The sequence below is a fragment of the Vibrio nitrifigilis genome (assembly GCF_015686695.1).
GTDB lineage: Bacteria > Pseudomonadota > Gammaproteobacteria > Enterobacterales > Vibrionaceae > Vibrio > Vibrio nitrifigilis.
Window position 1 is genome coordinate 346,030 of the sequence record NZ_JADPMR010000001.1, and the last position, 230,686, is coordinate 576,715.

General features: G+C 42.7%; 201 protein-coding genes, 18 tRNA genes and 3 pseudogenes (2 of these 222 running past the window's edge). 127 read left to right on the plus strand and 95 right to left on the minus strand.

Going from position 1 to position 230,686, the window contains the following annotated elements; all coding sequences use genetic code 11:
- Nucleotides 1-39 carry the 5' portion of an ATP-dependent helicase HrpB gene (gene hrpB / locus I1A42_RS01520; protein ID WP_196122453.1) on the minus strand. It extends 2,427 nt beyond the left edge of the window, so 39 of the gene's 2,466 nt are visible here — the first part of the coding sequence; it begins with the start codon at nt 37-39; its stop codon lies beyond the left edge, outside the window.
- A gap of 117 nt (nt 40-156) precedes the next feature.
- On the opposite strand from hrpB, the gene sfsA reads away from it, so the two are divergent.
- The 7 genes from sfsA to panC all read left to right on the plus strand — a co-directional run bounded on the left by sfsA (nt 157) and on the right by panC (nt 6,274).
- Nucleotides 157-915 carry a DNA/RNA nuclease SfsA gene (gene sfsA / locus I1A42_RS01525; protein ID WP_196122455.1) on the plus strand — a complete coding sequence of 253 codons (759 nt, stop codon included), beginning with the start codon at nt 157-159 and terminating at the stop codon, nt 913-915.
- 122 nt (nt 916-1,037) lie between these two features.
- A complete protein-coding gene (gene dksA / locus I1A42_RS01530; protein WP_161153861.1) occupies nt 1,038-1,484 on the plus strand; it encodes an RNA polymerase-binding protein DksA in 447 nt (148 codons plus the stop codon).
- 252 nt (nt 1,485-1,736) lie between these two features.
- The gene (gene gluQRS, locus I1A42_RS01535) at nt 1,737-2,606 is read left to right on the plus strand and encodes a tRNA glutamyl-Q(34) synthetase GluQRS (RefSeq protein WP_161153860.1); all 870 of its coding nucleotides are present in this window, start codon (nt 1,737-1,739) and stop codon (nt 2,604-2,606) included.
- Between the two features lie 112 nt (nt 2,607-2,718).
- Entirely contained in the window at nt 2,719-4,080 is a 1,362-nt protein-coding gene (gene pcnB, locus I1A42_RS01540; protein WP_196122458.1) for a polynucleotide adenylyltransferase PcnB, read from the plus strand.
- Nucleotides 4,077-4,559 carry a 2-amino-4-hydroxy-6-hydroxymethyldihydropteridine diphosphokinase gene (gene folK / locus I1A42_RS01545; RefSeq protein WP_196122460.1) on the plus strand — a complete coding sequence of 161 codons (483 nt, stop codon included), beginning with the start codon at nt 4,077-4,079 and terminating at the stop codon, nt 4,557-4,559. The genes pcnB and folK overlap by 4 nt, the downstream gene beginning before the upstream one ends.
- Before the next feature lie 28 nt (nt 4,560-4,587).
- Nucleotides 4,588-5,382 carry a 3-methyl-2-oxobutanoate hydroxymethyltransferase gene (gene panB, locus I1A42_RS01550; protein ID WP_196122463.1) on the plus strand — a complete coding sequence of 265 codons (795 nt, stop codon included), beginning with the start codon at nt 4,588-4,590 and terminating at the stop codon, nt 5,380-5,382.
- A 10-nt stretch (nt 5,383-5,392) separates the two neighbouring features.
- A complete protein-coding gene (panC, locus tag I1A42_RS01555; RefSeq protein WP_196122465.1) occupies nt 5,393-6,274 on the plus strand; it encodes a pantoate--beta-alanine ligase in 882 nt (293 codons plus the stop codon).
- Nucleotides 6,275-6,346: 72 nt separating this feature from the next.
- On the opposite strand, the gene I1A42_RS01560 is transcribed toward panC, so the two are convergent.
- Complete coding sequence (locus I1A42_RS01560; protein ID WP_161153855.1) at nt 6,347-7,117, minus strand: ABC transporter permease; 771 nt, start codon at nt 7,115-7,117, stop codon at nt 6,347-6,349.
- Nucleotides 7,118-7,125: 8 nt separating this feature from the next.
- Nucleotides 7,126-8,040 carry an ABC transporter ATP-binding protein gene (locus I1A42_RS01565; RefSeq protein ID WP_161153854.1) on the minus strand — a complete coding sequence of 305 codons (915 nt, stop codon included), beginning with the start codon at nt 8,038-8,040 and terminating at the stop codon, nt 7,126-7,128.
- Nucleotides 8,041-8,369: 329 nt separating this feature from the next.
- Between I1A42_RS01565 and can the strand changes: the two genes are divergently transcribed.
- Nucleotides 8,370-9,038 carry a carbonate dehydratase gene (gene can, locus I1A42_RS01570; RefSeq protein ID WP_161153853.1) on the plus strand — a complete coding sequence of 223 codons (669 nt, stop codon included), beginning with the start codon at nt 8,370-8,372 and terminating at the stop codon, nt 9,036-9,038.
- A 72-nt stretch (nt 9,039-9,110) separates the two neighbouring features.
- On the opposite strand, the gene hpt is transcribed toward can, so the two are convergent.
- Complete coding sequence (gene hpt / locus I1A42_RS01575) at nt 9,111-9,641, minus strand: hypoxanthine phosphoribosyltransferase (protein ID WP_161153852.1); 531 nt, start codon at nt 9,639-9,641, stop codon at nt 9,111-9,113.
- A gap of 326 nt (nt 9,642-9,967) precedes the next feature.
- On the opposite strand from hpt, the gene I1A42_RS01580 reads away from it, so the two are divergent.
- Nucleotides 9,968-10,591, plus strand: coding sequence for a LuxR/HapR/OpaR family quorum-sensing transcriptional regulator (locus tag I1A42_RS01580; protein WP_161153851.1), 624 nt, complete (start codon nt 9,968-9,970; stop codon nt 10,589-10,591).
- 124 nt (nt 10,592-10,715) lie between these two features.
- On the opposite strand, the gene lpdA is transcribed toward I1A42_RS01580, so the two are convergent.
- The 5 genes and pseudogenes from lpdA to recJ all read right to left on the minus strand — a co-directional run.
- On the minus strand, nt 10,716-12,143 hold the full coding sequence (gene lpdA, locus I1A42_RS01585) for a dihydrolipoyl dehydrogenase (protein ID WP_161153850.1): 1,428 nt from the start codon (nt 12,141-12,143) through the stop codon (nt 10,716-10,718).
- 269 nt (nt 12,144-12,412) lie between these two features.
- A complete protein-coding gene (gene aceF / locus I1A42_RS01590; RefSeq protein WP_196122467.1) occupies nt 12,413-14,278 on the minus strand; it encodes a pyruvate dehydrogenase complex dihydrolipoyllysine-residue acetyltransferase in 1,866 nt (621 codons plus the stop codon).
- A 16-nt stretch (nt 14,279-14,294) separates the two neighbouring features.
- The gene (aceE, locus tag I1A42_RS01595; protein WP_161153848.1) at nt 14,295-16,958 is read right to left on the minus strand and encodes a pyruvate dehydrogenase (acetyl-transferring), homodimeric type; all 2,664 of its coding nucleotides are present in this window, start codon (nt 16,956-16,958) and stop codon (nt 14,295-14,297) included.
- 49 nt (nt 16,959-17,007) lie between these two features.
- Nucleotides 17,008-17,778 (minus strand): pyruvate dehydrogenase complex transcriptional repressor PdhR, encoded by a 771-nt coding sequence (pdhR, locus tag I1A42_RS01600; RefSeq protein ID WP_161153847.1) that lies wholly within the window; start codon nt 17,776-17,778, stop codon nt 17,008-17,010.
- Between the two features lie 337 nt (nt 17,779-18,115).
- Nucleotides 18,116-19,840 (minus strand): annotated as a pseudogene (recJ, locus tag I1A42_RS01605) (single-stranded-DNA-specific exonuclease RecJ); the annotation flags it as partial.
- A 115-nt stretch (nt 19,841-19,955) separates the two neighbouring features.
- Between recJ and I1A42_RS01610 the strand changes: the two are divergent.
- The 5 genes from I1A42_RS01610 to I1A42_RS01630 all read left to right on the plus strand — a co-directional run bounded on the left by I1A42_RS01610 (nt 19,956) and on the right by I1A42_RS01630 (nt 26,482).
- Nucleotides 19,956-21,182: a site-specific integrase gene (locus tag I1A42_RS01610; protein WP_196122469.1), complete on the plus strand. Its 1,227-nt coding sequence runs from the start codon at nt 19,956-19,958 to the stop codon at nt 21,180-21,182.
- Entirely contained in the window at nt 21,179-22,924 is a 1,746-nt protein-coding gene (locus I1A42_RS01615) for a hypothetical protein (protein ID WP_196122472.1), read from the plus strand. The genes I1A42_RS01610 and I1A42_RS01615 overlap by 4 nt, the downstream gene beginning before the upstream one ends.
- Before the next feature lie 2 nt (nt 22,925-22,926).
- On the plus strand, nt 22,927-25,089 hold the full coding sequence (locus I1A42_RS01620) for a site-specific integrase (protein WP_196122473.1): 2,163 nt from the start codon (nt 22,927-22,929) through the stop codon (nt 25,087-25,089).
- The gene (locus tag I1A42_RS01625) at nt 25,089-25,496 is read left to right on the plus strand and encodes a hypothetical protein (RefSeq protein ID WP_196122475.1); all 408 of its coding nucleotides are present in this window, start codon (nt 25,089-25,091) and stop codon (nt 25,494-25,496) included. The genes I1A42_RS01620 and I1A42_RS01625 overlap by 1 nt, the downstream gene beginning before the upstream one ends.
- Nucleotides 25,497-25,843: 347 nt before the next feature.
- Nucleotides 25,844-26,482, plus strand: a complete 639-nt coding sequence (locus I1A42_RS01630; protein ID WP_196122477.1) for a hypothetical protein — start codon at nt 25,844-25,846, stop codon at nt 26,480-26,482.
- Nucleotides 26,483-26,862: 380 nt separating this feature from the next.
- Here I1A42_RS01630 and I1A42_RS01635 read toward each other — a convergent pair whose 3' ends face one another.
- The 3 genes from I1A42_RS01635 to norV are packed head-to-tail and all read right to left on the minus strand — an operon-like array spanning nt 26,863 to nt 29,905.
- Nucleotides 26,863-27,201 carry a DUF1971 domain-containing protein gene (locus I1A42_RS01635; RefSeq protein WP_123016460.1) on the minus strand — a complete coding sequence of 113 codons (339 nt, stop codon included), beginning with the start codon at nt 27,199-27,201 and terminating at the stop codon, nt 26,863-26,865.
- A gap of 57 nt (nt 27,202-27,258) precedes the next feature.
- Nucleotides 27,259-28,401, minus strand: coding sequence for an NADH:flavorubredoxin reductase NorW (norW, locus tag I1A42_RS01640; protein ID WP_123016459.1), 1,143 nt, complete (start codon nt 28,399-28,401; stop codon nt 27,259-27,261).
- 10 nt (nt 28,402-28,411) lie between these two features.
- The gene (gene norV, locus I1A42_RS01645) at nt 28,412-29,905 is read right to left on the minus strand and encodes an anaerobic nitric oxide reductase flavorubredoxin (RefSeq protein ID WP_196122479.1); all 1,494 of its coding nucleotides are present in this window, start codon (nt 29,903-29,905) and stop codon (nt 28,412-28,414) included.
- Between the two features lie 219 nt (nt 29,906-30,124).
- Between norV and norR the strand changes: the two genes are divergently transcribed.
- From norR to I1A42_RS01660, 3 genes are all read left to right on the plus strand, one after another.
- Nucleotides 30,125-31,675 (plus strand): nitric oxide reductase transcriptional regulator NorR, encoded by a 1,551-nt coding sequence (norR, locus tag I1A42_RS01650; protein ID WP_196122481.1) that lies wholly within the window; start codon nt 30,125-30,127, stop codon nt 31,673-31,675.
- A 334-nt stretch (nt 31,676-32,009) separates the two neighbouring features.
- Nucleotides 32,010-33,197 carry an NO-inducible flavohemoprotein gene (hmpA, locus tag I1A42_RS01655; protein ID WP_230389326.1) on the plus strand — a complete coding sequence of 396 codons (1,188 nt, stop codon included), beginning with the start codon at nt 32,010-32,012 and terminating at the stop codon, nt 33,195-33,197.
- 136 nt (nt 33,198-33,333) lie between these two features.
- Nucleotides 33,334-33,882, plus strand: coding sequence for a class I SAM-dependent methyltransferase (locus tag I1A42_RS01660; protein WP_230389327.1), 549 nt, complete (start codon nt 33,334-33,336; stop codon nt 33,880-33,882).
- A gap of 276 nt (nt 33,883-34,158) precedes the next feature.
- On the opposite strand, the gene I1A42_RS01665 is transcribed toward I1A42_RS01660, so the two are convergent.
- Nucleotides 34,159-34,479 carry a helix-turn-helix domain-containing protein gene (locus tag I1A42_RS01665; protein ID WP_196122485.1) on the minus strand — a complete coding sequence of 107 codons (321 nt, stop codon included), beginning with the start codon at nt 34,477-34,479 and terminating at the stop codon, nt 34,159-34,161.
- 103 nt (nt 34,480-34,582) lie between these two features.
- Between I1A42_RS01665 and I1A42_RS01670 the strand changes: the two genes are divergently transcribed.
- The 5 genes and pseudogenes from I1A42_RS01670 to I1A42_RS01690 all read left to right on the plus strand — a co-directional run bounded on the left by I1A42_RS01670 (nt 34,583) and on the right by I1A42_RS01690 (nt 37,690).
- Complete coding sequence (locus tag I1A42_RS01670) at nt 34,583-35,128, plus strand: hypothetical protein (RefSeq protein WP_196122487.1); 546 nt, start codon at nt 34,583-34,585, stop codon at nt 35,126-35,128.
- Between the two features lies 1 nt (nt 35,129).
- Nucleotides 35,130-36,506, plus strand: a pseudogene (locus I1A42_RS01675) (DEAD/DEAH box helicase).
- A gap of 45 nt (nt 36,507-36,551) precedes the next feature.
- Nucleotides 36,552-36,857: a hypothetical protein gene (locus tag I1A42_RS01680; RefSeq protein ID WP_196122489.1), complete on the plus strand. Its 306-nt coding sequence runs from the start codon at nt 36,552-36,554 to the stop codon at nt 36,855-36,857.
- 19 nt (nt 36,858-36,876) lie between these two features.
- Entirely contained in the window at nt 36,877-37,368 is a 492-nt protein-coding gene (locus I1A42_RS01685) for a hypothetical protein (protein WP_196122491.1), read from the plus strand.
- A 22-nt stretch (nt 37,369-37,390) separates the two neighbouring features.
- A complete protein-coding gene (locus tag I1A42_RS01690; RefSeq protein ID WP_196122493.1) occupies nt 37,391-37,690 on the plus strand; it encodes a hypothetical protein in 300 nt (99 codons plus the stop codon).
- Nucleotides 37,691-37,725: 35 nt separating this feature from the next.
- Here the strand turns inward: I1A42_RS01690 and I1A42_RS01695 are convergent, their stop codons facing one another.
- Complete coding sequence (locus I1A42_RS01695) at nt 37,726-38,022, minus strand: cyclic-phosphate processing receiver domain-containing protein (RefSeq protein WP_196122495.1); 297 nt, start codon at nt 38,020-38,022, stop codon at nt 37,726-37,728.
- Nucleotides 38,023-38,448: 426 nt separating this feature from the next.
- Between I1A42_RS01695 and I1A42_RS01700 the strand changes: the two genes are divergently transcribed.
- The 3 genes from I1A42_RS01700 (at nt 38,449) to I1A42_RS01710 (ending at nt 43,069) form a co-directional block, all read left to right on the plus strand.
- Nucleotides 38,449-41,007, plus strand: coding sequence for an AAA family ATPase (locus I1A42_RS01700; RefSeq protein WP_196122498.1), 2,559 nt, complete (start codon nt 38,449-38,451; stop codon nt 41,005-41,007).
- A gap of 508 nt (nt 41,008-41,515) precedes the next feature.
- On the plus strand, nt 41,516-42,289 hold the full coding sequence (gene yaaA / locus I1A42_RS01705) for a peroxide stress protein YaaA (protein ID WP_161153061.1): 774 nt from the start codon (nt 41,516-41,518) through the stop codon (nt 42,287-42,289).
- Nucleotides 42,290-42,292: 3 nt separating this feature from the next.
- Nucleotides 42,293-43,069 (plus strand): TatD family hydrolase, encoded by a 777-nt coding sequence (locus I1A42_RS01710; protein ID WP_161153060.1) that lies wholly within the window; start codon nt 42,293-42,295, stop codon nt 43,067-43,069.
- 50 nt (nt 43,070-43,119) lie between these two features.
- Here the strand turns inward: I1A42_RS01710 and I1A42_RS01715 are convergent, their stop codons facing one another.
- From I1A42_RS01715 to I1A42_RS01730, 4 genes are all read right to left on the minus strand, one after another.
- The gene (locus I1A42_RS01715; RefSeq protein WP_161153059.1) at nt 43,120-44,085 is read right to left on the minus strand and encodes an ABC transporter permease; all 966 of its coding nucleotides are present in this window, start codon (nt 44,083-44,085) and stop codon (nt 43,120-43,122) included.
- Complete coding sequence (locus I1A42_RS01720) at nt 44,085-45,209, minus strand: ABC transporter permease (RefSeq protein ID WP_161153058.1); 1,125 nt, start codon at nt 45,207-45,209, stop codon at nt 44,085-44,087. Before I1A42_RS01720 ends, I1A42_RS01715 begins: the two co-directional genes overlap by 1 nt.
- Nucleotides 45,206-46,768: an ABC transporter ATP-binding protein gene (locus I1A42_RS01725; RefSeq protein ID WP_161153057.1), complete on the minus strand. Its 1,563-nt coding sequence runs from the start codon at nt 46,766-46,768 to the stop codon at nt 45,206-45,208. The genes I1A42_RS01720 and I1A42_RS01725 overlap by 4 nt, the downstream gene beginning before the upstream one ends.
- A gap of 124 nt (nt 46,769-46,892) precedes the next feature.
- Nucleotides 46,893-47,888, minus strand: coding sequence for a BMP family lipoprotein (locus I1A42_RS01730; protein ID WP_329604795.1), 996 nt, complete (start codon nt 47,886-47,888; stop codon nt 46,893-46,895).
- Between the two features lie 962 nt (nt 47,889-48,850).
- Between I1A42_RS01730 and I1A42_RS01735 the strand changes: the two genes are divergently transcribed.
- The 5 genes from I1A42_RS01735 to deoD all read left to right on the plus strand — a co-directional run bounded on the left by I1A42_RS01735 (nt 48,851) and on the right by deoD (nt 54,740).
- The gene (locus I1A42_RS01735; protein WP_161153056.1) at nt 48,851-50,119 is read left to right on the plus strand and encodes a NupC/NupG family nucleoside CNT transporter; all 1,269 of its coding nucleotides are present in this window, start codon (nt 48,851-48,853) and stop codon (nt 50,117-50,119) included.
- A 381-nt stretch (nt 50,120-50,500) separates the two neighbouring features.
- Complete coding sequence (deoC, locus tag I1A42_RS01740) at nt 50,501-51,280, plus strand: deoxyribose-phosphate aldolase (protein ID WP_161153055.1); 780 nt, start codon at nt 50,501-50,503, stop codon at nt 51,278-51,280.
- A 63-nt stretch (nt 51,281-51,343) separates the two neighbouring features.
- Nucleotides 51,344-52,660: a thymidine phosphorylase gene (deoA, locus tag I1A42_RS01745; RefSeq protein WP_161153054.1), complete on the plus strand. Its 1,317-nt coding sequence runs from the start codon at nt 51,344-51,346 to the stop codon at nt 52,658-52,660.
- Nucleotides 52,661-52,689: 29 nt separating this feature from the next.
- Nucleotides 52,690-53,910 (plus strand): phosphopentomutase, encoded by a 1,221-nt coding sequence (locus I1A42_RS01750; RefSeq protein ID WP_161153053.1) that lies wholly within the window; start codon nt 52,690-52,692, stop codon nt 53,908-53,910.
- 107 nt (nt 53,911-54,017) lie between these two features.
- Nucleotides 54,018-54,740, plus strand: coding sequence for a purine-nucleoside phosphorylase (gene deoD, locus I1A42_RS01755; protein WP_196122500.1), 723 nt, complete (start codon nt 54,018-54,020; stop codon nt 54,738-54,740).
- Nucleotides 54,741-55,102: 362 nt separating this feature from the next.
- Here the strand turns inward: deoD and I1A42_RS01760 are convergent, their stop codons facing one another.
- On the minus strand, nt 55,103-55,720 hold the full coding sequence (locus I1A42_RS01760) for a YtjB family periplasmic protein (protein WP_161153052.1): 618 nt from the start codon (nt 55,718-55,720) through the stop codon (nt 55,103-55,105).
- A gap of 106 nt (nt 55,721-55,826) precedes the next feature.
- On the opposite strand from I1A42_RS01760, the gene serB reads away from it, so the two are divergent.
- The gene (gene serB / locus I1A42_RS01765) at nt 55,827-56,807 is read left to right on the plus strand and encodes a phosphoserine phosphatase (protein WP_161153051.1); all 981 of its coding nucleotides are present in this window, start codon (nt 55,827-55,829) and stop codon (nt 56,805-56,807) included.
- A 68-nt stretch (nt 56,808-56,875) separates the two neighbouring features.
- Here the strand turns inward: serB and I1A42_RS01770 are convergent, their stop codons facing one another.
- Nucleotides 56,876-59,218: a PilZ domain-containing protein gene (locus I1A42_RS01770; protein ID WP_161153050.1), complete on the minus strand. Its 2,343-nt coding sequence runs from the start codon at nt 59,216-59,218 to the stop codon at nt 56,876-56,878.
- 231 nt (nt 59,219-59,449) lie between these two features.
- Here I1A42_RS01770 and radA point away from each other — a divergent pair, with 231 nt between their 5' ends.
- Both radA and fusA read left to right on the plus strand, forming a co-directional pair.
- Complete coding sequence (radA, locus tag I1A42_RS01775) at nt 59,450-60,826, plus strand: DNA repair protein RadA (RefSeq protein WP_161153049.1); 1,377 nt, start codon at nt 59,450-59,452, stop codon at nt 60,824-60,826.
- 332 nt (nt 60,827-61,158) lie between these two features.
- Nucleotides 61,159-63,246, plus strand: a complete 2,088-nt coding sequence (gene fusA, locus I1A42_RS01780) for an elongation factor G (protein ID WP_161153048.1) — start codon at nt 61,159-61,161, stop codon at nt 63,244-63,246.
- A gap of 438 nt (nt 63,247-63,684) precedes the next feature.
- Here the strand turns inward: fusA and I1A42_RS01785 are convergent, their stop codons facing one another.
- Nucleotides 63,685-65,364: an AMP-binding protein gene (locus tag I1A42_RS01785; RefSeq protein WP_161153047.1), complete on the minus strand. Its 1,680-nt coding sequence runs from the start codon at nt 65,362-65,364 to the stop codon at nt 63,685-63,687.
- A 72-nt stretch (nt 65,365-65,436) separates the two neighbouring features.
- Nucleotides 65,437-66,588: an HD domain-containing phosphohydrolase gene (locus tag I1A42_RS01790; RefSeq protein ID WP_161153046.1), complete on the minus strand. Its 1,152-nt coding sequence runs from the start codon at nt 66,586-66,588 to the stop codon at nt 65,437-65,439.
- Between the two features lie 448 nt (nt 66,589-67,036).
- On the opposite strand from I1A42_RS01790, the gene galM reads away from it, so the two are divergent.
- Nucleotides 67,037-68,089 carry a galactose-1-epimerase gene (gene galM, locus I1A42_RS01795; RefSeq protein WP_161153045.1) on the plus strand — a complete coding sequence of 351 codons (1,053 nt, stop codon included), beginning with the start codon at nt 67,037-67,039 and terminating at the stop codon, nt 68,087-68,089.
- A gap of 64 nt (nt 68,090-68,153) precedes the next feature.
- On the opposite strand, the gene I1A42_RS01800 is transcribed toward galM, so the two are convergent.
- The 3 genes from I1A42_RS01800 to I1A42_RS01810 are packed head-to-tail and all read right to left on the minus strand — an operon-like array spanning nt 68,154 to nt 71,216.
- Entirely contained in the window at nt 68,154-68,714 is a 561-nt protein-coding gene (locus tag I1A42_RS01800; RefSeq protein ID WP_161153044.1) for a gamma-glutamylcyclotransferase family protein, read from the minus strand.
- 55 nt (nt 68,715-68,769) lie between these two features.
- The gene (locus I1A42_RS01805; protein WP_161153043.1) at nt 68,770-69,708 is read right to left on the minus strand and encodes a zinc transporter ZntB; all 939 of its coding nucleotides are present in this window, start codon (nt 69,706-69,708) and stop codon (nt 68,770-68,772) included.
- Between the two features lie 56 nt (nt 69,709-69,764).
- Nucleotides 69,765-71,216, minus strand: a complete 1,452-nt coding sequence (locus tag I1A42_RS01810) for a RimK family protein (RefSeq protein WP_161153042.1) — start codon at nt 71,214-71,216, stop codon at nt 69,765-69,767.
- A gap of 70 nt (nt 71,217-71,286) precedes the next feature.
- Between I1A42_RS01810 and I1A42_RS01815 the strand changes: the two genes are divergently transcribed.
- Complete coding sequence (locus tag I1A42_RS01815) at nt 71,287-72,375, plus strand: GNAT family N-acetyltransferase/peptidase C39 family protein (protein WP_161153041.1); 1,089 nt, start codon at nt 71,287-71,289, stop codon at nt 72,373-72,375.
- Between the two features lie 225 nt (nt 72,376-72,600).
- Nucleotides 72,601-73,779 carry a uroporphyrinogen decarboxylase/cobalamine-independent methonine synthase family protein gene (locus tag I1A42_RS01820; RefSeq protein ID WP_161153040.1) on the plus strand — a complete coding sequence of 393 codons (1,179 nt, stop codon included), beginning with the start codon at nt 72,601-72,603 and terminating at the stop codon, nt 73,777-73,779.
- A 130-nt stretch (nt 73,780-73,909) separates the two neighbouring features.
- Here I1A42_RS01820 and I1A42_RS01825 read toward each other — a convergent pair whose 3' ends face one another.
- The 4 genes from I1A42_RS01825 to I1A42_RS01840 form a co-directional block, all read right to left on the minus strand.
- Nucleotides 73,910-74,917, minus strand: a complete 1,008-nt coding sequence (locus tag I1A42_RS01825) for an adenosine deaminase (RefSeq protein ID WP_161153039.1) — start codon at nt 74,915-74,917, stop codon at nt 73,910-73,912.
- A gap of 475 nt (nt 74,918-75,392) precedes the next feature.
- A complete protein-coding gene (gene dapD / locus I1A42_RS01830) occupies nt 75,393-76,424 on the minus strand; it encodes a 2,3,4,5-tetrahydropyridine-2,6-dicarboxylate N-succinyltransferase (RefSeq protein ID WP_161153038.1) in 1,032 nt (343 codons plus the stop codon).
- 280 nt (nt 76,425-76,704) lie between these two features.
- Nucleotides 76,705-76,998, minus strand: a complete 294-nt coding sequence (locus I1A42_RS01835; protein WP_161153037.1) for a YebG family protein — start codon at nt 76,996-76,998, stop codon at nt 76,705-76,707.
- A gap of 112 nt (nt 76,999-77,110) precedes the next feature.
- Nucleotides 77,111-78,004: a LysR family transcriptional regulator gene (locus tag I1A42_RS01840; RefSeq protein ID WP_161153036.1), complete on the minus strand. Its 894-nt coding sequence runs from the start codon at nt 78,002-78,004 to the stop codon at nt 77,111-77,113.
- Between the two features lie 192 nt (nt 78,005-78,196).
- Here I1A42_RS01840 and recC point away from each other — a divergent pair, with 192 nt between their 5' ends.
- The 3 genes from recC (at nt 78,197) to recD (ending at nt 87,641) form a co-directional block, all read left to right on the plus strand.
- Nucleotides 78,197-81,649, plus strand: coding sequence for an exodeoxyribonuclease V subunit gamma (recC, locus tag I1A42_RS01845; RefSeq protein ID WP_196123761.1), 3,453 nt, complete (start codon nt 78,197-78,199; stop codon nt 81,647-81,649).
- Nucleotides 81,650-81,930: 281 nt separating this feature from the next.
- Complete coding sequence (recB, locus tag I1A42_RS01850) at nt 81,931-85,545, plus strand: exodeoxyribonuclease V subunit beta (protein ID WP_196122502.1); 3,615 nt, start codon at nt 81,931-81,933, stop codon at nt 85,543-85,545.
- Nucleotides 85,545-87,641, plus strand: coding sequence for an exodeoxyribonuclease V subunit alpha (gene recD / locus I1A42_RS01855; protein ID WP_196122503.1), 2,097 nt, complete (start codon nt 85,545-85,547; stop codon nt 87,639-87,641). Before recB ends, recD begins: the two co-directional genes overlap by 1 nt.
- A 47-nt stretch (nt 87,642-87,688) precedes the next feature.
- On the opposite strand, the gene I1A42_RS25130 is transcribed toward recD, so the two are convergent.
- Both I1A42_RS25130 and argA read right to left on the minus strand, forming a co-directional pair.
- Nucleotides 87,689-87,880, minus strand: a complete 192-nt coding sequence (locus tag I1A42_RS25130; RefSeq protein ID WP_161153141.1) for a hypothetical protein — start codon at nt 87,878-87,880, stop codon at nt 87,689-87,691.
- Nucleotides 87,881-88,210: 330 nt separating this feature from the next.
- Entirely contained in the window at nt 88,211-89,548 is a 1,338-nt protein-coding gene (argA, locus tag I1A42_RS01860; protein ID WP_161153033.1) for an amino-acid N-acetyltransferase, read from the minus strand.
- A gap of 173 nt (nt 89,549-89,721) precedes the next feature.
- On the opposite strand from argA, the gene I1A42_RS01865 reads away from it, so the two are divergent.
- The 4 genes from I1A42_RS01865 to csdE all read left to right on the plus strand — a co-directional run bounded on the left by I1A42_RS01865 (nt 89,722) and on the right by csdE (nt 92,662).
- Nucleotides 89,722-90,117, plus strand: coding sequence for a DUF2850 domain-containing protein (locus I1A42_RS01865; RefSeq protein WP_329604796.1), 396 nt, complete (start codon nt 89,722-89,724; stop codon nt 90,115-90,117).
- Nucleotides 90,118-90,190: 73 nt separating this feature from the next.
- A complete protein-coding gene (gene mltA / locus I1A42_RS01870) occupies nt 90,191-91,291 on the plus strand; it encodes a murein transglycosylase A (RefSeq protein ID WP_161153032.1) in 1,101 nt (366 codons plus the stop codon).
- Nucleotides 91,292-91,400: 109 nt separating this feature from the next.
- A complete protein-coding gene (tcdA, locus tag I1A42_RS01875) occupies nt 91,401-92,210 on the plus strand; it encodes a tRNA cyclic N6-threonylcarbamoyladenosine(37) synthase TcdA (RefSeq protein ID WP_161153031.1) in 810 nt (269 codons plus the stop codon).
- Nucleotides 92,211-92,230: 20 nt separating this feature from the next.
- Nucleotides 92,231-92,662 (plus strand): cysteine desulfurase sulfur acceptor subunit CsdE, encoded by a 432-nt coding sequence (gene csdE, locus I1A42_RS01880; protein ID WP_161153030.1) that lies wholly within the window; start codon nt 92,231-92,233, stop codon nt 92,660-92,662.
- 306 nt (nt 92,663-92,968) lie between these two features.
- Here csdE and I1A42_RS01885 read toward each other — a convergent pair whose 3' ends face one another.
- The 5 genes from I1A42_RS01885 to I1A42_RS01905 form a co-directional block, all read right to left on the minus strand.
- Nucleotides 92,969-94,120, minus strand: a complete 1,152-nt coding sequence (locus tag I1A42_RS01885; protein ID WP_196122504.1) for an esterase-like activity of phytase family protein — start codon at nt 94,118-94,120, stop codon at nt 92,969-92,971.
- A gap of 107 nt (nt 94,121-94,227) precedes the next feature.
- The gene (gene csdA, locus I1A42_RS01890) at nt 94,228-95,442 is read right to left on the minus strand and encodes a cysteine desulfurase CsdA (RefSeq protein WP_161153027.1); all 1,215 of its coding nucleotides are present in this window, start codon (nt 95,440-95,442) and stop codon (nt 94,228-94,230) included.
- Nucleotides 95,443-95,452: 10 nt separating this feature from the next.
- On the minus strand, nt 95,453-96,052 hold the full coding sequence (locus I1A42_RS01895; RefSeq protein WP_196122505.1) for a DJ-1 family glyoxalase III: 600 nt from the start codon (nt 96,050-96,052) through the stop codon (nt 95,453-95,455).
- Nucleotides 96,049-96,954 (minus strand): 2-dehydropantoate 2-reductase, encoded by a 906-nt coding sequence (panE, locus tag I1A42_RS01900; protein ID WP_161153025.1) that lies wholly within the window; start codon nt 96,952-96,954, stop codon nt 96,049-96,051. The genes I1A42_RS01895 and panE overlap by 4 nt, the downstream gene beginning before the upstream one ends.
- Nucleotides 96,955-97,114: 160 nt before the next feature.
- Complete coding sequence (locus I1A42_RS01905) at nt 97,115-97,921, minus strand: nucleoside-specific channel-forming Tsx family protein (RefSeq protein WP_196122506.1); 807 nt, start codon at nt 97,919-97,921, stop codon at nt 97,115-97,117.
- 322 nt (nt 97,922-98,243) lie between these two features.
- Between I1A42_RS01905 and I1A42_RS01910 the strand changes: the two genes are divergently transcribed.
- The 3 genes from I1A42_RS01910 to I1A42_RS01920 all read left to right on the plus strand — a co-directional run bounded on the left by I1A42_RS01910 (nt 98,244) and on the right by I1A42_RS01920 (nt 100,189).
- Complete coding sequence (locus tag I1A42_RS01910) at nt 98,244-98,825, plus strand: LON peptidase substrate-binding domain-containing protein (RefSeq protein ID WP_196122507.1); 582 nt, start codon at nt 98,244-98,246, stop codon at nt 98,823-98,825.
- A gap of 84 nt (nt 98,826-98,909) precedes the next feature.
- Entirely contained in the window at nt 98,910-99,509 is a 600-nt protein-coding gene (locus I1A42_RS01915) for a sigma-70 family RNA polymerase sigma factor (protein ID WP_196122508.1), read from the plus strand.
- The gene (locus I1A42_RS01920) at nt 99,506-100,189 is read left to right on the plus strand and encodes a ChrR family anti-sigma-E factor (RefSeq protein ID WP_161153023.1); all 684 of its coding nucleotides are present in this window, start codon (nt 99,506-99,508) and stop codon (nt 100,187-100,189) included. The genes I1A42_RS01915 and I1A42_RS01920 overlap by 4 nt, the downstream gene beginning before the upstream one ends.
- A gap of 61 nt (nt 100,190-100,250) precedes the next feature.
- Here I1A42_RS01920 and I1A42_RS01925 read toward each other — a convergent pair whose 3' ends face one another.
- From I1A42_RS01925 to I1A42_RS01940, 4 genes are read right to left on the minus strand one after another with little or no spacing between them, the layout of a single operon-like run.
- Complete coding sequence (locus I1A42_RS01925; RefSeq protein ID WP_161153022.1) at nt 100,251-101,609, minus strand: AmpG family muropeptide MFS transporter; 1,359 nt, start codon at nt 101,607-101,609, stop codon at nt 100,251-100,253.
- Nucleotides 101,610-101,658: 49 nt separating this feature from the next.
- The gene (locus I1A42_RS01930) at nt 101,659-102,204 is read right to left on the minus strand and encodes a peptidylprolyl isomerase (RefSeq protein WP_161153021.1); all 546 of its coding nucleotides are present in this window, start codon (nt 102,202-102,204) and stop codon (nt 101,659-101,661) included.
- Nucleotides 102,197-102,772: a YajG family lipoprotein gene (locus tag I1A42_RS01935; RefSeq protein WP_161153020.1), complete on the minus strand. Its 576-nt coding sequence runs from the start codon at nt 102,770-102,772 to the stop codon at nt 102,197-102,199. The genes I1A42_RS01930 and I1A42_RS01935 overlap by 8 nt, the downstream gene beginning before the upstream one ends.
- Before the next feature lie 43 nt (nt 102,773-102,815).
- Nucleotides 102,816-103,952 (minus strand): methyltransferase, encoded by a 1,137-nt coding sequence (locus I1A42_RS01940; protein ID WP_196122509.1) that lies wholly within the window; start codon nt 103,950-103,952, stop codon nt 102,816-102,818.
- 159 nt (nt 103,953-104,111) lie between these two features.
- Between I1A42_RS01940 and I1A42_RS01945 the strand changes: the two genes are divergently transcribed.
- The 9 genes from I1A42_RS01945 to nqrM all read left to right on the plus strand — a co-directional run bounded on the left by I1A42_RS01945 (nt 104,112) and on the right by nqrM (nt 112,232).
- The gene (locus tag I1A42_RS01945) at nt 104,112-104,420 is read left to right on the plus strand and encodes a BolA family protein (RefSeq protein ID WP_161153018.1); all 309 of its coding nucleotides are present in this window, start codon (nt 104,112-104,114) and stop codon (nt 104,418-104,420) included.
- 503 nt (nt 104,421-104,923) lie between these two features.
- Nucleotides 104,924-106,264: a Na(+)-translocating NADH-quinone reductase subunit A gene (locus I1A42_RS01950; RefSeq protein WP_161153017.1), complete on the plus strand. Its 1,341-nt coding sequence runs from the start codon at nt 104,924-104,926 to the stop codon at nt 106,262-106,264.
- A 4-nt stretch (nt 106,265-106,268) separates the two neighbouring features.
- The gene (locus I1A42_RS01955) at nt 106,269-107,519 is read left to right on the plus strand and encodes an NADH:ubiquinone reductase (Na(+)-transporting) subunit B (protein ID WP_161153016.1); all 1,251 of its coding nucleotides are present in this window, start codon (nt 106,269-106,271) and stop codon (nt 107,517-107,519) included.
- Nucleotides 107,506-108,294: a Na(+)-translocating NADH-quinone reductase subunit C gene (locus I1A42_RS01960; RefSeq protein ID WP_161153015.1), complete on the plus strand. Its 789-nt coding sequence runs from the start codon at nt 107,506-107,508 to the stop codon at nt 108,292-108,294. Before I1A42_RS01955 ends, I1A42_RS01960 begins: the two co-directional genes overlap by 14 nt.
- A complete protein-coding gene (locus tag I1A42_RS01965; RefSeq protein WP_161153014.1) occupies nt 108,294-108,926 on the plus strand; it encodes an NADH:ubiquinone reductase (Na(+)-transporting) subunit D in 633 nt (210 codons plus the stop codon). The genes I1A42_RS01960 and I1A42_RS01965 overlap by 1 nt, the downstream gene beginning before the upstream one ends.
- Before the next feature lie 7 nt (nt 108,927-108,933).
- Nucleotides 108,934-109,530 (plus strand): NADH:ubiquinone reductase (Na(+)-transporting) subunit E, encoded by a 597-nt coding sequence (gene nqrE / locus I1A42_RS01970; RefSeq protein WP_161153013.1) that lies wholly within the window; start codon nt 108,934-108,936, stop codon nt 109,528-109,530.
- 33 nt (nt 109,531-109,563) lie between these two features.
- A complete protein-coding gene (gene nqrF, locus I1A42_RS01975; RefSeq protein ID WP_196122510.1) occupies nt 109,564-110,787 on the plus strand; it encodes an NADH:ubiquinone reductase (Na(+)-transporting) subunit F in 1,224 nt (407 codons plus the stop codon).
- 228 nt (nt 110,788-111,015) lie between these two features.
- Entirely contained in the window at nt 111,016-111,984 is a 969-nt protein-coding gene (locus I1A42_RS01980; protein WP_408063523.1) for an FAD:protein FMN transferase, read from the plus strand.
- Between the two features lie 14 nt (nt 111,985-111,998).
- Entirely contained in the window at nt 111,999-112,232 is a 234-nt protein-coding gene (gene nqrM / locus I1A42_RS01985) for a (Na+)-NQR maturation NqrM (protein ID WP_161153010.1), read from the plus strand.
- Nucleotides 112,233-112,299: 67 nt separating this feature from the next.
- Here the strand turns inward: nqrM and I1A42_RS01990 are convergent, their stop codons facing one another.
- Entirely contained in the window at nt 112,300-113,526 is a 1,227-nt protein-coding gene (locus I1A42_RS01990) for a GGDEF domain-containing response regulator (protein ID WP_196122512.1), read from the minus strand.
- A gap of 349 nt (nt 113,527-113,875) precedes the next feature.
- Here I1A42_RS01990 and dinB point away from each other — a divergent pair, with 349 nt between their 5' ends.
- The 3 genes from dinB to I1A42_RS02005 all read left to right on the plus strand — a co-directional run bounded on the left by dinB (nt 113,876) and on the right by I1A42_RS02005 (nt 117,371).
- On the plus strand, nt 113,876-114,943 hold the full coding sequence (gene dinB, locus I1A42_RS01995) for a DNA polymerase IV (protein ID WP_196123762.1): 1,068 nt from the start codon (nt 113,876-113,878) through the stop codon (nt 114,941-114,943).
- Nucleotides 114,944-115,058: 115 nt separating this feature from the next.
- The gene (locus I1A42_RS02000; RefSeq protein WP_196122515.1) at nt 115,059-115,805 is read left to right on the plus strand and encodes a DUF2884 family protein; all 747 of its coding nucleotides are present in this window, start codon (nt 115,059-115,061) and stop codon (nt 115,803-115,805) included.
- Nucleotides 115,806-116,015: 210 nt separating this feature from the next.
- Nucleotides 116,016-117,371 carry a sodium-dependent transporter gene (locus I1A42_RS02005; protein WP_196122516.1) on the plus strand — a complete coding sequence of 452 codons (1,356 nt, stop codon included), beginning with the start codon at nt 116,016-116,018 and terminating at the stop codon, nt 117,369-117,371.
- A 61-nt stretch (nt 117,372-117,432) separates the two neighbouring features.
- Here the strand turns inward: I1A42_RS02005 and I1A42_RS02010 are convergent, their stop codons facing one another.
- The 5 genes from I1A42_RS02010 to gabT form a co-directional block, all read right to left on the minus strand.
- Nucleotides 117,433-118,533, minus strand: coding sequence for a succinylglutamate desuccinylase/aspartoacylase family protein (locus I1A42_RS02010; RefSeq protein WP_196122519.1), 1,101 nt, complete (start codon nt 118,531-118,533; stop codon nt 117,433-117,435).
- Nucleotides 118,493-119,398 (minus strand): 30S ribosomal protein S6--L-glutamate ligase, encoded by a 906-nt coding sequence (gene rimK / locus I1A42_RS02015; RefSeq protein ID WP_161153005.1) that lies wholly within the window; start codon nt 119,396-119,398, stop codon nt 118,493-118,495. The genes I1A42_RS02010 and rimK overlap by 41 nt, the downstream gene beginning before the upstream one ends.
- Nucleotides 119,398-119,838, minus strand: a complete 441-nt coding sequence (locus I1A42_RS02020) for an ATP-dependent zinc protease family protein (protein WP_161153004.1) — start codon at nt 119,836-119,838, stop codon at nt 119,398-119,400. The genes rimK and I1A42_RS02020 overlap by 1 nt, the downstream gene beginning before the upstream one ends.
- A gap of 285 nt (nt 119,839-120,123) precedes the next feature.
- Nucleotides 120,124-121,596, minus strand: coding sequence for an aminoacyl-histidine dipeptidase (locus tag I1A42_RS02025; RefSeq protein WP_161153003.1), 1,473 nt, complete (start codon nt 121,594-121,596; stop codon nt 120,124-120,126).
- Nucleotides 121,597-122,456: 860 nt separating this feature from the next.
- A complete protein-coding gene (gabT, locus tag I1A42_RS02030) occupies nt 122,457-123,731 on the minus strand; it encodes a 4-aminobutyrate--2-oxoglutarate transaminase (RefSeq protein ID WP_196122521.1) in 1,275 nt (424 codons plus the stop codon).
- A 533-nt stretch (nt 123,732-124,264) separates the two neighbouring features.
- Between gabT and I1A42_RS02035 the strand changes: the two genes are divergently transcribed.
- The 14 genes and pseudogenes from I1A42_RS02035 (at nt 124,265) to pgpA (ending at nt 136,659) form a co-directional block, all read left to right on the plus strand.
- Complete coding sequence (locus I1A42_RS02035) at nt 124,265-125,554, plus strand: NCS2 family permease (RefSeq protein WP_161153001.1); 1,290 nt, start codon at nt 124,265-124,267, stop codon at nt 125,552-125,554.
- A 34-nt stretch (nt 125,555-125,588) separates the two neighbouring features.
- Nucleotides 125,589-126,053 carry a xanthine phosphoribosyltransferase gene (gene gpt, locus I1A42_RS02040; RefSeq protein ID WP_161153000.1) on the plus strand — a complete coding sequence of 155 codons (465 nt, stop codon included), beginning with the start codon at nt 125,589-125,591 and terminating at the stop codon, nt 126,051-126,053.
- Between the two features lie 197 nt (nt 126,054-126,250).
- Nucleotides 126,251-127,498, plus strand: a complete 1,248-nt coding sequence (gene frsA / locus I1A42_RS02045; RefSeq protein WP_196122523.1) for an esterase FrsA — start codon at nt 126,251-126,253, stop codon at nt 127,496-127,498.
- Between the two features lie 96 nt (nt 127,499-127,594).
- A pseudogene (gene crl, locus I1A42_RS02050) lies at nt 127,595-127,970 on the plus strand (sigma factor-binding protein Crl).
- 130 nt (nt 127,971-128,100) lie between these two features.
- Nucleotides 128,101-129,234: a glutamate 5-kinase gene (proB, locus tag I1A42_RS02055; protein WP_196122525.1), complete on the plus strand. Its 1,134-nt coding sequence runs from the start codon at nt 128,101-128,103 to the stop codon at nt 129,232-129,234.
- A gap of 15 nt (nt 129,235-129,249) precedes the next feature.
- The gene (locus tag I1A42_RS02060; protein WP_196122527.1) at nt 129,250-130,500 is read left to right on the plus strand and encodes a glutamate-5-semialdehyde dehydrogenase; all 1,251 of its coding nucleotides are present in this window, start codon (nt 129,250-129,252) and stop codon (nt 130,498-130,500) included.
- Between the two features lie 104 nt (nt 130,501-130,604).
- Complete coding sequence (gene nrdR, locus I1A42_RS02065) at nt 130,605-131,054, plus strand: transcriptional regulator NrdR (protein WP_161152995.1); 450 nt, start codon at nt 130,605-130,607, stop codon at nt 131,052-131,054.
- Between the two features lie 13 nt (nt 131,055-131,067).
- Nucleotides 131,068-132,177: a bifunctional diaminohydroxyphosphoribosylaminopyrimidine deaminase/5-amino-6-(5-phosphoribosylamino)uracil reductase RibD gene (ribD, locus tag I1A42_RS02070; protein WP_196122529.1), complete on the plus strand. Its 1,110-nt coding sequence runs from the start codon at nt 131,068-131,070 to the stop codon at nt 132,175-132,177.
- Between the two features lie 3 nt (nt 132,178-132,180).
- On the plus strand, nt 132,181-132,837 hold the full coding sequence (locus I1A42_RS02075; RefSeq protein WP_161152993.1) for a riboflavin synthase: 657 nt from the start codon (nt 132,181-132,183) through the stop codon (nt 132,835-132,837).
- Between the two features lie 45 nt (nt 132,838-132,882).
- Nucleotides 132,883-133,992 carry a bifunctional 3,4-dihydroxy-2-butanone-4-phosphate synthase/GTP cyclohydrolase II gene (gene ribBA / locus I1A42_RS02080; RefSeq protein WP_161152992.1) on the plus strand — a complete coding sequence of 370 codons (1,110 nt, stop codon included), beginning with the start codon at nt 132,883-132,885 and terminating at the stop codon, nt 133,990-133,992.
- A gap of 137 nt (nt 133,993-134,129) precedes the next feature.
- Nucleotides 134,130-134,600, plus strand: a complete 471-nt coding sequence (gene ribH / locus I1A42_RS02085) for a 6,7-dimethyl-8-ribityllumazine synthase (RefSeq protein ID WP_161152991.1) — start codon at nt 134,130-134,132, stop codon at nt 134,598-134,600.
- On the plus strand, nt 134,600-135,070 hold the full coding sequence (gene nusB / locus I1A42_RS02090) for a transcription antitermination factor NusB (protein WP_161152990.1): 471 nt from the start codon (nt 134,600-134,602) through the stop codon (nt 135,068-135,070). The genes ribH and nusB overlap by 1 nt, the downstream gene beginning before the upstream one ends.
- A gap of 114 nt (nt 135,071-135,184) precedes the next feature.
- On the plus strand, nt 135,185-136,153 hold the full coding sequence (gene thiL / locus I1A42_RS02095) for a thiamine-phosphate kinase (RefSeq protein WP_196122531.1): 969 nt from the start codon (nt 135,185-135,187) through the stop codon (nt 136,151-136,153).
- Between the two features lie 2 nt (nt 136,154-136,155).
- Nucleotides 136,156-136,659 (plus strand): phosphatidylglycerophosphatase A, encoded by a 504-nt coding sequence (pgpA, locus tag I1A42_RS02100; RefSeq protein ID WP_161152988.1) that lies wholly within the window; start codon nt 136,156-136,158, stop codon nt 136,657-136,659.
- Between the two features lie 82 nt (nt 136,660-136,741).
- Here pgpA and I1A42_RS02105 read toward each other — a convergent pair whose 3' ends face one another.
- From I1A42_RS02105 to map, 3 genes are all read right to left on the minus strand, one after another.
- A complete protein-coding gene (locus tag I1A42_RS02105) occupies nt 136,742-137,125 on the minus strand; it encodes a DUF3461 family protein (RefSeq protein ID WP_161152987.1) in 384 nt (127 codons plus the stop codon).
- Between the two features lie 254 nt (nt 137,126-137,379).
- A complete protein-coding gene (gene glnD / locus I1A42_RS02110; protein WP_161152986.1) occupies nt 137,380-140,004 on the minus strand; it encodes a bifunctional uridylyltransferase/uridylyl-removing protein GlnD in 2,625 nt (874 codons plus the stop codon).
- 113 nt (nt 140,005-140,117) lie between these two features.
- A complete protein-coding gene (map, locus tag I1A42_RS02115; RefSeq protein ID WP_161152985.1) occupies nt 140,118-141,008 on the minus strand; it encodes a type I methionyl aminopeptidase in 891 nt (296 codons plus the stop codon).
- A gap of 295 nt (nt 141,009-141,303) precedes the next feature.
- Between map and rpsB the strand changes: the two genes are divergently transcribed.
- From rpsB to I1A42_RS02220, 21 genes are all read left to right on the plus strand, one after another.
- Nucleotides 141,304-142,038, plus strand: a complete 735-nt coding sequence (gene rpsB, locus I1A42_RS02120) for a 30S ribosomal protein S2 (protein WP_161152984.1) — start codon at nt 141,304-141,306, stop codon at nt 142,036-142,038.
- 134 nt (nt 142,039-142,172) lie between these two features.
- Nucleotides 142,173-143,015, plus strand: a complete 843-nt coding sequence (gene tsf, locus I1A42_RS02125) for a translation elongation factor Ts (protein ID WP_161152983.1) — start codon at nt 142,173-142,175, stop codon at nt 143,013-143,015.
- A gap of 182 nt (nt 143,016-143,197) precedes the next feature.
- Nucleotides 143,198-143,923 carry a UMP kinase gene (gene pyrH, locus I1A42_RS02130; RefSeq protein WP_161152982.1) on the plus strand — a complete coding sequence of 242 codons (726 nt, stop codon included), beginning with the start codon at nt 143,198-143,200 and terminating at the stop codon, nt 143,921-143,923.
- Nucleotides 143,924-143,965: 42 nt separating this feature from the next.
- Nucleotides 143,966-144,523, plus strand: coding sequence for a ribosome recycling factor (gene frr / locus I1A42_RS02135; protein WP_196122533.1), 558 nt, complete (start codon nt 143,966-143,968; stop codon nt 144,521-144,523).
- Nucleotides 144,524-144,621: 98 nt separating this feature from the next.
- Nucleotides 144,622-145,374: an isoprenyl transferase gene (locus I1A42_RS02140; protein WP_161152980.1), complete on the plus strand. Its 753-nt coding sequence runs from the start codon at nt 144,622-144,624 to the stop codon at nt 145,372-145,374.
- A gap of 14 nt (nt 145,375-145,388) precedes the next feature.
- Entirely contained in the window at nt 145,389-146,231 is an 843-nt protein-coding gene (locus I1A42_RS02145; RefSeq protein WP_196122535.1) for a phosphatidate cytidylyltransferase, read from the plus strand.
- A gap of 51 nt (nt 146,232-146,282) precedes the next feature.
- The gene (gene ispC / locus I1A42_RS02150; protein WP_161152978.1) at nt 146,283-147,485 is read left to right on the plus strand and encodes a 1-deoxy-D-xylulose-5-phosphate reductoisomerase; all 1,203 of its coding nucleotides are present in this window, start codon (nt 146,283-146,285) and stop codon (nt 147,483-147,485) included.
- A 2-nt stretch (nt 147,486-147,487) separates the two neighbouring features.
- The gene (gene rseP, locus I1A42_RS02155; protein ID WP_161152977.1) at nt 147,488-148,846 is read left to right on the plus strand and encodes a sigma E protease regulator RseP; all 1,359 of its coding nucleotides are present in this window, start codon (nt 147,488-147,490) and stop codon (nt 148,844-148,846) included.
- A gap of 47 nt (nt 148,847-148,893) precedes the next feature.
- Entirely contained in the window at nt 148,894-151,305 is a 2,412-nt protein-coding gene (bamA, locus tag I1A42_RS02160; protein WP_161152976.1) for an outer membrane protein assembly factor BamA, read from the plus strand.
- Between the two features lie 11 nt (nt 151,306-151,316).
- A complete protein-coding gene (locus tag I1A42_RS02165; protein ID WP_161152975.1) occupies nt 151,317-151,826 on the plus strand; it encodes an OmpH family outer membrane protein in 510 nt (169 codons plus the stop codon).
- A gap of 8 nt (nt 151,827-151,834) precedes the next feature.
- Complete coding sequence (lpxD, locus tag I1A42_RS02170) at nt 151,835-152,866, plus strand: UDP-3-O-(3-hydroxymyristoyl)glucosamine N-acyltransferase (RefSeq protein WP_161152974.1); 1,032 nt, start codon at nt 151,835-151,837, stop codon at nt 152,864-152,866.
- A 120-nt stretch (nt 152,867-152,986) separates the two neighbouring features.
- Nucleotides 152,987-153,418: a 3-hydroxyacyl-ACP dehydratase FabZ gene (fabZ, locus tag I1A42_RS02175; RefSeq protein ID WP_196123763.1), complete on the plus strand. Its 432-nt coding sequence runs from the start codon at nt 152,987-152,989 to the stop codon at nt 153,416-153,418.
- Nucleotide 153,419: 1 nt separating this feature from the next.
- Nucleotides 153,420-154,208 (plus strand): acyl-ACP--UDP-N-acetylglucosamine O-acyltransferase, encoded by a 789-nt coding sequence (lpxA, locus tag I1A42_RS02180; protein ID WP_161152972.1) that lies wholly within the window; start codon nt 153,420-153,422, stop codon nt 154,206-154,208.
- A 181-nt stretch (nt 154,209-154,389) separates the two neighbouring features.
- Nucleotides 154,390-155,541, plus strand: a complete 1,152-nt coding sequence (gene lpxB / locus I1A42_RS02185) for a lipid-A-disaccharide synthase (RefSeq protein WP_196122537.1) — start codon at nt 154,390-154,392, stop codon at nt 155,539-155,541.
- The gene (rnhB, locus tag I1A42_RS02190; RefSeq protein ID WP_196122539.1) at nt 155,534-156,154 is read left to right on the plus strand and encodes a ribonuclease HII; all 621 of its coding nucleotides are present in this window, start codon (nt 155,534-155,536) and stop codon (nt 156,152-156,154) included. Before lpxB ends, rnhB begins: the two co-directional genes overlap by 8 nt.
- An 80-nt stretch (nt 156,155-156,234) precedes the next feature.
- Entirely contained in the window at nt 156,235-159,714 is a 3,480-nt protein-coding gene (gene dnaE / locus I1A42_RS02195; protein WP_161152969.1) for a DNA polymerase III subunit alpha, read from the plus strand.
- A gap of 45 nt (nt 159,715-159,759) precedes the next feature.
- Nucleotides 159,760-160,719, plus strand: coding sequence for an acetyl-CoA carboxylase carboxyl transferase subunit alpha (accA, locus tag I1A42_RS02200; RefSeq protein WP_161152968.1), 960 nt, complete (start codon nt 159,760-159,762; stop codon nt 160,717-160,719).
- Between the two features lie 130 nt (nt 160,720-160,849).
- The gene (tilS, locus tag I1A42_RS02205) at nt 160,850-162,178 is read left to right on the plus strand and encodes a tRNA lysidine(34) synthetase TilS (RefSeq protein ID WP_161152967.1); all 1,329 of its coding nucleotides are present in this window, start codon (nt 160,850-160,852) and stop codon (nt 162,176-162,178) included.
- Nucleotides 162,179-162,198: 20 nt separating this feature from the next.
- Nucleotides 162,199-162,510: a c-type cytochrome gene (locus I1A42_RS02210; protein WP_196122541.1), complete on the plus strand. Its 312-nt coding sequence runs from the start codon at nt 162,199-162,201 to the stop codon at nt 162,508-162,510.
- A 131-nt stretch (nt 162,511-162,641) separates the two neighbouring features.
- Nucleotides 162,642-162,980 (plus strand): nitrogen regulatory protein P-II, encoded by a 339-nt coding sequence (gene glnB, locus I1A42_RS02215; RefSeq protein ID WP_161152965.1) that lies wholly within the window; start codon nt 162,642-162,644, stop codon nt 162,978-162,980.
- A gap of 110 nt (nt 162,981-163,090) precedes the next feature.
- Nucleotides 163,091-163,936 carry an endonuclease/exonuclease/phosphatase family protein gene (locus I1A42_RS02220; RefSeq protein WP_161152964.1) on the plus strand — a complete coding sequence of 282 codons (846 nt, stop codon included), beginning with the start codon at nt 163,091-163,093 and terminating at the stop codon, nt 163,934-163,936.
- Nucleotides 163,937-163,990: 54 nt separating this feature from the next.
- On the opposite strand, the gene I1A42_RS02225 is transcribed toward I1A42_RS02220, so the two are convergent.
- The gene (locus I1A42_RS02225) at nt 163,991-165,565 is read right to left on the minus strand and encodes a LysM peptidoglycan-binding domain-containing protein (protein WP_161152963.1); all 1,575 of its coding nucleotides are present in this window, start codon (nt 165,563-165,565) and stop codon (nt 163,991-163,993) included.
- A 73-nt stretch (nt 165,566-165,638) separates the two neighbouring features.
- Nucleotides 165,639-166,397 (minus strand): hydroxyacylglutathione hydrolase, encoded by a 759-nt coding sequence (gene gloB, locus I1A42_RS02230; protein WP_161152962.1) that lies wholly within the window; start codon nt 166,395-166,397, stop codon nt 165,639-165,641.
- Nucleotides 166,398-166,434: 37 nt separating this feature from the next.
- Between gloB and I1A42_RS02235 the strand changes: the two genes are divergently transcribed.
- The gene (locus I1A42_RS02235) at nt 166,435-167,208 is read left to right on the plus strand and encodes a class I SAM-dependent methyltransferase (RefSeq protein WP_161152961.1); all 774 of its coding nucleotides are present in this window, start codon (nt 166,435-166,437) and stop codon (nt 167,206-167,208) included.
- 39 nt (nt 167,209-167,247) lie between these two features.
- On the opposite strand, the gene rnhA is transcribed toward I1A42_RS02235, so the two are convergent.
- Nucleotides 167,248-167,712 (minus strand): ribonuclease HI, encoded by a 465-nt coding sequence (gene rnhA / locus I1A42_RS02240; RefSeq protein ID WP_161152960.1) that lies wholly within the window; start codon nt 167,710-167,712, stop codon nt 167,248-167,250.
- 56 nt (nt 167,713-167,768) lie between these two features.
- Here rnhA and dnaQ point away from each other — a divergent pair, with 56 nt between their 5' ends.
- The 4 genes from dnaQ (at nt 167,769) to I1A42_RS02260 (ending at nt 171,472) form a co-directional block, all read left to right on the plus strand.
- A complete protein-coding gene (dnaQ, locus tag I1A42_RS02245) occupies nt 167,769-168,503 on the plus strand; it encodes a DNA polymerase III subunit epsilon (RefSeq protein ID WP_196122543.1) in 735 nt (244 codons plus the stop codon).
- 2 nt (nt 168,504-168,505) lie between these two features.
- Entirely contained in the window at nt 168,506-169,756 is a 1,251-nt protein-coding gene (locus I1A42_RS02250) for a TIGR03503 family protein (protein WP_196122545.1), read from the plus strand.
- 206 nt (nt 169,757-169,962) lie between these two features.
- Entirely contained in the window at nt 169,963-170,538 is a 576-nt protein-coding gene (lpcA, locus tag I1A42_RS02255; protein WP_161152956.1) for a D-sedoheptulose 7-phosphate isomerase, read from the plus strand.
- An 88-nt stretch (nt 170,539-170,626) separates the two neighbouring features.
- Nucleotides 170,627-171,472, plus strand: a complete 846-nt coding sequence (locus I1A42_RS02260; protein WP_161152955.1) for a class II glutamine amidotransferase — start codon at nt 170,627-170,629, stop codon at nt 171,470-171,472.
- A 105-nt stretch (nt 171,473-171,577) separates the two neighbouring features.
- On the opposite strand, the gene purN is transcribed toward I1A42_RS02260, so the two are convergent.
- Nucleotides 171,578-172,216 (minus strand): phosphoribosylglycinamide formyltransferase, encoded by a 639-nt coding sequence (gene purN / locus I1A42_RS02265; RefSeq protein ID WP_161152954.1) that lies wholly within the window; start codon nt 172,214-172,216, stop codon nt 171,578-171,580.
- A 3-nt stretch (nt 172,217-172,219) separates the two neighbouring features.
- Complete coding sequence (purM, locus tag I1A42_RS02270) at nt 172,220-173,260, minus strand: phosphoribosylformylglycinamidine cyclo-ligase (protein WP_161152953.1); 1,041 nt, start codon at nt 173,258-173,260, stop codon at nt 172,220-172,222.
- 249 nt (nt 173,261-173,509) lie between these two features.
- On the opposite strand from purM, the gene upp reads away from it, so the two are divergent.
- A complete protein-coding gene (gene upp, locus I1A42_RS02275) occupies nt 173,510-174,136 on the plus strand; it encodes a uracil phosphoribosyltransferase (protein WP_161152952.1) in 627 nt (208 codons plus the stop codon).
- A gap of 85 nt (nt 174,137-174,221) precedes the next feature.
- Here the strand turns inward: upp and rluF are convergent, their stop codons facing one another.
- Entirely contained in the window at nt 174,222-175,241 is a 1,020-nt protein-coding gene (gene rluF / locus I1A42_RS02280; RefSeq protein ID WP_161152951.1) for a 23S rRNA pseudouridine(2604) synthase RluF, read from the minus strand.
- 91 nt (nt 175,242-175,332) lie between these two features.
- Nucleotides 175,333-175,914, minus strand: a complete 582-nt coding sequence (gene smrA, locus I1A42_RS02285; RefSeq protein WP_161152950.1) for a DNA endonuclease SmrA — start codon at nt 175,912-175,914, stop codon at nt 175,333-175,335.
- 519 nt (nt 175,915-176,433) lie between these two features.
- On the opposite strand from smrA, the gene I1A42_RS02290 reads away from it, so the two are divergent.
- A tRNA-Pro gene (locus tag I1A42_RS02290) sits at nt 176,434-176,510 on the plus strand.
- An 827-nt stretch (nt 176,511-177,337) separates the two neighbouring features.
- Here I1A42_RS02290 and I1A42_RS02295 read toward each other — a convergent pair.
- Both I1A42_RS02295 and I1A42_RS02300 read right to left on the minus strand, forming a co-directional pair.
- Nucleotides 177,338-178,213: a TraB/GumN family protein gene (locus tag I1A42_RS02295; RefSeq protein WP_161152949.1), complete on the minus strand. Its 876-nt coding sequence runs from the start codon at nt 178,211-178,213 to the stop codon at nt 177,338-177,340.
- A gap of 120 nt (nt 178,214-178,333) precedes the next feature.
- Nucleotides 178,334-181,051: a heavy metal translocating P-type ATPase gene (locus I1A42_RS02300; RefSeq protein ID WP_196122547.1), complete on the minus strand. Its 2,718-nt coding sequence runs from the start codon at nt 181,049-181,051 to the stop codon at nt 178,334-178,336.
- Between the two features lie 238 nt (nt 181,052-181,289).
- Here I1A42_RS02300 and gltX point away from each other — a divergent pair, with 238 nt between their 5' ends.
- Nucleotides 181,290-182,717 (plus strand): glutamate--tRNA ligase, encoded by a 1,428-nt coding sequence (gene gltX, locus I1A42_RS02305; RefSeq protein ID WP_196122549.1) that lies wholly within the window; start codon nt 181,290-181,292, stop codon nt 182,715-182,717.
- Nucleotides 182,718-182,824: 107 nt separating this feature from the next.
- On the opposite strand, the gene I1A42_RS02310 is transcribed toward gltX, so the two are convergent.
- From I1A42_RS02310 to I1A42_RS02350, 9 genes are all read right to left on the minus strand, one after another.
- Entirely contained in the window at nt 182,825-183,331 is a 507-nt protein-coding gene (locus tag I1A42_RS02310) for a Fe3+-citrate ABC transporter substrate-binding protein (RefSeq protein ID WP_161152946.1), read from the minus strand.
- A 397-nt stretch (nt 183,332-183,728) separates the two neighbouring features.
- Entirely contained in the window at nt 183,729-184,766 is a 1,038-nt protein-coding gene (locus I1A42_RS02315; RefSeq protein ID WP_161152945.1) for a LacI family DNA-binding transcriptional regulator, read from the minus strand.
- A gap of 43 nt (nt 184,767-184,809) precedes the next feature.
- Nucleotides 184,810-185,418 carry a protein-tyrosine phosphatase family protein gene (locus I1A42_RS02320; protein WP_196122551.1) on the minus strand — a complete coding sequence of 203 codons (609 nt, stop codon included), beginning with the start codon at nt 185,416-185,418 and terminating at the stop codon, nt 184,810-184,812.
- Between the two features lie 11 nt (nt 185,419-185,429).
- Nucleotides 185,430-186,233 carry an inositol monophosphatase family protein gene (locus tag I1A42_RS02325; RefSeq protein WP_196122553.1) on the minus strand — a complete coding sequence of 268 codons (804 nt, stop codon included), beginning with the start codon at nt 186,231-186,233 and terminating at the stop codon, nt 185,430-185,432.
- A 110-nt stretch (nt 186,234-186,343) separates the two neighbouring features.
- A complete protein-coding gene (locus tag I1A42_RS02330) occupies nt 186,344-187,450 on the minus strand; it encodes an ABC transporter substrate-binding protein (RefSeq protein WP_196122556.1) in 1,107 nt (368 codons plus the stop codon).
- 33 nt (nt 187,451-187,483) lie between these two features.
- The gene (locus I1A42_RS02335; protein ID WP_196122558.1) at nt 187,484-188,656 is read right to left on the minus strand and encodes an ABC transporter ATP-binding protein; all 1,173 of its coding nucleotides are present in this window, start codon (nt 188,654-188,656) and stop codon (nt 187,484-187,486) included.
- A 2-nt stretch (nt 188,657-188,658) separates the two neighbouring features.
- Nucleotides 188,659-190,476, minus strand: a complete 1,818-nt coding sequence (locus I1A42_RS02340) for an ABC transporter permease (protein WP_196122560.1) — start codon at nt 190,474-190,476, stop codon at nt 188,659-188,661.
- Nucleotides 190,477-190,648: 172 nt separating this feature from the next.
- Nucleotides 190,649-190,724, minus strand: a tRNA-Arg gene (locus I1A42_RS02345).
- A 93-nt stretch (nt 190,725-190,817) separates the two neighbouring features.
- On the minus strand, nt 190,818-191,963 hold the full coding sequence (locus I1A42_RS02350; protein WP_161153136.1) for a flagellar assembly protein FlgT: 1,146 nt from the start codon (nt 191,961-191,963) through the stop codon (nt 190,818-190,820).
- Nucleotides 191,964-192,125: 162 nt separating this feature from the next.
- Here I1A42_RS02350 and I1A42_RS02355 point away from each other — a divergent pair, with 162 nt between their 5' ends.
- Entirely contained in the window at nt 192,126-192,761 is a 636-nt protein-coding gene (locus I1A42_RS02355; RefSeq protein WP_161152939.1) for a FlgO family outer membrane protein, read from the plus strand.
- A gap of 12 nt (nt 192,762-192,773) precedes the next feature.
- Nucleotides 192,774-193,208, plus strand: coding sequence for an LPP20 family lipoprotein (locus tag I1A42_RS02360; RefSeq protein WP_161152938.1), 435 nt, complete (start codon nt 192,774-192,776; stop codon nt 193,206-193,208).
- 88 nt (nt 193,209-193,296) lie between these two features.
- Here the strand turns inward: I1A42_RS02360 and I1A42_RS02365 are convergent, their stop codons facing one another.
- The 3 genes from I1A42_RS02365 to flgA all read right to left on the minus strand — a co-directional run bounded on the left by I1A42_RS02365 (nt 193,297) and on the right by flgA (nt 194,946).
- Nucleotides 193,297-193,722, minus strand: coding sequence for a flagella synthesis protein FlgN (locus I1A42_RS02365; RefSeq protein WP_161152937.1), 426 nt, complete (start codon nt 193,720-193,722; stop codon nt 193,297-193,299).
- A gap of 34 nt (nt 193,723-193,756) precedes the next feature.
- Nucleotides 193,757-194,086: a flagellar biosynthesis anti-sigma factor FlgM gene (gene flgM / locus I1A42_RS02370; protein WP_161152936.1), complete on the minus strand. Its 330-nt coding sequence runs from the start codon at nt 194,084-194,086 to the stop codon at nt 193,757-193,759.
- Between the two features lie 116 nt (nt 194,087-194,202).
- Nucleotides 194,203-194,946, minus strand: a complete 744-nt coding sequence (flgA, locus tag I1A42_RS02375) for a flagellar basal body P-ring formation chaperone FlgA (RefSeq protein ID WP_161152935.1) — start codon at nt 194,944-194,946, stop codon at nt 194,203-194,205.
- Nucleotides 194,947-195,023: 77 nt separating this feature from the next.
- Here flgA and I1A42_RS02380 point away from each other — a divergent pair, with 77 nt between their 5' ends.
- From I1A42_RS02380 to I1A42_RS02450, 15 genes are all read left to right on the plus strand, one after another.
- Nucleotides 195,024-195,950 (plus strand): chemotaxis protein CheV, encoded by a 927-nt coding sequence (locus tag I1A42_RS02380; protein ID WP_161152934.1) that lies wholly within the window; start codon nt 195,024-195,026, stop codon nt 195,948-195,950.
- An 11-nt stretch (nt 195,951-195,961) separates the two neighbouring features.
- A complete protein-coding gene (locus I1A42_RS02385; RefSeq protein WP_161152933.1) occupies nt 195,962-196,789 on the plus strand; it encodes a CheR family methyltransferase in 828 nt (275 codons plus the stop codon).
- A 284-nt stretch (nt 196,790-197,073) separates the two neighbouring features.
- Entirely contained in the window at nt 197,074-197,469 is a 396-nt protein-coding gene (gene flgB / locus I1A42_RS02390; RefSeq protein ID WP_161152932.1) for a flagellar basal body rod protein FlgB, read from the plus strand.
- 4 nt (nt 197,470-197,473) lie between these two features.
- Nucleotides 197,474-197,890 (plus strand): flagellar basal body rod protein FlgC, encoded by a 417-nt coding sequence (flgC, locus tag I1A42_RS02395; protein ID WP_161152931.1) that lies wholly within the window; start codon nt 197,474-197,476, stop codon nt 197,888-197,890.
- Between the two features lie 17 nt (nt 197,891-197,907).
- Nucleotides 197,908-198,615 carry a flagellar hook assembly protein FlgD gene (flgD, locus tag I1A42_RS02400; protein ID WP_161152930.1) on the plus strand — a complete coding sequence of 236 codons (708 nt, stop codon included), beginning with the start codon at nt 197,908-197,910 and terminating at the stop codon, nt 198,613-198,615.
- A 30-nt stretch (nt 198,616-198,645) separates the two neighbouring features.
- Nucleotides 198,646-199,953 (plus strand): flagellar hook protein FlgE, encoded by a 1,308-nt coding sequence (flgE, locus tag I1A42_RS02405; protein WP_161152929.1) that lies wholly within the window; start codon nt 198,646-198,648, stop codon nt 199,951-199,953.
- Between the two features lie 183 nt (nt 199,954-200,136).
- Nucleotides 200,137-200,886 (plus strand): flagellar basal-body rod protein FlgF, encoded by a 750-nt coding sequence (gene flgF / locus I1A42_RS02410; protein ID WP_196122562.1) that lies wholly within the window; start codon nt 200,137-200,139, stop codon nt 200,884-200,886.
- Between the two features lie 21 nt (nt 200,887-200,907).
- Nucleotides 200,908-201,696, plus strand: a complete 789-nt coding sequence (gene flgG / locus I1A42_RS02415; protein ID WP_161152927.1) for a flagellar basal-body rod protein FlgG — start codon at nt 200,908-200,910, stop codon at nt 201,694-201,696.
- Nucleotides 201,697-201,756: 60 nt separating this feature from the next.
- Entirely contained in the window at nt 201,757-202,545 is a 789-nt protein-coding gene (gene flgH / locus I1A42_RS02420) for a flagellar basal body L-ring protein FlgH (RefSeq protein ID WP_196122564.1), read from the plus strand.
- 84 nt (nt 202,546-202,629) lie between these two features.
- Nucleotides 202,630-203,715, plus strand: a complete 1,086-nt coding sequence (locus I1A42_RS02425; RefSeq protein ID WP_161152925.1) for a flagellar basal body P-ring protein FlgI — start codon at nt 202,630-202,632, stop codon at nt 203,713-203,715.
- 11 nt (nt 203,716-203,726) lie between these two features.
- The gene (flgJ, locus tag I1A42_RS02430; protein ID WP_196122566.1) at nt 203,727-204,674 is read left to right on the plus strand and encodes a flagellar assembly peptidoglycan hydrolase FlgJ; all 948 of its coding nucleotides are present in this window, start codon (nt 203,727-203,729) and stop codon (nt 204,672-204,674) included.
- 218 nt (nt 204,675-204,892) lie between these two features.
- Nucleotides 204,893-206,797 carry a flagellar hook-associated protein FlgK gene (gene flgK / locus I1A42_RS02435; protein ID WP_196122568.1) on the plus strand — a complete coding sequence of 635 codons (1,905 nt, stop codon included), beginning with the start codon at nt 204,893-204,895 and terminating at the stop codon, nt 206,795-206,797.
- A gap of 14 nt (nt 206,798-206,811) precedes the next feature.
- Complete coding sequence (gene flgL / locus I1A42_RS02440) at nt 206,812-208,017, plus strand: flagellar hook-associated protein FlgL (protein WP_196122569.1); 1,206 nt, start codon at nt 206,812-206,814, stop codon at nt 208,015-208,017.
- Nucleotides 208,018-208,397: 380 nt separating this feature from the next.
- Complete coding sequence (locus I1A42_RS02445) at nt 208,398-209,537, plus strand: flagellin (protein WP_161152921.1); 1,140 nt, start codon at nt 208,398-208,400, stop codon at nt 209,535-209,537.
- A gap of 521 nt (nt 209,538-210,058) precedes the next feature.
- The gene (locus I1A42_RS02450) at nt 210,059-211,195 is read left to right on the plus strand and encodes a flagellin (protein ID WP_161152920.1); all 1,137 of its coding nucleotides are present in this window, start codon (nt 210,059-210,061) and stop codon (nt 211,193-211,195) included.
- Between the two features lie 108 nt (nt 211,196-211,303).
- Here the strand turns inward: I1A42_RS02450 and I1A42_RS02455 are convergent.
- The 21 genes from I1A42_RS02455 to lolB all read right to left on the minus strand — a co-directional run bounded on the left by I1A42_RS02455 (nt 211,304) and on the right by lolB (nt 217,875).
- Nucleotides 211,304-211,388 (minus strand) — tRNA-Leu (locus tag I1A42_RS02455).
- A 56-nt stretch (nt 211,389-211,444) separates the two neighbouring features.
- Nucleotides 211,445-211,518, minus strand: a tRNA-Gln gene (locus I1A42_RS02460).
- 127 nt (nt 211,519-211,645) lie between these two features.
- Nucleotides 211,646-211,722: transfer RNA gene (locus I1A42_RS02465), tRNA-Met, on the minus strand.
- Between the two features lie 11 nt (nt 211,723-211,733).
- Nucleotides 211,734-211,818: transfer RNA gene (locus I1A42_RS02470), tRNA-Leu, on the minus strand.
- A 55-nt stretch (nt 211,819-211,873) separates the two neighbouring features.
- Nucleotides 211,874-211,948 (minus strand) — tRNA-Gln (locus I1A42_RS02475).
- Between the two features lie 28 nt (nt 211,949-211,976).
- Nucleotides 211,977-212,061, minus strand: a tRNA-Leu gene (locus tag I1A42_RS02480).
- Between the two features lie 55 nt (nt 212,062-212,116).
- Nucleotides 212,117-212,191, minus strand: a tRNA-Gln gene (locus I1A42_RS02485).
- A gap of 28 nt (nt 212,192-212,219) precedes the next feature.
- Nucleotides 212,220-212,304 (minus strand) — tRNA-Leu (locus tag I1A42_RS02490).
- 55 nt (nt 212,305-212,359) lie between these two features.
- A tRNA-Gln gene (locus tag I1A42_RS02495) sits at nt 212,360-212,434 on the minus strand.
- 28 nt (nt 212,435-212,462) lie between these two features.
- Nucleotides 212,463-212,547: transfer RNA gene (locus I1A42_RS02500), tRNA-Leu, on the minus strand.
- Between the two features lie 55 nt (nt 212,548-212,602).
- A tRNA-Gln gene (locus I1A42_RS02505) sits at nt 212,603-212,677 on the minus strand.
- A gap of 28 nt (nt 212,678-212,705) precedes the next feature.
- Nucleotides 212,706-212,790, minus strand: a tRNA-Leu gene (locus I1A42_RS02510).
- A 49-nt stretch (nt 212,791-212,839) separates the two neighbouring features.
- Nucleotides 212,840-212,916: transfer RNA gene (locus I1A42_RS02515), tRNA-Met, on the minus strand.
- Nucleotides 212,917-212,994: 78 nt separating this feature from the next.
- Nucleotides 212,995-213,069: transfer RNA gene (locus I1A42_RS02520), tRNA-Gln, on the minus strand.
- Nucleotides 213,070-213,097: 28 nt separating this feature from the next.
- Nucleotides 213,098-213,182 (minus strand) — tRNA-Leu (locus I1A42_RS02525).
- Between the two features lie 49 nt (nt 213,183-213,231).
- Nucleotides 213,232-213,308 (minus strand) — tRNA-Met (locus I1A42_RS02530).
- A 273-nt stretch (nt 213,309-213,581) separates the two neighbouring features.
- Nucleotides 213,582-214,673 (minus strand): redox-regulated ATPase YchF, encoded by a 1,092-nt coding sequence (gene ychF, locus I1A42_RS02535; RefSeq protein WP_161152919.1) that lies wholly within the window; start codon nt 214,671-214,673, stop codon nt 213,582-213,584.
- A 10-nt stretch (nt 214,674-214,683) separates the two neighbouring features.
- Nucleotides 214,684-215,274 (minus strand): aminoacyl-tRNA hydrolase, encoded by a 591-nt coding sequence (gene pth / locus I1A42_RS02540; protein WP_161152918.1) that lies wholly within the window; start codon nt 215,272-215,274, stop codon nt 214,684-214,686.
- Between the two features lie 137 nt (nt 215,275-215,411).
- Nucleotides 215,412-216,359 (minus strand): ribose-phosphate pyrophosphokinase, encoded by a 948-nt coding sequence (locus tag I1A42_RS02545; RefSeq protein WP_161152917.1) that lies wholly within the window; start codon nt 216,357-216,359, stop codon nt 215,412-215,414.
- 29 nt (nt 216,360-216,388) lie between these two features.
- A complete protein-coding gene (gene ispE / locus I1A42_RS02550) occupies nt 216,389-217,276 on the minus strand; it encodes a 4-(cytidine 5'-diphospho)-2-C-methyl-D-erythritol kinase (protein WP_196122570.1) in 888 nt (295 codons plus the stop codon).
- A complete protein-coding gene (gene lolB, locus I1A42_RS02555) occupies nt 217,258-217,875 on the minus strand; it encodes a lipoprotein insertase outer membrane protein LolB (protein WP_161152915.1) in 618 nt (205 codons plus the stop codon). The genes ispE and lolB overlap by 19 nt, the downstream gene beginning before the upstream one ends.
- Before the next feature lie 348 nt (nt 217,876-218,223).
- On the opposite strand from lolB, the gene hemA reads away from it, so the two are divergent.
- The 8 genes from hemA (at nt 218,224) to ybaK (ending at nt 226,028) form a co-directional block, all read left to right on the plus strand.
- Nucleotides 218,224-219,492 carry a glutamyl-tRNA reductase gene (hemA, locus tag I1A42_RS02560; RefSeq protein ID WP_161153338.1) on the plus strand — a complete coding sequence of 423 codons (1,269 nt, stop codon included), beginning with the start codon at nt 218,224-218,226 and terminating at the stop codon, nt 219,490-219,492.
- Between the two features lie 21 nt (nt 219,493-219,513).
- Nucleotides 219,514-220,602 (plus strand): peptide chain release factor 1, encoded by a 1,089-nt coding sequence (gene prfA, locus I1A42_RS02565; protein WP_161153339.1) that lies wholly within the window; start codon nt 219,514-219,516, stop codon nt 220,600-220,602.
- A 3-nt stretch (nt 220,603-220,605) separates the two neighbouring features.
- Nucleotides 220,606-221,454, plus strand: coding sequence for a peptide chain release factor N(5)-glutamine methyltransferase (prmC, locus tag I1A42_RS02570; protein ID WP_196122571.1), 849 nt, complete (start codon nt 220,606-220,608; stop codon nt 221,452-221,454).
- 11 nt (nt 221,455-221,465) lie between these two features.
- Nucleotides 221,466-221,849: a SirB2 family protein gene (locus tag I1A42_RS02575; protein ID WP_161153341.1), complete on the plus strand. Its 384-nt coding sequence runs from the start codon at nt 221,466-221,468 to the stop codon at nt 221,847-221,849.
- Nucleotides 221,850-221,865: 16 nt separating this feature from the next.
- Nucleotides 221,866-222,675 (plus strand): SirB1 family protein, encoded by an 810-nt coding sequence (locus I1A42_RS02580; protein WP_161153342.1) that lies wholly within the window; start codon nt 221,866-221,868, stop codon nt 222,673-222,675.
- Between the two features lie 20 nt (nt 222,676-222,695).
- Nucleotides 222,696-223,547, plus strand: a complete 852-nt coding sequence (gene kdsA / locus I1A42_RS02585) for a 3-deoxy-8-phosphooctulonate synthase (RefSeq protein ID WP_161153343.1) — start codon at nt 222,696-222,698, stop codon at nt 223,545-223,547.
- Nucleotides 223,548-223,773: 226 nt separating this feature from the next.
- Nucleotides 223,774-225,438, plus strand: coding sequence for a bifunctional UDP-sugar hydrolase/5'-nucleotidase UshA (gene ushA, locus I1A42_RS02590; protein ID WP_196123764.1), 1,665 nt, complete (start codon nt 223,774-223,776; stop codon nt 225,436-225,438).
- 113 nt (nt 225,439-225,551) lie between these two features.
- Complete coding sequence (ybaK, locus tag I1A42_RS02595) at nt 225,552-226,028, plus strand: Cys-tRNA(Pro) deacylase (RefSeq protein WP_196122572.1); 477 nt, start codon at nt 225,552-225,554, stop codon at nt 226,026-226,028.
- Between the two features lie 51 nt (nt 226,029-226,079).
- Here ybaK and I1A42_RS02600 read toward each other — a convergent pair whose 3' ends face one another.
- A complete protein-coding gene (locus I1A42_RS02600; protein ID WP_161153345.1) occupies nt 226,080-227,318 on the minus strand; it encodes a uracil-xanthine permease family protein in 1,239 nt (412 codons plus the stop codon).
- A 215-nt stretch (nt 227,319-227,533) separates the two neighbouring features.
- On the opposite strand from I1A42_RS02600, the gene I1A42_RS02605 reads away from it, so the two are divergent.
- On the plus strand, nt 227,534-228,769 hold the full coding sequence (locus I1A42_RS02605; RefSeq protein WP_161153346.1) for a DUF2066 domain-containing protein: 1,236 nt from the start codon (nt 227,534-227,536) through the stop codon (nt 228,767-228,769).
- 124 nt (nt 228,770-228,893) lie between these two features.
- Here I1A42_RS02605 and wrbA read toward each other — a convergent pair whose 3' ends face one another.
- The 3 genes in view from wrbA to bepA are tightly spaced (at most 18 nt apart) and all read right to left on the minus strand, a layout consistent with a single transcriptional unit that may run on beyond the window.
- Entirely contained in the window at nt 228,894-229,481 is a 588-nt protein-coding gene (wrbA, locus tag I1A42_RS02610) for an NAD(P)H:quinone oxidoreductase (RefSeq protein WP_161153347.1), read from the minus strand.
- Nucleotides 229,478-229,828: an arsenate reductase (glutaredoxin) gene (gene arsC / locus I1A42_RS02615; RefSeq protein ID WP_196122573.1), complete on the minus strand. Its 351-nt coding sequence runs from the start codon at nt 229,826-229,828 to the stop codon at nt 229,478-229,480. Before arsC ends, wrbA begins: the two co-directional genes overlap by 4 nt.
- 18 nt (nt 229,829-229,846) lie before the next feature.
- A protein-coding gene (bepA, locus tag I1A42_RS02620; protein ID WP_196122574.1) for a beta-barrel assembly-enhancing protease crosses the window boundary here: on the minus strand, nt 229,847-230,686 show its 3' portion. It continues 627 nt past the right edge of the window; 840 of the gene's 1,467 nt are visible here — the last part of the coding sequence; its start codon lies beyond the right edge, outside the window; it ends in the stop codon at nt 229,847-229,849.

The following is a 230,686-nucleotide window of genomic DNA, read 5'->3' on the forward strand; positions in this document are numbered from 1 at the left end:
TAACAACGGTAATACATCGGCGATAGGCAATTGTGACAAGTCACGCTCCTTATGCTTAAATGACCAGACTATTGTACAGAAAAACAGTATATACCCAAACTTTCGCAAAATAAGCGGGGGATATGTCATCCCATATATCCGTATCAGGCTACTGAAATGAAATTTATTCCACCATTAAAAAAAGCCAAATTAATCAAACGCTATAAACGATTTTTGGCGGATGTTGAAACGGAAAGTGGCGAGCAGTTTACGCTTCATTGCGCCAATACCGGCGCAATGACTGGCTGTGCGGAGCCAGGTTCGACGATTTGGTACTCCACCTCAAACAATCCAAAACGAAAATATCCACATAGTTGGGAAATAACCCAAACCGCCCAAGGCGATAAAATTGGCATCAATACCTCTCGTGCAAATCAATTAACAGTGGAAGCTATTGAAAATGGAACTATTCTAGAACTACAAAACTATGATCAGCTCCACACTGAGGTGAAGTACGGGATTGAAAATAGTCGGATAGATATACTACTGACCTCTCAAACTGAACCAAAATGTTACATCGAAGTAAAAAGTGTTACTCTGCTAGACGATAATGTGTTGGCAGTAGAAGAAAAATCGGAGTTAAGAGGACAAGGCTTCTTTCCCGATGCTAAAACGCTTCGCGGACAAAAACACCTTAGAGAACTGACTGAGATGGTTAAAAATGAGAGCAGGGCCGTACTTTTATACGTTGTTTTGCATTCAGGGATTGAAAAAGTCTCTCCTGCTCTCCATATAGACGCGGAATATTCGCGATTGTTAACAATGGCGCAAGAAGCTGGAGTAGAAGTACTATGCTACAAGGCAGCGTTTTCTGAAAATGAGATTCAACTAGAGTCTCGTGTCGAATTCGTCCCTCATACAGCAAAAAACTGTTGATATCTTCACATTGACGATAAGTTTGCTAATGAATGATTGCCACTCTGTCTTCTTTTTGCTATAGATACCCGCCTTAATTTAACTGCTATCGCAGTTGACTAGGTGTTAGTAGGAGATGCTGTATGCTTGAGTCCAAAAAGAAAACGCTAGGCATCCTAGCCATTGCTGGTGTTGAACCATATCAAGAAAAACCGGGTGAAGAGTACATGTCACCTGGCCAAGTTGAACATTTTACTAAAATTCTTGAAGCATGGCGTGACCAGCTCAGGGCCGAAGTAAACCGTACCGTTCACCACATGCAAGACGAAGCGTCAAACTTCCCCGATCCTGTTGACCGTGCGTCACAGGAAGAAGAGTTTAGCTTAGAACTGCGTAACCGTGACCGTGAGCGTCGCCTGATCAAAAAAATTGAGAAAACACTCGATAAGATCAAGGATGAAGATTTCGGGTACTGTGAATCATGTGGCGTCGAGATTGGTGTTCGTCGCTTAGAAGCTCGCCCTACAGCTGATTTATGTATCGACTGTAAAACGCTAGCTGAGATGAAAGAAAAGCAAATGCTAGGATAAAATCCAATTGAAAAGGGAGCGTAATGCTCCCTTTTTTATTACTAAAGCGGTGCCAAGCAAAACTTTAGTAATGTCCTCTTAGCTTCTCCCATCAGGGCAGAAGCCAGGTTCTCTGCACCCTCAAAGATTTCTCTTCTCTGTATATCGCGATGGATACATTCCCCAAGCTATCAGGTCAATGGGTTTTATAGCTGCATCATGGTCTTCATTTCGCTACAATGGCGCGTCATTATAAAGGTGTAAGTTACAAACATGAGTTATATTGGTCGCTTTGCTCCCTCTCCATCAGGGCTATTACACTTTGGCTCTTTGGTAGCAGCACTGGGTAGCTACTTCCAAGCACGTTCACAGCAAGGAAAATGGCTGGTAAGAATTGAAGACCTCGACCCACCAAGAGAAATGCCTGGGGCAGCGGATAAAATTCTTCGAACGCTTGAACGTTATCAGCTGCATTGGGATGGTGAAGTGGTATATCAAAGCCAACGGCATCACTTATACCAGCAACAAATTGATACTTGGTTAGAAGAAGGGCAAGCCTATTTTTGCGAATGTACACGCAAACAAATTAAGGCGTCTGGAGGATATTATTTAGGAACCTGCAGAAATAAGCGTTTAACTCACAGTGATCATTGTTCTGTGCGACTGCGTATGGATAACCCGGTTGAGTCATTTATCGATTTAAGACAAGGGGAAATTCACATCCCTAAAGCACTCGCGCATGAAGATTTCATTATCAAACGACGTGATGGCTTGTTTGCTTATAACTTAGCGGTAGTGATTGACGATATTACTCAAGGTGTCACAGAAGTAGTACGCGGCGCAGATTTGATAGAACCAACGGGTCGTCAAATCAGTCTCTATCATACACTTCATCAGACACCGATTAGCTACTTACATCTACCTTTGGCTGTCGATGAACATGGGAATAAGTTTTCCAAACAGAATCATGCGACAGCAATAAGTGATGACCATCCTAAACAGGATCTACAACGGGCCATGAAGTTTTTAGGTTTTGATTTACCTGAAGATTTTTCAGATTTAACCGTAGAAAACATGATCGACTGGGGATGTAGAACGTGGTGCCTACAACAGTTACCATCAGAGATCAAGATCATCGCATGATTCTCAAATGGCACCGTCTAGGCTATTATTAGCCGCAAATTCGTCCTGTTCCCCCTCGTGTCACGTGAAGTTCACGAACGAAATGGGTAACACCAATCATTGTCAGATGCACATGAATAACAACGATTTACAACAACGCGGACACCGCGTATACCCAAACTTAGCTTTGAACATTATCACGCGCCAAGAGCACTCTGTTTCTCGCCAGTTGATCAGTGAAAATGCGCTAAAAGTGTTGTATCGCTTACATGGTGCTGGGTACGAAGCCTACCTTGTTGGAGGCGGTGTTCGTGATTTAATGCTCGGCGGTACACCAAAAGATTTTGATGTAGCGACAAATGCGACTCCAGAACAAATTCGTCAGTTATTTCGTAACTGTCGCTTAATCGGTCGCCGCTTTCGTCTTGCCCACATCATGTTCGGTCGCGATATTATAGAAGTGGCGACCTTCCGTGGACACCATCAAGAGCAAAATACTCAGTTATCCGTACAATCCGATCAAGGTATGTTATTACGTGATAACGTATACGGCACCAAAGATGAAGACGCAGAGCGTCGTGATTTCACTATCAATGCAATGTATTACAACATTGCCGATTACAGCATTCACGATTACGCAGGTGGCGTCGAAGATTTAGAAGATCGCTTGGTTCGACTTATTGGCGATCCCGAGACTCGCTATCGTGAAGATCCGGTACGCATGCTGCGTGCAATTCGTTTTGCAGTAAAACTAGATTTTGATATCGAAGAAGATACTGCAGAGCCTATCGAACGCCTCGCTTATCTATTAAGTGATATTCCAGCGGCACGCCTTTACGAAGAATCCTTAAAGATGCTGCAATCGGGATACGGTTTAGAAACCTATCACTTGATGCGCGAATACAATGTTTTTGAACAGTTGTTCCCTGTAATTAGTGAGCATTTCACTCCTGATTACAGCTCAAATACCGAACATATGCTGGATCTCTCATTGGATTCCACCGATATTCGCGTTGAAGAAAACAAACGCATTAATCCCGCTTTTATGTTCGCAGCGATACTCTGGTATCCAATGATCGAACGTGCTAATAAATTGGTAGAAGAAACCAATATCAATTTCTATGATGCCGTGATGGAAGCGAGTAACCAAGTACTTGATCGAGTAGTAAAACGTATTGCGATTCCACGTCGTCATACGGCAACAATTCGCGAAATTTGGCAGTTACAACTGCGCTTACCTCGTCGTAATGGTAAACGTGCTTTCCGTTTAATGGAGCTAAATAAATTCCGTGCAGGCTTTGACTTCCTAAAAATGCGAGGTGAAGTCGAAGGGGGCGAAATTAAAGAATTGGCCTTGTGGTGGGATACATTCCAATCAGCAGGACGCAATATGCGTCAAGCGATGGTAAATGACCTCAATCAGGCTAGCACGCAAAAGCCACGAGCTCGTCGTCGCAAACCTGCGAACAAAAAAAAGAGCAAAACTGAGTCATGATCACAGTATATATTGCGGTAGGCAGTAATCTTGGCGAACCTGTTGCACAAGCAAACGAAGCCATCGAAGCACTAAAATCGTTGCCTCGCTCAACGTTTATTGCCACATCCTCTTTGTATAGCAGTACGCCAATGGGGCCACAGGATCAACCAGACTACATCAATGCCGTGGTGAAAATTACAACTGAGCTTTCACCACTGGAACTATTAGATTGCACACAGTCAATCGAACAACAACATGGTAGAGTACGTAAAAAAGAGCGCTGGGGTCCTCGTACGCTTGATCTCGATATCATACTCTACGGTCAGGAAGTGATTGAAAACGAACGCCTGACGATCCCTCACTATGGAATGAAAGTACGGGAATTTGTCCTTTATCCTCTGGCAGAAATAACCTCTGAGTTGTGTCTACCAGATGGAACCGCACTAAAGGATCTACTGGAAGCAGTACCGCTAAATGGGCTTAAAATCTGGCAATAGTCAGCGCCTTATCTAGTAAGGAACAGTAATGAAAAAAATCACAATAAACGACCTAATGAAATGGAAACAAGAAGGTCGTAAATTTGCGAGCGTCACGGCCTACGATGCCAGCTTCGCTCAACTATTTGAAAGCCAGGAAATGCCGGTTCTTCTTGTCGGCGATTCTTTAGGCATGGTTTTGCAGGGTGAAAATGATACCCTGCCCGTCACAGTAGAAGATATTGCCTACCATACAAAAGCTGTGCGTAAAGGTAGCCCAAATGCCTTACTCATGGCCGATATGCCGTTTATGAGTTATGCAACGCCAGAGCAAGCTTGCCAAGAAGCAGCTAAGCTCATGCGTGCTGGTGCTAACATGGTAAAAATTGAAGGTGGTGGTTGGTTAGCAGATACCATAACGATGTTAACTGAACGCTCTGTACCTGTCTGCGCTCATTTGGGGCTAACCCCTCAAGCAGTGAATATTTTTGGTGGTTATAAAGTACAAGGCCGAGAACAAGATCAAGCTGAAAAAATGCTTAATGATGCTCTGGCACTCCAACAAGCTGGCGCACAAATTGTGGTACTTGAATGTGTACCAGCCGCTTTGGCTGAAACGATCACAAAAGCGTTAGATATTCCTGTCATCGGTATTGGTGCTGGTAATCAAACTGATGGTCAAATTTTGGTAATGCACGACATGTTTGGCATTTCCGCAAATTATATGCCTAAGTTCTCTAAGAATTTCTTAGTTGAAACTGGGGATATGCGCCAAGCTGTCGCAAAATACATCGCCGATGTTGCCAGTGGAGAATTCCCTGGTTTAGCACATACCATTGCTTAAGGAGTCATTCATGCAAACATTTTCTGACATTGCGTCACTACGTGAGCAAATCAAACAATATAAGCGTGAAGGCCGTAAGATCGCGTTTGTACCAACAATGGGTAACTTACACGAAGGACACTTAACTTTAATGCGTAAAGCACACGAAGAAGGTGACATCGTTGTAGCCAGTATTTTTGTAAACCCACTACAATTCGATCGAGCGGATGACTTAAATAGCTATCCACGCACATTAGATGATGATCTGAATAAACTTAATGGTGAGGGCGTTGATCTCGTATTTACCCCTACCCCTGAGATCATTTACCCTAACGGCTTAGATAAACAGACATTTGTTGAGGTTCCAGGCTTATCTCATATGTTAGAAGGCGCTGCTCGCCCAGGGCACTTTCGCGGTGTTGCTACCATTCTGACTAAGCTGTTTAATATCGTTCAACCGGACGTGGCTTGTTTTGGCGAAAAAGACTTTCAGCAATTGGCTGTGATTCGTCAAATGGTCGAAGATCTGGCAATGGATATTGAAATTATTGGGGTACCAATCGTACGTGAATTAGATGGCTTAGCCATGAGCTCGCGTAATAATCTATTAACAGTGGCTGAGCGCCAACTCGCCCCAGTATTGGCAAGAACGATGCGCTGGATGAGCAGTGCGATGCGTAATGGTCGCGATGATTATGCCTCTATTGCAGAAGATGCTAGCGATCAACTCCGCGCTGCTGATCTTATTCCTGATCAGATCTTTATTCGTGATGCCAAAACGCTCCAACCAATTAGCGAAACTACCACACAAGCCGTTATTCTTATTTCGGCTTACTTGGGACATGTTCGTTTAATCGATAACCAAGTTCTAGACTTCTCGGTTGAAAGTAAACCGAGTCAAGAAGAAGAATAATCCAGTTCTTCACGGTGATAACAATAAGGGCAGCACACAGTGCTGCCTTTCTGTTTCACGGTAATCTACCGATTAGGCTCTTAAACCTTTACCACTAGTAATCAAATAGTGCGCAACACAATATAAACCCACGACAAAAATTCCCAGCACACCAAATGACGTACCAATCCCCACGTCAGAAACACCAAGGAACCCATAACGGAAGGCATTTACCATGTACACAATTGGGTTGATTTTCGATACTCCTTGCCAAAATTCAGGCAACAGACTGATCGAGTAGAAAACACCACCTAAATAAGTCAGCGGCGTTAAAACAAAGGTAGGCACGATAGAGATATCATCAAAACTTTTCGCGAATACGGCATTGATTAAGCCGCCTAAAGCAAACACGACGGAAGTCAGAAATACCGTAGCGACCACAATCCACCAGTGCTGAACTTGCAAATCAACGAAAAATAGCGACACACCGGTAACCATAGCGCCAACTAATAAACCGCGTGAAACTCCGCCCATCACATAACCCGCAATAATTACGTAATTAGGCACAGGGGCAACTAATAACTCTTCAATGTTTTTTTGAAATTTGGCGCTAAAAAAAGACGATGCAACATTGGAATAAGAGTTAGTAATGACTGACATCATAATCAGGCCAGGAACTATGTACTCCATGTAGGTAAAGCCGTTCATTTGGCCAATTCGAGAACCAATCAGATTACCAAATATGATGAAATACAACGTCATGGTAATCGCTGGTGGAACGACAGTTTGTACCCAAATGCGAGTAAATCGTTTCACTTCTTTGTGCAGCAAACTACAAAATGCTGTCCAGTAAATCTGATACATGTTTATCCTCAATCTGCTTGGTGAATAATGCTGACAAACAGCTCTTCAAGACGGTTAGCTTTATTACGCATTGATAGCACTTTAACGCCATGTTCACTCAATTGAGCAAATACGTGATTAAGCCCTTGTTCTTTATCCAATTCAATTTCAAGTGAACCATCTACAATGTCCTGTGAACGCACACCTTCTAGCTGAGGAATCGTCTCTGTTTCATTGACATCCAAAATAAACGTCTCGACCGCTAATTTACCTAATAGACCTTTCATTGTGGTATTTTCAATTAATTCGCCATGATTGATGATGCCTATATGACGACATAACATCTCAGCTTCTTCGAGATAGTGAGTTGTTAAAATAATCGTAATGCCATCTTCACGATTAATTCGCTCTAAAAACTCCCACATCGAACGACGCAGTTCGATATCTACCCCAGCGGTAGGTTCATCAAGAATCAACAAATGAGGCTCATGCATAAGCGCACGTGCAATCATCAAACGACGCTTCATACCACCAGAAAGATTACGCGCCCGTTCATGACGTTTGCCCCATAAATCCAACTGAGATAAATATTTCTTCGCGCGTTCTTTAGCTAGCGCTTTTTTCACCCCGTAATAACCGGCTTGCTGCATCACAATCTGCTCAACGGTTTCAAACGGGTTGAAGTTAAATTCTTGAGGCACCAGGCCCAAATTTTGTTTAGCTAATTCTAAATCTTTATCAATGTCGTAGCCAAAGACCTTCACGGACCCCGAGGTCTTATTCACTAAAGAAGAAATAATCCCTATTGTGGTTGATTTCCCTGCCCCATTAGGACCAAGTAATGCGTAAAAATCGCCTTTTTTAACGGACAGACTGATCCCTTTCAATGCTTCAAAACCACCGGAATAGGTCTTGCGCAATTGATCTAATTCTAAAGCGTACATAACATTCTCATATCGTCTAAAAGAACAACATTGAGATAACAATATCTCAATCGCCAAGGCTATTCGCCTAACGAGTAAATGGTTTAATAATGAACTTAAATAGTAGAGTATTCACTCTGCTGTTTTATTGATAACAACGAAGAATAATCCCGTCACCTTATCACTGAGCCCAAAAGAGACAAGAGGTAACAATGAATTCTTTGTAAAAAACACTTTTGCGTATATTGTGGGTGACCGCCGACAAAATAACCGCAAAAAGATTAAGTATAATATCTGTGCTTGGCGCCTATCATTGTGTATAGTTGGCATCGTTAATGAAGGGAATTAAAATGCCAGAATTAAAACAATTATTCGATAATAACTCGAAATGGTCAGCTTCCATAAAAGCTGAACGCCCTGAGTATTTTACTAAGTTAGCCAAAGGACAAAATCCTGATTTTCTATGGATTGGGTGTTCAGATAGTCGGGTTCCCGCTGAACGACTAACTGGACTATATTCTGGTGAACTATTCGTGCATCGTAATGTTGCCAACCAAGTGGTTCATACCGACCTTAACTGCTTGTCGGTTGTTCAGTATGCAGTCGATGTTCTTAAAGTCAAACACATCATCATTTGTGGCCACTATGGATGTGGTGGTATTACTGCCGCTATCGATAATCCTAAACTCGGACTCATCAATAACTGGTTGCTGCACATCCGCGATCTCTATTTCAAACATCGCACATATCTAGACAAGATGTCGGGAATAAATCAATCGGACAAACTCGCTGAGATCAACGTAGCAGAGCAAGTGTATAACATCGGTAATTCTACGGTATTACAAAATGCGTGGGAACGTGGTCAAGATGTCGAACTACATGGTGTGGTCTATGGTATTGAAGATGGCCATTTAGAATACCTTGGTGAGCGTTGTACGTCTCCAGAAACGGTTGATACAAGCTACCAAAAATCCATGGAAAGTATTTTGAATCCCGACTATGCCCTATTATGTCGGTAATCCATTAACCTAGATCCCAAAAAGGAGCGTTTTCACGCTCCTTTCTTATTTCACTCTTGATTACATAAGATATTATGCAAGAGGAACCACTTTACCGATATAAGGTAAATGACGATATTTCTGCGCGTAATCGATCCCTACACCGACGACAAATTCGTCAGGAATTGAGAAACCAATCCATTGCACATCCACTTCTACTTCACGACGAGAAGGTTTGTCTAGCAAAGTACAGATTTCAATCGAGTTAGGCTCACGTAGTGCCAGAACTTCTTTCACACGACTTAATGTATTGCCCGTATCGATAATATCTTCAACAAGCAGCACATCTTTACCTTTGATGTCATCATCAAGGTCTTTCAAAATACGTACATCACGAGAGCTTTCCATGCTATTACCGTAGCTAGAAGCGGTCATAAAATCGACTTGGTGAGTAACATCAATAGCACGGGCAAGATCGGCCATAAAGACGAAGGAACCGCGCAGTAAACCTACTAATACTAGATTTTCACTTTCTTTATAGTGCTGCGAAATTTGTTTCCCTAATTCACGAACTCGCTCTTGAACTTCCTGCTCAGAGATCATCACTTCAACTTTATGTTTCATACCGCTCTCGTTGTTTTTGAGCCATTACCATAAGCATCTTATGGAAAACTGCTTAAAATTACTCCAAAATAATAGCCGCGTATAGTATCATTCCTTTTGCTTCAGGAAAACGTTTCCCTCCGGCAAACAGAGTGAGAGAATACTCACCAAAAAATTATAAGTAACATAAATCTTAATTTAATATGGCATAAGCAAGTTTTAGTCGTTGACCTGATAAATATGCATCAGTACACTCAAAATTGCTTTATGCAAATAATAAAATAATTACTAGTAAACATTCGTTTCACAAATTAACAACGTAAGTCATCAAGGCAAGGATTAACTATATGGATGCTTCAATAGAAAAACGCCCAAGAACCCGTCTATCTCCTCAAAAACGTAAACACCAGCTAATGGAAATTGCACTGGAAGTGTTTGCTAAACGAGGGATTGGTCGTGGCGGTCACGCAGACATCGCAGATATTGCGCAAGTGTCTGTTGCTACAGTATTTAACTACTTTCCAACTCGTGAAGATTTGGTCGACGATGTCCTCACTTTTGTTGTACGACAGTTTTCCAACTTCTTAACCGACAACATTGACTTAGATCTTCCGGCACGAGAAAACCTAACTAACATCGCTGATGGCATGGTAAATCTTGCTATTGATGATTGTCATTGGCTAAAAGTTTGGTTTGAATGGAGCGCTTCAACTCGTGATGAAGTTTGGCCTCTATTTGTTTCCACTAACCGTACTAACCAATTACTGCTGAAAAACATGTTTGCTAAAGCCATTGAACGTGGTGAGCTTGATAGCAACTACGATGCAGAAGACATGGCAACATTATTCCACGGTATCTGCTACTCACTATTTGTGCAAGCGAACCGTGTTCGTAACGAAAATAGCGTCCATAAATTGGTTAACCATTACCTAGATATGCTTTGTATCTATAATAGCGAAGCTGCTGCTTAATCAGCTCGCAATTCGAGGCTTACGGCTTTAAGCCTCGATTAATTAGATAATCGGCCTTGTTGTTATTCAAGGCATAAAAAAACCGCTGAATCTCAGCGGTTTTTTTGATCATAGAGAAAGTAGATTACTTTTTCTTTTTCGCTTTTGCATTTGGAAGGTCAGTGATTGAACCTTCAAATACTTCAGCGGCTAGACCGATAGACTCATGTAGAGTTGGGTGAGCGTGAACAGTTAGAGCGATATCTTCTGCATCACAACCCATCTCGATAGCCAAACCGATTTCGCCAAGTAGTTCACCACCGTTAGTACCAACGATAGCACCACCAACGATACGGTGAGTGTCTTTATCAAAGATAAGTTTAGTCATACCATCTGAACAGTCAGATGCGATTGCACGACCTGAAGCAGCCCAAGGGAATACAGATACTTCGTAGTTGATACCCTCTGCTTTCGCTTCTTTCTCAGTTTTACCAACCCAAGCCACTTCTGGCTCAGTGTAAGCGATTGATGGAATCACTTTAGGATCGAAGTAGTGTTTCTTACCAGAGATAACTTCTGCAGCAACGTGACCTTCATGCACACCTTTGTGAGCAAGCATTGGTTGACCAACGATATCACCGATAGCGAAGATATGAGGAACGTTAGTACGCATTTGCTTATCAACGTTGATGAAGCCGCGCTCGTCTACTTCTAGGCCCGCTTTTTCTGCATCCAGAAGTTTACCATTTGGTACACGACCGATCGCAACTAGAACTGCGTCGTAGCGTTCTGGTTCAGCAGGTGCTTTTTTGCCTTCCATAGATACGTAGATGCCGTCTTCTTTCGCTTCAACTGCTGTTACTTTCGTTTCCAGCATCATGTTGAATTTCTTAGCAACACGTTTAGTGAATACTTTCACTACGTCTTTATCAGCAGCAGGAATCACTTGATCGAACATTTCAACAACGTCGATTTGAGAACCTAGTGCATGGTAAACCGTACCCATTTCCAGACCGATGATACCACCGCCCATGATAAGCAGTTTTTCAGGAACTTCTTTCAGCTCTAGAGCATCAGTTGAGTCCCAAATACGTGGATCTTCATGTGGGATGAATGGCAGTTTGATTGGACGAGAACCGGCTGCAACGATAGCGTTGTCGAAATTCACAACTGTTTTGCCATCTTCGCCTTCAACTTCGATTGAGTTAGGGCCTGTGAATTTACCAAAACCGTTGACTACGTTAACTTTACGCATCTTAGCCATACCGCCAAGACCGCCAGTTAATTGGTTAATCACTTTTTCTTTCCACAAACGAATTTTATCGATATCAGTTTGTGGCTCACCAAACACGATGCCGTGCTCAGAAAGTGCTTTTGCTTCTTCGATAACTTTCGCAACGTGAAGTAATGCTTTCGATGGGATACAACCCACGTTTAGACATACACCACCTAGGGTGCTGTAGCGTTCAATAAGAACAGTGTCCAGACCTAAGTCTGCACAACGGAATGCAGCGGAGTAACCAGCAGGACCGGCACCAAGTACAACAACTTGGGCTTTAATTTCTTTGCTCATTTCGACCTCTTGTAGTCAAATATCCCTTACAGGCTGAGAAGCGACCTTTCCAATGTGGATGCGTGACGCAAATCCTTTTCCAACTTAATAATACAAATTGCAACATATTTCAGTGTAACTGCATGTGCTAAGTGAGAAAAGAGAATCCCCGTAGCCTGTGAGCTAGACGACAATTCATTTAGGGTATTTTGTTATCCCTTACCTAATCGGCAAGATAAAACTGAATCAAGGCGGCGTTTATGCCGCCTTATTTATCTTGAACTTACTGATTACAGTACTAGACGACGAATGTCGCTTAGGCAACCGTTCAAGTAAGTGATGAAGCGTGCACCTTCCGCACCATCGATCACACGGTGGTCGTATGATAATGATAGTGGAAGCTGTAGACGTGGAACGAATTCTTTACCATTCCATACTGGCTTCATTTCTGATTTAGATACGCCAAGGATACCCACTTCAGGTGCGTTTACGATTGGAGTAAACGCTGTACCACCGATACCGCCTAGGCTAGAGATAGTGAAACAACCACCTTGCATGTCAGACGCAGTCAGTTTACCTGCACGTGCTTTCTTAGACATTGCTTTCAGTTCGTCAGATAACTCGTGAATGCCTTTGTTGTTCACGTCTTTAAATACAGGAACAACTAGACCATTTGGAGTATCTACTGCGATACCGATGTTCACGTATTTCTTCACGATTAGGCTTTCACCGTCTTCAGAAAGAGAAGAGTTGAACGATGGGAATGCTTCTAGCGCTTTCGCTGCTGCTTTCATGATGAACACAAGTGGAGTGATCTTCATGCCAGACTCTTTCTTCGCTTCGATAGCATTCTGTTCTTTACGGAACGCTTCTAGTTCAGTGATATCTGCATTATCCCATTGTGTAACGTGAGGGATCATTACCCAGTTACGGTGTAGGTTTGCACCTGAGATTTTCTTAATGCGAGATAGCGGTTGAACTTCAGTTTCGCCGAACTTGCTGAAGTCAACTTTTGGCCAAGGAAGAAGACCAAGAGCTGCGCTGTCACCTTTGCCTGATGCAGCACCAGACTCAAGGCGTTTAAGCGCTTCTTTCACGTAGTTTTGTACGTCTTCTTTTTGGATACGGCTCTTACGACCAGTACCTTTAACCTTAGCAAGGTTAACGCCAAATTCACGAGCTAGACGACGAACAACTGGAGACGCGTGAGCATACTCGTTGTTTTCTTGGAAATCGCCAGTTGCCGCAGGCGCTGCTGCTTTAGGTGCTTCAGCTTTTGCTGGAGCCGCCGCTGCTGGAGCAGGTGCTGCTGGAGCCGCTGCAGGTGCTGCACCCGCCACTTCGAATACCATGATCAAAGAGCCAGTTGATACTTTATCGCCTTCCGCTACTTTGATTTCTTTTACAGTACCCGCAAATGGTGCAGGAACTTCCATCGATGCTTTGTCGCCTTCAACAGTGATTAGAGATTGCTCTTCTTCTACTGTATCGCCAACTGCAACCATAATTTCAGTAACGTCTACTTCGTCGCCACCGATATCAGGTACGTGCACATCTTTCGCTGCCGCTGCCGCTGGAGCCGCCGCAGGTGCTGCTTCTGCAGCAGGAGCTGCTGCTGGCGCTGCGCCTGCAGTTTCGAATACCATGATGAAAGAACCAGTTTTAACTTTGTCGCCTTCAGCCACTTTGATTTCTTTCACAGTACCCGCGAATGGTGCAGGAACTTCCATCGATGCTTTGTCGCCTTCAACAGTAATTAGAGATTGCTCTTCTTCTACTGTATCGCCAACTTTAACCATGATTTCAGTAACGTCTACTTCATCATCGCCGATATCTGGTACGTTAACTTCTAGCGTTGCAGAAGCTGCCGCTGGTGCTGCTGCAGGAGCCGCTTCAGCCTCAGGAGCAGGTGCTGCTGCAGCACCTTCTTCTTCGAATACCATGATGAAAGAACCAGTAGACACTTTGTCGCCTTCTGATACTTTAATTTCTTTAACCACACCAGCTTGAGGCGCAGGAACTTCCATTGAAGCTTTATCGCCTTCAACAGTGATTAGTGACTGTTCTTCTTCAACTTTGTCACCAACTTGCACAAGAATTTCAGTAACGTCTACTTCATCCGCGCCGATGTCAGGTACATTAATTTCAATTGCCATTACTTTAAACCTTCAATTAAGCGTGTAGTGGGTTAGTTTTAGTCACGTCGATGTTGAATTTCTTAATTGCTTCTGCAACTACAGATTTTTCAACGTCGCCGCGTTTCGCTAGTTCGTTAAGCGCTGCAACAACAACGTATTCCGCGTTCACTTCAAAGTGACGGCGTAGGTTGTCACGGCTGTCTGAACGACCGAAGCCATCAGTACCAAGTACTTTGTAAGATTCCGCAGGTAGGAATGCACGTACTTGTTCTGCATAGTTCTTCATGTAGTCAGTCGCAGCGATTGCAGGCTCAGTACCCATTACCTGTGCAATGTATGGTACTTGCTCTTCAGCTTCAGGGTTTAGCATGTTGTTACGTTCAACTTCTTGACCTTCACGAGTCAATTCGTTGAATGATGTTACAGAGTAAACATCAGAAGCAATGCCGTAGTCATCGCTAAGGATTTGAGCCGCTTTGCGTACTTCGTTCATGATAGTACCAGAGCTCATTAGCTGAACTTTACCTTTCGCACCAGTGTAAGTTTCTAGCTTGTAGATACCTTTACGGATGCCTTCTTCAGCACCTTCTGGCATTGCAGGCATTGGGTAGTTTTCGTTCATTAGCGTTAGGTAGTAGAACACGTTTTCTTGGTTCTCACCGTACATGCGACGGATACCATCTTGAACGATAACAGCAACTTCGTAAGCGAATGTTGGGTCGTAAGAAACACAGTTAGGGATAGTGTTCGCTTGAATATGGCTGTGACCATCTTCGTGCTGTAGACCTTCACCGTTTAGTGTTGTACGACCTGCAGTACCACCTAATAGGAAACCACGTGCTTGTTGGTCACCTGCCATCCACGCCATGTCGCCTACACGTTGGAAGCCGAACATTGAGTAGTAGATGTAGAATGGGATCATTGGCAGGTTGTTTGTGCTATATGAAGTTGACGCAGCAACCCATGAAGACATAGCACCTAGCTCGTTGATACCTTCTTGTAGTACTTGACCAGAAGTCGCTTCTTTGTAGTAAGACACTACGCCGCGGTCTTCTGGAGTGTATTCTTGACCATTCGGGTTGTAGATACCGATTTGACGGAACAAACCTTCCATACCGAATGTACGTGCTTCGTCAGCAATGATTGGCACGATACGGTCACCGACGCTCTTGTTCTTAAGAAGAGTATTCAGTGTACGTACAAACGCCATTGTTGATGAAATATCACGTTTTTGAGCTTCTAGAAGTGGTTTGAACTCTTCTAGTGCTGGAACTTGTAGCTCTTCAGAGAAGTGAGTACGACGCTGAGGAGTGTAACCATGAAGAGCGTTACGACGAGCGTGCAAGTATTCGTACTCTTTAGAACCTTCTTCAAGTTTCAAGTAAGGTAGAGATTTTACATCTTCATCAGATACTAGGTCTTGAAGGCCTAGACGGTCACGCATTTGTTGCACGTGAGTCATATCTAGTTTCTTAACTTGGTGCGCGATGTTCTTACCTTCTGCCGCATCACCCATGCCGTAACCTTTTACTGTTTTCGCTAGGATTACAGTTGGACGACCTTTAGTGTCTTGTGCGTTTTTGAACGCTGCGTACAGTTTAGAAGACTCATGACCACCACGTTTTAGAGCGAAGATTTGCTCGTCAGTCATATCAGCAACAAGTGCTGCAGTCTCTGGGTATTTACCAAAGAAGTGTTCACGTACGTAAGCACCGTCTTTAGATTTGAATGTTTGGTAATCGCCATCCACAGTTTCGTTCATAAGCTGTAGAAGTTTACCTGAAGTGTCTTTCGCGATTAGAGAATCCCAGTTGTTACCCCATAGGACTTTCACTACGTTCCAACCAGCACCTTTAAATAGGCCTTCAAGTTCTTGAACGATCTTACCGTTACCCATTACAGGGCCATCTAGACGCTGAAGGTTACAGTTGATTACGAAGCATAGGTTGTCCAGTTTTTCACGTGCAGCGAAAGAAATAGCACCACGTGATTCTGGCTCATCCATTTCACCGTCACCTAGGAACGCGTATACACGCTGTTCTGACGTGTCTTTAAGACCACGGCCTTCTAGGTATTTCAAGAAACGAGCTTGATAGATAGACGCGATTGGACCTAGACCCATTGATACTGTTGGGAACTGCCAGAATTCAGGCATCAATTTAGGGTGTGGGTATGAAGGGATACCTTTACCATCAACTTCTTGACGGAAATGATCCAATTGCTCTTCAGTTAAACGGCCTTCAACGAATGCACGTGCGTAAATCCCAGGAGAAATGTGACCTTGGTAGTATACCAAATCGCCGCCATCTTTCTCGTTAGGAGCACGGAAGAAATGGTTGAAACAAGTCTCGTAAAACGCTGCTGAAGATTGGAAAGAAGCCATGTGGCCACCTAGTTCCAAGTCTTTCTTAGATGCACGTAATACAATCATTACTGCGTTCCAACGGATGATGGAACGAATACGTTTTTCTAGAGTTGTATCACCAGGGTAAGCCGGCTCTTGGTCGGCAGGGATGGTGTTGATGTAGTTAGTCGTTGTGCCGGTTGGCATATCAACGCCTTCTAAACGAGCTTGTCCAAGAACTTCTTCTAACAAGAACTGAGCACGCTCTACGCCTTCTTCACGTACAACTGACTCAAGAGATTCTAACCACTCCTGAGTTTCCAGTGCATCTACGTCATGCTTCATGTCAGACATGGCGATCTATCCTTCTGTTGGTTGGATTATTGAATCGCAATGGGCCACACTACTGTGACTCATTACCCTGCTGAATTCGACGTAGAGAACGCTCGCGGCGAGACTCTTCCCGACCCAAATCCAACAATGTTTCTTCGATATAAGCTAAATGAGAATGGGACATCTCATGGGCTTTCTCTGGCTGCCCGGAAACAATCGCATCCACGATATTAGCTCGGTGTTTACTTACTTTCTCCACCGCTTCAGGGCGGCGGCGTAATAACTTAAAATTCTGTGTGATATTTTGCTCTAGCAATGGTGAAAGGCTACGGATGATATGAAGTAACACGACATTATGTGCCGCTTCAGCGATAGACACTAAAAACGCCATCACAAGTGGCGTTTCACGTTCAACATCTGATTCTTCTTTGATATCGCCGATTTTTTCTACACATGCTCGAATAACAGCAAAATCTTCTTCGGTACCACGTAGTGCAGCAAAATAAGCAGCAATCCCTTCTAATGCATGACGCGCTTCAAGCAAGTCAAGTTGGGTTTCAGGGTGGCTAGATAATAAATTAATGAGAGGATCGGAGAAACTTTTCCAAATATTTTCACTGACAAACGTACCTCCACCTTGACGGCGAGTTAGGAGACGTTTGGCTTCTAAACGTTGAATAGCTTCTCGGACAGAAGGACGAGACACATCAAATTGTTTCGCTAATTCACGCTCAGGTGGTAACTGATGACCAGGTGCTAGCGTGCCTTCTACAATCAACCGTTCCAATTCTTGTTCAATCACATCAGAAAGTTTTGGCTGACGAATCCTTTGATAAGCCATAATTTATTATTCTTTGCTCTTTTATTTATGCAGGCAATTGGTAATACCAATTTCACGATGGGGGGCAAATTAACATAAATTCAACGTAAGTGTCCAGCCAAAAATTGACCAAAATCATTGTTCAGAGAACCACTCAACACTTTGGTAACAAATCATTTCTTAATTGATTATTAAATTGGTAAGACCAATTACAATTTTTATACACCCTCACTCTCAAACCTATTTAAATGCACAATAATTGTTAATCCCTTGAAAAAGTGTGGTGAAAAAATAAAAACAAATAAAAAAGAGCAACTTAAAAAAGTTGCTCTTTTTTGTACACACAGAACTTAACGCTCTATTTCGGTTCAATGTACTCAACCATAAGTTGTAGTGATTGATTACCACGAAATTCGTTAATATCAAGCCGATAGGCTAAACGCACAACTTTTACTGATGCATCAGGCCAGCGACGTAAATCAATATTGAAGGCAATACCATCAATCATGATGTTCGTCGGGTGCCCTTTGTACAAAGGCTCCAACATAAGCTTAAGGTGTTTTTCACCGACTAACTTTTGATGAAGCACTTTAAACTCACCATCAAAAATAGGTTCAGGGAATGCTTGCCCCCACGGTCCACCAGCACGAATCAATTCAGCAACATGCATGGAAAACTGTTCCGGTAGTAGCTCTCCGTCACTAAGCACAACGCCTTTTAATAAGCTGTCGTCCAGTTCTTGCTGTACTGCTTGATCAAACAAAGTAGAAAAGCGCTCGAATTCGCTTTCAACAATAGTCAAACCCGCAGCCATCGCATGGCCACCAAATTTCAAAATCATACCTGGAGCCTGCTTATCAATACGATCTAACGTATCACGCATGTGCAAACCCGGAATAGAGCGACACGACCCCTTGATCGTGCCTTCGCCACCATCAGCAAAAGCGATCACAGGGCGGTGAAATTGCTCTTTGATTCGTGACGCTAAAATACCAATCACACCTTGGTGCCAATCTCGCTGAAATAACACCAAACCATGAGGCAATACTTTATCACCACCTAACTGCAATCTTTCACAAAAAGCCATCGCTTCTTGCTTCATGCCCTCTTCAATCTCTTTGCGGGTTTGATTGAGTCCGTCTAATTCATTGGCCATACGACGTGCAGCATGGATATTGTTACTCATCAAGAGCTCAACCCCAAACGACATATCGTCTAGGCGTCCAGCGGCATTAATGCGTGGGCCAAGAGCGAAACCAAAATCAGCAGCAACTAAACGGCGCGCATCTCGCTTGGCCACTTCAATCAGCGCTTGTATACCCGGCCTGGCTTTACCCGCCCGAATTCTCTGTAAACCTTGATGGACCAAAATTCGATTATTGTCATCTAAAGGAACCACATCAGCGACTGTTCCTAAGGCAACCAGATCGATCAATTCCATCAATTTAGGTTCTTGCATGCCCTGACGTACAAACCAGTTTTTTTTGCGCATATATACGCATAGTGCCATCATCAGATAGAAAGCGACGCCAACACCAGCAAGCGCTTTGGATGGGAAGTGACACTCTTGTAGATTAGGGTTGACGATAGCATCGGCTTCAGGGAGCTCTTGACCAGGCAAGTGGTGATCGGTGACTAAAACCGTTAACCCATTCTCTTTGGCTACTTTCACCCCTGAAATAGATGAAACACCGTTGTCCACGGTCATGATCATTTCGGCACCAAGCTGCTGAGCTTGTTCAACCACTTCAGGGCTAAGGCCATAACCATCTTCAAAGCGGTTTGGAACCAGATAATCGACGTTGCGGCTGCCTAACATTCTTAAGGCAAGCACTGATAATGCCGAACTGGTTGCGCCATCAGCATCAAAATCACCGACCACAATAATGCGTTTTTGCTCTTCAATAGCAGCAAAAAGCAGTTCTACCGCCTTATCTATGCCATAAAGCTTTTGATAGGATTGCAGGCCACGCGCACTTTTTTCGAGTTGCTCTTCACTTTGAACACCGCGGTTCAAATACAAGCGACGCAACAATTCAGGAATGGTATCAGGAAGTAAGGAAAGGTCTGGTTCAGGTCTTCTTTACAGCCAACATATCTAAATAGTTGTTTGATATAGGTAACAGTATCTATGTTTTTATTTGATTAACTTAGATTGATAGTCTAACTTTAATTTAGATTATTTGATTGGGTATTGTATGGAACACTTTTACCACCTTGTAGCAACAAGTAGATCAATAGAAATTGGTGATATTGAGTTAGGTGCTTCACCGGACTCATTAGACTTCACTGTGAATAAACCTATGCGCTTTGACGGCATTAATCTGTTGTTTTCCTCTTGCGGTGAGCCAGAGTTCTATGCCAATGCGTTTATTATGAGTCGTCGCATTGTCGAAGGGGTTAAAGATACGAAGCCAACTTCGTATGCTCTGCTTCGCTTTTTTCGTTTTTTAGGGAAGAACAACCTCAATTGGAATGATGAAAATAAAGAGCTTGAGCGTTATCCCATTTATCTCTTCAGAAACTATTTAGATAAACAGATTGCTAAAGGAAACATGCGCCGAAGTGTTGGGGCATCGACTTTATCTGTTATTCGAAGATTCTATTTATTTTGCTTGCGCCACGGTTATGTGGAAAATCTTCCATTTGAGGTGCATGGTCATAATAAATACGGTCAAATGCTGACGGACATCACCATTAAGAGTCCTAAGCAAGAGACCGACCTTACCCCTATGAATGACTTGGACATCAAGCATATTCGAGATAACTGGCATCGAGCAGGAATTTCAGGCGAGTTTCGGTTGTTGGTAGCGACTGCAATTAATTCTGGTCTAAGAGCGATTGAGGTTGCTGATATAAAACCTCGCCACTTCAAAGTTCCCGAGGGCTTTAAGGGTAAAACTTACACAGATATCAATATTGGCCCTTCTCATGGTTGTTATACCAAATACAGTAAAGACCGCACGATTTCGATGCCTATTTGGTTAATGGAGCAAGTAACTCAATACTGTGAAAGTGAGCGGTACAAGGAGCGTAAACGGCTCTACTTTTTCAATACAGGTGATGAAGATGCGCCCGTATTTATCACAAAGGAAGGGAATCGTTTCAAAGAACAGGGGCAACGGTCAAATTCCATTGATACGCTTTGGGGGCGGTTAAGAAATGCGATTAAGGAAAACTGTAACCCTCACTTCGACCACGATTTCCATGATACGAGAGCGACCTATGCGGCTAATAAGCTCGACCTCTTGCTCAATATACCTGAATTGAGCACGACACAGGCACTGAAACTACTGAAAGATGAACTTGGACATAAGGACTTATCTGTGACCATGCGTTATTTAACGCATTGGGAAGGCAACCCAACCAAGAACCAAGTGCCTGAGTTAATGATGGCATTATTGGAAGAGGAACACATCATATGACGGAGAACTTTGACTCAGATAAGCCTGATAATGTTCGTACCTATCGCTCTATTCCGAACGATGAAATGCAATCAGACAACCCACTGTCCAAAATTCATCAATGGAAATATATCTGGGTAGCAGGTTCTGGAGTGAACTACACATGTGACTTCAAAGATTGGCTGCAATATAGCACTAAGGGGCATGTTTCTCTGCTGATTTCTAAGTTTGAACAATCAGGTTGGGCAGAGGCGACTAAGGTAACTAACTTTAAGTTTATTGGTGATATTTTAAAGCATAACTTCAACAGCCAATCCCAACAGAAGGCGAACAAGGCTGAGTTCTCAGCAGAAACGTGTGTGAACTATATTCAGGCTTCATGGCTGTCTCAAAGAACAACAGGTGTCGGACTGCATGGCAAGCCGATAAAAGCCAGCACTTTGGGATGGCGAGCTTCAAGCTTTAACTCAATCCTAAAGAAGTTTGGTTTTGGTCAAATTCCTAAAGCGGCTCGAAACCTTGATACCGTGAGTGCATCGTTAGATTCCAATAACTACAACAAGAAAGAGTTAAAACGTATCGCTCGTGCGCTATTGTCGGATAGAAAGTTGCTCTACAAAGAGTATTTGAATGAGGCTATCAGCGAAGGTAAGCGAACAATTGTATTTAATCGTCTTATCTACAATGCGGTGTTCCTCTATGTGTATTACACCGCAGCGGGACAAACAGAGGCGCTGAATACCTTTGTCGTGGAAGATGGTTGGAGTGTTGATAAGGCAGGCGGCAAGCGAATTTCGGTAAAAGGCTTGAAAACCCGTGGCTACAAAGAAGAGTCTCGTTCATTTACCCCAAGGGCGGTGTCTAAAACCTTTTTTGAAGAACACTTCGAGTTGTCGAAGCTGAACGCTGTTTATGTGGGGCTGGATAAGCATTATCTCTTTAGACGACGCGATGGTAAGAAGCCAAGGGCTGAAAATCTCCATATCTACATTGCAAGTCTAATGAGACGCTCCGTTTTACTGCAAACAATGAAAGCGGCAAATCCAGATTTTTCCTTAACCTGTGAGCGTTTGAAGTCATCCATTAAGCAGTACGCAGAGGAAAAGCTCGGGCGACAAGAGGCGATGGAGAGCAGTCGTAACTTATCTGAAAGTACATGGAATAATTCAGATTACAGCAAGAACTCAAAAGCAGTCGCACATCGTGAATTGGCTTTTGGAACTGCCACACTCTTTGCCTTGGGTTGTAACCCAACAGGAGGTGTTACAGCAGCAATAGCCACAACGAAAGCACAGCATTGTGAAGTTCTGTCTAGCGAAGAAGTCGATGTGCTTAGAGCGTCTTCTAGCGTACCTGTGGACGATATTGCTAACGGAGGGGTATGTAAAGGTGAAGATGTTCCGCAAAAACGTGAGTTCCAAAAAAGCAATCTAGAAACGGGATTGTTAGATGATGACGATGTGAAAAATACCGCTTGTGGTTATGTTATCAAGTGCTTCATATGCCGAAATTTTGCTGTTGTTGATGAGGTTCATGACATTTGGCGTTTGCTGTCGTTTGAGTTTCGTCTCAATGAGGCGGTAGTAGCCCATAAAAGCCTTGACCACTTCATCAAGAATTTCAGCGAGGTGAAGTCAGCGATTCGGGATATAAAGAAACGCTTCAAGAAAAGAAACCTCAAGGCAGCGGAAAAATACCTAGAGCGGCAAGGTTGCCACCCTCTGTGGGATGAAGATTCTATTCAAGATATTTTTAAGGGGTAAGTATGTTCAGCATTAGCCATGCCCACGCGCTGTTTGAAAAATACGCTTTGCCTAACAATGAAGTTTACCCCGTACCGACAGAGAGAACTGTAGTCAGCGTAAAGCGGGACGGCAGTCCTGCCTCTTACTTTGAGGATGATGTTTGGGATTTTAATGACCTGTTCAACACCAAGAAAGAAAAAAAATCGACCTACACTCTAACGTTCCGAGCTCAAAAGCATAACCCTAAACTGTTATTAGAGTTTAAGCAGAGAATTTATTGGTTGATATGGGGGGGTAAAAAAACTTTGCTGAGTATTGAGGGGAAAACCTTTAGGAAGGTAGGGCAGATTAAGGATATACAGACAAGGGTTGACGTACTACTGAGAGTGTTTGCTAATACGTCTATCAACGCTTTTTCTTATATTTCAAATGACATTGTATTTTCGCAATTCAAAGAGTCACTACGTGGGGGGAGTGAAGAAAGTATTATCAAAAAACTGGACGCTCTCAATGTACTCACACAGGTTAACCTACACTTCCCTGAGAACGCTAGGTTTAAAATCCCCTACCAAGAAGGCGAGAGCGCAAGAAAGGTTGCCAAGAAATATGCCGCTTATGGTAAAGGGAATTATCCTACAGTCATCCCTGTTATTTATGAGCAATATCTTTGCCGTTTAATTCAGGATGTGGAGTCTGCCTACCGAGATTTCATAGGCGGGCGTACCCTCGAAGCGGATGTGGAAGCAAAGTATCGTTCATTACTGTCTGAAAATGATATCGAACAAGAAATCGAGACTCTATATCAGGAACTTATTCTCGATATTGAGGTTGAGAAAAAAGCAAAAAACAAAGGCATTTCCCCTCAAGAGGTGCTTGATGACTATCGAGATAAAGCTAAGTTCGAGGTTGAGTCTACCTATCGCAATAAGGCCCATAGAGGCGTTATCGATGTCTATAAAAAAGATAATGTCTTGTTAGATGTAAAAGCGTATGCCCAATCAAAAGGGATGACTGAAAATCAAGCCACAGGTGCTTTTAGAATGATTGAAGGGGCGTGTTTTGGCGCTTGTTCGGCATTCACTGGAATGAGGGTGAGTGAATTAACCCAGATTGATGGTGACTCATACAAAGAGATTGACATTGATGGGGTGAAGTTTTGCACAATGCGCTCTTGGACGGATAAGTTGGAAAAGCTAAGTCGTGAGGATACATGGGCGTGTGCGCCAATCTGTGAGAAAGCGTTATTAATATTAACAGTGTTAAATGATAAGTATCGCTCCATCTCCGGTGATATTCATCTATCCCCACGCTTTTCATTCAAAGGTCAAGGAAGTGGATGGACAGGCGATATTATTAATCGTCAGTTAAAAGATATTCAACTCTATACTCAGAACTTACGTAAGCTATTCTATTTTTACAGCCTTCATATCGATATTCGTTACCTTCCAGAAGAGATGGATGAGGTTTTTAACCTGTTAAATCCCATCGTTCACGAGAAGTTTAACCCGATACAGAAAAATGAGCGTGGAGAGCTGTACTGGCGCTTTAGTACCCACTCGTTAAGACGGACATTTGCTCATTTTGTGGTTGGTCATGGATTGGTTTCACTAGCCTCGTTGAAGCATCAATTTAAGCATATACACCTTTCAATGACGGCTATTTATGCGAGTCATTCTGAGGTATTAACTCTACTTGGTATTCAAAACCCAGCCCAAATTAAAGAGCAGATCCAAAAGCAAGAAATAGAGTCTCACGCTGAGTATCTTAAGGATATGATTGAGCATCCCGAAGAACAATCTGGCGGTTTCATGATGTCCATGAGCGGTGAGTCTATAGTAGTGGGTGATGCTAGGTTTAATCAGTTGGTTGAAGACACAAAAGGTGCAAACAAATCTACAGGGTTCGGCACTTGTTTTTCTGGTGTGTCATGTAGCATGGGACATTTGTTTGAGCCATCTAAATGCGTAGGTAGGGATTGTGAGAACCTTAACGTAAACAAAGCTGAAGCGGAGAACTGGGTGATAAGGCGAGATAGGTGTGTTGAAAAAATAGAAAAAATGAAAGAAATGGGGATGTTCAATCGTAGCTCACTAGCTACACAATTAAGTGATATTCGAACAGCCGAAAAAGTGATGGCTGACCACAACATTCAATTTGAAAAATATCGAGTGGAGGCTCTGTAATGGCGACGGTTGCAACAAAACTAGAGAATGCATTTAAGGCTCTTTTGAAAGAGGGCAAAAAAATCAGCCCTTATGCTGTTGAAAGGCGAGCCGGAGTTTCTAATGGTTCATTGAAGAATCATATTGTTCTGCTTGAGAAAGTGTTGGCGGAAAAAGAGAAGTACGCCACCGACCCAACTAATGTAGGGGTTGTAAAGGCTGAAGCTAATAAAGCTAAAGCAAAAGTTTCAAAGGATAAGTACCAAGAGATTTTGGATAAAAACGAAAAGCTTCGAGCTGAGAACGAGCAGTTCAAAGGTGAGCTGAAGGAAATGGCGGATAAAGTCGCTCAGATGACTTGGGAGTTGCACCGCTACAAAACCAAAACACGCAAAGACTCAACAAACGTACATAACTTGAAAGCATAAATTGAAAGGGCTAGGTTGTGGCATAGCTTGGTCTGTCACGTTTATGCCCCATTTCTGTTTACGAAATATCAGATCCACTCAATTTCTTTTATCAATATCCAAACTTAGCAATGACTATATTTTTGTATAATTGCATAATTATCGTCAATGTCGTCTTTTTAGTTGTTAACCAAGACATTATCGGTATTTTGTCACGATGAATTATTAAAAACTGATCTTTCTATCTATAAATCATAGGATTGAAGATTAGTTGGTAAACTGGGAGTGAGATTAGGCGGACAATGTCACATGGACACTTTCCACCTAAGAACTTTTATGCTGCTTATAAGCTTATGGGAATTTGATAAATGGAATGGTTTATTGCTGTAGTTAGCGCACTAATTGGTGCTGTAGTAGGTGCTCTCGTTAGCTACCTATTTACCGATAAGAACAATAAACAAAGAACAAAAAGATTAGAATCAGCTTTCTACAATGAGTTTGAGTATCTATCAGAGACGCTCGAAAATTGGTTCCCCACCTTAGTAGTTGAATACCAAGAGCCATTAAGGGAGCAATATTCAGGCTTGCCATTTTTGGATCTTTCATTAATTGATGCACTTGTAATCGAACTTGCGAGCACTGACAAGGTCGTAACTCCAGCACAAAGGAAACTGATAGTTCGCCTACGACCGGTAATCACAAGCCTTGTGAAAAACAACGAAAAGCGCGGCAAATATGAAGATTCTTGGATGTTGAATAGTCACACAATGGATAATTCTGAAGAACGAGACTGCTCGAAAAATATAAGTTTTTACACAGGACTTCTTCTAGTTGATGTAACTCAGGTAATCTTCCATCTTAAAAAACTAAGTGCAGAAAAAGAGCGTTTCATCTTTTCGAAAGAATCAACTAGGGCGGATTTGGCTAAAGCATGTTGTTTCTCTAGCGGTATTCCCTATGATGAAACGGTGTGGAAACCTATGCTTCTTAGGTTGGGACTTAAGTAAACATAATCAGCATAACGCGTTGCTCACCCCTTAACAGGGCGTTGGTCTTGCGCTAAAACAAAATTGTCCACTTTCGTTTCAGTTGGGTCTGGCTGAAACGTTTTTGCCCCAAAATCATTCAGCCAACCAGTGTCAAACTTTTAGAACAGGATAAAGCATATTTTTCAAAATGAATAAATATGCTTTTAGCCATTTTCCTTATACACATTCGATTAATTAAATGATCAAAATTGCTCTGTTCCTAAAGTAGAAATAAATCACTCTGTTTTTGTCAGAGCGAGACTGATTCCAAGCACAACATTGCGTAATCAACATGTTGTCGTAAGTTTCAAAACACAGATAGGGTTATGTTAGTTGTCAGGCTCAACCGGCAATAATCACTAAGATTTTGAGTGATACATGGGTTGATGTTTTTGACTCGATTCTGACCAGAAATTGATGTTGAACTGCGCATCATCACTGAGTTCAATTCGATGCCAATATTGTGGTGGGCTGGTCGCAAATTGTCCTGCGTTAATAACCACGACCGCTTCTGGTTCAGTGGTGTTTTCATCAGCAAAGCCGTAGTAAGTCACCTGACCTTCCATCACACATAACTGACCAAATACACCTTTAGCTGTATTGTGATGATTAAGTAGTGCCTGAGGGACATTCTCTTTAGTGAAAAAAGGGGTTGAGCGTTGAATCGTCCAATTTTTTGGAATACGTAGATGTGACATAGTTATATCCTCTCTGATTTAAATCGTATTCAGTTTAATACTTATAGCATCTGGGCTTTATTTCGTTTGAGACAACTCACGAAGCAGTGAAAATGCTTGAGTGATTTGTTCGCCAGCTACGATAAAACCCGCCATTTGATTACGTTCATTTTCCGCTTTTGCCACAATGCCAGACTGAGAAAACTGTACATTCCACAGCACAATATTGTCAAAGTTGCCCGCAAGCTGAATGGGATAACTTGGTGTTTTCACTTTTATCATCGTAGGCGGAAGTGCTAATTGTGCATCTTGACCTAATAGCTGCTTGCCCAGAACATTGGCGCTTAACACGATCGGCTGAAGATAAGGCATCAGGCGTCCCTGAATTTCAGCGCAATCGCCCAGTGCGTAAACATTGGCAACTGAAGTCTGTAGATGAGCATCAACAGCGATGCCCTTGTTTACTTCAATTCCCGACTCTATAGCTAACTGGGTATTTGTACGTAAGCCGGCAGCAGATATCACTACGTCTGATTCAATCACTTGACCACTAGTCAATGTAGCAACGTACGAGTTCTCTGAACAGTTCAACTCGGCGACACTATTACCCAGCGCCAGTTGAATGCCTTGCTGTTTAAGCTGATTTTCTAGTGGTAACGCAATGAATTCGGGGATGAGATTAGCTAACAGGTGCGGGTTTGGTTCAACAACCGTCACTGCTTTACCCGCACTTGCCAGATCCATGGCAATCTCAACACCGATCAAACCACCTCCTACAACTAATACGCGTTTCGCGCTGCTAAGTTTTACTTGTGCTAATTGATACTCTTGTAATGAATTCAGCGTAATAACTTCATTACTTGCATTACCCGACATAGGGGGTACAAACGCTTTTGCTCCTGTCGCAAACACTAATTTTGAATACTCATAAGAACGACCATTTGCCATCACTTGCTGCGCCCGTGTATCCACATTTTCGATTAAAGTGTTGGCAAACAGCTCAATATTCTGCTCTTGGGCGAACTCTTCACCGTATTTCACGACTAAATCAAGAGCTGTTTGTTTTTTACTGAACACATGACTCAAGTCTGGTTTGTTGTATTCCGCTCCGTCATCGGCAGTAAATACTTGAATCGGGATATGTGCGTCCATTCGACGCACAGTTTTAACTAACTGGTAAGCAGCAAAACCACTACCAATAATGACGATTGGTGCTTGCATCGCAGTCTCCTTAACCCTTGTATTCAACAAATACGTCTTTACCCAAGTGACATTCCGGGCACAGGAAATAGTCCGGAACGTCACTCCAAACAGTTCCTGGCTCAATGTCTTGATTTGGCTCACCTTTCGCAGGATCATATACCCAGTTACACACAGTACATACCATGCATTGGCAATCAGCAGAGTGTGCTTGTGCGCTTTGAGTGCCGGGCTGATCGTTGACTACCGCGTCTGGTACTACTTGTTCAACCGGTTGAAATACTTGAGGCTGTTCAACGACAGGCGCAACAACCGAATTTAACAGTGTTTTCTTTGCCCATAACTTAGCTATATTCTGACCATGCTCACGGCATTCGCGCATAGCCTTACCATCTGGTCGCCATTTGGCTTTCAGACTCACAGCGGTTTCAAATCCTGCATCAGTTAAACGCGCATGAATACGGTCTACTGCACCACCGTTCCAACCGTAGCTGCCAAAAGCAGCGGCTTTCTTAGCTTTGAAGCGAAGACCGGTGATTTCTTCCAGCATGCCTGCAATTTTTGGCATCATCACATTATTCATAGTCGAAGAACCAACCAAAATACCTTTTGAGCGGAATACATTGGCCAGTATTTCATTCTTATCATGTTTAGAAACATTAAAGACTTTCACTGCAACACCCGGGTCCACATCATGAATACCCTGTGCAATCGCATCCGCCATCATACGCGTATTATTCGACATAGAATCGTAGAAAATGGTGATACGATCTTCTTGATAGTCACCCGCCCACTCCAGGTACTGATCAATGATTTGCACCGGGTTATCACGCCAAACAGTGCCGTGAGACGTCGCAATCATATCGACAGGAAGGTTGAAGCTCAGAACCTCTTTAATTTTCGCAGTCACTAGGCTACTGAATGGTGTCAGGATGTTTGAGTAGTAACGTAAGCATTGTTCCATTAACTCGTTTTGGTCCACTTCATCGTTAAATAAACGTTCATCGCAGTAATGCTGACCAAATGCGTCATTACTAAATAACACGGCATCACCTGTCAGATAAGTCATCATACTGTCTGGCCAGTGAAGCATTGGCGCTTCCACAAAGACCAGTTGCTTGCCGTTACCAATATCAATCTTGTCACCTGTTTTTACCGTGTTGAAATTCCATTCCGGATGATGGTGGTGACCAACAATCGAATCGATTGCCGCTTCAGTACAATAGATTGGGGTATTTGGGATTTTCGCCATTAACGCTGACAACGCCCCAGAATGGTCTTCTTCTGCGTGGTTAATCACAATGAAATCTATCGACTTAAGGTCGATTTCCATTTCTAGGTTTTGAATAAATTGCTGATTGAACCGATGATCCACAGTATCGATCAATACGGTTTTCTCTTCGCGGATAAGGTAACTATTGTAACTGGTGCCTTTTGTTATTTTGTATTCGGTACCGTGAAAGTCCTGAACTTCCCAATCACGTTGACCAACCCAATGAATGTTATTTTTTACATGTATCGTCATTCTTTCTTACCTCAAATTAAATGTGATGTTTGTCTTCAAAGAGCATGAGGCGTGCCAACATTATTTATTGCTTAAATAACAGTTAGATAGGGCTTTTTTCTACCTATGATTATCATTTTGATACTGCTTTTGTTTTTGTCATTCTGACAAATAAATTATCATTATGGTAAATTGGAGTTTTACTTAGATAGTTGTTATGGGGTGCAATGAGTGATGGTTATGGACCAGGTAGGAAAAGAGTGGGTTCAGGTAGCTCTGGATATTACTTCCGGTATTTCTCATCAGGACAGATTTGATCGGTTGCTTTCTACGATTAGGAATACATTGAGATGCGACGCTTCTGCTTTGCTGCTCTTTCGCGATCAACAGTTTGTACCTTTGGCGATAAACGGATTGAGTGTTGATGTACTTGGGCGTCGCTTTAACATCGAGCAACACCCAAGACTTGAAGCCATAGCACGGGCTGGTGATATAGTTCGTTTTCCTTCGGATAGCGACTTGCCTGACCCTTATGATGGCCTTATTCCTAATCATGCAGAAGAACTCAAAGTGCACTCCTGTATAGGTCTGCCGCTTTTATTTGATGATCGCCTACTCGGCGCAGTGACCATCGATGCATTTGATTCGACTCAATTTGATAATTTTGAAGATAATGATCTGCGTATTATCAGTGCATTGGCCGCCAGTAGCCTGAATACCGCACTGTTGATGGAGCAATTGGAAAGAACTTCAGGTGTGAATGTTAATCAGACGAGGCCGTCGGGAAAATTTATTCAGCTTGGAGAAATCATTGGCCAGTCTCCGGCCATGCTGGATTTAAAATCACAAATTGATGCCGTTGCCGATACCGATCTTTCCGTACTTATTATGGGAGAAACAGGTGTGGGAAAAGAACTTGTGGCCAACGCACTTCATGCTCAATCCAAACGTTCTGAGAATACACTCGTTTATCTGAATTGTGCTGCGCTTCCGGAGTCTGTTGCTGAAAGTGAATTATTCGGACATGTCAAAGGGGCCTTTACCGGAGCCATTAGTCATCGTAAAGGTAAGTTTGAGCTGGCAGATAAGGGAACGCTTTTTCTGGATGAAATTGGTGAACTGTCACTGCCGTTGCAAGCTAAATTGCTGAGGGCTCTCCAGTATGGCGATATACAACGAGTAGGTGATGATAAAAATATTAAGGTAAACGTGCGCATTATTGCTGCGACCAACCGAGTAATGCACGAAGAAGTAAAAAAAGGGAACTTCAGAGCCGACCTGTATCACCGTTTGAGTGTCTTCCCCATATTTGTTCCGCCATTAAGAGAACGAGATAAAGATATCACTCTGCTCGCTGGTTTTTTTGCCGAGAGATGCGCACATAAGTTCGGTGTCACAAATGTCAGCCTGAGTGGAGCAACATTGAGTCTTCTCCAGACTTACACCTGGCCTGGTAATGTACGTGAACTGGAACATGCGATAAACAGGGCTTCTGTAATAGCAAAGTCTGACAGTCAGTCAGAGCAAATATTATTACTGCCACAGTATTTTTACTTATCTGGGGAAGCAACGTCTCCACAGCCAATTGACTATGAACCAGACACACAGACAGAAAGTGGTATGACCGAATACCGAGAATTGGGACTAAAAGAGGCTGTCGAGCGTTTTCAGACCCAATTTGTACAAAGAGCCTATCTGGAAAACGATAAAAATCTTAGTGCCGCAGCCAAGCAGTTAAAAGTTAATTCTCCCAACTTACATCGATTGATGAAACGCCTGAACCTGAAGTAGCAACAAGAGAATTGGATTCTCCAAAAGTTGTCAGCCCTTTTTTCAAATACTCATTATGACAATATTATTGTCATAATGAGTATTTGAAATATGCTCTTTTTGATAATTAGAAATTCTTATTGATGACTAATTAATTATAAATCAATAAGTTAATCCCATGGCATAACTAATGCTATGTAGTATCCGTCGTCATACAAGCTACTAGGCGCGGATGAACGGCTCTAATAATCATAGAAATTATCTGTTATCCGAAAAGGGTACAGATAATGAACTGGACTTAGTCAGTCAGAAATTACTTTTTGATCGTAATTTCAATTATCAAAAGAGAGATATTATGAACGACCTGCAAAAGGCACTAGTTTCGAATACGGTTCCCGTTTTACGTGAAAGTGGGGTTGCCTTAACTTCGCATTTTTACCATCGCATGCTCACACATAATCCCGAACTAAAACACATTTTCAATCAAGCAAATCAGGCGCAGGGAGCGCAGCAACAAGCATTAGCGATGGCTGTACTTGCATACGCTGACAATATTAACAACCCTTCTGTGTTGCTCCCCGTAGTTGAACGTATCGCACATAAACACACGAGTCTTGGTATCCGTGCTGAACAATATAGTATTGTCGGTAAACACCTGTTAGGTTCGATCAAGGAAGTGTTAGGCGATGCTGCCAGCGATGAACTCATTGATGCATGGGCTGCCGCATATCAACAATTAGCCGATATTTTTATCAGCGTAGAGTCAGGTCTCTACCAAAACTCCGTAGCGAATAATGCTGGCTGGTCAGGCTGGCGACCTTTTAAAATAACGAAAAAAACACAAGAAAGTAGCGAAATTTCTTCCTTCTATCTGGAGCCCAATGATCAAGGTTCCCTTCCTCATTTTAAGCCTGGTCAATATGTCTCCGTGCGATTATATGTAGAGGATAAGGGCATATATCAACCTCGCCAATACAGTTTATCTCAGGCGCCAGGGAAACAGACGCTACGAATCTCGATAAAAAGAGAATCCGACACTACTGATAAGCCTCAAGGTGTGATTTCTAACCTGATGCATACACAGGTTGAAGTTGGCGATGTCATTGATGTCTCTGCACCATTTGGGGACTTTTTCTTGGCAGAGCAGTTACCTCGTCCCATTGTAATGATCAGTGGCGGAGTGGGGATCACCCCGATGATGTCGATGAGCGAACATCTTGATCGAATCAACGCCCTATCTCAGGCGCACTTTATACATAGTGCAAAAAATTCACGCGTACACGCATTTAAAGATGTGACGGATGACTTTGCAAGCCGAGGCATGAAAGTGAATTATTTTTACGATGAAAGTGCTAATTTTCAAAGTGATATACAGCCAGGGCCGTTTAAGTTAGATGACTTATTGCCTGAGGATCCAACTCGAATGGATTATTACATCTGTGGCCCTCGAGGGTTTATGAAGCGGTATTTTGAAGAACTGCGCGGACTTGGCGTAAAAGAGGAACACATACATGCTGAAACATTCGGGACCGGAGGTTTTTAGTACATTCGATTTTCCAGCCGAGCCTTGGGACGCCGGGGTAATTCCGTATTGATTATAAAGACCCAAGTGACTTCAAGACCTGAGTTTCACTCTTTGAATTTGCTTGGGTATGTACACACGAATAGAGAGAAAAAAAATGGTAAGTTTTGCTGAGCCTGAGAAATTAGCCTTTATATTTGACGGTGAGAACCGACAGCAATGGCAAAATACGGACCATATTCTGGCAACACTGGATATTAAGCAGAATGAGGTGATCGCAGATGTTGGCGCTGGAACGGGTTACTTTTGCCAGCAATTTGTGTCGAGAACCGACGTTGGTCATATATACGCTATCGATCTCGAAGCTAATATGGTTGCTTATTTAGAAAGTAGATTTACCGAAGAGCCTCGAATTAGCTGTCGATCATGCACCGCCGATAATCCTAATATTCCAGAAGGTGTGGACACCGTGTTTCTCGCTAATAGCTATCGATTTATCAGAGATAGAGCGACATTCCTTGCTAAATTGAAAGAACAAATTACACCAGAGGCCCGCGTAGTGATCGTGGATTTTAAAGGCTCAAATGCGCGTGTGACCCCCGAAATGGCGATACAAGAAGTGAAAGATGCTGGGTTTGAAATTGTTAACTTTGATCGAGATGGTTGTCCCGATCATTATATCTTAAGTTCTTGCCTGAAGCCCTGAACTAGCTATCTAATTAAGTATGATGATCGAAGTAGGGATAGGAACACTTTCTCATTTTAATTAATGAATACAAGGAAAAATGAACCAATAAAAATGCTAGGATATTGATTTTTTACTCATAATGGGGAGGCGCAATTTTGTTAGATAATTTTTAAAGACAAAATTTTCTAACTTATTTCTGTCCAGTTTTATGCTGATGGGACGGTGTAAAACTATAGAAATATTCAGCCTACTAAAACACGCAATTGCACCAATTCATAATGGTTATCTTCAGATTTATTTATCTCTTTCTTGAAGACTGTTAATGAATTCAATTACTTGATTTCTTTGCTCTTCGGATAATTTTGAAATCGCAGTTGCTATCTCGGCAGTTGAGTCATCCTCACAAAAAAAATAGTTCAAAGGAACTCCTAGCTCTTTAGCCAGCAGTTTGAGTGTCCGAACATCAGGAGTGTGCACTCCCTTTTCATATTGGTTCATTCGCGCACTCGCTGTACCAGATTCCATACCGATACTAATCCCCAAGTTCTTTTGGGAGATCTTCATTTTCTTACGGGCTTCTTTGAGACGCTTTGGGATTGGGTTGTCTGTTGACACTTATGTTTCATACTTGTTTTACTCATCAATACTAAGATTGTCTTAGTTTTACTTATTTATGTATACTAAGCAATACTTAGTTTTTGTATTGTTCGAGTAGTAAATGAAACGTTCTCAAAAGATAAACGCATATATTTATAAGTTGTTGATAGAAAAAAGGATGGATGGGTTTTCCGTTGTTGAGGCTCGGGATGTTGCCCGTTTGTTCCCCGAAAGCCCTAAAGACATCAATGAACTTCGTAAGATTGTTTATCGACAATTATTAAAGTGCATAGAAAGCAGATGGTTGCGCTGTGAAGGTTCTGGTAGAGAAAAACGATACTTCAAAACGGACGAGTTTAACTCACTCTCTTTTGAGCCTCGGAAACCTAAATCACGTGTAAGAAAGAGTCGCCCAACAGTACCAGTTACAAATCAAGATAGTAACGATTACTCAGAATTAACGGTTGAGCGCAACAGATTAAAGGGAGAACTGGAAGTTACTTTGGGTGAGATAGATAAGTACAAAACGTTAAAAGAACAATATCCCGAACAATTTCAGCTTCTTGAACGTCTGAACGTTGCCGCTAACGAAAAAGCAGCTTTGTTTATGGGCAACATTAATGCAATTACGAATATGTTGAATTCGTTGTCACATGAGAGAGCATAGTATGTTAAGGAAATGGCAAGCAGAATGTGTTGCTCAAGCGTTGGAAAAATACGAATCTGGTTCTAACCATTTCTTCTGTCAGGCGACACCAGGAGCTGGTAAAAGCATCATGTCAGCCACACTGGCTAAGACATTACTCGATAAGGGGATGATTGATCTCATTCTTTGCTTTTCACCTTCTGTTGCTGTAGCTGATGGCATGAGGGCTACGTTTTCGATAATCATCAATTGTCCATTTAACGGAAGTCTAGGCTCAATAGGTCAGTCACTTACTTATCAGTCAATCCAGTATTTAGGCGATGACTTTTGGCGAACCATTGAAAAATATAGAGTTCTTGTCGTGTTTGATGAGATTCACCATTGTTCCGGTGATGAGCTAGACAGAGCCAACATTTGGGGACAACAAATATTGGCTCGTATACAAGGTGTTGCTACCTATACGTTAGCTCTGTCGGGAACACCCTGGCGTTCAGATAAATTTCCGATTGTTTTGGCTGAATATAGTGATCCGGAAGGCAAGCTATTTTGTGATTATTAGTATGGTTTAGCCCAAGCTATAGCAGACAATGTCTGCCGTAAGCCGAAATTAGTTTTGGTTGATAATGAACATTTGACGATTTTAGAAGGTTCTGAGAAAAAATCATTTGCTTCTATTCTTGAGCTCCTTAAGCAATCAAAGACGTCGTATCAGGATGTAATTCATAATACTCAAGCAATGGAGTATGTCCTCGGCTTAGGATGCCAGAAACTTAATGAAATCCGGAAAGAGTCTTTTAATGCAGGAGGTCTTGTTGTTGCGTCATCGGTGAAACATGCAAAACAAGTACAAAAAATATTGACTGAAAAATTTGGTCAGTCAGCAACGTTAGTAACCTACCATCATGATGATCCTCAATCTGAAATTAAGGCTTATCAAACAGGAACGACCCAATGGATTGTGAGTGTCGGTATGATAAGCGAAGGTACTGATATTCCCCGTCTACAAGTGTGTTGTCATATTAGCGCTGTAAAAACAGAACTTTACTTTAGACAAGTGCTTGGCCGGATATTGCGAGTCAACGATAGTCCAAATCAGCAAGCCTGGCTTTATACGTTTGCAGAGCAGAATTTAATTGAATATGCGGAGCGTATAGAGCATGACATTCCTGAAACCTGTCTCTTTGCCAAAATTGGTAAAGAAGAGTATATCCCAGAGTTACAAGCAACAAATCAATGCGGTGAAGTTGAATCTGTGCCCGCAAAAATTATCAAAGGATATAGCCAGTTAGATTGGGGAATTCAATCCAAATCTATCTCATCAGGTCGTGGGGCTGACGATATTTTTGATGAAATTTGGTTGGGACGATTTCGTGAACGTGTAGTTTCAGCGTTTTTATAATCGGCGATGATATTTCATCAAGCAATATGCTTCTAAGGAGTTGATATGTTCTACATTGGTGTTAGCCATTATTATGCGACGGGTGAAGGCGTAACGATTTATGTTGCTAGCGGTAGCGAAAAATCAATACGCGCATCGATTCCTGAGTATTTTCATCCAGGACTCACTATTTTAACCCCCGCAGAGTGGCTAAAAGCCGCAACTGGAGACTGTGTGGATGAATACCACCAATCGGATGCGGAGGTTCTTAAAACCTATTTACCAATGTTATGGCAGCAAATTGAAGAAAGAGCATTGGAAAGAGGGTGTTATCTGGATTTTTTCATGAAGCACCACTTCAACTATGCCTGATGTGAATTAGAGGGTATCAATGAAGATTTTATATTTCGACATGCTTAGTTTGTTCTATTCGAATGAATATTTTCACCGTAATGCAAGTGTACATACCAAGTATAAAGAATGGTTTAATACTCGAACAAAGACACTTTTAGAAATGGTAGAACCGGATTCTCAAGCTATCGGCAATCTAAGAGATGCAGCGTTAGAATCAGGGCTATTACTTTACCCTTTGGGGAGCTGCTACGACCGAGAATATCTTATTGAACATGGTGTGTTTACTGGCGATGAATTAGCCCCTGAGACTGAATTGCCCTTCAGAACGCATATGGACGACAACAATTCAGTCCGTCAGATGTTAGCCCATGCTCACAGTCTAAACGCCCAATGGTACGTCTGTGGTGATGTCGGCTCTGAAGAGCTATTACAACATTATCCGGATCGTTACTTACGTTCAGAGCTTGGAAAGGGCGTTACTAATGAACTGATTTCTAAAATACGCGGCTTGGAATCAGCGGACTATTAATTAACTGACTGGGGCAATACCGATGCTTTTGAAAAAGAGACACACTATAGACCAGATAGCTGCTTCTATCAAAAGCAGAAATAACGTTGATGATTTCCCTTCTCTTGAAAGACTAAAGTTGTACGAACAGTGGAAATCAGGAACCGCTAAAAAGGTACTTGATGGCATTTTGTTATATCAAGAAAAGCGCACAGAGATTGAACTGCAAGAAGTTGAGCAAACGATTGCTGATACATACAAAATACAGCTGGTATCGTTTGGGGTGAAAGTTGCAGCAGTTTTTTATGTAAACTCAGCTATATACATAATTCAAATCATATAGATAAACGAAAATGGCTTGTATTTTTCTCTCGAGATTCAACCCAACATACTTAACCGTTTGATATTAGATATTCCAGATTCCATTTTCTGTCTTGCTGATGAATTAGCGCTATGAACCCGTATAACCGGTGGTTGAAAACCTTGTGTTGCAACCGCCTCTTCAATCCACAAAACCACATCATAGCCAGTACCATGAGCATCATCTCCTAGATCATGATCTAGGCTGACTTCAGTCACCTTTCCTTGCTGTAGCAAGGCGATAGCTTCTTCAGGCCAGTAAACCCGATGCCATCCTTTCGGAGTTGACCGTTCATCATCAAGGTAAACCTTCATACTAAATCCTTAATTTTATGGATGTTGACTTAAATTAATCCGAAGTTAGTACTTTTACAACAAGCAGTTAGATGAATACGCCTTTGCCCAGTACGCCCGAAATTAATGATATTAAACAACTAGCTTCTTTTGTTTAAGCATATGAAGAAGAACACTATCCAATATAATTTGCTGAAAAATATAACACTCATCTTTTCAGCTCCGTACTGATGGGACAGCCAGCTTAAATGAATCTATTCAGAGACGTGACAGTTTGATCTTGGCTGGCACGAATGTGCCCCGAAACTTGTCATAGCTAATACTTGATTATGAGGAGTCAATGTGTCGAAGGCGTTCTCAGTTGGATTATGAGGATTTGAGCTATAATCAGTTTTTCATTAATAATATGCAATATCATGGATATTCACATCAGCGAAGGAAGTATCTATGCCAATTGCAACAAAAATCTGTGACCTAATAAACAGTAAAGGAAAGCCTGATTGGTGGAGGTACACTCTAAACCAAGCATTGGTTTTAGGCGAACTATCACATCAAGAACTCGAAACTGCTTACATACTTGCAAAGATGGAGTTTGGTTTAGAAGACAAAAGTCCAGATTACGAAATATTAACTCAGCAAGCTAAAGCAACTGGATATCATGCAGAAACTGAAGAAAACAAACTTATTTCTGTTGGTAATGCTTTAAACATATCAACACTTGCTGCGGAGAAAAAAATCGAGTTTTCACCGAAAGGGTTAACTGTTATTTATGGTAACAACGGAGCTGGGAAGTCGAGTTATGCCAAGATATTGAAGAATGCCTGCTTAACAAGGGGGGAAGCTCCTGCTCTAAAACATAACGTCTTCGCTGCCAAAATTGGAATACCATCGGCAGAAATTCAAATAGAGTCAAATGGTAAACCAGAATTGGTGATATGGAACAATCAATTGGAGCCAGACCCTCGTCTTAAATCTATTCGAGTATTTGACTCACAATCATCAATTCACTATCTGTCTAAAACTGATACTTTGGACTTCAAACCAGCGGCTTTGAAGCTATTAGATGAGTTGCTCAAAGTGAGTAGCTTCATCGCGGATAAGGCGAAAAAGGAAGAGACCTCTTGTATACCCATCCATGTTCTTCCGCAAATGAATATAGGAACAACACCAAGCAAACTAGTCATAAGCTCACAGTTAAAACCTGAGAACGTAGATTTATTGTGTGCTACTCAAAAAGAACTGTCTGAATTACAAGAATTGAGAAAAGAAGTTATTGAACTGACTAATAATTCTCCTCAAACACTTAAAGACCGATATCAAAAAAGAAGACTTCGGGCTGTGCCGCTTCAAAAGTTCTTACAAAATCTAGTAGATACACTAAATCTAAAGTCGGTGGAACAGTATAAGGCTGTATACAGCAAAAAAGAACAAACCAAGTTAGCTGCGGCTGAGTTAAGTTCTGTAACATTTTCTCAATTACCAGTATCGAATATAGGTTCCGAACAATGGCTTACGATGTGGAACGCGGCCAAACTATTCATTGAAAATGCAGAACAAAATAAGACATTTCCACTACAGGAAGGTGACCACTGCCCAACATGCCTACAGGAAATTGATAATACAACAGCATCTCGATTAGCTTCTTTCGATACTTACCTTCGCAGTGAGTTGCAAAAAGAAGCAGATGCTGCATTGAAAAATTGGAATACAGAACTTAAGAAAATTAAGGACTTAAGTTTTTCTACTATTCCATATGACGCCATTCTCAATGAAATCAAAGAGAAGGATGCAGAGTTAGGTACGCAGTTTGATACGCTGATTCTAACACTTAAAACTAGGTCTGATAGCTTGTTACAAGACACCCCTGTATTTAAACAAGAGGAAATAAATTCAGTAGCGCTTACACGGTTAAACTCCTACATAACTAAATTGGAGGAAGCAGAGAAAGCTGTACTGAATGACGAAGCAAAAGCTGCTGCAATTAAGGTTAAACAGCAGAGAATCTTTGAGATTGAAGACAAAGAGAAAATCTTAGCGGTCAAAGAGCAAATTAAAGCTGAAATTGCGAAAGCTAAGCAAAGAGACGCCTATGATAAGGTTAAGCGATCCACTTCTACAACTGCTATCACGAGGTTAAATAACGAGATATGTAGCTCTGGTTCGATAGGACGGATGCAAGAGTTTTTCAATAGTGAGCTAGAAAAATTAGGTTTTAACCACTTCAAAATTAATGCTCTCACGAAAGGTGTTAAAGGGAACCAAAACTTCAGTATTCAGCTTTCAGATAACAATACAAACATTATCGATATTGCAAGTGAAGGAGAGCAAAAGTGTATATCTTTAGCGAGCTTCTTTGCGGAGTTAGCTACCGATAGCAGAAAGTCTGCAATCATCTTTGATGATCCCGTAAATTCTCTTGATCACATATGGAGGCTGAGATTCGCAACAAGAATCGTTGAGGAAGCAAAATCAAGACAAGTAATCGTATTTACTCATGACTTACCTTTCATGAAAATGATTCAAGAGACTGCTGACGATGTAACTATTAGAGCGGTTACTAGAAATAAGAGTGTTACAGGTATTCCTCTCGATGCTCCACCTTGGGACGCTTTAAAAACACAAAGCAGAATAGGTTTTCTCAAAGATAGGTTAGTCAGAGCTAGAAAAGCAGCCAACGTATCCATAGAAGACTATCAGCATCAAGCAGGCTTTATCTATGGGAAAATGCGAGAAACTTGGGAAAGGCTTGTCGAAGAATGGCTGATTCGTGGTGTTGTTGAGCGTTTCAATAGGGAAGTAAAAACCCAGAGTTGCAGATACCTAACTGATATTACTGACCTAGATGTTGAAACCATTAATACTGCTATGAGCAAGTGCAGTACATATATGCACGGACATGATATGGCAGAGGAAGTCGCTGGTGCATTTCCAGATATTGATGAATTGGAAAAAGATGTAGCAGACCTGGATGAGTACTTTACTAACCTGAAAAAACGAAGAAAATAAATGTTTGAACAGGAGATATAGCCCCCTATGTCTCCTGTTATCACCTGTCTTGCTTTTATCTGCACCAGTATAGTTGCATAGTTAATTTGGTCACTAGAATAGATATTTTGTAATACCATTGGTAACCCATGAAGTGCTAATTTAGGTGTGGTGACCATCTAATTAGTTATCTAGGAAGCAACAGAACCTGATATTCTCAGAATGACTTCCCAATGGCAAAAACTTAGATAAACTGTTAAACAGAGTTACAAAAGAAACTGATCTAATTTTTTCCGTTTATTAATAAGATAAATGCAAAAAGTTAGATTTTAGAGGGGAAAGTTAGATATTTTTTGTGTAACCCTTGTGTGTAAAGGGATTCCTAACTTTTTCATCTAACTTTATGTTAAGGGTGTTTCTTTGTATTCTAGATAAAACATAAACCAAGTTACTTGGGCTTTTAGGTAACTAAAATGTCAGTCACTTGGATACAAAAATATGCTCAACTAATAACTTTAGGATACCTGTTATGCTGATTGTCGTTTCACCCGCTAAGACATTAGATTATGACTCGCCATTACCAACGGAGCGTCATACTTTGCCTGAATTTATCGAACACTCTGCAGAACTGATTGATGTGTGCAAAAAGCTTTCACCGCAAGACATTGCTCAATTAATGAAGGTAAGCGACAAGATCGCGGGGCTCAATGTGGCTCGTTTTGCTCAGTGGAGCACTCAGTTTGATTTCGACAATTCTCGCCAAGCTATTTTCGCTTTTAAAGGCGATGTGTATACAGGTCTTGATGCCGAATCGTTAAGTGAAGACGATCTTGAGTATGCGCAAAATCATCTGCGCATGTTATCTGGGCTGTATGGTTTACTCAAACCATTGGATTTAATGCAGCCATATCGTTTGGAAATGGGGACTAAATTAGCCAATCCTAGAGGCACAAACTTGTATCAGTTCTGGGGAAATATCATCACTGATAAAATTAACCAGACCTTAAAAGAACAAGATGAGGAAGTACTAATTAATCTGGCTTCTAACGAATATTTTAAGGCGGTAAAACCTAAAGCTGTGGCAGGAGATGTAGTAACGCCTGTATTTAAAGATTGTAAAAATGGGCAATATAAGGTCATCAGTTTTTATGCGAAAAAAGCGCGCGGTATGATGGCTCGCTACATTATCGAAAACAAAATTGAATCAGTGCAAGAGTTGCAAAATTTTGATACTGCGGGTTATTACTATGTTCCTGCCGAATCAACGGCAACAGAGCTAGTGTTTAAACGCGAAGAGCAATAATCATTGGCACTATTTGATACTCACTGTCATTTAGACTTTGCTGCACTGCAGCCGCATAAAGAGACGATTAAGGTCTCTTTAGAGACCGGTGTGGAGCGATTTATGGTCCCAACGACCACTCGTTCTAGCTGGTCTTTAGTTAAAAACCTTGCTCAGCAATATCCTCAGAATATTTTCTATGCTTTGGGTCTTCATCCCTATTTTTTATCTGATGAAGTACCTACCTTGGATTTACAAACACTATCTGAACAATTGAATAAAAAGACTCGCCAGGTTGTTGCCGTTGGGGAGTGTGGCCTAGATGCGATGATTTCTGTTTCGCAAGAGGTTCAGGAAAGGGTTTTTGTTGCCCAAATTGGCTTAGCGCTAGAGCATCATTTGCCGATAGTATTACACAGTCGCAAAACGCATCACCGCATATTGCAGCTATTGAAGCAGCATCATTTTAATTTAGGTGGTGTATTACATGGTTTTACTGGTAGTGAGCAGCAAGCGCGTCAGTTTATTGATATGGGGTTTAAAATTGGGGTAGGGGGAAGTATTACTTACCCTCGAGCCAATAAAACGCGTACAGCGATTGCAGCTTTGCCCATTGACGCATTAGTTCTAGAAACCGATGCGCCAGATATGCCGCTCAATGGATTTCAAGGTCAGCCTAATACTCCAGCGCGTTTGCCTATTGTGCTGACGACGTTAGCCGACCTACGAGGTGATGAGCCGAGTATGCTTGAGCAGCAGCTATGGCAAAATAGTTTATCGTTGTTCCATTTGCGTAAATAGAGACTGACAAAAAGGGCTGCGATTGCAGCCCTTAAAGTATAGCGTTGTCGTTATTCACGCTCTTTGGTGTAAGGTACACCCACTGATTTAGGTGCGATTGCCTTACCGATAAATCCAGCAAGTAAGAATACGGTTAGCACATACGGTAGAGCTTCAATCGCTTGAACCGGGATGGTGAACCCGTCAACGGTTACCCCTTGCAGACGAATGGCTAATGCATCTAAAAAGCCAAATAGTAAACAGGCAAACATGGCATTTTTAGGTTTCCATTTACCGAAAATCAATGCAGCTAGAGCCATGTAGCCCTTGCCCGCACTCATATTAGGGATGAACTGCGCGGTTTGTCCTACCGATAAATATACGCCACCCATACCGACTAAAATGCCACAAATGACCAAGGCGCTGTAACGCATTCGTACGACAGAAATGCCCGCGGTATCCACGGCTGATGGCGATTCTCCCACTGCTCGTAGACGCAAGCCAAAACGAGTTCTAAATAGAATAAACCAAGAAAGTGGCACCATAGCGAACGCGAGGTATTCAATCAATGAGTGCCCACTGAGAAGATCTGAGTAGATAGGCCCAATGAATGGAATTGAATGAATGGCGTCTGCGCCAGGCAGGTGAATCGGTGCAAAACGACCGTCTCCAGACAGTGCCGGTGTTTGTCCGCCTTGGTGGAACCAGTAGCGCCCCAAAGTGACCGTTAAACCAGCAGCCAAAATATTAATTGCCATACCACTGACAACTTGGTCTCCGCGGTGAGTGATGGATGCAAAACCATGCACCATCGATAGTAAAATAGAGATTAAAATACCGGCACCAAGCCCAAGCCATGCAGAACCTGACAGGTAAGCCACTGCTGCGCCAGCAAATGCTGCTGCAAGGAGTTTACCTTCTAACGCGATGTTTACGACCCCGGAACGTTCACTGAACATACCTGCCAAAGAGGCAAGAATCAGTGGGGTTGCCATACGTACAGTGGAGTCGAGCATTTGAATTATAGTCTCAAACATTATGCTTCTCCTTTGGCAGATTGACGCTCAAGTCGGTGTATTACACGTAAGTAGAAGCGCTCTAAGGAAGGTTTAAACATGTGCTCTAAAGCACCAGAGAAAAGGATCACCAATCCTTGTAATACGACAACGATGTTACGGTCGACACCATAATCGAAGCTTAGTTCGGCTCCTCCTTGGTATAGGAAGCCAAACAGCAAACTCGCAAGGAATACTCCCACAGGGTGGTTACGGCCCATTAAAGCAATTGCAATCCCTGTAAAGCCAAAACCTTCAACAAAGTTAAGTTTTACTTGGTGCAGTTCACCTTGAAGTACGTTGACGCCAAAGAAACCGGCCAGCATGCCGGAAACCAACATAGTAATGACAACGACCTTTACGTAATTGATCCCTGCATACGAAGCTGCAGATGGATTAGAGCCGATTGAGCGAATTTCATAACCCCAACGGGTATGCCAGATCAATAGCCAAACGAAGACACAACATAAAATCGCAAAAATAAAACTGATATTCAGTGGATTTTGCGCCATATCAACCCCAAAGAAAGCCATAATTTGATGCATTTGTGGCAGCCAACTTTGTTCAGCGAAAACGCGAGTTTCCGTAGCCATTGAACCTTCAGGTTTTAGCGTATGCACCAACAAGTAGGCCATGACCGATGAGGCTATAAAGTTGAACATGATGGTGGTGATGACTATGTGTGACCCGCGTTTTGCCTGCAAATAGGCGGGAATTAATGCCCAAGCGGCACCGAATAGACCACCTGCGATAACAGCAACAGGAAAAACGACATACCAAGGAGCAACATCACCTAAGGATAAACAGACAAGCCCCACGCCTAATCCACCAATATAGGATTGGCCTTCAACCCCAATATTGAATAGACCTGCGTGGTAAGCGACAGCAACAGCTAAACCGGTAAAAATAAATCCAGTGGTGTAGTAAAGGGTATAGCCGAAACCGTCCGAATAGCCAAAAGCACCGGTCCACATGGTTTTGATAGCATCAATGGGGCTGATGCCAATATACATAAATAGAAAAGCTGAAATAATAAAAGCGACTAGCACGTTAAGTGCTGGGAGTACACCAATGGTTACCCAAGCTGGAACTTTTGCCTGGCTCATGCGTTTTCTCCTTGGTGTGATTTAATATGATCAGGGACGATGTTCGCCATCATTAAGCCTAATGTTTTCTCATCAGCTTGGTCACAGGAAACTTCGCCCACGATTTTGCCATCGAACATGACTAAAATACGGTCAGCGAGGGCTATGATTTCATCCAATTCTACCGAAACCAAAAGCACGGCTTTTCCTGCATCGCGACTGGCAATAATTTGCTGGTGGATATATTCAATGGCACCAATATCAACCCCTCGCGTTGGTTGGCCGATGAGTAACACATCAGGGTTTTCTTCCATCTCACGAGCAATGACAAGCTTTTGCTGGTTACCACCAGAGAAATTGGCTGTTTTTAGATTGATGTCATTAGGGCGCACATCCCATTTGTTCATACTGTCGAGGCAGTATTTATCGATGGCTTTCTTATTTTGTAGTAAGCCTTTGTTGTATTTTGGTTGGGTGTGGTAACCAAGAATATAGGCTTCTTTCGCATCAAACTTATTGATTAGACCTTGCTTGTGACGGTCTTCGGGAATATGTCCTACACCCATCGCCCGAACCTTCAGCGGGTTAGTTGTGTGGTCTGCATCAATTGTGTTTCCATTTAAATCAATGTGACCTGAGCTTGGTGCCATCATTCCAGATAAAAGAGCTAATAGTTCTGACTGGCCGTTACCTGACACTCCAGCAACACCAACAACTTCACCGGCTCGAATTGAAAAGTTTACGTTGCTAACGCGAGTCACACCCGATTCGTCAACGTAGTTGAGATCACGTACTTTGACCAATTCCTGGGCTGGTTTAGCCGCTGATTTATCGACTTTTAAACGAACCTTACGGCCCACCATCAACTCGGCTAACTCTTCTTTATTGGTTGTATTGGTCGCAAGATGTTCAACCATCTGTCCTTGACGCATTACCGAAATATTATCCGTAATCGCAAGGACTTCGCGGAGTTTATGTGTGATCACGATAACCGTGGTGCCTTGGCTACGTAGCTTATCCAAAATAGCAAACAAGTGATCAGCTTCTTGAGGAGTCAGTACGCCTGTTGGTTCATCAAGAATGAGGATGTTGGCATTACGGTACAGTGCTTTAAGGATCTCTACACGTTGTTGAATGCCAACGGGTAGATCGCCCACTAGCTCATCTAGAGGCACCTCTAATCCGTAGGTCGAGGCAAGCTTCTGCAATTTTTTACGCGCAGAAGACAAGCTTTCGGTTAGTTTCCAGCTTGATTCAGCACCAAGAACAATATTTTCCAAAGCAGTGAAAGTGTCCACTAACATAAAGTGCTGGTGGACCATACCAATACCTGCTGCAATGGCTTCTTGGGAATTGGTTGGATGATATGGAGCACCTGAGACTTTCATGACACCTGAGTCAGGTTGATAGAAGCCGTAAATAATGCTCATCAATGTGGATTTACCGGCACCATTTTCTCCGATAATGCCGTGAATGGTACCTGAAGGAACTTGTAAATCGATATTATTGTTAGCGTGTACTGCACCAAAACGTTTATCAATTTTCTTCAGCTCGATTGCGTAATTTTGAGCTTGAGTCACGAGATAACTTCCTGAACAAAGAAAAAAAGATGTAACTTACCTTCGCTATCTTTTTGTTAAATTGTGTATAGCAGAACGCCGCTGTAGACAGCGGCGTAAGGTAAGATCTATTCAAATCAAAAGCTTAGTATTTACAAGTGTTGTCCACTGTATAGTCATGTACTTTGATTTTTCCTGCAATAATGTCAGCTTTTAGACCATCGATGTATTTTTTGAGTTCTGGAGTGATAAGTTTTTCATTGTATTTATCAACAGCATAACTCAATGCATTGTCTTCTAAACCAAGAACTTTGATGCCTGGTTTCCAAGTGCCATTCATGTCTTCATGCCAGCTGTTGTATGCTGCTTGACCTACGTTTTTCACCATAGATGTTAGCATTGTTCCTGGATGAAGGTGGTTTTGGTTTGAGTCCACACCAATAGCATATTTACCTGCATCGACAGCAGCTTGGTAAACACCTAGCCCTGTACCACCTGCTGCTGCATAAATAACATCAGCACCCTTAGAGAACTGAGTTTTTGCCAATTCAGATCCTTTAGCTGGGTCATTAAATGCTGCGCCAGTAGAGCCGGTCATGTTTTGTAATACGGTAATTTTAGGATTAACGTATTTTGCACCTTGCTCGTAACCACATTCGAATTTACGAATCAGAGGGATATCCATACCACCGATAAAACCCACGACACCTGTTTTCGAGTATTTAGCCGCGATCGCACCAACTAGAAATGAACCTTCGTGCTCTTTAAATACGACCGATTGAACATTGGGCTTTTTGATCGTTGAGTCTAATACCACAAAGTGTGTTTTCGGAAATTCATCAGCCACTTTAGTCACTGCGGATACCATATTGAAGCCAACAGCAACAATTGGAGAAAAGCCGCGGCTTGCAAGTTTACGTAAACCTTGTTCGCGTTGAGCTTCGTTTTGTGGTTCAAATTCACGAACTTTATTACCTTCGGCATTCATTGGTTTGACACCATTTTGGTAAACCGCTTCGTTGAACGATTTATCAAATTTACCGGTTGTATCATAAATAACTGCAGGTTTTACGGCTGCAAGAACATGACAAGAAGTGACGGCTAGCGCCAAAGTGGTGAGTTTTAAAATGGACTTTTTCACAATGAAATCCCTACGTTGCAATGCCACTGTCTATGTCTTCAATCCTTATTGAAAACACATGGAAAGTTAAATGATGCCATATCATTAAGGTCAAGAAACCAGAATCATAAGGCACAAAATGAGTCAAATTAGCTACACAAATAGCGACTCAGTTTATCGTTTGCTAAGAAAAAAAAAGTGGATTACTTCACAAGAAGGTCCAAATTTTCACCGGAATTTTCGACGTTATGTTGCGAAAATGTAATGAATTTTACTTTTTATGATCCGGACCGAATTTAAGCTGTGATATTGCTTACTAAACTCAGTGCAAACGTTTTTTTGCACTAATTTGAGGCGAACTCCCCAAAAAAGTGCGCAACACAATTCCTCCATGATGCAATCATCACGGAGCAAGTGCGATATAACCTCGTGAAACAAAAAAGAGGCTTTTAAATCAGATTTTAAGCTAAATAAATCAATGTAATGTATTGATATTTAATGGTTTGAACCTAGTTTTTCTCAGAAAAATTAACCACGTATCAAGACATATGCTCATTGCTTTTTCTTAACCCACATCATCATTTTCATGAGATGCTATGAAAATACCGTGCCAACCTATGTGATATAGGCCTCGCTTTTACTTCTGGTAGGATTAATAAAATGAATGAGAAAAGTAAGGTAAAAGTCGAGATTTTGTCGGTAATGGTATTAAATTGGTTGCTATTTTATACTCGCAAACGGTTGCTAGATTAAAGAATATTATGTTTTATAATTGTTAATTATTTGTTTGTTTGAGGTGTTTTGCTGGTGTAATTAGCACTTATGATGTGATAAAAGTCTCAATTGTAAATGTACGTTAATAAATCTGTTCATAAAAGCGTGAGCAGCTCATTACTTTTGCTTATGTCGTGCGTATAATCCGCCCCGAAATTAATCCAGTGTCCAAACACGCCAACATTTAACCAGTAAGGAAGTCATAAACTATGAGCCTGTTTATGAGCCTAGTCGGTATGGTAGCAATTCTTGCTTTTGCAGTATTGTTATCGGATAACCGCAAAGCTATCAATTTTAGAACGGTGGGTGGTGCATTTGCCGTCCAATTTATTATCGGTGGTTTCGTTTTATACGTACCATGGGGTCGCGACGTGCTCGCTGGATTCTCAGCCGGTGTTCAACACGTTATCGATTACGGTAAAGATGGTATCAGCTTCTTATTTGGAAGCTTAGTTAACTTTTCTGTTGATGGCATTGGTTTCATCTTCGCATTCCAAGTGCTTCCAACGGTTATCTTCTTCTCTGCGCTGATTTCGGTATTGTACTATTTAGGTGTAATGCAGTGGGTTATACGCATTCTTGGCGGTGGCTTACAAAAAGCATTAGGTACTTCTCGTGCAGAATCACTTTCAGCAGCGGCAAACATCTTTGTTGGTCAAACTGAAGCGCCTCTTGTTGTTCGTCCGTTTATTTCACGTATGACTCAATCAGAGCTGTTTGCTGTAATGTGTGGCGGTCTTGCTTCTGTTGCTGGTGGTGTTCTTGCTGGTTACTCTTCAATGGGTGTTCCACTTGAATACTTGGTTGCAGCATCATTCATGGCGGCTCCTGGTGGTTTATTGTTTGCAAAAATCATCAAGCCTGAAACTGAAAAACCAAATGAAAATATCTTAGAAGAAGGCCTTGCCGATCAAGAAGATAAACCTGCTAACTTGATCGATGCAGCAGCAAGCGGTGCCGCAACTGGTTTACAACTTGCTCTAAACATCGGCGCAATGCTTCTTGCATTCGTAGGTTTGATTGCTTTGGTCAACGGTATCCTTGGCGGTGTGGGTGATTGGTTTGGTTACGGTAACCTATCTTTACAATTGATTCTTGGTTGGATTTTCTCGCCTGTTGCATTCTTAATTGGTGTGCCTTGGAGCGAAGCTAACATTGCTGGTTCATTCATCGGTCAAAAAATCGTAGTCAACGAATTCGTTGCTTACCTAGATTTTGTTCCTTACGTTAAAGATGCGGCTCACCATGTTGTTGCTTCAACGGGTCTACCGATGACTGAAAAAACACAAGCAATTATCTCATTTGCTCTATGTGGTTTTGCGAACCTTTCTTCTGTAGCGATTCTACTTGGTGGTTTAGGTCCTTTGGCTCCTAACCGTCGTCATGATATCGCTCGTTTCGGTATGCGTGCTGTAGCAGCTGGTACGTTATCGAACTTGATGGCTGCGACCATCGCTGGCTTCTTCTTATCACTCTAATATCTGAGTTATAGATTTATAGACGCCATTAATACGAACCCCGTAGCAAGCCACTTGCTGCGGGGTTTTTTGTTTTGTGGGAGGGTGATTATCGCTGGTATGGCTTCGGTTTTGAGATACAAACCGTTTGCGTTGAGGACCTCACTATGGATTTGACGTAAATCAGGCTAGGGTTGGCGATAACACAGTGACACATGTAACCCTATGAGAGCGTATGATAGCTCTTGTTATTTTTACCGAATGACCTCTGGGTCCTGTGCGGCGCTATGGATAGCGATTAGCAGTGTATTCTGCTGAGTCTTCAAGGAACCAAGTCCGTTCATTGGTGTGCTCTATTTCCTTACGGATCACACCGTTTGAATATTTTGATTGGAGAAAGAAATGAGCGATTTAAAAGCGGCAGCTTTACGTGCACTAAAACTAATGGATTTAACGACGCTAAATGACGACGATACTGACGCTAAAGTGATTCAGTTATGTCATGACGCCAAAAGTCCTGTAGGTAACACTGCTGCAATTTGTATTTATCCTCGCTTTATTCCTATTGCTAAGAAGACGCTAAAAGAGCAAGGCACACCGGAGATTCGTATTGCTACTGTGACAAATTTTCCACATGGTAATGACGATATTGATATTGCGGTTGCTGAGACCAGAGCTGCTGTTGCGTACGGCGCGGATGAAGTCGATGTTGTATTTCCATACCGAACTCTAATCGCAGGTGATGAAACTTGTGGGTTTGAACTGGTTAAGCAATGTAAAGCGGCATGTGGCGCGAATGTGCTACTTAAAGTCATCATTGAAACGGGTGAATTAAAGGAAGAGTCCCTGATTAAGCAAGCATCAAAAATTGCGATTGAAGCGGGGGCTGATTTCATTAAAACCTCTACGGGTAAAGTGCCAGTGAATGCGACCCCTGATTCAGCGCGCATGATGCTAGAAGTGATTCGCGATATGGGGGTGGCCGATAAAGTGGGCTTTAAACCAGCTGGTGGTGTACGCACTGCTGAAGATGCAGCGCTATATCTAGCGATGGCTGATGATATTTTGGGCGGTGACTGGGTTGATAGTCGCCACTATCGATTTGGTGCTTCAAGCCTATTAACTAACTTATTAAACACCTTGGATGTTTCTGATCAAAAAGCTGACCCTACTGCTTATTAATTCCAGATAAAAGCGGAGCTGGTAATGCTCCGCTGATAACAGCATGTGGATTAAGGAACAGTCATGTATTTGATTCAAGAAATTATCCGTAAAAAGCGCGATGGTGACGTTCTTACGGATGACGAAATTCAATTTTTCATTCAAGGTGTAGCGGCACAAACTGTGTCTGATAGCCAAATTGCGGCCTTTGCAATGGCTGTCTATTTTCAAGAAATGACTATGCCTGAGCGGATTGCACTTACTTGTGCCATGCGTGACTCAGGTATGGTGATTGATTGGAGTGATATGAAGTTTGATGGCCCTGTGTTGGATAAACATTCAACAGGAGGGGTTGGCGATGTGACTTCATTGATCCTAGGGCCTATGGTGGCGGCTTGTGGTGGTTATGTACCTATGATCTCTGGTCGTGGTTTAGGTCATACTGGTGGCACTCTTGATAAATTGGAAGCAATACCGGGTTATACCGTCATGGTTGATCGCGACACTTTTGCTCGAGTGACGCAGCAGGCTGGTGTCGCCATTATCGGTCAGAGCCATGATCTTGCTCCAGCAGATAAACGCATTTATGCCGTACGCGATGTCACAGCAACGGTTGAAAATATGTCGATGATTACCTCATCGATTTTGTCGAAAAAGCTAGCCGCAGGGCTTGATGCGCTGGTCATGGATGTCAAAGTTGGCTCAGGTGCTTTTATGCCGACGGATGCATTGTCAGAAGAATTGGCTAACTCTATCGTGAGTGTTGCCAATGGTGCTGGAACTCGTACCAGTGCACTGTTAACTGATATGAATCAGGTACTCGCTTCTTCAGCGGGAAACAGCTTAGAAGTCGCCGAAGCCGTTCGGTTTTTGACTGGTGAGCAACAGAACTCAAGACTCAAACAAGTGGTGATGGCACTGGCTAGTGAATTGCTTGTCCTTGGTGGTCTCGCGATAGATAAAAAGCATGCGATGGACAAATTGTCGGCATCCCTTGCCAGTGGTGAAGCGGCTAAACGCTTTAGTCTAATGGTTGAAGGACTCGGTGGACCGGCCGACTTTGTCGAGCACTATGATCAGTATTTACCACGGGCTCAGGTGATAAAACCCGTCTATGCCGAGAAATCTGGTGTGGTAACGGCAATGGATACCCGAGCGATCGGTATGGCTGTCGTTGGTCTCGGTGGTGGTCGTCGTGTCGCTGATGATGTTATCGACTATTCAGTTGGGTTTGATCAGTTTATTCAGCTCGGAGACGTTGCTTCACCAAAAGTTCCACTTGCTATATTGCATGCGCGTAATGAACAAGAGTGGCAAATAGCGGCTCAGAATTTGCGTCAAGCTATCTGCATTGGTGAACAATACCATGCGAGCCCTGTTATTTATCGTTATGTGCAATAGCACAAGGATTGAACTAAGAAATAATCATAATGAAAAGAGCCATTATTTTAGTTTTAGATTCTTTCGGTATCGGCGCAACTGCCGATGCGAAGGATTTCGGTGATGTCGGCGCGGATACGCTAGGGCATATCGCTGAACAATGTGCAGCCGGTAACGCTGATAATGCGGTGCGCAGTGGCGTGTTAAAACTGCCTCATCTATCTCGTCTAGGTTTGGGGCGTGCGCACCAAGAATCAACCGGAAGATATGCTCATGGATTAAATGAACAAGTGGATATTATTGGTGCTTATGGTCACGCAGCGGAGCTTTCTTCGGGGAAAGATACGCCATCAGGTCACTGGGAAATTGCTGGTGTTCCGGTATTATTTGATTGGGGATATTTTACGGATAAAACTGAAAGTTTTCCCCAAGAGCTTTTAGATCGTATCGTTGCTCGAGCAAATTTACCGGGATATTTAGGAAACTGCCATGCTTCGGGGACTCAAGTTTTAGATGATTTGGGTGAAGAGCATATGGTGTCAGGTAAACCTATCTTTTACACGTCGGCTGATTCAGTATTTCAGATTGCCTGCCATGAAGAGACATATGGCTTAGAGCGCTTAATGGAACTTTGCCATATCGTTCGCGAAGAGCTTGCTGATTACAATATTGGTCGCGTGATTGCTCGTCCTTTTATTGGGCCTAAGTCAGGTGAGTTTGAACGAACAGGAAATCGCCGCGATTTATCAGTAGAGCCACCGTCAGCGACAGTGTTACAGAAACTGGTGGAGGAGCGCCAAGGCCAAGTCATATCAATTGGTAAAATTGCGGATATCTATGCTCACTGTGGAATTACACAAAAAGTGAAAGCAACCGGTATTCCCGCTTTGTTTGAAGCGACATTAGATCAAGTAAAGTTGGCGCAAGACAACAGTATTGTCTTTACTAATTTTGTCGATTTTGATTCTGCGTATGGTCACCGTCGCGATGTTGCTGGTTACGCCGCAGCACTTGAATATTTTGATCAACGGTTACCAGAGTTGCTGTCGTTAATGCAACCCGAGGATGTGCTGATTTTGACCGCTGATCATGGATGTGATCCTACTTGGCCTGGGAGCGATCATACTCGTGAGCATATTCCCGTTTTAGTCTACGGCGATAAGGTCACACCAGGATCCTTAGGACAACGCGATACATTTGCCGATATAGGCCAATCTTTAGCAGACTATTTTGCTCTGACGCCAATGGAGTTTGGGCAAAGCTTTTTATAGTCATTAAGCACGTACTATGTGTTTATGACGTTAACAACGTGAATAGGGCTAAGTCTTATACTGAGTGTTGGACTTAGCCAACTAATTAATTTTAAAGGATACAAACAATGGCAACTCCACATATTAATGCTGAAATGGGTGATTTTGCAGATGTCGTTCTTATGCCGGGCGACCCTTTGCGAGCAAAATACATTGCGGAAACTTTTTTAGAAGATGTGGTTCAAGTTTGTGATGTACGTAATATGTTCGGTTTCACAGGCACTTACAAAGGTCGCAAAATCTCTGTAATGGGCCATGGTATGGGCATTCCTTCATGTTCTATCTACGCAACTGAGCTTGTGAAAGACTACGGCGTGAAGAAAATTATCCGTGTTGGTAGTTGTGGTGCAGTAAGTACTGATATTAAAGTGCGTGATGTTGTGATTGGTATGGGCGCTTGTACAGATTCCAAAGTAAACCGTATCCGTTTCAAAGGTCATGATTTTGCAGCTATTGCAGACTACAAAATGGTACGCGCAGCAGAAGAAGCGGCAAAAGCTCGTGGCACTAAAGTAAAAGTAGGTAACTTGTTCTCAGCGGAGTTGTTCTACACGCCAGATCCAGACATGTTTGATGTTATGGATAAATACGGTATTGTTGGCGTAGAAATGGAAGCAGCGGGTATCTACGGTGTTGCAGCAGAATATGGTGCTAAAGCTCTGACTATCTGTACTGTCTCTGATCACATCAAAACAGGTGAGCAAACCACGTCTGAAGAACGTCAAAACACGTTCAATGATATGATTGAAATTGCACTTGAATCGGTATTGATTGGCGACAAAGATGCTTAATATCTATACCCAAGTAACCTCAAGATGCTGTTTCAGCGAGAATGTATTCGCTCTTAGGCAAGGCACTGATTTGAAGACATAGTCATTCTACGTTGAAAATCAGTAACACAGCCTAGGAGCGAATAAAACTCGCCCTTTGGGAGCTCATCAACAAACCTATTTCTACGCCCAATCACGTTAAAAGGGAATGACCATTCCTGCCGTGATTGAGCTTGACCTAGGCTCGTTGATGAAGCTCTGAATCCTGCATCTCGAGGTCATTTGGGTATATACCCAAATGATAGGTTATTTGGGTATTAGAGATACGATTAAGATAAATGAAAGCCTCGGAGTATTGACTTCGAGGCTTGTTTATTTGTGGTTCATTGTTGAGAGGCATTACGCAGCAATAAGTTTTGTCCGCGATGAATTCTCTTAGAGCGGTTGCGCAGTAATAGTGTAATGAGTACACCACTAATAAAGCTCATCAAAATCATTAAATACATATAACGATCGCTTTTGCGGTAGTGATGGTCGGAAATTGCCGTTACTTTACCAGTTTCAAATGTAATCCGAACAAAACCAATGATATCGCCATCATGCATAACTGGCTCAACCAATTGTTGACGCCCGATGCTGGCTGTATGAAGCGGTGTGTCTAAACCAAGCACTTCACGAACACTCATCGCGTTATCGCTGGAAGCAAGCTTAACTCCCTCTGCATCATAAATTGTGGCATCAAAGACAAGCCGATCTTTGGCAAGCTGATTAGTTAACCCCAGTAGGCGTTCTTGGTCTTGATCCGCTATCATATCACTAGCGGTCATTGCTGCTTGGGTGATTAGAACCTTGGTCAAAGTTTCTAATTGGTTGGCTTGGATGCGCTCATTTCCTTTGCTGATAATGACGCTGTTAGTGATGGTTACAATAAACATCACGGCTACCAGAACAACAGCCAGCACTCGAATCACCACGCGAAAAGAGAATAGTGAGCCATTCATAAAGCTTTTCACCTAATCAAAAAATTAAGAGTTCGCCCATATTGGGACTTGCGTTTTTAAATTGCAATAGGGTAACGTTCTGTTCTCCCAATAAAGGATAGTATACATGGACGCTTTTAAGACTTTACCGATAAAAAAACACCCATCTTTAACTCAACGTTTTCCAGAGACTCGTTTTGCTGCGCAAATTGAGCGAAAAAACGCGAACTGGATTGTGTTTGGTGAGCATTTGGCGCCCGAACATTTTATTGATATCGATTTTTATACTCGAGAGCACAATGCCATTCTCGAAGTATGGCAAGTCGGTCATTATGAAGTTGCGTTAATGGCTGGGACTTTAAGCGATAGAAAGGCCCGCGTTCTCGATGAATTGAATTTGGAGTACGCCCGCATTCATGATGTTCCGGATTTGAACCAACCGGGATTGATTGTGATGGATATGGACTCAACGGCTATTCAAATTGAATGTATTGATGAAATTGCGAAATTAGCTGGTGTGGGTGCTGAGGTATCGGCTGTGACAGAACGTGCGATGCAAGGAGAACTCGATTTCGAGCAAAGTTTGCGTCAGAGAGTTGGCAAACTCCAAGGTGCTGACCAAAGTATTCTTGATACGGTACGAGAAGGTCTACCATTTATGCCAGATCTTGGTGAAATGGTGACGACGCTGCAGCAATTTGGCTGGAAAACTGCTATTGCATCTGGCGGGTTTACTTACTTCTCTGATCATCTTAAGCAGCGCTTAGGGCTTGATCATGCACAATCCAATGTTTTAGACATTGTTGATGGCAAGTTAACTGGAAAAGTGCTTGGTGGTGTCGTGTCGGCCCAAACGAAAGCTGATATTCTTAATGATCTGGCAGAAAAATATGAAATTGAAGCGCATAACACCGTAGCGATTGGTGATGGTGCAAATGATCTTGTGATGATGGGGGCTGCAGGGCTTGGTATTGCTTATCATGCTAAACCGAAAGTGCAGGCGATGGCACAAACCTCAGTAAAATACATTGGCCTTGGTGGGGTGTTATGTATTTTATCGGCAGGTTTAGTGAAACAGCAGAAGCTCTCTTGGGTTGCAAAACCATAGTCACTTTAAGTATTGAATCTCTGAATCATCCTCAAAATGATTCAGAGATTATGGGCCAAATGAATTGCTTATATCAGTTGTAATCGCCCTAAAACTTCATCTGTGATGTTAATGATTTCACTGTATCCCGCGAGCGCGCCAATTTCTTTTTCAATGCTAGCAGCACTAGGAATACTGACTTGAGCGAGCTCATCAAGATCAGAACCGGAAAGCTTAGTGAACGCATCAAATATCGGCGCAGATGCTAAGCGGAGTATAAATAATTCGCCCATGTTCTGGGCATTCTTCAAAAACTCAATTCGTTCCTGCGCACTGGTGAAATCGCTGCGTAGGCGCGTTTCTATCGAATTAACGCGTGAACCAAACTTAAGTATAGAAATGTATATTTCGTTAAATTGCGGTTCTACGCCTTCAATTCTCTTCATCGGATTGGCTAATAAAGAGCTAGTATGCCCTTTATAAATTGGGTCTAAAGAGAGTTTCCCTTCTTGGCCTAATTTAGATAAAAACTCGATATGCTTGGGAAGCGGAAAGTTCACCCCAACAATTTTAGGGCGTAAGTTACGTGAGCTTTTATCAACAAAAACCGGCGAACTTACCATCCTATCTAGCAAGATATTATGCAAACTCTCTAGTAATTGTGGTGATGGAAGAAGTTCTGGCTTCTCAATTAATTTGTGATGATTGTGATTTATGACACTACTAAAGAAAGCAATGACCTTCATTGTGTGGGAATTCTCTTCCAACATCAGTTGAATACGTCGTCCTTCAGGGCTAACGCGTATAACCTGATAGGGCACTTTGTCTAAGGGCAGAGTTTTGTCATACAGTTTCAGTTCTTTGAAATCGATAGTAACAATATCTTGTACCCGTAAATTCAGTGGCTCCTCGACAATAATGCTTAACCCACGCTTCGATATATCGACGGTATAGCCAGTGTGTTTTCCTGATTCATTGTCTACCAGATCGAGCGGTGTCTGAAATTGATAGCGAGGTTCTTTCCGGCGACACAATGCATCAAAGTAAACACTCATTGGCATTCCTTTGACTTTTCTCGGATGGCAGAATTCGTTAATGGCTTTTGAGGTTAAATTCGGTTTGTCGACAAATAAGTAATCTTTAGCTGACTCAATATCGCTGATCTCTTGCAATACACCGTAGTGAGTAAGATTACGAGATCGTTGGGCAAGCTCATCGCTATGACTTGCCAAAAGTGTTCTTTCTTCTTTTGATAGCTCAAATACATAGAGACGAAAGACTTTCCAGCTATCTCGTTTTGCACCGATATGCCAAAACAGCTTTCTCTGATCGGGCGTTGCTTCTGGCATCATCATAGAAAAGAATAAAGTTTTATCTTGGTATTCGTGTTTAAACGAATAAAGGACATTGTTGCTGTCATGCAAACCCGGCCGCACCAAGTTTTCCATTCTGCTTTTATTAAAAAGGGTGCCTAGTGCTTGTTGGTTGCGTTCATCATGCCAATACTGCCAAAGTGGATAATTGTTTTCAGTAATCAGCACCAGTTTTAATTCATCACCACTGAAGAACAAGGGGAGAGAGCAGCTGTGTTTTAAATAGGCATGCTCATAAGCCCTTGTTCGAGCGCGAATTATTTTATCTTGATTATCATGTTTGGCTTTTTTACGAGTTGAGTTGAGTGATTCAACGATCACTCGTTCCACCGCGTCAGTTTTTGTTAGTCTAAGAACACGCAGAAACTTAACCGCATCATTATCATAAGAGTCATCAACGGCGAGAATACGATACTCAACACCTTGCTCTAATTCTGTGATGTCATGATCTTTTAATAGCTCAACAAATTTTATGGTGATGGTGTCGCCTAATTTATAGTCAAAAAAAGACGGTACTTTTAGGCGAGCTCCTGAGCTTGATAAATCAACACTTAACCCATGAATGATTTGCTGTTTATTATTGAGGTGTATTTGTATTTGCGTGCTAATACGTAGACGATTTTCTGCCCGCTTTAGATCGTAGCCAAGTTTAATCGGCTCAGCTTCAAATAACGGCTTTTGTGTTTCCGAATCTTTGGGATTATCACCATGTTTTTGCATCACACGAAAGTTATTGCGAGTATTGTTTAGCGCTGACCAAACACCTTCTGTATAAGCACCATATTTACGAATGTTTTTATGGTAGGCATTGAACGCAACATCATCGAACCAATGTTTAATTCCATCTAATTCGTATTCTCGACAATCTCCACTGACACGGCCTCGTAGATCGATGGTCTTTGAACACGGGGCCATAATGCGATTTAGTTCCATTTTCACAAGTAACTTCGCGGAAGGTCCTTCCCCTTGAGTTATTTGATCAAGAAGATAATCTAAATCACCTGAGTGATAAGCGGGGATCAACCGCTCAGCGAGGGAGAGAATGTCTGATTGCTGCATACATATCTTTCAGAGTTATAGTTTGAATAAAATATCGGCAGTTTTCATTATATCTTTAGATACAACGGTCTTTCCGCGATCCATCTTGTAATCAGCGGCTATTAAATCGCCCATTTTTGTAAATATACTGGTCCAAAGGTACTTTGATTCTCGCATCTTAATAACGCAATAAGTATATTATTGGTGATTAGACTAGAATTGTCATTTTTTGAATAGAATTATTGAGGTTTCATGGCTAAAGCAAAACGTGCTTATGTGTGTAATGAATGTGGGGCTGATTTTCCACGTTGGCAGGGACAATGCAGTGCTTGTGGTGCTTGGAATACCATAACAGAGGTTCGTTTAGCTGCCTCTCCACAAGTTGCTCGCAATGAACGCTTGAGTGGCTATGCTGGAGCCAGTGAGTCCAAAGTTCAAATTCTGTCGGAAATTGATTTAGAAGATGTACCGCGCTTTACTAGTGGTTTTAAAGAATTCGATCGAGTGCTCGGTGGCGGGATTGTGCCTGGCGCGGCTGTCTTAATTGGCGGTAACCCTGGCGCAGGTAAATCGACATTACTGTTACAAACCATGTGTTTTTTGTCATCACAAATGCCAACACTTTATGTCACGGGTGAAGAATCACTGCAACAGGTGGCAATGCGAGCATCTCGTTTAGGTTTACCCAAAGAGCATTTGAAAATGCTCTCGGAAACGAACGTCGATAAGATTTGTCAGATAGCAGAAAAAGAACAACCCAAAATAATGGTGATTGATTCGATTCAAGTGATGCACGTTTCTGATGTTCAGTCTTCACCAGGTAGTGTCTCGCAGGTAAGGGAATCTGCGACGGCATTAACGCGTTATGCAAAGCAAAATAATGTCGCTGTCTTTATTGTTGGTCACGTGACCAAAGATGGCACTTTGGCAGGTCCTAAAGTGCTTGAGCACATTATTGATTGCTCAGTGTTACTTGATGGCAGTACTGACACACGTTTTCGTACCTTACGTAGTCATAAAAACCGCTTTGGTGCCGTGAACGAACTTGGTGTGTTCGCGATGACAGGGCAGGGTTTACGTGAGGTAAAAAACCCTTCTGCAATATTCCTATCTCGTGGCGAAGAAGAAACGTCTGGCAGCTCTGTGATGGTGGTGTGGGAAGGAACTCGCCCTTTGCTGGTGGAAATTCAAGCCTTAGTCGACTATTCACAATTGGCGAACCCGCGCCGAGTGGCGGTTGGTCTTGAACAGAATCGCCTTTCTTTATTATTGGCGGTTTTACATAAGCATGGCGGACTCCAAATGGCGGACCAAGATGTATTTGTTAATGTGGTAGGTGGGGTAAAGGTAACCGAAACCAGCGCCGACTTAGCGTTGGTGATCGCGTTATTGTCGAGTTTTCGAGATCGTAGTATTCCTAAAGATGTGGTCGTGTTTGGTGAAGTTGGCTTGGCTGGAGAGATTCGTCCGGTACCGAGCGGGCAAGAACGACTGAATGAAGCGTTTAAGCATGGCTTTCGCAAAGCAATTGTTCCTGCTGCTAATATGCCTAAACATGGTATTGAAGGTATGCAGATACATGGTGTAAAAAAATTATCAGAAGCCATTGAAGCCTTTGATGAACTTTAGATAGTATGTGCCTTCACTAAGAAAATGCATAAAACTAGCCGCCAAATATGGCGGCTATCTTGTTATTAGCTATAATTCTTGGCTGAAGTTCTGCTTGTAAAGGAACATGTTAGTTAGTCATGGAGTTCGATAAAATAGGACTTATTTTTATATATAAAATAGTGACTTATTAAGGGTGTAATAAAATGTTCAAATGCTTATTCGCACTCTTAACAAGTGGTTAAAAACGCAAGCAGTAAATTTTTTATTTGAATATGCACGCAGGACTATCAGTCTAGATAGATTATGGTATACTCTGCGCGCACTTTATACCTTATTAACAGAGTAAGACAATGACTACTGATTTATCGAAATACAGAAACATTGGTATTTTCGCGCACGTTGATGCGGGTAAAACTACCACTACTGAGCGTATCCTAAAGCTAACTGGTATGATCCACAAAACTGGTGAAGTTCATGACGGTGAATCAACTACCGACTTCATGGAACAGGAAGCTGAACGTGGTATTACTATCCAATCTGCGGCAGTATCATGTTTCTGGAAAGGTCACCGTTTAAACGTTATCGACACCCCAGGACACGTTGACTTCACAGTAGAAGTTTACCGTTCTCTAAAAGTTCTAGACGGTGGTATCGGTGTATTCTGTGGTTCAGGTGGTGTAGAACCTCAATCTGAAACTAACTGGCGCTACGCTAACGAATCAGAAGTATCACGTATCATCTTCGTGAACAAACTGGACCGTATGGGTGCAGACTTCTACCGCGTTGTTGACCAAGTTAAAAACGTTCTTGCTGCAACTCCACTAGTAATGACTCTACCTATCGGTATCGAAGAAGATTTCGTGGGTGTTGTTGACGTTCTTAGCCGCCAAGCGTTCGTATGGGATGACACTGGTCTTCCTGAAAACTACGAAATCAAAGAAGTTCCAGCTGACATGGTAGATGACGTTGAGCAATACCGTGAAGAGCTAATCGAAACTGCAGTTGAGCAAGACGACGAACTAATGATGGCTTACATGGATGGCGAAGAGCCTTCAATCGAAGACATCAAACGTTGTATCCGTAAAGGTACTCGTGACCTAGCGTTCTTCCCAACTTACTGTGGTTCTGCGTTCAAAAACAAAGGTGTTCAACTAGTACTTGACGCTGTTGTCGATTACCTACCAGCTCCAACTGAAGTTGAGCCACAGCCGCTAATGGATGAAGAAGGCAACGAAACTGGCGAACACGCTATCGTTTCTGCTGACGAAACATTCAAAGCGCTAGCATTCAAAATCATGGATGACCGTTTCGGCGCACTAACTTTCGTTCGTATTTACTCTGGTAAATTGAACAAAGGCGACACCGTCCTTAACGCGTTTACTGGTAAAACTGAACGTGTTGGTCGTATGGTTGAAATGCAAGCTGACGATCGTAAAGAACTGACTACTGCTCAAGCGGGCGACATCATCGCTATCGTTGGTATGAAGAACGTTCAAACTGGTCACACTCTATGTGATCCTAAAGATAAAGTTACTTTGGAGCCAATGGTATTCCCAACTCCAGTAATCTCAATCGCAGTGAAACCTAAAGACAAAGGTTCAACTGAGAAAATGGGTATCGCGATCGGTAAAATGGTTGCAGAAGATCCATCATTCCAAGTTGAGACTGATGAAGATTCAGGTGAAACTATCCTGAAAGGTATGGGTGAACTTCACCTAGACATCAAAGTGGACATCCTTAAACGTACTTACGGCGTTGAACTAGAAGTGGGTGCTCCACAAGTTGCTTACCGTGAAACTATCACTCAACCTGTTGAAGATAGCTACACGCATAAGAAACAGTCTGGTGGTTCAGGTCAGTTCGCGAAAATTGACTACCGTATCAAACCAGGTGAGCAAAACTCTGGCTTCTCGTTCTCTTCAACAGTTGTTGGTGGTAACGTACCGAAAGAATTCTGGCCAGCAGTTGAGAAAGGCTTCGGCAGCATGATGCTTGAAGGCCCTCTAGCAGGCTTCCCTGTACTAGACGTTGAAGTTGAACTGTTCGACGGTGGTTTCCACGCAGTTGACTCTTCAGCAATCGCTTACGAAATCGCAGCGAAAGGTGCATTCCGTCAGTCTATGCCTAAAGCAGGTCCTCAGCTTCTAGAGCCAATCATGCACGTTGACGTATTCTCTCCTGAAGATAACGTTGGTGATGTAATCGGTGACTTGAACCGTCGTCGTGGTATGATCAAAAACCAAGAAGCTGGCGCGACTGGTGTTCGTATTAAAGCAGACGTTCCACTATCTGAAATGTTCGGCTACATCGGTCACCTACGTACTATCACTTCTGGCCGTGGTCAATTCTCTATGGAATTCGATCACTACGCAGCTTGTCCAGCAAACGTTGCTGAAAAAGTTATCGCAGAAGTTAAAGAGCGTAACGCTAACAAATAATAGTTCTTTGAACTGTATTTGATAAAAAGCCCCTTGATAGGGGCTTTTTTTATGCTTGTTGATGAAGCTCTGAATCCTGCATATAGAAGTCATTTGGGTATATATCTAGTTTTTATCTGTATATGAAAATTTGTCATCAAATAAAACTTGATATGTGTCACATTTATATCTATATATTGTACTGTGATTGGTGATTAAAACAGCAGTGAGAGAGATTAAATGAATAATTATGAACATGTAGCGAGTCATAGTGAAGTCAGTGTAATAACCCATTCACCTTCTTTACGTGATACCGTGAAAAATGCTTTTGGTATACTAACGCTCTGGGCAGTGGCGAGTGCAGCCATTGCCGTGATTAGTTCTAATTGGATTTCGTTGTAAAACAGTTAGCGCAGACAAGCGTTGAATATTGTGAAAGACGTCTATATGGCGTCTTTTTTATTCCCAGTGAATCAGTTGGTTGTCTGGCCAATGTTCTTCAAGGCCGTGGTATTTTTTTTCTAGTTCAAAGCGTTTGATTTTTAGTGTGGGAGTCAAAATACCATTTTCAATACTCCATGGTTCCTTAACCATCAATACGCGCTTGATTTTCGCATGAGGCTCCAAGTCTTGATTAATATGATCAATAATTCTCTGTGTTGCTTTCTCATACCGCTGTTTATCAAAGTGAGGAAATTGATGTGGAACGACAAGAAGTAATGGGCTCGTCATCCCAGAACCTATCAAGCAAAGCATCTCCACTCGACTATGTTCATAAAGACGTTTTTCAATCGGAACTGGTGCAACAAACTTACCTTTTGCTGTTTTAAAGCTATCTTTTTTCCTGCCTAATAATGTGAGATATCCGGATTCATCTATTTCACCAATGTCTCCGGTTTTAAGCCAGCCATAGTCAGTAAACATAGCTCGAGTCTCTTCTTGACTATGGTAATAGCCAGCGAATAAACCAGAACTTTTGACTAATACTTCTCCATCTTCTGCGATTTTAAGTTCAATCCCCGGCCCGGCTCTTCCAACTGTTCCTATTTTATTTTCGCAAAACGGATAATTTAGAGTGCTATAACCAAAGGTTTCAGTCATTCCCCAGGCTTCGGTAATTTCCAACCCAAGCCGGTTATACCATTGTAATAGAGATGGTGAGACTGGCGCTGACCCACAGCCAAGCACTCGGGCATTTTCTAACCCTAATCCATGGATGACTTTGCGCTGAATTACTCTTTTTATGAAAGGAATTGAGAGCAGTGTTTTCAATAGCTTATCAGAGAGTTTGTCTTGAATTCGTTGTTGAAATAGTTGCCAAAGTCGAGGCACGGAAATAAATAAGGTTGGGCGCTGCATTTTGACATCATCAATGAAGGTGTCTAATGATTCAGGAAAGGCAGTTGGGATACCGACCATGATAGAAGAGCCCAAAATATATACTCGTTCGGTAATGTGCGCCAAAGGGAGGTAGGAAAATAGGGTATCTTGTGAATGAATACCGATATGGTCAACGATCTGTTTGACTGACCATGAGTAGGCCCCATAGGTTAATATTGCGCCTTTCGGAATACCAGACGTGCCAGAGGTATAAACTAAAGACATGACTTTGTCATCATGATGGATTGGGCGTTCTTTACTGGGTGGATAATGACTAATGAGGTAATCGAAATGATATTGGCAAGGTGGTGCTGAATCATAGGGGAGAGCGATCGTCGTCAAATCACTCATATCTTGAAAAACTTGTTGAACTGCGGATGAGTCATCCAGTTTGCCAGCAATAACGAAGCGGCAATCACTATGGGTAAGACAGTACTCGATAGTTTGTGAATTGGCGGTTGGAAAGAGAGGAACGCTGATAAAGTCACCTAACATGAAGGCGATATCGCAGATAAACCATTCAGCACAATTCTTTGAAATAATGGATATTTTATCTCCGGGTTGCGCACCTAAATCTCGCAGTGCCGTGACTAATCTTAGCGCTTGCTCGGCCACTTGGATATATGTGTATTCTTTAAATTTTCGCCGCTTTATTTGTCTCAAGTAAACATCATTTGGCCGGACTCTCGCCCAATTAAGAAGCAACTCATTGGGGGGCGGCAGAGTACAGCGTGGTGATTTGTCATCCTGTGTCCGCATTTCATACTCCTACATAACGGAAAGAGTCAGTCGGGCTAATTTGGGATAGATTTCAGCTAAGTGTAGTTCATCCTAATTAATTAATGATATACAAGGATCTTTCCCAGGGTTATGGCGAATAATATCATCTAGCTCGTCTTGGTGTTCCCGTAGGGCGTTGACACAATGCCAGTCTAGTTTTCCTTGGTTGACCATCTTTTCTAGCTCTAGCAGAGCGTAAATCGTTGAGCAGCCTTGTTTATGTGGATGATGGCTGGTTAGTGCATCAAAAATATTAGCGACAGCAATAATGCGTGCTGAAGGAGGAATGTCATTACCATGCAGATGATAAGGGTAGCCACTACCATCTAAATATTCGTGATGATAGGCAACGATTTCTCTGAGTAGGTTTACACAATGGTGGTTGGGGTGATTAAGCTGCTCGATAATTTGCTCCACAAACTGTACGCCGTGTTCGATATGTTCATCGATAAGTCTGCGCTGTGCTGGTGTCAGTTCTTCTGTTGATGAGAGCACGTTATAAGGGATAGATAGCTTACCAATATCGTGATAACGAGAAAATTGGGTAATGTTTTCAATATCTTCATCACTGAGTTCGAAAGCATTAGCGACATCTCTTGCGATGATTTGTGTCATTCTCCAGATCCGTTCACGGTGTGCAGCTCCCGCGGACCAATGACGAGGTGATGATAGGTGATGATTTCGAGTCGAATCCAACAAAGCATGTACGAGCTCATATTCGGAAATAATAGAGATCAGTAGGATGTCGATATATTCATTTAGAGCACTGACGATCACTTCCGTGAAAAAATCTTCAAGATGCGAATCGATAAACAGTATACCGATGAAATGGTGTTGGCTATATACAGGTACTGCTAACGAAGAGTGATAGCCGCGTCCAAGCAGCCATTTGGTGTGATGAGAATGAGAAGAAAACCGCTGTTCGATATTATTAACGACACGTCTTTCACCTGTTTTCGCACAAGATTGTAATGTGGGAAGATTTTTTAAGTATGCAGAGTGCTGACTTAATTCTGTTCCATTTGCAGCGCTGTCAGCATAAGTTTTCAGGATATCTGTATCGCGGTCGTATAACGCGAAAGAGAGTCGGTCAACATTAGGAATATGAGCACGGATTTGATAATGAATATCAGCAAGCTGATGATTCAATGTGGCTGAGAAGCTAGTATTACTCAGCGCGTCATTATTGCTCATCCTTTCCATAATGCCCCCATTGTGCTCTCCTGATTAAACACCTCTGTTTAGTGTAGTCTGTTGTCCCGTTGGTGGTTATTTGAACTATTTCAGTTTTGCTCAAAGGGAAACAAAAAACTGTGACCATTTGTAACGCTTTCAAGATGATTGCGCTTTTTTAAGTATTTGGGCATGACTTCAAACATTGGCAAATTTACGACTAAAGTCTGACGTAATGTTATTGAAGTCTTATTTTACTGTTTTGGAAACGTTTACACTTTGAAGGATTGATCACAGACCCTAAATCACTCACGTTGTTAGACTTCGGGCCACAACTAATTTAAGCACCAACAAGCGATAAAACTTATATATACCAATCACTTCAAAAGACATTGTCTGGGTTTTGACGCGGTGAATGTCAAACCTGCGAAGGATAGGGATAAATTAGTCACGTTATGTTGGGAAGGAGACATGAATAATGAGTCAAACATTACTGACATCGATGGCAGAACAGCCGGCTTATGACGGTCAACCAGCCCAATTAATTGCGCTTACTAATGCAAATGGTATGCAGCTTGTGTTTATGGATATTGGTGCCACATGGTTAAGTTGTGAAGTACCGGTAAAAGGCGAAATACGTCAGGTTTTACTCGGCGTCGGTGACATGGAAGGCTTTAAGAAACAAACCAGTTTCTTAGGTGCGACTGTCGGTCGTTATGCAAACCGTATTACTAATTCTCAATTTGAACTTAACGGTAAAAGCTATCACCTGACAGCGAATCAAGCTCAGCATTGTCTGCATGGTGGCGTTCAAGGGTGGAGTCATTTGCGTTGGGCTATTAAAGATCAGCAGGCGCAAAAAGTTGTATTTTCTATGTCATCTCCAGATGGAGACCAAGGTTTTCCAGGTAATGTTGAAGCAACAGTGACTTTCACGTTAACCGATGATAATCAGGTTTTGATTGATTACACCGCGACGACCGATGCCACCACACCTATTAATTTAACCAATCACGCGTATTTTAATTTGATGGGGGCAGATTCGGGCACGGATGTTTTGCAGGATACGTTAACGATTAAAGCGGATAGTTACTTACCCACTGATAACTTAGGCATTCCTTTGCAACAAGGTTTAGTGCCGGTTGAGGGAACGGCTTTTGACTTTAGACACGGTGAAAAAATAGGGGCTTGCTTACTCAAGGAAGAACAACAGAAATTAGTCAATGGCTATGACCATAGCTATTACTTAGGCAGTCCATCATTAGATACACCGGTTGCTACTGTGTTGTCTGCTGACAAAGCAATAACCATGAATGTATTCACGAATAAACCTGCTATTCAGCTTTATACCGGTAACTGGCTAGAAGGCACTCCAAGTAGAACTGGGGGGCATTATCAAAACTACCAAGGTGTTGCTTTAGAAACGCAATATTTGCCAGATTCTCCCAACCGTTCTGATTGGCCTCATGACGAATGCTGGTTAGAGCCGGGACAAACGTATCAATTCTCTACCATTTATCAATTTAAATAACGGGTAAACGGGTCGATGGATAAAAACCTCAGTTCACTAAACTGAGGTTTTTTATCTTGATGGGTTAAGAAAGCGCGAATACTGGGGTCAGTAACTTATCGATCGATACTTGGTGATGTGGTTTAACACCTGCCACTCTTTGATACTTCGGTGCTTGTCGATCATTTTCATAAGGACAATGCCACCCAACGGTGTGCTCAATAAAGTGGCGAGCAAACTGCTCTGATATATCCAAACACCCAGCAATAACCGTGTCGACATAACTTTGTACAATAGGGCTATTTGAGCAAGGTTGTTGATAATTATCAGTCACATAAACCCAGATAGGTTGAGCAGTATCGAATGAACATTCGGTTTCTATTTGATTAGCATTGATTTGTATACGTTGATAGCCAGCTTCACGACGGTCGAAATTAGGTAACTCATTATCATCAACTTGCAGCAAGACACCGCTGACTTCTCCCTCCCCTTGATTGACTATCAGTGGTGACATGATATAGCTATCGTCAATCTTTCCCCAATAACGTACTAGCCCCTTTGCAACAACAGGGATAGCGTCTCCGGTTTGACCGGTTAACTGACGTGAGGAGGCGTTAATTAAACTACCGTAGCCGAAAATATACATAAATACTCCTTAAAACGACCCTGATTGCATCCTGCAGACTGGGTAACAGCGGATTCTAAGATTGACTGAAAAATTTTAATCGACTCAGAATGAAAAATTCAAGACCAAAAATAACCACTAATCCAAGGCAAAACAAGGTAAACGCAATCGGGGATTCTGTGCCGGGAATACCTCCCACATTAACCCCTAGCAAGCCCGTTAAGAAACTGGTAGGTAAGAAGATCGCAGCGATAACCGAAAATAAATAGGTGTTTTGGTTCATTTTTTCTGCGTGATATTGGCGCAATTCACCTTTAATAATGTCCAGTTCACTCAAGAAAAAATCTAAATTTTCATTAATTCTTACGATGGTATTAACGCTGTGACGAAGGCGTAACTGCTTAGATTCAGACAGAGGAATGTTCGAATTGAAATAGTCGTCAATGGCATATTGCTGAGGTTTAATAAACCGTTTAATTTTTAGTAAGGCTTTATGCGTTTGCATTAACTCTTCGCTTAGCTCTAGCTCTTCATCAAATTTATCGATCTTATCTTCAATCGTATCTAGGTAGTTATCAATATTACGATTTAATCCATCGATGATATTCATGACCAAATCGGCCAAATTATTAGGGCCTTTTTGATTTTCCAATTTTTCACGAATGGTCGCGACGGTTTTAGAAGGGATCCGGCGAGTAGAAATAATGGCACCATTTACATAGAGTAAACGAATACTCAACATGTCTTCTGGATTGGCATTCTGATTGAGGTTGACACCACGTAAAATCAGTAAGAAATGGTTATCTTCATACTCTTCAAATAGAGGCCGAGTATCTTCGGCAAGTAAACTATCAATGATTGATGTCGGTACTTGATTCTTTTCTAGCCAAGGACGAACGGCATGTTCATCACGCATACAGTGATACCAATGATTCGGTTCAATACTCTCTGGGCTTAAAATATCACGCTGTGCATTGGTTTCGTTAAATTGCCAGTGATCAAGTAGAAAATCCATGCAATCTCCTTGAGATAAGTAGGCACAGCTTCAATCAAAGAAGCTGTACTTTGGGGTTACAATCCTCGCAGCTGAATACGGCGTAGGAACTCGGTCATGATGCGGTCATAAAGGAGATCGCCTAAGAAGCCGTCTTCTACAGTATGGTCGATACTTGGGTTGTCGTTAACCTCTATGACATAAACTTGACCATCTATCTCTTTTAGGTCAACACCATAGAGACCACCACCAATTAAGTTTGCTGCTTTTAATGCAGTATCAACTACCGCTTTGGGTACTTGCTTCATATCAAAGCTTTCAAAACCGCCCGAACTTACCCGGCCACTATTAAAGTGTTGGTATATTTGCCAGTGACCACGACTCATCATGTATTTACAGGCAAAAATTGGATGACGGTTTAAAATACCAATACGCCAGTCGTAGTCAGTTGGCATAAAGGCTTGCGCCAAAATCAACGCGCTTTTGCTAAATAGTTTGTCCGCTTCAGTTTCCAGTTCTTCAACGGTTTTTACTTTCACTACCCCACGTGAAAATGCGCCATCTGGAATTTTTAATACCAATGGGAAATCCAATACTTCCAACAAGTGCTCTTTCCAATCAGGATCAAAGCTCTGCAATATGACACTGTTAGGTGCAGGAACTTGGTTACGCTGGAGTAGCTCTGTGAGGAAGACTTTATTGGTACATTTCATAATGGATTCAGGATCATCCATCACAATTAATCCCATTTTTTCTGCTTTTTTCGCAAAACGGTAAGTGTAGTTACTGATGCTGGTTGTTGCACGAATAAATAGTGCATCAAACTCACCAAGACGTGAGCCATCATCGGGAGAAATAACTTCTAAATTCATGCCTAAACGATTGGCTGCACGGCGAAATCGTTTTAGTGCTGACTTATCAGAAGGTGGCATTTTTTCTTCTTCATCCACCAACATAGCAATATCGTAGCGATATTTTTTATCCTGTTTAGGGCGACGCCATACCTTACTTGAGAACATTTCCAGCGATTCAATGAAGAAGTCTTCTTCCTGACCTTGTAGATCCTGAAATGGAAATGGCGCTACTTTCTTGATTTGCCAATGTCCGTCAAGCGTACCGACTTCAAGTTCGATCACGGGCACCATGAATTGTTCAAATAACAATCTTGCGAGTTTTTCCAAACCTTTATGTTGGGTACGGCCAAAGTAAATTTTGCAGCGGATAGGATCTTCTTCACTACATAATTTATGAATTTTGATTAAATCAGATGAAAGTAAAAGCGGTTGGTTGATGTCATTAATTGCCATTACTCGTGGAATAACACGGTGACCCCGCGCTTCCGCCATTAAAGAGCAGTAGTAGCCGCTGCTCATATAACCGTAATCGCGACACAAGTTAACAACTTGAATACTTTTGTGATTGTGTTTCCAATCAGAGTTGAGATATTGATCGACACTAACAACTTGTTCAGAAGGGAAATATTGCTGCCAGTCACTGACTTTATCGGTCACGATTAAAAGGTTAGCCATAACTATAGGTTTCCTGTTGCATTGGATCTATGATTGATGCGCAATCTTGCTAACCACCTAAGGACATCGTATGGACTTTCGTCATGCGAAGAGTACTGACCTCACTGCGCTTAATGCATTAGAGCTGGCGCTGTTTGATGGAGATAGAATTTCTCCCCGCCAAATGAAGCGCTTTTTGCAATCCCCTCATGCCATTCTCTTTGTTGCGGATTCCGGCGAGCAATTAGCGGGTTATGCATTACTACTATTTCATCAAGGTACACAGCTTTCAAGGTTATATTCGATTGCCGTAACACCTGATTTCAGAGGCCGGGGGATTGCTCAAAAATTACTGGAGCAATGCGAGCGTGCTGCTCTTGATCAAGGCTCGACTACATTAAGACTAGAAGTGCGAGAAGACAATACTGCTGCGATAAATTTATATGAAAAATTAGGCTATCAGACATTCAAGCTACTGATTCATTACTACGACGATCTGTGTGATGGCCGTCGGTTACAAAAGCGCTTAACTCCAACAGAACCCAAAGTCATGCTCAATATGCCTTTGTATGTGCAAACGACCCCTTTTACTTGTGGTGCTGCATGTCTTTTAATGAGTTTTGGGTGCTTGAATCCAGAGTATGAACCTAGCCGAACTGAAGAGTTGCAACTGTGGCGTGAGGCGACAACGATCTTTATGGCTGCTGGACATGGAGGGTGTAGTGGTCATGGTTTAGCGTTAGCTGCATCTCGTCGTGGTTATCATGTCGAGCTTTGGAGTCAATCGAGAGGGATCCCGTTTATTGATAGTGTGCGGGATGAGAATAAAAAAGCAGTGATAGAAATCGTTCATCAAGACTTTTGCCATCAGTTAGAGCACTCAGATACCCATATGATTGATGCTCCACCAACCCAAGCGCAATTTGAACAGTGGATAAGGCAAGGTGCTTGCGTATTACTACTGATTAGTACTTATCGGTTTGATGGTAAAAAGGAACCGCATTGGATTATTTTAAGTGGCATGAGTGAGAAGTTTTTTTTCTTTCACGATCCTCACTCTGAAACAGAAAATGATGTGATGGCATCTGGCTACGTGCCTGTTGGTAAAGCTGCGCTCCAACAGATTATTGGTTTTGGAAAGCAGAAACAGATCGCTTGCGTCGTGATCCAAAATAAATAAAAAATAAGGACAGGCACGGTTTCATGCCAGTCCTTATTATAAAAATTCAGTCTGTATTTTATGTATAACTAATTAATATTAAATGATTTTTAATAATAATATTAAATTAGGTGCAATTGAATTTTCATATTATTCAATATGAAGTTTTTTCATTTGGCCATCTATACGTCTCTGAGTATTATGAAACGGAACTAAAGAATTCCTACAAATTCAGGGAGAAATACAATGCCTCAATCTCAGCTTAAAGCACCTTTCCATGCCGACGTTGTCGGTAGTTACCTACGCCCTCAATATCTCCATGATGCGCGTCGCCAATTTGAAAACGGTGATATTGATGCCGCTCAGCTAAAAGCGATTGAAGACAAGGCCATCACTGAATTAGTCGAAAAACAAAAATCACTAGGCTTGAAAGTGATTACCGATGGTGAATTCCGTCGCTCATACTGGCACTTAGATTTTATGTGGGGTCTAAACGGTGTTGAACACCATGAACTAAATAAAGGCTACCAATTCGTGAATATGGTAACCCGTGCAGACAGTGCTCGCCTAACTGGTAAATTATCCGGTGAAAATCACCCATTCATTGAGCACTTCAAGTTCTTGGCTGACTTAGCGGATGAAAACGTTCTTCCTCGTTTGACTGTTCCTGCGCCAGCACAATTTCTTGCGGAACTTCAACGTTCTGAAAATCAGGAAACAACCAAAGCAGTTTATGCTGATGAAAATGAACTTATCGAAGATATTGCTAAAGCATACCAAACGTTCTTTAAAGAGCTAGCAGCGGCAGGTTGTACTAACGTACAAATTGATGACTGTACTTGGGGCATGCTTGTTGACCCTAAATTCGCAGCAAAAGGCGCAGCAGATACACCATTATCAGAAGCAAGTGCATGCGGATGTGGCGCTTCTCATGAGCTATCCCATGAAACTCGCGTTGCTGATGCAGCAGAAGCTTATCTAACAGTAAACAACAAAGCTATCGAGAACGCACCGGAAGGTTTAACTGTAACGACTCACGTATGTCGTGGTAACTACCGTTCTCACTGGGCTGCAAGTGGCGGTTACGCTCCAGTTGCTAAAGTTTTATTTGGTCGTGAAAATGTTGATGCCTACTACCTAGAGTTTGATACTGACCGCGCAGGTGATTTTTCTCCACTTGCTGAAGTAACGGGTGATAAAAAAGTCGTTCTCGGATTGGTTTCTTCTAAAATTCCAGAGCTAGAAGATGCAGCGACGATTGTGGCTCGTATTAAAGAAGCCTCTCAATACGTTCCTTTAGAACGTCTTTACTTAAGTACTCAGTGTGGTTTTGCTTCTACTGAAGAAGGTAATGCTCTGACTGAAGAAGAACAGTGGGCGAAAATCAAACTGGTTCAAGAAGTAGCGAAACAAGTTTGGGAATAAGTTAAATATATCAAATAGATATAATTTTTCTTTTAAAAAGCAGTATCTCGTTGAGATACTGCTTTTTGTTGTAGCTTACTTAAATCATTCACGCATAGACAGAAAAAGAGAGCCGAGACTCTCTTAGGAATTAGCCATGAATGGTTAAGAATTTGTGCACCGTGTTCTTCATTTGCTGTTTTTCTTGATCAGCAATGAAGCTTGCTTCAATCGCATTAAGCGTAAATTGTGCTAGCTCTTCATGGCTCATTGGATGCGCATCTGCAACGGCATTGAAGTTGTCGGTCATGTAGCCACCAAAGTAGGCGGGGTCATCGGAGTTGATGGTGACGCACAATCCTTGACGCAGTAGTTCCACGATGTTGTGTTCTTCCATCTCTTCAAACACTTTTAACTTGAGATTTGACAGTGGGCAAACGGTGAGTGGCATGCGCGTTTCAGCCAATTCAGTGACTAATGCTTTATCTTCAACACAGCGAACCCCATGATCGACACGGTGGACACCGAGAATATCGATGGCATTACGAATATTCATTGCTGGGCCTTCTTCACCTGCGTGGGCAACGGCTAAAAATCCGGCCTCATGAGCTTGGCGGAAAACTTCAGTAAATTTTTCTGGTGGATGACCTTGTTCAGAAGAGTCGAGACCCACACCAATGATTTTGTCTTTGTATGGTAATGCTTGTTCAAGTGTTTTGATGGCGTCTTCTTCGCTGAGATGGCGTAAGAAACACATGATGATCTGGCTAGAGATCCCCAGTTCCTTTTTGCCTTGGTCTAGCGCTTTACTGATTCCTTCAATCACGGTTTCAAAAGCCACACCACGCGCAGTATGCGTTTGTGGATCAAAGAAGATTTCTGTATGAATAACATTGTCTTCTTTACAGCGCAGTAAATAAGCCCAAGTCAGATCGTAAAAGTCTTGCTCATGGAGAAGTACGTTTGCACCTTGATAATAGATATCTAGGAAGTCTTGTAAGTTAGTAAACTGATAGGCATCGCGCACTTCCTGTGGTGAAGTGAAGGGTATGTCTACCTGGTTACGCTGAGCCAGTTCAAACATCAATTCAGGCTCTAGTGAACCTTCGATATGTAGATGCAGTTCTACCTTAGGTAGTTGCTGAATAAAGCGGTGCATGCAATCCCCTTGTTTTTCATCAAAGCAGGTGTAGTGATTAAAGTGCTAAATAATATATACCCAAGTAACCTCAAGATGCTGTTTCAGCGAGAATGTATTCGCTCTTAGGCAAGGCACTGATTTGAAGACATAGTCATTCTACGTTGAAAATCAGTAACACAGCCTAGGAGCGAATAAAACTCGCCCTTTGGGAGCTCATCAACAAACCTATTTCTACGCCCAATCACGTTAAAAGGGAATGACCATTCCTGCCGTGATTGAGCTTGACCTAGGCTCGTTGATGAAGCTCTGAATCCTGCATCTTGAGGTCATTTGGGTATAACTATAAGCACAAAATATGCCATATGACGGATATAGGAAAAAGGCTAGCACTTAGGTGCTAGCCTTCCATCAATAGCATGTTTTAAAAGATAATTTTAAAACTCTGGCCTGATTAGTTGTTGCTGTGTAGCGCGCTGTTTAGTTCAACTGCTGATTAGTTGTTGCTGTGTAGCGCGCTGTTTAGTTCAACTGCTGATTTGTTTGCTAGGCACTCAACTTGACCAGTTTGTGAATTACGGCGGAATAGTAGATCAGAAACCCCTGCTAGGTCACGTGCTTTTACAATTTCTACTTCTTTTCCTTCTTTATCTAGCATGCGTACTTTTGTACCCGCTGTTACATAAAGACCTGATTCAACAGTACAACGGTCACCTAGAGGGAAACCAAGACCTGCGTTTGCGCCAAGCAGTGAGTTTTCGCCGATAGATACAACGACTTTACCGCCACCAGATAGCGTACCCATGATAGATGCGCCGCCGCCGATGTCTGAACCATTGCCGACCATAACACCAGCAGAGATACGACCTTCAACCATGCTTACACCTGTTGTACCTGCATTGAAGTTAATGAAACCTTCGTGCATAACGGTTGTGCCTTCGCCCACGTGAGCACCCAAACGTACACGAGACGTGTCAGCAATACGAGTACCCGTTGGTACCACGTAATCAACCATTTTAGGGAATTTATCAACACAATCGACAGACAGTGCACGGCCTGCTAGACGAGCTTCGATTTGACGGTCTGCCAATTCAGGTAGATCGATTGGACCTTCGTTAGTCCATGCAATGTTGTGTAGAAGACCGAAGATGCCATCAAGCACAGTACCGTGAGGTTGTACTAGGCGGTGTGAGATAAGTTGAAGTTTTAGGAAACCTTCAGCAACGCTTGTTGGCTGTTCATCCGTCGCCAAAATAACGAGTACAAGAGGTTGAGATGAAGCAGCTGCTTTTTCTGCAAATGTTGCGCTTGCTGCCTGATCGTTTGCTGCAAATACTGCTGCGATAGCCGATGCTTGTTCTGCCGCTACTTCAACCGCTTGATTACCTTCAGCATAATCGGTTGCTGCTGTTAGTTCTGCAACCAGTTTGTCGCTTGGATTTAGGATTGGCGTTGGGAAAAATGCTTCAATGATTTTTCCATCACGGTTTTTTGTTGCGCTACCAAAGCCAATTGCAAAGTGAGCCATAAGGAGTCTCCATTTATTTAATTTGTTATTCCAGCACTCGTGGGTTGAGCCGAGCCACGGTGATTTGATTTGTTGAGAGCCATCTTAAAGAGAGTTTTCCGCAGAAGAAAGGGCAAAAGTGTAAGACGTCGGTTAGACGATACCCTTTGTCTTTTTATCGATATGTATCTTTAGGCGGAAGTTGGCTGTTTTAAATGAAAAAACCGCTGCGATGGCAACGGTTAGGTATTAATGTCTCAGTGATTTGAGACTGATGATATAGCGAAAGAAAAAAGAGAGGTTACGCTGCGTCGTCTACCGCTGGTTTTTCTTCTTTTACTGCTTTTGGTTTTTTCGGCGTTGGTTTACGTTTTGCACCGAGAGCATAAAGCACGTCTTCTTTATTTTGCGCAAGGAACATGGCCAGTTCTTCTTGCTTGTCTTCCTGCTCTATTAATTCACTTTTACCTAGCAACTCAAAAAGCTCATCCGCCATATCCAGCATTTTGTCATAAGCGTCAGCTTCGGCTTTTGAGGTAAAGGTCATTTTCTCTTCTCCGTTGCGTTCCACCACGTACTTAACGATGACAGCCATGGTTAATCCTCTATTAGTTTGCTCATAAAATTACTGTCTATTTATACAGCAGGTTTACTAATAAGTCTAGTGACTGTTGGTAAAGTGAGATAACACGCAGGCAGGCGTTGCACTATTCACTATCCCATTGATGACAAAAGTGAATAAAGTGTTTCAATAATGGGCTTTGGTATTTTTCTTTATGAACTAGAATCCAAAAGCGACGCTTCATATCTAAAGGAATATTTAAAATGTGAACTCGGCGGTCCGCCACGGCAGCGTGAGCAGCAAGGCGTGACAAACAGGCAAAGCCCAAATTTGCCGAGACACTATTAATGATCGCTTCTGTGGTATTGAGCTCGAAGGCTTCATGCCATTGTTCTATGCGCGGAGCTACAGTACGTAAGAAAAACTCGCGTGACCCCGAGCCTGCCTCACGTAAAATCCATTCACTGTTTTCTAATTCGCTGACCGCAATTTTATCTTGTTGCGCTAATGGATGAATGGGTGAACAAATAATACACATTTCATCTTGGCTAAATTGACGACTCATTAATTGTGGATGCTGGGTTTTTCCTTCTATTAAGCCAATATCCAGTTCATAGTCGACCAGTTTTTTACAAATCAGTGCAGAGTTGGAAATAAACAAGCTTTGGGCATTGTGCTGGTATTGCTCGCGAAACTCACTTAATAGATACGGCGCGACTTGGTTACCTATCGTATCACTGGCGCCAATATGCAATTGACCAGATAGCGTTTGCTCGTCGTTAAAAACTTGATCAAGTTCATCCATGCGGCCAAGTAGCTCATCAGCAAAGGGGAGCAGTTTTTGCCCTTCTTGGTTGAGGATTAAACGGTTGTTCACGCGGTCAAACATATCGTGGCCTAACTGTTTTTCCAGTTCTGACAGCGCCATGCTCACCGCGGCTTTGGATAAGAAGAGTTTTTCGGCAGCTGCGGTGATGGTCTTTAGTTGTGTGATGGTGGTGAAAACACGTAACTGCTTGAGAGAAATATGGGCGGCCATAAATAAGTTAAGTCTTGCTGAACGAATATGTCTAATAATTAGGAAAAGCCAAACAAAGTGCAAGTGAAGAATGAGAATTCAATATTGCTGCTTTCTTCATCCTTTGAGCTGTAAAGCGGTGAATTTGCTCTTTGGTGGTAGTCAGTTATGTTACTCTCAACAGAGTTTAATTTTGAAATGGCTGTGCGCATTGTGTTTACCATTTATCATTCCAATAAAGTCGATACCCTAAAAATTCTCTTGGTTCATCTAATCAAAAATGATCCTTTAGCGAACCCTTTTGAGGCTGAGCAAATATTGGTGCAAAGCCCTGGTATGTCGCAATGGTTGAAAATGGCGTTAGCGCAGGAGCTTGGTGTGGCGGCGAACCTTACGTTTCCACTCCCCGCGACGTTTATTTGGGAAATGTTTACTCGGGTGCTGCCTGATGTGCCAAGTCGCAGTGCGTTTAATAAAGAAGCCATGACTTGGAAATTAATGGAGTGTTTGCCAAGTTTACTCGACCAAGACGAATTTGCGCCTTTGCAGCGTTACCTGCAAGGGGATGTCGACCAATCTAAGTGTTATCAATTAGCGGAAAAAATCGCCGATATCTTCGATGGTTATCTTGTATATCGCCCAGACTGGATTGCAGCTTGGGAGCAAGGTGATATCGTGGATGAAATTGGTGATGAACAACCTTGGCAGCCGATTTTATGGCGAGAGCTGTACCAATACACCTTGTCCCTCGGTCAATCTCATTATCATCGTGCTAACCTCTATGATCGCTTTATTGAAGCGCTAGCTCAAGGGGCTGTGGATCTGAGTAAACTTCCGAAGAGGTTGTTTATTTTTGGTATTTCTTCATTACCTCCTCGATATTTAGAAGCGCTTAAAGCGTTGGGTGAACACATCGATGTGCATCTTATGTTTACCAATCCTTGTCAGCATTATTGGGGGGATATTCGCGATCGTAAATATTTGGCTCGGGTTGAGAGTCAACGGCGTAAAAAGCTTATTTTACAAGCTCAATCGATAGATGTGCTGGAAGAGGTATCGCCCTTAAAAGGCTCGCTTGATGATTATATCGAAGATGAACTGCATACTGCTGGAGCGGTCGGGAACAGTTTACTGGCTTCAATGGGAAAATTAGGGCGAGATAATTTGTACCTCTTATCACAAAGTGAAAATGATGAGCACCAACTGTTCATTGATCTTGACCGTGATAATTTACTCCATCATTTGCAAGCCGATATTCTGAATCTTGAAGAGCATCAAAATGATCAAATTATCGATAGCAGTGAACATAAACTGTTATTAACGACTGACGACCGTTCTGTCACTTTCCACTCTTGCCATAGCCCTATGCGGGAAGTGGAAGTATTACACGATCAAATGTTGGCTATGTTTGATCGTAATCCCAAGTTAAAACCGCGCGATATTATCGTTATGGTATCGGATATTAATGCCTATAGCCCCTATATTCAGGCGGTGTTTGGTAACGCACCGGGCGAACGTTTTATCCCTTATTCGATATCAGACCGTACTGCCGATCAAGAAAGTCCGTTACTGAACGCATTTTTGCAATTGATTCAACTACCACAGTCTCGTTGTTTAGCCTCTGAATTACTCGAAATGTTAGAAACGCCAGCCATGATGGCGCGTTTTGAGTTGGATGAGGACGAATTTGATATTGCCAAATGTTGGATCGAAGAGTCTGGCATTCGTTGGGGATTGAATGCTTCCACTGCCCAAGAGTTTGATTTACCGGAAACCGATCAAAATACATGGCAGTTTGGTATCACACGGATGCTATTAGGTTATGCGATGCCACCAAGTGTCGATCTTTATGAGCATCAGCAGGTTGCGTTAGCCCCTTACAATGAAGTGCAGGGTATGAGTGCCGAGTTGGCGGGTAAGTTAGCTCACTTCATCGAAACGGTCAGTGACTACCGCCAGAAATTAAATCAAACGCAATCAATAGAATCTTGGCGTGAACATTTGACTCAAATGCTCAACGATTTTTTTGCGGTTGATTTAGAGGGAGAGATCGCGCTGCAATCTATACGGGATACGTTGGCGCAGCTTAAAGAACAGTTGATTGATGCTCAATATGAGCAGGATATCGCGCCGATTATTATCACGCAGTATCTAACCGATAAACTGTCGGGCACACGAGTTAGCCAGCGGTTTTTAGCTGGGCAAGTGAACTTTTGTACCTTGATGCCAATGCGCTCAATCCCATTTGACGTTGTGTGCCTGCTTGGTATGAATGATGGCGTCTATCCGCGCTCTATGCCGCCTGAAGGGTTTGATTTAATGAATAATCGAACTCGTCCAGGTGATCGTTCTCGCCGAGATGATGACCGTTACCTGTTCTTAGAGGCAATGCTTTCAGCCCAGCATATTTTGTACATCAGCTATGTGGGACGTTCGATTCAAGACAACACCGAACGTGTACCTTCAGTACTGGTGAGTGAATTACTTGAATATTGTGGGCAAAATTATGCCTTAGTGGGTGATGAAACGTTGGAGAACGATGAGTCGGCACGAAATGTCTCTCGTCACCTTGTTCAGCACCACGCGATGGTGCCATTTAGTCCGAATAGCTTTTTGCAAGATGGCAGTTATGCACGCGAATGGGCTCCGGCGGCGTTAAGGCAAGGACAAGCCGCCGGGCAATTTAATCTCGCTTTGGATGATTACTTATTGGATGCAAGTTTTCCTCTCGAATTAGACCTAGTAGAGCTGCAACGGTTTTGGCGTTTACCCGTGCAGTACTTTTTCAATCGACGCTTGAAAGTGCAGTTTGAAATGCCGCAAGCGGTAATGGAAGATGATGAGCCGTTTGCTTTAGGAGGGTTAGCCAGTTACCAATTGCGCGATGAATTGTTGGGTGTTTTATTAGAGTGTGAAAGTGACACAGAGCAGCAGCAAGCCATTGAGCATTTCGCTAAACAGCAGCGAGCTCAAGGTAAGTTACCCGTAGGGGCTTTTGGTACGTTAGAACTGGAAACCAACCGGGTGCAAACACAAGAGTTAGCCCAACGAATTCGCTTTTTGTGTCAATCGCCATTAGAGGATGCGGAAGTGAATGTTCAGCTTGATGTTCTCGGAGAAGGTAAGCCAGTCGTGCTGGTGGGGTGGTTAACACAAGTTTATCAATCGGGTTTAGTGCGCTACCGCAGTGGCAGTATTCGTTCACAAGATATCTTGGCTGCATGGATTGATCATTTGTGTTTATCGGTTTCTGGTATTCATAAGCCAACGCACTTGATTGGTTACGACCGTAAAGAAGGGGTTGTCCATCAATCGTTTGCTCCACTGGAATCATCGCAAGTGGCTCTGTCTTTATTGAATGAACTAGTCAGACTGTTTTATCAAGGATTGACCGAGCCGTTACCTTATTTTCCAAAGACCGCGCTAGCGAGTATTGAAGCGGGTTTTTCTCGTGGCAAATGGGTTGATGATGAAGATAAATCCCACAAAAAAATGGCCGACAGTTTTAATGATGGCTACATGAGTGTAGGGGAAGGTAATAATCCGTATATTCAGCGTATTTGGCCGCAATGGCATGAGGCATTAGCGCACCAAGTTAGAACATACGCCACATTGGTTTTACAAGCACCGCGCTTAGGTTTGCATGATGAAATGGCTAATGAATAAAGGAATGAGAAAGGTATTTGTGGCCGCCAGGAAATCATTATAAGTGTAGGGTGTTTACTGTACGGCCACGGGTCAGAGGGACCTGTAATAGGTTTATATCCGTTAAGATATGTTATGCGGCGATTGTAACGGGCACCAGTATGGTGCGCCGTGAACAAGATCTCACAAAATGAGGGCATTGCCCCTAAAATAGCGACTAAATACCAATAATGTTGTTTAGATCACACAGAAGTCTCTTGGCGAATAACCAGGTGTATGACGTTAAAGAAGGTAATTAAATCATGACTGCAACATCAGATATAAAACCCGTTGCTCTCGATCCCATGACATTCCCTCTGCATGGAGCGCGTTTAATCGAAGCGTCCGCAGGGACTGGGAAGACATTTACCATTGCCGGTCTGTATCTACGTTTATTACTTGGACATGGCTCTTTAGACACTCGCCACCAGATGCCATTAACGGTGGACCAAATTTTGGTCGTGACCTTTACCGAGGCTGCAACAGCAGAATTGCGTGATCGTATTCGAGCTCGTATTCATGATGCTAAAATTGCTTTTTCTCGAGGTCAGAGTAGCGACCCGGTCATAAACCCGTTGCTAGTTGATTATGAAGATCATCCTTTAGCCGTTAAATTGTTAACCGAAGCTGAACGTCAAATGGATGAAGCGGCGGTGTATACCATTCATGGTTTTTGCCAACGAATGCTGACACAAAATGCGTTTGAATCAGGAAGTCGCTTCAATAATGAGTTTGTTACCGATGAAAGCCAACTGAAAGCACAAGTCGTTGCGGACTATTGGCGTCGTCAATTTTATCCACTGCCACTTGCATTGGCGGCGGAAATTCGCCGTATGTGGGGATCACCAGATGACTTGTTAGCAAAAATCGGTGGTTACCTGACTGGTTCTCCTTTGACCTTGACTACGCTACCAATGAGTGGTGATTTAGCGCAATTACATCAGCAGAATTTAAGTAAAATTGATGAGTTGAAAGCGCTGTGGCGCGAGCATCAAGATGATATCGAAGGTTGGATTGCAGGTTCTGATATTAACAAACGCAGTTATAGTAAAAAGTCTCTGCCACAGTGGGTTGAAGCGGTCAGTCATTGGGCTGCAATGGAAACAACGGGTTATGATATCCCCGATAAACTAGAGAAATTTGCCCAACATCAGCTGATCGAGAAAACACCAAAAGGTAATGCTCCGACGCATGAGCTGTTTGTCGCAATCGAACAGTTTCTCGAACGTCCTGTGAGTTTAGAAGCCCCTTTGATCGCTCATGCCATTCAAGAATGTCGAACTATGCTAGCGAAGGCGAAGCAGACTAAGCAGTGGTTGTCGTTTGATGATTTGTTAACTCAGCTTTCTGCAGCGCTTGATGAGGATGAACAAGGCTTACTCGCTGAGCGTATTCGTCAGCTTTATCCGGTTGCCATGATTGATGAATTCCAAGATACCGACCCTCTGCAATACAGTATTTTTAGTCGAATCTATCTGGATAATCCTGCGACAGGCTTATTTATGATTGGAGACCCCAAACAGGCAATTTATGCGTTTCGTGGTGCCGACATCTTTACTTATATCCGCGCGCGTAACCAGGTGACCGCTCATTACACGTTAGGAACGAACTGGCGTTCTAGTGCGGATATGGTTGCGTGCGTTAATCAAGTCTTTACCAATCCAGATAGCCCTTTTATTTATGATCAAGATATTCCCTTTTATCCGGTAAAAGCGAGCCCAACCGCTGCCAGTAAACATTGGTATTTAGGTGAGCAGCAACAGCCTGCACTCACTTATTGGTTACCAGATACAGAGGGACAGTTAATCACTAAAGGCGATTATTTAACTACGATGGCAACGGCGACGGCCAGTCAAATTCAAGCCATATTAACCCAAGCGCAGCAAGGACAAGCAACGTTTAATCAATCTAAAGCCATTGAGGCGGGTGATATTGCTGTGCTGGTCAGAACGGGAAATGAAGGGCGTTTGGTTAAAGAGGCATTAGCTAAACAAGGTATTGCCAGCGTCTATTTGTCGAATCGTGACAGCGTGTTTACCAGTTCAATTGCGCAAGATATTCAGCGTTTACTACAAGCGGTGTTAACCCCCGAAAATGATCGCACGTTGCGAGCGGCACTGGCCAGTCCGCTTTTTGCTTTGAATGCACGCCAGCTTGATGCTCTCAATAATGATGAAAATGAGTGGGAGAATGCTGTCAACGAGTTTAAGTCCTATCGGCAACTGTGGGTTAACCGAGGCGTATTACCGATGCTTCGTGCGGTGTTAAGTCAACGCCATATTGCTGAGCGTTGGTTGGCTGAATCGGACGGGGAGCGCTACTTAACCGATTATTTACATATTGGCGAATTATTGCAGCAAGCCAATCAAGATATCGATAGTGACCATGGATTGTTGCGCTGGTTAGCCCAGACGATTAGTGATGTTGAACAAGGTTTTGGTGGTGCAGAAGATCAAATTCAGCGTTTGGAATCTGAGCGACATTTGGTACAGATTGTTACCATTCACAAATCGAAAGGTTTGGAATACGACTTAGTCTTTTTGCCTTTTGTTATCGGCTACCGGGCTGCGTCTGAAGGGAAGTATTACGATCCCAATAGTGGTAAAACCATGTTAGATATCACTGGCGATAGCTCTGCATTACAACAGGCAGATAAAGAGCGGTTAGCTGAAGATTTACGTTTGATTTATGTGGCGTTAACCCGAGCAGTATATGGCTGTTTTATTGGCGTGGCTCCTCTGCGTAATGGTCGCTCAACCAAAGAGCCATCAGGTGTTCACCAAAGTGCAATGGGATATTTGCTACAAAATGGTCAAGAAGGTGGCATCGATTTACTTGAGCACTCTTTACATCAAGCCATTGATGGGTTGAATGCGCAAGTGACATCACCGCTTGAGTTACCTGATACTCCATTTGTACCCGTTGCTCAAGAGCAAGACAGTCTGCCTATCCAAGAATTAACCACTCCGATTGATCGCCATTGGCGAATGACCAGTTACTCTGGATTAGTGAAGCAAGGGAGCCACCATAGCGTGGATGCTACCGTAGAAATATCGGGCTTTGATATCGACTCGGCTGATGAGCATGATGAAACATTACTGCTAGAGCCTGAACGGACGATTTTTACCTTTCCGAAAGGAGCGCAACCGGGAACCTTCTTACATAGTGTCTTTGAGCATGTTGAATTTACCGAACCCGCAACCAGTGAAAATAATACTCAAGTTCTGATGGATTTGTTAGAACGGGAACAACTTGATGTTGAATGGTTACCGGTATTACAACAGTTAGTTGATCAGGTAATGAACACCGCTTTAGATGGTAAGAAGCTCTGTTTAGGAAGCAAAACATCAGAGCAACGTTTGGTTGAAATGGAGTTTTTATTACCGCTGGTGGTATTAGATTCCCCAAGCTTGAATCGCATAACTCAGCGCCATGATCCTTTGTCGGCTAAAGCGGGCAATCTAGGGTTTTCGACTGTGCAGGGCATGTTGAAAGGTTTCATCGATTTGGTATTTGAACATCAAGGGAAATACTATGTATTGGACTGGAAATCGAACCATCTGGGTGATGAACCAGAAGCGTATCAAGGTGGGCGACTAGAATCCGCAATGGCAGAGCACCGTTACGATCTTCAGTATCAGATTTATTCACTGGCGTTGCATCGCTTTTTACGTAGTCGAGTCGCCAACTATGATTATGAGCAACATTTTGGTGGCGTTTATTATCTGTTCTTGCGGGGGATTGATGGGCAACCTAACCACGGAATTTTTCACGCTAAACCGAGTAAGCAATTTTTGACGGATTTAGATCAACTGATCGATGGGCATCAGCCAGACGCACGCGCCACTTCAGCAGGACAAATGGAGCTCGATTTATAATGTCTTCCCTTTTATCGGATTTATCTTTACTCGCGCAGCAAGGGACGATTCGTCAGCTTGATTATCAGTTTGCGCGTTTTATCGCTTCCCAATGTGATGACAATGAGCTGCCTTTAGCAGTGCTTGCGGCTGCTTTAAGTGCTGAGTTAGGGCGTGGACATATCTGTTTACCTATGTGGGATAATCACGGTCAGCTAACGGATATTCTGGCTAAGCTCGGCTTATTTGGTGCCAGTGCTGACGCCTTTAAACGTGACTGGATCGAAACGGATTGGGTTGAGCTGTTGCGTTCATCTAGCTTAGTTGCTTTGACTGAACAACAACAACATCAGCAGCATGGTGTTCCTCTGGTTTTTGATGGCAAGCGTCTTTATTTACATCGCTACTGGTATTATGAAATAGCATTATCTCAGCGATTGAACTCGCTAGCTGCCCCTGTCGCAATTGAGCCTGGTGAGCTTTCAACACTCAGAGCGCGATTGGATAATTTGTTTAGTCGTGACTATCACTGGGTAATGCAAGCGTTACAAGAATCGACAACTGAGGTTGAGCGGCAGAGAAAGCTGATTGATGTGCTTGATATCGTTGCCCCTGATGGTTTGAATTGGCAAGCGATAGATGTGTGTTTAACGCAGGCGACAACAGCGCAAGACCTTAATCAGCTTGATCACTTAGTTCCTCTTTCAGCTTGTTTGAATTGGCAAAAAACAGCGGCTGCTGTGGCTTTAACTCGTCGCTTTACCGTGATTTCTGGTGGCCCTGGAACGGGAAAAACGACGACGGTGACGAAATTGCTTGCGGCATTGATTAGCCAAGCTAAGCAAAGCCTCACCATCAAATTGGTAGCGCCGACAGGTAAAGCTGCTGCGCGTCTTACTGAGTCTATTGCAAAAGCAGTCAATCAATTACCCGTAGAGCCTGAACTAAAAACGCTTATTCCAACCGAGTCGAGCACCATACATCGATTGTTGGGAGCCATGCCAAACAGTGCTGAATTTCGCCATAATCAACACAATCCATTACACCTCGATTTGTTGGTGGTAGATGAAGCTTCCATGGTGGATTTACCACTTATGGTCAAACTCGTTGAGGCTTTACCTAAACATGCGCGTTTAGTGTTGTTAGGTGATAAAGATCAGTTGGCATCAGTCGAAGCAGGAGCTGTGTTAGGGGATATTTGCTCTTTTTTACGCCAAGGGTATAGCCTAACACAAGGGCAACTGCTTGCTAACTTGACTGGCTATGACTCACTGGCATCAGTGCATCAAACCAATGTAACTCCAATTGCTGATTGTCTTTGTATGTTACAGAAAAGCTATCGGTTTAACGCAAGCTCTGGCATTGGGCAATTAGCGAAAGCGGTGAATTCGGGGCAGGGTTTAAAAGTCGACCAAGTATGGCAACGAGAGTTTGATGATATTACTCACCATGCTTTAAGTAGTGATGCTTACAATCAGATGATCCAAGCATTGGTGAAATCCTATTCGTTTTATTTGGAAGCGACAAACCAGAGTTTCTATAGTGAAAGTCAACAAATATCCATGCCACTAAAAGCGAAAACAGTATTGCAACGCTTTAACCAAGTACGTTTACTCTGTGCGATACGTGACGGCGATTTTGGTGTCATAGGGCTCAATCATCGTATTGAGCGAGGACTCGTCGCTAGAAATAAAATAAAGGTGCAGGATGAGCAGTGGTATCACGGTAGGCCGGTCATGGTGACGAGTAATGATCATGCGTTAGGTTTGTATAACGGTGATATTGGCATCTGTATGCGCGATGAGAGTGATTCAACCTCAAGGCTAAAAGTTTATTTTGAATTGCCAGATGGTAGTGTGAAAGGCGTGCTGCCAAGCAGAGTGCCGCCACATGAAACCGCTTATGCTATGACAATTCACAAATCACAGGGGAGTGAGTTTGAACACGCATTGATGATCTTGCCACCAGAGTTTAGCCCTATTTTGACGCGTGAACTGATTTATACCGGGATCACTCGGGCGAAAAAGAGACTCGATCTTTACTGTGACACGGGGATACTTAAGCGTGGTATTAAACTACAGACGCTGCGTGCCAGCGGCTTAAGCGAACGTCTGTAACTGTATTAGGGAGAGATGTGGTCTCCCTGGTACTTGGGTATATTCTCTTAGATGGGATTTGGAGCGACGACACTTGAGAAACTAATGTTGTTAATCTTGTAGCGTTCTCTAATGCCCAACATATAAGATCTTAACTGGGTATTAGCATGAAAAACACAGTGGACGTTGAGCCCTTCTAAGAGTTCATTATCAGCCATATCCCAAAAACTTTGCAGTGAGTTGCAAATGACGGTTTTCATTGATTTATTGCTCTGAATTTGGTGGTTATCAGTAGTAAAAATCATCCTTGCCATCAATATCTATCCTTTGAATATTTACTATAAGGCTGGTCGTCTGCTTCCTTCTGCTCCGCTTTTCGCGCACTTACCGCTTCCTTTAGACGTGCTCAACCTCTTTTTGAGTGCTCAGTAAAACATGACCTGAATCACAAGGTGAGCGAATTTTACACAGTTTGTACTCAAAAAGAAAGTGGTTATAAAGTGTTTAATTGATGAAATTAGTTGCATTAAAAAATAACCCCCTGAGTAGGGGGTTATATACAACTTATTGAATTTGATTGAATGGAGTTATTACAGCTTCAATACGAGAATTTTTGAGCGGCGTTGGTAGTTATAAAGGTGTTGTTTCGCAACAGGAAGGGCTTCGACACCGACTTCGTTAAAGCCTTGCTCTCTGAACCAGTGTAAACTTTGTGTTGTTAAGACAAACAACTGCTTAATACCGATATTTTTAGCCTCATGCTTCATATGATTCAGTAGCACTAAACCACGATGACCATCTCGATAATCTTGGTGAATGGCAACGCAAGCCATCTCGGCCATTTTTTCTTCATGGTAGGTGTACAATGCGGCACACCCAATAATGAGCCCGTCTTTCTCAATAACCGTAAATTTGTGTATTTCTTGTTCCAGTTGTTCACGAGAGCGGCGCACCAAAATTCCTTTTTCTTCAAGAGGAAGAATCAGATCAAAAATGCCACCAATATCATCGATATGGGCTTGGCGAACCTGTTCGGTACGAGCTGTGACCACTTGGGTTCCGATACCATCAAAAGAAAATAGCTCTTGCAGTACTGCACCGTCATCTTTGTAGCTTACTAAATGGCTACGGGGTACACCGGCACGGCAAGCAGAAACGGAAGCACGTAAAAAGCGCAATGTGCCAGTCGTGTCATCTAACTCTGGGTTACTTTCAGACTCAAGACGTTGAATCAGCTCTTCTACTTCAGTCGGAAATAGTTCTGCAATTGCATTACCTTTTTCATCGATAATCCCTTGCTCAGAACAGAAGCCAATCAGCTTGTCGGCTTTAAGTCGAATAGCAACTTGGGTGGCAATTTCTTCTGATAGTAAGTTGAAGCATTCCCCTGTCACTGAGCTTGCGATAGGGCCGAGCAAGACCACAGAGTCTTGGTCGAGGATACGATTAATGCCTTCAATATCGATTCTTCTTACTCTGCCACTATGGCAGTAATCAATACCGTCATCGACGCCAAGGGGTTGAGCAATAACGAAATTACCACTAACGATGTTGAGTTTATTCCCCGCCATTGGGGTGTTATTCATACTCATTGATAAGCGAGCTGTAATGGCCAATTGTAACTGACCAGCGGCCTGCATAACTAAACCTAACGTGAGCTCATCAGTGATGCGGACACCTTTATGGTAGGGAGTTGAATGATCTTTAGCAGTAAGCAGATCGTTGATCTGAGGACGAGCACCATAGACAAGAACAATCTTGATCCCTAAACTATGTAGAAGTGCCAAATCACTGATAATATTAGGGAAGTTTTTATCTGCAATGCCTTCGCCACCAAGCATAACCACCATGGTTTTACCACGGTGAGCGTTGACATAAGGTGCAGATTGTCTAAACCCTTTGACAAGTGCGGTACTGCGAAATTTCACTGCTAAACGTTCCTTTTGTTTAAATATGTCTAAATAATGACTTTTTATTCAGGTATAAACAAGTTTTTTTTGCGCTCTTGTGGAATTAATTGCGACATTCCTTGGGACTATACCTCTTGTGGGTTACACTTTTGATAAAGTCCTCATTCGATGTCCTTGACAGGTAGATTATAGTGGCCAAAGACAAAAAGAAGATCGTAGAGTGGTCGTTATTGACATTTGCTTTAGTTGGCACTATCTGTGTTGCAGTTCTCTATGGTTTTTTGTATCACAAAGCTCAATCTGCACTTTCTCCTAAAAAAAGTATTATAGGAGATTGGGTCGAGCAAAATGTGGCGCATTACGCAGCGATGACGATTGAGATCAGAAAGAATGCGATTGTCATACATGGGCACACTGTTACGACTGATTATGATTTTGATGGTGTGTATTTAAGTTATGAGGTAGGGGGCATCGAATACAAATATAAGATGGCTGATAACTCGAATACCGAAATGAAGTTAATTACTCCGTCGTATTATAACCCTGTCTATCGCCTGTCAGGAAAATACAAAAATAACATCAGGTAACGTTTCTAACGTTGCGCTAAAGGCTTGAGTTTGCCATGCTTGGACCGTACCTAAATTTACGGATAACTAGCTTGTGATTAAACGTTTTTTGCCTCTTGCTTGTGTTGCTTTACTGTTTGGTTGTGCTCCAACAGATCGTGGTCAACAATATTTAGATAAGACCTTTCCGGATCGCTTAAACCGAGTCGACCACATATCATCCAACTCTCCACGTGACTACGCGACTTTTGCTAAGCAGAGTGATGAAGTCGTAGAAACATCTCCATCTCTCGCTAATGTTTATCAACCGTTGTATGAAAAACTGAAAGAATGGTCTCTTGAAAGTGGTGATCCATCCGAGCTCGCTAAGTATGGTATTCAAACTGCGCAGTTAGGCGGAGGAGATAGCGAAGGTAATGTGTTATTTACTGGCTATTTTTCACCGGTGATTGAACTACGCCATCAAGCCAATGAAACTTATAAATACCCGGTTTACGCAAAACCAGAATGTGATGTCGATTGCCCAACACGAGCGCAAATATACGATGGGGCACTCAACGGGAAAAATCTCGAGCTAGGGTATTCGAGCAATTTGATTGACCCGTTTATTATGGAAGTGCAAGGCAGCGGTTTTGTTCACTTTGGCGATGATGACACACTCGAGTATTTTGCTTACGCAGGAAAGAACAACAAAGCGTATATTTCAATTGGTAAAATATTGATTGATGAAGGTGAAGTGCCAAGAGAAAAAATGTCACTTAAAGCCATCAAAGAGTGGGTTGATAGCCATAACGAGCAACAAGTTAAAGAGTTACTCGAGCAAAACCCATCGTACGTGTTCTTCCAACCAAGAGCGGCAGCTCCGGTAACCGGTACGGCTGGCGTTCCTTTGTTACCAATGGCATCAGTGGCTGGCGACCGTTCTATTCTCCCAATGGGGACACCAATTTTGGCAGAAGTGCCATTACTTAATGCGGATGGTACTTGGTCTGGTACTCATGAACTGCGACTGCTGATTGTGTTAGATACCGGCGGCGCGGTGAAAGATAATCATCTCGATTTATATCATGGTATGGGGCCTAGAGCCGGCACAGAGGCTGGGCATTACAAGCACTTTGGTCGAGTATGGAAGTTGGGCCTCAAAGATTCCACGACACAATCACCTTGGGCTATGCCTCCAGAAAAGTTAGAATAGACTTTTTAGACAAGAGTGCGTATAAAACGCACTCTTTGTGTTTATAACACCACCCAATTCTGCTTTTTAAGGCCGAGTTGGCTGAATAACTGCATCTGGATATAGTGTTATGCGTGAACTTGACTCCCCCGCTTCTGATAATTACAACCAACGCTTTGGTGGTACTCGTCGTTTATATGGTTACGATGAGGTCGATATTTTGCGAGCAGCTCATGTTTGCGTCATAGGCATTGGCGGTGTTGGGTCATGGGCAGTAGAAGCGTTGGCAAGAACAGGAATCGGTGAATTAACGTTGATCGACATGGACGATGTGTGCGTGACGAATATTAACCGACAAATTCATGCCATGACTGGGACTGTTGGTCAGAGCAAAATTGAAGTGATGGCTGAGCGCGTCAAATTGATTAATCCCGAGTGTAAAGTCAATTTAATTGACGATTTTATTACGCCGGACAATCAACATGAATACTTATCAAAAGAGTTTGACTACGTTTTAGATGCTATTGATAGTGTTAAGGCGAAAGCATCACTTTTGGCTTATTGCCGCAGTAATAAAATCAAAGTCATTACCACTGGTGGTGCTGGTGGCCAAGTAGACCCAACACAAATTACAGTGGCTGATCTTACTAAAACCATTCAAGATCCACTGGCTAAAAAACTTAAAGATCGTCTGCGTCGCCATCATAATTTCCCTACGAATCCTGCCCGTAAATTTGGCATTGATTGTGTGTTTTCTACAGAACAACTTAAATATCCGCAAGCTGATGGTTCAGTGTGTGGGACAAAAGCGACAGCTGAAGGTCCTAAACGTATGGACTGTGCGAGTGGGTTTGGAGCAGCAACCGTTGTGACTGCGAGTTTTGGCTTTGTGGCTGTATCTCGCATCGTAGATAAATTGATTCAAAAACATCGTAAATAATGTATCGCTTGGAGTGTGCTATGTCCTCTTTTCCATCTTCTCCCTTTGGTACTGATATAAGTAGCGAACAGGTTGTTGATGTCATGTCACAATTTACCAGTTGGGAAGATCGTTATCGTCAGATAGTTATGTGGGGTAAAAAACTCCCGATAATGGATGATGAATGTAAATCTGAAACGATAAAGGTAAGTGGTTGCGAAAGTCAGGTTTGGCTGATTGCAAAGCAAGAGGATAATGGCTTGTGGTATTTTCACGCAGATTCAGATGCGAGAATAGTACGTGGTTTAATTGCTATCGTAATGGCTGCGTATAATGGCCACACTGCCGAGCAAATACAGCAGTTTGATATCGATGGTTATTTTACAAGGTTAAATCTGTTGAGTCATTTATCGCCATCACGAGGTAATGGTTTGAAAGCCATCGTTGATCAGGTGAAAAATATTTCCCAGTAAAAACGAAGTCCCACTCAGGGACTTCGCTTGTATTATACCCAAGTAACCTCAAGATGCTGTTTCAGCGAGAATGTATTCGCTCTTAGGCAAGGCACTGATTTGAAGACATAGTCATTCTACGTAGAAAATCAGTAACACAGCCTAGGAGCGAATAAAACTCGCCCTTTGGGAGCTCATCAACAAACCTATTTCTGCGCCCAATCACGTTAAAAGGGAATGACCATTCCTGCCGTGATTGAGCTTGACCTAGGCTCGTTGATGAAGCTCTGAATCCTGCATCTTGAGGTCATTTGGGTATATCCGTAATTAATGAATGGAAAACGCCAATAGCTGAGTTATTTCGTGGCGATTGAAATTATTATCTGAGATCAAGACTAACGTTTTAGTTCCATCCTCTAAGGTTGGCCCAAAACTTATCCCTTCGATATTATCAAGTTGCTTGAGATTCAGAGTATTCAAATTGAGTAATAAATGCTTTTTCATTGGCTTAAACGATGTTGATGCCAAGCTGTCTTGATTCATAACATTGGTCGCACCTTGTGTGGAAACTTCATAAATGCGAATAAAATTATGATAGCTGCCTTTAGCATCTTGAATCCCAGCACGTTCTAAAAATAGTAAGTGATTATTATCAATAGCTAAAATTTCTGATACGCCATTGTCTGCATGTTTTCCTTTGCCAGGATTAGCAGGCCAAGCGTCGACAGGATAAACATACTCCGCAACAATATGTCCTGATGCATCGTATTTCGTGAGTCGGGCATTCGCTCCGTGCTTGCCATTTGGGACATTTCCATCTTGTTTAACTGGTGCTTCCATTGCAGCATAATAGTACTCTCCGGATGGAGTAAAACTACTGCCTTCTAATGCTAGATTATCGTAGAACCCGTATTCCGGTTGCTTATTTTGTAGCTTAATTTGCTTAGGCACGGCCACCGAGTCACGAAATTGACCGTCGAGAACAGAAGCATCTCTGATAAATGGATTCAGCCATAACTTACGGTCCCCTTCACTGGTATAGCGTAAAGTGTGGTTGTTAGGATTAAACCGGATGGACTCAAAATCGGGTACTGTACCATGATGATCGAATTGCTTAGCGGATAAATAAGGGTGGTCATCCGGTTGATAGAAGGTGACCATCTGATTTATTTTGAATGGTGATATTTGAGTCGCAGTGATGGTCATGGTACCTAAGTATGCCCGAGCTGGGCCATGCTCGACACGATCGTCACTGATCACAACCCACTGTTTTGTTTTGGGGTTGTAATCAATACCGGAAAGCCCACCAACCCAAGTGTGGTTGAAGTGAGTGTTGTTAGGGATGCGAGTTTCGCCAATCCATTGTAGGTTCTGTATTGGCCATATTGAGCTTGATTGTGAAGTGGTGGGTACGGTTTGGCACCCTGACAAGCCGCCGATAGCGGCAAGTATAAATAGTGCTGAGTGTGTTCCTTTCATGCTGTCTCCCTAAATGTGTGCTATTGCATAATTTATCGTTAAGGAGACAGGCTGTATAGGGGGATAAAAATAAATAACCAAGTCAATTAAATAACATGATCAGGGCGTTACAAAATATCCACAGCCTTTTTTACGCTGGAGATCAGGCGGTCGACATCTTGTTGTGTGTTGTAAATAGCAAACGAGATTCTTACTGTTCCTTTTATTCCCAGAGCATCCATCAGTGGGTGGGCGCAGTGGTGTCCTTCTCGTACCGCAATAGCTTGTTGATCCAACAGAGTAGCAATGTCTTGATGATGAACGCCTGGCATAACAAAACTGATGATACCTGCATCAGGCTGAAAACCGATAATTTTGATATCATCAATGGTGTTTAGCGCCATCTGGGCATTCAATTGCAATTGATGAATATGCTGCTTCACCTCATGATGATCAAATTGTCGATACCAATTAATTGCCGTAGCGAGGCCAATGGCTCCCGCGACATTTGGTGTACCCGCTTCAAATTTTGCAGGGGCTTGAGCAAAGCTTGTGCCTGTATCAAATGACACCTTATCAACCATCTTGCCGCCACCTTGCCACACAGGCATGGTATCAAGTAATTCTGGCTTAGCATAAAGAACACCGATGCCATTGGGGGCATAGAGTTTATGTCCTGAAAATACATAAAAATCTGCATCCAGTTCTGTGACATTCACTTTCTCATGGACAATGCCTTGTGCGCCATCAACCAGAACTTTGGCTCCAATCTGATGAGCAGCAGTAATCACTTGCTCAATAGGCTGACGTGCGCCAGTGACATTGGTGATATGGGCAATGGCGACAATTTTACAACGTGTTGAAAGCAAAGAATTAAATGCATCAATATCAAACTCACCATTGTGAGTGATTGGTACTTTAATTACTTTTGCACCCGTTTGTTCCGCGATGAGTTGCCAAGGGACAATATTGGCGTGATGTTCATTTTCACAGATCAAAATTTCATCGTTAACACTCAGCTGCTGGCGGCCATAGCTTTGAGCCACGAGATTAATCGATTCTGTCGCGCCCCGTGTCCAAATGACGGTGTCAGGAGAGCAAGCCCCAATGAATTGGGCAACCGTTTCTCGTGCCTGTTCAAACAATGTGGTTGCTTGAGCGGTGAGGTGGTGACTACCGCGGTGTACATTGGCATTATGGGTTTGGTAATAATCTGCCATTGCATCAATGACACATTGAGGTTTTTGAGTGGTGGCTGCGTTATCTAAATATGTTAATGCATATTCATTAACGCTTTGATTTAAAGCTGGAAACTGCGCTCTAATTTGTTCAATATTGATCATTAGTAACTGCTTATTCTTCGCTGAGTTTATCATAGTGAAGTTGAGGTAGAACCACGAGTGGCTCGGCAATTTGCTTGGCGAATGGCTTGCCTGATAAGCGAATAATAATTTCTATAGCAAATTCTAGCGCCGTGCCTGGACCTTGACTGGTCAGCAAATTTTGATTCACATCGAAAGTGACGCGTTTAGCTCGCCATAAATCAGCTGGAATATCAGACTGAAAATTTGGGTGGCATGTCATTAGAGCGCCAGAAAATAAATTGTGATGTTGTAGTACGACGGCGGGTGAAGCACAAATTGCCGCCACAAGTTTACCATCGTATTTCTGTTGTTTAATGATCTCAATTAACACAGTACTGTCACGAAAGGCTTCTGCTCCCCCTAACCCTCCGGGGAGAACAACAGCATCAAATTCATCATCAGCAATATCAACAAGAGTACAATCTGCGGTTAATGTGACTCCTCTAGACGCTTTCATCGTCAGATTGCCTTCGAAATCAGCACTAGCAATGGTCACTTCGTAGCCTGCACGCGTCAGAATATCAATAATGGTAATGGCTTCCATTTCTTCCGTACCGGGTGCAATTGGCACTAAAATCTTTTTAGTCATAATTGACTCCATTGTTTTTCTAATTTTTTAATTTGTTGAAATAATTGCTTATTTTCTGGTGTTTTTATCCCATGCTGCTGGGCTATTTTTACTAAGTAACCGTTAATAAAGTCTATCTCGGTTGGGCGCTGATGAATAATATCTTGTTGCATTGAGGAAAAATTATCGGCGGTCGCTTGGGCAACAGACAAGATCTGTTGGCGCAGTACAGCGTGTGTGATAGAGATGCCTTCCTGCGACATGACTAAAACCAATTCTTCCACCAATTTGTTGATCGTGGTGGTAAATGTGTCACTTAACAACTGACCATTTTTACATTGGTGAATCGCTGTTAAAGGATTAATCACACAATTTACCGCTAATTTGGCCCATAAAGGCACTGAAATATCATTGACCCAAAGACTATTTGGTAAAGCATGCTCAAAAACATCAGCAATAAACTGGCATGACTCTCCTTTACTGTTGAGAGCTCCGATCGTGGTTTGACCAAGACCAGTATGTCGAACGTAATCTGACGAAGGTTTCCACGCACCATGAGTCGTGGTTGCAAGTAATGTTGGGTAATGTTTTAGCGCTGGGAATAATTGATCGGTTGCCCCCATTCCATTTTGCATGAACATCAAAATGGTATCTGTATGAATATGCTCAAGCAAAGGGGATAGGGCTTGTGTTACTTGCCAAGCCTTAACGGTAACCAAAATAAGATCTGCATGGTTAAGTTGAGAGTATTCTTGTGCTGGAAATGAGATGTGTGGATGTATTTCACCATCGACGTTTTCAAGAGTAAGAGATGAAGTCGGGCGAATGTGTTTACTCCACAAACTGACCTTGTGCCCAGCCTGATATAAGGAGTAAGCCCACAGTGAGCCTATAGCGCCAGGACCCACGATTACAATATTCATTTCTTTATCTCACCTCGTTAATTGCCATGTAAGGATAATGATCGGAGGTGATAAAGCCAAGCAGAACATTTTTGAATATGTGAGACCGTAACAGTGGGATATAAAAATGGCGCGTATAAACGCGCCATTTGTGCAAATTCTTAAATCAGATCAGATTAGATTAGAATTTATATGTTACGTCGAAGTAGTGACCAACACCTGAAGAACGGAAAGATGATGTATCTTTGATACCGTATACGTTGTCGAATACTTTTAAACCATAACCAACAGCAAAGCGGTCACTGTGCCAGTAAATGCCGTTAAACCATGCTAGACCGTGCTTAGACGTTGCACCCGCTTCTTCTTGTAGGTCAAACTCGTAATCCAAGTAACCTTGATAAGCAATGAATGAACCGTTTTCGAAGTTAACAAAAGGCTTGAACCAAACAGTAGAGAACTGATAACCGTTCCATTCGTTTGCTTTAATGTTGTAAGTTTTGTAAAGGTTAAACTGCACCTTACCAAACCAAGGTACCATTACGTCTGCGCCGATACCATTTTTCGTTGCGTAACCAGCGCTGTCAGATTCTTGACCGTCGATAGTAGTATAATCTGCGATGTACCATTCTTTAATTGGACCTACTGACAGATCAGTATTGAATAAGCCATCAAGTGACATACGAGGAGCAAGTTTCACGAACATTTTGCTACCGTTGCCGTTTTCTGATGATTTATCGCTATCGTCATCGTCAGTTAGGTTGAATACGTCTAGGTAACCGTACAGGTCAAAGATGCCTGAGCGGCCGCCGAATTCCATTTCAAAATAAGTGTGGTTGTTATTACCCGGTTTTTCTTGCAACGCGTGCATCAGGTTGAACTGGAACCATTTGTAATCATTTTTATGAGTATCGCCGTCACTGTAGTCTGCTGCCATTGCTGGTGTCGCTACGGTTAGAGCTAGCCCAAGAGCTAAAAGTAATTTGCGCATTTCTGTGATTCTCTACGTTTGCTTTTTTTGATTCAGAAGTTCTATAACAACTGCGAGCTTCCATTTAAGGCGATAATAGCGATAAATATCTCAATTAAAAGAAGTAAATAATGTAAAGCTAATGAAAAATGGTGACCATTATCACATTAATAAAAATACCTACGGAACTTTATTTTATTTTCATATTATTGCATTTTTTATGTGATCTTAATCGTTTGTTTGGCGAGGTTCGTAACGGCTAAACGTTTGCTATCTTTTAAAGTGATCGAGAAAAAAAAGTGGTTCGTACAAAGTACGAATTAACTTGCGCAAGGAGCGGTTCGTGGAAGAGATAATGTTGTTCCCACTGGGTTCTATCGTGATGCCTGAAGGAAAGATGAAGCTAAGAATATTTGAGCCTAGATATCGACGTATGGTTGCTGAATGTTCGAAAGCGGATTCTGGTTTTGGGCTTTGTTTGTTCGATAGTAGTGGCAACCAACCTGCAAACCCACTTTCCAGTTATGGAACCTGGGTCAAAATAGTTGATTTTGAAACATTATCTGATGGCTTGCTCGGTATAACCGTTGTTGGTGTCAAGCGATTTTGCATTCATTCAGTGCGTTCCGAGTTTGATGGACTGAGAAAAGCAAAAGTTGAGTGGTTGCCTACTTGGTCTGTTCGTGAAATGAAAGATGATGAAATGTTTCTCGCACAGCGTTTGCAAAAAGTATACGAGCAATTTCCGCAGCTGGGCGATCTGTATACACACTGTTTTTACGATGATGCAAGTTGGGTTGCCCAGCGTTGGCTTGAACTTATGCCGCTGACTAATGAGCAATTCGATCAGCTTTCGCAACATTCAAATTGTGAAACAGCTATCTCTTATCTCGTCAACGCAAAAGAATTTTTCGATCACTCTTAATCTTGAGTGATCGAATACATGTGAGATACGTAGAAAGGTTAGTGAGCATAACTTAGGTGCTGGTGGACGATGGAAAGTAAGCCGATGCGACAGTCTGAAATATTGCTTTTAACTGCAAGTAAGTTTGAACGTGCTGATTGGACCGACTGTATGGAAAAAGTCAAACAGCGTGACAAACATGCTTTTGCTCTGATATTCAGTTATTTCTCACCTCGCCTTAAGCAATTTGTTTTTAAGCATATTGGTAACGAGCAAGCTTCTTTAGAGTTGGTGCAAGAAACGCTTGCAGTGGTTTGGCAAAAATCACACCTTTTTAATGGTGAAAAAAGTGGATTATCAACATGGATATTTACTATTGCTCGTAATCTTTGCTTTGACACGCTTCGGCGGCAGAAAGGCAAAGACGGATATTTACTTGCTGATGATATTTGGCCAGCCGATTTTTGTCCGCCAGATTTGGTTGAGCACTATGCGCCAGAGCATGAGATGTTGAAAGAGCAGGTAATTAAGTTTTTGGACCAGTTACCCGATGCGCAGCAAAAGGTGGTTAGGGCAATTTATTTAGACGAGCTCCCTCATCAACAAGTTGCTGACATGTATAACATTCCCTTAGGTACGGTAAAGTCTCGCTTGCGACTCGCCGTTGAAAAATTACGAATTTCTATTGATGCGGAGCATTTATGAGTCATCATCCTGAATCCAATTTGTTGGCAGCATACGCCGATGGAAGCATTGATTATCTGCATGGTATAGCGGTATCTGCTCACCTTGAGTTTTGTCCCCATTGTCGAGCGACAGTTCGCCAGTTCGAGCAGGTTTTGGGTGATCAATTATCATCAGAACAATCGTCAGAAATGATAGGCTGGGAGCCTGAGTTTGACGCGATGTTTGAAAATATTGTTGCTCTTCCTCAAGCACATCAAAATAGGCTTAGTGGACAAGCGGCTCGTAAGGCTTCATTTGTGAATATAGAAGGTCAAGTTATCCGAGTTCCTAGGGTACTGCAGCCTTTTGTTAAAAACATGAAGGATTGGCGCAGTTATGGCGGGCGAGTACTCAGTTTAGCGCTCGACAGTGATGAGGACGTTAGGCTCAATTTAATGTATATGAAACCCGGTGTGTCGGTCCCGCAGCATACGCACCGTGGCATAGAATCTACCCTTGTTTTACATGGTGGATTTAGTGATGAAGACGGGCATTATGAAGCAGGGGATTTTATGCAAAGAGATGCGTCAATCAAACACTCGCCGCAAACCTCAACTGATCAAGATTGCCTGTGTCTTACTGTATTGACTGATACCATGCTATTTACTCAAGGGGTTGCGCGATTGTTCAACCGTTTTGGTAAGGGGCTTTATCCTTAACCCACTTTGACGCCATTCATCATAGCGAAAGGAGGCAAAGCCTCCTTTCGTTGTTTGTGCCTTAATCTTGCCTATGTTTGGCTTGTTCGAGTAAATTATCGAAGTAGTGCCGAAGTGTGTAAAGCATGATTAAGCTTGGAATGACCATGATTGCTGTGAAGACAAAAAACAGCGACCAGTTATTTAAGTATTCCGCAAACTGACCACTAAATGATGAGAGCGTAGTACGACTAAAATTACCGAGTGAAGCAAGCAGAGCATATTGGGTTGCAGAGAACGCTTGACCTGTCAGTAAGGTAAGGAAAGAAACAAATGCCACTGTTGAAAAAGCGGTTGTGAAGTTGTCGGTAATCACTGTAGCCAAGAACAGGTGTTCATTTGGTCCAACTTGAGCAATCCAAGCAAACATCAGGTTACTGGCAGACATCGCTATTCCACCTATCATTAGCCCTTTTATGATACCAAATCGAACATTAATGACACTACCAAGCAAAGTGAAAACCGTAGTGGCTCCCCAACCGATGAGTTTTGAATAGTAGCCAATTTGCTCGTTGCTAAAGCCTATTTCTTTATAAAACGCGATAGACATTCGACCCAAGAATGCTTCGCCGATTTTAAATAAAAAGACAAACAATAGTAGGGTAATCGCAACGCGTACTCCATTCCGGCGGAAGAAATCTAAAAATGGCTCAACAATCGTCACTGTCAGCCACGTTTGTACCGTTCCATTATTAAATACTTTGTTGTAGCGCTCTTCGGCTAAATGCTGTAATTCATCACGATGTGTTTTAGGTTCTCCAACACATAATGTAAAGAACATCAGCAGAACCACAATGGCAGCCATACCATAAAATACTGTGTTCCAACCTTGGCTATCAGCATTGATGAAGGCGAGATAGCCGGGTAGAGAATAGCCAGTCCACCAGCCAATAACTGACATCGCTGAGGCTTGAGGCATCTTATCGGCTTCTGATTTAGAAAAACTATCGATACGAAAAGCATCAATGGCAATATCTTGAGTTGCAGAAGAGGTTGCGATAATTAATGCCAATAATGACGTTAGCCACAAATTTGTTGCCGGATGCATCCCAGCTAAAAATACGGTAGTAATGCAGATAATGAATTGACACAGAAAAATCCAGCTGCGTCGTTGTCCAAGTTTATTGCCAAGCAAAGGAAGTTTTACACGGTCAACTAATGGAGCCCAAAGAAAGTTAATGGCATAAACACCAAAAACACTGCCAAAATATCCGATTGCGGCAAGACTTAGCCCTGCATCTTTTAACCATCCGGACATGCTCGAGCCGATAAGTACCCAAGGGAACCCGCTTGAGCAACCGAGTAAGAAGACCCAAATTAAGCGAATGTCACGGTAACTTTGATAGGTTTGTCGCCAAGAGAGAGGTGAATTGGAGAACATGAAGGCTCCCTATGAGAAAGCTCCAACAGCATTGTTGGAGCTTTAGAGTTTATTTCACAAGACTAATGTGACGAATAATGATCGGTTTTTCTGGTACATTCTGCAGATAGCCCACATTATGCGTGGCTTCTTTTGCCATACTTTTTACCACATCAAAGCCTTTGACGACTTTACCAAACACGGCATAACCAGCTTGGCCAGCTCTTGCATTTAGAAAGCCGTTATTTACAAAGTTGATAAAAAATTGTCGAGTCGCTGAATCCGGTGCTTGAGTCCGAGCCATTGCAATGGTTGCTGTATCATTACGTAGGCCGTTGGTCGATTCATTTTTTATCGGCTTGTAGGTTTGTAATGGTTTTAAATCAGCATCAAAACCACCACCTTGCGCCATAAAGCCTGGAATTATACGGTGGAAAATACTGCCTTCGTAGCTGCCATCTTTGACATAACGAAGAAAGTTTTTCACAGTAATTGGCGCTTTATCTTGGTTGAGCTCTACGGTAAAAGAGCCCAAACTCGTGTCAACAACTACGGTAGGTGCCGCCCAAATTGAGGCACTAAAACACATGAATAGGGCGAAACACCATTTAGCCATGGAAACGTTCCTTCATGTAATTTTTCAGTTCAGAGTCGTTGGCAATTTCCTTCAACACGTTGTTTACCACATCATTTAACACCATTTGGATATCTTGAACCGATGCACTTAGAGCAGCAGTACGTTTCGCTGTACCTGTGTACGTTTTTACTAAGCGACCTTTAGGCGTTTCTGCGGTTAATTGGATAACCACTTTGGCATCCATTTGGTTTTCCATAATGGAATGTTTTACATTCACTAGTGCCTGTTCTACATCTACCGTTAGCGTATTCTCACTGTTAACCGTGATATTGAAGCCTTGAGAATTAAACTGTTCCGCTAGTGTATTTTCTAGTGCGATACGAACATTTTGACGAGCATGAACTGGTTCAATATGGTTACGACCGCTATCGACTAGGGCTACGTATTGAGCAGAGCGTACATCTTTGCTCGTTAGAGTAAATGATGCGTTATTAACGATGTCAGATTGGCTCAATACCGCTTTTGGCATAAAGTTAACCTGTTCTTGCTGAGGAGCAGCACAAGCGGTCAGTAAGGCGATAGACGCCGCGAGAACCAGTTTTTTCATGGTTAATTCCTTTCTTTGTTTGAGCATGATAATGCTATAGCCTTCACTTAGTAGCTTCTAAGATAACAAACTTTTTATTACCTGCGACAGTCTTGACGTTAGACTTGCCGAATAATCTACTTAACTTTATATCGTACCTTAGGTGTCGGTTGCCGATAACCAGTAATTTACCTTGCTTTTTCAGGACATGCTTAGCATCACAAAACATCTGCCAGGCGATGTGATCAGTGATAGCCTGTTGCTGATGGAATGGAGGGTTACACAGCACCATATCAGTACTTTGTCCTGCAATATTATCTAAGCAGTTGTTCGCCAAACATTCTATATCTCGCTGGTGAGCATGCTGCAAGTTAGATAGCAAGTTTTGTCGCGCCGATTCCACCGCCATAAAGCTCTCATCCACACAACGGATATTCGCTTGTGGGTTTAGTTGCCCCATTTTGACAGAGAGCACGCCGTTTCCGCAGCCTAAATCAGTAAAATGCTGGATGTTTGGATCCGCCGGTAAATGTTCTAACATAAACCGAGCACCCTGATCTAAATTTTCACCTGAATAAACATTAGGTAAGTTTTTTAGCATGATCGACTCATGTTCAATATTCCACTCTAAATAAGGTGGATGTTCAGCCGTTTTTTTAGTGTTTGGTTGGCTAAATACGAGACGATGTTTTTTCCATGCAAGAGATGTCGTTGTGGCACCAAACCATTGTTCAAACAATTTTAGCGTTGAATTATGAATGTCTTTTGCTTTGTTCACTGCAATCAAAGGAACATTAGAGCAAAGGGCAGTACGTAATTGGCTTAACTGCCATCCCAAGAACCGATTATTTCGAGGAATTTGCATAAGAACCATATCAACATCATTAGGTATATCATCAACGGAAGTGAGTAATGTCACTGTGGGGCAATGATTTTGTTCTAAATTATGCTTAATTCCTTGATGAGATATGAACGAATCACTGATGACTGTGACACGATGGTGTTGTGAAAACCAGCAACTCAGAGCTCCGAAATGATCATTAAGAATAAGAATATGCTTTTGGGGCGTGATTTCTTGTTCTTCAATATGATTAATTAAATATTCATCCCCAGCATCCCATGCTTGGAGCATCTCATTAGTACGGACAGGGTAACGGTGCAACGTTAGCGTTTTTTGATGTAGCGTTAGCTCAGTATTCATAGTTTTAATGGATTAACAGGCATTACCACTATTGTCGCAAATGGCAACTGAACTGCAAACCAAAACCTTTCTATTATTCTGCTTTGAGAGGTAAACTTAGTCGCTATATTATCCGTATAACCTATTTGTTGGACACCGAAAGGGCAACAAGGAAGCAGTATGATTCAAGAAGTGATCGAAACGAAGTTACACAATGCGCTACAGCCTGACTATCTCAGTGTGGAAAATGAAAGTTACATGCATAACGTTCCGCCAGGTTCTGAAAGTCATTTTAAAGTTGTAGTGGTTAGTAGCCAATTTGAAGGGCTCAAACTCATCGCTCGCCATCGTTTGGTGAATCAAACGTTGGCAGATGAACTGGGGACTCATATTCATGCGCTAGCCATTCATACCTATACACAAGACGAGTGGAAAGAGCGTACTTCTGGCAGTCCGGACAGCCCGTTGTGTATGGGTGGTGGTCATTAATTATTCGTTATGAGTGTGAAAAGGCAGCAAGGTGCCGTTTTTTGGACAATAATGTAACAGGATTTAAACAAATCGACGAAGCATAATTCATACTTATAATTGAAATGGTAAATATATTTACCATTCTCCTTATTCATGGTGTGGATAATTGTTACTGTGCAATATGTCAGGTAGCTACAAATTAATCCGATTAACCTTGAGATTAATCATGAAATTACTCTTTAATATCATGATTCATAATGGCATCGAGTTCGGAAAAAATGCTAAACTATGGCACCTAACGAACCTCATGTGAAAAATGTGATGGGGTTTTTAAAAGGATGTTGCGACTTTGGTGTTTAATAAAACGTCAAAGCTGACACAGCAAATGTCGTGTCAAAGAGGTACTCGAATCGTGGTTGTCTTTATATCTTAGCGATTTCAGGCAAGTCGGCGGTGATGTGTGCCTCAAATTTGCGCAATCAAAGAATCTTTTTCCCGATAAAAAAGTAGTGCAAGTGCGTATGATTACAATAAAAAAGGGTTTGGACCTTCCTATTTCTGGAACTCCTGCCCAGGTGATTAATGATGGTAAAACCATCAAAAAAGTCGCCTTGCTTGGCGAAGAGTATGTTGGCATGCGTCCAACAATGCATGTTCGTGTAGGTGATGTAGTGAAGAAAGCTCAAGTTCTTTTTGAAGATAAAAAGAACCCAGGAGTCAAATTTACTGCGCCAGCTGCAGGGACTGTCGTTGAAATCAACCGTGGTGCAAAACGTGTACTTCAATCTGTTGTGATTGAAGTTGCAGGTGATGACCAAGTGACTTTCAACAAGTTTGAAGCCAGCCAAATTGCAGGTATTGACCGTGAAGCGGTTAAAACTCAATTGGTGGATTCTGGCCTTTGGACTGCATTACGTACTCGTCCGTTTAGCAAGGTACCGGCAATCGATTCAAACACGAAAGCAATCTTTGTGACAGCAATGGATACGAATCCATTAGCGGCAGAGCCTAGTGTTGTTATCAACGAGCAATCTGAAGCATTTACTGCTGGTCTAGATGTGCTTTCTGCCCTTACCGAAGGTAAAGTGTACGTTTGTAAAAAAGGTACAAGTTTACCGCGTTCTACTCAGTCAAATGTTGAAGAACACGTTTTTGACGGCCCGCATCCAGCTGGTTTACCAGGCACTCACATGCATCACTTATTCCCAGTGAATGCTGACAATGTTGCTTGGCATATCAACTACCAAGACGTGATTACGTTCGGTAAGTTGTTCCTAACTGGTGAGCTTAATAATGAGCGTGTTATCTCTTTAGCAGGCCCAGTGGTTAATAATCCTCGTCTTATCCGTACCGTAATTGGTGCAAACCTTGATGATATCGTTGATAACGAAATCATGCAGGGTGAAGTTCGAGTGATCTCTGGTTCAGTACTATCTGGTACTCATGCTTCTGGTCCACACGCATACCTTGGCCGTTATCACTTACAAGTTTCTGTGTTGCGTGAAGGTCGTGATAAAGAGTTTCTTGGTTGGGCATTGCCTGGTAAGAATAAATTCTCAGTGACTCGTTCTTTCATTAGCCACTTATTCTCTGGTCAGTTGTTTAACATGACAACCACGACTGGTGGTAGTGAGCGTGCAATGGTGCCAATCGGCAATTACGAAAAAGTAATGCCGTTAGATATGGAGCCAACTTTGTTGCTTCGTGATCTATGTGCTGGCGACACCGATAGCGCAGCGCGCATGGGTGCTCTAGAGCTTGATGAAGAAGACCTAGCACTGTGTACCTTTGTATGTCCTGGTAAATACGAGTACGGCGCGTTACTTCGTGAGTGCCTGGATAAGATTGAGAAAGAAGGGTAATTTCATGGGCCTTAAAAAGTTTCTTGAAGATATCGAGCATCACTTTGAACCAGGTGGTAAGTATGAAATGTGGTTTGCGCTTTACGAAGCAGCAGCAACCATTTTTTACACTCCTGGTACAGTGACAAATAAAAGCTCGCACGTTCGTGATGCCGTTGATTTAAAACGTATCATGATCATGGTTTGGCTGGCTGTTTTCCCTGCGATGTTCTTTGGTATGTACAACGCGGGTGGTCAAGCTATTGCCGCTCTACACCACATGTATTCTGGTGAGCAATTCACTGCAATCGTTAACGGTAACTGGCATTACTGGTTCACCGAAATGATCGGTGGCACCATGGGTACTGATGCTGGTTGGGGCAGCAAAATGTTGCTGGGTGCCACTTACTTCCTACCTATTTACCTAACAGTCTTTATTGTTGGTGGTTTCTGGGAAGTGCTATTCTGTATGGTACGTAAGCACGAAGTGAACGAAGGTTTCTTTGTTACTTCAATTCTATTTGCTTTGATTGTTCCACCAACAATGCCTTTATGGCAGGCTGCACTAGGTATTACCTTTGGTGTGGTTGTGGCGAAAGAAGTGTTCGGCGGTACTGGTCGTAACTTCCTTAACCCTGCGTTGGCGGGCCGTGCATTCCTATTCTTCGCTTACCCAGCTAGCATTTCTGGTGACGTAGTTTGGACTGCAGCAGATGGTTTCTCTGGTGCGACTGCTCTTAGCCAATGGGCTCAAGGTCATACCGGTTCTCACCTAATTAATGCAGCAACAGGCCAAACAATCACTTGGATGGACGCCTTCCTTGGTAATATTCCAGGTTCAATCGGTGAAACATCAACGTTAGCATTGCTAATTGGTGCAGCATTCATCGTTTACATGGGTATTGCATCATGGCGCATCATTGGTGGTGTTATGATCGGTATGATCGCACTATCAACTCTGTTCAATGTTATTGGTTCTGATACTAACCCAATGTTCGGCATGCCTTGGCACTGGCATCTAGTTTTAGGTGGCTTCGCATTTGGTATGTTCTTCATGGCGACAGATCCTGTATCTGCTTCATTTACTAATAAAGGTAAATGGGCATACGGCATTCTGATCGGGGTAATGTGTGTCTTGGTTCGTGTAGTAAACCCTGCATATCCAGAAGGCATGATGTTAGCGATTCTATTCTCTAACCTATTTGCTCCTCTGTTCGACCATTTCGTTGTAGAAAAAAATATCAAGCGGAGACTAGCGCGCTATGGCAAGCAATAACGATAGCATTAAGAAAACGCTGTTAGTCGTTATCGTGTTGAGCCTAGTGTGCTCAATCATCGTATCGGTAGCGGCAGTCGGTTTACGCGATAAGCAAGAACTGAATGCAGCGTTAGATAAACAAAGCAAAATTTTGGACGTATCAGGTGTTGATATGAGCAAAGGTTCTATTCAAGAACTTTACTCTCAATATATCGTGCCAAAAGTTTTGGACTTCAATACTGGTAAATTGTCAGATAAAACCGCAGACGGTGTTCCTGCTTCTCAGTACAACCAACGTGCAGCAGCGAACAATCCTAAGCAGTCAATCAAACTACCAACAGATAAAGATCCAGGTAAAATCATTCGTCGTGCTAACTACGGCCTTGTATACCTAGTGAAAGGCGATAACGGGTTCACTCGTATGATCCTTCCGATTCACGGTAATGGTCTATGGTCTATGATGTATGCATTTGTTGCTGTTGAAATGGATGCGGACACAGTAGATGGCATTATTTACTACGAACAAGGTGAAACTCCAGGATTGGGTGGTGAAGTTGAAAACCCACAATGGCGTGCACAATTCGTTGGTAAAAAATTGTTTGATGAAAATGGCAAACCGGCAATTCGTATCGTGAAAGGTGGTGCTCCTAAAGGCTCTACTCACGGTGTTGATGCGCTTTCAGGTGCAACACTGACAAGTAATGGTGTTCAACGCCAATTCAACTTCTGGTTAGGTGACATGGGCTACGGTCCTTTCCTAGCGAGCGTTCGTCGTGACGGAGGTATAAACTAATGTCTAGTGCGAAAAGTCTAAAAAACAGTTTGTTAGAGCCTGTATTGGACAACAACCCTATCGCACTTCAGGTGCTGGGTGTGTGTTCTGCTCTTGCTGTGACGACTAAACTAGAAACAGCATTTGTTATGACTATTGCGGTTATGGTAGTAACTGCTTTTTCAAACTTTTTTGTTTCTTTAATCCGTAACCACATTCCAGGTAGTGTACGTATCATCGTTCAGATGGCTATTATCGCTTCTTTGGTTATCGTGGTAGACCAAGTGCTGCGAGCTTTTGTTTATGATGTATCAAAACAGCTTTCAGTATTCGTTGGTCTTATCATTACAAACTGTATTGTAATGGGCCGTGCTGAAGCATTTGCTATGAAATCGGCACCAATCCCATCATTCATTGATGGTATTGCAAACGGTCTAGGTTACGGTTTTGTTCTGATTGTTGTTGGTTTCTTCCGTGAACTTCTAGGTTCAGGCAAAATCTTTGGTCTTGAAGTGTTGCCTTTAGTTAAAGATGGTGGTTGGTACGAGCCAAACGGTCTAATGCTGTTAGCTCCATCTGCTTTCTTCCTAATCGGCTTCTTGATTTGGGCGATTCGTACACTCAAACCTGAACAAGTAGAAGCGAAGGAGTAAGGTAGTCATGGAACATTATATTAGTCTACTCGTTAGATCGATCTTTATCGAAAACATGGCGCTGTCTTTCTTCTTAGGTATGTGTACATTCCTTGCCGTATCTAAGAAAGTTAAGACATCATTTGGTCTAGGTATCGCTGTAACAGTGGTTCTGACTATCTCTGTGCCAGTGAACAACTTAGTGTACAACCTGCTATTAAAACCAGGTGCATTAGGTGAAGGCATTGATCTAAGTTTCCTTAACTTTATTACTTTCATCGGTGTTATTGCGGCATTGGTACAGATTCTAGAAATGATTCTGGACCGTTTCTTCCCACCTTTGTACAACGCGCTAGGTATCTTCCTACCGCTAATCACAGTTAACTGTGCGATCTTTGGTGGCGTATCTTTCATGGTACAACGTGATTACAACTTCGGTGAATCGGTTGTTTACGGCTTCGGTTCAGGTGTGGGCTGGATGTTAGCAATCGTTGCTCTTGCAGGTATCCGTGAGAAAATGAAGTACTCTGATGTACCTCCTGGTTTACGTGGTCTAGGTATTACGTTCATCACTGCGGGTCTGATGGCGATTGGCTTTATGTCTTTCTCTGGTGTTCAACTGTAAGTCGGGTAAACCGCAACAATTAAGGAATAGTCAATGGACATTATTCTTGGTGTAGTGATGTTTACCCTGATTGTTCTAGTATTAGTGTTAGTGATTCTATTCGCTAAATCTAAGCTAGTTCCAACGGGTGACATTACAATCTCTATCAATGGCGACCCTGAGAAAGGGTTCGTGACTCAGCCAGGTGGTAAGCTACTGTCTGCACTTGCTGGTGCAGGTGTTTTTGTATCTTCTGCTTGTGGTGGCGGTGGTTCTTGTGGCCAGTGTCGTGTAAAAGTAAAATCTGGTGGTGGCGACATTCTACCTACCGAGCTTGACCATATTACTAAAGGTGAAGCGCGTGAAGGTGAACGTCTTTCATGTCAAGTTGCTGTGAAAACAGACATGGAAATTGAATTGCCAGAAGAAATCTTTGGTGTGAAAAAATGGGAATGTACTGTTATCTCTAACGATAACAAAGCAACCTTCATCAAAGAGCTTAAACTGCAAATTCCTGATGGTGAATCTGTACCGTTCCGTGCAGGTGGTTACATTCAGATTGAAGCACCAGCTCACCACGTGAAATACTCAGACTACGATGTACCTGAGAAATTCCGTGAAGACTGGGACAAATTCAATCTGTTCCGCTACGAGTCTAAAGTGGATGAACCAATTATCCGTGCATACTCTATGGCGAACTACCCAGAAGAACACGGCATCATCATGCTGAACGTACGTATTGCGACTCCGCCGCCAAACAACCCAGACGTACCACCGGGTCAAATGTCTTCTTACATTTGGTCACTTAAAGAAGGTGATAAATGTACGATTTCTGGTCCATTTGGTGAGTTCTTCGCGAAAGAGACTGACGCTGAAATGGTATTTATCGGTGGTGGTGCAGGTATGGCTCCTATGCGTTCACATATCTTCGACCAGCTAAAACGTCTAGATACTAAACGTAAGATTTCGTTCTGGTACGGTGCTCGTTCTACTCGTGAAATGTTCTACGTTGAAGATTTTGATCAACTAGCTGCTGAACACGACAACTTCACATGGCATGTTGCGCTGTCTGATCCTCTTCCAGAAGATAACTGGGATGGTTACACAGGCTTCATCCATAACGTTGTGTACGAAAACTACCTACGTGATCATGATGCACCAGAAGATTGTGAATTCTACATGTGTGGTCCACCGATCATGAACGCATCGGTAATCAACATGCTTCACAACCTAGGTGTTGAAGACGAAAACATTCTATTGGATGACTTTGGTGGTTAATCACCAAATAGTCTAAAGTGTTTATGGCTGACTCAACTGAGTCAGCCATTCTTTGTTTGGGTCGGCAAAACAAAGAGTCAAACGTCAACATATGAAAAAGTCGGTCTTTTTCCTATATTGATGTTGAAATTATCAGGCTCACGCCTGACAAAGATTAACATCACTACACAAAATAGGTGTGGTGTAACATTGAAAGCGTTCTTATGTGCTTGTTGGTTATTTCTATTGATGGGGTGTTCTCCATCGGTCGAGCAGCAACATTTAAGTGGTCCCACAATGGGAACTCGGTTCAATATAAAGTATGTGACGAATGAGTTAGCACCTGATGCAGAGCAAGTGCAAAGTGAGATTGGAGCAATCTTGCAGCAAGTGAATGATCAGATGTCGACGTATTTACCTGAATCGGAACTCAGTCGTTTCAATCGTTTTCAGAGCAATACCCCGTTTGGTATATCTCCGGATACGGCAACGGTGTTGGCTGAAGCTATTCGTTTACATTCATTGACCCTGGGGAAACTCGATGTCACAGTAGGACCGCTGGTTAACTTATGGGGGTTTGGTCCCAATGGACGTCCTAATAAGATTCCTAGCGAGCAAGCTTTGCAACAGGGTAAACAGAGAGTAGGCATACAGCATCTTAAGCTTGATGGGTTATTTGTTACCAAAGATATGGCTAACCTTTATGTTGACTTATCGACGTTAGCGAAAGGGTTTGCGGCTGATAAAGTGGCAAAGTACCTCGAAGATAACCATATAGATAATTATATGGTTGAGATCGGTGGTGAGATAAAGGTTAAAGGCCATAGGCTTGATAATACCAAATGGCGTATCGCATTAGAAAAGCCAATTGCTGAGCAGCGGTTGGTGCAACATGTGATTTCACCCGGTGAAATGGCAATCGCCACTTCCGGTGATTATCGCAACTATTTTGAGCAAGAGGGTCGGCGTTATTCGCATATTATCGATCCAGATACGGGTAAGCCGATAGATAACCGTGTGGTGTCGGTAACCGTAATCCATCCATCGTGTATGACGGCTGATGGATTAGCAACAGGACTAATGGTGCTTGGTGATAAAAAAGGAATGCAGGTCGCTGAGCAGAATCAGATCGCGGTGCTGATGATAGTCAAAACTGACGAAGGATTTAAAGAACTAGTTTCAGAAAGGTTTCATCCTTATTTGAAACAGCAAGAATAGAGTGAGCAGATTGTATGAATACATTCCTTATTACGTTCGCTGTTTTTGTCTGTGTGATTGCAGCAATGGCAGTAGGCTATATTTTTCAAAGAAAAGTCGTGCGTGGTAGTTGTGGCGGCTTAGGTGCAGTGGGTATTGAAAAAGTGTGTAACTGCCCGGAACCTTGTGATGCGCGTAAACGTCGTGAAGCTAAAGCGGCAAAACGTGCCGCTATGATTGCAGAATGGGAAAAAGACCGAATCGCATAATTTGGGATAAGATGTTGGTATTTATTTTATAAATACCAACGTGAACATGGGTGTAGCAGACTATCTATCATTGATAAATGAGCTGATTACGCCCACTATTTTTTGCCTGATAGAGTCTGTCGTCTGCAATATTAATTAACTGTTCTACCATTCTCTTTTTCTCGCCTTTGACCGCCCCAATACTCATAGTTATCCGGATAGAATCTTCATTAAATGGGATAGAGGTATTTTCTACACGATGACGCATATTCTCTAATCGATTGATAAAAGATTGATATTCACCGCAAAACTGAATGCAAAACTCTTCGCCACCAAATCGTGCTACCACCGCATCAGCAAAATAGAGTCTAAGGATATGCGCAATAGAGGTGAGTACTTTATCACCGCCATCATGGCCATAGGTGTCATTAACTTTCTTAAAGTAATCGATATCCATCATTGCAATGTGTCTTTGATAACTATCACTCGTGTTTTCATCCTGACTGAAGAAATAGCGACGATTCCACAATCCGGTCAAAGCATCTTCATTGGCCAATCTATAGAGTTCTGAGGTCGCTTCTTTCATATCGAGTAGTTGATGTACTCGGCAATAAAACTCTTCTTGATTAAACGGTTTAACCAAAAAGTCATTGGCGCCAGCTTTAAGAAAACGAGCTGTCATCGTTTTATCGTCTGAACTCGACACACCCAGGATCGCTAATTCGTTTTTACTGTATTTCATTCGAATTTCACGAATCATTTCAATGCCGTCCATATTGGGCATGTCATGATCGGTAATGATAATACTGATGTCTGGATTGTCTTGTAGCTTTTGTAAAGCATCTTTCCCATCGATAGCTAAGGTGGTGTGGAGGTATTGATGTTCGAGCAATTGAGAAACATGACGGCGCACGGTCTTTGAGTCGTCGACAACGAGAGCGTGATGCTGTTTGTTGTTCAGCAAGCGCTTCATCATTGGAATCAGATAAGAAACAGAGCTCATGCTATCTTTTAAAATGTAGTCTAAAACGCCTTTTGCGATAAAACGTTCACGAATAACATCATTAAAGGTAGCGGTGAGAACCACCACTTTTTGTTTCGCATCAAGAACTAAGTCTATTGCTTCTCCGTCTTGAGCGTCAGGTAAGCAATAATCTAAGATGGTGCAGAAAAAATCACGTTCTTGCGCCAAAATTGTTTTTGTTTCGGCTAAAGATTCAGAGCAAATCACTTCGTAGCCTAAGTTGGTTAATTGATTCTGTAAGTAGTTGCGAAATGCGCGGCTATCTTCAACAACCAATACTTTGTTATCCAACGAGATATCCTTTCATGTTCAATTGTTTTTAGGAGTTACATTGCTTCGCGAATATCAGGCAGGCATGGTATCAATCATAATATTGTGTTCATACCCAGTAACCTCAGAATGCTACATCTTGAGGTCATTTGGAGAGTCAGCCGCCTGAGTTTTGCGTACAGCACTTAGTTTGAGACTTTTTAAGCATAGAAATGACAAAAGAAAATTGCGAAAAATAATTGTTAATCCGAATACTAAAACAGTTTAATTCCTAGTAAGTGTGGACTCAGCTTTCTTTTCATCATCGATTGTGCAAAAATCTCATCTACACTGTTTTTATATACAGCATTGAGGGTTGGCTGTGGAAAATATATCACAACAACGGAAAATCATTCATATTGATATGGACTGTTTTTACGCCGCCGTTGAGATGAGAGATAACCCTCAATACAGAGGTCGACCTCTTGCTGTTGGTGGTAACCAGAAGCAGAGAGGCGTACTGAGTACTTGTAACTATGAGGCGCGACAATACGGTTTACATTCTGCAATGCCAACAGCGCAAGCTTTTAAGCTTTGCCCGCATCTATTGTTGGTGCCGGGACGTATGTCTGTTTATAAAGATGTATCTCGACAGATCCATACGATTTTTCACCGATATACCCACATTATTGAACCTCTTTCTTTAGATGAAGCCTATTTAGATGTGTCCAATACAACGTTGTGTCATGGAAGTGCCACCCTTATTGCTGAAGCTATTCGCCGTGATATTTGGCAAGAATTACACTTAACAGCATCTGCTGGAGTGGCTCCTATCAAGTTTCTGGCTAAGGTTGCGTCCGATATGAACAAACCTAATGGGCAATTCGTTATTCCGCCTGATAAAGTGCAAGCGGTCGTTGATAAATTACCGTTAGAAAAAATCCCAGGGGTTGGAAAAGTAAGCTTAGAAAAATTGCATCGTGCTGGTTTTTATCTGTGTGAGGATATTAAAAATAGTGATTATAGAGGTTTACTGATTAAGTTTGGCCGGTTAGGGGCTTCTCTATGGAAGAAGAGCCATGGGGTCGATGCGCGAGATATTGTGGTTGAGCGGGAGCGTAAATCGGTTGGTGTTGAGCGTACGTTTAGTGAAAATATTTCCAGTTATGAGGAATGTTGGCAGGTTATTGAACAGAAATTATTTCCAGAACTTGACCAACGACTCACCAAAGCTTCTCCAGAACGAGCCATCATAAAGCAGGGTATAAAGGTGAAGTTTGCTGATTTTCAACTGACGACCATTGAACATATTCATCACCAACTTGAACTGGATGACTTTAAAGGGTTACTTAGTGATGTGCTTAAGCGCCAGCAAGGTCGTGAAATTCGTTTATTGGGGTTATCAGTGATGTTAAAACCAGAACTTCCCGCAGAGCAGCTAAGCTTTTTTGATATTTAACTATTTTGTTACTTAGGTATTTGACACCGCCGTATTTTGATGTGACTTGGGTATAAAAGCAAAGTTCGGTACACTACTCGAGCAAAGAATTTAATCGGTTAAACGAGAGATGATAATGAAAAAAGTATTACTATTTTTTACGGCTTTCATGGCCAGTTCTTCAGTATGGGCAGCTCAGTGTCGTGTTGACGTGAAAAATGAAATTCATCTCGATGGTTCTAAAGTTGAAATTCACCGAGCCGATGGCCAAGTTGCTAAATTGCAGCCGGACAATAATGTGGTTATTGATGGCAAAAAGGTTAACTTAAACGACGAGCAAAAATCTCAAGTCGGACAATTTCGTCAAAGTTTGAATCAAAGTGTACCTAAGGTACAAAAGATGATTAGCGATGGGCTAACTTTAGCTGATGGCATTATTGATGATGTCGCTACTAGCTTAAAGGCTCCTCATGCTTTTGATAATTTGAAGCAGAGTGTTAAGGCATACAGCGACAAAATCCAGAGTCGGTATTATAAAAACGGCGAGTTTGTCTTTCCGGCCAGTTCTTTTGATAACATGCAGAAGCAATGGACAGAAGAGTTTAAAAAAGCACAGACACTCTTCAGCAGCCAGTTTTTAACTAGTGCATTTAATACGGTCGCGACAAGTATGAAGCAAGATGGTGGTTTTAATCTGACTCAGTTAAACAACACCATGGAAGAATTGAAGAAAAAAATGACGAAACAGCTAAATGATCACAAGCAAGAAGTTGAGAAAAAGCGTGATGAGCTGTGTGACTCGGTTGATGACATGGTTGAACAAGAGCAATCACTGCATAAAAAGATTCCTGAGTTGAAAGATTACCAAGTATTTACCATATAACCCCATATGTCCTCTCACAGAATCGATGAGATACCCTACTAAGGTAGGGTATTTTTTTGCTTAAAATACAAATCTTAAATTTGGTTTATTATTAGAGTTTAATGTTATAAAAATCATATTTATCTGGTTATATATGTTTTTAAAGTTTGCATGAGTAGTTATTTTAATTTATTGTACTAGCCAACTAGTTCATTGGTATTGTGAGTAAGCATGACACAGGCAAATTCCCGCGAAACATTCGGCTCTCGACTTGGCTTTATTTTAGCTGCAGCAGGTGCTGCTGTCGGGCTTGGTAATATTTGGGGGTTTCCAACTCAGGCCGCCACTAATGGTGGTGGGGCATTTCTATTGGTTTATCTTGTTTTGATCTTGGTCGTTGCTTATCCCATGTTGGTTGTTGAAATGGCGATAGGTCGGTATGGACAAGCAAACCCGGTTGATAGCATGCGCGCTTTAACCAGTGATAAAAAGACTAAACGCTTGGGGGCAACCGTTGGATGGGTAGGTTTAAGTGTGCCCAGTGCTGTGCTTGCATTTTATAGTATTGTGGGTGGCTGGATTATCTGCTATATGCTCGGTGCAATGACCGATATCTTAGGCTGGGAAGCGGCCACTACATGGCTTAAAGGATTTAGTGTTGAGCGTAATCTGTTGGGAACGATCGTATTTTATATTTTTACTATTCTGATCGTTCAAGGTGGCGTAAAACAAGGTATAGAAAAATGGTCAACTCGACTGATGCCGGCACTCTTTGTTCTCTTTGTCGTGTTGTTTGTTTATATCATGATGCAGCAAGGGGCTGTAGAAGGTCTGCGCCATTATTTGATTCCTGATTTTAATAAGATTTGGGATAAAAAATTAATCCTAGCGGCAATGGGACAGGGATTTTTCTCTCTAACCATTGGCGGATGCTCAATGCTAATTTATGGTTCATACCTCAGCAAGAAAGAAAACCTACCTAAAATGGCGATGAATGTGACGTTGGTTGATACTGCTGTGGCGTTTATTGCTGGTCTGGTTGTATTACCTGCGATGTTTGTTGCCATGCATAAAGGCGTACAAATTTATGCGCCAGATGGTTCTTTGTTGAGTTCAGATACTTTGGTATTTCGAGTACTACCTATGATGTTTGATAGTTTAGGGTTACTTGGGCAGCTATTTGCTGTGGTGTTTTTCTTACTCTTAACTATTGCAGCACTGACATCGTCTATCTCAATGTTAGAGTGTCCGGTTGCTCTTGTGGGAGAGCGTTTTCACACTAAACGCACGCCAACCAGTTGGATTCTAGGCGGGATTATAGCGATTTTTAGTGTCGTGATTGTTTATCACTTTGCAGACCTGTTTGGTTTAGTGGCAACGGTTGCTACTCAATATCTACAACCTTTTACAGCGTTATTGTTCTGTCTGTTTGGTGGCTGGGTATGGAATCGAAACACGAAGTTGAAAGAGCTTGAGCAAGGCTTTACAGAATTTCGTCAGTCAACGTTTGGAAAAATCTGGCCTTGGTATGTGCGATTTGTTTGTCCGTTAATGGTGATAGCAATTATTTGGGCTTCATTTAACTGAGTCGAAGATACCGTGCCCCATAGAGTTGGGGCACTGAGCCTAGTGACTTAAAAATCAGGCATTAACTGCCTAGCTGTAAGTGTCCTGTTGTAAGGGGCTCTAAATCCATGTCGCTAATATCTTCGATAAAATCTTCCACCAACTGCTCAACTTTGTCGTCATCTTGAGAGAAGTTCGCAATATTAAAAATGGCATCCCCTTCGTTAACCAGTGGTAAAGTTTGTTGGCCAATAATAATGCCACCTTTACTGGCTTTAAGTTCAACTTTAGCTTTACCCAGTGGTGCATTGACGTAAGCAAGAATTTGCCCTTTTTCAACTTTATCACCTAACTGAACGACGGTTCGTACAATGCCGTCGGATTCCGCTCTGGTCCAACTGGTCGATTTAGCTATGAAAGTTTCTGGTGTTTTTCGGCGACTTTTTCGTAACATACCAATTTCTTGCATGGTACGTTTAATGCCCATCACGCCAGCATGAATAGCCAAGGGATCAAAGCGCAGAGCTTCACCTGCTTCGTAAGTGAGAACATTAATCCCACATTTTTCCGCTTCGCTACGCAATGAGCCTCCACGTAATGGAGAATCTATGGTTACTGGCGTTCCGAAAGCTTTAGCAATTCTTAACGTTTCTGGACTGCTTAGGTCGGCACGAATTTGAGGCAGATTAGTACGGTGAATCGCACCAGTGTGAAGATCAATAATATATTGGCATTGAGTGACGACTTGAGAAAAGAACGTATACGCCATACGGGAGGCAAGTGAGCCTTTATCGCTGCCAGGAAAGCAGCGGTTAAGATCTCGGCGGTCAGGCAGATAGCGAGATTTGTGAATAAATCCAAATACATTCACTATAGGAACAGCAATGAGTGTTCCTTTCAATTTGTTTTCATCAATGCTGTTTACCAGTTGACGAACAATTTCTACACCATTGAGTTCATCGCCATGAATGGCGGCATTCACCATCATCACTGGGCCTTTTTGTGCCCCATTGATGACTTCGATTGGAATAGAAAGTGGTGAGTGAGTATAAAGTTTTGCTCCCTCAAGCTCTATTACCATTCGACTAGCTGGGGGAACGGATTCCCCCAAAAGTTGATATGCGGTATTTTTGTGCCTTATCTTAGCCTTTTCCACGTGTCTTGGTTCCTTTTTTCGCTGCATTCTTTTCAATGAATTCAATGATCATCCCAGCAATGTCTTTGCCAGTTGCAGCTTCTATTCCTTCAAGGCCAGGTGATGAGTTTACTTCCATCACCAGTGGGCCGCGAGCTGAACGGAGTAAGTCAACACCAGCCACATTCAGTCCCATCACTCTTGCCGCTTCAACTGCGGTTTTTCTCTCTTGTGGTGTGATTTTGATGAGAGAAGCACTTCCGCCGCGGTGTAAGTTAGAACGAAATTCGCCTTCGGCACCTTGGCGTTTCATTGATGCAATGACTTTATCACCTATAACAAAGCAGCGAATATCAGCTCCGCCAGCTTCTTTAATGTATTCTTGCACCATGATATTGGCTTTTAAACCCATAAAGGCTTCGATAACACTTTCGGCAGCCGTGCGAGTTTCAGCCAGTACGACACCGATACCTTGAGTTCCCTCAAGTAGCTTGATCACCACTGGAGCGCCGCCAACCATGTCTAATAGATCTTTCACATCATCGGGTTTGCTGGCAAAACCAGTGATCGGCATACCGATACCTTTACGTGATAATAGTTGCATTGAGCGTAGTTTGTCACGTGAACGGCTAATCGCCACTGATTCATTAACTGGGTAAACACCCATCATTTCAAACTGGCGCAACACCGCAGTGCCGTAAAATGTGACTGATGAACCAATACGTGGAATCACAGCATCGATATCAGACAATTGTTCACCCTTACAGTGAATTTCTGGCTGCTCGGAATTGATATTCATATAACAACGCAGCGCATCAATGACTTTTACTTCATGGCCACGCTGTTTGCTCGCTTCAATCAAACGTTTAGTGGAATAAAGCGAAGCGTTACGCGATAGAATACCAATTTTCATTATTTTGTTTCCTTAAATGGAATTAAAAAAGACGCGACGGGATCGACAGTGATGCGATGATGCATAGAGGTTCGTCCCAAGAGCATACGAAATGCCATATTTTCTCGGTTGGTGAGAGTGATTTCAGCTTCCCAACGTTGCTGGCCTAATTCAATGGTCGCGACAATAACATAACGTTTTTCTTCATGGCCGCCAGAATCACGAACAACGCGTTCATCTACGACCGGCGCTTCACATTCCACAACCAAAGAGTCGTCACGCTGAATAGGATGCATCGAAAAGCGTACCCAAGGTTGTTCATCGCGGGTAAAAGGTTCGACTTTAAAAGCATGTAAACAAGACGTTTTTGCTCCGGTATCGATTTTTGCATTGATTTTTTCAATGCCTAAACTGGGTAGGCTTAAGGTTTCTCGCCATCCAACCATCATTTTTTCTGTCATTGCCATGTCTTTTCTACTTAAAGGACTATTTGTTTTCATTACTAAAATGTAGCGTAACGTGAGTTGATAGACTGCTTTGCACCTGTGAAGTGTACGTCTAAAGGCGCGGACTCTAACAGTAATAAGTTTATGACGACTAATGAAAAATATCGTTCGTTTCGACAAAATTATTTTATCAATCTTGATTGTAATAGGCGTTAGGGAAACGGATTGAAATGACAAGGTGATAATAAAAAACCGAGACTATGTATGCCTCGGTTTGAAGTAGGGTAGCGTCGCAGTGATTTATGCTTTCGCTGGGATGTGCTCTAGAAGAGAAACCATCTGTTGCCAGAACAATCCTACCGTATCAATTTTCACTTTTTCATCAGGAGAGTGAGGGAATTTAATCGTTGGGCCGAATGAAATCATATCCATTTCTGGGTAAGGTTTCTTAAACAAGCCACATTCTAGGCCCGCATGAATAACCATGATATTCGGTTTGTGTCCGTAGATACCTTGGTACATATCGCGGAATAAATGCATAATGTCAGAGTCAGCATCGGGTTTCCAACCAGGATAAGCACCAGCTAATTCGATGGTCGCGCCTGATAGTTGAGCGATAGATGTCAGCATCCCTTCAATTTGGATACGTCCAGAGTCAATTAAAGAGCGGATAAGGCACAATACGGTGACTTTATCTTGCTCAGTAGTAACTACACCAACGTTCAATGATGTTTCTACCACTCCAGGAATTTCATCACTCATACGCATAACACCGTTTGGACAAGCATTTAGCCCTGCGATAAAGGTAGCTTGAGACTCCTGAGTAAACACATTTTGTTCAGTGTCAATGGTTTCATTGAGTGTGATGATGTTTGTTTCAATCTTATGCAACTCTTCTTGAATGAGTAGCGTATAAGCGTTAAGAGCTTTGTCTAAAACCGCTTGAGAGTCTGCTGCGACAGCTACTGTGGCAAAAGCTTCGCGAGGAATTGCATTACGTAATGTACCGCCATTAAAATCAATTAAGCGCAGATCTAACCCTGCTGTGTGATCGGCAAAGAAACGGGCTAAAAGTTTATTAGCATTGGCACGCCCTGTGTGAATGTCGGCACCAGAGTGACCACCTTTTAGGCCTTTTAATACGATTTTACGAGTTACGTAACCTGCAGGAATGGCTTCACGTTGGATAGAAAAACCAAGTGCTCCATCTACACCGCCAGCACAGCCCATGTAAACTTCACCTTCTTGTTCTGAATCGGTGTTCAGAAGAATATCGCCTTCTAACCAACCGGCTTCAAGCCCAAACGCGCCGGTCATACCTGCTTCTTCATCAATAGTAAGCAGAACTTCGATAGGACCATGCTTGATGTCTTTTGATGCAAGAACAGCTAAACATGTTGCCATGCCAATCCCATTATCGGCACCAAGAGTTGTGCCTTTGGCTGTTACCCATTCCCCATCAATATATGGTTGAATTGGATCTTTCGTAAAATCATGGTCTGTATCTTCATTTTTTTGCGGCACCATATCGATGTGCGCTTGAAGAACAACCCCTTTCTTGTGTTCCATGCCTGTGGTCGCAGGCTTTTTAATAAAAACGTTACCCGTGTTATCACGGCGAACTTCTAATCCTTCGCTGGTCGCCCAATCAACAATGAATTGAGCCAGTTGCTCTTCGTGTTTCGACGGGTGGGGAATAGAACAGATTTTGTCAAAAAATTGCCATACAGGGGCAGGCGACAGCTGGCTTATTTCAGAATGGAATTCAGACACAGATAACTCCTAAATGTGTATTCGTCTTAGATCTTAATCTTGCTGATCTAAAAAAGAGATGGTTTACATAACCAAACGACTTCGTTTTGCTCTTATTGAGGAAAAAAGTGCTACTTCAATCCAGTGATTCAATTCGATGTGTAGAAGTGACTTGGGTATATCGGTTACAGCATACCACTGTGCTAGTAATGGGAGTAGTTTTAAAAAGCGAGATTGATGACCTCACTTTGTGGGACAAAGATCATTCCATTATGAAACGATATGTATCCTCATGATCTATTTTGATGTTTTTTAGTCATATAAAGTATTAAATTCTGTAATTAAATTACAGAATAAAATTGATATAAATCAAAAAATGAAATATATGTGATTTTTATCACCGTAACTCTTGTAATAAATTTTCTCTGTGGTATATTTATAACCAACTTCGATGTTGAAGTTAAAGCTCAATGGACGAGTCAGAAGATCATTTAAGGAAGTTGAGAGATCAATCGTAGGGTTTGATTTCTTACGATCTTCAAAGGTTTACCCAGTGGTGTTAAGGCGAATTGACCGTTTGCAGCTTAGCGTCACTGTTCCTCAAGTCGAGGTTACCCCCCAAGACTTGTGACTCGAACAGTTTGTTCACCCCTAATTATTGGAATTCTTTGAAAGTCCAATTGGACTTATCATAATTCACCGCCAGCTCACTATGAGGTGGCGTTTTTTTTGCCTGTAAGAAAAGTGATTGAGCTTGACCTAGGCTCGTTGATGAAGCTCTGAATCCTGCATCTTGAGGTCATTTGGGTATAAAGAAAAGGCAGTGATGATTCACTGCCTTAAATGTCTTTAATATGATGTTGGGAATGTATTTTAGATCGTTATTTGGTGAGATCTAAAAGTTGAGTTTTTACAATCTCTAATCCTTTCACTACTAACTCAGTTTCAATCGTTAATGGAGGTAAGAAACGTACCACATTACCTTTGACACCACATGACAGCAAGATTAGGCCATTTTCATTGGCTTTTTTCACCAACTGTTTGGTAAGGGTTGCTAATGGGGCGCCCGTTTCTGGGTCATTAAATTCAACAGCAACCATTAAACCAACTTGGCGGATATCTCCAATTTGAGGAATATCACGTTGCATGCTTTCTAGCTGTTCTTTGAACAGCAAGCCAATATGTTGTGCACGTTCACACAGCTGTTCTTCTTTGATGACTTTTAACACTTCAACAGCAGCGGTACATGCCAGTGCGTTACCAGCATATGTTCCGCCAATACCGCCAGCTTGAGGATGATCCATGATTTCTGCACGACCAACAACACCTGAAATAGGGAAACCGCCACCGAGGCCTTTGGCAATAGTGATAAGATCTGGAACCACATCATAATATTCACAAGCAAACATTTTACCTGTACGAGCAAAACCACTTTGGATTTCGTCACAGATCATGACAATGCCATGTTTATCACATAGAGCTCGGATCTCTTTTACCCAAGAAGCAGGTGCTTGATAGAAGCCTCCTTCACCTTGGATAGGTTCAAAAATGATCGCTGCAATTTGTGACGGTTCGATATCACAAGCAAATAAATCATCAATCGCAGATAAGCTTTCTTGCTCTGTCACACCATGATACTCGTTAGGGTATGGTAGGTGGTATATGTTGTTTGGGAAGGGGCCAAACCCAGCTTTATAAGGGTTCACTTTTCCTGTTAGACCCATACACATATTAGTACGACCATGGAAGCCGCCTTTAAAGGCAATCACACCTGGGCGCCCTGTGTAGTGGCGAGCAAATTTAATGGCGTTTTCTACAGCTTCAGAGCCAGTGGTAAGAAATGCCGCTTTTTTAGCAAAATCACCAGGTGCTGCTTCAACGACACCTTCACCGAGTTCAACAAAGCTAGTGTAAGGAACAACTGTTGAGCAGGTATGGCTAAAGTTTTCTAGCTGAGCTTTAACTGCTGCGACGATTCGAGGGTGAGAGTTACCAGTGTTATTTACTGCGATGCCAGCAGCAAAGTCGATATATTCATTACCTTCGATGTCAGTGATGATCGCGTTTTTTGCTTTGGCAGCGTAGATCGGTGCAAGGTTTGCTTCACCTTTACAAATCACTTTTTCTTTACGGCTTTGCCATTCCATATTTGTCATGATGTATGTCCTTATTTCATAGCTCATGATGTCAAATAACATTGAATGGGCAACTTCCCACTCAGATGATTATTTCCCTTAATGTGAACGCATCGATAGCAAGGATTTATCAATCTGCTTGTTACTTGGTTCTATAGGCTCATGGTAGCGAGAAAATGGGGCCAAACTTAGTACCAGTTAATATAAAGTGTTGGTACCAGATAGAAGCAAATTATCACCGTAGTTTACCGCTAAGATTTCTTCGCTCTTTGATAATTAAGTAGCGACTTGCCGCACATTTTAAAAAATTTTCTGACAACAGAGAGAAACAAATGTTGATTAGTTGGTCAGGAGCCAATTGTGTTGTTATTGCACCAGAAATTGGTGCTAATATTCTAAATCGTGTGAATATTGCGCTGATTGTTTGCATGGTTTTCTGCGAAAAATGTGATGCGCAACCAATTCCATCTGGAATTTGTGAAATTATGACTTTATAATCGGCGCCCAATCGATTACGCAACCGTTTACTAATTTTACCTTTATAGGAATCGAACATGCTGGAAAAACTCTTTAAACTCGGTGAACACGGGACTAGCGTGCGCACTGAGATCATTGCAGGATTAACTACCTTCCTGACAATGGCATACATCATTTTTGTGAACCCAGCGATTTTATCTGAAACAGGGATGGATCGTGGAGCCGTATTCGTAGCAACGTGTTTAGCTGCTGCTGCTGGCTGCTTTATCATGGGCTTTATTGCTAATTACCCAATTGCATTAGCGCCTGGTATGGGACTCAATGCATTCTTTACTTTTGCTGTTGTTAAAGGAATGCATTACTCATGGGAAGTAGCGCTAGCAGCAGTATTCTGTTCTGGTGTACTTTTTATCCTACTAAGCTTGTTCCGCATTCGTGAATGGATTATTAACTCGATACCTATGTCTCTTCGTATGGGTATATCTTCGGGGATTGGCTTGTTCTTGGCGTTTATCGCGCTACAAAGTGCAGGCATTATCGTTGATAACCCAGCGACTTTGATTTCATTAGGTGATATCACTTCAATGAAATGTTTGCTGGCAGCTGCAGGCTTCTTCATTACCGTAGGTTTGGTGAACCGTAAAGTTCCTGGCGCAGTTATGATTTCAATCTTGATTGTTACTGTTCTTGGCATTTTGCTAGGCGACGTTCAATACCACGGTATTTTTTCTGCGCCACCAAGCATTGCACCCACTTTCCTTCAGTTGGATTTCGCAGGTGTATTCCAAGTTGGGATGATTTCAATTGTATTCGCTTTCCTATTTGTCGACCTTTTTGATACGGCTGGTACTTTAATGGGCGTCGCGACTAAAGCGGGCTTGGTTGATAAAGACGGCAAATTACCACGGTTAAACCGCGCTCTACTTGCTGACTCAACCGCAACGTCTATCGGCGCGCTATTTGGTACCTCAAACACGACGTCATTCGTAGAGAGTACTGCGGGCGTTGCCGCTGGTGGCCGTACTGGTTTAACTGCAGTTGTTGTTGGCATTTTGTTCCTGCTTGCATTATTCTTCTCTCCAGTTGCAGGAATGATCCCTGCTTATGCAACAGCTGGTGCGCTGCTGTATGTATCTGTTCTAATGCTTTCTGGTCTTGCTGATATCGATTGGCATGATCTAACAGAAGCGGCACCTGCTGCCGTTACATGTATCATGATGCCAATGACATACTCAATTGCTGAGGGTATCTCTTTTGGTTTCATTTCTTATGCACTCATCAAACTATTAAGTGGCAAAGCTCGCGAAGTGTCTGTCAGTGTTTGGTTCATGGCAATTGTATTTGCCGTGAAATATGCGTTTGGATAAGAGATACAACACTTTACAAATTTAGGTTATACAAATGAGCAAAAAATTCGTTATCACTTGGGACAATATGCAGGCGTACTGCCGTCAGCTTGCTGAACTTCAAATGCCTGCAGAACAATGGAAAGGTATCCTAGGTGTAAGCCGTGGTGGCTTGGTTCCTGCTGCTATTCTCGCTCGTGAATTAGGTATTCGCTATGTTGATACTGTGTGTATCTCTAGCTACGACCACGATCACCAGCATGAGATGACAGTAGTTAAAGCACCGGATCACGACGGTGAAGGTTACTTGATCGTTGATGATTTGGTCGATAGTGGCGACACTGCTCGTAAAATCCGCGAAATGTACCCAAAAGCGAAATTTGTGACTGTTTGTGCTAAACCTGCAGGTAAAGATCTCGTTGATCAATACATTGTTGATATTGCTCAAGATACTTGGATTGAGCAGCCGTGGGATCTATCTTTGTCTTTCGTTGAGCCAATCAACCGTAAGCAAAAATAAAGATAATCTTTCCTATAAGAAATGGCCCTTAAGGGCCATTTTTTTTTGGTATCTTTTGCCGAGTTACGTAATTGTCATCATGAACGTAATCGGGATCATAGACAGTTAGGTTGTACTCGGGATAACCTTATCTGCAATTAGATGAACGATTTTCGGTTTGCGCCTAAAACATTATTCCATCGACGAGACGCGTTGATATGCCTGAAGAACAAAGTAAAAACCTTTCTGAAACGTTATTTAGAAAGCATAAACAAGCTAAAGAAACCTCCGCATTAGCGAATTATTTACCCAGTAGCGTTGAATTGCTGCGCAAAAAGCGGGAAGAGGAAGGTTTTGCTTGGTATCGAAATTTAAGACGCCTGCAATGGATATGGCAGGGGATTGATCCTGTTGAACAAGAAGAAGTTTTAGCTCGAATTGCTGCATCCAAACACTCACGTACGGTCGATACTTGGCTCGATACAGTGATGGGCTACCACAGCGGGAATTGGACATTTGAGTGGAATCGCTTGGGAATGCGTCATCAGCAACGTGCTAAAAATAACGAAGGTGAAGTAGCCGCTGACGAATGGTTTAACGCGGCATTGTGTTACAGCATTGCCGGTTACCCGCATTTAAAAAATGATAGTTTGGCGTTGCAGGCGCAAAACTTAGCGAATACTGCCTATCAAGAAGGCGCTAAACAAACCCAGTATGTTGTCAAGCGCCTGGAATTTCCTTTTCAAGGCAAAAAAATCATTGGTCATTTGCATTTAGCAAAAACGGACACGCCTAAGCCAGTGGTTATCGTTAGTGGCGGGCTAGATAGTCTGCAGACGGATATGTGGCGACTCTTCCGTGACTATTTTGCACAGCGAGATATCGCAATGTTAACCATTGATATGCCTTCGATTGGCCAAAGCAGCCACTGGAGCATCAGTGAGAATACGTCCATTCTTCATCAAGAAGTCTTACATCAACTTTATGATTTACCGTGGGTGGATCATCGCCGTGTTGGCTTGGTTGGTTTTCGATTTGGTGGTAATGCCATGGCGCGTTTATCCTTCTTGGAACCTGAGAGAGTAAAAGCTTGTGTTACTTTAGGCGCGCCTATTCACGACGTGTTTGTTGCGCCTGACAAGTTGAAGAAAATGTCCAAAATGTATTTGGATGTGTTGGCTTCTCGGTTAGGAAAAAACGCTGTTGATATTAGTAGTATGGCGGGGCAAATCATGGCTTGGTCATTGAAAGTGCAAGGGTTTTTATCTAGTCGACGCACTAAAGTGCCTATATTAGCATTAGGGATGGAGGGGGATCCTGTTTGTCCCCATTCAGATAACCAATTGCTGGCTCTCTTTAGTCAATATGGCAAAGCTACGCAAATAAAAAGCAAAACAATTTCACAAGGATATGAGCAAGCGCTCGATTTAGCGATAAAGTGGCTAGAAGATGAACTTAGTCGATGACATTTGGTTGAATTTGTTTAACAGTGGACTCTAATGCTGTAAACAACTGAAATGTAGAAGCTTAGTCTTCTCAGCAATTGAAAATGGAGAATAAAAATGTCAGAGGTGACGAAGCTACCGACTCATTTTCGCCTGCTAGCCGCATTTAAAGCAATCGGCCCTTATGTTAGAGAAGAGTTGTGTAAAGATGGTTATTACTGGTTTGACTGTCTATCTATCTGTCTGTATTGACGATAAAAAAGCACCTGAAAAACGTGAGTTTTGGGGCTGGTGGATGGAACTAACGACAACTGAATCCGGTTTTAAAGTTCAATATCACGTCGGTATGTACAATCAAGCAGGCGATTGGGTGAATAAAGAACCACCAGAAAAAGACGTGGCTGAGATTATTCGTACGCGTGATGACTTCGAGAAAAAACTGCACAAAATGCTAGAAGAGCGCTTTGCACAAACTATTTCCGCAGTAGAATAGCCTTTCAAGAATATCTTCAAATTATCTGATCTTAACGAAAAAGGTGCATTATGCACCTTTTTTGCTTGTTTATTGACGGCTGGATTGCTAAAACAAGCACTCTTAAATGTTTTCCATTACAGAAGCAATCATGACTACAAATCAACAAAACGGCAAAACAACACATACTATCGTTGTTAAGCTGGGTACCAGTGTACTTACCGGTGGCTCACTGGCCCTTGACCGTGCCCATATGGTCGAGTTGGCCCGTCAGTGTGCTGAACTGAAAAAATTAGGTCACTCAGTAGTGATCGTCTCGTCTGGTGCTATTGCAGCAGGACGTGAACACCTTGGTTACCCCGCACTGCCCAATGCGATCTCTAGCAAGCAGTTGTTAGCCGCAGTAGGGCAAAGCCAGTTGATAGAAGCTTGGGAGCGTCTGTTCTCTATTTACGGCATTAAAATTGGTCAAATGCTGTTAACTCGTGCTGATTTAGAAGACCGTGAACGCTTTTTAAATGCACGCGATATGATTCATGCTTTAGTTGAGCACGATATTGTGCCGATCGTGAATGAAAATGATGCCGTTGCGACCAATGAAATTAAAGTCGGAGATAATGATAATCTTTCGGCTCTAGTGGGTATTTTGTGCGGTGCAGATAAATTGCTATTGCTTACGGATCAAAAAGGCTTATTTACTGCCGATCCGCGTAAAGATCCCAATGCGGAATTAATCAAAGAAGTGAAAACTATCGATGACACTTTGCGTAAAATTGCTGGCGATAGTGGCACTACGTTAGGTACTGGCGGCATGGCGACTAAACTGCAAGCGGCGGATATTGCGCGTCGTACCGGAATGGAAGTGATCATCGCTGCTGGTCGTGCACCTAATGTGATTTTTGATGCATTAAGCGAAACCCCACAAGGAACTCGCTTTCTTCCTCTAGAAGAGTCATTAGAGAATAGAAAAACTTGGATTTTAGCCGGTCCCGCTTCATCGGGAGACATTACCATTGATGATGGTGCAGTCAGAGCGCTTGAAGAAAAAGGCAGCAGTTTGCTCGCTAAAGGTGTTGTGCGTGTGGCAGGAGAATTTGCTCGAGGTGAAGTCGTTCGAGTGTTAGATACGGCAGGCAATATGATGGCTCGTGGTATCGTGGCATATTCAAGTCTAGAATTAGCAAAAATTGCTGGGCAACACAGTAAAATGATTTATGACATTCTTGGCTACGACCATGGCTCAGAGGTCATCCACCGCGATAACATGGTCATCATTCAAGAATAACAGTAGGAGATAGTTGTGGATTTAACAGTAATGGGCAAAGCTGCCAAAGAAGCCGCGTTTCAATTAGCTATTGCTCCTACCGCGCAAAAAAATCGTGCATTAGCCTTAATTGCTGATGAATTAGAAGCAAATGCTGAGGCCATTTTAGCAGCCAATGAAAAAGACATTGCTGCCGGGCGAGCTAGCGGTTTGAGTGAGGCAATGCTCGATCGATTATTACTGACTGAAGAGCGTCTAGCTGCGATAGCCAGTGATGTGCGAAATGTAATTTCGCTCAACGATCCTGTTGGTAGTGAAATTGATAGTCGAGTACTTGAAAATGGCATGTCTTTATCGCGTCGCCGCGTTCCTCTCGGTGTGGTTGGCGTGATCTATGAAGCACGTCCAAATGTCACAATCGATATTGCTGCATTGTGTCTAAAAACCGGTAATGCAAGCATTCTACGTGGCGGTAAAGAGACGTTCTATTCCAATATGGAACTGGTTCAAGTTATCCAATCAGCGCTAAATAAAGCAGAGCTTCCAGCAGGAGCGGTTCAATACATTGAAAAGCCTGATAGAGAATTAGTTTCTCAATTACTAAAACTTGATGATTACGTGGATATGATTATTCCTCGTGGTGGTGCTGGTTTACATAAAATGTGTAAAGAAAATAGTACTATCCCTGTCATTATCGGTGGTTTTGGTATCAGCCATATGTACATTGATGATAGTGCGGATCTCGATCGTTCTGTTTTGGTCGTGGATAATTCCAAAACCCAACGTCCATCGGCGTGTAACTCACTCGATACCCTATTGGTTAATCAACAGGTGGCTGCGGAGTTTTTACCAAAATTGATTAAGCAAATCGGTGAAAAAGTGACTTTTGTGGTCGATGATTCAGCTAAAGCTTGGTTCAATCTTGCTCCAACTGTACGTGCTGCTATAGAGGGTGATTTTGATACAGAATGGTTGAGCTTTACCTTGGGCGTTAAAATCGTCAAGGATGTGCAAGAAGCGATTGAACATATGCATGAACATAATGCTAGTCACTCGGATGCCATAATGACCAATAACCTCACTAATGCAGAACGTTTTATTAACGCTGCCGGTTCAGCTGCGGTTTATGTCAATGCCTCAACCCGTTTTACCGACGGCGCTCAGTTTGGTTTAGGTGCAGAAGTTGCTGTTTCAACACAGAAGCTACATGCCCGTGGACCAATGGGGTTAGAGGAGCTCACTAGCTATAAATGGGTCGGTAAAGCTGATTATCTGTCGCGTAGCTAACATTTTTCTCTAAACATCAGTTAAAAAGGGGTCGAAAGGGCCCCTTTTTCTTTTCTTCCTTTCTTGAATTCCGTTACACTTGAATTCAGTGAGATGGAGGTGATATGCATTGTCCTTTTTGTTCTGCGAGCGATACAAAAGTAATCGACTCCCGACTGGTGGCTGATGGCCATCAGGTGCGCCGTCGTCGTCAATGTTTGGCGTGTCATGAACGTTTTACCACCTTTGAAACGGCTGAATTAGTCATGCCTAAAGTGATTAAATCGAACGGCAACCGTGAACCATTTGACGAAGATAAAATGGTTGGTGGCATGCAACGAGCGTTAGAAAAACGTCCGGTTAGCGCTGATTCTATTGAACTTGCTATTAGCACGATTAAATCGAAGTTACGTGCGACAGGCGAACGAGAGGTACCGAGTGAAATGATCGGTAGCTTAGTAATGGAACAACTCAAAGTCTTGGATAAAGTCGCCTATATCCGTTTTGCGTCTGTGTATCGTAGTTTTGAGGATGTTCGTGAATTTGGCGAGGAAATTGCCAAACTAGAAGATTAATCCCTTTCAAATTATGTCAAAGTTTACTCCATTTGATTATCGAATGATGTCTCGAGCTATTGGTTTAGCCAAGCGCGGGATTTATACCACTTCCCCGAATCCTAATGTGGGCTGCGTGATTGCTCATGAAGGAAAAGTTGTCGGTGAGGGCTTCCATGCGAAAGCGGGGGAGCCTCATGCTGAAGTGCACGCAATGCGTATGGCGGGTGATAAAGCTCGCGGTGCCACCGCGTATGTCACGTTAGAACCTTGTTCTCATTACGGACGTACTCCACCTTGCTCTCTAGGGTTAATTAATGCTGGAGTGAAAAGAGTGGTTTGTGCCATGACTGATCCTAACCCTCAGGTGGGTGGGCGTGGTTTCAATATGTTACGTGAAGCTGGTATCGAGGTGGACGTCGGTTTACTTGAGCAAGAAGCCCGCGCGTTAAATCCAGCCTTTTTGAAGCGTATGGAAACAAGAAAGCCATTTGTGCAGCTAAAAATGGCGGCCAGTATCGATGGTCAAACGGCACTCGCGAATGGACGCAGTCAGTGGATTACATCCACACAAGCTCGTCGAGATGTTCAGCATTATCGGGCACAAGCAAGTGCAATATTATCTACGAGCCAGACGGTATTAGCTGATGATGCTTCGCTCAATGTTCGCTGGTCTGAATTGCCGCAAGATGTCCAACGTCATTACGCTGAAACATCGCTGCGTCAGCCCGTTCGAGTGATTTTGGATCGTGCTCACCAGTTACATTCCGAGCTAAAATTGTATCAATCTAATTCATCGATACTCACTGTGGCTGAAACGGATGCGGATATCTGTGTTGAACTCGATAGCCATCATCAACTGCGCTTAGACCAACTTTTCCAAACGCTTGCTGCTGAACACAACATCAATCATGTTTGGGTAGAAGCAGGCGCTACGTTAGCAAAATCGTTAATTGAACAGCAGCTAGTGGATGAAATTATCCTCTATATGGCTCCTAAAATAATGGGGGCGGATGGTCGGGGATTGTTTGGTGCGCTTGGCTTAAACGATATGGCACAGGCCATCGATCTTGATATTAAAGAACTGCGCCAAGTTGGCCCAGATATTCGCGTTGTTATGACGCCGATTTGGAAAGAAGAATAAATTATGTTTACTGGAATTGTTGAAGCAGTAGGTCGTTTAAGAGCCATCACACCAAAAGGCGAGGATGTGACCGTGACCGTCGAGACCGGAAGCCTAGATATGTCTGACGTGAAATTGGGCGATAGTATTGCAACCAACGGCGTCTGTTTAACGGTGATTGCGTTCACTGATCATTCGTATAGCGCGGATTTATCGGTAGAAACACTAAAGAAATCCAGTTTTGCTGATAGCCAAGTGGGTGATCCTGTCAATTTGGAAAAAGCCATGTTACCGACAACCCGTTTTGGGGGGCATATTGTCTCTGGCCATGTTGATGGTGTCGGACAGATAGTTGAACGTAATATCGTTGGTCGTGCGATTGAGTTTTGGGTTCAAATGCCGGAAGATTTGTCTAAATATGTCGCCGAAAAGGGATCTATCACGGTCGATGGTATTAGTTTAACGGTAAATGATTTACGCAAAAATGCGTTTAAATTGACCATTGTGCCTCATACCACGGCAGAAACAACCATTGACCAGTTTCATGTTGGGCGTAAAGTTAACCTTGAAGTTGATGTATTAGCTCGTTATATGGAGCGTTTATTGCGCGGCCCACAAGCAGAAGAACAACCAGAATCTCGTATTACACTAGAATTCTTACAACAAAATGGTTTTGCTTAAGCACGAGTCTCTTAGGCAAATAGAAAAATCAATAGGATAAGAAGCATGACAATTAGTAAGCCTGAAGAAATTATCGAAGATATTCGTCAAGGTAAAATGGTCATCCTGATGGATGATGAAGACCGTGAAAATGAAGGCGATATCATTATGGCGGCAGAGTTTGTAACGCCAGAAGCGATTAACTTTATGGCCACTCATGGTCGTGGTCTAATCTGTTTAACTTTGACAAAAGAACGCTGTCTGAAATTGGGTTTAAACCCTATGGTCAAAGACAATGGCGCACAATTCTCTACGGCATTTACTGTCTCGATTGAAGCAGCGGAAGGCGTCACTACGGGGATTTCTGCCGCAGATCGTGCGCGTACTGTTGAAGCTGCGGTTGCAAAAGACGCGAAAGCATCGGATTTAGTTCAACCTGGGCACGTCTTTCCTCTAGCGGCTCAAGATGGTGGCGTACTAATGCGCGCTGGGCACACTGAAGCGGGGTGTGATTTAGCTCGTTTGGCGGGGTTAGAACCTGCGGCAGTGATTGTCGAAATTTTAAATGAAGACGGCACGATGGCTCGTCGTCCGGATCTAGAAGTCTTTGCCGCTAAACACGGTATCAAATTGGGTACGATTGCTGCGTTAATTGAATATCGTAATAATACCGAAACAACCATTGAACGTGTTGCTCAATGCCATTTACCAACAGAATTTGGTGATTTTGAATTAGTCACTTACCGCGACATTATTGATGATCAAATTCACTATGCATTGAAAAAAGGTGATTTAACGAAAGATACACCGTTAGTTCGGGTTCATCTACAAGACACATTCAACGACTTGCTACGTAGCAATCGTAATTCAGATCGCAGCTGGGGTTTGGATAAAGCGATGCAGCGTATTGGTCAAGAAGGCGGAGTATTAGTGATTCTTGGTAAAGAAGAAACAAGTGAGCTCATTCTGCATCGAGTGAAAACCTTTGAACAACAAGATAAAGGTGAAGCTCCAACCTCTGCGAAAAAACCAGGTACCTCTCGTCGTGTTGGTGTTGGCTCACAGATTCTTGCTGATTTAGGCGTCACGAATATGCGTTTGCTTTCTTCTGAAACGAAAAAGTATCATGCATTAGCCGGCTTTGGTCTTAACGTCGTTGAGTACGTGTGCCAATAAAATCGAACTTATGGCCTTCTCACTGTTGTGGGCGGGCCTAAGCCTTATTTTTGCGTAAATACTATTAGATATAGTTCACAGATTTGTGCTAGAATCCGGCGATTCTCACGTGATGATTAGAGTTTAAAGGATAGCTTATGAAAGTGATCGAAGGTGGCTTCCCAGCGCCAAATGCGAAAATTGCAATCGTAATTTCTCGTTTTAACAGTTTTATTAATGAAAGTTTACTGTCTGGTGCCATCGATACTTTGAAGCGTCATGGTCAAGTAGCAGATGACAACATCACTGTTGTTCGTTGCCCTGGTGCGGTTGAGCTCCCTCTAGTTGCACAGCGCGTAGCAAAAACTGGCAAATTCGATGCAATCATATCTCTTGGTACGGTTATCCGTGGTGGTACACCACACTTCGAATACGTAAGTAGTGAGATGAACAAAGGTTTGGCACACGTTTCATTGGAGTACAGCATTCCTGTGGCATTTGGTGTGTTGACTGTTGACACTATTGATCAAGCGATTGAACGCGCAGGAACCAAGGCTGGTAATAAAGGTGCAGAGGCTGCACTAAGCGCGCTTGAAATGATTAATGTTCTATCTGAAATTGATTCCTAATGGGGGCCAGTGTGAAACCAGCCGCACGTCGTAATGCACGCCAATTTGCACTACAAGCTATTTATTCATGGCAAATTTCTCATGAAAATGTAGCAACAATTGAAGAACAATTCCTTTCTGGTGGTAAGTATGATGAAGAAGAAAATCATGCGTCTGAGCCTGCTTTAGTTGCACCAGAAACTGATGTTCAGTACTTCCGTGATCTTTTGACTGGTGTTGTGCTTAGCCACAAAGAGTTAGACAGTAAATTACGTCCATTCGTCTCTCGCCCAATGCAAGACTTGGATATGATGGAATTAGCTCTACTTCGTCTAGCTATGTACGAAATGACTCGCCGTGAAGATGTACCATATAAAGTGGTTATTAACGAAGCGATTGAACTAGCGAAAGTATTTGCTGCTGAAGACAGCCACAAATTCATTAATGGGGTGCTTGATAAAGCGGCACCACATGTACGCAAAAAGGCGTAATTCGCGATACAATACAAAGGTCAGCCAGATGCGCTGGCCTTTTTTATTGCCTGAAAATACCTAATATCTCGTGGTATAACACTATTGTCGTAACCTGAAGCCTAGGAATATATCATGTCCGGCGAATTCGATTTTATTCAAACTTACTTATCTGATCGTCAAATGAATAGGAAAGATGTCCATCTTTCATTAGGAGATGATTGTGCCATTGTAAAAGCACCAGAAAATGTGCGTATAGCGCTAAGTACAGACACTCTTGTCGCTGGAACTCACTTTCTTGCGAACGCTAACCCTGCTTGGATTGCTCATAAGGCGCTCGCTTCTAACTTAAGTGATTTAGCTGCTATGGGGGCAACACCTGCATGGGTTTCTCTAGCGTTAACATTACCAACGATTGATGAGCCGTGGGTAAAATCCTTCTGTGATGCTTTTTTTGAATTGGCTAATTACTATCATATTCAATTGATAGGAGGTGATACGACCAAAGGTCCATTAAGTATTACTTTGACGGTACAAGGTTTTGTACCTGAAGATAATGCGTTGACTCGTGATGGTGCCCAGATAGGGGATTGGATCTACGTGACTGGACAATTGGGTGATAGTCGGGCTGGATTAGAAGTAATTCTAGATGAAAATCAACGTCATAAACCTTTTGCATCTGAATTAGAAAAACGCCATTATTTGGCTTCTCCACGCATTTTAGTTGGTCAAGCTTTGCTCGATCTTGCTTCTGCAGCGATTGATATATCCGATGGTCTGATCGCTGATTTAGGGCATATTCTGCATCGTTCTGAAGTAGGAGCCAGCTTAAACGTTGAAGATTTACCCTGTTCAAAAGAGTTGCTCGACTTTTGTGATTCCTCAAGAGTTGCTCAACAGTATGCGCTGAGTAGTGGTGAAGAATACGAGCTTTGTTTTACCGTTCCAGAAGAAAATAGAGGCTCGATAGAGAGTGCGTTAGCCCATACTGGTACATTAGTGACATGTATTGGCCAAGTGCGAACTCAAGGAATATTTGAAGTATTACATCATGGAAAGCCAGTTGATTGGCAGCTTTCTGGTTATGATCATTTTAAGGCGTAGATATGCTTGACCCAAAAGAACGACTTTCTCTTTCTAATCCATGGCATTTGTTAGCCACAGGATTTGGTAGTGGTTTATCTCCCGTTGTGCCCGGAACAATGGGGACTTTGGCATCGGTGCCATTTTTCTTACTTCTTGGGCAGTTACCACTTTGGCTCTATATTATCGTTGTGATTATAGCGAGTATTATTGGGATTAAAATTTGTCAAATTACGTCGGACGATATGCAGGTACATGATCATGGTTCGATCGTTTGGGATGAATTTGCTGGCTTTTGGTTAACCATGCTGGTGGTACCTATCTATGGGATTTCTGCGTTAGATTGGCACTGGATCGTATCCGGATTTGTTCTCTTTCGTTTCTTCGACATGCTAAAACCCTGGCCTATTTGTTGGTTTGATAAACGAGTTCACGGTGGATTGGGGATTATGATAGATGATCTTGTCGCTGGTGTGATTTCTGCTATTTGTCTCGCAGCGCTTGGTCATTGGTGTGGTTGGGTATAATAGGCACGCGCATTCGCGTGCCTTAATAAGTTAAGAGTTAACTTATTGCTGGTAAACTTCCTTATTTTTTCTACAGCTTAAACTATTTCAGTTTAGCTAGGTCCGCTTCAATTTCAGCAATCTTGCTGGAAACCACTTTTTCTAAGTGGCGTAAATCGCTCAATATTTTCTCTTTAACATCCTGTTCTTGTGGAGCTTCCGGTTTAGTGATTTTGTTTAGCTCATCAATGACTAGCGTTAGATTTCTACTGATTTCAGTGATGGATTTGTATTGGTGAGTGCCACTATCAACTAAGACATTTTTTTGCTGACGAGGAAACTTGAATTTAACGCTTTTGGCAAATAATTCCCCTTTCTGTTTCTTAAAATAAATTTTGAGGACATCTTTTTGAGCTTCTTGACGAACTGAGTAACGTTCAATTAGCGTTGGATCTTGAATACCTAAACCATTTAGGTGTGGAAACATAAGCGACCTCTATTTTTAGTTAAAGAGTAATAATTTCATGACCAATGTAGCAGCGAAATTTCGTGGCAGATAGAGCCAGATAAAGAAAAAACGCTGAGTTTGTGGTCATGATCGCGCTAGATCTTAGTCTCTTGACTTAGATCATGTGGAATCCAGTGCACAAAAATACGATCTGTGAATGAAATGGGGTCATGAGTGCTAGGTGTGCGGTGTATAAAACCTCCTGAGCTCGGTCACTCAGGAGGTAGGAAGTATTAGTTTGGCGCGAGTTCAGAAATATTGTCAATCAAGGCTTGGCTAAGCGTTTGCTCTTCTTCTAGGGTTAATCTGCCGCCATTATTACGAGTGAGAATAAACAAGTCTTCTGCTCGTTCACCGATAGTGGTGATTTTGGCGCCGTGCAGATCCAAATTCAGTTCGGCAAAAGTAGCCCCTATGGTTGCCAGTAATCCTGGAGTATCAAGAGCGACCAGTTCAATCAAGGTTCTCTTACGACTACGAGTAGGCAAAAAGTCGACGGTTGTTTTTACTTTGAAATGCTTCAGGTTACGCGGTAAACGGCGCATTTTAGCAAGCGAAGCAGGACCTAGAGCCAATACTTTGGTTATATGACTAATTAAGGTTTCATGGGTTTCTTCTTCGATGGCATCGCCATTTTGGTCAAGAACCATGAAAGTATCGAGAACATAACCATCTTTGCTTGTCATGATTTGCGCATCGTGAACGTTAAGGTTACGTCGATCTAACTCAGCAACAACAGTTGCAAATAACGCCGGCTGATCTTTGGTATAGACAAAGATTTCCGTACCGCCACGGGTTGGTTTTTTACTGATCAAAATCATGGGTTGAGAATGATCGTCTAGGCGCAATAAATGAGAGCAGTGCCATGCAATTTGCTTATGCGTATGGCGCAAGAAATAATCCGCCTTAAAGCGTAACCACAACATATCAATTTGTTGCGGTGTGTAACCTTCTTTACGTAATAGTGCTGATGCCATTTGTTGGTTATGACGAATACGTTCACGAACATCAACCGGGTTTTCTAAGCCGCGGCGCAGTGCACGTTGTGTCGAGTAGTAAAGCTCCGCTAGTAGCGTTCGTTTCCAACTGTTCCATAGCTCGGGATTAGTCGCACAAATATCAGCTACCGTTAAACACACTAGAGCATCTAAATACTCTTCATCACGCACTTTCTTGGCAAAATCAATGATGACATCAGGATCATAAATATCGCGTCGTTGTGCGGTGACTGACATCAACAGATGGTTTTGGACCAACCATGACACTAAACGAGCTTCAGGTTTGGACAGCCCGTGCTCTAGGCAAAAATCGTAAGCCTCGACAGCGCCAATTTCAGAATGATCCCCACCGCGGCCTTTACCAATGTCATGGAAAATAGCGGCCAGTGTTAGGAGCTCTTTCTTCTGAGTTCGAGGGTAAATTTCACAGCAGATAGGATGTCGTTCATAACTAGCCGGATCATTGAAGGTATTGATGTGTTTCAATAACCGCATGCTGTGCTCATCCACAGTGTAAACATGGAATAAGTCAAACTGCATCTGTCCAACAATGTGACTCCATTGTGGTAGATATGTTGCGATAACGCCTAGCTCATGCATTTGTGGAAATGCATTTTGCAGAGCATTTGGGTGGCGAACAAGCTCCATGAATTTTTCTCTCGCTTCCGGAATTGTATGTAGGAAGCGATTGAGACGACGGCGCGCCGTTCTAAGTTGACGCATCGTAGTGGGGGAGACCCCGCTAATTGAAGAGTCGTGAGCCATATGGAGAAACATATCCAAAATGGTTTCCGGTCGGGCTTGAAACAATGCTGGCTTACGCGCTTCAATCCAATTTCCTCGACGTTGGAAATCTTCGTCAATAATTTGAGCTTCGTCTTCTTCTCCATTATTAAGAATGGCTTGGTCAAATAACATCAGCAGCATTCGATTCAGTTCTACAACACGGCGTAAGGTGCGGTAAAACTCTTTCATCATCATTTCGACAGGCTGGTTGGCCTCGCCTGTAAAACCTAAATACTCTGCGACTTGGGCCTGATGGGCAAAATTAAGGCGGTTATCATAACGCTTTAGCTGTAAATGCAGTGCAAAACGGACTCGCCATAAAAAATCCTGACATTCCAACAGCTCACGATATTCACCGTCAGTTAAAAATCCGTAGCGACTCATTTCGTATAGTGACGTGGCGCCGAAATGGCGGCGTGCGACCCAACTGAGGGTATGAATATCGCGTAATCCCCCAGGCGTGTTTTTAATATCCGGTTCTAAGTTATAGGTTGTGTCATGATAACGAGCGTGGCGTTCACGCTGCTCTTGAATTTTAGCGCGATAGAAGGTTTCACTCGGCCAAAAAGATTCGGAAAGAATGACCATTTTCAGACGATAAAACGTATCGTCACAGCCGCAAAGTAGACGAGCTTCTTGCAAATTAGTTGCAACGGTTAAGTCTTCACGGCCAATCTCCGAACACTCTTGTACAGTGCGTACTGCGTGTCCAACTTCTAAACGGAGATCCCAAAGAAAAGTAATAAACTCACTGATTTTATGGCCAAGTTCTTCGGGTAATGGTTTTTGAGACACAACCAGAATATCAATGTCTGATAAGGGATGTAGCTCCCCACGACCATAACCACCCACAGCAACTAAAGCAACTTCTGCAATTTTGTCAAACTCATAGCTGTGCCATAAACGTTGCAGGAGTTCATCCATGTAATGCGAACGTCCATGAACGAGATCTGAAATTGGGTCTCGCGCTAAAAATTGATTTTTTTGGTAGTCAGCAAAGAAATCTAATTGCTGTTTGAGCTCTGTGATTGAAAGTTGTTCATCACTAAAGGTATTCGGGGATTGAAATGGCATAACTGCGTTCCATGCACGTGATTTCCGACTGGAATAGAATGTAGCAGATTGACGTAGATAAAAAAATATCCCTGCGAGGCAGGGATATCAATAAAATGAAACGGCAAGTTAAATTACGCGTTATGGAAGTGACGAGGAATCGTTTCTTCTTCGCGTAGTGTTAGAATTTCACAGCCGTCTTTTGTCACGAGTAGTGTATGTTCCCACTGAGCTGAGTTCTTCGCATCTGCGGTGTATACAGTCCAGTTATCTTCTTCATCAATACGGCAACCAAATTTACCTGCATTAATCATAGGTTCGATCGTGAAAATCATGCCTTCACGAAGCACTGTGCGATCACTGTTACGGTAGTGAACCACTTGTGGTTCTTCGTGGAATTCAGCACCAACACCATGACCACAGTAGTCGCGAACGATAGAGAACTTCATGCGTGGGTTGTTTTTGTTGTTGGTTTTGATGTGCTTTTCAATTGATGTACCAATTTCACCCAGCTGAGCGCCCGGTTTTACTTTTTTCAAAGAAAGGTACAAACATTCTTGTGCAACAAGACATAGACGTTTGTCTGCAGGAGAAACTTCACCTACATGGAACATTTTCGACGTATCACCGTGGTAGCCATCTTTAATCACGGTAATATCGATGTTCATGATATCGCCATCTTTGAGTACTGCTGGTCGAACAAATGGGCCAAACTCAGAATCTTCAGTTGCAGGAATACCATGACAAACGATGTGGTTAATCGATGTACAGATAGATTTAGGGAAACCGTGGTAGTTAAGAGGTGCTGGGATCGCGCCTTGAACTTCAGTGATGTATTTGTGGCAAATTTGATCCAATTCTTCAGTGGTCACGCCAGGTTTTACATATGGTTCAATCATTTCTAGCACTTCAGCCGCTAAGCGACCCGCGACGCGCATTTTCTCGATTTCTTCAGCATTCTTGATTTTTACAGACATCGGCTTTCTCAATTGTTTTCTAAGCACAGGTGTGCGATGGGGTAACATTGTAACAGGGCACTACGGAAGCGCAATAATCCAATTAATACGAATAAGAATTTATCTCAAGTTCACTGAGTGATTAGCCGAGATAAAACAATTTTTACTAGCCAGTAAAGGGTAAAATATGGTATAAAGCGCGCCGAACTCTCACTCTGTTTTCTTCACTTTGGCGAAGCCGAGTAAGTGTTCCATACTTTAATTTTAAATCACACACATTCCGACACGTGTTCCGGGGTGCTCTGCATAGACAGAGTCGGATGCATGGGGAGTGTGGAGGCCTAACCCCATAGAGGATTATATAATGGCAACTGTATCAATGCGCGATATGCTTAAAGCTGGTGTTCACTTCGGTCACCAGACTCGTTACTGGAACCCAAAAATGAAACCATTCATCTTTGGTTCTCGCAACAAAGTTCATATCATCAACCTAGAAAAAACTGTACCTATGTTCAACGAAGCTCTAGCTGAACTAAACAAGCTAGGCGAGAAAAAAGGTAAAGTTCTTTTTGTTGGTACTAAACGCGCTGCATCTGAAGCTGTTAAAGAAGCTGCTATTGCAAGCAACCAATACTACGTAAACAACCGTTGGTTGGGCGGCATGCTAACTAACTGGAAAACTGTTCGTCAATCAATCAAACGTCTAAAAGACCTAGAAGTTCAGTCTACTGACGGTACTTTTGATAAACTGACTAAGAAAGAAGCTCTAATGCGTACTCGCGAAATGGAGAAGCTAGAGAAATCTCTTGGTGGTATCAAAGACATGGGCGGTCTTCCAGATGCTCTATTCGTAATCGATGCTGATCACGAGCACATCGCTGTTAAAGAAGCAAACAACCTAGGTATTCCTGTATTTGCTGTTGTTGATACTAACTCTAACCCAGACGGTATCGACTACATCGTACCAGGTAACGACGACGCAATCCGCGCTGTTCAACTTTACCTAAACGCTGCTGCTGAAGCTGTAAACGAAGGTCGTAACAAAGACGTTGCTCAAGCAGCAGCTGCAGAAAAAGACGGTTTCGTAGAAGCTGAATAATAGCGGCTCTAAGTCACACTTAACCTAGCGTGTCATCAAGGTGTCACGGTAGAGTAAGTTATAGTTAGTATTGGGGGCCGAAGATGTAGGCCCCCAATTTTTACCACATCCAGAATCAAACTGAGGAATAGAGAATGGCTGTTACTGCTGCTCTAGTAAAAGAACTGCGTGAACGTACTGGCGCAGGTATGATGGAATGTAAGAAAGCGCTTGTTGCTACAGATGGCAACATCGAACAAGCAATTGAAGACATGCGTAAAAGCGGTGCTGCTAAAGCTGCTAAAAAAGCAGGTAATGTGGCTGCTGAAGGTACCATCATCATCAAAGAAGGCGAAGGTTTTGCTGCTCTAGTTGAAATCAACTGCCAAACTGACTTCGTTGCTAAAGACACTGGCTTCAAAGCGTTCGCTGAAGAAGTTGCTGCAGCTGCAGCTGCAGAAAAGCTATCTGCTGAAGAGCTTCAAGCTAAATTCGAAGATGTTCGTATCGCTCTAGTTGCAAAAATTGGTGAAAACATCAATATCCGTCGTGTTTCTTACATCGATGGCGCACACGTTGCTTCTTACCGTCACGGCGAGAAAATCGGTGTTGTTGTTGCTGGTGAAGGCGATGCAGAAACTCTTAAACACGTAGCAATGCACGTTGCTGCATCACGTCCAGAATACCTAGACCCTTCTGACGTACCTGCTGACGTAGTTGAGAAAGAAAAAGCTGTTCAAGTTGAAATTGCAATGAACGAAGGCAAACCAGCTGAAATCGCAGAGAAAATGGTTGTTGGCCGTATGAAGAAATTCACTGGCGAAATCTCTCTAACTGGTCAAGCGTTCATCATGGAACCTAAGAAAACTGTTGGCGAAGTGCTTAAAGAAGCAGGCGTTACAGTATCTGGTTTCGTTCGCCTAGAAGTAGGTGAAGGTATCGAGAAGAAAGAAGAAATGAGCTTTGCTGAAGAAGTAGCAGCAGCTCAAAAAGGTTAATCTTTTACGATATTGCCTAATTAAAGACCGTAGCCTAGGCTGCGGTCTTTTCACGATTGTTGTGATGTTAATTGTGACGAATTGGTTCTAAATACAACACACTACATTTGGTCTATGTAGTCCCGCGTTTTAGAATTTATTCTTGACTGTTAATTAACCACTCTCTTTGGAAGGTAAGATCCATGACAACGAACCCTAAACCAGCATATCAACGGATTTTGTTAAAACTTAGCGGTGAAGCACTGCAAGGTGAAGAAGGTTTTGGTATTGATCCAACCGTTCTTGATCGTATGGCTCAAGAGATCAAAGAATTGATTGAATTAGGCGTACAAGTAGGGGTTGTCATTGGTGGCGGTAACTTGTTCCGCGGCGCAGGCCTAGCAAAAGCGGGAATGAACCGTGTTGTTGGTGACCACATGGGAATGCTAGCGACTGTGATGAACGGTCTAGCAATGCGTGATGCTCTGCATCGTGCCTATGTTAATGCTCGTGTTATGTCAGCTATCCCACTTAACGGCGTTTGTGATGATTACAACTGGGCAGAAGCAATTAGTCAGTTACGTGATGGCCGTGTTGTTATCTTCTCTGCAGGTACAGGTAACCCATTCTTTACAACTGATTCAGCTGCATGTTTACGCGGTATTGAAATCTCAGCGGATGTTGTATTAAAAGCAACAAAAGTTGACGGTGTATTCAGTTCCGATCCTGTCGCTAACCCTGATGCACAACTCTATGATAAGCTCGCTTATAATGATGTGTTAGATAAAGAGCTGAAAGTGATGGACCTAGCCGCATTTACGCTGGCTCGTGATCACTCTATGCCAATCCGTGTTTTCAACATGAACAAACCAGGCGCTCTTCGCCGTGTTGTTATGGGTGAAGCGGAAGGTACGCTAATCAGCGCTTAAGTATAATCACTCTCGAGATAAAAAAGAATTTAAGGTGATATCGTGATTAATGAGATCAAAAAAGACGCTCAAGAGCGTATGGATAAAAGCGTTGAAGCGCTGAAAAACAACCTGACTAAGATTCGTACTGGTCGTGCGCACCCAAGCCTATTGTCTGGTATTTCAGTGGAATACTATGGTGCTCCAACTCCTCTAAACCAAGTTGCTAACGTAGTTGCTGAAGATGCGCGTACTCTTGCAATCACTGTGTTTGATAAAGAGCTGACGCCTAAAGTTGAAAAAGCAATCATGACTGCTGACCTTGGCTTAAACCCTATGTCTGCAGGTACAGTTATTCGTGTACCACTTCCACCACTAACAGAAGAACGTCGTCGCGATCTAGTTAAAATCGTACGTGGTGAAGCTGAAGGTGGCCGTGTTGCAATTCGTAACATCCGTCGTGATGCTAATGGCGATTTAAAAGCTTTGTTAAAAGATAAAGAAATTTCAGAAGACGAAGACCGTAAAGCACAAGAAGAGATTCAAAAACTAACTGACCTAGCGGTTAAAAAAGTTGACGATCTGCTTGCTGCTAAAGAAAAAGAGTTGATGGACGTCTAAGAATTTTAATAATTAAATAAAAAAAACGCTGTGCTTACAGCTCAGCGTTTTTTTATTCGGTACTATCTAACGTCATTTGGTACAAAACAAAGTTTACAATGCAAGATTCACAACTCTCTTCTGAGGCACTCCCTCAGCACATCGCTATCATTATGGATGGCAACGGACGTTGGGCGAAAGAGCGTGGTAAACCACGGGTATTTGGTCATAAAAAAGGAGTGGATGCAGTTCGGAAAACCATTTCGACAGCTGCTAAGCTTGATATCAAGGCTGTTACCTTGTTCGCATTCAGTAGTGAAAACTGGCGTCGGCCTGAAGATGAGGTCGGGTTATTAATGGAACTTTTCATTACCGTCCTTTCTGCTGAAGTGAAACGCCTTCACAAAAACAACATTCGTTTACGTATCATTGGCGATAAAACTCGCTTTAGCCAACGCTTGCAGAAGAAAATTGCTCAGGCGGAAGAGTTAACTCGTAATAATACCGGTATGACCCTCAATGTTGCGGCAAACTACGGTGGTAAATGGGATATTACCCAAGCGGCCAAAGTTCTTGCTCAGCAAGTAGAGCAAGGAGAGTTAGCACCGGAAGACATCACTGAAGAGGTGATGAGTAAGCACGTCGCGATGTCTGATTTACCTGATGTGGATCTACTTATTCGTACCAGCGGTGAATGCCGAATCAGTAACTTTTTACTGTGGCAATTAGCCTATGCTGAGATGTATTTTACGCCGCTCTATTGGCCTGAATTTGGAGAAGATAGCCTAATTGAAGCTATCTCATGGTTTGTAAATCGCGAGCGCCGTTTTGGCTGCACCGGTGAGCAGATCAAGGCCTTAATGGACAAATAAATAGGACCTAAAGTTTGAAGCAAAGAATTATTACAGCGCTCATTCTTGCCCCCCTCGTTATCTTGGGCATTATTTTTCTGCCCCTTGCTTGGTTTATTTTCGCTTTAGCTGTCATTACTTTGGTCGGTTTTTGGGAGTGGACTCAGTTTGTTAACTCTAAAAATCGCACACTGGCAATCATTCCTTCTGTGATCATTGGTCTGGCAAGTTTTGCTTGGATCAATCCTGATATTGACTCATTGAATCATTTAACGTCAGTTCACCACTCATTTTTGGTTGTAGGCACTTTATGGTGGATTGTTTCTAGCTTTCTTACGGTAAGTTATCCTAAATCCCGACCGTGGTGGGAAAATTCGAGTCTATTACGTCATTTATTTGGTATTTTGACGCTATTACCATTTTACTGGAGTGTCGTTTTTCTCAGAGCTGAATCCATGGGCGTTGATCTGTACCATGGTGCCAAACTAGTGCTGTTTGTATGTTTGATCGTTTGGTCTGCGGATAGTGGGGCCTACTTTGCTGGCAAGAGTTTTGGTAAACACAAAATGGCTCCTGCAGTCAGCCCAAATAAAACTATCGAAGGTCTACTCGGTGGTTTAGTCATCTCTGTGATTGTCGGAACCGTATTCGCTTACCTATTTGACTTGGCGTTTACTTCATCTGTCATGATGTATGTCACTATATTATGCACTGCAGGTATTTCAGTGCTCGGTGATTTGGTTGAAAGTATGTTTAAACGTGTATCCGATATAAAAGACAGCAGTAATATCATTCCTGGGCACGGCGGTATTTTAGACCGAATTGATAGCCTAACCGCGGCTTTCCCAGTATTTGCATTTCTTTATTTCTTTTTCTAATTAGTGAGCAGGTGAGAATGTCACCTGCTTTCTTTAACAACGGTTTTAGCTATGCGTAAGTTAACGATTCTAGGTGCTACTGGCTCAATTGGAGATAGTACGTTAAAGGTTGTCGCTCAGAATAAGGAACAATTTTCTATTGTTGCTTTAGTGGCCGGACGTAATGTGACTAAGATGCGTCAACTTTGTGAAACGTGGCGACCGAAATACGCTGTTATGGCAACGGCAGATGCTGCAAAAGAGCTGAAAAACCAGTGCCAAGAGTTAAAACTGAATGTTGAAGTACTGTATGGCGAAGAGGCGATGTGCCAAGTCGCTGCATTAGATGAAGTTGATACGGTAATGGCCGCTATTGTAGGTGCTGCAGGATTGTTGCCTACCATGGCTGCGGTGAAAGCCGGCAAGCGTATTCTACTTGCGAACAAAGAAGCTCTAGTCATGTCTGGCCAGCTGTTCATTGATGCGGTTGAAAAATATGGTGCAGAGCTGCTTCCGGTAGATAGTGAACACAATGCTATTTTTCAATGTTTGCCTGCGGATATCCAAACTAAAATGGGGCGTTGTGACTTATCCGGTGCAGGCGTTTCTCATATCTTATTGACGGGGTCAGGTGGGCCGTTTCGTTACAGTGACGTGAGCACTTTATCCAGTGTAACTCCCGAGCAGGCCATCGCTCATCCTAATTGGTCAATGGGGCCAAAAATCTCTGTCGATTCAGCAACCATGATGAATAAAGGTCTTGAGTACATTGAAGCTCGCTGGTTGTTTAATGCGTCGAAAGAGCAATTAAAAGTTTTGATTCATCCCCAGTCAGTGATTCATTCAATGGTGCAATACAAAGATGGTTCGGTGATAGCACAAATGGGCGAGCCGGATATGGCGACTCCTATTTCGGTGACGATGAATTATCCGCAGCGTATTGATGCGGGAGTTGCTCCTCTCGATTTTACTCAGTTAGGTGAACTCACATTCCTTGACGTCGATTTCGCCCGTTACCCATGTCTAAAACTGGCAATTGATGCTTGTTATGAAGGCCAGCATGCGACTACGTCTTTAAATGCTGCCAACGAAGTTGCTGTCGATGCCTTTCTTAAAGGTCAAATTCGCTTTACAGATATCGCAGTGGTTAATGAAAAGGTGTTGTCTAACGTATGTGCAGCTAACAGTTCGTTACATAGCTATGACTTGGAAACCTTACTTGAGCTAGATACAATAGCTCGCAAACAGGCTCAACAGGTATTGAAAGAGCATTAATTATGACTGGCATAATATGGAATTTAGTCGCTTTCATTGTCGCCCTAGGTATTTTGGTGGCAGTGCATGAATTTGGTCACTTTTGGGTGGCAAGGCGCTGTGGTATCAAGGTAGAAAAATTTTCTATTGGGTTTGGTAAAGCGTTATGGAAACGAGTTGGCAAAGACGGTACTGAATACAGCATTGCGGCTATTCCGCTCGGTGGTTACGTTAAAATGCTGGATGGCCGTGTCGATGATGTGCCACCAGAATTACAAAACCAAGCTTTTGATAAAAAGTCGCTATGGCAGCGAGCTGCCGTAGTGAGTGCTGGACCGATTTTTAATTTTCTTTTCGCTATTTTTGCCTATTGGTTAGTGTTTACTATCGGCGTTCCTTCTGTAAAACCGGTGATTGGAAACGTGACTCCTTATTCTATTGCCTCTGATGGTGGGTTGAAAAGTGGTATGGAAGTCATTTCCGTTTCTGGTGTGCATACCCCAGATTGGGAATCGGTGAATATGGAGCTAGCGTCACACATTGGTGACGAGTCGCTTACTATGACGGTTTCTGACCCAGAAGGTGTCGGAGTCCAAGAAATCAAAACATTAGATCTAAAGACTTGGAACTTTGACCCCGAATCAGAGTCTGCTATGGGAGCGCTTGGTTTTAAACCATTTACGCCTAAGATTTCGTTGACGTTAGTGAATGTCTCTGAAGATGGTGCTGGCGCAAAAGCAGGACTAAAAGTAGGTGATAAGTTGCAATTTATCGATGGTCAAAAGATCTCGACATGGCAACAAGTTGTAGACAGCATACAAAATCACCCAAATAAGTCATTGATCATTGATGTTTTACGTCATGATCAGTTAGTCTCAGTGACTTTGACTCCTGAGCGTCGCGAACTTAGCAAAGGAAAAGTGATCGGGTTTGCAGGAATTGCTCCGAAAGTAGCGGATTGGCCGGCAGATTATCGATTCGAACAGCAGTTTGGTGTTGTTGAATCTTTTGGTAAAGCGGTTGATAAAACAGGACAAATTATTGATCTTACTGTCAGTATGCTGAAAAAGTTGATAGTAGGTGATGTCGGTTTAAATAATCTTAGTGGCCCTATCTCTATCGCGAAGGGAGCGGGAGCGACGGCGGATTATGGCTTGGTGTATTTTCTTGGCTTTTTGGCACTGATTAGTGTCAACCTAGGAATCATCAACCTTGTCCCATTACCAATGCTCGATGGTGGACATCTACTGTTCTTTGCTATTGAAGCTGTAATTCGTCGCCCTGTGCCAGAAAAAGTGCAGGAGATGGGATATCGCATTGGTGGAGCCATCATTTTCTCTTTAATGGCCGTGGCAATATTTAATGATTTTACTCGCCTGTGATTTCAAGCATTAGGCAAGGGTTGTAGTAAGGAATAACTCAAACAAATATGGCGATGAAAAAGATCCTCCTCGCGACACTGCTCGCAACAAGCGTGTCAGCGTATGGTGCCGAAAACTTTGTTGTACAGGACATCCAAATAGAGGGGCTTCAACGTGTCGCTCTAGGTGCTGCATTATTGAAAATGCCAGTACGTGTGGGTGATACCGTAGACTCACAAGATATTGCAGATATTATCAAATCACTGTATGCATCCGGTAACTTTGAAAATGTTGAAGTATTCCGTGATGGTTCAGCTTTGGTTGTGAAAGTTAAAGAACGCCCAACCATTGCGAGTGTTTCTTTTTCTGGTAACAAAGCGATTAAAGAAGATCAACTGAAACAGAACTTAGATGCGTCTAATATTCGAGTTGGTGAAGCTCTTGATCGTACTAAACTGAGCAATATTGAGAAAGGTTTAGAAGACTTTTACTACAGTGTTGGTAAATACAACGCCACAGTAAAAGCGGTAGTGACCCCATTGCCACGTAACCGTGCTGATTTGAAATTTGTTTTCACTGAAGGTGTCTCTGCAAAAATCAAGCAAATCAACTTTATCGGTAATAAGGTCTTTACTGATGATGAGTTGTTATCCAAATTTGATTTGAATGCAGATGTCTCTTGGTGGAATTTCCTCTCTAGCGATAAGTATCAAAAGCAGGTACTGGCGGGTGATTTGGAAAAACTGAAAAGTTACTACCTAGATCGCGGTTACCTTAAGTTTAAAGTAGAGTCGACAGAAGTGTCGATTTCTCCAGATAAGAAAGGCGTTTATATCACGCTTAATCTGCACGAAGGAAAGCCTTACACGGTAAAAGACGTGCAGTTTAAAGGTGATCTAATCGGTAAGAAAGATGAGTTTGAAAAACTCGTCGATTTCGATATGGGCAGCGTTTATAAGGGCTCAGCGGTTACCTCATTAGAAGAGAACGTTAAGAAAGTTTTAGGTGAAGCAGGATACGCGTATCCTCAAGTTCGCACTGTGCCAACATTTGATGATGACAAGCAAGAAGTCTCATTAACCGTTCAGGTTGACCCGGGTAAACGTATGTATGTGCGTGATATCCGATTTACTGGTAACACGATTACTAAAGATGAAGTGTTGCGCCGTGAAATGCGTCAAATGGAAGGTAGCTGGTTAAACTCGAAATCAATCGAAACGGGTAAAAAGCGCTTGAACCGTTTGGGTTATTTCGAAAAAGTGGATGTACAAACACAGCGTGTGCCTGGTACAGACGACCAAGTCGATGTGGTTTATAACGTCAAAGAGGCTAACTCTGGCAGTATTAACTTCGGTGTTGGTTACGGTACTGAATCAGGGGTCAGCTTCCAAGTCGGTTTAACACAAGATAACTTCTTGGGTACAGGTAACCGTGTAAGCATCAGTGCGACGACCAATGACTACCAGAAAAATGTGACGTTAGAGTATAAAGACCCTTACTTTACATTAGATGGCGTTAGCTTGGGTGGTAAAGTCTTTATCAATAAATTTGAGGCATCTGATGCTGGTATCGTCGACTATGATAACACCAGTTACGGTACTAATTTAACGTGGGGCTTCCCGGTTAATGAATTGAACCGTCTTGAACTTGGTGTGGGCTACACACACAGCAAAATCGGTAACTTAAAACCTTATTTACAAGTCGAGCAGTTCTTAGAAGCGCAAGCTGATAATGTTTCTTCAGACGGCAGTTTAGTGACGGATGACTTTGATGTCAGCCTTACTTGGACACGTAATAACCTGAACCGTGGTTACTTCCCAACAGAAGGTAACTACCAACGTGCATACTATGATATGACCGTACCTGGTTCTGATGCGCTTTACTTTAAGATGCAGTATGACGTGCGCCAATATATTCCGTTGACTAAGAAACAAGATTTTACGTTATTGCTCCGTGGCCGTTTAGGTTACGGTAACGGATATGGTCAAACAAATGGTGTAGATAACCTCTATCCATTTTATGAAAACTTTTATGCGGGTGGTTTCTCTACACTGCGCGGATTTAGCTCTAACACAGCAGGTCCTAAAGCGGTATATCGTAGTTATGCGGATTCCAACAACGGTACTGATACTGCAACGGATGAATCTGTGGGTGGTAACGCGACAGCACTTGCAAGTGCTGAGCTGATTGTACCGACTCCGTTTGTCTCAGAAGAAGTTCAAAACCAAATTCGAACCAGTGTCTTCTTTGATATGGCGAGTGTCTGGGATACTGAATTTGATTATAATGGATCTGTTGCATATGGTGACAAGTACTATTACGACTATTCAGATCCAACGAACTACCGTTCTTCATGGGGCGTGGCATTACAGTGGGTATCACCAATGGGACCATTAGTGTTCTCTGTAGCTAAGCCAATTAAAAAATACGAAGGTGATGACGAAGAATTCTTTACCTTTACTATCGGAAAAACCTTTTAGGGGACTATATTTTGAAAAGTATCTTCAAAGCGGCAGGTGTAAGCCTTGTTATTCTTAGCTCATCATTCTTTGCTAATGCTGCTGAAGCGGCACAAAAAGTCGGCTTCATCAACACTGCAGAGGTTTTCCAATCATTGCCACAACGTGAAGTCGTGTTGCAAAAACTGCAGAAAGAGTTCAAAGATAAAGCGGATGAACTGAAAAGCATCCAAGAAACTGCACAAAAGAAAATGCAAAAACTGAAACGTGATTCTTCGCTAATGAGTGATGACGACCAAGAAAAATTGCGTATTGAAATTGGCCAGTTACAAAGTAAATACAAAGTGAAAGCTCAAGCGTTAGAAAACCAATCTAAACGCCGTGAAGCAGAAGAAAAACACAAACTATTTAAGATCATTCAAGATGCGGTTCAAAAAGTCGCGAAGAAAGATGGCTATGATATGATTGTTGATATCAGTGCTATGCAGTACGGCAAACCTGAATACAACATCTCACAAGAAGTCATTAAATCTATTAAGTAATCGTTATTATGATCACACTAACTTTAGCCGAATTGGCAACTATTACTGGTGGTGAGTTACATGGTGACAGCTCTGTTGTTGTCTCTGCTGTTGCTCCTATGGACAAAGCTCAGGAAGGTGATGTTACTTTCCTGTCTAATCCTAAATACAGTAAACACCTCGCTGCATGTAAAGCGACGGTAATTATGGTAAGAGAATCAGAGCGTGAATTGTGCCCATCCAATGCGTTGGTGGTTGCTGATCCGTATGTGGCTTTTGCTCGTGTTACTCAAGCATTAGATACCACGCCATCTCCAGCTACAGGTATTGCGCCGAGTGCGGTCATTGCCGATGATGCTAAGTTAGGTGATAACGTATCTATCGGTGCTAATGCTGTGATTGAATCTGGCGTTGAGCTAGGTAATAACGTGGTGATTGGTGCCGGTTGTTTCATCGGTAAACATGCCAAAATTGGTCATAATACTAAGCTTTGGGCTAATGTGACCATTTACCACAATGTTGTCCTAGGCGATGACTGTTTGGTGCAATCCAGCACAGTGATCGGTGCCGATGGTTTTGGTTATGCGAATGAAAAAGGTGAGTGGATTAAAATCCCTCAGCTTGGTTCTGTTCGCGTAGGTAATCGCGTTGAGATCGGTGCTTGTACCACTATCGACCGTGGTGCCCTAGAAGATACGATTATTGAAGATAACGTCATCATCGATAACCAGATGCAAATTGCTCACAATGTTCACATCGGATATGGTACAGCGATGGCTGGTGGTACTATTGTTGCCGGCAGTACTTCGATAGGTAAATATTGCATTATCGGTGGCGCTTCTGTGCTTAATGGTCACATTGAGATTGCCGATGGCGTGACGATTACTGGTATGGGTATGGTGATGCGTAGCATCCCAGAAAAAGGGGTATATTCTTCCGGGATTCCTCTACAAACCAATAAAGAATGGCGCAAAACAGCAACACGTGTTCATAGAATTGACGAAATGAATAAACGATTGAAAGCTGTTGAAAAGCAACTTGAGCGAAAAAAAGACGCTTAAATTGGCTTTTTTGTCAAAAAGGCTCGCATGCTGCGAGTCTTTTTCGTCTATAATGCCCGCAGATTAAATTAATATGTAATTTTGAATAGGAATATGACTTTGACTACTGAAAAGAAAACGATGAATATCACTGAAATTCAGGCGCTTCTTCCTCATCGCTACCCATTTTTGCTGATTGATCGTGTTACTGATTATGAAGAAGGCAAATACTTAATTGGTCTGAAAAACGTTTCAGTGAATGAGCCTCAGTTTACTGGTCATTTCCCTCAACTACCTGTATTCCCTGGTGTCCTTATCCTTGAAGCAATGGCTCAAGCAACAGGCCTCCTTGCTTTCAAAACTTTTGGCGCACCAAAAGAAAATGAATTGTATTACTTTGCTAGTATTGATAATGCGAAGTTCCGTCGTCCAGTTGGCCCTGGTGATCAACTGATGGTCGAAGTGGAATTTGTCAAAGAACGCCGCGGCATCGCTCTATTTCATGGTACAGCGAAAGTTGATGGCGAAGTGGTATGTTCAGCTGAACTGAAATGTGCACGTCGAGAGTTTTAATATGATCCACGAAACAGCACAAATCCACCCATCAGCGGTGGTAGAAGAAGGTGCCGTTATCGGTGCTAACGTAAAAATTGGCCCATTCTGCTTTGTTGATAGCAAAGTCGAGATCGATGAAGGCACAGAATTGCTGTCTCATGTGGTTGTGAAAGGGCCAACAAAAATCGGTAAAGAAAACCGTATTTTTCAATTCGCCTCTATTGGTGAAGAGTGTCAGGATCTGAAATATAAAGGCGAAGATACTCAATTGATTATCGGCGACCGCAATACGATTCGTGAAAGCGTTACTATGCACCGTGGTACGATACAAGACAGCGGTATTACTAAAGTAGGTAATGATAACCTCTTTATGATTAACGCTCACGTTGCCCATGACTGTGTGGTGGGGAACAGTTGTATTTTTGCTAACAATGCAACGCTAGCTGGTCACGTTACTATCGAAGATAATGCCATTATTGGTGGTATGTCTGCGATTCACCAATTCTGCCAAGTAGGTGCTCACGCGATGCTAGGTGGTGGTTCTATTGTCGTGAAAGATGTGCCTCCATATGTAATGGCTCAAGGCAATCACTGCGAACCATTTGGTATTAACGTGGAAGGCTTGAAGCGTCGTGGTTTTGAAAAGAGTGAAATTCACGCGATTCGCCGCGCTTATAAAGCGATTTATCGTTCAGGGATTACCCTTGAAGAAGCGAAAGCACAAATTGCGCAAGAGACTGCCGAGTTTCCTGCTGTGCAGCGTTTCTTAGATTTCCTTGAAACATCAACACGTGGCATTATTCGTTAATAGTGCTGTCGTGTGTATAAGACTTAAGATCGCTGCTTTAGGGCAGCGATCTTTTCCATTTTTAGGCTGGTGATATTTTTCCTTTTTATGAATGAAAAACTGGGCTGTCACATTCGATGGAGTGTCTGTCTCTACAGTTATTATTCATAAAATGGCATTAAGCTGGTAAGAGGATTTGAGTGTGGAAAAACCACTACGTATCGGCATCGTTGTTGGAGAGTTATCTGGAGATACTCTTGGCGAGGGGTTTATCAAAGCGATAAAGGCTCAATACCCTGATGCAGAATTTGTCGGTATTGGCGGCCCAAAGATGATCGAACAAGGGTGTCAATCTCTCTTTGATATGGAAGAGCTGGCGGTAATGGGGTTAGTTGAAGTCCTTGGCCGTTTGCCTCGTTTATTAAAAATCAAAGCAGAACTCGTAAAGTATTTTACCCAAAATCCACCCGATGTGTTTGTTGGTATTGATGCTCCAGACTTTAACTTGCGCCTCGAACTCGATTTGAAACAAGCGGGTATAAAAACGGTGCATTACGTGAGTCCATCAGTGTGGGCATGGCGTCAAAAGCGTATTTTTAAAATCGAAGCTGCAACGAACTTGGTGCTGGCATTTTTGCCGTTTGAAAAAGCGTTCTACGATAAATTCAATGTTCCATGTGAATTTATTGGTCATACACTTGCAGATGCGATTCCCTACAAAACAGACAGACGATTCGCTCAGGAGCAGCTTGGACTCAATTCCGACCGTCAATGGTTAGCGGTATTACCAGGTAGCCGCGGTAGCGAAATGAAAATGTTGGCAGAGCCTTTTATTCGTACTTGCCAAAAACTCAAAGACACTCATCCTAACTTGAGTTTCATTGTCGCGTTGGTGAATCAAAAGCGTCGTGCTGAATTTGAGCAAGTATGGCAAGACATTGCGCCCGAGTTGGAATTTACTCTTGTTGATGACACCGCTCGCAACGTAATCGCAGCGTCTGATGCCGTTATGTTGGCTTCTGGAACGGTCGCATTAGAGTGTATGTTGCTTAAGCGGCCGATGGTGGTTGGTTATAAAGTGAATGCATTTACGGCTTTCTTGGCTAAGCGTTTGTTGAAAACGAAATATGTTTCACTGCCTAATATATTGGCGGATCAACCTCTAGTGACCGAGCTATTACAAGATGACTGTACAGTGGAAAACCTGTATCAACATGTCAGCCAAGTTCTAGATGGTGATAATCAAGCGATGTTAGAAAAATTTGATGAAATGCACCATTGGATCCGCAAAGATGCCGATCAACAAGCTGCAAATGCGGTATTAACTTTAATAGAGAAGCCTGTTCATGCCTAAAAAAGAGCAAAAAGAATTACCTCCATACGAATATCCGCAAGGCTTCCAATATATTGCAGGTGTGGATGAAGTTGGACGAGGCCCTTTAGTCGGTGATGTTGTTACTGCTGCCGTCATTCTAGATCCCAATAACCCAATCGCTGGGTTAACAGATTCAAAGAAACTATCTGAGAAAAAGCGTCTGGCACTGTTTCCTGAAATTCAACAAAAAGCATTAGCTTGGTCTGTTGGCCGTTGTTCTCCGCAAGAAATAGATGAATTAAATATACTTCAGGCGACAATGGTTGCCATGCAGCGTGCCGTGGCTGGATTATCTGTAACAGCTGATTTTGTGGTCATTGATGGTAATAAAGTTCCTAACTTGCCGATGGAAGCTCAGGCGGTGGTGAAGGGCGATTTAAGAGTTGCAGAAATTAGTGCAGCATCAATTATTGCCAAAGTGATTCGCGACCATGAGATGGAAGAGTTGGATAAAAAGCATCCTGAATTTGGTTTTGCTCAACACAAAGGTTATCCAACCAAAGCGCATTTTGCCGCTATTGAAGAATATGGTGTTATTGATGAACATCGTAAGAGTTTTGGTCCAGTGAAGCGTGCGTTAGGGCTTGCATAAAAGCCAATAGCACTCTGAAATTTGTGACGCTTTTGCGTAGAATGAAGAACAAAGAATATTTAAAGCCAGGATTGAATTGAATGTCTGACCCAAAGTTTATCCACTTACGCATTCATAGTGACTACTCAATGGTTGATGGGATCGGTAAGGTTCCACCATTAGTGAAAAAAGTGGCCGAAATGGGCATGCCGGCAATGGCACTCACTGATTTTACTAACCTATGCGGCTTGGTGAAATTTTACGGTAATGCTAACAAGAGCGGTGTTAAACCGATTGTTGGTGCCGACTTTCTAATGCAATCAGAAGAGTTTGGTGATGAGCTCACTAAGCTGACGATTCTGGCGAAAGATAATACGGGTTACAAAAACCTGACCTTGTTAATCTCAGAGGCTTATTTACGCGGTCATGTTCAGCATCAACCCGTCATTGACAAAGAATGGCTTATTGAACGTGCGGAAGGGTTGATTATCATTTCCGGTGGTAAATGGGGCGAGATTGGCCGAGCTTTGCTCAAAGGTAATATGGCGACAGTGCGCCAATGCGTCGATTTTTATCAAACCCATTTTAAAGATAACTTCTATCTAGAGCTGACTCGTACCGGCCGTTTAGATGAAGAAACGTATCTGCATTTTGCTTTAGATTTAGCAGAACAAGAAAGTCTTCCTGTTGTTGCAACCAATGATGTGGTGTTCTTAACTGAGGATCTATTTGATGCTCATGAAATTCGAGTCGCGATCCATGATGGTTATACTCTCGATGATCCACGTCGCCCCAAAAATTACAGTCCACAACAATATCTTCGTAGTGAAGATGAGATGTGTGAGCTATTTGCTGACATTCCAGAAGCTTTAGTTAATACGGTAGAAATTGCCAAGCGTTGTAACGTCACTGTTCGCTTAGGCGAATATTTTCTACCTAACTTCCCGACAGAAGGGATGGAGATTGAAGACTATCTGATTAAAAAGTCTCACCATGGTCTAGAAGAGCGCCTTGAATTTTTATATCCCGATGAGCAAGAGCGGTTAGAAAAACGCCCCGAATATGATGCTCGACTTGAACGCGAGCTTGGGGTAATTAACCAGATGGGATTTCCTGGTTACTTTTTGATCGTAATGGAGTTCATCCAATGGTCGAAAGATAACGATATCCCTGTTGGGCCAGGCCGTGGTTCTGGTGCCGGTTCATTGGTGGCATATTCGCTTAAAATCACGGACCTCGATCCACTTAAATACGATTTGCTGTTCGAACGTTTCTTGAACCCTGAACGTGTCTCTATGCCCGATTTCGATGTCGATTTCTGTATGGATAAACGTGATAAGGTGATCGATCACGTTGCAGATATGTATGGACGTGATGCGGTATCTCAGATCATTACGTTTGGTACCATGGCTGCGAAAGCGGTGGTTCGTGATGTTGGTCGGGTGTTGGGCCATCCATTTGGTTTCTGTGATCGTATTTCTAAGCTAATTCCACCTGATCCAGGTATGACCTTGGAAAAGGCATTCGCCGCGGAACCCGCTTTAGGTGAGCTTTATAACAATGACGAAGAAGTCAAAGAGCTGATCGATATGTGTCGCATCCTTGAAGGGTGTACACGTAATGCCGGTAAACACGCTGGTGGGGTGGTGATTTCACCGACCACCATTACCGATTTTGCACCGTTATATTGTGATGCAGAAGGTAATCATCCAGTTACTCAGTTTGATAAAAATGATGTGGAATACGCGGGCCTAGTTAAGTTTGACTTCTTAGGCTTGAGAACGCTAACAATCATTGACTGGGCATTGGGGATGATTAACCCACGTCAAGAAAAGAAAGGGTTGCCTCCTGTTCGTATTGAAGCGATTGATCTTGAAGACCCTGCGTCATTTACCATTTTGAAAAACTCTGAAACGACGGCTGTATTCCAGTTGGAATCTCGCGGTATGAAAGAGTTGATTAAACGACTTCAGCCAGACTGTTTTGAAGATATCATCGCATTGGTGGCGTTGTTCCGTCCTGGGCCATTGCAATCAGGTATGGTAGATAACTTTATCGACCGTAAACACGGTCAAGAAGAAATTTCCTACCCCGATGAAAAGTGGCAACATGAGTCGTTAAAAGAAATACTTGAACCTACATATGGCATTATCTTGTATCAAGAACAGGTAATGCAGATAGCACAGGTTCTCGCTGGCTATACGCTTGGCGGTGCAGACATGTTGCGCCGTGCAATGGGTAAGAAAAAGCCAGAAGAAATGGCGAAACAGCGCGCAGTTTTCCAATCAGGTGCCGAAAATAACGGTATTGATGGTGAGCTAGCGATGAAAATCTTCGACTTGGTGGAAAAATTTGCTGGTTATGGATTTAACAAATCGCACTCTGCTGCTTATGCTTTAGTTTCGTATCAAACTCTTTGGCTTAAAACTCACCATCCAGCAGAATTTATGGCGGCGGTAATGACGGCCGACATGGATAATACTGAGAAAGTGGTTGGCTTGGTTGATGAATGCAACCGCATGGGATTAGCGGTATTACCACCAGACATCAATAAAGGCTTATATCGCTTTAATGTCGACGATGATGGTGCGATCGTGTATGGTATCGGCGCAATTAAAGGGGTTGGTGAAGGTCCTATCGACGCGATTTGCCAAGCGCGCGAAGAAGGCGGTTATTTCAAAGACCTATTTGATTTTTGTGCACGAATTGATTTAAAACGCGTGAATAAACGCGTGATTGAAAAACTTATTTACGCAGGTGCTTTAGATCGTTTAGGTCCACACAGAGCTGCTATGATGGCATCTTTGGATGATGCGGTGAAATCGGCTAACCAATACCATCAAGCGGAAGCTTTTGGGCAGGCTGACATGTTTGGTGTGTTGACCGATGCTCCCGAAGAGGTTGAACAAAAGTATACTCAAGTTCCACCTTGGCCTGAAAAGGTCTGGTTAGAAGGGGAGCGGGAAACACTCGGACTATACTTAACCGGCCACCCGATTAATGCGTATTTAAAAGAGTTAAATAACTATACCAGTTGCCGGTTGAATGAGGCTGCACCAACTCGACGTGATCAGTCTTTAACAGTGGCAGGGTTAGTGATTAACGCCCGTGTGATGACAACTAAGCGAGGATCGCGAATTGGTTTGCTTACACTGGATGACCGTTCTGGGCGAATGGAAGTGATGCTGTTTTCAGATGCTTTAGATCGCTATGCAGAATTGTTAGAAAAAGATAAAATTTTGGTCGTTTCCGGACAGGTCAGCTTTGATGACTTCAACGGTGGTCTTAAAATGTCGGCGCGCGAAGTTATGGATTTGGGCAGCGCGCGAGAGAAATACGCCCGTGGTTTATCTCTGTCGATTGAACAATCGCAGATAGATGAACAATTTTTTGAGCGCTTTAGTCAGATCATAGAGCCTCACCGAGCAGGAACCGTACCTGTCAATGTGTATTACCAACGCGCCGATGCACGAGCCCGGCTAGCCCTTGGTACAGAGTGGCGTGTAACGCCCAATGATGCATTGTTAGACGAATTAAAACAGCTACTTGGTAACCACCGAGTAGAACTCGAATTTAACTAAAAATTCGGTGGCCATTTTGCCACTGAGTAGAAAAAGGATCGTTAGATGAGCCTCAATTTTCTAGATTTTGAAAAACCTATTGTAGAACTGGAAGCCAAAATTCAGGCGCTTCGTGATGTTTCTCTTCACGGCGGTGATTCTTCTGTGGATCTTGAAAAAGAGATTGAACAGCTAGAAAAGAAAAGCTTAGAGCTTAAAAAGAAAACGTTCAGTGATTTAGGTGCATGGCAAGTTGCTCAACTTGCTCGTCACCCACAACGTCCATACACTCTAGATTACATCAAACACATGTTTACCGAGTTTGATGAACTAGCAGGTGATCGCGCATTTGCTGATGATAAAGCGATTATTGGTGGTATGGCTCGTATTGATGGCCGTCCAGTGATTGTGATTGGTCACCAGAAAGGTCGCGAAACACGTGAAAAAGTGAAGCGTAACTTTGGTATGCCTAAACCTGAAGGTTACCGTAAAGCAAAACGTTTAATGGAAATGGCTGAGCGTTTCAATATGCCAATCATCACTTTCATTGATACCGCGGGTGCTTATCCAGGTGTTGGTGCAGAAGAGCGTGGTCAATCTGAAGCAATCGCAACGAACCTTAAAGTAATGTCTGGTTTAAAAGTACCTGTTATTTGTAACGTTGTTGGTGAAGGCGGTTCTGGTGGTGCACTTGCAATTGGTGTTGGCGATTACGTTAACATGCTGCAGTACTCTACTTATTCAGTTATCTCTCCTGAAGGTTGTGCTTCAATCTTATGGCGTGATTCAGATAAAGCCCCACAAGCTGCAGAAGCAATGGGTCTAATCGCTCCTCGCCTTAAAGAGCTTGAGTTGATTGATGAGATCATTGAAGAGCCATTAGGTGGCGCTCATCGCGATCACGAGTTAACTGCCGCGAACATGAAAGCAACGTTGATTCGTCAACTTGCTGAGCTAGACAAATTGGAACAAGACGACCTTCTAGATCGTCGATACCAACGTCTAATGAGCTACGGTTACTGCTAAGTTTATCTTGTCATACACCGCAGTATGACTCGAACAAAAATGTCAAAGGGTTGGACTAAGTCCAGCCCTTTTTGTTTTTCAGTCAACGCGGTACACTTGCTCATATATTTGATTTCATTACTGACACTTAATGACCGAACTCTACTCTTATTTTGCAGAACAACTGGGTAATATTGCGCCAAATAAAGCGGTCGTTGCTTTTAGTGGCGGAGTAGACTCTCATGTTCTTTTAACTCTGCTTGCTCAGTATCGTGATACACATAAGATCGATTGTTTAGCCGTACATGTTCATCATGGACTCAGTGCTCATGCCGATGATTGGGCAGAGCAGTGTGTGTGCTGGGGTAAAAAGGTTGGTATTCCGGTTGTTGTTGAAAAGGTGAGTTTAGATTTTTCGTCCGGACAGAGCTTAGAGCGTGTGGCTAGAGAGGCTCGATATGCCGCGTTATCTAAGCATGTATCTCATGGTGACTGTTTATTGCTTGGCCAGCATGCCGATGATCAAATTGAAACGTTTTTGCTCGCGTTAAAACGCGGCAGTGGCCCTAAAGGGCTTTCTTCCATGGGAGCCCTAGGGCCTTTTGCTCAGGGGCAGTTGTTACGTCCTTTATTAGGTGTGACTCGCAGTGAAATTGAAGCATTTGCTCATGAGCATCATCTAGAGTGGGTAAGTGATGAAAGTAATCAAGATGAGCGCTTTGACCGGAATTTCTTGCGTCATCAGATTGTACCTTTATTAACGCAGCGCTGGAGTGGCTTTCATCAAGCCGTACTGCGCAGTGCTGAGTTGTGCGCTCAACAAGAGTTATTACTTGAAGAGTTACTGGCCGATAAACTGGATCAGGCGCTCTATTCAGATGGCAGCTTATCGATTGAAAAATTACAAGATTGTACTGAGCAAGTGAGACTTCAATTATGCCGCTATTGGTTAAAACAGCTAAATCAACCAATGCCAAGCCGGCAGCATACTGAAATGATATGGTATGAAGTGGCGTTAGCTAGCCTAGATGCCAACCCCATATTAACCTTAGGTCAGTATGATATTCGTCGTTTTCAGCAGCGTTTGTATTGCGTTGCACATCAAAGAGATATTTCGCAGTGGTCTGATCGGCTAACGTTAGAGCAGCCAGTCGTATTACCCGACTCTTTAGGTAGCTTACAACTGATTCGCACAGGAAAGGGGCAAATAGCATTGCCGAAAGAGTGCAAGTCAGTGGATATTATTTTTGACCCGACTGGTTTGTCTGCTTGTCCATATGGCCGAGTTGGAAGTCGCAAATTAAAAAAATTATATCAAGAATATGGTGTGCCAAGCTGGTTACGTCGAAGGTTACCTATTCTACTTTATCAACAACAAGTTATCGCCATAGCAGGATTATTTGTTAGCCGTGATTTTTATGGTCAGGAGTGTGAGCTCATCTGGGATAAATCTGCACATAACGTGGCAAACTTTACATAAAATAAAAAAAAGGTGAAGCAATGAGAGTATTCACGCTAAGTTTAGCAATTATGAGCACGGTATTTGCAGGTTACGCAATGGCTGGTGATATTGCAGCGGGACAGAAAAAAGCGGCTGGCTGTTTAGGTTGCCATGGTGCGAATGGTGTCGCTGTTATTCCGGGATATCCAAGTTTAAAAGGTCAAAACGAGCAGTATCTTGTGTCTTCGATGCAAGCTTACAAGAATAAACAGCGTAAAGGCGGCCTAGCAAATATGATGCAGGCGCAAATGTCGATTTTGAGTAATGATGATATTGAAAACCTAGCTGCGTATTTTGCGAGTTTAAAATAACACTTAGGTGTTCAATATCAGCCAATTGAATAAAGTTATCTAGTGCCTGACCTTGGTTCAGGCTTTTTCGTTGATTGTTTGCCTAGGCTAGATAATAATGCCGGCAAGTGTATGAAGTTTAAGGGACGAACATGAAAAAAATTGAAGCGATTATCAAGCCGTTTAAACTTGATGACGTTCGCGAAGCATTAGCGGATGTTGGTATTACGGGTATGACAGTATCAGAAGTGAAAGGTTTTGGTCGTCAAAAAGGTCATACTGAGTTATACCGTGGCGCTGAATATATGGTGGATTTTCTACCTAAAGTAAAATTGGAAATCGTCGTGGGTGACGATGTGGTTGATCAGTGTGTTGACACCATTATCGAAGTTGCTCAGACTGGTAAAATTGGTGATGGCAAAATCTTCATCACAGAAGTGGAACGTATCGTACGTATCCGTACTGGTGAAGAAGATGAGGAAGCTATCTAAACTCCTTTAGCGGTATGAGCTTATCCCCCTTATTAGGGGAATATGGATAACGGGCTCAGCGACGCAATTAGCAGGAAGGCTTGCCTTCCTGCTAATGAAGTGTAGGTATTATGAGAAAACGTTATTTATTCTTTTCTAGTTTGCTGCTAATAGGCTCTGGTGTTAGCAGTTTTCTGACCATTTTTTCTATTCCTAAACACCCTCAATTACTTACCATCAACGATGAAGGTGAGGAGCAGCCACTCGTCTGTTATCAAGGTCATCCAGAACAGGCGGTCGATAGGGCTGGTCAACTCAATGTCTTAGTCTGGAATATTTACAAGCAGAATCGCGACAATTGGGCGCAAGCGTTAACTCAATACAGCCAACAGGCGGATTTATTGTTTCTACAAGAAGCGAGTATGACCGAGCCTTTAAAAAATTGGATTTCTGCTAATAATTGGGATGGTGCCCAAGCCAATGCATTTAGGGTTCTTGGTGAATCGACTGGGGTGCTTAACCTTTCGAAAGTGATGCCCAAGCTCGCCTGCGCTTACACTGAGGTAGAACCTTGGTTACGTTTACCTAAATCTGGTATCTATGCTGAATACCCATTAAGTAATGGAGAAACATTAGCGAGTGTCAACTTGCATGCGGTTAATTTTACGTATGGCACGGCCGAGTACGAGGCGCAAATTGAACGTCTATTAGAGCGATTAGGACACCATCGAGGACCTATTATTCTTGCTGGTGATTTTAATAGTTGGAGTTCAAGACGCATGCATATCTTGACGCAGGCTTTTCATAAGATTGGTCTTGAGGAAGTGTCGTTTTCTCCCGATAACCGCGTGACCTTTTTTAATGGTTTAGCTCTGGATCATGTGTTTTATCGAGGATTAGATTTAGTTAACGCTGAAGCGCCGAAAAGTGATGCATCCGATCATAACCCATTACAGGTGGCGTTCCGATTACGCTAATCGTTTAAACTCTATATAAGAAAAGAGCCCAACAGGGCTCTTTTCTTTTAGGTATTAAACACTCACTTTGGTGACATCAACGTAGAGTTTCAATTTTTGACCCGGCTGCAGGTATTTCTCATTCGCCAAATCATTCCATTGAATGATGTCGTTGGTTTTGACTTTAAATCGTTGTGCGATGGTGCTGAGTGAATCACCGCTGCGTACATGGTAGAACACTGTACGGATGATTGCGCCATCTGAGCTGGTTTTCCAAATGACCAGTTTTTGCCCTAAACGTAATGTGTCGAGCGGGCTCATCCCATTCCACTTGGCGAGTGAACGGTATGACACATTATTTTGGCGGGCAATTGTCCATAAGCTCTCACCGCTTTGTACTACATGATCTATCTTATATTGACCACGAGCGAGAGATTGTAATCTCTTCAATCGGTTACTGGCTGTTAACGCATAGGCTTTCGGATCTTTTACCGATGTCGGAATCATCAAATACTGTCCGACGCGAATCACGTTACTTGATAGGCTGTTCGCCGTTTCGATCACCTTAGTCGTCGTTTTGTGTTTTGCTGCGATCACACTTAACGTATCACCCGATTGAACTTTGTAACGAATCAACTTCATACCATCGCCTTGGTTTTCGGCAAGGTTTTTGTCAAAGGTCGTGACTTTTCCAACAGGGATAAGTAATTGATGAGGTCCATTTGGCGCTGTTGCCCATTGATTATAAGCGGGGTTATAGCTTTGGAGCTCCTTAACGCTCATACCCGCATATTTTGCAGCAATAGCGAGATCGAGCTGCTCATCGGGATCAACGAGCTGTAATACTGGTTCGTTTGGAATCTCTGGTAAGTCGATACCGTATTTTTTCTGGTGTGCCACGATATCAGCCAAAGCGAGTAACTTAGGTACATATCCCGTGGTTTCTTTTGGTAGATCCAAGGAGAAAAAATCGGTGGGCTTATTTAATCGCTCATTTTTGCGAATTGCTCGAGAGATTGTACCACCGCCACTATTATAGGCAGCGATTGCTTGATACCAGTCACCGTCGAAGCGTTTGCCCAACACAGATAGATAATCTAGAGCGGCATCTGTCGCAGCATCTACGTCACGACGACCGTCATACCAAAAGTTTTGCTCAAGACCATACATTTTGCCAGTACTCGGTACAAACTGCCACAGGCCAGCTGCGCTGCCATGTGAGTAAGCAAATGCATCAAATGCACTTTCAACAATAGGAAGTAGTGCGAGCTCTAATGGTAAGCCTCGGTCTTCGATTTTTTGAGTAATCAAATACAAGAATGGCTTCGCACGCTGAGCAACGATTTCTAGGTGTTTGGGATGTTTTAGATACCAAGTACGGTAATAAGCAACAGAACGGTTATTAGGAATACCTATCTTTAATTGCATACCAATACGTTTCCAAAGGTCGCTTTGCTCTTGTGGCGTGGCAACCTTAGGTTTATGAATAGCAGCTGTATCATGCTCTGCTTGTACAGCAGAAGACTCTGTTACGCTATCAGACTGAGATGAAGAGTCTCCATTAGTCTCAGGTGTTGTTTGGTTCTCTGGCTGGGTAATTTGACAACCGGCAAGCAGCAGAGCCAATACCCAACTGAAATGTACTCGCATGTAAGACAGCCTTTTTTCTAATTTGGCTGCTGATAATACTTGTCGTACAGACTTTATTACAAGTAAGAAAACGTTAAAATTCGTTTTTCCACTCACGTAGTGCTGTAAATATCGACAAAGGCTCAGCATTTAATGTGCGGTTAGCCACTGATTTTACAATGGTTGCCGCCTCAGTGCGTAAAAATGGATTAATGTTTTTTTCAGTTTTTATTGTTGTTGGCAATGTTATTTTATCTTGTGCTCTTAGGCGAATAACATCATCGCGATAATGTTTAAGTTCTTGATTATCCGGTTCAACTGCCATTGCAAATGCAATGTTGCTGGTGGTGTATTCATGAGCGCAATACACCTCGGTATTGTCAGGCAGTGTCAGTAGCTTGTTAAGAGAATTGAACATCTGCTCCATCGTACCTTCAAAAACTCTGCCACACCCTGCAGAAAATAGCACATCGCCACAAAATAGCTTGTCATCACCAACATACCCTATATGACCAAGAGTGTGTCCTGGTAGTTCCAGTACGGTAAAACGAACGTCAAATAATTCGATTTGATCGCCATCTTGCACAGGATGGGTTAGGGTAGGGATTGGTTCCTGTTTTGGCCCAACAACATTAATGTCTGGGTAATGGTGAACAATGTCAGGAACGCCACCAATATGATCATGATGGTGGTGCGTAATCAGGATCGCTTCTGGAGTGAGTTGATGTTCTTTCAAGTAGGCTAATACCGGTTTGGCGTCTCCGGGATCGACGATAGCACAACGCTGATCGCTATTTTGAATCAGCCAGATGTAATTATCGTTAAATGCAGGTATGCTTTTGATATGTAACATGAGTTATCTCCAGTCGCCTAGGTGAAGCGAGTTAGCAATGAAACCAGCACGCAGTAAACGTAATATTGAGCATCCCCACTCTTGGTCACAGTTAAAAAATGGCCAATGGGTCAGTGAAACTATCCAAATGCGCCTTGATGAATGGTGTCCGAAACTGTTTGGCTATCACTTGCTCAAATTAGGTGGTTTGAGTTGTGAGCTTGCCAGTAGTAACTGCAATATTCAACACCAAGTTCATATGGATATTGAAAACTCGCTGCATACGGTGATTGCCGATAGTTATGAGTTGCCTTTTCTCGAAAAAAGCATTGATGCTGTTATTTTATCTCATCAACTCGACTACTGTAATGACCCACATCGCTTGTTGCGCGAGGTTGACCGAGTTTTGATCGATGATGGTTGCGTGATTATAACTGGCTTTAATCCTGTAAGTTGGATTGGAATGAGCCGGTTATTACCATGGAGAAAAAATAATTTGCCATGGAGCGGACGCATGTTTACCCCAAATCGAATCAAAGATTGGCTGGGTTTGCTCAATTATCAAGTGCTCACCTGTGACCAATACGCTGTGTTTCCCATTTATAAATATCGTGCGATGTGGACTTGGTTAGAGAGTTCCATGGGGCACTGGGCGTCATCATTTGGTTGTTTGTACTTTATTGTTGCGAAAAAGCGCACTTACCCATTGCAACCGATTAAACCTCATTGGCGTTTTAAACGTCGGTTTTATCCTGTGGGGTTAAATTATCGAGTTGAGGATTCTGGAAAGTACCACTCAACATCGTGTGATACGTCATCAGAAAGTCATTAAAGTAAACCCCAAATAGATAGCTATTTGGGGAGTAGGACATTAATTGGGTTGGTAACCGTGGTCTTCTTCTGTTGGATTTTCTGCAGCGGTTCGAGCCAGTTCATCACACATTTCGTTTTCTCGATGCCCTGCATGTCCTTTAACCCAGTGCCAATCGATTTTATGGCGCTCGGTTTCTTGGTCTAATGCTTTCCATAAATCCGCGTTTTTGACGGGTTTTTTATCCGCAGTTTTCCAATTGCGTTTTTTCCAATTATGGATCCACTGAGTTATGCCCTGACGAACATATTGGCTATCCGTGGTTAAAATTACATGGCAGGGCTCTTTTAAAGATTGCAACGCAACAATCGCTGCCAGCATTTCCATACGATTATTGGTTGTAAGCTTGTACCCTTTGGATAATGTTTTTTCCACTTGTTTATAGCGCATGACGATTCCGTAACCACCAGGTCCGGGATTACCTAAACAAGAACCATCAGTGAAAATTTCCACCTGTTTCTTCATGATTTGATACTATTGGTTAACGCACACAATTGGCATAGTCTGACATATATATTGTAATGAATACTAGCAGCAATTCAGAATACAACCGCATTGTGGTTCTCGATACTGAAACCACAGGTATGAACCGCGAAGGTGGACCTCACTACGAAGGGCATCGGATTATTGAAATCGGTGCGGTAGAGATCATTAATCGTAAACTGACCGGAAAACATTTTCACGTCTATTTAAAACCCGATCGCACAATTCAAGAAGAAGCGATCGAAATCCATGGTATTACTGATGAATTCTTAGTGGATAAACCCCTCTATAAAGAGGTGCATGAAGAATTTCTCGAATTTATTCGTGGAGCAGAGTTAGTTGCCCATAACGCGCCCTTCGATGTGGGCTTTATGGATTATGAGTTTGCTAAACTCAGTGGAGCCGCGGTTAAAACGGATGACCTATGTAAAGTTACCGATACCTTGGCAATGGCGAAGAAAATCTTCCCAGGGAAACGGAACAACTTGGACGTACTGTGTGAACGTTATGGTATAGATAACTCACATCGTACTCTTCACGGGGCGTTGCTCGATGCGGAAATCTTGGCCGATGTCTTCTTAATGATGACAGGTGGCCAGACATCAATGCAATTTAATGCTGGCGCTAATGACGGGGGAGAAATGGGAGCAAACCCAATAAAAAGAGTCGCTTCTGATCGAAAACCACTAAAGGTTTTGTATGCCTCGGCCGATGAAGTTCAAGCACACGAAGAAAGAATGAAGTTAGTGGATAATAGCCTCTGGGGTCAGTAAATATGTGGAAGGGGATAACAGGATTTTTGACGTTGGTGATCAGCTTCAATATTTGGGCTGCTGGACCTTCAGTCATTCATCTGTTAGATAACCGGTTTAGAGTTGATCCTAGTATCGACCAGATTACGTTCGTTATCTATCGCGAGAAATCGTCGCGACCTGTTGTCCTTGTTCGCCCTGACGGGCATAAATATTACGCATGGAAAGCGCCAGATAATGTACGTTGGTATCAAGAGCCTTCAATGGATATTATCTCGATAGAAAAGCCGATGCCAGGGCCATGGCAAGCGGTAGGTAAAGTCACACCAGAAAATCATATTAAGCTTATCTCTAACTTAAAGTTGTCCTCAGATTCATTTCCTGAGCGTGTTTACCAAGGTGAAGAAATTAAATTTACTGCTCGTTTAACTTCGGATGATAAGCCGCTGCAATTAAGAGATTTCTTAGATCGCGTAAAATTGAAAGTAACATTTACCAAATTTATCGAGAATGAAGCCGCATTGGCGAAAGAAGCTCGTCCTATTCCTGATGTTATTGGTGAGTTTGAAGATGATGGGCGAGGTTTGGATGAAAAAGCGGGGGATGGGGTATTTACGGTTGGATTGAAAATTCATTCCAAACCCGGTAAGTATCGTGTGCGCATTACGTCAGGTAATGGTGTTTTTCTCCGAGCACAAGAGAGCGAAGTTCTCGTTTATCCAACGCCATACGAAGCGACTTTCATCCAATCGCGACAGGTGAATCAACCGCATCAAATTGTATTAAGTGGTGAACAAGGAATGTTAGAGCCTGGCTCACTTGCTACACAAATTGATCATAAAGATCCCAAAGGGGCAATGAGTCATTTTGATGGTCAATCAGAACCTGATTCTTTAAAAGTATCGGTCAATATTCCCAATTCTGGTGAATATGGCCAGTATACGTGGTCTGGTACTCTGTATGCTAACGATTTGGCTTCCAAGCGCCCACTAGTCTTCCCTATTAGCGAACAGAGCTACAGTATCGTCCATGAAGTTGATCTCGAGCAGACCCGATTAATGCAGGAAAAAGAAGCGGCTGAGCGAAAGAAAATTGAGTTGGAAAAAGCACAGTTGCAAGCCCGATCTGATGCACGAAAACGTGGCATTATGATGATCGCTATCGGGAATGTGGTCGTCATCCTTCTCGCATTACTCGTTTGGTTTGTTGTGCGCAAAATCAAAGCGAAAAAAGCATTGCAGCCCGAGCTACAATTAGATATGCCGAAGAAGTAGTGTGCAGTACTCATTCTGTTTTGCTAATACGAGTTTTAGCCTTTCTATATAATTGCTTTTTAATTGTCCAAAAATAGTGAAATTAGGTAAATCTTTGGTGTTAGCTATCGACAGCCGTTTTCCTTCGGGTAAACTCTTCGGCGTTGACCGCTTTGTTCTCTATGAGCAAAACCACCTTACAGTGAATAATAAAGAGACTGATCCCTATGTACCATGATTTAATCAAGAACGAATTAACCGAAGCTGCCGATGTGCTAAACAAGTTTTTGAGTGATGAACATAATATTCAGCAAATCGAAGCTGCGGCAAAGTTAATTGCTGACTCATTTAAACAGGGTGGTAAAGTACTATCGTGTGGTAATGGTGGTTCTCATTGTGATGCTATGCATTTTGCTGAAGAGCTAACGGGTCGTTACCGTGAAAATCGCCCGGGTTATCCAGGTATTGCGATTTCTGATCCGAGCCATTTATCATGTGTGAGTAACGATTTTGGGTATGATTTCGTGTTTTCTCGTTATGTCGAAGCGGTTGGTCAAAAAGGAGATGTCTTGTTTGGTCTTTCTACTTCAGGTAACTCGGGTAACATTTTAAAAGCGATTGAAGCGGCAAAAGCAAAAGGCATGAAAACCATCGCATTAACGGGTAAAGATGGCGGTAAAATGGCGGGTTATGCTGATGTTGAAATCCGCGTACCACACTTTGGTTATGCTGACCGTATTCAAGAAATCCATATTAAAATTATCCATATCGTTATTCAGTTGATTGAAAAAGAAATGGCTTAATCGCTGCTATGGAACTGACAAACAGGCCGATTTTTTCGGCCTCTATTTCAGTTTGAATGATGGTTTAAAGTGAGGAGTAATTTAAACCATGTGTGAATTGCTTGGCATGAGCGCGAACGTGCCTACAGATATCTGTTTCAGTTTTACCGGCCTAATTCAACGAGGGGGGCGTACAGGTCCTCATCGAGACGGTTGGGGAATCACCTTTTACGAAGGCAAAGGTTTTCGCACTTTTAAAGATCCTGCCCCAAGTTGCCAATCTAAAATTGCTCAGCTTGTCCAAAGTTATCCAATCAAAAGCCGGGCTGTGATTAGCCATATACGCCAAGCTAATCGAGGCGGTGTCAGTTTAGAAAATACCCACCCTTTTACTCGCGAGTTATGGGGGCGTTACTGGACCTTTGCGCATAATGGTCAGCTCACCGATTATCAAGACTTACCAACGGGTAACCACCGTCCGGTTGGCCAAACAGACAGTGAAAAATCGTTTTGTTGGTTATTGGAACAGATGGAAAGGAGATTTCCTGAAACGCCGAAAGATATGGTTGATGTGTTCCGTTATGTGGCAGCACTGTGCGATCAGTTAAAAGAGAAGGGCGTATTCAATATGCTGTTATCAGATGGTGAATATCTGATGACCTATTGCACCAATCATTTGTATTGGATTACTCGTCAAGCGCCTTTTGGTAATGCTACTTTGCTTGATGAAGATGTCGAGGTTAATTTCCAAGAAGAAACAACTCCTGAAGACGTCGTCTCGGTTATCGCTACTCAACCATTAACTGGTAATGAAAACTGGCAACGCATGAAGCCGGGAGAATATGGTCTGTTTCATTTTGGAAAGCGTATTGCCACCAATATGGACGACTTGAAAGATGTTCCATTTGCTGCACCAAAACCAGGAAATCAAGCGCCGACAGAGCTATTAGAATAAGATTGGTTCTGTTAAGAATGTAAAGCATAGGTATAGTCAGGACAAAATAAAAAGGTTGATACGTGAGTACCAACCTTTTTTTATTCTTACAATAACGAATTATATTTATTCGTATGCGTGGCCGTGAATACCTAACGCTTTGCCATCTAAGTAAGCTTTGCCATCTTTCATGTCTAAACGACCTTCGACAAACCATTGTACAACCAATGGGTAGATACGGTGCTCTTGGGCTTGAACACGTTCAGTTAAGACTTCCACTGTATCTTCATCAAAGATAGGCACTTTTGCTTGAAGGATAACAGGACCTCCATCAAGCTGTTCGGTGACAAAATGCACACTCGTTCCGTGCTCTTCATCACCAGCTAGAATGGCACGTTGATAGGTATTTAAGCCTGGGTATTTAGGTAGTAGAGAAGGGTGAATGTTGATCATTCGACCTTTATAGTGGCGAACGAATTCACCACTCAAGATACGCATAAAGCCAGCAAGTACCACTAGGTCTGGATTAAATTCATCCATTTGACGCATTAACTCGCGATCGTAAGCATCGCGAGTATCAAAGGCTTTTGCGTCAAGAAATACTGGTTCTGCACCTGCTTTTTTTGCACGTTCTAACCCGTAAGCCGTTGCTTTATTAGAAAAAACAGCCGTCACCTTACCGTCTTTAATGCTTGAATCACAAGCATCAAGGATCGCTTGTAAGTTAGTACCATTTCCTGAAATTAAAACAACTACACTTTTCATAGGTTAATTTATCTCTACTTGACCTTCGTTAGATTCTGCTGTCGCAATTGTACCGATTACCCACGCAGTTTCACCTTCTTTTTGTAAAAGTTCGACGGCAGCATCGGCTTGGTCGGCAGGAAGAGCAATCACTAGACCAACACCACAGTTAAAGGTACGGTACATTTCGTGAGTATCAACGTTACCTTTTTCCTGTAACCATTTGAAAATTGAAGGCCATTCCCAGCTATTTCCATCGATAACAGCTTTAGTTCCTTCAGGAAGAACGCGTGGGATATTTTCCCAGAAGCCGCCACCAGTAATATGAGAAATAGCGTGAATGTCATGTTCTTCAACCAATTTTAGACCTGATTTGATGTAGATCTTGGTTGGAGTAAGCAGATGTTCACCGACAGGTTTTCCGTCCAATAGCTCGTTTTTATCCGCTTTAGATACTTCGAGAATCTTACGAACTAGAGAGTAACCATTTGAGTGAGGACCGCTAGAGCCTACAGCGATAAGTGCATCACCAGCAGCTACTTTAGTGCCATCAATGATGTTTTCTTTTTCAACAACACCAACACAGAAACCAGCAACGTCGTAATCTTCGCCTTCGTACATTCCTGGCATTTCAGCAGTTTCACCGCCGATAAGTGCACAGCCTGCTTGTAGACAACCATCCGCGATACCAGATACAACGTCTGCAGCTGTATCAATATCGAGTTTGCCCGTTGCATAGTAATCAAGGAAAAACAGTGGTTCTGCACCTTGAACGATAAGGTCGTTCACACACATAGCAACAAGGTCGATGCCAATGGTATCGTGCTTTTTCATATCTAAAGCAAGACGTAGTTTAGTACCTACACCATCTGTACCTGAAACCAAAACAGGTTGCTTGTATTTCGTTGGTAGTTCACACAGAGCACCAAAACCACCGATACCACCCATTACTTCTGGGCGACGTGTCTGTTTTACTGCACCTTTAATACGATTAACAAGCTCGTTGCCTGCATCAATATCTACACCAGCGTCTTTGTAGCTTAAAGAAGTGTTATTACCGCTCACGGGGAAATTCCTCGGTCTAGTTGGATATGGAAACGGCGCTATTCTACAGGGCTTAAAACAAAAAGGAAAACGTTTGCGTCGGATTTTTTATAAGATTTTTATGCATCCTGCCGAAGCATAGTGGTAGAAATTATTAATCTTTTTTATTGATGCAATAGAGACTTAGGTTGATATATGGAGAGAAAATATAAATCAACAACGAATCTGTGTATAATCAGAAGGTTTGTTTAAATTATGCCGGAGATGGAAATGAAAGTTGTTGAAGTAAAACACCCGCTAGTAAAACATAAAATTGGTTTGATGCGCGAAGGTGATATCAGCACTAAACGTTTTCGTGAGTTAGCCACAGAAGTTGGCAGTCTTCTCACTTACGAAGCAACTGCAGACTTTGAAACAGAAAAGGTAACCATCGAAGGGTGGATGGGGCCGGTAGAAATCGACCAAATTAAAGGTAAAAAAGTTACAGTTGTTCCAATTCTACGTGCTGGTTTAGGTATGATGGATGGCGTGTTAGAGCATATCCCAAGTGCTCGTATTAGCGTTGTTGGTGTCTATCGTGATGAAACCACATTAGAGCCAGTTCCATACTTTAATAAGCTTGCGACTAATATCGATGAGCGTATGGCGTTGGTTGTTGATCCAATGTTAGCAACTGGTGGTTCTATGATTGCGACTATTGACCTGCTAAAAGAGCATGGTTGTGATCATATCAAGGTCTTAGTTCTTGTTGCTGCTCCAGAAGGTCTTGAAGCACTTGAAAAAGCGCATCCAGATGTCGAGCTATATACTGCTGCCATTGATGAAAAGTTGAATGACAAAGGCTATATTGTTCCTGGTTTAGGTGATGCAGGCGATAAGATTTTTGGCACAAAATAACACTGATTTTGTGATTAATAAAAAAGGAGCATCTTGCTCCTTTTTTAATGCCAAAAACCTATTAAGCGCTAAGGTTCATCTGCATCTATTTTTTTAAACTCAATGTACCGCCAACCTTTTTTCGAGGTGTGGTGTTGTCATTAGAACGGCGCTGCTGAGCTGGCTTTCCTGTTGATTTATGAGCATTGGTGTTATTACGCTCACGACCTTTTTTAGAGTTAGGTGCATGACGAAATTCGTCGGCATTATTACCGCGATAAGTTCTAGCTTTTTGATTACGACGTGCTTTAGACGTTTGGTTTTCTTCTCTGCTATCAAACACTTTAGCGTGTGTTGCACGGCGAATCTTTTGGCCTTGAACCGTTTGTTTTGACGCCTCTTCTGTACCACTCGAATCTTCACACATCGCAAGTATCTCTGAGACTTCTTCGTCACTTAAGTAGCGCCATTCACCATTGGGTAATCCATCAAGCGAAATATTCATAATACGTACTCGACGTAGTTTAAATACTTCATAGCCCAACGCTTCACACATACGACGAATCTGACGATTAAGTCCTTGAGTTAATACAATACGAAAACTGAATTTGGTTTCCCTTGTGACTTGGCAAGGAAGGGTTACCGTATCAAGAATATTGACACCAGTGGACATATTCTTAATAAACTCGTCGCTAATTGGTTTATTAACACGGACGACGTACTCTTTTTCGTGATTGTTACCTGCGCGCAGTATCTTATTCACGATATCGCCATCATTGGTCAGAAAAATAAGACCATCAGAGGGTTTATCTAAACGACCAATGGGGAAAATACGCTGTGAGTGACCAATAAAGTCAACAATGTTACCTGGGATATCACGTTCAGTTGTACAAGTAATGCCTGTGGGTTTATTCAATGCAATATAGATTGGGCGTTGTTTTTTATTGCCCACCACTTTGCCATCCACACACACTTCATCTGTTGGTGACACTTTGGTGCCCATTTCTGGACGCTGGCCATTGATTGTGACACGGCCTTGTTCGATCAGCTTGTCCGCTTCGCGGCGTGAGCAAAAGCCAGTTTCACTGATGTATTTATTGAGGCGCTTTTCAGCAGGCTGTGACATGGACAATCTCCGGCGTATAACATTACGAATAAAGAGCTACACGGTCAGCGCTCTTTCTCAAAAGAGCGCGCATTCTAACAGTTCTTAGTTTTCAGCCAAGTCGTTTTTGATGACGTTCGCGTGTTTCCAGTTTTTTATCATTACTCTTACGCAATAAAACGTATACCGCTCCTGTTCCTCCATGAAAACGCTGAGCACTATGAACGCATTGCACTTCTTTTATTTGGGTTAACCAATATGATAGATAGCTTTTCATCAATGCCGGAGGGTTAGAACGTTCTCCTTTACCATGAACAATGATGACGGTTCTTATATCCATTCGCATGCATTGACGAAGAAAATTCACCACTTCATCTCTTGCTTGCTTTAAGGTTTTACGATGCAAATCAAGTCGTGCTTGGATCGGGTATTTGCCTAAACGCAGTTTTCGAAATACACCATCTTGTACACCATCCCGTTTAAACTCAATGAGATCTTCCGGTTTGATCATTGGTGCATTATCAAGGGATAAATAATCCGAGTCACGTTCATCTAGGCTAGTGGCCGCTTCTCGCCGTGCCAGTTGCGCGTCTGTGACTTGAATTGTTTTTTGATGTTCAGCAACATCATTGGTTTTAAGCGGTTTAACATCGCCCATCATTTGTTGAAATAGCTCGAAATCATCTTGAGACATAGGAAGGCATCTCGACATTAGCAACTACATAATCAAGAGTATACCAATCGAAAACGCAATTTGATCATTCGCACAATAAAAAACCGGAGCAGAAAAAGGTCTACTCCGGTGCGTAGCGTCACTCTATTTTTCAATAGGTGCTAAGCGATCTAGTGAGGAGATTTGTCGTTCAGGACTTTGTGTTGAAGAAAGACAACCAGATAATCGAGAATATCCATTATCACCGAGTTAACCCACAGAATTGCCAATCTGGAGGGGGTAGCAGGCGCTTTGCTTCCAAAGTATCGAAGACGAATGTTACGTTAAATTGTCCCGGTCAGAGCAACACTGATCTAGATCAAACGCGATGAATTGTCGGAGATTCAACATGAAACGGTGGGAATTTAGTCACATTTTGCTTGGGTTGCGTGTATTTTGAACGAACGGATTTTATTTTCAATAAAAGTCTTGCACCGCAGAAAAGAATGAGTAATATACGCATCCGTTCCCGGTAATAAACATTCCGGTTGAGCGATATCTCGGTGAATAGCGCAGTTTGGTAGCGCATCTGGTTTGGGACCAGAGGGTCGGGGGTTCGAATCCCTCTTCACCGACCACATTTAAAGAAGCCCCGACAGCAATGTCGGGGCTTTTTGCATTTAGGAATGTTAGATTCCCAGCATCTTGGGTCGGGGGCTGGAAGCCCAGTCGCATCGAATTCCTCTTCACCGACCACATTTAAAGAAGCCCTGACAGTAATGTCGGGGCTTTTTGCATTTAGGAATGATTGATTCCCAGCATCTTGGGTCGGGGGCTGGAAGCCCAGTCGCATCGAATTCCTCTTCACCGACCATATTTAAAGAAGCCCTGGCAGCAATGTCGGGGCTTTTTGCATTTAGGAATGATTGATTCCCAGCATCTTGGGTCGGGGGCTGGAAGCCCAGTCGCATCGAATTCCTCTTCACCGACCATATTTAAAGAAGCCCTGACAGCAATGTCAGGGCTTTTTGCATTCAGGAACAATAGATTCCCAGCATCTTGGGTCGGGGGCTGGAAGCCCAGTCGCATCGAATTCCTCTTCACCGACCACATTTAAAGAAGCCCTGACAGCAATGTCGGGGCTTTTTGCATTTAGGAATGTTAGATTCCCAGCATCTTGGGTCGGGGGCTGGAAGCCCAGTCGCATCGAATTCCTCTTCACCGACCACATTTAAAGAAGCCCCGACAGCAATGTCAGGGCTTTTTGCATTTAGGAACAATAGATTCCCAGCTTTTTGGGTCGGGGGCTGGACGCCCAGTCGCATCGAATTCCTCTTCACCGACCATATTTAAAGAAGCCCTGGCAGCAATGTCGGGGCTTTTTTCATTTAGGAATAATAGATTCCCAGCATCTTGGGTCGGGTGCCTTTTATTTTTAACGCAGAGTCGTGTTTCGAGCTCAATCCTATTTGGGAAAATCACAGTTTGCTTGGCTGGAACGATTGAGGCGCTCTACTTTAAATCCTTGTTTTTCAAGTAGTGATAAAACATTTCCTTCGCCGATGAGGTGTAACATACCCACCACCATTACGTAGTGACCATTTTGATTGGGCAAAAAAGTCTTCGAGTTTATTTTATCTGCCCAGTCTTGATTACGGTTGCTTAGTACATTCTGTTTCATTTGGTTGGGCATAGAATCCGCTTGAGCAAAGCGTAATAAATTTTTCTTGTCACCTGCTTTCCAACTTTGAACTAAACATTGCATAGTCGCAGTACTGGTTTGCCATTCATCCAACATAGAGACCAACAGCTCTTTACCTTGTTGATCTTGCTTTGTCAGTAAGTTGATCTGAAATTGTAGGGTTTCTAAACCAATGACTGGGATATTGTCTTTTGTTGCTTGTCCGATAAGGTGATTATCAATCCCGTTACGAGATTGATACCCGAGTTGTTCTAGATGTACATTTTGAATCGAAATGGCCGTAACCCAAGGGGACATTGCGCGATAACGCTGGCTATTTAGTCCCAGTTTCTTAGTGATTCTATCGAGCTTCTTTAATTGTTTTGCAGTCAGTACTTCATCACTACGAACCGTTTGTGGTGGATAGTTAACCTGATTTGCGTTGCGTGTATCAGCCTCTGTAATGAGGCCATCACCATGTGCTAAAGACTCAGTGATCACTTTAGGTAGTGGGTACATGGATTCATTTCCCACATGGACAGAGCCGATCACGTAAATATTTAAATCACCCTTGGAAATGTGCCAATAGAGAGGTTCTGCTTTAGTCACTGTGGTGACAATGGCAAGCAGACTAGCAATGAGGCGTAAGCTCAGCGACATAATTCTTCCTGAATCGATAAATATTGCTTTAAATAGGGCAGAATAGCATAGCAGGTGTGAAAAAAATGGCGATGTATCAACATCGCCATTTTACGTTGAAAATCAGTATGTACACCAAGGTTAGTTTTGTACTTTAAATAGCCTTAAACGATTAGCATTGCTTACAACAGTGATTGAAGACAATGCCATAGCTGCCCCTGCAATAACAGGGCTGAGCATAAACCCAAAAGCAGGATATAGAACACCTGCAGCGATAGGAATACCAATAGTGTTGTAAATAAACGCACCAAATAAGTTCTGATGAATATTTTTTACCGTTGCTTTTGATAGCTCAATAGCATTAGCAATGGCGGCCGGAGATGAGTTCAATAGTGTCATCTGAGCACTTTCAATGGCGACATCACTCCCTGAGCCCATGGCAACACCAATGTCTGCTTGCGCTAAAGCAGGGGCATCGTTAATACCATCACCAGCCATCGCTACCTTGCGACCTAACTGCTGTAAAGCTGCAATATGCTCAGCTTTTTCATCCGGTTTTACTTGGGCAATAATTTGCTTAATGCCGATTTCTTGACCGATAGCGTCAGCAACACCTTGTTGGTCACCAGTTAACATGACCGTGTGAATTCCCATATTATTCAGTGTGGTGATCGCTTGTTTTGCTTCCGGTTTGATTGGATCTGCAATGGCAATACTGCCAATAATCTGCTGATCTATTGCAATTAATACCGGTGTCCAAGCATTGTTTTGGTATTGTTCTAACGCAGTTTGAACCTTGTCTAATTCAATCCCAAGTTCTTGAATGTAAGTCGTCGAACCGATCAGAACATGTTGGCCATTGATTATTGCGCTCAAACCTTTACCGCGTTGGTTAGCAAATTGCTCAGTAACCATCGGGGATAACTGCTGCTCCTTGGCATAAATGCAAATTGCTTTTGCTAAAGGGTGTTCCGAGTGTTGTTCTAGTCCGTAGGCCAATTTTAATAAATCTTCTGGAGTGCCAGAAAGAACATCGACCGATTGAACACTGGGTTTACCTTGCGTCAAGGTCCCGGTTTTATCAAACACAACCGTATCAATTTGGCTAGCTGATTGCAGTACGTTAGCATCTTTAATTAAAATTCCGAGTTCGGCTGCTTTACCAACCCCAACAGTGACAGATAAAGGGGTAGCAAGACCAAGCGCACAGGGACAGGCAATGATCAGCACGGTTGTTGCTGCCACTAGCATGTAGCTGATTTTAGGTTCTGGGCCTACCATGTACCAAATGGCTGCGGTAACGATCGCGATACCGACTACAACCGGAACAAATACCGATGAAATGCGGTCCGCGAGCTTAGCTATTGCAGGTTTACTGCTTTGTGCTTGGCGTACCAATTGGATAATGCGTGACAGCATGGTTTGACTACCGATCCCTGTCGCTTTAATCACTAAACTGCCGTCTTGGTTAATCGTGCCCGCTGAAACGGGTTCACCTTCTAACTTATGGGTAGGAACAGGTTCGCCAGTCAGCATAGATTCATCGACATAGGAATCCCCTTCGATAACCACACCATCAACTGCTACTTTTTCCCCTGGTTTGATGCGTAACATCATTCCTTGCTCAATGCTATCAACACGAATGACTTCATCACCGGTATCAGTAATAAGCGTTGCTTCTTGAGGTTGTAGGTTAATTAACGCTTGTAATGATTGTGTCGTGCGAGCTTTCGCTTTTGCTTCAATATAGTGACCTAAAGAGATCAAACCGATGATCATCGCACTGGCTTCAAAGTACACATGACGTGCAGCATCTGGGAATGCATTGGGTATAAGAACGACAGTAATCGAGTAGAGCCATGCGACGCCAGTACCTAGTGCGACTAATGTATCCATGGTTGCTCGGCCATGAGTCAATGATTTCCACGCACTAGAATAGAAGTGGCGGCCAGCCGTCATGAGCAGTCCTAAACAGAGTAATCCGACAATTCCCCAACCAATTTGTACAGAACCCGAGGTGATCATCATTTCCCCCCCGAATACTCCCCAGAGCATGAGGGGAACCCCCAAAACAAGCCCCATCACAGCACTACGCAAGTGCTCCTTTTTGACTTGTTCTAGTTGTTCTTGCTGTTTGTGTTGTTGCTCGGCTGGGTCATCAACCCATTCGGCTTGATAGCCTGCTTCAGTGATGGCTTTAATCAGCGCGTCGGGTTGTTGCTCACGAGCAAGGACTAACGCGCTTTGTTCAGCAAGGTTTACTTGCGCTCGATGAACCCCTTCGACTGATAATAGGGCTTTTTCAACTGATGAAACACAGCTAGCACAGCTCATCCCTTTAACTAAGAGATGTGTTGCCACGTCTTCTTGATGAATCGTGCTAGCTTGCTGCTGTTTTGTATTAGGGGTCTCCTCTACAGCAACATCATCTGCTTGAGGGACGGTGTCAGTTTCTGATGGTTGCATTGCATCATCATTAGCCGCTTTGGCAGTGAAGCCGACTTCTGCCACTTTATCTGCGATTTGTTGCTCAGTAAGAGATGTCACGAGAGTTAAATGCTCGGTGGTTACCTCTAAACGAGCAATCTGATCCGATTCTTTTAGGTGAGAGGTGAGTTTATTAACACATCCTCCACAATGTAGGCCTTCTAAAGCAAAGTCGTAACGATGGCCGGCACCAAACCCCGCCGTTTCAACACTGTCTAGTACTCCATCAAGTGATGCTTCAGTATCAAATTCGATGAAAGTAGGGGACAGTTCTTTAATATCTACTGTGAAATCTTCATTCAACTGACGCTCAAGTTTACGCGCGCAGCCCATACAATGAAGACCGGTTAATGATAGAGAATAATGGCTCATGAAATTTCCCTCCAAGACCAATTTTGTCTCAGCATAAACCTTACCCTAACGGTAAGGTCAAGGATAAATAGGACTTCTAGTTTGAGTTAAACACTATTGTTAAGGAAAATGAGGTAAAAGAGTTGGTTATTAGGTCAAATCGATATTTGTTGTTATTCCCTAGGCAGTGGTAGAATACCGCGCAAATTTCGCTTACGCTGTCGATTTGGCGCAGGCTTCTGACAAAGGTAAATTCATAATGACGGTTAAAACTCGTTTTGCTCCTAGCCCAACAGGCTTTCTTCATGTCGGTGGTGCACGTACCGCACTGTACTCTTGGTTATATGCGAAAAACCAAGGTGGTGAATTTGTTTTGCGTATCGAAGACACTGATTTAGAACGTTCTACTCAACCAGCAGTAGATGCGATTCTTGAGGGCATGACTTGGCTTGGTCTAGATTGGGATGAAGGTCCATACTACCAAACTAAACGTTTTGACCGTTACAACGAAGTAGTGGATCAGCTACTTGCTGAAGGCAAAGCGTACAAATGTTATGCATCTAAAGAACTGCTTGATGAAGTTCGCGCAGAACAAGAAGCGAACAAAGAATTGGTTCGCTACGATGCTAACCATCCAAAAATCAAAGCAGCAAACGAAGCGGCAAAAGAGGGTGATCCTTGTTGTATTCGTTTCCGTAACCCTACAGAAGGTACTGTTGTATTTGATGACCAAATTCGTGGCCCTATCGAGTTCTCGAATAGTGTGTTGGATGATTTGATCATTCGTCGTACTGACGGTTCACCAACCTACAACTTCTGTGTGGTAGTGGATGACTGGGATATGGGTATCACTCACGTAATCCGTGGTGAAGACCATATCAACAACACACCTCGTCAAATCAACATCTACAAAGCACTTGGCGCAGAAGTTCCTACTTTTGCTCACTGTGCAATGATCCTTGGCGACGACGGTGCGAAACTGTCTAAACGTCACGGTGCGGTTTCTGTTATGCAATACCGCGATGAAGGTTACCTACCTGAAGCGCTAATCAACTACTTAGTACGTCTAGGTTGGGGTCATGGCGACCAAGAAATCTTCACTAAAGAAGAGATGATCAACCTATTTAGCTTGAATGCGATTTCTAAATCAGCATCCGCATTCAACACTGAAAAACTATTATGGTTGAACAACCACTACATCAAGACGCTTGCACCTGAATACGTGGCAAGTCACCTTGAATGGCACTTCGAACACCAAGGTATCAACAAAGATAACGGTCCAGCACTGACTGATCTAGTGGCGCTAATGGGCGAACGTGCTCATACATTGGTTGAGCTTGCTGCTCAATCTCGTTACTTCTACGAAGACTTCTCTGAATTCGACGCAGCAGCAGCGAAAAAACACCTACGTGGCGTAGCAAAAGAGCCTCTTGCTCTTGCATTGAGCAAAATCGAAGCGCTAACTGAGTGGACTGCGGAAAGTTTACACGGCGTTATCGAAGCGGTATGTGCTGAACTAGAAGTTGGCATGGGTAAAGTAGGTATGCCTCTACGTGTTGCTGTGACTGGCGCAGGTCAATCACCATCAGTAGACGCAACTATGCAGCTAATTGGTAAAGAACGTGTTATCGCTCGTATCAAGATGGCATTAGAGTTCATTGCTCAGCGTGAAGCAAACGCACAATAATAGGCGTTACCTATAAAAAGAAAAACCGTAGCTGAGAGGCTGCGGTTTTTTTTATATCTATACTAATAAGGATTCTTAGGCCGACACCGATGAATGCCAAAAGAGGATTATTTTAGGTCAATACTATTAAGCCGGCCCATGTAGATTAGAATATCAAGGTAGTCTTTATGAGCTTCAAGTAGCGCTTTTTTCGTTTTGCTATAGGCAGCGAGTTTACCATGCTTGTTTATAGAGCAGACGACACTCTTAAACGTACATTTCCCTTTTGCATCATAGTGTCTCCATGCGGCAATGTAGCACGCATCGCGACAATCTGGGTTTTCCAATGTTGGTCGGGGTTTGTAGATGATCTTTGGCTCAAGACTATGCGGAAGGCGAGTCATTAAGTAGGGATCTTTTAAGATTCTTCGCCAATGTTTGCCCCACATCTCTGAACCTAGTTCATTACGCATACGAATGGCTTTCTGTAATCCACGCTTTTCACCGATACGTATGTAACCGACGGAGCGGTGTAATACGGTATCTTCGGGGGTATGAATGTGGATTTTATACGCGGTTTTCGCTTTCGAAATAAATCGATGACCGGTATTGGTCTCCAAATTACTCTTCTTCATTGTCTCATCTATATAATAATCATTATTTGATTAAGGAAAGGTGTCGGATTCTTTACCAAGCGTAAAAAATGTAACGGAGTTTCATCAGAGTTAAGTCAGGAGAATGCGAGAAAAAGCGAGTTCTATTGATCTTATGTGAAGTGGGTTCAATAAAGCTCAAAGGAATGATAAGGGCTGCCAATAAGATATTCAATGCAAGTATGAGTAAAAAATAGCCCGTGTTAATCATTAAAAATACCGAGTCAATGACACATTCCGACGTTGTTTTTACTCTATTCCCCAGTAATAAAATGGACTTTCTTTGTGGTCAACTTAGCTATTAACGGGGCAGAATTCAGGGTGTCACTCATGAGTTCTTGCATAGAAGCTATCAACTTCAACGTGCTTGGGATAGGCCTTAATCAGAGTTTGGTAATGGTCGAACGGTATGACGCCATTTAGCGATAGCAGAAAAGTGTTCTGTAACAGGGTCGTTAGGTTCTTCTGATGTTTTCGTTAAGCGTTGGACAATCGCAGCAGCCATTTGAGTGAGTGGCTGTTGGTAGGTTGTTAATTGGTAACTTTGCCAACTAGATTGTTCAATATCATCAAATCCAATGATGCAGAGATCGTTAGGAATCGACAGTTTAAATTCATGGCGAGCCACATCCATAAATCCACAGGCGAGCAAATCAGTGACACAAAAAATGCCATCTGGTTTTTGACGATGGGAGAGTAATTGTCGTGCTGCTTCCGCCCCTGTGTTGTATTCAGTTGGGCCTGCTCGTAATAACGTACACGGTTGTTGGTGTTGTTTGGCAAGATCCATGAAGCGTTGTTCACGAGCTAATAAACTCGGTGATTGAATTGTGGATGAGATCACAGCTAAACGCCGACAGCCAGCCTGCTGCAGTAGATGATGCGCGTCGGCTATGATGTCTTGATAATCGATCACCATATGGTCGGCCCGTGGAAACTGATTACCTCGGTTAATCAAGATGACATGTTGTCCGCTATTTAAACACGTTTCGACAAATTCATTATCTGGAGAGCCAGAAAGAACAATTGTAGCTGAAGCACGGTAATTAAGCGTTTGGCTTAAGGCTTCATTAGTGCTCTCCTTACCTCCCGCAGTGTTGATTACCATCACTGCTCGTCCGGCTATTTGCAGGTGCTGAGTGATTGTATCGAGTAATTGGGCTTGAAATGGTGCATTTAGGTTAGAGCCGAGAATGCATACCGGTCGGCTGGTTTCTTTTGACAGGCCACGGGCTAGATGGTTGACATGATAGTTTAGCGCCTTTGCTGCATCCATCACCTTGACTCTGGTTTGTTCTGAGACACTGGCGCCTGGTGTGAAGGTGCGTGATACTGCAGAGCGAGAGACACCAGCAAGTTTTGCCACTTCAGCAGCACTTGCCATTGATTTAGGAATAAAAGGCGCTTTATTTGTCATAGATTTCTGATTACTTCGTTACTTATGTTTATTCTGCAATAACTTAGCGAATAGCTCGGTGCATAGCCACTGCTTGTTTAGCTAAATCAACCAACATAGGTTTTGGCGTTTCAAACCATTCATCTGGGTGCAATTCGCGAGTGTGACGAATATGGGCGATAGCGGCTTCTAATGTCGGGTATTTTTCTGGCATCTCCAGATGTAAGAATAACGCGACAATAGTGACAGAACGACTACGACCTCCACGGCAATTAACCAAAATATTGCCTAATTCGCGGTTTTTATAAGAAGGTTTATCCGGAATGGTCTGATTTAAGGCTGAACGCATTAAGTAGTAACCCGCTAAAATCATTTCGGCAGTGTTACCAGGACCATCAATCAAGCCGAGCTTGTAATAACGAACTGGCCCAGCACCAAATGCCTTAGTATCGCCGGTGTAATTCGGATCAAGTTGGTCTACCCAGTCAATATCAAGGTTGACTGCACAGTTGAGGACAATTTTGATATCTAACTCTTTGAGAAGATCAGGATTTGCGGTACCAACAGACCCTCCAATATAAATATTGACGCCCCAATGAGGAATATTGCTTTCAATAAGGCTAATAGGTGGACGTGGGTAATGTTTGGTTTTAGATGGAGTTGTTACAGTCATAAAATCAAGCCTTATTGTTGGGATAATAAAGGAATATCTAAGGCGTCAGCCAATGATTGAGCAACGCCTGGAGCAGCGGCAAAAACGGGGCCGCCGAATCGGATCTCATCAAAGTTTTGTGGGTAAGTCCCGGTATATCCGCCCGCTTCGCGAACCAGTAATAAACCCGCTAAGCAGTCCCAAGCATTCATATGTAGCTCGGCATAACCATCAGTGCGACCTTCTGCAACCCAGGCTAATGCCAGTGCGCCAGAGGCACCGCGGCGAATATTCGTTCCTAGTGTGAGTAAGTTATCGATAGCACTGAGATAACGTTGTTGAGAAACCCTTGTTGACCAGCCAAGTTCAAAAGAGCTACTAGCAATATGAGCGGTTTTGGCAATGTGTAATGGGGATTGATTTTTGAGAGCGTAATAGCCTTTACGTGCTAAATAGAGCTCATCTGTAACTGGATTATAAATCGCCCCAAGTAAGGTTTCTGCTCGATAAACGAGGGCAATGGCAACGCAAAAGTGATCGATTCCACGGGCAAAGTTCGCTGTGCCATCAATAGGGTCGACAATCCATAGGTAATCACTATCGGTGTTAAAACCGCCGGATTCTTCACCAAACACCACATCCTGTGGAAACTGTTTGCAAATGGAATCGCGGATCAGGTTTTCAACTAAGCCATCTGCTTCAGTTAGGAAGTCTTGTGCTCCTTTTAAAGAGATCTCTTGCGGATCGCGCTGGTGGAAATGATTAAGCGCAAGCTGTCCCGCTTCTAGAATAACGGTTTTAAGAGCTTTTTCTCTACTATCAATTGCATCGTTCAATGAAGGTTCTTCCTCGTATAAATCAGTGGCTATTTCATCGCCCGAAGGCGGTGAAAACTTAGTAAGTTGTCAGGTGAATCGTGCAGAGACCAACTTACTAAGTCGTATCATTATTGTTGGTAGCTTAAGCTCCACAGGTCTTGCCAATCTTGGCGGCTTTGCCAGTCACTATCCGCGGTGGAAGTATGGTAAGACATTATTTCTGAGCGGTATTTTTCAATACCTGAAGCCTCATTACTTGGCAGAGAAAAGGTGTTGTTGGTCGACATTTTGCCGTCAACAGCCTGAGGTTTTATTCCTTCTTCGGTCAGCATGTAATGAATAAATAATTTGGCGGTATTTGGGCTATGTTTCCCTTTTGCGATCAGTCCCAGACTTGGGTAGTTCCAACCGATAAATGGTTTTAATCCATGGCATAAGCCAAGTTTCATGCCGTCTTTATTTTTACGAAATTTAGCGGTACTGATGAGACCTACAAAACTGTCTTTTACATCAGGAGCCCCAATGGCTTGCGCCGCATCACTGTCAGAGTGAGTCAAAAGTGGCGCATTTTCTGCCAGAGCCTTCACAAAGGCAGCAGTCGCTGAACTTTCATCCGTTTTTAATGGGTGACCGAACTCTTGTTGATAGGCTTGTGCGATAGCTTGGTCATAATGGGTTGCCATCTGATTAAACCAATCGGTATAAGAGGGCTTACCTAAAGGATCTTGCATCGCGATTTTGCCGTGCCATTTCGGTTCGGTAAGCTGCCAAATATTGGTGATTGGACAGGTATCGTATTGAGCAGTGTTGTAGGCCCATACGTTTGGTGCCATTACTACAGTCAGTGGATCTTGGTATTGTTTGGGGATCTTGCCCGTCATGTCGCTTGGTATCCAACTTTCGACATAACCTTTTGACAGCAACTGCTCGATACCCGCGGGGGCATCCGCTAAGAATGCCACATCCGTTTTAATGTTATGAGCTTGAGCTTCTCGGCTGACAATTTCTAATATTTGTGGTGCTTTTGCTTTTACTCCAATGGCTTGCAGGCCATATTTTTTGCTAAAAGCTTTAGCTTGTTTAACTATTTTTCCAGTTGACGCGTAAACCGTAATAGGTGATTCATGTTTTGCGGCCGCGATAATTTGTTGTAGTGAACTATCGTTTTCGGCCATAGCTGGAAACGTTGCGACAACCGATAATGCAAGAGCACTGAGAGCGTTGCGAATTTTCATAGTGAAGATGACATCCTATGGTTTGGGTAACGCTTAGTTAAAAGCGAAAGACTGTGACGGGGGTAAAGTCGTTGCAGAAAGGGAATCGGCATCTGTGTTGTATAGATGAGATTGGATATTCTGCTTATGAGTTGCGGTGGGCATTTCTATACTTTGCCCTAACGCGTTAAAACCGTGTATGCCATGGTCGGGGATTGAGCAATAGGCCGTTTGACCTACCGACCAAGTCGGGTAAATCTGAGTAGAGAGTGTGAGAGTGTTCTCACCACTGGTTAACTCTATTAACCAACTGCCACCAGTTGGGATGATTTGCTTAATGGTGACAGGAAAACCGATAGGGTCATGACTCAGTTGTAGTGCTTCAGGGCGTACGCCGACTTTATGTAAATGAGCCGATGAATCTATGTATGGCTGTAAATAGCGATTAAGCTCGGATTGTGGATGCTTGAAAGGATCAATCCAGTTAATTCTGGGGTTGCCAATAAACTCAGCGATGAAGGTGTTGCTTGGTTGAGCATAGATTTCATCAGGCGTTCCAACTTGCTGTAGTTGACCCTCTTTCATGACGGCTATCCTAGTGGCAAGTGTCATCGCTTCCCATTGATCGTGACTAACAAAAACGATGGTGGTACCGAAGGTTTCATGGATACGTTTTAGTTCTGCGCGCATCTCTAAGCGCAAAGCAGCATCCAAATTAGATAAGGGCTCATCTAATAGCAGAACTTTCGGGTTAACAGCTAACATCCTTGCTAATGCGACACGCTGTTGCTGGCCGCCAGAGAGTTGCGATGGATAACGGTCTGCGTATTCTGCAATGCGCAATTTTTCCATGACATCTAATGTACGTCGTTCGCGTTCTTCTGTTGGCACTTTTTGTAGGCGCAGACCAAAGTCAACATTACGTTTTACAGTCATATGTGGCCACAGTGCGTAGCTTTGAAAAACTAATCCTATTTCCCGCTGTTCTGGTGGGAGGTAGATGGATGGCGAAATACTATCAACCCGTTGATCTCCAATCGCTATATGACCACCGGAAATATGCTCAATACCGGCAATCATGCGCAGAATAGTGGTTTTACCGCAGCCGGAAGGGCCGAGTAGACACATGAACTCCCCGTCATTCACGGTTAAATTAAGATCTTGAACAGCAAGTTTACTGCTACCTGAATACTTTTTTTCTAAGTGCGATAAAGTGATAGATGGCATGATTAACTCTCCAGACCTTGAGCGAGACCTGTTCCGGTCATTTTTTGGATTAGAACAGTGCCTAACCAAGCGATAAGGGCAATCATAAGTACGACAGCATTGGCTGCTTGGTCGTAGTTATAATCGATTAAGCGTAACGAGTAGGTAGTGAGAACATCGGTCGCCGGTATGGCTAAGATAATAAACAGACTCACTCCTTTAATTCCTGAAATAAACGGTAGCAATATACCCGTGACTAAAGGCCCAGCTTGAATAGGAATGATGATTTTTGTCAGTCGGGTAAACCAATTGGCACCGGCAATGCGAGCCGCTTCTTCGGATTCTTTACCTAATTGAGTCATGGCGGCTATACCGGAACGGCTTGCAAATGGCATCTTTTCTGCCACCAAAGCAATAATCAGCAGAATCGGTGTGCCGTAAAGCGCTGGAATTGGGCCTCGCTGTACAGCAAAGAGAGATAACATCGCTGCTGCAAAGGCAATACCGGGTACTAAATACGGCATGAAAGTGATTTGTCTTAAAAACTGGCTAAGCCATGGGGTATTCACTCGCATGACGGCATAGCCAACCAACAATCCTAATATGCCCGATGCTATAGATGCACTTCCGACGATAAGCACGGTATTCCCCACCGCATGCCAAAAGTCGGGAGTAAGTAAGATGCCATTTTTCAACGCGATGGTATCGAGGTTATGGCCAATCCAGAAGTCTAAGGTAAAGTTATCCCACGTGAAACGACCTGGAATTTTCATGATGGTAGAAAGGAATAATGTGAGTAGTGGAATGGCAACACCAATAGTGACTACGCAACCCGCTACCATAGCGGCAGAAAAGCGCCACGGGCCTAATGCTCTGGTTCTCGTTAGGCTACCTTTACCTCCAACTGTCACGAATCGGCGTGCTTCTTTCATCATGCGTGTATCGATTAATAGAGTAATGATACCGATAAGCATGATGACACCGGCGATGACAGCGGCAACGCCATTTTGACGAGAATCTAATGAGCGATAAAGGCCCGTAGCTAAAGTGTTATAATGTACAGGCAACCCCAAAATATACGGTACTGCGAATTCACCAATACAATCGGCAAAAATCAGTAATCCTGAGGAAAGTAGTGCGGGACTAATCAAAGGGAAAAGAATTTGTTTGGCAATGATATTGGGTTTGGCACCGAGTACACGAGCACAATCTTCAAGTTGACCATCAACACGTCGTAATGCATTTCCCACAATCAGTAACACGAGTGGTGTGTAGTGAATGACCAAAATGACCACAATAGGTAAATAGCCATAGGCAAGCCAATTAGGCGTATGAACCCCCATGGCTTCTAGCCACCCAGGTTGCCCACCTATGGTTCTGTTTTTGAAAATAGTGGTCCAAGCTAGCGCAAAGGTCCAAGTAGGTAACATAAAGGGAACAACTAATGCTGTGGCAAACCACTTACGACCGAACATATCGGTGCGGTTGACCAGCCAAGCCAGAGTCATACCGAGTAATACTGCAAGTACTACCGTGGTTAAAGCAATGCTGATGGTGTGTGCAAGAGGTGCCCAAAGTAACAGTTCTGACATACGAGAAGTGAGCGAACGCGCTAAATAGTAAAGCGTCATGCTACCTTCTGCAGAGTGCACTCGGTTGCCATCACCTGACTGTACAATAAAAGCATTGGTCAAAATAGAAATGACCGGAGCCAAAATAAGGTACGCAAACAGAGCGGCAAGCATAACCCCTAATAAATTGGCGGGCTCATTCTTAGCAAGAACCAGCTTGCGATACAATCTTTGCCCAAATGGTATTGATGTTGGTTGCTGAATGTTCATAGTTTACATTGGCTAACAAGGTATGAGGCCAATATAAAAACCAACTGTGACAGAATGGTTACGTTTTGCACCTATGTGCAAAAGTTCATGAAACTGTCATATGGGGAAGCATCTTGAGGTTACTTGGGTATAAAAATAAAAAAGCAGCATTGAATGCTGCTTTTTTAATATTTGGTGTCCCCTGCGAGATTCGAACTCACGTCTAAGACTTAGGAGGTCCTTGTTCTATCCAGCTGAACTAAGGGGACTTATTGATCGCCACGCATTGTATACCAAATTGAGTAAGGCGTGAATATCAGCATGCTTAACTGACTGTAATTTGTCCAAAAATCCCGTGAGTACTAAAAGTCATTTTGTAGCTTTTTCTCCATGACATCGCCTATTTGAACACTTCCAGCTAAGTCTGCCTGATCAATTTTCGCTTCAGCATCATGATCAAACACACGGGAAACCGTTAGCGTAATATCGCTTTTAGCCACTTTTGTGCGCGGTAAGCCCTTTTGATCGATAAAGGAAGCTGTGTGCCAGAGTTCCAATTTGTCCCCTTGTTTGACGCCGTGAATACGACCCAAACTAATGGTGACCGTATTATCAAATTTGGCAACGACTTCGGGTAAGGTAATCTTACAAGCCATATTAGATTCGAGATCAAGCATGATGTCGCGAGTGAGTCGTTGCAACATCACACCATAGCTTGACTGCCAAAATCTCGCACTACTGGTGTCGACCAAACTGGTTCGTGAAAAAGGCCATATTGCTACTTGTCGATAGGTTTTATCGAAAACTCGAGTACCAGTTTTACCATCAAAGACTTTCATTTCCAGGGCGAACTGGCGATTAATATTATATTGAGTAAGATTTGCTGCTTCGATAGTGGCACTTAGATCGGTAATTTCCCCCGTAATGATGTATTGAGCTCCAGTGTCTTCAGCCACCATTTTAATTCGTTCAGGTGTTTTTTCGTTCACGGTATATTGACTTAACCCCAGCGAAACGAAGCTTTGTGAATCCAATTCAAATTGGCGGCTAAGTACTTTAGCAAAGTCTTGGTTAAGGTCATTAATTTGTCCCATAACCGCTTGTTGAGGTGTTTGAATATCGAATTGACTAATTAGAAGTGTCTTTTTGTATTGGTTGACGTGGCAACCCGTTGCCGAGGGGTAAATGTCAATACGAGCTTTTACATACATCGTATTATTATGGCTTCGGGTTCGTTCTATCTTTATGGTACGAATCTCGTTATTAGAAAACTGATATTCATCTTTTTCTGTGCTTAGTAACGTCCTGACATTACTAATATTTCCGATATCTCCGCCAGCAAAGTTGACGGCTTTATATAAAGCATCTTCTAAAGCATGCAAGCGAGCTGTATCGCTGGATGAAACGATAGGTGAACTGCCGGTGACTTCATACCAAGCGGCAAAGGCCGTTGGTGTGACTACCAGAGCAGAACAGATTGAAATTAAATAAAATATAATTTTTTTCATCATAATTAACCAGTCAGGTACAAATCTTGCTTTTCAATCATAGCAGATGTCGATAGCGCTATTCTGAATGAGTTGACGAATTTAGAAAAGCAAAGAGCGTTCCAGTTTTACGATTGAGAGAAAACGAATGCTCCATCTGTTTGATAAATGGAGATGAAGAGAATGAAAAAGTGGCTTATTTGCGTACCTGCTGCTTTATTAACAGCATGTTCGTATGCGCCTATCTATAATGGTAAAGAACCGTATAGTGGGTCGCAATTCCTATTAATGGCAAGTCCACAACATACACTCAATTATTTTGTTGAGAGTATGACCGACGATTTAATTAAGTCGAATACCAGTGTTACTGCAAGAACCCCTATTGCTGTAACCTCATTTGTTGACTTGCAAAACTTGGATTCAACTAACTGGTTGGGAAATACCGTATCAGAAGGTTTTATCAATCAGTTACAGCAACGCGGTTTTAAAGTCGTAGATTTTAAAACAACAGGTTCTATTCAAGTGACTAATCAGGGGGATTTTGCCTTTAGCAGAGATTGGAAAGATTTGTCTAAAGAGCAACAAATTCAATATGTATTGACGGGCACTATGCTGCGTCAAGAAGGTGGCGTTTTAGTTAATGCTCGAGTTATTGGCTTGCAATCTCGTGTTGTTGTCGCCACTGCTCAAGGGTTCTTGCCTGCTGACCGTATTGGACGTGATTTAGATACGCTGAATACTATGCGTAGCCAAGACGGCGTGTTGATTCGCTCAGACCCAAATATCAACGAAAAAAATACGATTATTTTACGTCATTAAGGAGAGAGTTTGATGAAAGTATTAATCAGTATCCTAATGACTGTACTATTTCTTAGTGGGTGCCAACCATTGATGTCACTCCGCGCCGATGATTTTTTAACGGCGGTGGGTTACGCCACTATTAGTGAACAGAAAGGGAACGATATTCACGAGAAGCAGATTAGGGCGATGCGAGCTTCAAAAGTTGACGCGTATCGAGAATTATCTGAACAAGTCTATGGTATGCGTATCAGTGGCAGTTCCGAGTTGCGCGATCAACGTTTAGGTAACGAGCGAGCGAGTGGCGCAACGGATGGCGTTATTCGTGGTGCCGAAGTGGTTCGTAGCTACAAAGTAGGTGACAGTTATGTCACTGAACTCCGTTTAGATATTCGTAAAATGGAAAAACTGCAAAATTTGGGTGAAGTTCAGCAAGTACCTGAACAACGACAACAAACACTGTTCTAACTTGAATGTAAGTTCACTGATCTCATTTATCATCTTCAAATAAAAAGCGACCACTTGGGTCGCTTTTTATTATATCGAACGGTTGATACTAAGCTTTTATATTGGTACCTAATGTTGATACACCACGGGTTTGTCCTGTCGCATTATAGGTCATACCATTCTTTCCTAAGCTCTGCTGCATTAGGTTATTTAATTTATTGAAGCTTAGTTGAGCTCTGTTAAGAGCTTCGCCATTGACTAAATTGGCTTCTTGGCAATCGGCAACGATCGTACGAATTTTTTCAACCAGATTATTCAAATATTCATCTTCAGTTAGGCTCAAAACATGAGGATGAGTAGCAATCCGTTGATCTGTTTGTTGTAGTTGAGACACCAAGGTTACTTTCTGTTTGGCTAGTGCTTCTATATGCGCAGAAACACGTGAAGTTATGGCTATTTTTTCTTTCTCTAACAGTTCTGCAAGATCATTTGCATTCTGTAATTGAAACTCAACTAGGTCTTGTAGTGCTGCCATTGTTTGCGCCCCATTTAGTTCTCAGGGTGTATTACTAAGATTTAATACCACCAAGTTCTTTCTCGAACTTAATAATATTATCTGCCAATTTGTCAGCATCAACGACGTAGGAGCCGTTAGCAATCGCTTTTTTAATTGCCTCGACTTTAGCACTATCAAAACTAGGTTTTGATGCCATGTCGTTACGCATTTCCTCAATCGCTTTGCTTTGTGAGCTTAGCGAAACAGCATCTCTTGGACGATTCGCTTGCTGCGATTCTTGAGAGCTAACGGAAGATGCATTGCTATCTGAACGGTTCAGAGATCGATTCGACGATGTCGAAGTCAAAGACTGCCCTGAACGAATATTATCAATGCCTGCCATAAAACGAGCCTTAATCAGTGTGATTTTGTTATAACCAATATCGACAGATAAAAGCATTACTTTAGTAATTTTATCATTCGATACTGAAATAAAAGTCTATATAAATAACTCTTAAGCTAGAACTGTACCACGACTTGACCAATTCCGCTTACTTTTGCATCAATTATACGATTAGATTTATCATTTTTCACCTTAATCTGCTCTCCGTAATTCCCATCAGATAAGGCTGTCCCTTTAGTTGTGATGCTCATCCCGCTAGTTCCAGCTTTAATGATGACGCTTTCATTACGACACACTACACAAACATCATTTTGTGAAATGACATCACCTAAACGGACACTGTGTTTTAATTTTGCGCCGATAACCATCGACTCAGAGGAAAAACCTTGCCGTCTAAAACGCAGCATATTCACCATACTTATACTAATATTTTGTGAAGTGATGACTTGTCCCCGAGTCAGTGGCGTCGCTGCGGTGATCATCGGGACATTCAATGTTACTCGGACGGGAACATAGAGTTTCCAATTATCTGGTTCACACTCGACTAATACAGTGATATGACTTGCGGAACCGTTATGTGAAGAAGAAGAAGTTTGCAAAGGGCTTGGACAAATAGTTGCATATACGCGAGAATCCAAGTCTGCCGCTTGAGCTTCAACTTCACTGCCCGCAGGTTTTTCTACAGTACTGAGAACGTGATGTTCCGCAGCGTCTTGAATTTTTTTTATTTGTTCAGGTGTAGCAGACAGCACATTAACGCTAAAGAAAAGCAATAAAAAGCCGATAGTGGTATATAAACTTCGACAGAAAGCTCTACACTTAGAGGCAGCATGTAAATCAGAACGCTTTTTTGTGAGCATGTTTGTTTCTCTGGTTTCTTATAGCCTTTAGTAGACTACCACTTTTTAGGATAAAAGTTAGAGATGGAGATTAGCTTATGACGGGTATCCTTGATTCTGTGAATCAGCGTACGCAACTCGTCGGTCAAAACCGATTAGAATTATTAACGTTTCGCCTTAACGGTAAACAACGTTACGGGATTAACGTCTTTAAAGTAAAAGAAGTTCTCCAATGTCCCAAACTTACCGCTATGCCTAACCTTCATCGTTTAGTTAAAGGGGTGGCTCATATTCGCGGACAAACCGTGTCTGTGATTGATATGAGTTTAGCAATAGGTGGTCGTCCAACGGCTGATGTTGCAAAGAGTTTTGTTGTTATTGCGGAATTTAACAGAACGATACAAGCGTTTCTTGTAAGCTCTGTTGAGCGTATTATAAATATGCGTTGGGAAGCGATACTACCGCCGCCAAATGGTGCGGGTAAATCAAACTACCTAACTGCGGTTACAAATATCGATAATGAACTCGTTGAAATTATTGATGTAGAAAAAATCTTGGCTGAAATTGCGCCCATTAATGAGAAGATGGACGAAAGCATTACTCAAGGCATTGCTGAAGCACAGCAAGAGCAAGATATTGTGCGCCGCATTTTGATTGCTGACGATTCGACGGTTGCACGTAAACAGGTGCAACGCGCTATTGAATCTATTGGTTTCGAGTGTATCCTTACCAAAGATGGCAAAGATGCGTATGAAAAGCTTCTAGAAATGTCAGAACAAGGGAGCATTCATGACCAAATTGCTCTGGTGATTTCGGACATTGAAATGCCAGAAATGGATGGTTACACATTGACTGCTGAAATTCGTCGTAATAACGATCTCAAAGATCTCTACGTTATCCTTCACTCCTCGTTGAGTGGCGTATTTAACCAAGCAATGGTTGAGCGGGTGGGAGCTAACTCCTTCATTGCGAAATTCAATCCCGATGAGCTTGGTAATGCGGTGAAATCCGCACTCATAAAATAAAAGAGAAATGAATGACTGCTATAACTATAAGCGATCAAGAATATCGTGAATTTTGTCGATTCTTAGAATCCCAGTGCGGTATCGTACTGGGGGATAGCAAGCAATATTTGGTTCGTAGTCGATTAAGCCCACTCGTTGCAAGGTTCAAATGTGGAACATTGTCTGATTTGTTACGTGACGTTGTTTCTGGGCGCAACCGTGATTTACGTGTCGCGGCTGTTGACGCTATGACCACCAACGAAACGTTATGGTTTCGCGACACTTATCCGTTTCAAGTTCTTGCTGATAAATTGTTACCAGAGATGGCGGCAAACAAACGACCGATAAAAATTTGGTCGGCGGCAAGTTCGTCTGGTCAAGAACCTTATTCAATGGGAATGACCATTTTAGAGGTTCAGCAGAAGCGTCCAGGAATGTTACCTAACGTATCAATCACAGCGACAGATATATCTACGAGCATGCTCGATATGTGTAAGGCTGGTATTTACGACAACCTTGCATTAGGGCGTGGATTATCTCCAGAGCGTCGCCGTACTTTCTTTGAAGATGCCGGTGACGGTCGGATGAAAGTAAAAGATAACGTTAAGCGCCTCGTTAACTTTCGTCCCCAGAACTTGATGGAAAGTTATTCTCTGCTGGGCAAGTTCGATATTATCTTTTGTCGAAATGTTCTGATTTACTTTTCTGCTGATATGAAATCGAAAGTTCTTAATCAGATGGCAGGATGTTTGAATCCAGGTGGATATCTATTGCTTGGTGCATCTGAATCGTTGACTGGACTGACAGACCGTTTCGAAATGGTACGCTGTAACCCAGGTATCATCTATAAATTAAAATAGCGACAATGTTTGATTTACTGATAAACCTCGGCACTAGTGCCGAGGTTTTTTTTATTTTATTCTCTTCTACTCTAACCTAGCGATAGGTATCAATTCTGTTCTTTTTGGTATATACATTAGAGTGACATTCTAAAACTACCTAAGTGAAACATGGCGTGCTATTTGCACTCTGTGAACAATATCGAACCTGGCGCAATCCATTTTCAATGATGAGTTATGAAAGTTGGTATGCTAATTGCAGTTATTCATGCAGTACGGTCAGTTCTGAATTAAAGAGGCAAAACATGGCTATTTCTTTTGATAAAGCTCTAGGGATACACCAATACACAGTTGGTCTACGTGAGCACAATGCAGAGTTGATTGCAACGAACATTGCTCAAGCGGATACCCCTGGATTTAAAGCAAAAGGGATGGACTTTCAAAAGGCATTGCAGGCGGCAACATCGGGGGCAAGTGTTAGTCTCGATCGAACCAATAGTCGGCATATTCCTGCCTCTAGCTCGATGTCAGGTGAAGTGGAATATCGTATTCCTACTCAGCCAGATACGGGCGACGGTAACACAGTTGATGTCGATTTGGAGCGTAACTTGTTTATGCAAAACCAATTACGTCATCAGGCGGCACTAGATTTCCTAGGCGGCAAGTTTAAAGGCTTAACAAAAGCAATTAAAGGGGAGTAGTTAGATGGGCTTATTTAATGTATTCAATGTAACTGGTTCTGCCATGAGTGCTGAATCTGTTCGTCTAAATACCACTTCAAGTAACTTAGCTAATGCGGATAGTGTTAGTAGTTCTGCAAAGGACACTTACAAAGCCCGCCATGCTGTGTTCGGTGCTGAGTTAAACAAAGCGCGTTACCGTAATGATCCGAATGTACCTGTGAAGGTGCTTGGCATCGTTGAGAGCAACAAGCCTCTCGTTGCTGAGTATAATCCGGATCATCCACTTGCGAACGCTGATGGTTATATTTACAAACCAAATGTGAACGTAATGGAAGAAATGGCCAATATGATTTCTGCTTCTCGTGCATACCAAACCAATGTGCAAGTAGCAGATGCGAGTAAACAGATGCTGCTGCGTACGCTGCAGATGGGTCAATAAGGATAAGGAGTTAGCGTATGGCCGGAGTCAATAACGTTGGTCAAAGCGGCTTGTCCTATGTTGATCAGCTTAAAAATCTACAAGAGAACAAGAAGCCTGATGAAACAACAGGTAAGAAAGACCTTAAACAGGAAGATTTCTTATCTTTGCTTACCAAGCAATTGTCTCAGCAAGATCCTTTTAAGCCGGTTAGCAATGACCAGATGATTGCCCAGATGGCTTCGTTTGCGACCGTCGATGGTATCGGGAAAATGAACAAACAGTTCGAAAGCCTGAACTCATCTATGACCTCAAATCAGGCCTTGCAAGCATCGTCTCTGGTCGGTCGAGACGTCTTAGTTCCTGGCGCTGCCGGAATTAAGAAAGATGGCGCAGGTATGGCAGCTATGGTGAAAGTACCAAAATCTGTCGATAACCTGATGGTTCGTATTGAAGATTCACACGGTCAATTAGTTCGTACCTTTGATGCAGGAGCGAAACCTTCGGGCGATTCTCGTATCGAATGGGACGGCAAAGACCAGAACGGTAATCCATTGCCGGCCGGAAAATACAAAGTTAAAGCTGCAGGCCTCATTGATGGCGCAAGCAAAGACTTCAGTGTTTCCACATACGCCAATGTAAATAGCGTATTACTCGGCAAAGGTAATGGTAATGTACTGCTCAATCTGGCTGGTTTTGATTCACCAGTTCGACTTGCTGAAGTACTGGAAGTTGGTAAAGCGTAATTAAGCGCTAGCCAGATAGGAGAATTTGGAATGGCAAGCTATGTCTCTCTTAGCGGTTTATCCGCAGCTCAGTTGGATTTGAATACCACGAGTAACAACATCGCGAACGCAAACACTTACGGCTTTAAAGAGTCTCGTGCCGAGTTCGGTGATGTGTATTCAAACTCACTGTTCACTAACGCGAAAACAACCCCTGGTGGTGGTGTTCAAGCGCAAAAAGTATCACAACAATTTCATGAGGGGTCGAGTATTTATACCAACAACCCTATGGATTTGCGTGTTGCTGGTACTGGCTTCTTTGCCGTAGCGAAAGATCGTATGACGCCACAGCAAAATGAGCTAACGCGTAACGGCGCATTTCACCTCGATAAGAATGACTACATGGTCAATGCTAACGATGAGTCACTGCTTGGCTATAATGTGGATCCTGAAACGGGTCAAGTGCTCTCTTACGAGCCTCAACCTCTTAAGATCCCGGCAGAGTTTGGTAAGCCAAAACAGACCGCGAATATTACTATTGGCGCTAACTTGCCTGCTAACGGTAAGTTAAAGGATCCAACTTTGTTTGATTATAGTGATCCAGAGACGTACAACCGTTCAACGTCTTCTACCATCTATGACTCGATGGGACAGTCGTATAAATTGACCACGTATTATTTGAAAGATCAGACTCAAGCAAATACATGGCAGGTTTACTACACCATGACAGATAAAGAGGGTGAAAAGCCTATCAATATCACAGGTGGTGATGCTGTGGCAGGAAGTGGCCAAGTTGGTCACACTCTGAAATTTAATAACGATGGTACTTTAGCCAGTGTAAACAATGGTCAACCGATCTTGTCTCAACAGCTAGGTTCAGGAACGCCACCTGTTGATCTTAACGGAGCCGATCCGACTCAAACATTGTCATTTGATTTGCAGTCGGCAACGCAGTTTGCTGCTCCATTTGAACTCACTAAGTTTGATGAAGATGGCGCGACCACGGGCTTCTTAACCAAGATTGATTTTGATGAAAATGGTAGTGTACTTGGGACTTATTCAAATGGTGAGAACGTGACTCTTGGTCGTGTGGCACTGGTTCGTGTACCTAACGAACAAGGTTTGGATAAGAAGAGCGGTACGCAATGGGATTCTACTCAGTTCTCAGGTGATAAAATTTGGGGCGAGTCGAACAAAGGTTCATTTGGTGCTATTAAAAACGGTACCCTTGAACAATCAAATATCGACATGACCCAAGAGTTGGTGGATTTAATCTCAGCTCAGCGTAACTTCCAAGCGAACTCTCGTGCGCTAGAAGTACATAACCAGCTACAACAAAATATCCTCCAGATTCGTTAAGGATCGGGTGGCAGAGTCAGCGGCAATCGCTGGCTCTGTTTGTTTGCCTCCTTGCCGTTTATTGTCATACCTTCCGATATATTTTCTCTGCAAATAAAGCTAATAAATTGATTTAAATAGCAATTTTAAATTGGCACGCCTATTGCTTTATATAATCACAAGACGTGTTTATTGGAGCGAATTATGGACCGCGCACTGTATCTTGCCATGAGTGGCGCTAAACAAAATATGCAAGCCATGCAGCTACGAGCCAACAACTTGGCCAACGTGAGTACAACTGGCTTTCGCGCTGACTTAGAGCAAGCTCGGTCTATGCAGGCTTATGGTGAAGGTTTACCGAGTCGCGTATTCAGTATGACAGAACGACCAGGAAACGATTTCAAACAAGGCAGCGTGATTACTACAGGCCGGGATTTGGATATTACGATTCAGGGTCAGGGTTGGATCTCTGTGGTTGATAAAACCGGTAAAGAGGGATTAACACGTAACGGTAATTTGCGTATTGATCAAACGGGTCTGTTACTAAACGGCAATGGTTATCCAGTGCTGGGAGAAACAGGCGCACCGATCACACTACCTGTACCATTGAGTAAGATTGAGATTGGCAACGATGGAACAATTTCAGTACGACCTCAAGGGGCTCCACCGGATGCGATGGAAGTGGTTGACCGTATTAAATTGGTTAAGCCGAATGATCGTTCCTTATTTAAAGATGTGAATGGCCTATTTCGCGCGAAAGATCCAAATGCCACTTATAATGCGGATGCAAGTGTGAAAGTTCTAACGGGAGCGTTAGAGGGCAGTAACGTTAATGCGGTTGGTGAAATGACCAACCTAATCGATTTACAGCGTCGTTTTGAAATGCAAGTAAAAATGATGCGCACGGCAGAAGATAACGACAAGACGTCCGATTCGCTGCTCCGTATGAGTTAGTGAGAGTCACGGGAGTTAAGTATGCAACCAGCACTATGGGTCAGTAAGACCGGCTTAGACGCTCAGCAAACCAATATTGCGACGATATCGAACAACCTTGCCAACGCCTCAACCGTTGGCTTTAAAAAGAGTCGTGCGGTTTTTGAGGATCTGTTTTACCAAAACATTAACCAACCTGGCGGTCAAACATCGCAAAATACAGAGGCACCAAGTGGCCTGATGTTAGGCGCCGGTTCAAAAGTGGTAGCAACTCAAAAAGTACATACCAATGGTAATGCTCAGACTACATCTAACGCATTAGATATGATGATTGAAGGTGATGGTTTCTTCCAGATTCTAATGCCAGACGGCAACATTGGTTATACCCGTAATGGTCAGTTTACTCTAAATGACGAAGGCACCATCGTAACGTCAGGTAGTGGTTACCCATTACAGCCCCAAATTGTGGTGCCACAAAACGCTATTTCAATCACGATTGGTAACGATGGTGAAGTATCGGCACGTATCCGTGGCCAACAGAATAACCAAGTGTTAGGGCAAATTACGACCACTGATTTTATTAACCCTGGTGGTTTAGAGCCCATTGGTCAAAACCTTTACTTACCAACGGGCGCAAGTGGTGATCCACAAGAAGGGGTTCCGGGACTAGATGGTATGGGGAATATTCGACAAAACATGTTGGAAAGCTCTAACGTTAACGTCACTGAAGAACTCGTAAACATGATTGAAGCTCAGCGTGTCTATGAAATGAACTCTAAAGTGATCTCTGCCGTGGATAAAATGATGAGCTACGTGAATCAGCAGCTTTAAGTTTTTGGTTAAATTGATGTTGAGTTGATTAATATCAGCGTTAAGAGTGAGAGATACGGGATGAAGAAGTTAACAAGCCTATCATGTTTGGTGGTGTTGCTGTCGGGATGTAGTAACTTTCTGCAACAGAATACGCCAACTGAACAAACACCTACAGTGGTCGATGCTGTTGAAGGGAATACTTCTGCAAATAATTCATCGAAGGGTCTGGATGGATTGGTCGATACGCTGCGGCAAAGAACCGATCCCGTGCAAGATGATCCGGCATGGGCACCAGTGCGTCCGAAACAGCAACCCGAACATTATGCAGCAGAAACCGGCTCTTTGTTTAATCCTGATGGAGAACGTGGATTATACGATGATTCAAAACCGCATGGTTTAGGTGACATCATTACTGTTAATCTCAATGAAAGCACTAAAGCGGCCAAAAGTGCAGATGCTGACCTATCGAAAAATAATGATGCTTCAATGGATCCACTGAGCGTCGGTGGGCAGGAGTTGAAGATGGGTAATTATAACTTCTCATATGCGCTGAAAAACGATAACAAATTCTCTGGTAGCTCTGCGGCAAACCAGAGTAATAGCATCAGTGGTTCGATTTCTGTTCAAGTTGTTGACGTTCTGGCGAATGGCAATTTAGTTATCCGCGGTGAAAAATGGATGACATTGAACACGGGTGATGAATATGTACGGCTAAGTGGTACGGTCCGACCAGATGATATTGCCAACGATAACACCATTGATTCTACAAGAATTGCGAATGCTCGAATTCAATATTCTGGTACTGGTAACCAACAAGATATGCAGGAACCTGGATTTTTGGCACGATTTTTTAATGTCTCCCTATAGACAAGATCTCGACGTCGAAGATTTGACAGTATAATGATGAAAATGAGGTCTATATGGCCTCATTTTTTTTATAAGGGTTATCCAATGAAAAAGCTCACCTTCGTGATATTAATGTTCGTTGTTGCAAGCGTTCAAGCCGCTCGCATCAAGGATGTAGCTCAGGTTGCGGGCGTGCGTAGTAACCAGCTAGTTGGCTATGGTCTTGTGACCGGTCTGCCAGGTACTGGAGAATCGACACCATTTACCGACCAAAGCTTTAATACCATGCTGCAGAAGTTCGGCATTCAATTGCCGGAGGGTACTAGCCCTAAAACCAAAAACGTTGCCGCTGTGATGGTAACCGCTGAATTGCCAGCGTTTTCGAAGCCCGGTCAAGAAGTGGATGTCACGGTATCATCGATTGGTTCTGCTAAGAGTCTGCGGGGCGGTACTTTAATGCAAACGATGCTTAAAGGTCTTGATGGCAAGGTGTATGCAGTCGCTCAGGGTAACTTAGTTGTCAGTGGCTTCAGTGCTACTGGTGCTGACGGTTCTAAACTGGTTGGCAATACGCCGACGGTAGGTATGATTTCTAGTGGCGCAACGGTTGAACGTGAAATACCTAGTCCATTTAGCCGCGGTGATTACATCACTTTTAATTTATTCCAATCAGACTTTACAACCGCACAACGTCTTGCTGATGCGGTGAATAATTTCTTAGGGCCTAATATGGCCTCTCCAGTAGATGCCACATCGATTAAGGTCAGAGCGCCGAGAGATGTCAGCCAACGAGTTGCTTTTCTATCTACTATTGAAAACCTAGAGTTTAATCCAGCAGATGGTGCTGCGAAAATTATCGTAAACTCTCGTACCGGTACCATTGTTGTCGGTGAACATGTTCGTCTTAAACCAGCTGCGGTCACTCATGGTGGTATGACTGTCGCTATTAAGGAAAATCTTAATGTGAGTCAACCTAATGGATTTTCTGGTGGTCAGACTGCTGTTGTCCCCGATTCTGATATTGAAGTATCAGAGAAGAAAGGCAAGATGTTTAAATTCCAAACAGGGACGACATTGGATGATCTTGTGAGAGCCGTCAATGAAGTTGGGGCGGCACCTTCTGACTTAATGGCCATTCTCCAAGCATTAAAACAAGCTGGAGCTATTGAAGGCCAATTGATCATTATCTAGGGAGCAGTGGCATGGCAAACTCAATCAATAACGCAAATGACATTGGCTTTATCCAAGATATTGCTGGACTTGATAGCCTTCGTAAAAAAGCGGTGAAAGGGGATAAAGCTTCTGAGAAAGAAGCTTTGCAAGCGGCGGCGCGTCAGTTTGAATCTATTTTTACGTCGATGATGTTAAAGTCGATGCGTGATGCAAACTCTGCGTTTAAATCTGGCATGTTTGATAGCCAAGCAGGCGACATGTATCAAAAAATGAAAGATGAACAGATGGCAAGCAGCTTAAGTGCTCATGGCTCATTAGGACTTGCTGATATGATAGTTAAACAGCTTTCTCAGGCTAACCTAGTGAATGATCAAGGTGAGCGAACTTTCCATGATGCAATGGAACGTGTTCATCAAGTCAGAGCAGAGAAAGCTTCAGAGCAGTTGGCAACACCGATACATGTATCTTCAGAACCAGCTACAAAAGTGCCAGTAAGCAGCACTGCAACCAAATTTGATTCGCCACAGTCTTTTGTCAAAACAATGAAGCCTTATGCAGATAAAGCCGCCAAAATGCTAGGGGTTGATTCTACCTTGTTATTGGCTCAAGCCGCTCTAGAGACCGGTTGGGGACAAAAAATGGTGAAGAATGCGCGTGAAACAAGTAATAACCTTTTCAATATAAAAGCAAGCTCTGGATGGAAAGGGGATAAGATCGCGACTCAAACACTGGAATATCAAGATAATACCCCAGTGATGGAAAAAGCTGCTTTTCGTGCTTACCCAAGTTATCAAGCCAGTTTTGATGATTATGTGCACTTCTTGAAGAACAATCCTCGTTACAGTAATGCGCTTGCTCAGAAAGGGGATGAAAACTTTATCCGTAATATCCATCAGGCAGGTTATGCAACCGATCCAAATTACGCAGATAAGGTATTGAAATTGAAATCGCAAATCGAATCGATGAATAAGATTTAATCTTATAACCGATTGACAGATTTGTAGATAGAGTCGTTCTACGTAGAAAATCGTATGCCGGTTGCTGTCTGAGTAACCGGTATTTTATTTTCGACCTCCTTGTTTTTCTTCTTATATTTCTACCGCTTACCGACTAAAACATTAATTGGCATATATGTTGCTTTATCTCTGTAGGGAGCCAGTTTTTGCTGGTGTTTTTACAGGTTTTTGGGGGCAATATGGCGTCTGATCTTCTGAATATAGGTAGGCAAAGTGTTCTTACCTCTCAGAGACAACTCAATACCACTGGTCATAACATTTCTAATGTTAATACAGAGGGTTACAGTCGTCAGTCTGTGATCCAAGGGACCAATATGCCTCGCCAATTTGGTGGGCAAACTTATGGTATGGGTGTCCATGTGGACAATGTTCGCCGCTCTTGGGATCAATTTGCCGTTAAAGAGCTGAACCTTGCCACTACCAACTTCTCAAATAAGCGCGATCACGAAGAAAATTTAGAAATGCTCTCTAAGTTACTTTCTTCGGTTGCTTCAAAGAAAATCCCTCAAAATTTAAACGATTGGTTTGATGCGGTAAAAACATCATCCGATACACCAAATGATGTTGGCGCGCGTAAAGTCGTGTTAGAAAAAGCCAACATTATTGCGCAGAACTTAAATGACTTTCACGAAACGGTTCGTCGTCAATACGAAAATACAAACGAAGGGTTAACCGTTGGGATTAAACGCATTAACCAACTGGCCATTGAAATTCGTGATTTACAACGTTTGATGATGAGAGAACCCGGTCCACATAATGATTTGATGGACAAGCACGAAAAATTAATTAAAGAGCTTTCACAATATACCAAAGTTACGGTAACCCCACGTAAAAATGGTGAAGGTTTTAACGTCCACATCGGTAATGGCAATACCTTGGTTTCTGGTACAGAAGCGAGTCAATTAAAAATGATTGATGGGTATCCAGATGTTAAACAGCGTCGTTTGGCCATGGTAGAAGGTGGTGCGGTTAAACCGATTACTCATCGTGATATCGGCGGTAAGCTTGGTGCTTTATTTGAAATGCGTGATAAAAACATTCCCGATCTTTTGGATGAAATTGGTCGTATGTCAACGGCATTTTCCTACCAAGTGAACAAACTACAAAAACAAGGTTTAGATCTCAATGGTGATGTTGGCGATGACTTATTTACCGATGTTAACTCAGAACGTATTGCTAAATCACGTGTAGTAACAGCCAGTAACTCAAGTGCTGATATGGCGGTTTATATTGATGATGTATCTGCACTCAAAGGTGGCGAGTATTCCCTGCAATACGATGGCAGTGATTATATTGCCACCATGCCTAATGGCGATAAAAAAACCTTAATCGAAAGTGGTGGCAATCTGTATGTGCAGAACGCTAATGGTGATCTCAGCGAATTAGACGGGATGCGGATTCAGGTCAATAACGCGCCTGATACAGGGGAACGCGTGTTGATTCGTCCAACTCGAAGTGGTGCTGGTGATATTAAAGTTCAGTTTACCGATGCGGAGAAGCTTGCTGCTCAAAGTTATGAGGCATCAAATACATTTGCTCAAGGTAAAGCTAAGTTCACTATCAAAGAAGCTGGCGCTCTGCGAGAGTTCCAAGTCGTGATTAATGATAAAGGCGATATGTTTTCGATTCGTGATAAGAACGGCAAAGTGTTGCTGGACAATCAAGCCTATCCACCAAGCGGACCGGTCAGCTACCAAGGTACACAGTTTGAGTTAACCTCAGGGGCATTACCCAAAGATAAATTTACCGCCAACCTTGTCCCTTCTGAAGGAGATAACGGTAACTTGCGTAAGATGATTGATATTCAAAATGCGAAAAATTTGGATGATAACGAGTCCACGTTGATCGATGTTTATCACAACTTGAATACCAATACTGGGTTGAAGCTATCTACAGCATCACGCTTGACGGATGTTGCGCGTTTAGAGCAGCAAAACGCAGCGGATCGAGTGGCTTCTGTTTCCGGGGTAAACTTGGATGAAGAAGCGGCTAATATGATGAAATTTCAGCAGGCGTATATGGCATCGTCTCGTATCATCCAAGCTGCTAATGATACGTTCAAAACAATATTGGCATTGAGATAGAGGGAGGAGAGTAAATGATCAACCGTATCTCTAGCTTCCACAACTATCAGACTGTGCAAAATGATTTACGTCGTCAGGAAACAAAAGTTCACCATAACCAAGCGCAATTAGCGTCAGGTAAAAAATTGTTATCAGCGGCAGATAATCCATTGGCGACTCATTACATTCAAAATGTATCTCAACAAGAAGAGCAGATTCGTCAGTATCTCGATGCTATTACATTGGTCCGAAATCGACTAGAGCACCAAGAAGTGTTGATGTCTAATGCGGAAGATTTTGCTGATGATGCGACACGTAATGTGATGGAAATGATTAACGGTTCATTATCACCACAAGATCGCGAAGCACATGCCCGAGAACTTGAAGAGATGGGAAGTAACTTTCTCAATTTGGCTAATTCACAGGATGAATCCGGTAACTATATTTTTGCTGGCACCAAGCCTAAAAATCAGCCATTTTTTCGGGATAACGAAGGCAATGTTTCTTATTCCGGTGATGATTACCAGCGCAAAATGCGTATTTCAAATAGTCAAGAAATGCCATTTAACAGTCCTGGTAGCAAGTTATTCATGGAAATTGATAATCCATTTGGTGATTACGAACCTGATTATAAGTTGAATAAGGGCTCAGAGTTACTGCTTGAGCGCGCAACCAATACTGATACTAACGACGACTCAACCTATAAAGTGACCTTTAATAAATTACCAACAGGTAAATTTGGTTATCAGTTATCACAAAACGGCAGCGTTGTTCAGGCGAGTGAATTTGATCCTAAAGAAGGGATTAAATATCAAAGCGGCAATAATGTACTCACAATTCACGTGAAAGGGCAAATTACCGCCGGTGACGAATTGGATTTAACACCGCGTAAAACGTACAGCATTTTCGATAGTTTTAAAGATGCCGTCGAATATTCAAAAGCTTCGGTTTCAGATGCTTCTGCCACCGCCAAACTTCAACAAGCGACGGAAGAACTGCATCATGCGTTTATTCATTTGAATAAAGCACGAACTGATATCGGTGCGCGACTTGATACGTTAGATATTCAAGAAGAACAACATCAGGATTTCAAGCTGAGTTTAGCTAAGTCTAAAAGCGAATTTGAAGATCTTGATTATTCGGATGCCGTTATTGAATTCAATGAAAATACGCGAGCTTTAGAAGCGTCACAGAAAGCATTTGGTAAAACGAAAGATTTAACTTTATTTAATTATATCTAACCTTCAATGCCTTACGTGCAATGCCGTATGAGCGAAGGGAGTTTGGTTAAATATTGGCCTGAAAGTTGCTCTATCTACTAGGTAGGCAAAAAGCGGCAACTGAGCGGCAACGCCCTCTGTAGCTGGTGGCAATCTAAATGCTTATGCAATAGATTGTATTGATCGTTATATATGTAACCAATTGAATAAGCTGAATAATTTAATTTTTTAATTCCCAGCTTATAAGTTGGCACAGTAATTGAATTAAACAATTTATAGGGTGAATACCCGATTAAACTGGCATTGAGCTGGTTTAACCCAGTGATTACCGGTCATGCTTCCAAACAGAGTAAAGCTGACCGCTTCGCAAAGGGCTTGCGAACTCGACAGGAGAGCAAACTATGACCATTAACGTAAATACTAACGTCTCGGCAATGACGGCTCAGCGTTACCTAAACAAAGCTTCAAACGAACTTAATACGTCAATGGAGCGTTTGTCATCAGGTAACCGTATTAACAGTGCAAAAGATGATGCAGCGGGTCTACAAATATCAAACCGTTTGAGCGCGCAGTCTCGTGGTTTGGAAGTAGCAATGCGTAACGCCAATGACGGAATTTCAATTGCCCAAACAGCTGAAGGGGCAATGAATGAATCGACTAACATTTTACAGCGTATGCGTGATTTGGCTTTGCAATCCGCTAACGGTACCAACTCGGCATCTGAACGTAAGGCGTTGAATGAAGAATCGACAGCTTTGCAAGATGAGTTGAATCGAATTGCTGAAACGACATCATTTGGTGGTCGTAAGTTACTGAACGGTACTTTTGGTGAGTCTGCATTCCAAATCGGTTCGAGCTCAGGTGAAGCGATCATCGTTGGTTTAACCAGTGTTCGTGCTGATGATTATCGTATGGGTGGCGAAACTTTTAAAGCGTTAAACGGTAAAACAAAAGATTGGGGGGTTCCTCCACAAGGACGCGATCTTAAGTTTGAATACACTGATGGCGCAGGTAAACCTGTAACAATCGATATTATGGCAAAACCAGGTGATGATATTGAGGAACTTGCTACCTATATCAATGGTCAAACAGATGACTTGAAAGCCTCTGTCGACCAAGATGGTAAGTTACAATTATTTATGCCTCAGTACGGCATGCAAGGTAACCTAAATATATCGGGTGGTTTAGCTTCTGAATTAGGCCTTAATGGCGGCCCCGGTCAAAAAACTACAGTTAATGATATTGATATTACTACAGTTGGTGGTTCACAAAACGCGGTTGGTGTGCTCGATGCTGCGTTAAAATACGTGGATGCGCAGCGTGCAGACCTTGGTGCAAAACAAAACCGCTTGGGTCATAGCATCAGTAACTTATCTAACATTCAAGAAAACGTGGAAGCATCAAAAAGTCGTATTAAAGATACCGACTTTGCGAAAGAAACCACTGAACTTACCAAAGCACAAATTCTGCAACAGGCTGGGACATCTATCCTTGCCCAAGCGAAACAGTTGCCAAATGCTGCAATGAAATTATTGCAGTAATCTTGGAGGCTTCATCAATGAGCTCAGACGTGAGTGTGTGATGAGGCTTCTTTGGCAACGTATGATTATTGAAATGTAAAAAGCTCTCTCAATCAAACCTGCTTTTTATTTGATGTAGTCATGCGAATGGTCAGCCATGTGTTCATTTCTCTTGATCTCCACATTGGCGATGGCTAAATACCAATAGCCCCGGTTCTCTCAAAGGAAAGGGGCTTTTCTTTTTCTCCATTCTGACTTCTCTCCATCTTGTTATTTATTTACTGAGTCTTTTATTAAGATAAAACCATTCGTCAGATCTATAGAAAACTTTAGCGATTTCTTGGTGTTTCTTTGTGTTTCGTGTGAGTGAGCACAACTTGGTGAATCTTCCTACGATTTGGTTCTTTTTTATCCGCTTTATCTAAAGTAGCCGATAAATAGGCCGCTATTAGAGATAACTTTGAGAGAACTACTGGTTTTCCGAGACGTCGGAAACCGCTCGGGAGTTCCGCTAAGTCGGAAAATCACTAGGAGGCACCACAATGGCGGTAAATGTTAATACGAACGTGTCAGCAATGACGGCACAGCGTTACTTGAATAGCGCGAGCGCAGCTCAGCAAAATTCAATGGAACGGTTATCTTCAGGGTTTCGCATTAATAGCGCTAAGGATGATGCAGCTGGGCTGCAAATTTCGAATCGCTTAAATGTTCAGAGTCGTGGTTTAGACGTCGCTGTACGAAATGCGAATGATGGTATCTCTATTGCGCAGACAGCTGAAGGCGCAATGAAAGAGACAACCAATATTCTACAACGCATACGTGATCTATCTTTACAATCGTCTAACGGCTCAAACTCTAAGTCTGATCGTCAAGCGATTCAGGAAGAAGTGACGGCTTTGAATGACGAACTTAACCGTGTGGCGGAAACCACCTCATTTGGTGGAAATAAGCTACTCAATGGTACATTTGGTAGTAAGGCATTTCAAATCGGCGCAATGAGTGGCGAGGCGGTAAATCTTAACCTTAACAGTATGCGCAGTGACACAAGCTTGATGGGTGGCAGTGCGTATGTTGCTCAAAATAGTAAGGGCAAAGATTGGAGCGTTAAAGAGGGCGCGAATGATCTAACGATTACTCTCAAAGATAAAATGAGTGGCCAAGATCAAACGATCAATATTAAAGCAAAAAAAGGCGATGATATTGAAGAGTTAGCAACCTATATAAATGGTCAAACCAATCTAATATCAGCATCCGTTGATCAAGATGGTAAGCTGCAAATGTTTACCGACAGTAGCAAAGTGTCTGGCCCATTAACATTCGGTGGCAGTTTAGCTGGTGAGCTTAATATGGGAGCTGGCAAAGCAGAAACGGTTAATGATATTGATGTGACGACGGTCGGAGGCGCTCAGCAAGCTGTTGCTGTAGTCGACTCAGCATTGAAATATGTTGATAGTAACCGGGCGGAATTGGGTGCATTCCAAAACCGATTTGGACATGCAATTAGCAACTTAGATAACATTAACGAAAATGTGAATGCATCTAAGAGTCGTATTAAAGATACGGATTTTGCCAAAGAAACAACGGCATTAACGAAGTCACAAATACTGGGGCAAGCATCAAGCTCAGTATTGGCTCAAGCAAAACAGGCGCCTCAAGCGGCACTTGCGTTACTTGGTTAAAAGATATTTCCCCTTTCAAAGACCAAAATCCAGCTTCGGCTGGATTTTTTTGTCTAGGTATAACCACCAGATAAAACAAAACCCAGCCGAAGCTGGGTTTTGTTAATATGGTGCGGAAGGGGAGACTTGAACTCCCACACCTTGCGGCGCCAGAACCTAAATCTGGTGCGTCTACCAATTTCGCCACTTCCGCAACTTATTCTGTAGATAACTCGACTCGGATAGACTATATCGAATCATCGTTGTGTATGGCAGGTCTACCAGGATTCGAACCTGGGATGACGGGATCAGAACCCGTAGCCTTACCGCTTGGCGATAGACCTGCGGTAAACTCACTTGAAGCACTGGTGCGGAGATAAGAATTAGGCTCTTAAGCTCGTTGAAAGCGGCACGCTATATAGTGTCAGTCAATTCTCTAACCGAGAGGTTGGATCAAGTGAAAATTATAAATGGTGGCTACGACGGGATTCGAACCTGTGACCCCATCATTATGAGTGATGTGCTCTAACCAACTGAGCTACGTAGCCACTCTAAATAGTGGTGCGGAAGGGGAGACTTGAACTCCCACACCTTGCGGCGCCAGAACCTAAATCTGGTGCGTCTACCAATTTCGCCACTTCCGCAACTTGTTCTGTAGATAATTTGACTTGGATAGACAATCAAATCATCGTTGTAATATGGCAGGTCTACCTGGATTCGAACCAGGGAATGGCGGCATCAAAAGCCGCTGCCTTACCACTTGGCGATAGACCTACGGTGATAGCTAATGCTATCTAAATAATGGTGCGGAAGGGGAGACTTGAACTCCCACACCTTGCGGCGCCAGAACCTAAATCTGGTGCGTCTACCAATTTCGCCACTTCCGCAACTTGTTCTGTAGATAATTTGACTTGGATAGACAATCAAATCATCGTTGTAATATGGCAGGTCTACCTGGATTCGAACCAGGGAATGGCGGCATCAAAAGCCGCTGCCTTACCACTTGGCGATAGACCTACGGTGATAGCTAATGCTATCTAAATAATGGTGCGGAAGGGGAGACTTGAACTCCCACACCTTGCGGCGCCAGAACCTAAATCTGGTGCGTCTACCAATTTCGCCACTTCCGCAACTTGTTCTGTAGATAACCTGACTTGGATAGACAATCAAATCATCGTTGTAATATGGCAGGTCTACCTGGATTCGAACCAGGGAATGGCGGCATCAAAAGCCGCTGCCTTACCACTTGGCGATAGACCTACGGTGATAGCTAATGCTATCTAAATAATGGTGCGGAAGGGGAGACTTGAACTCCCACACCTTGCGGCGCCAGAACCTAAATCTGGTGCGTCTACCAATTTCGCCACTTCCGCAACTTGTTCTGTAGATAATTTGACTTGGATAGACAATCAAATCATCGTTGTAATATGGCAGGTCTACCTGGATTCGAACCAGGGGATGGCGGCATCAAAAGCCGCTGCCTTACCACTTGGCGATAGACCTACGGTGATAGCTAATGCTATCTAAATAGTGGTGCGGAAGGGGAGACTTGAACTCCCACACCTTGCGGCGCCAGAACCTAAATCTGGTGCGTCTACCAATTTCGCCACTTCCGCACATTAAATTGTAATTTCCTAAAAACTCTAGCAAAAAGTGCTTAGGAAATGGTGGCTACGACGGGATTCGAACCTGTGACCCCATCATTATGAGTGATGTGCTCTAACCAACTGAGCTACGTAGCCGTTTTTCGAGCGAGACAATATAATACAATCTCACTCTGAGTTCCAATACTTTTTTAAGTATTGATACTTACTGAAATATGGCAGGTCTACCTGGATTCGAACCAGGGGATGGCGGCATCAAAAGCCGCTGCCTTACCACTTGGCGATAGACCTAAGGTGATAGCTAATGCTATCTAAATAGTGGTGCGGAAGGGGAGACTTGAACTCCCACACCTTGCGGCGCCAGAACCTAAATCTGGTGCGTCTACCAATTTCGCCACTTCCGCACATTAAATTGTAATTTCCTAAAAACTCTAGCAAAAAGTGCTTAGGAAATGGTGGCTACGACGGGATTCGAACCTGTGACCCCATCATTATGAGTGATGTGCTCTAACCAACTGAGCTACGTAGCCATTTTTGTCTCTTTCAAGAAGTTGCCTTCTTGTTGAGAACGGAGCGCATTATGCGGATATGACCGTGTACCGTCAACAGTTTTTTTGAATAAATTCCCGAAAAGTGACTGTTCGGTTTTTTTTTAGACGAAGAGGCGCGTTTATGATCAAAAACTGCTAGCAAAACAACATTTTTATTCATATTGAGCCGAGTCAATTTTGCAGCTTTCTTTTGCCAAAAGAAAAAGCCAACCGCAGGCGGTTGGCTTTTTGAACAGTAAACAGAATTAATGCTTAGACATTGAAGCGGAAGTGAACTACATCACCGTCTTTAACGATGTAGTCTTTACCTTCAAGACGCCATTTACCTGCTTCTTTTGCGCCGTTTTCACCGCGGTATTGAATAAAGTCGTCATAACCGACAACTTCAGCACGGATAAAACCACGTTCGAAGTCAGTGTGAATCTTACCTGCTGCTTGAGGTGCTGTTGCTCCTACAGGAATTGTCCATGCGCGAACTTCTTTAACACCAGCAGTGAAGTAGGTTTGAAGATCTAACAATTCGTAGCCAGAACGAATAACGCGATTTAAACCTGGCTCCTCAATGCCAAGATCGGCTAGGAATTCGTCACGTTCTTCATCTTCGAGCTCTGCCATTTCAGATTCAATTGCAGCACAAACAGGCACTACAACTGCATTTTCTTTCTCAGCATGTTCACGAACAGCGTCAAGATAGGGGTTTTCTTCAAAGCCATCTTCGTTAACGTTTGCAATGTACATGGTTGGCTTAAGGGTTAAGAAGTTTAGATAACCTACAGCGGTTAACTCTTCTTTACTTAATTCAACCGAGCGAGCAGAACCGCCTTCAGTGAATACTGGAAGCAGTTTTTCTAGGACTGAAATTTCAAACTTCGCCTCTTTATCACCGCCTTTCGCACGTTTTGCTTGGCGTTGCATTGCTCGCTCACAACTGTCTAAGTCAGCAAGTGCTAGCTCTAAGTTGATGACTTCAATATCTTCAAGTGGCGATACTTTACCGGCTACGTGAACGATGTTTTCGTTTTCAAAACAACGAACAACATGACCGATAGCGTCAGTTTCGCGGATGTTCGCTAGGAATTTGTTACCTAAACCTTCACCTTTAGAAGCGCCGGCAACGAGTCCTGCGATATCCACAAATTCCATGGTTGTCGGTAAAATACGCTCTGGGTTAACGATTTCTGCGAGTGCATCTAAACGCAAATCCGGAACAGGAACGACACCTGTATTTGGTTCGATGGTACAAAACGGGAAGTTAGCCGCTTCAATACCTGCTTTAGTAAGCGCATTAAAAAGAGTCGATTTACCAACATTTGGTAAACCCACAATGCCACATTTAAAACCCATGACTATAACCTTATTCAGCTTTGAACGTGTGTAAGCGGTTTTGTGCTTTCGTTAGACCATCTTTAAGCAAAATGTCGAGACAACGAACGGATTCATCGACCACGGCGTCTAAACACTCCTGCTCTTTAGCGGGAGCTTTGCCTAACACATAGCCTGCTACTTTATCTTTGTGTCCGGGATGACCAATGCCAATCCGCAGACGGTAAAATTCTTTGTTGTTACCTAATTTAGAGATGGTGTCTTTTAGACCATTATGGCCACCATGACCTCCTCCCTTTTTGAACTTAGCCACACCTGGAGGAAGATCAAGTTCATCATGTGCGATCATGATTTCTTCCGGTGCAATCTGGTAAAACTTCGCCATAGCAGAGACCGCTTTACCAGATAAGTTCATAAATGTTGTGGGGATCAGTAAACGAAGATCTGAGCCATTAACCGTAATACGCGCTGTAAGACCATAGAACTTAGGTTCATTTTTTAATGGCGTATTGGTGATACGTGCCAATTCTTCAATTACCCACGCACCAGCATTGTGGCGTGTTCTGGTGTATTCAGGCCCCGGATTACCTAATCCGACTAATAATTTTATTGGTTGACTCAAGGTTATTATCCCTTCGTAAACAGAAAAGCGCCGTATGATAGCACAGATTTACTGATTGGCGCGAGATAGGGCGAATAGCGGGTAAATAAAAAGCGCCTTACCAAACCGATAAGGCGCTTTATTATTCAACTGGACGTTTATTGATTAAACATCGCTGAAATAGATTCTTCGTTACTGATGCGACGAATAGCTTCTGCAAGCATAGTTGAAAGGGTCAATTGACATACTTTGCCAGTTGCCGCCATTTCTTTGCTCAATGTGATTGAATCGGTCACGATGACTTGATCCAACACTGAACTTTTGATGTTTTTCGCTGCATTACCGGAGAAAACAGCGTGAGTTGCGTAAGCAAATACACGTTTTGCGCCGCGGTTTTTCAATGCTTCAGCTGCTTTACAAAGAGTACCACCTGTATCGATCATGTCATCAACGATGATGCAGTCACGACCTTCAACGTCACCGATAAGGTTCATTACTTCAGAAACGTTTGCACGAGGGCGACGTTTATCAACGATAGCAATGTCGATATCACCCATAGCTTTCGCAGTTGCACGAGCGCGAACAACACCGCCAAGGTCAGGAGAAACAACGACTGGATCTTCTAAATCACGTTCGATCATGTCTTCTAGAAGTACTGGTGTGCCGAAAATGTTATCAACAGGAACGTCGAAGAAACCTTGGATTTGTTCAGCATGAAGGTCGATGGTAAGAACGCGGTCAACACCCACGTTAGATAGGAAATCAGCAACAACTTTAGCTGTGATTGGCACACGAGCAGAACGTACGCGGCGATCTTGGCGAGCATAACCAAAATAAGGGATTACAGCAGTAATACGGCCTGCTGAAGCGCGGCGCATTGCATCAATCATCACCACCAGTTCCATTAGGTTGTCGTTGGTTGGTGCACAAGTTGATTGAATAATAAATACATCACTACCACGAACGTTCTCGTTGATTTGTACTGCAACTTCACCGTCAGAGAAACGGGAAACTGTAGCATCACCAAGAGAAATGTAGAGACGATCAGCAATACGTTGGGCTAGTTCAGGTGTGGCGTTACCAGCAAATAGCTTCATATCAGGCACGGTGGAAACCTCAGGGTTGCGTCCAGTTTTTAAATAGAAAGGGTCTGTGCTGCACTATAGGCAGCAAGTGTCTCTTTTAGCGGGGATATATTGCGCCCTTGGGCGACAAACGCTGAGACATTATCAACAAGTTTGGCAAGGACAGCGGTTGCTTCTTGCTCACTGGAAAACTCAGCAAAAATGCAAGATCCCGTCCCGGTCAATCTTGACGGCGCGTATTGTAGCAGCCAAGAAAGTTTCTTATCAACCTCTGGGTACAGTAATCGGACAATTTTTTCGCAATCGTTTTCGTATGGTGACTCTAGAAGGGTTGATAATCCTCGCTTAGGCGTATTTCTTGTGAGATCCGGATGAGTGAAAATATCTTTGGTCGAAATGGCAACATTAGGGCGAATCACCAAGTACCATTTTTCTTCTGGTTCAACTTGGGATAATTTTTCACCGACCCCTTCGGCAAAGGCAGCGAATCCTTTCACAAAAACGGGAACATCAGCGCCAAGTGCCAGTCCAATTTCTGCCAGTTGATCGTCGCTTAAATTGGTTTGCCAGATAAGATTTAATGCAACCAATGCTGTTGCCGCATTGGATGAGCCTCCGCCAATGCCGCCACCCATGGGCAATACTTTGTTCAGTTGTATGTCTGCGCCCAATGCTGTGTTTGTCTGTGTTTGCAGGGCGGTGGCTGCCTGCCAAATGAGGTTTGATTCTAAAGGTAACCCTGCAATCTCAGGAGTAATCGTTATCTCTCCAGATTGATTGGGAGTAATGGCAAGCTCATCGCCATAATCTAAAAACTGAAATAACGTTTGCAGTTCATGATACCCATTGTCTCTTTGCCCATTGATGTATAAAAACAGATTTAGTTTGGCGGGCGAAGGCCAGTGAGTTGTGGTGCTTATCATTGTGGCAGAGTCCATTTGGTAATAACGATGTGTAATTTAGTTTGGTTTTGCACCAATTTTAGCTTAGTTGGAAGAGGTAGCGTCTCTTTCCCCTTTGGATATTCGCCGTAATCAGTGTAAGTAACTAACCAACGTTGTCCCCCGATGGTTTTGACTAATGATGCCAGAGTATTGTTGGTGTTGAGAATATAATCATCCGCGTTACTTGGTAGGCCTACAATCCAATCTTGGAGTGATTTTAATGGCAGAACTAACCCAGTTAAACGAGTAATGAGTACCTCAGGATTTGGGTCTGTAAATACTTGGTCATCATACGTTTCTACTTTTGCACCGTGACTGTCTACCGTAAGGTGCAGCACAGTTTGGCCAAGAAAGTTGGTTAAACGCAAGTCTGTTTTATCGGGTGATTTTATCCATTGAAAATTCATGGATTGGCGCTTCTGCGGTGAAATATAGCCTAATTTACCGGACAGACGGTATTGATCGAGTTGTTCTAATTTAGTTTGATGTGCCTGCCAGTTTACCTGCGTTACTGGCGTTTGTACTGTGGTACAGCCGGCAAGTGTCATGAGTAGAGCGAATATTAAATAAAGTCTTTTACTAGCCAAAGTCATTATGGAAATCTCATCCTTTATAGAGGAAGTTTTTCTATTTTATAACCGTATATAAGTATATATAGATAGGTTAATAGGGTCTAAAATATGAGTGCTCGCTAATATTTAGTTGCCATCACAAGCCTGGGGCGCAACATATGCAGCGTGTCGAATCCTAAAAAACTCATGGCAGATAAGCAACCGTAGAATTATAAATGTGGAACACGACTCCAGCCTATTTTGGGTATAAACTATAACATTGATGTCAGAAAGCGGTGAAAAACAAATTGGAAACAGGCTTTCAATCACGTTAGGCATCAAGTAAAATTCTGCTCCTGATCAATTTTCTTACCAGAGAATCCTCTATCGATGTCTTTACTTGCTATTGGTATTAACCACAATACAGCGTCGGTTGAATTGCGAGAAAAAGTTGCCTTCGGTCCAGAGAAACTGAAAGATGCACTTAAGCAACTATCGACCAACTCATCAGTGAATGGTGGGGTCATTTTATCGACCTGTAACCGCACTGAAGTTTATTGTGACGTTAAAAACACCAGTAAAAACAAAATCATTGAATGGCTATCTCAGTTCCATGATGTGAAATTGGAAGACATTAAACCCAGCTTATATTTGCATGAAGAGCAAGCGGCTATTCGCCATTTGATGCGTGTTTCATGTGGTTTAGATTCGCTAGTTCTAGGCGAGCCACAAATTTTGGGTCAGGTAAAGCAGGCGTATGCGGACTCCCGTGAGCAGCGCGCCGTTGATCCTGCATTAGAAAAATTATTTCAAAAAGCGTTTTCGGTGGCTAAGCGCGTACGGACTGAAACGGAAATCGGCGGTCACGCGGTATCTGTCGCTTATGCAGCTTGCACTCTAGCTAAACATATTTTTGAATCGCTTGAAGATGCGACTGTGTTACTTGTTGGTGCTGGTGAAACGATTGAATTGGTAGCAAAACATCTAGCAAGCCATAATTGCAAACGTATCATCGTTGCTAATCGTACTAAAGAACGGGCGCTGGGATTGGCTGAAGAATTCGGTGGTGAAGTGATTACATTGAATGAAATTCCTGACTATTTACCGGCGGCCGATATTGTGATCAGTTCAACGGCTAGCCCATTACCTATTATTGGTAAAGGTATGGTTGAGACCGCGTTAAAAGCTCGTCGACATCAACCTATGTTGCTGGTTGATATTGCAGTACCACGCGATATTGAATCTCAGGTTGGTGAATTGAGTGATGTGTATCTCTATTCCGTCGATGATTTACAATCGATTGTTGATAGCAACATGGAGCAGCGAAAAGTAGAAGCCATTCAAGCTGAAGCGATTGTTAGCGAAGAAAGCGCCTCATTTATGACTTGGCTGCGTTCTCTACAAGCCGTTGATAGTATTCGCGAATATCGTCAAAATGCTAACGATATCCGCGAAGAACTATTGACCAAAAGTCTACAAGCTTTAGAAACCGGTGCTGATCCGGAAAAACTGTTAATCGAACTCAGTAATAAATTGACCAATAAGTTGATTCATGCACCAACCAGAGCTTTGCAGAGTGCGGCTGAGCAAGGCGAGCCAGCGAAATTAGCAGTGATCAGAGAGAGTCTAGGTTTAGACGATCCAAAAATTATAAGTTAACCCGAGTTTAAAGAAGAAACTATGAAAGCGTCGATTTTAGTAAAGCTTGAAACCCTTGTGGAACGTTACGAAGAAGTTCAACAGCTTCTGGGCGATCCAGATGTCATTGGGGATCAAGATAAGTTCCGTGCTCTATCTAAGGAGTACTCGCAACTCGAGGAAATCACTAAGTGTTTCCAAGCGTATCAACAGGCTCAAGAAGATCTTGTTGCTGCGCAAGACATGGCGAAGGAAGATGACGCTGAAATGCGTGAAATGGCGGAAGAAGAAATTCAAGCAGCCGAAGAGTCAATCGAAAACTTGACTGCTGAACTAGAGATTCTATTGTTGCCAAAAGATCCAAACGATGAGCGCAACTGTTTCTTAGAAATTCGTGCTGGTGCTGGCGGTGATGAAGCAGGTATTTTTGCCGGTGACTTGTTCCGCATGTATAGCCGTTTTGCAGAGAAGAAAGGTTGGAAAATTGAAGTCATGTCATCGAATGAAGCTGAACATGGCGGTTACAAAGAGATGATCGCGAAAGTCGTGGGTGACGGTGCTTACGGGGTTCTAAAATTTGAATCGGGTGGCCATCGCGTGCAACGTGTCCCAGAAACTGAATCACAAGGTCGAGTTCATACTTCAGCGTGTACCGTTGCGGTTATGCCTGAAATTCCCGAGGCAGAAATTCCAGAAATCCGCTCCGTGGATTTACGAATTGACACATTCCGTTCATCGGGGGCTGGTGGTCAGCACGTTAATACCACCGATTCTGCCATTCGTATTACCCACTTGCCGACCGGTTTAGTCGTTGAGTGTCAGGATGAACGTTCACAACATAAGAACAAAGCGAAAGCAATGTCAGTATTGGCTGCTCGTATTGCTCAAGCTGAAGAAGCAAAGCGTGCTGCTGAGATTTCAGATACTCGCCGTAACTTATTGGGTTCTGGTGATCGTAGTGACCGTATTCGCACTTATAACTATCCTCAAGGACGTGTTTCAGACCACCGTATCAACTTAACTATTTATCGTTTAAGCGAAGTTATGGAAGGGGATATGCAAGGTCTAATTGAACCTGTCATTCAAGAGCACCAAGCTGACCAATTAGCCGCGTTAGCTGAACAAAACTAATTCATGTCAAATACGATCGATGCCGCCTTAAAGGCGGCAACTTCTCAACTTGCTGCCAGCGGCAGTACTTCACCTGCCATTGACGCTGCGGTACTTCTTTGCCACGCTCTACAAAAACCGCGTTCTTATCTTTTTACTTGGCCAGATAAAACACTAGATAGTGCTCAGCAACAAAGTTTTGACACTTTGTTGGAACGAAGAGTGACTGGAGAGCCTGTTGCTTACATCATCGGAGAGCGTGAGTTTTGGTCGTTACCATTGAAAGTGTCACCATCAACTCTGATTCCTCGTCCTGATACTGAACGCTTGGTTGAACTAGCCTTAGATAAAGCGGCTGATTGTGCTGGTGATATCTTAGATTTAGGTACAGGAACAGGGGCAATAGCGTTAGCTTTAGCGTCAGAATTGCCGCAACGCCGCTTAGTTGGGGTTGATTTACGTGGTGAAGCTCAAGCACTTGCTACTGAAAATAGTAAGCGCCTAAACCTATCCAATGTCACTTTTCTGCAAGGAAGTTGGTTTGAACCTATCACTGATGGTACAAAGTTTGCTTTGATAGTATCAAATCCACCTTATATTGAAGAAAGTGACCCACATTTGACGCAAGGTGATGTTCGTTTTGAGCCAATCAGTGCATTAGTGGCGAAAGATAACGGGTTAGCAGACATCAAAACTATCAGCGATAAAGCTCGTGATTATCTGCAAAATGGAGGATGGTTGCTGTTCGAACATGGTTATGATCAAGGCAATGCCGTTAGAACCATTCTTGAGCAGTTCGGTTATAGTCGCGTCGTTACTGAAAAAGATTACGCGGGGCAAGATCGCGTGACACTGGGACAATATCAATTATAACGGGAAGAGCAATGTACGTTTCTCTAAAATATTTACACTTAATCGCCATCGCTGTCAGCGTCTTTCTACTTACGCTTCGCTATATTTTGATGATGATGGATTCTGATAAATTACAGCACAAATTTTTAAAAGTATTCCCCCATATTGTGGATACCGTTCTATTACTAAGCGGTGTTGGACTGATTTTTGTCACTGGTTTTATTCCTTTTACTCCAGCTGCTCCTTGGATGCTGGATAAACTGACATGCGTAGTCGTTTATATTGTTTTAGGTGTTTTTGCCCTAAAAATTGGGCGTAATAAAATGCTACGGACTTTCGCATTTCTTGGTGCATTAGGTTGGTTAGCAATGGCAGGAAAAATTGCTGTTACCAAACTACCAATGTTTTTTAGCTAATAAACAGAGTATGTAAATGTTAAATTTATCCGATGATGACTTTGACAATATGGAGTTAGTTGACGGTGCTCTTGCACTCAATAATGCAATTAACTCTGACACGCGAGTGGAATGGGCCGAAACGGAAATGGCACGTCTTTTGGATGAAGCAAAGCTCGCATTAGCCAATGAAAACAACGAACAACAACGCTTTGATGCATTCATTCACCTCTTCTATCAAGAATGGAAGTTTAGGGGGGATCGTGATGCGTATTTTGATTCGAGTAATGCGTTTATTGATAAAGTATTGGAACGTCGTAAAGGTGTTCCGGTTAGTTTAGGTGCGTTACTGTTGTATTTTGGTACTAAGCTTGGCTTTCCTCTTAAAGGCATTAATTTCCCCACCCAGTTTTTAGTGCGTGTTAGTTGGCCAGAGCAAGCGCCTCAATACATTAATCCATTTTCTGGTGAGTATGTCTCACAACATACGTTGCAGGCTTGGTTAATTGGTCTTAAAGGACCGCTGAGTAAATTAAAACCAGAACACCTTAAAGAGGCTGATCATCCAACGATTATTGGTCGTTGGTTGGCATTACTTAAAAGTGCATTATTGCGTGAAGAGCGTTACACGTTAGCATTACGTTGCACTGATTTAGCTTTGACCTTTGTCCCTGATGATCCCTATGAAATTCGTGATCGTGGATTCATCTATCAGCAGTTAGACTGTAATCAAGTTGCGATTTCCGACTATCAATATTTTATTGAGCATTGTCCGGATGATCCCGCTGCAGAATTATTGAAAACTCAAGTGAATGCATTGAGTCACTCAGATGTCACTTTGCACTAAACACCAAAAGAGAGAAAAAGATGGAACAGAAAATTGTTCATGTTGGCGATATTCCAGTAGCGAATGATAAACCATTTACCCTATTTGCTGGAATGAATGTGCTTGAATCACGTGATCTTGCTATGCAGATTTGTGAGCACTATGTGAAAGTAACCGAGAAGCTTGGAATTCCTTACGTGTTCAAAGCTTCGTTCGATAAAGCAAACCGCAGCTCTGTTCATTCTTATCGTGGTCCTGGCTTGGAAGAAGGGTTAAAAATTTTCCAAGAAATCAAAGATACTTTTGGCGTTAAAATCATTACCGATGTTCACAACGAAGCCCAAGCTCAACCTGTAGCCGACGTTGTTGATGTCATTCAATTACCCGCATTCCTTGCTCGTCAGACTGATTTGGTGGAAGCAATGGCAAAAACTGGTGCGGTGATTAACGTGAAAAAACCGCAGTTTATGAGCCCAGGTCAAGTGGGTAACATTGTTGAAAAATTCGCTGAATGTGGCAACGATAAAGTGATCCTATGTGAACGTGGTGCTTGCCATGGTTACGATAACCTTGTGGTTGATATGCTTGGTTTTGGTGTGATGAAAAATGCCTCTAAAGGTAGCCCAATTATTTTCGATGTCACTCACTCGCTGCAAATGCGCGATCCATCAGGTGCCGCTTCGGGTGGTCGTCGTCAACAGACTGTTGAATTGGCTAAAGCTGGTTTAGCAACAGGTATTGCCGGTTTATTTATTGAAGCGCATCCAAACCCAGATCAAGCACGTTGTGATGGTCCATCTGCTTTACCTTTAGATAAATTGGAACCATTCCTAGCTCAGATGAAAGCACTTGATGATCTCATCAAAAGCTTTAGTGAAATCGATATTAAATAATTGATTATGCTAAATAAGTAAAAGACCATGGCTGATAAGTCATGGTCTTTTTGTTTCTGAAGGAACTGAAACTTGGATTTATACCACCCATAAAATTTAGTGATGATTTTTAGTGCCTCAAACACCTCTCTGTATGTCACAATAAACCAATCAATAGAGATTAGACGCCAAAAAGTCATTCAACTCTATTGAAGCAGCAGTGGTATAAATATTTCAAGGGATAATGATGAACAGTTCTTTATTTAAAAAAGCAGCCGTTAGTGCTGCAGTGATTGCATTACTGTCCGGTTGTGCTCAACAGTCAGCTCACACGTTATCGGCGGATAAAACCTATAAACTCACCATCTTACATACCAACGATAACCATGGACACTTCTGGCAAAATGCCAAAGGCGAATATGGTATGGCGGCACGTAAGACAATCATAGATCGTGTGCGTAAAGAGGTTAAAGCAGAAGGTGGTAGCGTATTATTGCTATCTACAGGTGATGTGAATACGGGGGTTCCAGAATCCGATTTGTTGGATGCAGAACCTGATATTAAAGGTATGAATTTAATGGGTTACGATGCAATGGCGATCGGTAACCATGAATTTGATAATCCTCTTTCCGTGTTAGCAAAACAGCAGGGTTGGGCGCATTTCCCAATGTTGTCAGCGAATATTTACAATAAAACGACCGGCAAACGCGTATTTAAACCCTACATTATTATGCATAAACAAGGGATTAAAATTGCGGTAATTGGTTTAACCACAGAAGACACGGTTAAAGTCGGTAACCCTGATTATGTAAAAAACCTCGATTTTCGTGACCCTAAAGTTGAAACTAAAAAATTGGTGGCTGAACTTAAGGAAACGGAACATCCTGATATGATTATCGCGGTTGCTCATATGGGGCATTACGATGATGCTCACTATGGTATCAATGCACCAGGCGATGTTTCTCTTGCTCGTTACTTACCTAAACAAGATATCGATTTGATTGTTGGTGGTCATACGCATGATGCAGTATGTATGCAGGACAAATCGCATATCAAGGTGAATTACCAACCTGGTGATATGTGTAAGCCCGATTTAGAAAATGGTATCGAAATTGTTCAAGCATTTGAATGGGGTAAATATGTTGGCCGTGCTGATTATGAGTTTCATAATGGGCAAGTCAATTTAGTTAGTTATCATTTGATACCGGTTAACTTGAAGAAAAAGGTTCAGGTTAATGGCGAATCGAAAAGCGTGTATGCAACCCAAGAAATACCGCAAGATCCTGCTATGTTGAAACTGCTTCAGCCATATCAAGATAAAGGGCAGGTTAAACTTGGACAAAAAGTTGCCACGGTAACAGGTAAACTGGAAGGCGATCGTAAAGTGGTCCGTTTCCATCAAACTAACCTTGGTCGTTTGATTGCTACTGCTCATATGGAGCGTACGAAAGCTGATTTTGCGATTATGAACTCTGGTGGTGTGCGTAGTTCAATTACACCGGGAGATGTGACATATAAAAGTGTTCTGATGGTTCAGCCATTTAGCAATACCATTACTTACATTGATATGTCAGGTTCAGATGTTAAAAAATATTTAGATAATGTGGCAACAAAACCTGTTGATTCAGGCGCCTACCCACAGTTTGCTGGTATCTCTATGGTAGTGGGAAAACGCAGTGTATCTCAAGTGAAGATTCATGGAAAACCGCTTGATCCAAGTAAAACCTACCGATTTAGCGTACCAAGCTATAATGCCGCTGGTGGTGATGGCTATCCTAAAATCACTGATCATAAAGGGTTCGTAGATACAGGTTTTGTTGATGCTGAAGTGTTAAAAGCTTATTTACATAGCCATAGCCCAGTTGATGCAAGCCAATATATTCCACATGGTGAAATTATTTATAAGCTGTAACTAATTGACTTAAAAGGTCATTTAAACTATTAAAAGGCAGAGTTATACTGAATAGATTCAGTAATCTGCCTTTTTTATTGTTAAAGGTAAAAATAGTCTAGTTAGGAATAGGTATGACGCCTGCAATCAATTTAGCCAAAAAGAAGAAAATTGTTCACACCGTACATCAATACGAACACGATCCGAATGCAGAAAGCTATGGTGAAGAGGCGGCAGAACTATTAGGAGAAGACCCAAAAACGGTGTTTAAGACGTTACTATTTTGCCTTAATGGCGAAGAAAAGCATCTTGCTGTAGCGGTGATTCCTGTTGATCATCGATTGAACCTAAAGTTAGCAGCAAAAGCTGCCAAAGCAAAAAAAGCGGAAATGGCTAACCCGACTATCGCTGAAAAAACGACGGGGTATGTGGTTGGTGGTATTAGTCCATTAGGACAGAAAAAATCGTTACCGACTTTTATTCATGAGAGTGCGAAGGCGTTAGATACCATGTGTGTCAGTGCGGGGAAAAGGGGCCTAGAAATCGAATTAGCGCCAGCGGATTTAGCTAAATTGACGCGTGGTGAATTCGTTAATTTGTGCTTAGATTAAAATAGATAGAAGGCCTTCATTTGAAGGCTTTCTATCTTTACCAACGAGTCGTTAGTCGTCAATTTCGGCTTTATCGACGACGTGAGTTTCACCTAAATCTTTCGGTAAGATTAGGTTTAGCAAAATAGCGACGATGCCACAGAGACTAACGCCTTGCAGGCTGAAACCGCCAATATCAAATGCCATTCCACCAATACCAAATACAAGAGTGACTGCGACAATCACCAGGTTGCGAGATTTATGTAGATCGACATTGTGTTTGATCAGTGAATTTAAACCAACTGTTGCGATTGAACCGAAGAGTAGACACATAATCCCACCCATGACTGGCATTGGGATGGTTTGTAATAGAGCGCCTAATTTTCCGACTAGAGCGAGAATGATCGATGTAATGGCTGCCCAAGTCATTATTACAGGGTTAAACGCTCGGGTGAGCGTGACAGCTCCAGTCACTTCACTGTAGGTAGTATTAGGTGGAGCACCAAGGCATGTGGCGACCATTGTGGCAACCCCGTCACCGGTAATGGTGCGATGCAGTCCTGGTTTTTTCAGATAGTCTTTACCTGTGACGTTTGAAATAGCGATGATATCACCCACATGTTCTACCGCTGGAGCAATAGCAACAGGAATCATGAACAGTATCGCATTGAGATTGAATTCCGGGTAGGTGAAGTTGGGTAATGCAAACCATGCAGCTTTGGTTACTGGTGAAAAATCGACGATACCAAAGTAAAGAGAAACAGCGTATCCCACTAAAATGCCGCCACAAATTGGAATGAGTTTAAAGAATCCTTTAGCAAATACACTCACAATAATGGTAGTTAACAACGAGGCTAGTGATACCCAAAGTGCAATATGTCCATCGATGATTTGGGTTCCATCTCCCGACCGTCCTAGCGCCATATTTACCGCTGAAGGGGCAAGCCCTAAGCCGATCACCATGATTACAGGCCCAACGACGACGGGCGGTAACAAGCGATGAATAAATCCTACTCCTTTTACTTTGATAAATGCGCCTAAAATGACATAGACAAGGCCTGCGACGGCCAAACCACCCATGGTGGCAGCAATGCCAAATGTTTTTGTACCGTAAAGGATTGGAGCGATAAAGGCGAAAGAGGAAGCGAGGAAAATGGGAACGGATCGGCGAGTAATTAATTGGAAAAGGAGGGTGCCGACACCTGCACCGAAAAGAGCGACGTTAGGATCTAACCCCGTGAGTAGCGGCACTAGAACCAGTGCCCCAAATGCAACAAACAGCATTTGAGCGCCTAGAATGGCATTTTTCATCGTAAATTCCCTGATAAAGAACAAAATTCTCAAGATCTTATCATTTCTGTAATCGATTGCCAGATTCAATATTAGGAAAATCATCTTTTCTCTGTTCATTAATGGAATTTGTCAATTAGCCAGTAAATTTTAACGTTATCCTGATGCCCATCGCTTGCTAGGTCCGTGATAGTTGCTTATCATCAAACTTCACTTATAGGAAACCTACAAAACTTATGCGCTATTTAGCTTTGTTGTTAGCGGGACTCGTATCATTGCCTGCTGCAGCCCTTACCAAGGTGAATCTGTATCAAACAGAAGTGGTGTTAGACCAACAAAACGATGAATCAGATGATCAAGCTCGTATTCAAGGTATGGAGCAAGTCATTGTTCGTGCTACTGGAGATAAATCATCACTTGATAATGATGTCGTTAAGAAAGCGTTGCAACATAATAGCCGCTATCTTACTCAAATTAGTAGCAATGATGATAATGGTCAGGAAACTATGACGCTTGGTTTTAGTGAGCCGCACATCCGTTCGCTATTAACTCAAGCTCAGTTACCGTTCTGGCCTGCATACCGTTCAAATGTATTAGTATGGCTGGTGGAAGATAAGAACTATGACCGTACAATTGCTTGGGAACATTCTGATTCAGAACCTCTTAAAACATTGGTGCAAGATGCAAAAGCGCGCGGTTTGCCCTTGACTGTTCCTGTCGGGGACTTTGACGATATTACCGGAATAGAAACCTCGGATTTATGGGGGGATTTTACTGGGCCTATTGCTCAAGCTAGTTCGCGTTATCCAACCGACGCCGTGTTAGTTATTCGTGTTCAAGACGACGCCATTAACTGGACCCTTTATGACCAAAGTGGTCAGCAGATGATGGATGATGCGAAAGAGCCTATTACTGGTCAGGCTTCTGGCGAACAGCCCATTGATCAAGTTGTGAATGATGTTAGCCAATATTTTGCTAAGAAAAATGCGGTGTTGATTTCAAGTCAATCATCGGAGTCTGTGGTTGCCGATTTTTCGGCAATAAAAAATGCTGATGAATTTTTTACGTTAGAGAAAAGTTTAAAATCTCTGAGTTCTGTTGCGGCTTTAGATATCGTCAGAATCCAAGGTGATGATGTGCAATATCGGGTACATCTATTGGCTACACCGGAAAACTTTGAGCAAGAAGTGTTACGGACCAAGTTAGTGGATAAAGTTGATACTCAAACTGTGTCAAGCGGGGAGACCGTACCTGATTTTGGTTACGTGATTGGTTCTGGTATTAATGCCCCTCAAGGTACGGACACCGATAATACTGCCGTTGTGGCTAATAATGCTCAAGCAACCCCCGACGCAACTAATGCGAGTAACAATACAGAGATTACAAGTAGTAGTGAAACAGAGCAGGGCGCTACAGCAGATGATGAGTTGGCTAAGGTGCCAAGTACGCTCTACTTCAAATGGAAAGAGTAGTACTAGAATATAAGCACAATAAAAAAAGAGCCGTTGGCTCTTTTTTTATTGTCCCAAATTAAACCAAATGCTTAAACCATCATAGAGCAGCTATGATAGTACTTTATTTAGAATGGAATCGAGATTAGATAGTTTTTATCCCTTTTAGATGCTGAGCAATCGTTGCGATACGTTTCCCTAACTGCTGAGCAAGGGTTATCTCATCTTCTGTTAAAACGGGTTTCTTATTTCCCAGCGTTACATGACTTGCCCCATAGGGTGTTCCGCCCCGTTCTGTTGTATGAAGTTTTGGTTCTGAGTATGGAATGCCTAACACCATCATACCGTGGTGTAACAGGGGAAGCATCATTGAGTTTTGGGTGGTCTCTTGACCGCCATGTAATGTTGATGACGAAGTAAAAACACATGCAGGTTTATCAATGAGATCGCCGCTTATCCATAATGATGTCGTTTGATCCCAAAAGTGTTTTAATGATGCTGCCATATTGCCAAACCAGACCGGACTGCCCAAAGCAAGGCCATCGCACTCTTTGAGTTCGTTCAAATGAATGATCGGATCTTGATGTGGTCTGCAACCATTGGAAATATCTTCTACAGTGCGCAAGAGTGCTTCACAACCGGGGATGGATTCCACCCCCCGCGCGATATGCCTCGCTATTGATAAAGTACTACCATGACGACTGTAGTAGAGGACGACTATCTTAGTGGTCATAAAATCTCTAATACGCTTTCTGGTGGGCGACCGATGCGAGCCTTATCGTTAGCCACCACGATGGGACGTTCAATTAATTTGGGATGTTCGGCCATGGCGTTAAACAAATCTTCATCTGAAACGGATGAATCACCGAGATTGAGACTTTTATACAGTTCTTCCTTAGTCCGCATCATTTTACGCACTTCTGTATAACCTAACTGCTGATAGAGATGTTTCAACTGTGCTAAATCAGGTGGCGTCTCTAAATATTTAATGACTTCAGGTTTAATGTTATTTGCTTCTAATAAGACTAAAGTTTCACGACTTTTGGAACATCGAGGGTTATGATAGATAACGACTGACATAGTATCTTCCTATTGCTTCTATTTTTGCAGAGCCATAAAGCGTTCTCTTTGCACGATAAGCTGATCAATACGAGCATCATATCGAGCTTGCTCTAAGCTTCCTAGCTTAGCTATTTGGCTGGCTTGAGTATAGTACTGAATGGCTTTATTCCATTGTGCCTTCAGCGCGAGTAACTCAGCCCTAGCCGCTAAATCTTCTTCACTATGACCCAAACGACTGCTGGCCTCAGACAGTAAACTCCAGCCATTAGGGTCGTCAGGGTGGTCGTGAGTGTACCGATGTAACACTTGGATCGCGGGTTCATATTTTTCTTCTTTCAACAACACATTTGCATAGTTAATGAGTAATACTGAGTTATCCGGATTTTCATCAAGTGCTTTTTTAAGCATAGCTTGTGCTTTAGGTGCTTGTTTTAGTGCTAAATATAAATCTGACATTCCATCAAGATAGAAATCGTTGTCTGGATCGCTTTTTAGCAGTTTAGACAGAATTTTTTCAGACTGCTGTAACTTTTTATTGTCTAGATAAACAAGTGCTTTGCCGTATTCGAACGCTGACTCAACGGAAGGGGCCGTTTTTTGTTCTGTCCTATTAAACCAAGCTAATGCCGCTTGTTCACTCAATCCTGCATACCGAGCGATTGCCCTAGCTCGTGCCAAATTAAAACGTAATGAAGCTTTGGGATGAATTTGAGGATAACTTTGGGCGCGTTCGCGGCTATCTGTAATACGTGACTGCGGTAATGGGTGAGTCAATAGCATTTCAGGTGGTTTACTGGAATAACGCGACTCTGCTGCTAGACGGCTAAAGAAACGAGGCATTGCCATCACATCAAAACCGGATTTAGCCAAGACCTG

Bases quoted from the DNA above. Each gene is read 5' to 3' on its own strand.
- I1A42_RS01790 (WP_161153046.1), bottom strand. From the start codon at position 66,588: ATGGAAAGGATGAGCAATAATGACGCGCTGAGTAATACTAGCTTCTCA.
- accA (WP_161152968.1), top strand. From the start codon at position 159,760: ATGAGCCTCAATTTTCTAGATTTTGAAAAACCTATTGTAGAACTGGAA.
- I1A42_RS01805 (WP_161153043.1), bottom strand. From the start codon at position 69,708: ATGGATTTTCTACTTGATCACTGGCAATTTAACGAAACCAATGCACAG.
- I1A42_RS02210 (WP_196122541.1), top strand. From the start codon at position 162,199: ATGAGAGTATTCACGCTAAGTTTAGCAATTATGAGCACGGTATTTGCA.
- I1A42_RS02295 (WP_161152949.1), bottom strand. From the start codon at position 178,213: ATGTCGCTGAGCTTACGCCTCATTGCTAGTCTGCTTGCCATTGTCACC.
- arsC (WP_196122573.1), bottom strand. From the start codon at position 229,828: ATGTCAGTCGTTATCTATCATAACCCTCGATGTTCCAAAAGTCGTGAA.
- aceE (WP_161153848.1), bottom strand. From the start codon at position 16,958: ATGTCTGACATGAAGCATGACGTAGATGCACTGGAAACTCAGGAGTGG.
- I1A42_RS02575 (WP_161153341.1), top strand. From the start codon at position 221,466: ATGTACGTTTCTCTAAAATATTTACACTTAATCGCCATCGCTGTCAGC.
- ispE (WP_196122570.1), bottom strand. From the start codon at position 217,276: ATGGACTCTGCCACAATGATAAGCACCACAACTCACTGGCCTTCGCCC.
- lpxA (WP_161152972.1), top strand. From the start codon at position 153,420: ATGATCCACGAAACAGCACAAATCCACCCATCAGCGGTGGTAGAAGAA.
- ribD (WP_196122529.1), top strand. From the start codon at position 131,068: ATGTCAAAGTTTACTCCATTTGATTATCGAATGATGTCTCGAGCTATT.
- I1A42_RS01915 (WP_196122508.1), top strand. From the start codon at position 98,910: ATGCGACAGTCTGAAATATTGCTTTTAACTGCAAGTAAGTTTGAACGT.
- flgL (WP_196122569.1), top strand. From the start codon at position 206,812: ATGATCAACCGTATCTCTAGCTTCCACAACTATCAGACTGTGCAAAAT.
- I1A42_RS01905 (WP_196122506.1), bottom strand. From the start codon at position 97,921: ATGCGCAAATTACTTTTAGCTCTTGGGCTAGCTCTAACCGTAGCGACA.
- flgF (WP_196122562.1), top strand. From the start codon at position 200,137: ATGGACCGCGCACTGTATCTTGCCATGAGTGGCGCTAAACAAAATATG.
- ybaK (WP_196122572.1), top strand. From the start codon at position 225,552: ATGACGCCTGCAATCAATTTAGCCAAAAAGAAGAAAATTGTTCACACC.
- ispC (WP_161152978.1), top strand. From the start codon at position 146,283: ATGCGTAAGTTAACGATTCTAGGTGCTACTGGCTCAATTGGAGATAGT.
- I1A42_RS02105 (WP_161152987.1), bottom strand. From the start codon at position 137,125: ATGTTTCCACACCTAAATGGTTTAGGTATTCAAGATCCAACGCTAATT.
- I1A42_RS01925 (WP_161153022.1), bottom strand. From the start codon at position 101,609: ATGTTCTCCAATTCACCTCTCTCTTGGCGACAAACCTATCAAAGTTAC.
- purN (WP_161152954.1), bottom strand. From the start codon at position 172,216: ATGAAAAGTGTAGTTGTTTTAATTTCAGGAAATGGTACTAACTTACAA.
- I1A42_RS01825 (WP_161153039.1), bottom strand. From the start codon at position 74,917: ATGCACCGCTTTATTCAGCAACTACCTAAGGTAGAACTGCATCTACAT.
- deoA (WP_161153054.1), top strand. From the start codon at position 51,344: ATGTATTTGATTCAAGAAATTATCCGTAAAAAGCGCGATGGTGACGTT.
- I1A42_RS01935 (WP_161153020.1), bottom strand. From the start codon at position 102,772: ATGAAAAAACTGGTTCTCGCGGCGTCTATCGCCTTACTGACCGCTTGT.
- I1A42_RS01960 (WP_161153015.1), top strand. From the start codon at position 107,506: ATGGCAAGCAATAACGATAGCATTAAGAAAACGCTGTTAGTCGTTATC.
- I1A42_RS01680 (WP_196122489.1), top strand. From the start codon at position 36,552: ATGTTCTACATTGGTGTTAGCCATTATTATGCGACGGGTGAAGGCGTA.
- dnaE (WP_161152969.1), top strand. From the start codon at position 156,235: ATGTCTGACCCAAAGTTTATCCACTTACGCATTCATAGTGACTACTCA.
- flgC (WP_161152931.1), top strand. From the start codon at position 197,474: ATGGGCTTATTTAATGTATTCAATGTAACTGGTTCTGCCATGAGTGCT.
- I1A42_RS01715 (WP_161153059.1), bottom strand. From the start codon at position 44,085: ATGTTTGAGACTATAATTCAAATGCTCGACTCCACTGTACGTATGGCA.
- pyrH (WP_161152982.1), top strand. From the start codon at position 143,198: ATGACAACGAACCCTAAACCAGCATATCAACGGATTTTGTTAAAACTT.
- I1A42_RS01700 (WP_196122498.1), top strand. From the start codon at position 38,449: ATGCCAATTGCAACAAAAATCTGTGACCTAATAAACAGTAAAGGAAAG.
- nqrM (WP_161153010.1), top strand. From the start codon at position 111,999: ATGAATACATTCCTTATTACGTTCGCTGTTTTTGTCTGTGTGATTGCA.
- rseP (WP_161152977.1), top strand. From the start codon at position 147,488: ATGACTGGCATAATATGGAATTTAGTCGCTTTCATTGTCGCCCTAGGT.
- I1A42_RS01610 (WP_196122469.1), top strand. From the start codon at position 19,956: ATGGAACACTTTTACCACCTTGTAGCAACAAGTAGATCAATAGAAATT.
- I1A42_RS01920 (WP_161153023.1), top strand. From the start codon at position 99,506: ATGAGTCATCATCCTGAATCCAATTTGTTGGCAGCATACGCCGATGGA.
- flgA (WP_161152935.1), bottom strand. From the start codon at position 194,946: ATGCTCACAAAAAAGCGTTCTGATTTACATGCTGCCTCTAAGTGTAGA.
- I1A42_RS02075 (WP_161152993.1), top strand. From the start codon at position 132,181: ATGTTTACTGGAATTGTTGAAGCAGTAGGTCGTTTAAGAGCCATCACA.
- I1A42_RS02315 (WP_161152945.1), bottom strand. From the start codon at position 184,766: ATGACAAATAAAGCGCCTTTTATTCCTAAATCAATGGCAAGTGCTGCT.
- csdE (WP_161153030.1), top strand. From the start codon at position 92,231: ATGTCCTCTTTTCCATCTTCTCCCTTTGGTACTGATATAAGTAGCGAA.
- panB (WP_196122463.1), top strand. From the start codon at position 4,588: ATGAAAAAAATCACAATAAACGACCTAATGAAATGGAAACAAGAAGGT.
- rnhA (WP_161152960.1), bottom strand. From the start codon at position 167,712: ATGAAGAAACAGGTGGAAATTTTCACTGATGGTTCTTGTTTAGGTAAT.
- I1A42_RS02035 (WP_161153001.1), top strand. From the start codon at position 124,265: ATGCTGGAAAAACTCTTTAAACTCGGTGAACACGGGACTAGCGTGCGC.
- I1A42_RS01695 (WP_196122495.1), bottom strand. From the start codon at position 38,022: ATGAAGGTTTACCTTGATGATGAACGGTCAACTCCGAAAGGATGGCAT.
- prfA (WP_161153339.1), top strand. From the start codon at position 219,514: ATGAAAGCGTCGATTTTAGTAAAGCTTGAAACCCTTGTGGAACGTTAC.
- frsA (WP_196122523.1), top strand. From the start codon at position 126,251: ATGCCTGAAGAACAAAGTAAAAACCTTTCTGAAACGTTATTTAGAAAG.
- csdA (WP_161153027.1), bottom strand. From the start codon at position 95,442: ATGATCAATATTGAACAAATTAGAGCGCAGTTTCCAGCTTTAAATCAA.
- I1A42_RS02310 (WP_161152946.1), bottom strand. From the start codon at position 183,331: ATGAAGAAGAGTAATTTGGAGACCAATACCGGTCATCGATTTATTTCG.
- deoD (WP_196122500.1), top strand. From the start codon at position 54,018: ATGGCAACTCCACATATTAATGCTGAAATGGGTGATTTTGCAGATGTC.
- hemA (WP_161153338.1), top strand. From the start codon at position 218,224: ATGTCTTTACTTGCTATTGGTATTAACCACAATACAGCGTCGGTTGAA.
- I1A42_RS02225 (WP_161152963.1), bottom strand. From the start codon at position 165,565: ATGCGAGTACATTTCAGTTGGGTATTGGCTCTGCTGCTTGCCGGTTGT.
- I1A42_RS02360 (WP_161152938.1), top strand. From the start codon at position 192,774: ATGAAAGTATTAATCAGTATCCTAATGACTGTACTATTTCTTAGTGGG.
- dksA (WP_161153861.1), top strand. From the start codon at position 1,038: ATGCTTGAGTCCAAAAAGAAAACGCTAGGCATCCTAGCCATTGCTGGT.
- lpcA (WP_161152956.1), top strand. From the start codon at position 169,963: ATGTACCATGATTTAATCAAGAACGAATTAACCGAAGCTGCCGATGTG.
- deoC (WP_161153055.1), top strand. From the start codon at position 50,501: ATGAGCGATTTAAAAGCGGCAGCTTTACGTGCACTAAAACTAATGGAT.
- aceF (WP_196122467.1), bottom strand. From the start codon at position 14,278: ATGGCAATTGAAATTAATGTACCTGACATCGGCGCGGATGAAGTAGAC.
- I1A42_RS02140 (WP_161152980.1), top strand. From the start codon at position 144,622: ATGCAAGATTCACAACTCTCTTCTGAGGCACTCCCTCAGCACATCGCT.
- I1A42_RS25130 (WP_161153141.1), bottom strand. From the start codon at position 87,880: ATGAAAACCGTCATTTGCAACTCACTGCAAAGTTTTTGGGATATGGCT.
- I1A42_RS01670 (WP_196122487.1), top strand. From the start codon at position 34,583: ATGAAACGTTCTCAAAAGATAAACGCATATATTTATAAGTTGTTGATA.
- bamA (WP_161152976.1), top strand. From the start codon at position 148,894: ATGGCGATGAAAAAGATCCTCCTCGCGACACTGCTCGCAACAAGCGTG.
- nqrE (WP_161153013.1), top strand. From the start codon at position 108,934: ATGGAACATTATATTAGTCTACTCGTTAGATCGATCTTTATCGAAAAC.
- prmC (WP_196122571.1), top strand. From the start codon at position 220,606: ATGTCAAATACGATCGATGCCGCCTTAAAGGCGGCAACTTCTCAACTT.
- gluQRS (WP_161153860.1), top strand. From the start codon at position 1,737: ATGAGTTATATTGGTCGCTTTGCTCCCTCTCCATCAGGGCTATTACAC.
- rnhB (WP_196122539.1), top strand. From the start codon at position 155,534: ATGCCTAAAAAAGAGCAAAAAGAATTACCTCCATACGAATATCCGCAA.
- folK (WP_196122460.1), top strand. From the start codon at position 4,077: ATGATCACAGTATATATTGCGGTAGGCAGTAATCTTGGCGAACCTGTT.
- I1A42_RS02350 (WP_161153136.1), bottom strand. From the start codon at position 191,963: ATGAAAAAAATTATATTTTATTTAATTTCAATCTGTTCTGCTCTGGTA.
- galM (WP_161153045.1), top strand. From the start codon at position 67,037: ATGAGTCAAACATTACTGACATCGATGGCAGAACAGCCGGCTTATGAC.
- I1A42_RS02320 (WP_196122551.1), bottom strand. From the start codon at position 185,418: ATGACTGTAACAACTCCATCTAAAACCAAACATTACCCACGTCCACCT.
- lpxD (WP_161152974.1), top strand. From the start codon at position 151,835: ATGATCACACTAACTTTAGCCGAATTGGCAACTATTACTGGTGGTGAG.
- yaaA (WP_161153061.1), top strand. From the start codon at position 41,516: ATGCTGATTGTCGTTTCACCCGCTAAGACATTAGATTATGACTCGCCA.
- gpt (WP_161153000.1), top strand. From the start codon at position 125,589: ATGAGCAAAAAATTCGTTATCACTTGGGACAATATGCAGGCGTACTGC.
- I1A42_RS01630 (WP_196122477.1), top strand. From the start codon at position 25,844: ATGGAATGGTTTATTGCTGTAGTTAGCGCACTAATTGGTGCTGTAGTA.
- flgK (WP_196122568.1), top strand. From the start codon at position 204,893: ATGGCGTCTGATCTTCTGAATATAGGTAGGCAAAGTGTTCTTACCTCT.
- I1A42_RS01735 (WP_161153056.1), top strand. From the start codon at position 48,851: ATGAGCCTGTTTATGAGCCTAGTCGGTATGGTAGCAATTCTTGCTTTT.
- ribBA (WP_161152992.1), top strand. From the start codon at position 132,883: ATGACAATTAGTAAGCCTGAAGAAATTATCGAAGATATTCGTCAAGGT.
- norW (WP_123016459.1), bottom strand. From the start codon at position 28,401: ATGCAAGCACCAATCGTCATTATTGGTAGTGGTTTTGCTGCTTACCAG.
- dapD (WP_161153038.1), bottom strand. From the start codon at position 76,424: ATGGCTCACTTTGCAATTGGCTTTGGTAGCGCAACAAAAAACCGTGAT.
- pdhR (WP_161153847.1), bottom strand. From the start codon at position 17,778: ATGGCTTATCAAAGGATTCGTCAGCCAAAACTTTCTGATGTGATTGAA.
- flgM (WP_161152936.1), bottom strand. From the start codon at position 194,086: ATGGCAGGCATTGATAATATTCGTTCAGGGCAGTCTTTGACTTCGACA.
- I1A42_RS01945 (WP_161153018.1), top strand. From the start codon at position 104,112: ATGATTCAAGAAGTGATCGAAACGAAGTTACACAATGCGCTACAGCCT.
- glnD (WP_161152986.1), bottom strand. From the start codon at position 140,004: ATGCCATTTCAATCCCCGAATACCTTTAGTGATGAACAACTTTCAATC.
- flgB (WP_161152932.1), top strand. From the start codon at position 197,074: ATGGCTATTTCTTTTGATAAAGCTCTAGGGATACACCAATACACAGTT.
- I1A42_RS01835 (WP_161153037.1), bottom strand. From the start codon at position 76,998: ATGGCTGTCATCGTTAAGTACGTGGTGGAACGCAACGGAGAAGAGAAA.
- norR (WP_196122481.1), top strand. From the start codon at position 30,125: ATGGACCAGGTAGGAAAAGAGTGGGTTCAGGTAGCTCTGGATATTACT.
- I1A42_RS01885 (WP_196122504.1), bottom strand. From the start codon at position 94,120: ATGAAAGGAACACACTCAGCACTATTTATACTTGCCGCTATCGGCGGC.
- I1A42_RS01720 (WP_161153058.1), bottom strand. From the start codon at position 45,209: ATGAGCCAGGCAAAAGTTCCAGCTTGGGTAACCATTGGTGTACTCCCA.
- serB (WP_161153051.1), top strand. From the start codon at position 55,827: ATGGACGCTTTTAAGACTTTACCGATAAAAAAACACCCATCTTTAACT.
- gltX (WP_196122549.1), top strand. From the start codon at position 181,290: ATGACGGTTAAAACTCGTTTTGCTCCTAGCCCAACAGGCTTTCTTCAT.
- I1A42_RS01690 (WP_196122493.1), top strand. From the start codon at position 37,391: ATGCTTTTGAAAAAGAGACACACTATAGACCAGATAGCTGCTTCTATC.
- I1A42_RS02335 (WP_196122558.1), bottom strand. From the start codon at position 188,656: ATGCCATCTATCACTTTATCGCACTTAGAAAAAAAGTATTCAGGTAGC.
- I1A42_RS02330 (WP_196122556.1), bottom strand. From the start codon at position 187,450: ATGAAAATTCGCAACGCTCTCAGTGCTCTTGCATTATCGGTTGTCGCA.
- I1A42_RS02020 (WP_161153004.1), bottom strand. From the start codon at position 119,838: ATGACAGAAAAAATGATGGTTGGATGGCGAGAAACCTTAAGCCTACCC.
- I1A42_RS01800 (WP_161153044.1), bottom strand. From the start codon at position 68,714: ATGTATATTTTCGGCTACGGTAGTTTAATTAACGCCTCCTCACGTCAG.
- I1A42_RS02580 (WP_161153342.1), top strand. From the start codon at position 221,866: ATGTTAAATTTATCCGATGATGACTTTGACAATATGGAGTTAGTTGAC.
- hpt (WP_161153852.1), bottom strand. From the start codon at position 9,641: ATGAAACATAAAGTTGAAGTGATGATCTCTGAGCAGGAAGTTCAAGAG.
- I1A42_RS02250 (WP_196122545.1), top strand. From the start codon at position 168,506: ATGTGGAAGGGGATAACAGGATTTTTGACGTTGGTGATCAGCTTCAAT.
- I1A42_RS01895 (WP_196122505.1), bottom strand. From the start codon at position 96,052: ATGACTAAAAAGATTTTAGTGCCAATTGCACCCGGTACGGAAGAAATG.
- wrbA (WP_161153347.1), bottom strand. From the start codon at position 229,481: ATGACCACTAAGATAGTCGTCCTCTACTACAGTCGTCATGGTAGTACT.
- I1A42_RS02385 (WP_161152933.1), top strand. From the start codon at position 195,962: ATGACTGCTATAACTATAAGCGATCAAGAATATCGTGAATTTTGTCGA.
- I1A42_RS01820 (WP_161153040.1), top strand. From the start codon at position 72,601: ATGCCTCAATCTCAGCTTAAAGCACCTTTCCATGCCGACGTTGTCGGT.
- smrA (WP_161152950.1), bottom strand. From the start codon at position 175,914: ATGTCTCAAGATGATTTCGAGCTATTTCAACAAATGATGGGCGATGTT.
- tilS (WP_161152967.1), top strand. From the start codon at position 160,850: ATGACCGAACTCTACTCTTATTTTGCAGAACAACTGGGTAATATTGCG.
- I1A42_RS01750 (WP_161153053.1), top strand. From the start codon at position 52,690: ATGAAAAGAGCCATTATTTTAGTTTTAGATTCTTTCGGTATCGGCGCA.
- I1A42_RS02235 (WP_161152961.1), top strand. From the start codon at position 166,435: ATGAAACCAGCACGCAGTAAACGTAATATTGAGCATCCCCACTCTTGG.
- pgpA (WP_161152988.1), top strand. From the start codon at position 136,156: ATGCTTGACCCAAAAGAACGACTTTCTCTTTCTAATCCATGGCATTTG.
- I1A42_RS02425 (WP_161152925.1), top strand. From the start codon at position 202,630: ATGAAAAAGCTCACCTTCGTGATATTAATGTTCGTTGTTGCAAGCGTT.
- panC (WP_196122465.1), top strand. From the start codon at position 5,393: ATGCAAACATTTTCTGACATTGCGTCACTACGTGAGCAAATCAAACAA.
- I1A42_RS01930 (WP_161153021.1), bottom strand. From the start codon at position 102,204: ATGGCTAAATGGTGTTTCGCCCTATTCATGTGTTTTAGTGCCTCAATT.
- I1A42_RS01955 (WP_161153016.1), top strand. From the start codon at position 106,269: ATGGGCCTTAAAAAGTTTCTTGAAGATATCGAGCATCACTTTGAACCA.
- I1A42_RS01635 (WP_123016460.1), bottom strand. From the start codon at position 27,201: ATGTCACATCTACGTATTCCAAAAAATTGGACGATTCAACGCTCAACC.
- recB (WP_196122502.1), top strand. From the start codon at position 81,931: ATGACTGCAACATCAGATATAAAACCCGTTGCTCTCGATCCCATGACA.
- I1A42_RS01685 (WP_196122491.1), top strand. From the start codon at position 36,877: ATGAAGATTTTATATTTCGACATGCTTAGTTTGTTCTATTCGAATGAA.
- I1A42_RS02260 (WP_161152955.1), top strand. From the start codon at position 170,627: ATGTGTGAATTGCTTGGCATGAGCGCGAACGTGCCTACAGATATCTGT.
- I1A42_RS02000 (WP_196122515.1), top strand. From the start codon at position 115,059: ATGAAAAAAGTATTACTATTTTTTACGGCTTTCATGGCCAGTTCTTCA.
- thiL (WP_196122531.1), top strand. From the start codon at position 135,185: ATGTCCGGCGAATTCGATTTTATTCAAACTTACTTATCTGATCGTCAA.
- I1A42_RS01965 (WP_161153014.1), top strand. From the start codon at position 108,294: ATGTCTAGTGCGAAAAGTCTAAAAAACAGTTTGTTAGAGCCTGTATTG.
- lolB (WP_161152915.1), bottom strand. From the start codon at position 217,875: ATGACTTTGGCTAGTAAAAGACTTTATTTAATATTCGCTCTACTCATG.
- I1A42_RS01950 (WP_161153017.1), top strand. From the start codon at position 104,924: ATGATTACAATAAAAAAGGGTTTGGACCTTCCTATTTCTGGAACTCCT.
- I1A42_RS02380 (WP_161152934.1), top strand. From the start codon at position 195,024: ATGACGGGTATCCTTGATTCTGTGAATCAGCGTACGCAACTCGTCGGT.
- I1A42_RS01770 (WP_161153050.1), bottom strand. From the start codon at position 59,218: ATGCAGCAATCAGACATTCTCTCCCTCGCTGAGCGGTTGATCCCCGCT.
- nqrF (WP_196122510.1), top strand. From the start codon at position 109,564: ATGGACATTATTCTTGGTGTAGTGATGTTTACCCTGATTGTTCTAGTA.
- upp (WP_161152952.1), top strand. From the start codon at position 173,510: ATGAAAGTTGTTGAAGTAAAACACCCGCTAGTAAAACATAAAATTGGT.
- flgE (WP_161152929.1), top strand. From the start codon at position 198,646: ATGGCAAGCTATGTCTCTCTTAGCGGTTTATCCGCAGCTCAGTTGGAT.
- radA (WP_161153049.1), top strand. From the start codon at position 59,450: ATGGCTAAAGCAAAACGTGCTTATGTGTGTAATGAATGTGGGGCTGAT.
- flgD (WP_161152930.1), top strand. From the start codon at position 197,908: ATGGCCGGAGTCAATAACGTTGGTCAAAGCGGCTTGTCCTATGTTGAT.
- I1A42_RS01810 (WP_161153042.1), bottom strand. From the start codon at position 71,216: ATGGCTAACCTTTTAATCGTGACCGATAAAGTCAGTGACTGGCAGCAA.
- nrdR (WP_161152995.1), top strand. From the start codon at position 130,605: ATGCATTGTCCTTTTTGTTCTGCGAGCGATACAAAAGTAATCGACTCC.
- I1A42_RS01980 (WP_408063523.1), top strand. From the start codon at position 111,016: ATGGGGTGTTCTCCATCGGTCGAGCAGCAACATTTAAGTGGTCCCACA.
- I1A42_RS02010 (WP_196122519.1), bottom strand. From the start codon at position 118,533: ATGCAGCGAAAAAAGGAACCAAGACACGTGGAAAAGGCTAAGATAAGG.
- norV (WP_196122479.1), bottom strand. From the start codon at position 29,905: ATGACGATACATGTAAAAAATAACATTCATTGGGTTGGTCAACGTGAT.
- rluF (WP_161152951.1), bottom strand. From the start codon at position 175,241: ATGTCACAGCCTGCTGAAAAGCGCCTCAATAAATACATCAGTGAAACT.
- ushA (WP_196123764.1), top strand. From the start codon at position 223,774: ATGAACAGTTCTTTATTTAAAAAAGCAGCCGTTAGTGCTGCAGTGATT.
- I1A42_RS02355 (WP_161152939.1), top strand. From the start codon at position 192,126: ATGAAAAAGTGGCTTATTTGCGTACCTGCTGCTTTATTAACAGCATGT.
- flgJ (WP_196122566.1), top strand. From the start codon at position 203,727: ATGGCAAACTCAATCAATAACGCAAATGACATTGGCTTTATCCAAGAT.
- I1A42_RS02365 (WP_161152937.1), bottom strand. From the start codon at position 193,722: ATGGCAGCACTACAAGACCTAGTTGAGTTTCAATTACAGAATGCAAAT.
- gabT (WP_196122521.1), bottom strand. From the start codon at position 123,731: ATGACAAATATGGAATGGCAAAGCCGTAAAGAAAAAGTGATTTGTAAA.
- I1A42_RS02005 (WP_196122516.1), top strand. From the start codon at position 116,016: ATGACACAGGCAAATTCCCGCGAAACATTCGGCTCTCGACTTGGCTTT.
- I1A42_RS01560 (WP_161153855.1), bottom strand. From the start codon at position 7,117: ATGTATCAGATTTACTGGACAGCATTTTGTAGTTTGCTGCACAAAGAA.
- rimK (WP_161153005.1), bottom strand. From the start codon at position 119,398: ATGAAAATTGGTATTCTATCGCGTAACGCTTCGCTTTATTCCACTAAA.
- tsf (WP_161152983.1), top strand. From the start codon at position 142,173: ATGGCTGTTACTGCTGCTCTAGTAAAAGAACTGCGTGAACGTACTGGC.
- I1A42_RS01580 (WP_161153851.1), top strand. From the start codon at position 9,968: ATGGATGCTTCAATAGAAAAACGCCCAAGAACCCGTCTATCTCCTCAA.
- I1A42_RS02445 (WP_161152921.1), top strand. From the start codon at position 208,398: ATGACCATTAACGTAAATACTAACGTCTCGGCAATGACGGCTCAGCGT.
- I1A42_RS01940 (WP_196122509.1), bottom strand. From the start codon at position 103,952: ATGAATACTGAGCTAACGCTACATCAAAAAACGCTAACGTTGCACCGT.
- I1A42_RS02340 (WP_196122560.1), bottom strand. From the start codon at position 190,476: ATGAACATTCAGCAACCAACATCAATACCATTTGGGCAAAGATTGTAT.
- I1A42_RS01840 (WP_161153036.1), bottom strand. From the start codon at position 78,004: ATGGCCGCCCATATTTCTCTCAAGCAGTTACGTGTTTTCACCACCATC.
- rpsB (WP_161152984.1), top strand. From the start codon at position 141,304: ATGGCAACTGTATCAATGCGCGATATGCTTAAAGCTGGTGTTCACTTC.
- dnaQ (WP_196122543.1), top strand. From the start codon at position 167,769: ATGAATACTAGCAGCAATTCAGAATACAACCGCATTGTGGTTCTCGAT.
- I1A42_RS01660 (WP_230389327.1), top strand. From the start codon at position 33,334: ATGGTAAGTTTTGCTGAGCCTGAGAAATTAGCCTTTATATTTGACGGT.
- kdsA (WP_161153343.1), top strand. From the start codon at position 222,696: ATGGAACAGAAAATTGTTCATGTTGGCGATATTCCAGTAGCGAATGAT.
- nusB (WP_161152990.1), top strand. From the start codon at position 134,600: ATGGGGGCCAGTGTGAAACCAGCCGCACGTCGTAATGCACGCCAATTT.
- gloB (WP_161152962.1), bottom strand. From the start codon at position 166,397: ATGTTACATATCAAAAGCATACCTGCATTTAACGATAATTACATCTGG.
- recD (WP_196122503.1), top strand. From the start codon at position 85,545: ATGTCTTCCCTTTTATCGGATTTATCTTTACTCGCGCAGCAAGGGACG.
- ychF (WP_161152919.1), bottom strand. From the start codon at position 214,673: ATGGGTTTTAAATGTGGCATTGTGGGTTTACCAAATGTTGGTAAATCG.
- fabZ (WP_196123763.1), top strand. From the start codon at position 152,987: ATGAATATCACTGAAATTCAGGCGCTTCTTCCTCATCGCTACCCATTT.
- panE (WP_161153025.1), bottom strand. From the start codon at position 96,954: ATGAATATTGTAATCGTGGGTCCTGGCGCTATAGGCTCACTGTGGGCT.
- I1A42_RS01615 (WP_196122472.1), top strand. From the start codon at position 21,179: ATGACGGAGAACTTTGACTCAGATAAGCCTGATAATGTTCGTACCTAT.
- flgG (WP_161152927.1), top strand. From the start codon at position 200,908: ATGCAACCAGCACTATGGGTCAGTAAGACCGGCTTAGACGCTCAGCAA.
- can (WP_161153853.1), top strand. From the start codon at position 8,370: ATGCCAGAATTAAAACAATTATTCGATAATAACTCGAAATGGTCAGCT.
- ribH (WP_161152991.1), top strand. From the start codon at position 134,130: ATGAAAGTGATCGAAGGTGGCTTCCCAGCGCCAAATGCGAAAATTGCA.
- I1A42_RS02220 (WP_161152964.1), top strand. From the start codon at position 163,091: ATGAGAAAACGTTATTTATTCTTTTCTAGTTTGCTGCTAATAGGCTCT.
- tcdA (WP_161153031.1), top strand. From the start codon at position 91,401: ATGCGTGAACTTGACTCCCCCGCTTCTGATAATTACAACCAACGCTTT.
- fusA (WP_161153048.1), top strand. From the start codon at position 61,159: ATGACTACTGATTTATCGAAATACAGAAACATTGGTATTTTCGCGCAC.
- sfsA (WP_196122455.1), top strand. From the start codon at position 157: ATGAAATTTATTCCACCATTAAAAAAAGCCAAATTAATCAAACGCTAT.
- I1A42_RS01815 (WP_161153041.1), top strand. From the start codon at position 71,287: ATGGACTTTCGTCATGCGAAGAGTACTGACCTCACTGCGCTTAATGCA.
- I1A42_RS01785 (WP_161153047.1), bottom strand. From the start codon at position 65,364: ATGCGGACACAGGATGACAAATCACCACGCTGTACTCTGCCGCCCCCC.
- I1A42_RS01760 (WP_161153052.1), bottom strand. From the start codon at position 55,720: ATGAATGGCTCACTATTCTCTTTTCGCGTGGTGATTCGAGTGCTGGCT.
- hmpA (WP_230389326.1), top strand. From the start codon at position 32,010: ATGAACGACCTGCAAAAGGCACTAGTTTCGAATACGGTTCCCGTTTTA.
- I1A42_RS02450 (WP_161152920.1), top strand. From the start codon at position 210,059: ATGGCGGTAAATGTTAATACGAACGTGTCAGCAATGACGGCACAGCGT.
- I1A42_RS02300 (WP_196122547.1), bottom strand. From the start codon at position 181,051: ATGAGCCATTATTCTCTATCATTAACCGGTCTTCATTGTATGGGCTGC.
- glnB (WP_161152965.1), top strand. From the start codon at position 162,642: ATGAAAAAAATTGAAGCGATTATCAAGCCGTTTAAACTTGATGACGTT.
- map (WP_161152985.1), bottom strand. From the start codon at position 141,008: ATGTTACCCCATCGCACACCTGTGCTTAGAAAACAATTGAGAAAGCCG.
- I1A42_RS01620 (WP_196122473.1), top strand. From the start codon at position 22,927: ATGTTCAGCATTAGCCATGCCCACGCGCTGTTTGAAAAATACGCTTTG.
- lpdA (WP_161153850.1), bottom strand. From the start codon at position 12,143: ATGAGCAAAGAAATTAAAGCCCAAGTTGTTGTACTTGGTGCCGGTCCT.
- proB (WP_196122525.1), top strand. From the start codon at position 128,101: ATGACTACAAATCAACAAAACGGCAAAACAACACATACTATCGTTGTT.
- I1A42_RS02605 (WP_161153346.1), top strand. From the start codon at position 227,534: ATGCGCTATTTAGCTTTGTTGTTAGCGGGACTCGTATCATTGCCTGCT.
- flgH (WP_196122564.1), top strand. From the start codon at position 201,757: ATGAAGAAGTTAACAAGCCTATCATGTTTGGTGGTGTTGCTGTCGGGA.
- I1A42_RS01625 (WP_196122475.1), top strand. From the start codon at position 25,089: ATGGCGACGGTTGCAACAAAACTAGAGAATGCATTTAAGGCTCTTTTG.
- I1A42_RS02600 (WP_161153345.1), bottom strand. From the start codon at position 227,318: ATGAAAAATGCCATTCTAGGCGCTCAAATGCTGTTTGTTGCATTTGGG.
- pcnB (WP_196122458.1), top strand. From the start codon at position 2,719: ATGAATAACAACGATTTACAACAACGCGGACACCGCGTATACCCAAAC.
- I1A42_RS01565 (WP_161153854.1), bottom strand. From the start codon at position 8,040: ATGTACGCTTTAGAATTAGATCAATTGCGCAAGACCTATTCCGGTGGT.